Source organism: Rhodopseudomonas infernalis (genome assembly GCF_022271405.1).
Taxonomy (GTDB): domain Bacteria; phylum Pseudomonadota; class Alphaproteobacteria; order Rhizobiales; family Xanthobacteraceae; genus Rhodopseudomonas; species Rhodopseudomonas infernalis.
Genome location: NZ_JAJNAL010000002.1, coordinates 56,006 through 286,691, shown reverse-complemented (window position 1 = coordinate 286,691; position 230,686 = coordinate 56,006). Strand labels below are relative to the sequence as shown.

Annotated in this window: 204 protein-coding genes and 2 tRNA genes (2 of these 206 cut by a window edge); 96 read left to right on the top strand and 110 right to left on the bottom strand. The window is 65.0% G+C overall.

Features of this window, described 5'->3' with window-relative positions; translation table 11 throughout:
• Both LPW26_RS03005 and LPW26_RS03000 read right to left on the bottom strand, forming a co-directional pair.
• A protein-coding gene (locus LPW26_RS03005; RefSeq protein ID WP_238732792.1) for a sensor histidine kinase crosses the window boundary here: on the bottom strand, positions 1–949 show its 5' portion. The gene continues 104 nt to the left of window position 1, outside the view; 949 of the gene's 1,053 nt are visible here — the first part of the coding sequence; its start codon is at positions 947–949; the stop codon falls past the left edge of the window.
• Between the two features lie 319 nt (positions 950–1,268).
• Entirely contained in the window at positions 1,269–1,472 is a 204-nt protein-coding gene (locus tag LPW26_RS03000) for a hypothetical protein (RefSeq protein ID WP_238732791.1), read from the bottom strand.
• A 268-nt stretch (positions 1,473–1,740) separates the two neighbouring features.
• Here LPW26_RS03000 and LPW26_RS02995 point away from each other — a divergent pair, with 268 nt between their 5' ends.
• Entirely contained in the window at positions 1,741–2,316 is a 576-nt protein-coding gene (locus LPW26_RS02995; RefSeq protein WP_238732790.1) for an HdeD family acid-resistance protein, read from the top strand.
• Positions 2,317–2,342: 26 nt separating this feature from the next.
• Here the strand turns inward: LPW26_RS02995 and LPW26_RS02990 are convergent, their stop codons facing one another.
• The 3 genes from LPW26_RS02990 to epmA form a co-directional block, all read right to left on the bottom strand.
• A complete protein-coding gene (locus tag LPW26_RS02990; RefSeq protein WP_238732789.1) occupies positions 2,343–2,660 on the bottom strand; it encodes a hypothetical protein in 318 nt (105 codons plus the stop codon).
• 194 nt (positions 2,661–2,854) lie between these two features.
• Positions 2,855–3,946 carry a lysine-2,3-aminomutase-like protein gene (locus tag LPW26_RS02985; RefSeq protein WP_238732788.1) on the bottom strand — a complete coding sequence of 364 codons (1,092 nt, stop codon included), beginning with the start codon at positions 3,944–3,946 and terminating at the stop codon, positions 2,855–2,857.
• Positions 3,943–4,998 carry an EF-P lysine aminoacylase EpmA gene (gene epmA, locus LPW26_RS02980; RefSeq protein WP_238732787.1) on the bottom strand — a complete coding sequence of 352 codons (1,056 nt, stop codon included), beginning with the start codon at positions 4,996–4,998 and terminating at the stop codon, positions 3,943–3,945. The genes LPW26_RS02985 and epmA overlap by 4 nt, the downstream gene beginning before the upstream one ends.
• Before the next feature lie 140 nt (positions 4,999–5,138).
• Between epmA and efp the strand changes: the two genes are divergently transcribed.
• On the top strand, positions 5,139–5,705 hold the full coding sequence (gene efp, locus LPW26_RS02975; protein WP_238732786.1) for an elongation factor P: 567 nt from the start codon (positions 5,139–5,141) through the stop codon (positions 5,703–5,705).
• A gap of 190 nt (positions 5,706–5,895) precedes the next feature.
• Complete coding sequence (locus LPW26_RS02970; RefSeq protein WP_238732785.1) at positions 5,896–7,440, top strand: M23 family metallopeptidase; 1,545 nt, start codon at positions 5,896–5,898, stop codon at positions 7,438–7,440.
• 7 nt (positions 7,441–7,447) lie between these two features.
• Here the strand turns inward: LPW26_RS02970 and LPW26_RS02965 are convergent, their stop codons facing one another.
• On the bottom strand, positions 7,448–8,335 hold the full coding sequence (locus LPW26_RS02965) for a lipid kinase (protein WP_406676885.1): 888 nt from the start codon (positions 8,333–8,335) through the stop codon (positions 7,448–7,450).
• Between the two features lie 312 nt (positions 8,336–8,647).
• On the opposite strand from LPW26_RS02965, the gene LPW26_RS02960 reads away from it, so the two are divergent.
• The 3 genes from LPW26_RS02960 to LPW26_RS02950 all read left to right on the top strand — a co-directional run bounded on the left by LPW26_RS02960 (position 8,648) and on the right by LPW26_RS02950 (position 11,391).
• Positions 8,648–9,880: a lytic murein transglycosylase gene (locus LPW26_RS02960; RefSeq protein WP_238732784.1), complete on the top strand. Its 1,233-nt coding sequence runs from the start codon at positions 8,648–8,650 to the stop codon at positions 9,878–9,880.
• 10 nt (positions 9,881–9,890) lie between these two features.
• Complete coding sequence (locus LPW26_RS02955) at positions 9,891–11,006, top strand: FUSC family protein (protein WP_238732783.1); 1,116 nt, start codon at positions 9,891–9,893, stop codon at positions 11,004–11,006.
• A 94-nt stretch (positions 11,007–11,100) separates the two neighbouring features.
• Positions 11,101–11,391, top strand: coding sequence for a hypothetical protein (locus LPW26_RS02950; RefSeq protein ID WP_238732782.1), 291 nt, complete (start codon positions 11,101–11,103; stop codon positions 11,389–11,391).
• 24 nt (positions 11,392–11,415) lie between these two features.
• Here LPW26_RS02950 and LPW26_RS02945 read toward each other — a convergent pair whose 3' ends face one another.
• Positions 11,416–12,921, bottom strand: coding sequence for an ABC transporter substrate-binding protein (locus tag LPW26_RS02945; RefSeq protein ID WP_238732781.1), 1,506 nt, complete (start codon positions 12,919–12,921; stop codon positions 11,416–11,418).
• Between LPW26_RS02945 and LPW26_RS02940 the strand changes: the two genes are divergently transcribed.
• A complete protein-coding gene (locus LPW26_RS02940; protein WP_238732780.1) occupies positions 12,814–13,653 on the top strand; it encodes an AraC family transcriptional regulator in 840 nt (279 codons plus the stop codon). The two genes, LPW26_RS02945 and LPW26_RS02940, sit on opposite strands and share 108 nt — an antisense overlap.
• Before the next feature lie 32 nt (positions 13,654–13,685).
• Here LPW26_RS02940 and LPW26_RS02935 read toward each other — a convergent pair whose 3' ends face one another.
• From LPW26_RS02935 to LPW26_RS02900, 8 genes are all read right to left on the bottom strand, one after another.
• On the bottom strand, positions 13,686–15,389 hold the full coding sequence (locus LPW26_RS02935) for a UGSC family (seleno)protein (protein ID WP_238732779.1): 1,704 nt from the start codon (positions 15,387–15,389) through the stop codon (positions 13,686–13,688).
• A 104-nt stretch (positions 15,390–15,493) separates the two neighbouring features.
• Complete coding sequence (gene recJ / locus LPW26_RS02930) at positions 15,494–17,335, bottom strand: single-stranded-DNA-specific exonuclease RecJ (RefSeq protein WP_238732778.1); 1,842 nt, start codon at positions 17,333–17,335, stop codon at positions 15,494–15,496.
• A 205-nt stretch (positions 17,336–17,540) separates the two neighbouring features.
• Positions 17,541–18,269 (bottom strand): haloacid dehalogenase type II, encoded by a 729-nt coding sequence (locus LPW26_RS02925; RefSeq protein ID WP_238732777.1) that lies wholly within the window; start codon positions 18,267–18,269, stop codon positions 17,541–17,543.
• A gap of 208 nt (positions 18,270–18,477) precedes the next feature.
• Positions 18,478–18,921, bottom strand: coding sequence for a GNAT family N-acetyltransferase (locus tag LPW26_RS02920; protein ID WP_238732776.1), 444 nt, complete (start codon positions 18,919–18,921; stop codon positions 18,478–18,480).
• 11 nt (positions 18,922–18,932) lie between these two features.
• Positions 18,933–19,937 carry a class II fructose-bisphosphatase gene (gene glpX, locus LPW26_RS02915; protein WP_238732775.1) on the bottom strand — a complete coding sequence of 335 codons (1,005 nt, stop codon included), beginning with the start codon at positions 19,935–19,937 and terminating at the stop codon, positions 18,933–18,935.
• A 61-nt stretch (positions 19,938–19,998) separates the two neighbouring features.
• Positions 19,999–21,318 carry a homoserine dehydrogenase gene (locus LPW26_RS02910; RefSeq protein WP_238732774.1) on the bottom strand — a complete coding sequence of 440 codons (1,320 nt, stop codon included), beginning with the start codon at positions 21,316–21,318 and terminating at the stop codon, positions 19,999–20,001.
• Between the two features lie 71 nt (positions 21,319–21,389).
• A complete protein-coding gene (locus tag LPW26_RS02905; protein WP_238732773.1) occupies positions 21,390–22,610 on the bottom strand; it encodes an LL-diaminopimelate aminotransferase in 1,221 nt (406 codons plus the stop codon).
• 190 nt (positions 22,611–22,800) lie between these two features.
• Complete coding sequence (locus LPW26_RS02900; RefSeq protein WP_238732772.1) at positions 22,801–23,133, bottom strand: hypothetical protein; 333 nt, start codon at positions 23,131–23,133, stop codon at positions 22,801–22,803.
• Between the two features lie 292 nt (positions 23,134–23,425).
• On the opposite strand from LPW26_RS02900, the gene phaC reads away from it, so the two are divergent.
• A complete protein-coding gene (gene phaC / locus LPW26_RS02895; protein ID WP_238732771.1) occupies positions 23,426–25,228 on the top strand; it encodes a class I poly(R)-hydroxyalkanoic acid synthase in 1,803 nt (600 codons plus the stop codon).
• Between the two features lie 85 nt (positions 25,229–25,313).
• Here phaC and LPW26_RS02890 read toward each other — a convergent pair whose 3' ends face one another.
• The 4 genes from LPW26_RS02890 to LPW26_RS02875 all read right to left on the bottom strand — a co-directional run bounded on the left by LPW26_RS02890 (position 25,314) and on the right by LPW26_RS02875 (position 28,207).
• On the bottom strand, positions 25,314–25,676 hold the full coding sequence (locus LPW26_RS02890) for a hypothetical protein (protein ID WP_238732770.1): 363 nt from the start codon (positions 25,674–25,676) through the stop codon (positions 25,314–25,316).
• 241 nt (positions 25,677–25,917) lie between these two features.
• Positions 25,918–26,529 carry a class I SAM-dependent methyltransferase gene (locus LPW26_RS02885; RefSeq protein ID WP_238732769.1) on the bottom strand — a complete coding sequence of 204 codons (612 nt, stop codon included), beginning with the start codon at positions 26,527–26,529 and terminating at the stop codon, positions 25,918–25,920.
• Between the two features lie 8 nt (positions 26,530–26,537).
• A complete protein-coding gene (gene argC, locus LPW26_RS02880; protein WP_238732768.1) occupies positions 26,538–27,527 on the bottom strand; it encodes an N-acetyl-gamma-glutamyl-phosphate reductase in 990 nt (329 codons plus the stop codon).
• An 11-nt stretch (positions 27,528–27,538) separates the two neighbouring features.
• The gene (locus LPW26_RS02875; protein WP_238732767.1) at positions 27,539–28,207 is read right to left on the bottom strand and encodes an FMN-binding negative transcriptional regulator; all 669 of its coding nucleotides are present in this window, start codon (positions 28,205–28,207) and stop codon (positions 27,539–27,541) included.
• Positions 28,208–28,644: 437 nt separating this feature from the next.
• Between LPW26_RS02875 and LPW26_RS02870 the strand changes: the two genes are divergently transcribed.
• Positions 28,645–29,190, top strand: coding sequence for a DUF2087 domain-containing protein (locus LPW26_RS02870; RefSeq protein ID WP_238732766.1), 546 nt, complete (start codon positions 28,645–28,647; stop codon positions 29,188–29,190).
• A gap of 30 nt (positions 29,191–29,220) precedes the next feature.
• Positions 29,221–30,117 carry an alpha/beta fold hydrolase gene (locus tag LPW26_RS02865; protein ID WP_238732765.1) on the top strand — a complete coding sequence of 299 codons (897 nt, stop codon included), beginning with the start codon at positions 29,221–29,223 and terminating at the stop codon, positions 30,115–30,117.
• 189 nt (positions 30,118–30,306) lie between these two features.
• Here LPW26_RS02865 and LPW26_RS02860 read toward each other — a convergent pair whose 3' ends face one another.
• Both LPW26_RS02860 and LPW26_RS02855 read right to left on the bottom strand, forming a co-directional pair.
• A complete protein-coding gene (locus tag LPW26_RS02860) occupies positions 30,307–31,296 on the bottom strand; it encodes an MBL fold metallo-hydrolase (protein WP_238732764.1) in 990 nt (329 codons plus the stop codon).
• A gap of 148 nt (positions 31,297–31,444) precedes the next feature.
• The gene (locus LPW26_RS02855) at positions 31,445–31,975 is read right to left on the bottom strand and encodes a DedA family protein (RefSeq protein ID WP_238732763.1); all 531 of its coding nucleotides are present in this window, start codon (positions 31,973–31,975) and stop codon (positions 31,445–31,447) included.
• 463 nt (positions 31,976–32,438) lie between these two features.
• On the opposite strand from LPW26_RS02855, the gene parE reads away from it, so the two are divergent.
• The 3 genes from parE (at position 32,439) to LPW26_RS02840 (ending at position 35,448) form a co-directional block, all read left to right on the top strand.
• Entirely contained in the window at positions 32,439–34,487 is a 2,049-nt protein-coding gene (gene parE / locus LPW26_RS02850) for a DNA topoisomerase IV subunit B (protein WP_238732762.1), read from the top strand.
• A 97-nt stretch (positions 34,488–34,584) separates the two neighbouring features.
• The gene (locus tag LPW26_RS02845; RefSeq protein WP_238732761.1) at positions 34,585–35,052 is read left to right on the top strand and encodes a hypothetical protein; all 468 of its coding nucleotides are present in this window, start codon (positions 34,585–34,587) and stop codon (positions 35,050–35,052) included.
• Between the two features lie 207 nt (positions 35,053–35,259).
• Entirely contained in the window at positions 35,260–35,448 is a 189-nt protein-coding gene (locus LPW26_RS02840; protein WP_238732760.1) for a hypothetical protein, read from the top strand.
• A gap of 35 nt (positions 35,449–35,483) precedes the next feature.
• Here LPW26_RS02840 and LPW26_RS02835 read toward each other — a convergent pair whose 3' ends face one another.
• Complete coding sequence (locus LPW26_RS02835; RefSeq protein ID WP_238732759.1) at positions 35,484–36,389, bottom strand: SDR family oxidoreductase; 906 nt, start codon at positions 36,387–36,389, stop codon at positions 35,484–35,486.
• A gap of 99 nt (positions 36,390–36,488) precedes the next feature.
• On the opposite strand from LPW26_RS02835, the gene LPW26_RS02830 reads away from it, so the two are divergent.
• Positions 36,489–37,322: a helix-turn-helix transcriptional regulator gene (locus LPW26_RS02830; protein ID WP_238732758.1), complete on the top strand. Its 834-nt coding sequence runs from the start codon at positions 36,489–36,491 to the stop codon at positions 37,320–37,322.
• A gap of 84 nt (positions 37,323–37,406) precedes the next feature.
• Here LPW26_RS02830 and LPW26_RS02825 read toward each other — a convergent pair whose 3' ends face one another.
• The 4 genes from LPW26_RS02825 to LPW26_RS02810 are packed head-to-tail and all read right to left on the bottom strand — an operon-like array spanning position 37,407 to position 41,395.
• A complete protein-coding gene (locus LPW26_RS02825; protein ID WP_238732757.1) occupies positions 37,407–38,399 on the bottom strand; it encodes a PLP-dependent cysteine synthase family protein in 993 nt (330 codons plus the stop codon).
• Positions 38,400–38,432: 33 nt separating this feature from the next.
• Positions 38,433–39,425: a DMT family transporter gene (locus LPW26_RS02820; RefSeq protein ID WP_238732756.1), complete on the bottom strand. Its 993-nt coding sequence runs from the start codon at positions 39,423–39,425 to the stop codon at positions 38,433–38,435.
• Positions 39,422–40,417 carry a 1-aminocyclopropane-1-carboxylate deaminase/D-cysteine desulfhydrase gene (locus tag LPW26_RS02815; protein ID WP_238732755.1) on the bottom strand — a complete coding sequence of 332 codons (996 nt, stop codon included), beginning with the start codon at positions 40,415–40,417 and terminating at the stop codon, positions 39,422–39,424. The genes LPW26_RS02820 and LPW26_RS02815 overlap by 4 nt, the downstream gene beginning before the upstream one ends.
• A 9-nt stretch (positions 40,418–40,426) precedes the next feature.
• A complete protein-coding gene (locus tag LPW26_RS02810; protein WP_238732754.1) occupies positions 40,427–41,395 on the bottom strand; it encodes a hypothetical protein in 969 nt (322 codons plus the stop codon).
• A gap of 182 nt (positions 41,396–41,577) precedes the next feature.
• Between LPW26_RS02810 and LPW26_RS02805 the strand changes: the two genes are divergently transcribed.
• Positions 41,578–42,498, top strand: coding sequence for a LysR substrate-binding domain-containing protein (locus tag LPW26_RS02805; protein ID WP_238732753.1), 921 nt, complete (start codon positions 41,578–41,580; stop codon positions 42,496–42,498).
• 53 nt (positions 42,499–42,551) lie between these two features.
• On the opposite strand, the gene LPW26_RS02800 is transcribed toward LPW26_RS02805, so the two are convergent.
• The gene (locus LPW26_RS02800) at positions 42,552–44,054 is read right to left on the bottom strand and encodes a caspase family protein (protein ID WP_238732752.1); all 1,503 of its coding nucleotides are present in this window, start codon (positions 44,052–44,054) and stop codon (positions 42,552–42,554) included.
• Positions 44,055–44,451: 397 nt separating this feature from the next.
• Here LPW26_RS02800 and LPW26_RS02795 point away from each other — a divergent pair, with 397 nt between their 5' ends.
• Entirely contained in the window at positions 44,452–45,936 is a 1,485-nt protein-coding gene (locus tag LPW26_RS02795) for a DEAD/DEAH box helicase (protein WP_238732751.1), read from the top strand.
• Positions 45,937–46,033: 97 nt separating this feature from the next.
• Positions 46,034–47,101, top strand: coding sequence for a GGDEF domain-containing protein (locus tag LPW26_RS02790; protein ID WP_238732750.1), 1,068 nt, complete (start codon positions 46,034–46,036; stop codon positions 47,099–47,101).
• Between the two features lie 35 nt (positions 47,102–47,136).
• Here LPW26_RS02790 and LPW26_RS02785 read toward each other — a convergent pair whose 3' ends face one another.
• The 12 genes from LPW26_RS02785 to LPW26_RS02730 all read right to left on the bottom strand — a co-directional run bounded on the left by LPW26_RS02785 (position 47,137) and on the right by LPW26_RS02730 (position 59,135).
• Positions 47,137–47,589 (bottom strand): TfoX/Sxy family protein, encoded by a 453-nt coding sequence (locus LPW26_RS02785; RefSeq protein ID WP_238732749.1) that lies wholly within the window; start codon positions 47,587–47,589, stop codon positions 47,137–47,139.
• 274 nt (positions 47,590–47,863) lie between these two features.
• The gene (locus LPW26_RS02780; protein WP_238732748.1) at positions 47,864–48,337 is read right to left on the bottom strand and encodes a RidA family protein; all 474 of its coding nucleotides are present in this window, start codon (positions 48,335–48,337) and stop codon (positions 47,864–47,866) included.
• Positions 48,334–49,437, bottom strand: a complete 1,104-nt coding sequence (locus tag LPW26_RS02775) for an NAD(P)/FAD-dependent oxidoreductase (protein WP_238732747.1) — start codon at positions 49,435–49,437, stop codon at positions 48,334–48,336. Before LPW26_RS02775 ends, LPW26_RS02780 begins: the two co-directional genes overlap by 4 nt.
• Before the next feature lie 6 nt (positions 49,438–49,443).
• Complete coding sequence (gene goxA / locus LPW26_RS02770; protein WP_238732745.1) at positions 49,444–51,405, bottom strand: CTQ-dependent glycine oxidase GoxA; 1,962 nt, start codon at positions 51,403–51,405, stop codon at positions 49,444–49,446.
• Positions 51,406–51,663: 258 nt separating this feature from the next.
• A complete protein-coding gene (sufA, locus tag LPW26_RS02765; RefSeq protein WP_238732743.1) occupies positions 51,664–52,062 on the bottom strand; it encodes a Fe-S cluster assembly scaffold SufA in 399 nt (132 codons plus the stop codon).
• 165 nt (positions 52,063–52,227) lie between these two features.
• Complete coding sequence (locus LPW26_RS02760; protein ID WP_238732741.1) at positions 52,228–52,596, bottom strand: SUF system Fe-S cluster assembly protein; 369 nt, start codon at positions 52,594–52,596, stop codon at positions 52,228–52,230.
• On the bottom strand, positions 52,593–53,837 hold the full coding sequence (locus LPW26_RS02755; protein WP_238732739.1) for a cysteine desulfurase: 1,245 nt from the start codon (positions 53,835–53,837) through the stop codon (positions 52,593–52,595). Before LPW26_RS02755 ends, LPW26_RS02760 begins: the two co-directional genes overlap by 4 nt.
• Positions 53,838–54,015: 178 nt before the next feature.
• Positions 54,016–55,329 carry a Fe-S cluster assembly protein SufD gene (sufD, locus tag LPW26_RS02750; RefSeq protein WP_238732737.1) on the bottom strand — a complete coding sequence of 438 codons (1,314 nt, stop codon included), beginning with the start codon at positions 55,327–55,329 and terminating at the stop codon, positions 54,016–54,018.
• A 16-nt stretch (positions 55,330–55,345) separates the two neighbouring features.
• A complete protein-coding gene (gene sufC, locus LPW26_RS02745) occupies positions 55,346–56,104 on the bottom strand; it encodes a Fe-S cluster assembly ATPase SufC (RefSeq protein ID WP_238732735.1) in 759 nt (252 codons plus the stop codon).
• Positions 56,105–56,138: 34 nt separating this feature from the next.
• The gene (locus LPW26_RS02740; RefSeq protein ID WP_238732734.1) at positions 56,139–56,375 is read right to left on the bottom strand and encodes a hypothetical protein; all 237 of its coding nucleotides are present in this window, start codon (positions 56,373–56,375) and stop codon (positions 56,139–56,141) included.
• Between the two features lie 5 nt (positions 56,376–56,380).
• Entirely contained in the window at positions 56,381–57,877 is a 1,497-nt protein-coding gene (sufB, locus tag LPW26_RS02735; protein ID WP_238732732.1) for a Fe-S cluster assembly protein SufB, read from the bottom strand.
• 82 nt (positions 57,878–57,959) lie between these two features.
• Positions 57,960–59,135: a cysteine desulfurase family protein gene (locus LPW26_RS02730; protein WP_238732730.1), complete on the bottom strand. Its 1,176-nt coding sequence runs from the start codon at positions 59,133–59,135 to the stop codon at positions 57,960–57,962.
• Between the two features lie 234 nt (positions 59,136–59,369).
• On the opposite strand from LPW26_RS02730, the gene LPW26_RS02725 reads away from it, so the two are divergent.
• Positions 59,370–60,017 carry an alpha/beta hydrolase gene (locus LPW26_RS02725; RefSeq protein WP_238732728.1) on the top strand — a complete coding sequence of 216 codons (648 nt, stop codon included), beginning with the start codon at positions 59,370–59,372 and terminating at the stop codon, positions 60,015–60,017.
• A 15-nt stretch (positions 60,018–60,032) separates the two neighbouring features.
• Here the strand turns inward: LPW26_RS02725 and LPW26_RS02720 are convergent, their stop codons facing one another.
• Entirely contained in the window at positions 60,033–61,136 is a 1,104-nt protein-coding gene (locus LPW26_RS02720) for an anhydro-N-acetylmuramic acid kinase (RefSeq protein ID WP_238732726.1), read from the bottom strand.
• Positions 61,137–61,293: 157 nt separating this feature from the next.
• Between LPW26_RS02720 and tyrS the strand changes: the two genes are divergently transcribed.
• From tyrS to LPW26_RS02705, 3 genes are all read left to right on the top strand, one after another.
• Entirely contained in the window at positions 61,294–62,550 is a 1,257-nt protein-coding gene (gene tyrS / locus LPW26_RS02715) for a tyrosine--tRNA ligase (RefSeq protein WP_238732725.1), read from the top strand.
• Between the two features lie 78 nt (positions 62,551–62,628).
• Complete coding sequence (locus LPW26_RS02710; RefSeq protein WP_238732723.1) at positions 62,629–63,858, top strand: MFS transporter; 1,230 nt, start codon at positions 62,629–62,631, stop codon at positions 63,856–63,858.
• 198 nt (positions 63,859–64,056) lie between these two features.
• Positions 64,057–64,620, top strand: a complete 564-nt coding sequence (locus tag LPW26_RS02705; protein ID WP_238732721.1) for a cytochrome b — start codon at positions 64,057–64,059, stop codon at positions 64,618–64,620.
• 123 nt (positions 64,621–64,743) lie between these two features.
• On the opposite strand, the gene LPW26_RS02700 is transcribed toward LPW26_RS02705, so the two are convergent.
• The 3 genes from LPW26_RS02700 to LPW26_RS02690 all read right to left on the bottom strand — a co-directional run bounded on the left by LPW26_RS02700 (position 64,744) and on the right by LPW26_RS02690 (position 70,894).
• Complete coding sequence (locus LPW26_RS02700) at positions 64,744–66,264, bottom strand: amidase (protein ID WP_238732719.1); 1,521 nt, start codon at positions 66,262–66,264, stop codon at positions 64,744–64,746.
• Positions 66,251–66,601, bottom strand: coding sequence for a hypothetical protein (locus LPW26_RS02695; RefSeq protein ID WP_238732717.1), 351 nt, complete (start codon positions 66,599–66,601; stop codon positions 66,251–66,253). Before LPW26_RS02695 ends, LPW26_RS02700 begins: the two co-directional genes overlap by 14 nt.
• Positions 66,602–67,186: 585 nt before the next feature.
• The gene (locus tag LPW26_RS02690) at positions 67,187–70,894 is read right to left on the bottom strand and encodes a DUF3971 domain-containing protein (RefSeq protein WP_238732715.1); all 3,708 of its coding nucleotides are present in this window, start codon (positions 70,892–70,894) and stop codon (positions 67,187–67,189) included.
• 186 nt (positions 70,895–71,080) lie between these two features.
• Between LPW26_RS02690 and LPW26_RS02685 the strand changes: the two genes are divergently transcribed.
• On the top strand, positions 71,081–71,740 hold the full coding sequence (locus LPW26_RS02685) for a peroxiredoxin (RefSeq protein ID WP_238732713.1): 660 nt from the start codon (positions 71,081–71,083) through the stop codon (positions 71,738–71,740).
• An 86-nt stretch (positions 71,741–71,826) separates the two neighbouring features.
• Positions 71,827–73,212: a M23 family metallopeptidase gene (locus tag LPW26_RS02680; RefSeq protein ID WP_238732711.1), complete on the top strand. Its 1,386-nt coding sequence runs from the start codon at positions 71,827–71,829 to the stop codon at positions 73,210–73,212.
• 16 nt (positions 73,213–73,228) lie between these two features.
• Here the strand turns inward: LPW26_RS02680 and LPW26_RS02675 are convergent, their stop codons facing one another.
• From LPW26_RS02675 to LPW26_RS02655, 5 genes are all read right to left on the bottom strand, one after another.
• The gene (locus tag LPW26_RS02675; protein WP_238732710.1) at positions 73,229–74,080 is read right to left on the bottom strand and encodes an NAD(P)-dependent oxidoreductase; all 852 of its coding nucleotides are present in this window, start codon (positions 74,078–74,080) and stop codon (positions 73,229–73,231) included.
• 111 nt (positions 74,081–74,191) lie between these two features.
• Complete coding sequence (locus LPW26_RS02670) at positions 74,192–75,094, bottom strand: NAD(P)-dependent oxidoreductase (protein WP_238732708.1); 903 nt, start codon at positions 75,092–75,094, stop codon at positions 74,192–74,194.
• Between the two features lie 2 nt (positions 75,095–75,096).
• Positions 75,097–76,228, bottom strand: a protein-coding gene (gene prfB, locus LPW26_RS02665) for a peptide chain release factor 2 (RefSeq protein WP_238732706.1) whose coding sequence is annotated in 2 segments (ribosomal slippage) — positions 75,097–76,158 and positions 76,160–76,228 — 1,131 coding nt in all. Because the reading frame shifts where the segments join, the coding sequence is not laid out codon by codon here.
• A gap of 98 nt (positions 76,229–76,326) precedes the next feature.
• Positions 76,327–78,816 (bottom strand): penicillin-binding protein 1A, encoded by a 2,490-nt coding sequence (locus tag LPW26_RS02660; protein WP_238732704.1) that lies wholly within the window; start codon positions 78,814–78,816, stop codon positions 76,327–76,329.
• 194 nt (positions 78,817–79,010) lie between these two features.
• Positions 79,011–80,312, bottom strand: a complete 1,302-nt coding sequence (locus tag LPW26_RS02655; RefSeq protein ID WP_238732702.1) for an N-acetylmuramoyl-L-alanine amidase — start codon at positions 80,310–80,312, stop codon at positions 79,011–79,013.
• Between the two features lie 693 nt (positions 80,313–81,005).
• On the opposite strand from LPW26_RS02655, the gene LPW26_RS02650 reads away from it, so the two are divergent.
• Positions 81,006–84,278 carry an Rne/Rng family ribonuclease gene (locus tag LPW26_RS02650; protein WP_238732701.1) on the top strand — a complete coding sequence of 1,091 codons (3,273 nt, stop codon included), beginning with the start codon at positions 81,006–81,008 and terminating at the stop codon, positions 84,276–84,278.
• Positions 84,279–84,575: 297 nt separating this feature from the next.
• Here the strand turns inward: LPW26_RS02650 and LPW26_RS02645 are convergent, their stop codons facing one another.
• Positions 84,576–85,922 carry a dicarboxylate/amino acid:cation symporter gene (locus LPW26_RS02645; RefSeq protein WP_238732699.1) on the bottom strand — a complete coding sequence of 449 codons (1,347 nt, stop codon included), beginning with the start codon at positions 85,920–85,922 and terminating at the stop codon, positions 84,576–84,578.
• A 342-nt stretch (positions 85,923–86,264) separates the two neighbouring features.
• Positions 86,265–87,464: a pyridoxal phosphate-dependent aminotransferase gene (locus LPW26_RS02640; protein WP_238732698.1), complete on the bottom strand. Its 1,200-nt coding sequence runs from the start codon at positions 87,462–87,464 to the stop codon at positions 86,265–86,267.
• A gap of 106 nt (positions 87,465–87,570) precedes the next feature.
• On the opposite strand from LPW26_RS02640, the gene LPW26_RS02635 reads away from it, so the two are divergent.
• The 4 genes from LPW26_RS02635 to LPW26_RS02620 all read left to right on the top strand — a co-directional run bounded on the left by LPW26_RS02635 (position 87,571) and on the right by LPW26_RS02620 (position 91,312).
• On the top strand, positions 87,571–88,998 hold the full coding sequence (locus LPW26_RS02635; RefSeq protein WP_238732696.1) for a M48 family metalloprotease: 1,428 nt from the start codon (positions 87,571–87,573) through the stop codon (positions 88,996–88,998).
• Between the two features lie 127 nt (positions 88,999–89,125).
• Positions 89,126–89,494 (top strand): BA14K family protein, encoded by a 369-nt coding sequence (locus LPW26_RS02630; protein ID WP_238732695.1) that lies wholly within the window; start codon positions 89,126–89,128, stop codon positions 89,492–89,494.
• A 208-nt stretch (positions 89,495–89,702) separates the two neighbouring features.
• Positions 89,703–90,332: a peroxiredoxin gene (locus LPW26_RS02625; protein WP_238732693.1), complete on the top strand. Its 630-nt coding sequence runs from the start codon at positions 89,703–89,705 to the stop codon at positions 90,330–90,332.
• A gap of 212 nt (positions 90,333–90,544) precedes the next feature.
• A complete protein-coding gene (locus tag LPW26_RS02620) occupies positions 90,545–91,312 on the top strand; it encodes a DsbA family protein (protein WP_238732692.1) in 768 nt (255 codons plus the stop codon).
• Between the two features lie 92 nt (positions 91,313–91,404).
• On the opposite strand, the gene LPW26_RS02615 is transcribed toward LPW26_RS02620, so the two are convergent.
• On the bottom strand, positions 91,405–91,617 hold the full coding sequence (locus tag LPW26_RS02615; protein ID WP_238732691.1) for a hypothetical protein: 213 nt from the start codon (positions 91,615–91,617) through the stop codon (positions 91,405–91,407).
• Positions 91,618–91,880: 263 nt separating this feature from the next.
• Between LPW26_RS02615 and LPW26_RS02610 the strand changes: the two genes are divergently transcribed.
• The 12 genes from LPW26_RS02610 (at position 91,881) to LPW26_RS02555 (ending at position 103,106) form a co-directional block, all read left to right on the top strand.
• Positions 91,881–92,606 carry a DUF1236 domain-containing protein gene (locus LPW26_RS02610; RefSeq protein WP_238732690.1) on the top strand — a complete coding sequence of 242 codons (726 nt, stop codon included), beginning with the start codon at positions 91,881–91,883 and terminating at the stop codon, positions 92,604–92,606.
• A gap of 325 nt (positions 92,607–92,931) precedes the next feature.
• Positions 92,932–93,387 carry a type II 3-dehydroquinate dehydratase gene (gene aroQ, locus LPW26_RS02605; RefSeq protein WP_238732688.1) on the top strand — a complete coding sequence of 152 codons (456 nt, stop codon included), beginning with the start codon at positions 92,932–92,934 and terminating at the stop codon, positions 93,385–93,387.
• A gap of 38 nt (positions 93,388–93,425) precedes the next feature.
• A complete protein-coding gene (gene accB, locus LPW26_RS02600; protein WP_238732686.1) occupies positions 93,426–93,917 on the top strand; it encodes an acetyl-CoA carboxylase biotin carboxyl carrier protein in 492 nt (163 codons plus the stop codon).
• A 96-nt stretch (positions 93,918–94,013) separates the two neighbouring features.
• Entirely contained in the window at positions 94,014–95,360 is a 1,347-nt protein-coding gene (gene accC / locus LPW26_RS02595; protein ID WP_238732684.1) for an acetyl-CoA carboxylase biotin carboxylase subunit, read from the top strand.
• A gap of 122 nt (positions 95,361–95,482) precedes the next feature.
• Positions 95,483–97,015, top strand: a complete 1,533-nt coding sequence (locus LPW26_RS02590; RefSeq protein WP_238732683.1) for a sensor histidine kinase — start codon at positions 95,483–95,485, stop codon at positions 97,013–97,015.
• Positions 97,012–97,455, top strand: coding sequence for a response regulator (locus LPW26_RS02585; RefSeq protein ID WP_238732682.1), 444 nt, complete (start codon positions 97,012–97,014; stop codon positions 97,453–97,455). Before LPW26_RS02590 ends, LPW26_RS02585 begins: the two co-directional genes overlap by 4 nt.
• Positions 97,452–98,534, top strand: coding sequence for a sensor histidine kinase (locus LPW26_RS02580; protein WP_238732681.1), 1,083 nt, complete (start codon positions 97,452–97,454; stop codon positions 98,532–98,534). The genes LPW26_RS02585 and LPW26_RS02580 overlap by 4 nt, the downstream gene beginning before the upstream one ends.
• Positions 98,535–98,546: 12 nt before the next feature.
• On the top strand, positions 98,547–99,218 hold the full coding sequence (locus LPW26_RS02575; RefSeq protein WP_238732680.1) for a spermidine synthase: 672 nt from the start codon (positions 98,547–98,549) through the stop codon (positions 99,216–99,218).
• A 202-nt stretch (positions 99,219–99,420) separates the two neighbouring features.
• Complete coding sequence (locus LPW26_RS02570) at positions 99,421–100,638, top strand: citrate transporter (protein ID WP_238732679.1); 1,218 nt, start codon at positions 99,421–99,423, stop codon at positions 100,636–100,638.
• 46 nt (positions 100,639–100,684) lie between these two features.
• Positions 100,685–101,359 (top strand): leucyl/phenylalanyl-tRNA--protein transferase, encoded by a 675-nt coding sequence (gene aat, locus LPW26_RS02565; RefSeq protein ID WP_238732677.1) that lies wholly within the window; start codon positions 100,685–100,687, stop codon positions 101,357–101,359.
• 121 nt (positions 101,360–101,480) lie between these two features.
• Entirely contained in the window at positions 101,481–101,801 is a 321-nt protein-coding gene (locus LPW26_RS02560; RefSeq protein ID WP_238732676.1) for a hypothetical protein, read from the top strand.
• A 141-nt stretch (positions 101,802–101,942) separates the two neighbouring features.
• Complete coding sequence (locus tag LPW26_RS02555) at positions 101,943–103,106, top strand: S1C family serine protease (RefSeq protein WP_238732674.1); 1,164 nt, start codon at positions 101,943–101,945, stop codon at positions 103,104–103,106.
• Between the two features lie 80 nt (positions 103,107–103,186).
• On the opposite strand, the gene LPW26_RS02550 is transcribed toward LPW26_RS02555, so the two are convergent.
• From LPW26_RS02550 to LPW26_RS02520, 7 genes are all read right to left on the bottom strand, one after another.
• Positions 103,187–103,969 carry an ABC transporter permease gene (locus LPW26_RS02550; RefSeq protein ID WP_238732673.1) on the bottom strand — a complete coding sequence of 261 codons (783 nt, stop codon included), beginning with the start codon at positions 103,967–103,969 and terminating at the stop codon, positions 103,187–103,189.
• Complete coding sequence (locus tag LPW26_RS02545; protein ID WP_406676858.1) at positions 103,966–104,736, bottom strand: ABC transporter permease; 771 nt, start codon at positions 104,734–104,736, stop codon at positions 103,966–103,968. The genes LPW26_RS02550 and LPW26_RS02545 overlap by 4 nt, the downstream gene beginning before the upstream one ends.
• 3 nt (positions 104,737–104,739) lie before the next feature.
• Entirely contained in the window at positions 104,740–105,492 is a 753-nt protein-coding gene (locus tag LPW26_RS02540) for an ABC transporter ATP-binding protein (protein ID WP_406676856.1), read from the bottom strand.
• 75 nt (positions 105,493–105,567) lie between these two features.
• Positions 105,568–106,497 carry an ABC transporter substrate-binding protein gene (locus LPW26_RS02535; protein WP_238732670.1) on the bottom strand — a complete coding sequence of 310 codons (930 nt, stop codon included), beginning with the start codon at positions 106,495–106,497 and terminating at the stop codon, positions 105,568–105,570.
• A gap of 177 nt (positions 106,498–106,674) precedes the next feature.
• Positions 106,675–107,832: a serine hydrolase domain-containing protein gene (locus LPW26_RS02530; protein WP_238732669.1), complete on the bottom strand. Its 1,158-nt coding sequence runs from the start codon at positions 107,830–107,832 to the stop codon at positions 106,675–106,677.
• 43 nt (positions 107,833–107,875) lie between these two features.
• The gene (locus tag LPW26_RS02525) at positions 107,876–109,396 is read right to left on the bottom strand and encodes an aldehyde dehydrogenase (RefSeq protein WP_238732668.1); all 1,521 of its coding nucleotides are present in this window, start codon (positions 109,394–109,396) and stop codon (positions 107,876–107,878) included.
• A 20-nt stretch (positions 109,397–109,416) separates the two neighbouring features.
• Positions 109,417–110,097, bottom strand: coding sequence for a GntR family transcriptional regulator (locus tag LPW26_RS02520; protein WP_238732667.1), 681 nt, complete (start codon positions 110,095–110,097; stop codon positions 109,417–109,419).
• 259 nt (positions 110,098–110,356) lie between these two features.
• On the opposite strand from LPW26_RS02520, the gene LPW26_RS02515 reads away from it, so the two are divergent.
• A complete protein-coding gene (locus tag LPW26_RS02515; RefSeq protein ID WP_238732666.1) occupies positions 110,357–111,166 on the top strand; it encodes an alpha/beta fold hydrolase in 810 nt (269 codons plus the stop codon).
• Positions 111,167–111,193: 27 nt separating this feature from the next.
• Here LPW26_RS02515 and LPW26_RS02510 read toward each other — a convergent pair whose 3' ends face one another.
• Positions 111,194–112,120: a DUF2155 domain-containing protein gene (locus LPW26_RS02510; protein WP_238732665.1), complete on the bottom strand. Its 927-nt coding sequence runs from the start codon at positions 112,118–112,120 to the stop codon at positions 111,194–111,196.
• 235 nt (positions 112,121–112,355) lie between these two features.
• On the opposite strand from LPW26_RS02510, the gene LPW26_RS02505 reads away from it, so the two are divergent.
• The 3 genes from LPW26_RS02505 (at position 112,356) to LPW26_RS02495 (ending at position 115,755) form a co-directional block, all read left to right on the top strand.
• Positions 112,356–113,135 (top strand): SDR family NAD(P)-dependent oxidoreductase, encoded by a 780-nt coding sequence (locus LPW26_RS02505; RefSeq protein ID WP_238732663.1) that lies wholly within the window; start codon positions 112,356–112,358, stop codon positions 113,133–113,135.
• Between the two features lie 30 nt (positions 113,136–113,165).
• Positions 113,166–114,110 carry an alpha/beta hydrolase gene (locus LPW26_RS02500; RefSeq protein ID WP_238732662.1) on the top strand — a complete coding sequence of 315 codons (945 nt, stop codon included), beginning with the start codon at positions 113,166–113,168 and terminating at the stop codon, positions 114,108–114,110.
• Positions 114,111–114,399: 289 nt separating this feature from the next.
• Complete coding sequence (locus tag LPW26_RS02495) at positions 114,400–115,755, top strand: agarase (RefSeq protein WP_238732660.1); 1,356 nt, start codon at positions 114,400–114,402, stop codon at positions 115,753–115,755.
• On the opposite strand, the gene LPW26_RS02490 is transcribed toward LPW26_RS02495, so the two are convergent.
• A complete protein-coding gene (locus LPW26_RS02490) occupies positions 115,756–116,694 on the bottom strand; it encodes a GlxA family transcriptional regulator (protein ID WP_238732658.1) in 939 nt (312 codons plus the stop codon).
• 109 nt (positions 116,695–116,803) lie between these two features.
• Here LPW26_RS02490 and LPW26_RS02485 point away from each other — a divergent pair, with 109 nt between their 5' ends.
• Positions 116,804–117,508 carry a DJ-1/PfpI family protein gene (locus tag LPW26_RS02485; protein WP_238732657.1) on the top strand — a complete coding sequence of 235 codons (705 nt, stop codon included), beginning with the start codon at positions 116,804–116,806 and terminating at the stop codon, positions 117,506–117,508.
• 42 nt (positions 117,509–117,550) lie between these two features.
• Here the strand turns inward: LPW26_RS02485 and LPW26_RS02480 are convergent, their stop codons facing one another.
• Positions 117,551–117,961 carry an NADH:ubiquinone oxidoreductase subunit NDUFA12 gene (locus LPW26_RS02480; protein ID WP_238732656.1) on the bottom strand — a complete coding sequence of 137 codons (411 nt, stop codon included), beginning with the start codon at positions 117,959–117,961 and terminating at the stop codon, positions 117,551–117,553.
• A 224-nt stretch (positions 117,962–118,185) separates the two neighbouring features.
• Here LPW26_RS02480 and LPW26_RS02475 point away from each other — a divergent pair, with 224 nt between their 5' ends.
• Positions 118,186–118,848 carry a BA14K family protein gene (locus LPW26_RS02475; RefSeq protein ID WP_238732655.1) on the top strand — a complete coding sequence of 221 codons (663 nt, stop codon included), beginning with the start codon at positions 118,186–118,188 and terminating at the stop codon, positions 118,846–118,848.
• A 55-nt stretch (positions 118,849–118,903) separates the two neighbouring features.
• On the opposite strand, the gene LPW26_RS02470 is transcribed toward LPW26_RS02475, so the two are convergent.
• Positions 118,904–119,803, bottom strand: coding sequence for a DMT family transporter (locus LPW26_RS02470; protein WP_238732654.1), 900 nt, complete (start codon positions 119,801–119,803; stop codon positions 118,904–118,906).
• 262 nt (positions 119,804–120,065) lie between these two features.
• Here LPW26_RS02470 and LPW26_RS02465 point away from each other — a divergent pair, with 262 nt between their 5' ends.
• Complete coding sequence (locus LPW26_RS02465; protein ID WP_238732653.1) at positions 120,066–122,312, top strand: lytic transglycosylase domain-containing protein; 2,247 nt, start codon at positions 120,066–120,068, stop codon at positions 122,310–122,312.
• Between the two features lie 324 nt (positions 122,313–122,636).
• On the opposite strand, the gene LPW26_RS02460 is transcribed toward LPW26_RS02465, so the two are convergent.
• Positions 122,637–124,085 carry a porin gene (locus LPW26_RS02460; protein WP_238732652.1) on the bottom strand — a complete coding sequence of 483 codons (1,449 nt, stop codon included), beginning with the start codon at positions 124,083–124,085 and terminating at the stop codon, positions 122,637–122,639.
• 690 nt (positions 124,086–124,775) lie between these two features.
• Here LPW26_RS02460 and LPW26_RS02455 point away from each other — a divergent pair.
• Positions 124,776–124,869: transfer RNA gene (locus LPW26_RS02455), tRNA-Ser, on the top strand.
• A gap of 437 nt (positions 124,870–125,306) precedes the next feature.
• Here LPW26_RS02455 and LPW26_RS02450 read toward each other — a convergent pair.
• The gene (locus LPW26_RS02450; protein ID WP_238732651.1) at positions 125,307–126,539 is read right to left on the bottom strand and encodes a benzoate/H(+) symporter BenE family transporter; all 1,233 of its coding nucleotides are present in this window, start codon (positions 126,537–126,539) and stop codon (positions 125,307–125,309) included.
• 107 nt (positions 126,540–126,646) lie between these two features.
• On the opposite strand from LPW26_RS02450, the gene pdxR reads away from it, so the two are divergent.
• The gene (pdxR, locus tag LPW26_RS02445; RefSeq protein WP_238732650.1) at positions 126,647–128,137 is read left to right on the top strand and encodes a MocR-like pyridoxine biosynthesis transcription factor PdxR; all 1,491 of its coding nucleotides are present in this window, start codon (positions 126,647–126,649) and stop codon (positions 128,135–128,137) included.
• Positions 128,138–128,221: 84 nt separating this feature from the next.
• Here the strand turns inward: pdxR and LPW26_RS02440 are convergent, their stop codons facing one another.
• The gene (locus LPW26_RS02440; protein WP_238732649.1) at positions 128,222–128,977 is read right to left on the bottom strand and encodes an AraC family transcriptional regulator; all 756 of its coding nucleotides are present in this window, start codon (positions 128,975–128,977) and stop codon (positions 128,222–128,224) included.
• 308 nt (positions 128,978–129,285) lie between these two features.
• Between LPW26_RS02440 and leuA the strand changes: the two genes are divergently transcribed.
• On the top strand, positions 129,286–130,959 hold the full coding sequence (gene leuA / locus LPW26_RS02435; RefSeq protein WP_238732648.1) for a 2-isopropylmalate synthase: 1,674 nt from the start codon (positions 129,286–129,288) through the stop codon (positions 130,957–130,959).
• A 38-nt stretch (positions 130,960–130,997) separates the two neighbouring features.
• Here leuA and LPW26_RS02430 read toward each other — a convergent pair whose 3' ends face one another.
• Entirely contained in the window at positions 130,998–131,924 is a 927-nt protein-coding gene (locus tag LPW26_RS02430; RefSeq protein WP_238732647.1) for an alpha/beta hydrolase family protein, read from the bottom strand.
• Positions 131,925–131,986: 62 nt separating this feature from the next.
• Here LPW26_RS02430 and LPW26_RS02425 point away from each other — a divergent pair, with 62 nt between their 5' ends.
• The 4 genes from LPW26_RS02425 (at position 131,987) to LPW26_RS02410 (ending at position 136,753) form a co-directional block, all read left to right on the top strand.
• Positions 131,987–132,559 (top strand): TetR/AcrR family transcriptional regulator, encoded by a 573-nt coding sequence (locus LPW26_RS02425; RefSeq protein ID WP_238732646.1) that lies wholly within the window; start codon positions 131,987–131,989, stop codon positions 132,557–132,559.
• 148 nt (positions 132,560–132,707) lie between these two features.
• On the top strand, positions 132,708–134,336 hold the full coding sequence (locus LPW26_RS02420; RefSeq protein WP_238732645.1) for an inorganic phosphate transporter: 1,629 nt from the start codon (positions 132,708–132,710) through the stop codon (positions 134,334–134,336).
• 20 nt (positions 134,337–134,356) lie between these two features.
• On the top strand, positions 134,357–135,379 hold the full coding sequence (locus tag LPW26_RS02415; protein WP_238732644.1) for a transporter: 1,023 nt from the start codon (positions 134,357–134,359) through the stop codon (positions 135,377–135,379).
• Positions 135,380–135,391: 12 nt separating this feature from the next.
• Positions 135,392–136,753 (top strand): carbohydrate porin, encoded by a 1,362-nt coding sequence (locus LPW26_RS02410; protein ID WP_238732643.1) that lies wholly within the window; start codon positions 135,392–135,394, stop codon positions 136,751–136,753.
• Between the two features lie 13 nt (positions 136,754–136,766).
• Here the strand turns inward: LPW26_RS02410 and LPW26_RS02405 are convergent, their stop codons facing one another.
• Positions 136,767–138,974, bottom strand: coding sequence for a TonB-dependent receptor (locus LPW26_RS02405; RefSeq protein WP_406676847.1), 2,208 nt, complete (start codon positions 138,972–138,974; stop codon positions 136,767–136,769).
• A 147-nt stretch (positions 138,975–139,121) separates the two neighbouring features.
• On the opposite strand from LPW26_RS02405, the gene nikR reads away from it, so the two are divergent.
• The 3 genes from nikR to LPW26_RS02390 all read left to right on the top strand — a co-directional run bounded on the left by nikR (position 139,122) and on the right by LPW26_RS02390 (position 140,382).
• Positions 139,122–139,553, top strand: a complete 432-nt coding sequence (gene nikR / locus LPW26_RS02400) for a nickel-responsive transcriptional regulator NikR (RefSeq protein ID WP_238732641.1) — start codon at positions 139,122–139,124, stop codon at positions 139,551–139,553.
• A gap of 165 nt (positions 139,554–139,718) precedes the next feature.
• Positions 139,719–140,129 (top strand): GrlR family regulatory protein, encoded by a 411-nt coding sequence (locus tag LPW26_RS02395; RefSeq protein ID WP_238732640.1) that lies wholly within the window; start codon positions 139,719–139,721, stop codon positions 140,127–140,129.
• Positions 140,107–140,382 (top strand): PilZ domain-containing protein, encoded by a 276-nt coding sequence (locus LPW26_RS02390; protein WP_238732639.1) that lies wholly within the window; start codon positions 140,107–140,109, stop codon positions 140,380–140,382. The genes LPW26_RS02395 and LPW26_RS02390 overlap by 23 nt, the downstream gene beginning before the upstream one ends.
• Positions 140,383–140,443: 61 nt before the next feature.
• Here the strand turns inward: LPW26_RS02390 and LPW26_RS02385 are convergent, their stop codons facing one another.
• The 4 genes from LPW26_RS02385 to LPW26_RS02370 form a co-directional block, all read right to left on the bottom strand.
• Positions 140,444–140,638 carry a hypothetical protein gene (locus LPW26_RS02385; RefSeq protein ID WP_238732638.1) on the bottom strand — a complete coding sequence of 65 codons (195 nt, stop codon included), beginning with the start codon at positions 140,636–140,638 and terminating at the stop codon, positions 140,444–140,446.
• A gap of 360 nt (positions 140,639–140,998) precedes the next feature.
• The gene (gene draG, locus LPW26_RS02380) at positions 140,999–141,889 is read right to left on the bottom strand and encodes an ADP-ribosyl-[dinitrogen reductase] hydrolase (RefSeq protein WP_238732637.1); all 891 of its coding nucleotides are present in this window, start codon (positions 141,887–141,889) and stop codon (positions 140,999–141,001) included.
• Between the two features lie 8 nt (positions 141,890–141,897).
• Positions 141,898–142,782, bottom strand: a complete 885-nt coding sequence (locus LPW26_RS02375; protein ID WP_263858954.1) for an NAD(+)--dinitrogen-reductase ADP-D-ribosyltransferase — start codon at positions 142,780–142,782, stop codon at positions 141,898–141,900.
• Between the two features lie 69 nt (positions 142,783–142,851).
• Complete coding sequence (locus tag LPW26_RS02370; protein ID WP_238732636.1) at positions 142,852–143,844, bottom strand: AraC family transcriptional regulator; 993 nt, start codon at positions 143,842–143,844, stop codon at positions 142,852–142,854.
• 568 nt (positions 143,845–144,412) lie between these two features.
• Here LPW26_RS02370 and LPW26_RS02365 point away from each other — a divergent pair.
• Positions 144,413–144,502: transfer RNA gene (locus LPW26_RS02365), tRNA-Ser, on the top strand.
• 33 nt (positions 144,503–144,535) lie between these two features.
• Here LPW26_RS02365 and LPW26_RS02360 read toward each other — a convergent pair.
• Genes LPW26_RS02360 through LPW26_RS02345 form a run of 4 tightly spaced genes read right to left on the bottom strand, consistent with a single transcriptional unit; the run spans position 144,536 to position 149,297 of the window.
• Entirely contained in the window at positions 144,536–145,807 is a 1,272-nt protein-coding gene (locus LPW26_RS02360; RefSeq protein WP_238732635.1) for a nitrogenase component 1, read from the bottom strand.
• Positions 145,804–147,165: a nitrogenase component 1 gene (locus LPW26_RS02355; RefSeq protein WP_238732634.1), complete on the bottom strand. Its 1,362-nt coding sequence runs from the start codon at positions 147,163–147,165 to the stop codon at positions 145,804–145,806. The genes LPW26_RS02360 and LPW26_RS02355 overlap by 4 nt, the downstream gene beginning before the upstream one ends.
• A 1-nt stretch (position 147,166) precedes the next feature.
• Complete coding sequence (locus tag LPW26_RS02350; protein WP_238732633.1) at positions 147,167–148,039, bottom strand: nucleotide-binding protein; 873 nt, start codon at positions 148,037–148,039, stop codon at positions 147,167–147,169.
• A gap of 40 nt (positions 148,040–148,079) precedes the next feature.
• Positions 148,080–149,297, bottom strand: coding sequence for a radical SAM protein (locus LPW26_RS02345; protein WP_238732632.1), 1,218 nt, complete (start codon positions 149,295–149,297; stop codon positions 148,080–148,082).
• A gap of 474 nt (positions 149,298–149,771) precedes the next feature.
• Here LPW26_RS02345 and LPW26_RS02340 point away from each other — a divergent pair, with 474 nt between their 5' ends.
• The 6 genes from LPW26_RS02340 to LPW26_RS02315 all read left to right on the top strand — a co-directional run bounded on the left by LPW26_RS02340 (position 149,772) and on the right by LPW26_RS02315 (position 155,321).
• Positions 149,772–150,722, top strand: a complete 951-nt coding sequence (locus LPW26_RS02340; protein ID WP_238732631.1) for a sulfonate ABC transporter substrate-binding protein — start codon at positions 149,772–149,774, stop codon at positions 150,720–150,722.
• Between the two features lie 34 nt (positions 150,723–150,756).
• Positions 150,757–151,932 carry an FMNH2-dependent alkanesulfonate monooxygenase gene (gene ssuD, locus LPW26_RS02335; protein WP_238732630.1) on the top strand — a complete coding sequence of 392 codons (1,176 nt, stop codon included), beginning with the start codon at positions 150,757–150,759 and terminating at the stop codon, positions 151,930–151,932.
• Complete coding sequence (locus LPW26_RS02330) at positions 151,929–152,735, top strand: ABC transporter permease subunit (protein ID WP_238732629.1); 807 nt, start codon at positions 151,929–151,931, stop codon at positions 152,733–152,735. The genes ssuD and LPW26_RS02330 overlap by 4 nt, the downstream gene beginning before the upstream one ends.
• 8 nt (positions 152,736–152,743) lie before the next feature.
• Positions 152,744–153,592 (top strand): ATP-binding cassette domain-containing protein, encoded by an 849-nt coding sequence (locus tag LPW26_RS02325; protein ID WP_238732628.1) that lies wholly within the window; start codon positions 152,744–152,746, stop codon positions 153,590–153,592.
• A gap of 7 nt (positions 153,593–153,599) precedes the next feature.
• Complete coding sequence (locus tag LPW26_RS02320) at positions 153,600–154,166, top strand: flavin reductase family protein (RefSeq protein WP_238732627.1); 567 nt, start codon at positions 153,600–153,602, stop codon at positions 154,164–154,166.
• 201 nt (positions 154,167–154,367) lie between these two features.
• Positions 154,368–155,321: an aliphatic sulfonate ABC transporter substrate-binding protein gene (locus tag LPW26_RS02315; RefSeq protein ID WP_238732626.1), complete on the top strand. Its 954-nt coding sequence runs from the start codon at positions 154,368–154,370 to the stop codon at positions 155,319–155,321.
• A gap of 181 nt (positions 155,322–155,502) precedes the next feature.
• Here the strand turns inward: LPW26_RS02315 and LPW26_RS02310 are convergent, their stop codons facing one another.
• The 8 genes from LPW26_RS02310 to LPW26_RS02275 all read right to left on the bottom strand — a co-directional run bounded on the left by LPW26_RS02310 (position 155,503) and on the right by LPW26_RS02275 (position 163,726).
• A complete protein-coding gene (locus LPW26_RS02310; RefSeq protein ID WP_238732625.1) occupies positions 155,503–156,885 on the bottom strand; it encodes a nitrogenase component 1 in 1,383 nt (460 codons plus the stop codon).
• 10 nt (positions 156,886–156,895) lie between these two features.
• Positions 156,896–158,407: a nitrogenase component 1 gene (locus LPW26_RS02305; protein ID WP_238732624.1), complete on the bottom strand. Its 1,512-nt coding sequence runs from the start codon at positions 158,405–158,407 to the stop codon at positions 156,896–156,898.
• A gap of 66 nt (positions 158,408–158,473) precedes the next feature.
• Positions 158,474–159,349: a nitrogenase iron protein gene (nifH, locus tag LPW26_RS02300; protein WP_238732623.1), complete on the bottom strand. Its 876-nt coding sequence runs from the start codon at positions 159,347–159,349 to the stop codon at positions 158,474–158,476.
• A gap of 35 nt (positions 159,350–159,384) precedes the next feature.
• Positions 159,385–160,275 carry a radical SAM protein gene (locus LPW26_RS02295; RefSeq protein ID WP_238732622.1) on the bottom strand — a complete coding sequence of 297 codons (891 nt, stop codon included), beginning with the start codon at positions 160,273–160,275 and terminating at the stop codon, positions 159,385–159,387.
• A 303-nt stretch (positions 160,276–160,578) separates the two neighbouring features.
• Complete coding sequence (locus LPW26_RS02290) at positions 160,579–160,857, bottom strand: hypothetical protein (RefSeq protein WP_238732621.1); 279 nt, start codon at positions 160,855–160,857, stop codon at positions 160,579–160,581.
• A 16-nt stretch (positions 160,858–160,873) separates the two neighbouring features.
• The gene (locus tag LPW26_RS02285) at positions 160,874–161,617 is read right to left on the bottom strand and encodes an ABC transporter ATP-binding protein (RefSeq protein ID WP_238732874.1); all 744 of its coding nucleotides are present in this window, start codon (positions 161,615–161,617) and stop codon (positions 160,874–160,876) included.
• Between the two features lie 68 nt (positions 161,618–161,685).
• Complete coding sequence (locus tag LPW26_RS02280; protein WP_238732620.1) at positions 161,686–162,684, bottom strand: ABC transporter permease; 999 nt, start codon at positions 162,682–162,684, stop codon at positions 161,686–161,688.
• 10 nt (positions 162,685–162,694) lie between these two features.
• Positions 162,695–163,726 (bottom strand): ABC transporter substrate-binding protein, encoded by a 1,032-nt coding sequence (locus tag LPW26_RS02275; protein WP_238732619.1) that lies wholly within the window; start codon positions 163,724–163,726, stop codon positions 162,695–162,697.
• A gap of 685 nt (positions 163,727–164,411) precedes the next feature.
• Here LPW26_RS02275 and LPW26_RS02270 point away from each other — a divergent pair.
• Entirely contained in the window at positions 164,412–165,437 is a 1,026-nt protein-coding gene (locus LPW26_RS02270; RefSeq protein ID WP_238732618.1) for a pyridoxal phosphate-dependent aminotransferase, read from the top strand.
• Positions 165,438–165,545: 108 nt separating this feature from the next.
• On the opposite strand, the gene LPW26_RS02265 is transcribed toward LPW26_RS02270, so the two are convergent.
• Positions 165,546–165,728, bottom strand: coding sequence for a light-harvesting protein (locus LPW26_RS02265; RefSeq protein WP_238732617.1), 183 nt, complete (start codon positions 165,726–165,728; stop codon positions 165,546–165,548).
• Between the two features lie 12 nt (positions 165,729–165,740).
• Positions 165,741–165,896: a light-harvesting antenna LH1, beta subunit gene (gene pufB / locus LPW26_RS02260; RefSeq protein ID WP_238732616.1), complete on the bottom strand. Its 156-nt coding sequence runs from the start codon at positions 165,894–165,896 to the stop codon at positions 165,741–165,743.
• A 739-nt stretch (positions 165,897–166,635) separates the two neighbouring features.
• Here pufB and LPW26_RS02255 point away from each other — a divergent pair.
• Genes LPW26_RS02255 through LPW26_RS02245 form a run of 3 tightly spaced genes read left to right on the top strand, consistent with a single transcriptional unit; the run spans position 166,636 to position 168,553 of the window.
• A complete protein-coding gene (locus LPW26_RS02255) occupies positions 166,636–167,109 on the top strand; it encodes a thiosulfate oxidation carrier protein SoxY (RefSeq protein ID WP_238732615.1) in 474 nt (157 codons plus the stop codon).
• Entirely contained in the window at positions 167,106–167,441 is a 336-nt protein-coding gene (locus tag LPW26_RS02250) for a thiosulfate oxidation carrier complex protein SoxZ (RefSeq protein ID WP_238732614.1), read from the top strand. The genes LPW26_RS02255 and LPW26_RS02250 overlap by 4 nt, the downstream gene beginning before the upstream one ends.
• 2 nt (positions 167,442–167,443) lie before the next feature.
• Positions 167,444–168,553, top strand: a complete 1,110-nt coding sequence (locus tag LPW26_RS02245) for a threonine aldolase family protein (protein ID WP_238732613.1) — start codon at positions 167,444–167,446, stop codon at positions 168,551–168,553.
• Positions 168,554–168,584: 31 nt separating this feature from the next.
• Here the strand turns inward: LPW26_RS02245 and LPW26_RS02240 are convergent, their stop codons facing one another.
• Genes LPW26_RS02240 through LPW26_RS02230 form a run of 3 tightly spaced genes read right to left on the bottom strand, consistent with a single transcriptional unit; the run spans position 168,585 to position 172,823 of the window.
• A complete protein-coding gene (locus LPW26_RS02240) occupies positions 168,585–169,964 on the bottom strand; it encodes a nitrogenase component 1 (protein ID WP_238732612.1) in 1,380 nt (459 codons plus the stop codon).
• 12 nt (positions 169,965–169,976) lie between these two features.
• Positions 169,977–171,482 carry a nitrogenase component 1 gene (locus tag LPW26_RS02235; protein ID WP_238732611.1) on the bottom strand — a complete coding sequence of 502 codons (1,506 nt, stop codon included), beginning with the start codon at positions 171,480–171,482 and terminating at the stop codon, positions 169,977–169,979.
• Between the two features lie 27 nt (positions 171,483–171,509).
• Positions 171,510–172,823, bottom strand: a complete 1,314-nt coding sequence (locus tag LPW26_RS02230; protein WP_238732610.1) for an O-acetylhomoserine aminocarboxypropyltransferase/cysteine synthase family protein — start codon at positions 172,821–172,823, stop codon at positions 171,510–171,512.
• A gap of 582 nt (positions 172,824–173,405) precedes the next feature.
• On the opposite strand from LPW26_RS02230, the gene LPW26_RS02225 reads away from it, so the two are divergent.
• Complete coding sequence (locus LPW26_RS02225; RefSeq protein WP_238732609.1) at positions 173,406–174,452, top strand: isopenicillin N synthase family dioxygenase; 1,047 nt, start codon at positions 173,406–173,408, stop codon at positions 174,450–174,452.
• 19 nt (positions 174,453–174,471) lie between these two features.
• Here LPW26_RS02225 and LPW26_RS02220 read toward each other — a convergent pair whose 3' ends face one another.
• Positions 174,472–175,644, bottom strand: coding sequence for a trans-sulfuration enzyme family protein (locus LPW26_RS02220; RefSeq protein WP_238732608.1), 1,173 nt, complete (start codon positions 175,642–175,644; stop codon positions 174,472–174,474).
• A gap of 14 nt (positions 175,645–175,658) precedes the next feature.
• Positions 175,659–177,056, bottom strand: coding sequence for a pyridoxal-phosphate dependent enzyme (locus tag LPW26_RS02215; protein WP_238732607.1), 1,398 nt, complete (start codon positions 177,054–177,056; stop codon positions 175,659–175,661).
• Positions 177,057–177,505: 449 nt separating this feature from the next.
• Between LPW26_RS02215 and LPW26_RS02210 the strand changes: the two genes are divergently transcribed.
• From LPW26_RS02210 to LPW26_RS02195, 4 genes are all read left to right on the top strand, one after another.
• Positions 177,506–177,886 carry a NifB/NifX family molybdenum-iron cluster-binding protein gene (locus LPW26_RS02210; RefSeq protein ID WP_238732606.1) on the top strand — a complete coding sequence of 127 codons (381 nt, stop codon included), beginning with the start codon at positions 177,506–177,508 and terminating at the stop codon, positions 177,884–177,886.
• Positions 177,883–178,809, top strand: a complete 927-nt coding sequence (locus tag LPW26_RS02205; RefSeq protein ID WP_238732605.1) for a radical SAM protein — start codon at positions 177,883–177,885, stop codon at positions 178,807–178,809. Before LPW26_RS02210 ends, LPW26_RS02205 begins: the two co-directional genes overlap by 4 nt.
• A gap of 54 nt (positions 178,810–178,863) precedes the next feature.
• On the top strand, positions 178,864–179,361 hold the full coding sequence (locus tag LPW26_RS02200; protein WP_238732873.1) for a cupin domain-containing protein: 498 nt from the start codon (positions 178,864–178,866) through the stop codon (positions 179,359–179,361).
• 301 nt (positions 179,362–179,662) lie between these two features.
• Complete coding sequence (locus LPW26_RS02195; RefSeq protein ID WP_406676836.1) at positions 179,663–180,136, top strand: Lrp/AsnC family transcriptional regulator; 474 nt, start codon at positions 179,663–179,665, stop codon at positions 180,134–180,136.
• Between the two features lie 53 nt (positions 180,137–180,189).
• On the opposite strand, the gene xsc is transcribed toward LPW26_RS02195, so the two are convergent.
• The 4 genes from xsc to sauS all read right to left on the bottom strand — a co-directional run bounded on the left by xsc (position 180,190) and on the right by sauS (position 185,519).
• Positions 180,190–181,959 (bottom strand): sulfoacetaldehyde acetyltransferase, encoded by a 1,770-nt coding sequence (gene xsc, locus LPW26_RS02190; RefSeq protein WP_238732604.1) that lies wholly within the window; start codon positions 181,957–181,959, stop codon positions 180,190–180,192.
• Positions 181,960–182,039: 80 nt separating this feature from the next.
• Complete coding sequence (locus tag LPW26_RS02185) at positions 182,040–182,939, bottom strand: succinate--CoA ligase subunit alpha (RefSeq protein WP_238732603.1); 900 nt, start codon at positions 182,937–182,939, stop codon at positions 182,040–182,042.
• The gene (locus LPW26_RS02180; RefSeq protein ID WP_238732871.1) at positions 182,936–184,063 is read right to left on the bottom strand and encodes an ATP-grasp domain-containing protein; all 1,128 of its coding nucleotides are present in this window, start codon (positions 184,061–184,063) and stop codon (positions 182,936–182,938) included. Before LPW26_RS02180 ends, LPW26_RS02185 begins: the two co-directional genes overlap by 4 nt.
• Before the next feature lie 16 nt (positions 184,064–184,079).
• The gene (gene sauS, locus LPW26_RS02175; RefSeq protein WP_238732602.1) at positions 184,080–185,519 is read right to left on the bottom strand and encodes an acylating sulfoacetaldehyde dehydrogenase; all 1,440 of its coding nucleotides are present in this window, start codon (positions 185,517–185,519) and stop codon (positions 184,080–184,082) included.
• Positions 185,520–185,945: 426 nt separating this feature from the next.
• Here sauS and LPW26_RS02170 point away from each other — a divergent pair, with 426 nt between their 5' ends.
• The 4 genes from LPW26_RS02170 to LPW26_RS02155 all read left to right on the top strand — a co-directional run bounded on the left by LPW26_RS02170 (position 185,946) and on the right by LPW26_RS02155 (position 188,292).
• Positions 185,946–186,923 carry an aliphatic sulfonate ABC transporter substrate-binding protein gene (locus LPW26_RS02170; RefSeq protein WP_238732601.1) on the top strand — a complete coding sequence of 326 codons (978 nt, stop codon included), beginning with the start codon at positions 185,946–185,948 and terminating at the stop codon, positions 186,921–186,923.
• Positions 186,924–186,988: 65 nt separating this feature from the next.
• Complete coding sequence (locus LPW26_RS02165) at positions 186,989–187,204, top strand: hypothetical protein (protein ID WP_238732600.1); 216 nt, start codon at positions 186,989–186,991, stop codon at positions 187,202–187,204.
• The gene (locus LPW26_RS02160; protein WP_238732599.1) at positions 187,197–187,823 is read left to right on the top strand and encodes a helix-turn-helix domain-containing protein; all 627 of its coding nucleotides are present in this window, start codon (positions 187,197–187,199) and stop codon (positions 187,821–187,823) included. Before LPW26_RS02165 ends, LPW26_RS02160 begins: the two co-directional genes overlap by 8 nt.
• A 103-nt stretch (positions 187,824–187,926) precedes the next feature.
• The gene (locus LPW26_RS02155) at positions 187,927–188,292 is read left to right on the top strand and encodes a hypothetical protein (RefSeq protein WP_238732598.1); all 366 of its coding nucleotides are present in this window, start codon (positions 187,927–187,929) and stop codon (positions 188,290–188,292) included.
• A gap of 280 nt (positions 188,293–188,572) precedes the next feature.
• Here the strand turns inward: LPW26_RS02155 and LPW26_RS02150 are convergent, their stop codons facing one another.
• From LPW26_RS02150 to LPW26_RS02130, 5 genes are all read right to left on the bottom strand, one after another.
• Positions 188,573–190,171, bottom strand: a complete 1,599-nt coding sequence (locus tag LPW26_RS02150) for a rhodanese-like domain-containing protein (protein WP_319942154.1) — start codon at positions 190,169–190,171, stop codon at positions 188,573–188,575.
• A 97-nt stretch (positions 190,172–190,268) separates the two neighbouring features.
• Positions 190,269–190,937, bottom strand: a complete 669-nt coding sequence (locus LPW26_RS02145) for a DUF1847 domain-containing protein (protein WP_238732597.1) — start codon at positions 190,935–190,937, stop codon at positions 190,269–190,271.
• Entirely contained in the window at positions 190,931–191,725 is a 795-nt protein-coding gene (locus tag LPW26_RS02140) for an ABC transporter ATP-binding protein (protein WP_238732596.1), read from the bottom strand. Before LPW26_RS02140 ends, LPW26_RS02145 begins: the two co-directional genes overlap by 7 nt.
• Positions 191,719–192,747 carry an ABC transporter permease gene (locus LPW26_RS02135; RefSeq protein WP_238732595.1) on the bottom strand — a complete coding sequence of 343 codons (1,029 nt, stop codon included), beginning with the start codon at positions 192,745–192,747 and terminating at the stop codon, positions 191,719–191,721. Before LPW26_RS02135 ends, LPW26_RS02140 begins: the two co-directional genes overlap by 7 nt.
• Complete coding sequence (locus LPW26_RS02130) at positions 192,725–193,816, bottom strand: ABC transporter substrate-binding protein (protein ID WP_238732594.1); 1,092 nt, start codon at positions 193,814–193,816, stop codon at positions 192,725–192,727. The genes LPW26_RS02135 and LPW26_RS02130 overlap by 23 nt, the downstream gene beginning before the upstream one ends.
• A 600-nt stretch (positions 193,817–194,416) precedes the next feature.
• On the opposite strand from LPW26_RS02130, the gene LPW26_RS02125 reads away from it, so the two are divergent.
• Both LPW26_RS02125 and LPW26_RS02120 read left to right on the top strand, forming a co-directional pair.
• A complete protein-coding gene (locus tag LPW26_RS02125; RefSeq protein ID WP_238732593.1) occupies positions 194,417–194,893 on the top strand; it encodes a tripartite tricarboxylate transporter TctB family protein in 477 nt (158 codons plus the stop codon).
• A gap of 179 nt (positions 194,894–195,072) precedes the next feature.
• Positions 195,073–195,237: a hypothetical protein gene (locus tag LPW26_RS02120; RefSeq protein ID WP_238732592.1), complete on the top strand. Its 165-nt coding sequence runs from the start codon at positions 195,073–195,075 to the stop codon at positions 195,235–195,237.
• Positions 195,238–195,490: 253 nt separating this feature from the next.
• On the opposite strand, the gene LPW26_RS02115 is transcribed toward LPW26_RS02120, so the two are convergent.
• The 6 genes from LPW26_RS02115 to LPW26_RS02090 all read right to left on the bottom strand — a co-directional run bounded on the left by LPW26_RS02115 (position 195,491) and on the right by LPW26_RS02090 (position 203,659).
• On the bottom strand, positions 195,491–196,702 hold the full coding sequence (locus LPW26_RS02115; protein WP_238732591.1) for an acyl-CoA dehydrogenase family protein: 1,212 nt from the start codon (positions 196,700–196,702) through the stop codon (positions 195,491–195,493).
• 47 nt (positions 196,703–196,749) lie between these two features.
• On the bottom strand, positions 196,750–198,291 hold the full coding sequence (locus LPW26_RS02110) for a sugar ABC transporter ATP-binding protein (RefSeq protein ID WP_238732590.1): 1,542 nt from the start codon (positions 198,289–198,291) through the stop codon (positions 196,750–196,752).
• Positions 198,292–198,300: 9 nt separating this feature from the next.
• On the bottom strand, positions 198,301–199,416 hold the full coding sequence (locus LPW26_RS02105; RefSeq protein ID WP_238732589.1) for an SMP-30/gluconolactonase/LRE family protein: 1,116 nt from the start codon (positions 199,414–199,416) through the stop codon (positions 198,301–198,303).
• Positions 199,400–201,589: an ABC transporter permease gene (locus LPW26_RS02100; protein ID WP_238732588.1), complete on the bottom strand. Its 2,190-nt coding sequence runs from the start codon at positions 201,587–201,589 to the stop codon at positions 199,400–199,402. Before LPW26_RS02100 ends, LPW26_RS02105 begins: the two co-directional genes overlap by 17 nt.
• An 81-nt stretch (positions 201,590–201,670) precedes the next feature.
• On the bottom strand, positions 201,671–202,690 hold the full coding sequence (locus tag LPW26_RS02095; RefSeq protein WP_238732587.1) for a sugar ABC transporter substrate-binding protein: 1,020 nt from the start codon (positions 202,688–202,690) through the stop codon (positions 201,671–201,673).
• A gap of 42 nt (positions 202,691–202,732) precedes the next feature.
• Positions 202,733–203,659 (bottom strand): ABC transporter permease, encoded by a 927-nt coding sequence (locus LPW26_RS02090; protein WP_238732586.1) that lies wholly within the window; start codon positions 203,657–203,659, stop codon positions 202,733–202,735.
• Positions 203,660–203,893: 234 nt separating this feature from the next.
• Between LPW26_RS02090 and LPW26_RS02085 the strand changes: the two genes are divergently transcribed.
• A complete protein-coding gene (locus tag LPW26_RS02085) occupies positions 203,894–204,601 on the top strand; it encodes a GntR family transcriptional regulator (protein WP_238732585.1) in 708 nt (235 codons plus the stop codon).
• A gap of 208 nt (positions 204,602–204,809) precedes the next feature.
• Here LPW26_RS02085 and LPW26_RS02080 read toward each other — a convergent pair whose 3' ends face one another.
• Positions 204,810–205,184: a VOC family protein gene (locus LPW26_RS02080; protein WP_238732584.1), complete on the bottom strand. Its 375-nt coding sequence runs from the start codon at positions 205,182–205,184 to the stop codon at positions 204,810–204,812.
• Positions 205,185–205,249: 65 nt separating this feature from the next.
• On the opposite strand from LPW26_RS02080, the gene LPW26_RS02075 reads away from it, so the two are divergent.
• Both LPW26_RS02075 and LPW26_RS02070 read left to right on the top strand, forming a co-directional pair.
• Positions 205,250–205,699 carry a MarR family winged helix-turn-helix transcriptional regulator gene (locus LPW26_RS02075; protein ID WP_238732583.1) on the top strand — a complete coding sequence of 150 codons (450 nt, stop codon included), beginning with the start codon at positions 205,250–205,252 and terminating at the stop codon, positions 205,697–205,699.
• A 229-nt stretch (positions 205,700–205,928) separates the two neighbouring features.
• The gene (locus LPW26_RS02070) at positions 205,929–207,071 is read left to right on the top strand and encodes a Fic family protein (RefSeq protein WP_238732582.1); all 1,143 of its coding nucleotides are present in this window, start codon (positions 205,929–205,931) and stop codon (positions 207,069–207,071) included.
• Between the two features lie 6 nt (positions 207,072–207,077).
• Here the strand turns inward: LPW26_RS02070 and LPW26_RS02065 are convergent, their stop codons facing one another.
• Positions 207,078–207,599, bottom strand: coding sequence for an RNA polymerase sigma factor (locus LPW26_RS02065; protein ID WP_238732581.1), 522 nt, complete (start codon positions 207,597–207,599; stop codon positions 207,078–207,080).
• Positions 207,600–207,944: 345 nt separating this feature from the next.
• Between LPW26_RS02065 and LPW26_RS02060 the strand changes: the two genes are divergently transcribed.
• The 13 genes from LPW26_RS02060 to LPW26_RS02000 all read left to right on the top strand — a co-directional run bounded on the left by LPW26_RS02060 (position 207,945) and on the right by LPW26_RS02000 (position 224,715).
• Positions 207,945–209,717: an IucA/IucC family protein gene (locus tag LPW26_RS02060; RefSeq protein ID WP_238732869.1), complete on the top strand. Its 1,773-nt coding sequence runs from the start codon at positions 207,945–207,947 to the stop codon at positions 209,715–209,717.
• Complete coding sequence (locus LPW26_RS02055) at positions 209,701–211,434, top strand: IucA/IucC family protein (protein ID WP_238732580.1); 1,734 nt, start codon at positions 209,701–209,703, stop codon at positions 211,432–211,434. Before LPW26_RS02060 ends, LPW26_RS02055 begins: the two co-directional genes overlap by 17 nt.
• Entirely contained in the window at positions 211,431–212,702 is a 1,272-nt protein-coding gene (locus LPW26_RS02050) for an AMP-binding protein (protein ID WP_238732579.1), read from the top strand. The genes LPW26_RS02055 and LPW26_RS02050 overlap by 4 nt, the downstream gene beginning before the upstream one ends.
• Positions 212,699–214,009: a DUF6005 family protein gene (locus LPW26_RS02045; protein WP_238732578.1), complete on the top strand. Its 1,311-nt coding sequence runs from the start codon at positions 212,699–212,701 to the stop codon at positions 214,007–214,009. Before LPW26_RS02050 ends, LPW26_RS02045 begins: the two co-directional genes overlap by 4 nt.
• 80 nt (positions 214,010–214,089) lie before the next feature.
• Positions 214,090–214,995, top strand: a complete 906-nt coding sequence (locus LPW26_RS02040) for a siderophore ABC transporter substrate-binding protein (protein WP_238732577.1) — start codon at positions 214,090–214,092, stop codon at positions 214,993–214,995.
• Complete coding sequence (locus LPW26_RS02035) at positions 214,992–215,969, top strand: ABC transporter permease (RefSeq protein WP_238732576.1); 978 nt, start codon at positions 214,992–214,994, stop codon at positions 215,967–215,969. The genes LPW26_RS02040 and LPW26_RS02035 overlap by 4 nt, the downstream gene beginning before the upstream one ends.
• Entirely contained in the window at positions 215,962–216,912 is a 951-nt protein-coding gene (locus tag LPW26_RS02030) for an iron chelate uptake ABC transporter family permease subunit (RefSeq protein ID WP_238732575.1), read from the top strand. The genes LPW26_RS02035 and LPW26_RS02030 overlap by 8 nt, the downstream gene beginning before the upstream one ends.
• A complete protein-coding gene (locus LPW26_RS02025; protein ID WP_238732574.1) occupies positions 216,909–217,667 on the top strand; it encodes an iron ABC transporter ATP-binding protein in 759 nt (252 codons plus the stop codon). The genes LPW26_RS02030 and LPW26_RS02025 overlap by 4 nt, the downstream gene beginning before the upstream one ends.
• Before the next feature lie 190 nt (positions 217,668–217,857).
• Positions 217,858–218,847 carry a FecR family protein gene (locus LPW26_RS02020; RefSeq protein ID WP_238732573.1) on the top strand — a complete coding sequence of 330 codons (990 nt, stop codon included), beginning with the start codon at positions 217,858–217,860 and terminating at the stop codon, positions 218,845–218,847.
• A gap of 98 nt (positions 218,848–218,945) precedes the next feature.
• On the top strand, positions 218,946–221,204 hold the full coding sequence (locus LPW26_RS02015; RefSeq protein WP_406676826.1) for a TonB-dependent receptor: 2,259 nt from the start codon (positions 218,946–218,948) through the stop codon (positions 221,202–221,204).
• Between the two features lie 137 nt (positions 221,205–221,341).
• The gene (locus tag LPW26_RS02010; protein ID WP_238732571.1) at positions 221,342–221,827 is read left to right on the top strand and encodes a GNAT family N-acetyltransferase; all 486 of its coding nucleotides are present in this window, start codon (positions 221,342–221,344) and stop codon (positions 221,825–221,827) included.
• A 152-nt stretch (positions 221,828–221,979) separates the two neighbouring features.
• Entirely contained in the window at positions 221,980–224,298 is a 2,319-nt protein-coding gene (locus LPW26_RS02005; RefSeq protein WP_238732570.1) for a TonB-dependent receptor, read from the top strand.
• 114 nt (positions 224,299–224,412) lie between these two features.
• A complete protein-coding gene (locus LPW26_RS02000) occupies positions 224,413–224,715 on the top strand; it encodes a DUF2218 domain-containing protein (RefSeq protein WP_238732569.1) in 303 nt (100 codons plus the stop codon).
• Between the two features lie 35 nt (positions 224,716–224,750).
• Here the strand turns inward: LPW26_RS02000 and LPW26_RS01995 are convergent, their stop codons facing one another.
• Positions 224,751–226,457, bottom strand: coding sequence for an ABC transporter ATP-binding protein (locus tag LPW26_RS01995; protein ID WP_238732868.1), 1,707 nt, complete (start codon positions 226,455–226,457; stop codon positions 224,751–224,753).
• A gap of 594 nt (positions 226,458–227,051) precedes the next feature.
• On the opposite strand from LPW26_RS01995, the gene LPW26_RS01990 reads away from it, so the two are divergent.
• Positions 227,052–228,239, top strand: a complete 1,188-nt coding sequence (locus LPW26_RS01990) for an acyl-CoA dehydrogenase family protein (protein ID WP_238732568.1) — start codon at positions 227,052–227,054, stop codon at positions 228,237–228,239.
• A gap of 267 nt (positions 228,240–228,506) precedes the next feature.
• Here the strand turns inward: LPW26_RS01990 and LPW26_RS01985 are convergent, their stop codons facing one another.
• Together LPW26_RS01985 and LPW26_RS01980 are read right to left on the bottom strand one after the other, a co-directional pair.
• Positions 228,507–229,712, bottom strand: coding sequence for an ABC transporter substrate-binding protein (locus LPW26_RS01985; protein ID WP_238732567.1), 1,206 nt, complete (start codon positions 229,710–229,712; stop codon positions 228,507–228,509).
• A gap of 33 nt (positions 229,713–229,745) precedes the next feature.
• A protein-coding gene (locus tag LPW26_RS01980; protein WP_238732566.1) for an acyl-CoA synthetase crosses the window boundary here: on the bottom strand, positions 229,746–230,686 show its 3' portion. Its footprint extends 583 nt past the window's final position; only the last 941 of its 1,524 coding nucleotides appear in the window; its start codon lies beyond the right edge, outside the window; its stop codon occupies positions 229,746–229,748.

Here is a 230,686-nt window from a genome sequence, read left to right as displayed (position 1 = left end):
GGTTCTTGGCAAGCGCCTCGACGATCCCGGTGCCTAGGCCCGCCACCGGCGCATCGCTGCCCGCCGACATTCCAACACCGTCGTCGGCAACCGAAAGAGTCCAGTCGTCACCCGACGATTGATAGTCGATCACGATTTTCCCCGTTGGCTGATCCGGAAACGCGTGCTTGAGCGCATTGATCACAAGTTCGGTAACGATGAGGCCCAGACTTACGGATACTCCCGCGCTCACCGTGCTGTCGTCGGCTCTCACCAGAATTGACAACCGCTCCGGGTCATCGATCATCGATGCGCCAAGGCTCTGCGACAGTTGGGTAAAATAGGTCCGGAGTTCTACGGTTTCCCCGGTGGATGTCGAGAGCTGACGTTGGAGAGCGGCGATTGACATGACCCGGTTATGAGCATTGCGCAGCTGACCGCGCGCTTCTTCCGACAGAACGCGACGTGCGCTCTGCATCAGTACGCTCGCGATGATCTGGAGGCTGTTCGCGACGCGATGCTGCACTTCTTGCAGAAGGATCGCCTTTTCGCGGATGAGATCATCTTTAAGTCGGGCCGCGGCGCGCTCGTCGGTAACATCGGTGACCGCCAGAAGCAGTCGGACACGATCGGTGGCTCCGTCGTCGAGCGTCCGGGCGTTGACGACGAGGTTCCGGATTTTCTGGTTCGGCCTCTTGAGGTCGACCTCATAGGCTTCAATCTGTGCGCTTCCCGACGCTGTCGCCTTCAGCAGCGAAGCGAGCTTGGGCAACGCCCACTCACCGTGTCCAATTTCGCTGAGGCATTTGCCGGTAACCGTCGCAGGATCGATCTCGAATGCCCGGCAGAACGACGCACTTGCTGCGATGACCCTCTGCTCCTCTGAGAGAAAAAGCAGCGGCTCGTGAGACGACACCACAACGGCAAGCGTGCTCGCTGCCTCGAAATGTTCGGTCGGGGTCTGAAGCATGGTTGGCCCTCAGGGGCCGGAGACCCGCGATGCGGGTCATAGCTCGGCGAGAGCGCCGTTCTTTCAAACTGAAACTTTGGCGCCCCTGTGCACCCTATCATGTGGGATGCAGAACAGCATCACGCCATGGGGCGATCCCGGGATCTTGGACATTTAGCACCCGGACCAGGGAATTAGGATCCGTCCCTATGCTCACAGGCGCGCAAGTCCGCCTCGGTCGGCTGCAGAGGCCGTGGTTTTGCCATCACATCCTTTGCGGCCCGTTCGTCGGTCCGGTTTTGTTGCCAGAGCCGCGCAACTGACCGACTTGAGCACCCCATCAGCGTTCGGCGGCTGGCAACAACGTTTCCCGCATCAGGAGCCAGTAGGCGTCTGAGCCGCTCTTGACGGCGTAGCGATCGACCTGGCCGCACTTGGCGCATTCGAACGTGCGCAGCTCGTGGATGCGCTCGATCGGAGCGATCCGCGCCAATGCCATCCGGTCGCCGCACACGGTACAGGACGGACGTCGCGCTCGGTCCATCGCCATCCTCCCCTCATTTGCGAATCAGCGTGATTGAGCCTCGCACGCTCAATCATGACGCATTCGTAACTTAGAAGGTTGAGGAAAATCAGCGCGCGGCCAGTCGAGGCCACACTTAGCGGTGAATTGCAGGCTAACGGCGAACCTGCATCCATCTGCAGTTCGCCAAACGGCTTTAAACTGCGGCACATGATACCTGCGAACATTTCGCACAGCGTCACACTTGAGAGGTTATGCTGCGGCAGGGTTCACGATGCAGGAGAGTCGAATGACCTTCTCGAACGATACCGAGCGGCTGCAGGCAGCCGTCGAAGACAACATCCAAAAGCACTGGAAGGCCTATCTGATCGAGGGCATTCTGCTGCTGATCCTCGGCTTTGGCGCGATCCTTTTGCCGCTGCTGGCCAGTCTCACGATTGCGATTCTGCTCGGCTGGATGTTCCTGATCAGCGGCGTGGCCGGGCTGGTGTTCAGTTTCTGGGCGCGCAAGGCGCCCGGCTTCTGGTGGTCGCTGATTTCGGCGATCCTCGCCGTGGTCGCGGGCGTGGTGCTGATCACACAGCCCGTGCAGGGTATTCTCACGCTGACGATCGTGATCGGCGTCTATTTCCTCGCCGAAGGCGTCGCGACCATCATGTACGCGCTCCAGCATCGTGGCCGACTCTCGGAGCGCTGGGGCTGGATGCTCGCCGCTGGCGTGCTCGATATCCTGGTGGCGTTCATCATCATCTCAGGATGGCCCGGCACGGCCGCCTGGGCGATCGGCCTGCTCGTCGGCATCAATCTGGTGTTCGGCGGCACCTCGCTGATCGCGATGGCGCTCGCCGCCCGCAACAAGGCCTGATCGATGGCCGCAATCATCTGCCGCGGTCAGCAGCCGCGGCAGATGCTCTTGATCTTCCGATCCAGCGCCGCGTCGGCCGGATCGACCTTGTCGATCGAGTTCGCCGGCTCGCTGACCTCGTCGCGTCGCGGCTGACGATGACCGACCGGAGCCTGCCCGGTCACGCGCTGATCCGACGACAGCGCCGGCGGGACGCTGGGATTGGCCGGGCCGCCGACGCGGCCCGCGCCGCCGCTCATGCCGCCTGAACCTGCACCTCCTGCGCCGCCCGAGCCGGACTGTGCGAAGGCGGCAGCGCCGCCAGCGAGGGTCAGGATGGTGGTGGCGATGATCAGTGTCTTCATGGCAGTTTTTCCTTTGCAACAAGGGCGCCATGCAGCGGCATGGTGTCTGTTCTGATCGCCCGCTCTTCAACGGGGGAACTGGTCCCCTCGCCGTCGAGAACTATTCCGCGCCCCGCAACCTGCGCCGCCCCGGCGCGAGCACAACGCACACGGATCGCGGCGGTTGCCAGCTTGGGCTTGCGGCCCACCGTCGCTCAGCTCGTCTCGGGCGGATAGAGATGCAGGTCACCGCAATAGTCCGCGACATGATAGCGCGAATTCGCCTCGGTTCCATCACCGACGTCCAAATAGTTGGGGCCGACGGGTGCTTTGCCGTAGCCCCCCGGAATATCGAGCACGTATTCCGGTTGGCATAGCCCGGACACGCGGCCGCGCAGCGCGCGGAGCAGCGCCTGGCCTTCGGCCAAAGTCGTACGCAAGTGGGCGGTGCCGGGCGCGAGATCGGCATGATGCAGGTAGTATGGCTTGATCCGGCATTCGACGAAGGCGCGCATCAGCGCCTCCAGCGTCGCCGCATTGTCATTCACCCCGCGCAGCAGCACCGACTGGCTGACCATCGGAATCCCCGCATCGATCAAACGTGCGCACGCGGCGCGTGCGGCCGGCGTGAGTTCGCGCGGATGATTGGCGTGCAGCGCCATCCACACTGTCTTGCCCGGCACGCGCAGCGCCTGCAGCAGCGCCGTATCAATCCGCGCCGGATCGACCACCGGCAGACGGGTGTGGAACCGGATGATCTTGAGATGCGGGATGGTGGCGAGTTCGGCCATGATCTCGGACAGCCGGCGCGGCGACAGCACCAGCGGGTCGCCGCCGGTGAAGATCACCTCCCAGATTTCCGGATGCGCGCGGATATAGTCCAGCGCCGCCGTGGTCGCCTCACGCGACAGCGCGTTGTCCTTGCCCGGTCCCACCGTCTCGCGGCGGAAGCAGAATCGGCAATACACCGCGCAGACATGCACCAGCTTGAGCAGCACGCGGTCGCGGTGCCGGTGCACGATGCCTTCGACCGGCGAATGCGCATCATCGCCGATCGGATCGGCGCGCTCGATCGGCAGCGATGTCAGTTCATCAACCCGCGGGATGTATTGCCGCGCGATCGGGTCGTCGGGATCGTTGGGGTCGATCAGCGCCGCGACATCGGGCGTCAGCGCGATGGCGTAGCGTTGCGCGACGCGGTCGAGGTCATCGCGCGCCTTCGCGGGCACAAGCCCCTGCGCGATCAGATCGCCAGCATGGCGCAGCGTCGCGGCGGTCGACGGCTGCAGGCGCGTCACCTTGCTCATGATGCCTCGCCCGCCGGCGGCGTCCACACCACCTGATCGACGCTGCTCGCGCCGGTCGCCAACATCACCAGCCGGTCGAAGCCAAGCGCGACGCCGCTCGCCTCCGGCATCTGCGCCACCGCGGCGAGGAAGTCGTCGTCGAGCGGATAGCGCTCGCCATAGCGCCGCTGCTTCTCGTCCATTTCGGCCGTGAAGCGCAGCCGCTGCTCGGCGGCGTCGGTGAGTTCGCCGAAGCCGTTGGCGAGCTCGACCCCGCAGGCGTAGACCTCGAAGCGCTCGGCGACGCGCGGGTCGCCGGCCTTGGTCCGCGCCAGCGCCGCCTCGGGCGCCGGATATTCGTGCAGCACGGTGAGCCGCCCTTCCCCGAGCCGCGGCTCGACATGTTCGACCAGCACCTTGCTGAAGATGTCCGACCAGGTGTCGTCAGCCGTCACGCGCACCTTGCCGTCCGCCGCCCGTGCCAGCGCATCGCGATCACCTTTGCCGCCCGCGATGGTGCCGAGCAGATCGATCCCGGCGAAACGTTCGAACGCCGCGGCGACGCTCAGCAGCTCTGGAGCCGCCAGCGGATCGGCACTGCGGCCGCGATGCGTGAACGTGCCGATGCCGGTGATGCGCGCCGCCAACCCGATCAGCGCGACGCAGTCGGCGATCACCGCCTCATAGGGCTCGCCGGCGCGATACCATTCCAGCATGGTGAACTCGGGCAGATGCAGCCGGCCGCGCTCGCGATCCCGAAACACCCGGGCGAACTCGAAGATCCGCACTTCGCCGGCGGCCAGCAGCTTCTTGCAGGCGAATTCGGGCGACGTCCGCAGGTATAGCGTCCGGCGCTCGTCATCGGCATCGAGCAGTTCGGTTTTCGGCGCATGCAGATGCGTTTCGTTGCCGGGCGAGCGCTGCAGGATCGCGGTCTCGACCTCGGCAAACTCCGCAGCCGCGAACCAGTCGCGCACCGCCGCAGTGATCCGGCCCCGCGCACGCAAAAACGGCTTGCGATCCAGATACCTGGCAGGGTCCCACCAGGGCGAGGCGACGGCTAGGTCGTGCATCTCAAGTCGATCCGGCGAAACAACGCAAAACGCTGGCATAAGCGGGCCAAATGGGTATGTTGCGGCCCGAAACCGCTTCGCAGGCCTCGGGATACCAACGCCCGGATCGGGCCCGGACCTGAACCACAGGAAACATTCCTTTGAGAGTCATCGCCAGTTCTATTCGCAAGGGCAACGTCCTCGAGCAAGATGGGAAGCTTTACGTCGTCCTGTCCGCCGAAAACATCCATCCCGGCAAGGGAACTCCGGTCAGCCAGATCGAAATGCGCCGAATCAGCGACGGCGTGAAGATCTCGGAGCGCTATAAGACCACCGACCAGGTCGAGAAGGTCACGATCGAAGAGCGCAACTACACCTTCCTGTATGAAGACGGCGAAGGTTTCCACTTCATGGAGCCGGAATCCTTCGATCAGGTTCAGGTCACCAAGGACGTCGTCGGCAACTCCGCGCCGTATCTGCAGGAGAACATGGTGGTGAAGCTGTCGATGCACGACACCACCGCCGTCGCCATCACGCTGCCGCAGCGCGCCACGCTCGAAGTGGTCGACACCGAGCCGGTCACCAAGGGCCAGACCGCGTCTTCGTCCTACAAGCCGGCCGTGCTGTCCAACGGCGTCCGCACCGCGGTCCCGCCGCACATCGGCACCGGCACCCGCATCGTGGTGCTCACCGAGGACGGCTCCTACGTCGAGCGCGCCAAGGACTGAGGCTCTTTTTCCTCATCGTTCGAACCAGATCGAAGCCCGCCGTTAACCGGCGGGCTTTTGTTTTTGACAAGGTCCATTCACCCTGTGTGGGCCCCGCACTTGGCCAATCGCCTAAAATATCGCTAGATTTACCTCCTGCACGAACAGGAGGCAGATCGCATTGGGCGTTGGGGCAATCGGTCGGAGAGGTTTGCGCACGCGGCTCGGTTTGCCGCTGCTGCTGATCGCAGCCGTCGTTTCCCTGCCAGCGCAATGCGAAGAGTTCAGCACCCCGACGCTCACCGCACTCCGGATCGATTGGGCCGAAGCGCTGGATCAGCTTCGTGCCGAGGTTGCACCGTCGCCGACCGCCGCGGTTGAGTTCGGCTTGGGCAGCGGACCGGATCTGCCGGCCGCCGGCCTGCGGCGCGTGCCCGCCTGGGTGCGGCTCAATGCCATCACCGGCCGCTTCTTCCCGGCGATCGGACAAAGCGCTGTGCCGGTGCTGCTCCCGCTCGATGCCGCGACGCTGCTCGCAAGCGATCCGGACCCGCGGCCGGAGAGCCCGGCATTGCGGAGCGCTCAAGCCGGCTTCGAGATCGGCATGTTCGATGCAGGACCAGCGGGTTACGACGCCGTGTTCACCCTGGATGGGAACCTTGGCGATAGCCTGCCGCCGCGGGTTTTCTCGCGGCCGGTCGAGGTTCAGATTACCGGGTCGAGCCTGATCTACGACATCGCCGACCCGCTCGGCGCCAAGGGTGAGCCGGTCAAAGACCTCACTGCGCAATATCCCGATCTGCGCCGCTTCATTCGCGAAGGCCATGTCCGCTACGCCTTCAGCCGCTTCGGCGCCGCCTATGTGGTGTCGGTTCAGTGCCTCGACTCCGTCCCGAAGGCACGGCGCCTCGCCTGCCGGGAAGCTTACCCGGTGGCGGAGCATCTCTTGAAGGCGCTACGCCTCGCCGGCGGCACGCCGCAACGCGCGCTGCGCGACATCCCGGCCATGCCGGCGGAGCGCCCGGCCGCCCAGTCGGCCGACTTCACGTATTGGCCGAGCGGCGAAATCCTGCCCGGCTCCGGCTTCCGCAAGCAGGACGGCCGGCCCGACTCGACCGTCTACGCCCAGATTCGCTTTCCGATCGAGCACACGCCCGCTTACGCCCACTCGCAATCCTACAAGCCAAGGATAAAAGACGGCGGCGGCGCCGGCTTGTTCGCCTATCCGTGGCGCGACAATTTCTGCGAGAGCCGCAGCTTCGGCGTCGGCCAGTGCGCCATGGGGTTCGGACATCAGGGCCAGGACATTCGCCCCGGCGCCTGCCTGCCCGACCAGCCGGGCTGCGATGTGAAACAGCAAGGCGTGGTCGCGGTGCGCGACGGTGTGCTGATCCGCTCGCCCAGGCAGCAGGCGGTGACGCTGCTGGTCAACACCACCCGCGAGCACATTCGCTTCCGCTACATGCACATGCATCCGGCCGAGCTTGATCGCGACGGCGTGCTGGACGGCCGCCGCGTCGCCGAAGGCGAGCGCTTCGGAGTGGTCGGCAACTATCTCGACTTCCCCAACGGGACCACGCGCCATCTGCATTTCGACGTGCAGGTGTTCACGCCGGATGGCTGGCTGTGGGTCAACCCCTACACCACCTTGGTGGCGTCCTATGAAAAGCTGATCGGCGGCCGCGGCCGCGATCTCACGCCGACCCCGACGACTCCGGCAGTGGCCCGCGCCGGGCCGGACAACGGCCTACCCTGAGCGCCCGTCAGTCCGCAGCGGTCTGCGGCACGAACACTGTCACCGCTTTGCGGAGCTGGGAGAATTGCGCCGGCGTGAAGGTCACCAGCTCGCCGTCGGCGTTGACCGGGCGCGGCTTGCGGGTCCGCACCTCGAACGCCGTGCCTCGGGCCGACCGAACCTCGCGCCACAGGCCATGCCGACCGCGGCGGAAGTCATAGGCCAGCGCCAGCAATTTCCAGACGCGGCCGACCTCCAGCGAGTACAGATCGAGCTGACCGTCGTCGATCTCGGCGGTTTGTTCGACCGCCATGCCGCCGCCGTAGTAACGGCCATTTCCGACCGCGACTTGCATCGTGCGCACCCGCACTGTGCCGTCGTCCGACACGATCGAGGCGCGAAACGGCCGCGCTTTGCCGAGCACTTTGGCGGCAGTGAGCGCGTAGCCGATGCGACCGAACTTGCGCTTGATCTCGCCGCTGAGCTCGCGCGCCAGATCGGCGCTGAGCCCGACACTGGCGACGTTGAAGAACTTGTGGCCATTGACGTCGCCGACATCGATCAACTTGCGGTGGCCGGCGGCGATCACATCCGCCGCCGCCTCCATGTCGAGCGGCAGGCCGAGCGACCGCGCGAGATCGTTGGCGGTGCCCGCCGGGATGATCCCGAGCGGCAACTTCGTCTTCACCACGGCCTCGGCCACGGCGTTGAGCGAACCATCGCCGCCGGCGACGACGATCGCCTGCGCTCCATCGGCATGCGCCTCGATCCAGGGTCCGACCTCGTGCCGGCTGCAAGGCGCCGAAAGCACCAGGTCAAATCCCGCCGAACTGAGCCGCGCCCCGGCAACCCCGATCGCCTGTGCGCCGGACCGGCTTCCGGGATTGACCACGACCAGCAGGCGGCGTGGCGACACCGGCCTCACAGCGCGGCTCCCCACAGCCAGTGGGTCTGCGACGCGGCCAGTCGGACGCGCTCCGGCGATGCGACAGCGTTGATCCGCCTACGAGCTGGGCCTTGAGCGATGGGCATGTGTTTGGTCCGCTGGGAAACAAAGGAAGGGTCGCACACCAATTGGGTTTGCGGTCAACCGGCGCAAGATGGTCCCCCGCGGGCATTGTGCCGCGCTGCCGCACCGGAACTTTCGGTCGATGGTGTGATGCACGGCGCGCGCTCAGACCCGCGATCCGTTTTGGCGGGGTGGCGCGAAGCAGCTAGACTGGCCGGCATGACCTTGCTCGATTCCCGGTTCCCAACTCGCCGCAGCCTGCTGCAATCCGCGCTCGGCGCTGCCGCGCTGTTGCCGTTCGCGGCCCGTGCCGCCCATGCCGCCCCGGCAGGCTTCGACGACTGGCGCGAGCGATTTCGCGCCCGTGCGCTCGCCAAGGGCATTACACCACAGACCTGGGATCGCGTGATGAGCCGGCTCGAGCCGGATATGAGCGTGTTCAAGAACTTCCGGAAGCAGCCCGAATTCAACGAGCAGCTCTGGCAGTATATCAACCGCCGCGTCTCTGACTGGCGCATGACCAGCGGCCGCGAGGCGCTGAAGAAGAACGAAGCGCTGTTCGGACGGATCGAACGCGATTTCGGCGTCGAGCGCGGGACGCTGCTGGCGCTGTGGGGCGTCGAAAGCGCCTATGGCGATCCCCTGGTGCAGCAGAACCACATGCGCCCGGTGTTTCCCTCGCTCGCAGCGCTCGCCTGGAACGAGCCGCGCCGCAAGGCCTATTGGGAAACCGAACTGATCAACGCGCTGAAGATCGTCGACAAGGGCTGGTCGACGCCGGAAGAGATGCGCGGCTCGTGGGCCGGCGCCATGGGGCACACCCAATGGATGCCGGAAGTCTGGCTCAATGTCGGCATCGACTACGACCGCGACGGCCGCGTGTCGCCGTTCGGCAGGCCCGACGACGCCCTTGGCTCGACCGCGAAGTATCTGATCAACCGCGGCAAGTATCACCGCGGCGAGCATTGGGGCTACGAGGTGCGCGGCCCCGGCGGCGCGGTCAGCGGCAGCCGCTCCTATCTGGCGTGGTCGCGCTCCGGCGTCAGCCGGGTCGACGGTGAGCCGTTCCCGGATCCGCAGGCCAGCGCCACGATGTGGGTGCCGGTCCAGGGCGGCCCGCAATTCCTGCTCGGGCCGAATTTCTACGCGGTGCGCAGCTACAACCCGTCGATGAACTACGCGCTGGCGATCTGCCATCTCGGCGACCGCATCCTCGGCGGCGGTCCGTTCGCGCAGCCCTTCCCCGGTTCCGAACGCGCGATGACGCTCGCCGAGGTGCAGGAGATGCAGACCCGCCTGACCCGCGCCGGCTTCGACACCGGCGGCACCGACGGCCGCGTCGGCAACGACACCATGAAGGCGGTGCGCGACTTCCAGGCCAAGGCCGGCCTGTCGCCCGCCGACGGCTATGGTGGCCTCAAGGTGCTGGCGCGGCTGCGGCAAGGCAACTGACCAAGCAAAGATGCGACATCACTGGACATGGCACCGGCTGAAGTCACTGGCGCACGAAGAGTGGCGCGCGCTGGTTACCATCAATCCCAGCGACCGCCCTTGGCAGATGCCCGCCTCGGTCGCCCTCGCGGCCGGCGTGCCGATGCTGATCGGCGCCTATTTCGATCATCTCGACTACGGCCTGATCTCGTCGCTCGGCGGCATGGCGTTTCTATATCTGCCACGCACCCCGTTGCACCATCGCATGGTGACGATGATGGCCTGCGCGTTCGGCTTTCTCGGCTGCTACGTCGTCGGGCTGATCGTGCATCTGCTGCCGTTCCTGCTGGTGCCGGCGATCACGCTGATTGCTATCCTGGTGACGATGGTCTGCCGCTATTATCGGGTCGGCCCACCGGGCAGCCTGTTCTTCGTGATGGCCGCGTCGATCGCCGCCTACACGCCGAGCGACCTGATGCAGTTGCCGCTCAAGGCCGGGCTGTTCGCACTCGGCAGCCTGCTCGCGACCCAGATCGCATTCGTGTATTCGCTGATCGCACTGCGCATCCGGACTCCCACGCCAGTGGAGCCGCTGCAGCCGTTCGACTTCGATGTCGTCGTGCTCGACTCGGTGATCATCGGAGCCGTCGTCGGTGTCGCGCTCGCGTTGGCGCAGGCGCTGCAGCTCGACCGGCCGTATTGGGTGCCGGTGAGTTGCCTGGCTGTGATCCAGGGCCTGTCGATCCGCGCGATCTGGAATCGCCAGCTCCATCGCATCCTCGGCACGGCGATCGGCCTTGGTGTCGCGGCCGTGCTGCTGTCGCTGCCGCTGGAGAAATGGAGCATCGCGCTCTCGATCATGACGCTCAGCTTCGTGATCGAGACCGCCGTGATCCGGCATTACGGCTTCGCGGTGATCTTCATCACGCCGCTCACCATCTTCCTCGCCGACGCCGCATCGCTCGGCCACGCAGTCCCCGGCGCGATCATCGAGGCGCGCTTCATCGACACCGTTCTCGGATGCTTCATCGGTTTGGTCGGCGGCATCCTGCTGCACAATCCCGGCTTTCGCCGCGCGGTCCGCCCAGCGATCCGCCGGCTGACGCCGCTGGCGCTGCTGCCCGGCCGCACGCCGCCGCAGCCATGAGCCACTCGGCCAAAAGTCCGAATGCGGATCGGCCGGAGGCATGGGATACTCCCCGCCTCCGCCCCCATTGCCGGATTTGCCGCTGGATCGTGCCGTGACCGACGTACGCCCCCAGGCCGAAACCTTTCAGGCTCCGCTCGAGGAGATCGTCTGGAACACGGCGTTCCGCCGCGGCTTCGCCGAGGCGCGCTCGGGCCGCCTGCCGCGCTACGACGACGAGGTGATGTTTCAGGACGGGCTGGCCTGGGTCTACGAATGGGGCCGCCAGTTCGCCTTCCTGGCCCCAACGGACCTCGCTTTGGTGCTGCCCGATGAAGGAGCGCTCAACCCGAAGGCGGTGGAGCTGTTCCGCGAAAAGGTGATGCAGGGCGAGATCTGTACTTAGAGCGGCAAGTCTGCCGCGCCGTGCTCATTTGAGCAACGCGCACTCGCTTTCCGCCACCGGCCTGAAGGCGTCCTCGCCGCGCACGGTCGACAGATACTTGTAGTAGTCCCACGGCGCCTTCGACTCTGCGGGAGTCTTCACCTGAAACAGGTGCATGTCGCGCATGACGCGCCCATCGCCGCGGATCGTGACGTTCTTGCTCATGAAATCGTCGACCGGCAGCGACCGCATCACATCCGACACGGTGGGACCATCGATCGAGCCTGCTTTCTGAACCGACTTCAGATAGTGCAGCACCGCACTGTAGACGCCCGCCTGAATCATGTTCGGCTTCTTCTTGGCGAGAGCTTCGAACCGTGCTGAGAAGCGGCGCGTTGCATCGTCCATATCCCAGTAGAACGCCTCCGCGATAATGATGCCTTGCGCGGCTTTGAGACCGAGCCCGTGGACGGTGTTGATGAGCAGCAACAGCCCGGCAATCCTTTGACCGCCCTCGACGATGCCGAACTCGCCAGCTTGTTTGATCGTGTTGAGCGAGTCGTCGCCGGAATTTGCAAGGCCGATGATCTGCGCCTTCGAAGCTTGCGCCTGCAGAAGGAACGACGAGAAATCGGCCGTCCCCAGCGGATGCCGGACGCCACCCAGCACCTTTCCGCCGGCTCGCTTGATGGCGGCCGTCGCATCGCGTTCGAGGGCGTGGCCGAATGCGTAGTTGCTGGTGATGAAGAACCAGGTGTCGGCGCCGGACTTGGCCATCGCCCGGGGAACTGTGCTGGCGAGCGCGTAGGTGTCGTACGTCCAGTGAAAGCCGAACGGCGAACAGGCTTTGCCGGTGAGATCGGACGTCGCCGGCCCGGAGAACATCGCGACCTTCTGCTTTTCCCTAACGATGTCCTGAATCGCCAGAGCCGCAGCCGAGGTGCCGCCGTCGACGATGGCACTGACCTGATCGACATCGATCCAACGCCGCGCGATCCCCGCCGCAATGTCGCTGCGGTTCTGATGATCTGCCCACATCAGTTCGATGCGGCGGCCGGCAACCCGGTCACCAAAGTCTTCGATAGCCAGGCGCGCAGCGACCACCGAGCCGGAGCCGGTGACATCGGCCGTGCTGCTCGACTGATCGTTGAGCACGCCGATGCGGAGCGGCGCCTCCTCCGCCGGGCATGTGGTCGTCAGCGCCAGGGACGCCGTCAGAAGCACGGCCCGCAACAGCGAGAAAGACAGGGACATCGTCAGCTCCGTCCGGTTATTGATCACATCGCCCACATAAGTAGCAACCGGCGGCGCAACGGCGCATCGAGCGGCCGGCAACTGACGGACATATGCACGGCAGCGGCCCGGACGCTTGAACGTTCTTGGATTATCACCGACGTGACGCGAGGCCCTTGTTTGCTGGTCCAGCCCGGCTAAGCTGAGGCCATGGCCATACACGACGCTGTTCCGCGCGGGCTCAAGCTTCACCAGTTGGGTGATGTCGAACTCGTGGCCGGCAGATTTCGCAATCACGTGCTGCCACGCCACAGCCACGACGGCTTGATGCTATCGCTGTTCAGCGATGGCGCGCAGGCCCTGCGCTATCGCGGCGTGGATCATTGCGCGGACGCCGGCAAAATCGTCGCCGTACCTCCCGACGAAGCACACTCGGCCGAGCCCGCGGCGGAAGGCGGCTGGTGCTACGCGACCATCACTATTCCATCGAAAGTGCTCGAACAGCATCGTCCCGACGGCGCCCGCTTTCTCTGCGACACGGTGATCTCCGACGAGACAACCGGGCACCTGTTTCGCTGCCTGCTCGGTAGCATGAACACGGGCTCGAACCTTCAGCAGGAGCAAGCCCTGTTCGATCTGCTCGACAATTTCTTCGCGAGGCATACCCGACTTCCGCCGGCGGCCTCGCACAGCACGGCGGAACTACGCGCCGTCGAAACGTGCAAGGCCTATCTCGCCGCGCACCTTGATCGCAATGTGACGCTGGCCGATCTGGCCGCGGTCGCTCGGGTCGATCGCTTTCTTCTGGTCCGCTGCTTCACGCGGATCGTCGGCATCTCTCCCCACGCCTGGCATCTGCAGCGGCGACTGCAGCACAGCCTCGCCTTGCTGTCGAAGGGAGAAGCCGTCGCCGATGCAGCCCTCGCGACCGGGTTTGCCGATCAGGCTCACATGACGCGCGCATTCAAGCGGCTGACGGGCATGACGCCGGGACGCTTCAGGAAGGACCACCTGATGCATCCGTCGTCGGTGCTGAGGACGTTGGTGTAACCCTCGCAATGCCGCTCGACCGGCGCGGCCGATCAGACGGTTGTTATTTCCCGACTGGTCGGGAAGCCGTGCAGCCCGTTACTACCAAATGCCATCGCATTGGACCGATACGGATCGCCGGCGACGACGATCAGGATGTCCTCGGCCCGTTCGACGATCGGAACGAGGCGGCCGGGGTCGTCGCTTTCCGCAAATTGCACGGAGGCGAGCCCGTCCCGATGTAGTTGCCGCAAGGTACGACGACCCGGCACCGTGTTCGACCAGCTTCCGATGTAGGTCTCGAATTTCGACGCCGGAAGCCGCGCGTGGCGAAACAGCCTTTGCTGCAGATCCGCGAGATCGCATCCGGCCTTGGCCAGAGTTTTTGCGACCATCGGACTAATCGCCAACAGCGGCCGCTGTGTGCCCGGCGCGAGGCCGGCGGTGAAGCACAGCTCCCAGGAATTCTGGCGAACGAGGCCGTCGGCCAGATACATCACGATCGCATCAGGATCGCGGCCATAGATGGAGCCCACCACGGTGTCGCCGGTGAAGCGCCCGATGGTGACGACATTGGTGTCCTTGGCGAACCCGCGCCGTTCCGCAAACGTCGTCCAGCCGAGTTTGTCGACCTCTTGTCCGGACTCGGCGAGCACCGCCCGCGCGGAGTGACCGAACGTGCATTTGTCGCCGCCGCCGGGGCGCAGCCCGACGACATTGCGAAGAAACAGCCGCAGAAAACGCCCTACCGTCGAGTTGGCTCTCGTTCCCTCACGCAGCACGCCTGCGCCGCAATTGAACCCGAGCGAGCGGACGATCGGACCGCTCAGGATGATCAATGGATCGCCTCCCGTGGTGTCGCCGCTGTGCTCGACACCGTAGTTGGGATCGACGATGATTTCGGCGATCGCCATCAGGATCGGCATGTAGGCCGGTGCACAGCCAGCCATGGCTCCGTTCACGGCCACATTCCACGGCGTCACCCCCGCGCCGGATGGCTGCACACAGCCGATCAGCTTCTCCGGTGGCTCGGGCGTGAACCGCATGAATTCTTCGACCAGCTGTCTGGTCGGTGGCACGATCGGCAGGCCGTCGGACCAGCCTTCGTTGCTGAATTTCTCGTTGATCGCCGCGAAATCGCCGGTGGCGACGACCGTCGCCGGCCCGCACATGCCGACAACGGCCTCCAGTTTCGACGGGGTCTCGGTCAGGCTGCGGACCACGGCGTCCGTGGTATGAGACACCACCATGTGGTCGAGTTCGTCATCGGTCAGGTTGTCGACGTAAGCGGGCATTTCCACGATGGGAAGCCACGAACAGCCGAGGCCGGGAGAGACTGCGCGCGCCTGCCCGGCAAAACCCTCGCACACCAGCGATGCGGTCGGGATGCCGGCCTTCTCGATGACAGCGCTCGCTCTCACGACGGCGGGCGTGCACGCGCCGCAGCAGCCGATGCCGGAAATGACGACGTCGATCCGATGTTGGGCCAGCTTGGCTGGTAGTTCGGCAAGGACCTTGTGATCGTCGGCGCCGAGCGTGTTGCCGAACAGGTCGTGTCCGAAGAACACGGCGTCGGGATACTTTGCGCGCAGCGTCCGTTCCAGGATCGCAAAGATCTCGTCGCCGCGGAACAGGTAGTCCCACACGAACGCGAAGCGCAGGCCGTTCAGATCGGTGGGCCGCCTCGCAGGAGAGAACAGCTCGACTGCCGGTGTCCCGCCAGGCCACAGCGCTTGATATGAACCGGACGAGGACATCGAAACTCCCACCGTGATGTTGTTGCGACGAACATCACCGATGGGGGCACGGTTTTATTGAACGATCTTGGAGTATCTCGCCGATCACGATTCAGGCCGACAACTCACCTGATCATCGTCGGACCGGGATCGGGCACCGCGACGTCGAGGACGCGAAACTGCACGCGCTCGGCGCCCTGCCAGCGATCGACCGAGAGACAGCCCGCGACGTGCAGAGTCTGGCCGCGGTTCTCGGTCAGCGCCTGGCCGAGCTTCTGGCCGACGCTGCGGAACGCAATGCCGTTGACGATCGCGCCGTCGCCGGACTTGAAGCGCAGCCGGAGATGCGCCTGCCCGACCTCGTCGGCATAGACCAGCTGATGCGCCGGCAGCGCGATGACCGGCTCGGGATTGCCCGCGCCGAACGGCCCGGCGCGGTTGAGCGTGGCGGCGAATTCCGGCGTCACGCCGCGCGCCGACACGGCGCCGTCGATCGACAGTTCGTTGACGTGGCGCGATTTGGCGACATCGGCGGCGAGCGCGTTTTCCAGCCAGCCGCGGAATTCGGCGAGCCTTTCCTTGCGCAGCGTGACGCCGGCCGCCATCGCGTGGCCGCCGCCCTTCATCAGGATGCCCTCGTTCACCGCCTGCCGCACCGCGCGGCCAAGATCGACGCCGCCGATCGAGCGGCCGGAGCCGGTGCCGATGCCGCCTGGCTCCAGCGCGATGGCGAACGCCGGCCGACCGAACTTCTCTTTCAGCCGCGACGCGACCAGCCCGACCACGCCGGGATGCCAGCCTTCCGACGCGGTGACGATCACGGCGCCTTTATCCTCGAGGCCGAGCGACGCGATCGCCTCGGCCTCCGCCTGCGCTTCGGCCTGTTGTTCGATGACCCGGCGCTCGGTGTTGAGGCGGTCGAGTTCGGCGGCGATCCGCGCCGCTTCCGACACGTCTCCCTCGAGCAGCAGCCGCACGCCGAGATCGGCGCGGCCGATCCGGCCGCCGGCGTTGATCCGCGGACCGAGCATGAAACCCAGATGGAAAACGTCCGGCGGGCCGTTGAGCCGTGCCACGTCCATCAGCGCTGTGTGACCGACATGGTCGCGCCGGCGCAGCGCGATCAGTCCCTTGGCGACGAACGCGCGGTTTAGCCCGATCAGCGGCGCGACGTCGGCGACGGTGCCGAGCGCGACGTGATGCAGCATGTCGAGGAGGTTCGGCTCCGGCCTCTCGACGCTCCAGAAACCGCGATGCCGCAACTCGCGATTGACCGCGACCAGCGTCATCATCACCAGGCCCACGGCGGCGAGATGGCCGAGACCGGACAGGTCGTCGGGCCGGTTCGGGTTGATCAGCGCCTCGACCTCGGGCAGTTCGTCGGCAGTCTGGTGATGATCGATCACCACCACGCTCATGCCGAGCCGCCGCGCTTCGGCCAGCGGCTCGAGGCTGGTGGTGCCGCAATCGACCGTGACCAGCAGCGTCGCGCCCTTGTCCGCGAGCCCGCGAATGGCGTCGACGTTCGGCCCGTAGCCTTCAAAAATGCGGTCGGGAATGTGGATCAGCGGGTCGAGCCCGCAATGCCGCAGATGCCAGGCGAGCAACGCCGACGAGGTCGCGCCATCGACGTCGTAGTCGCCGAAGATCGCCACCTTCTCGCCGCGCGACGCGGCGTCGGCGATTCGTTTCGCGCCAGCCTCCATCTGCGTCACCGTCGCCGGGTCCGGCATCAGCTTGCGGATGGTGGGATCGAGGAAATCGGACACCGCGTCGATCTCGACGCCGCGTCCGGCCAGCACCCGCGCCAGCATCTCGGGCAACTGATAGCGCTGCGCGATCGCCTGCGCCCGCGCCGTGCCGCGCGCATCCAGCCGGTCACGCCACAGCTTGCCGGTCGCGGACCGGGTCACGCCGAGAAACGCCGACACCGGTTCAGGCGGCAATGCGGATGCAGGAAGCGTCATGGTCAGCGCAGATAAGCACGAGTTGAGCAACAGGCAAACTGTGCCGGAATGCAGCTGCACTGAGCCGTCATCCTGAGGCGCTCGCCCGCAGGGCGAGCCTCGAAGGATGCGGCGGCGGGCACCGCTTCAGCGACCCATCCTTCGAGGCCGCGCTGCGCGGCGGCGCCTCAGGATGACGCCGTCCTCGTGGACGTCGCCGAAGAGTTCAGCAGCCCAGCGCGTCGGCCACTCCGTTGAGATCGTTCGCCACCACGGTCCAGTCGCCGGTCGCCTCGAAGTCGAGCTTCTGCAGCGGCCCGTACTCGGTCGGACGCGGAATGAACGCAGTCTTGAGCCCGAGCTTTTGCGCGGCGGCGAGATCATTGTTGTGGGCGGCGACCATCATCACCTGCTCGGGCGGCAGGTTGAGCAGCTTTGCGGCGCCCAGATAGGTTTCGGGATCGGGCTTGTAGTGCCCGAACACGTCGCCGCCAAGGATCAGATCCCACGGCAGCCCGCCGTTCTTCGCCATCCGCGTCAGCAGGCCGACATTGCCGTTCGACAACGGGCTGATAATGAACTTCGACTTCAGCCGCGTCAGTCCGGAGATCACGTCCGGCCACGGCTTCAGGCGATGCCAGCCTGTGGTGATGTAATTCAACTCTTCGTCGCTGAGGCCCGTCAAACCAAACTGCGGCGCGAGTTGCTCCAGCGAGCGGCGGTGCAGATCATCGAGCTTGATAAAGCCGCGCGACGGGTTCTTGCGCACTTCGTCCATCGACGGCACGTAAGCCTGCCGCCAGGCGTCGACCAGCCCGGTCCAATCGCCGCTGATACCGCGCGTCTTCGACCAGGTGGTGAAGTCCTCGATCAGGCTGCTGCGCCAGTCGACCACGGTGCCGAACACGTCGAAGATCAGGGCTTGAACATCAGTCGTTTCGGCTCTTGCGGCCATTGTTTCTCTCCCTTGCTACGCATTCAGCCATCATGCCTGCTTGTTCTTGTTCGCCCTATCGTTGTCATTCCGGGGCGCGCCATCGGGTCCGGCCTTTGGCCGGCCCGACGACAGGCTCCGCGCGAACCCGGAATCTCGATCGGCAAGAACCAGGCTTGAGATTCCGGGTTCGCCCGCAGCTGCGCTGCGGTCGCCCCGGAATGACGACCTAAAACAACTTCCGATACTGCATGAAGCCGGAATCGTCGGCGATGCGGTCGTACAACAGGCGCGCGGTGGTGTTGCCGGGCTGCGTCAGCCAGTGCACGCGGCTGCAGCCGTCGGCCTTGGCGCGGGCGTACACCGCCTCGATCAGCTTGCGGCCGAGGCCGAGTCCGCGGGCACTGTTGTCGACGAACAGATCCTGCAGATAGCAGTAGTCGCCCGCCGTCCAGCACGAGCGGTGATAGATGAACTGAACGATGCCGGTGAGCTTGCCGTCCACATAGGCGCCGAGCAGATACATCGGCTCGGCGTCATCGTGGAATCGGGCCCAGGTGACGTCATTGGTCCCGGGCGCGAGCGTTGCTTGATAAAAGTCGAGGTAGCCGGCCCAGAGCGGTTCCCAGGCGGCACGTTCGTCAGGGCCGACAGGACGGATCAGGACGGCCATGACGACGCTCCTCAATCGAGGTGGAACTTCTCGAACTGGCGGTGATCGGCCTTGATGTAGCGCACGGTGCCGGTCACCGAGCGCATCACCACGGTCTCGGTCTGGATCACGTCCTTGCGGAACTTGACGCCCGACAGCAGCGATCCGTCGGTGACGCCGGTGGCGGCGAACAGACAGTCGCCCTTCACCATGTCCTCGATCTGATACACGAAGTTCGGATCCTCGATGCCCATCGACTCGGCGCGGTTGCGCTTGGAGTGGGTGTCGAGCAGCAGACGGCACTGCATCTGGCCGCCGATGCAGCGCAGCGCCGCAGCAGCCAGCACGCCTTCCGGCGCGCCGCCGGTGCCCATGTAGATGTCGACGCCGGTGTTCTCCGGATCGGCGCAATGGATCACGCCGGCGACGTCGCCGTCGGTGATCAGCTGCACGCCGGCGCCGGTGGCGCGGATCTTGGCGATCAGCTCGGCATGGCGCGGACGGTCCAGCACCAGCACGGTGACGCCGTGAGTCGGCACACCCTTGGCCTTCGCCAGGCGCTGGATGTTGTCTTCCGGCGACGCGTCGATGTCGATCAGGTTCTTGTCGTAGCCCGGGCCGATCGCGATCTTCTGCATGTAGACGTCGGGCGCGTGCAGCAGCGTGCCGCCTTCCGCCATCGCCATGGTGGCGATCGAGCCCGGCATGTTCTTGGCGCACAGCGTGGTGCCTTCGAGCGGGTCGACCGCGATGTCGACCTTGGGGCCGCCGTCGATGCCGGCGCCGACCTTCTCGCCGATGAACAGCATCGGCGCTTCGTCGCGCTCGCCCTCGCCGATCACGACGGTGCCTTCGATCGGCATCTTGTTGAGCTCGCGACGCATCGCGTCGACCGCCGCCTGGTCGGCGCCCTTTTCGTTGCCGTGGCCGCGCAGGCGGGCCGCCGACACCGCCGCACGCTCCGTCACGCGCACGATCTCGAGCGTCAGAATGCGCTCCAGCAACAATTGCGGCGGAACGGAAATGGTGGTCGACATCGGCCTCTCCTCAAAACTCCGCCCACGCCCCAGCGGCGCAGGCACACTGTCCCTGACGTAACTAATTCTTCTCGATGCGGATGACCTGCGGCCGGCCGCTGATCACCTTGTCGCGCTGCACAGCCTGGATTGCGCGGCGCACCGCATCCTCGCTGGTCGCGTAAGTGATCAGGATCACCGGCACCGGCGACGACTTGGCCGGCGTGCCGGCTCCGTCGGTCGTGGACGCCGCGTGCCGCTGCACGATCGATTCAATCGAAATTTCCTGTTCGGCGAGCCGGGTGGCGATGGTTGCCGCGGTGCCGGCGTGGTCGCGCGCCAGCAGGCGCAGATAATAGCCGCCCTCGTGGCGCTGCATCGGCGCCTTGCTGATGGCGGCGAGCTTGGCCACAGGCCGGCCGAACGGTTCGGCGCGGATGCCGCGGGCAACATCGGCAATGTCGGCGACCACCGCCGAGGCGGTCGCGGCCGAGCCGGCTCCGGCGCCGACCAGCGTGATCGGCGCAATGCCGTCGCCATCGATCGACACCGCATTGGTGACGCCCATCACCTGCGCGATCGACGACGCCTTCGGCACCATGGTCGGGTGGACGCGCTGCTCGATGCCCTTGGCGGTGCGCACAGCGACGCCGAGCAGCTTGACGCGATAGCCGAGATCGTCGGCGGCGCGCAGATCCTCCGGGGTGATCGAGCGGATGCCTTCGACATAGACCGAGCTCTCCGACACCTTGGTGCCGAACGCCAGGCTGGCGAGGATCGACAGCTTCTGTGCGGTGTCGTGACCGTCGATGTCGAAAGTCGGGTCGGCCTCGGCATAGCCGAGCCGCTGCGCATCGGCGAGGCAGGCGTCGAACGACAGCCCCTCCTGCTCCATGCGGGTCAGGATGTAGTTGCAGGTGCCGTTGAGGATGCCATAGACGCGCTCGATATCGGTGCCGGCCAGGCCTTCGCGCAGCGTCTTGATCACCGGGATCGCGGCGCCGACGGCGGCCTCGTAGTTGAGAGCCACCGCGTGCTTTTCAGCGAGCGCGGCCAGCTTCAAGCCGTGCTTGGCGACCAGCGCCTTGTTGGCGGTGACCACCGACTTGCCGGCAGCCAGGGCCGCCTCGATCGCCGGTCCGGCCGGATCACCGGCGCCGCCGATCAGTTCCACGAAACAGTCGATGTTGGGATCGGTGGCGAGCGCCAGCGGGCTCTTGGCCCAGGCGATACCGCGCAGGTCGAGCCCGCGCTTCTTGGTCTTCGACCGGGCGGTCACGGCGACCACGCGGATCGGCCGACCGCAGCGAGCCGCGAGCGTCCGCTGCTGCCGTTCGATGACACGGACCACTTCGGCGCCTACGGTGCCGAGACCCGCAATACCTACTCTGAGCGCGTCCATCGGCGCCGAACCTGTCGTCTGAAGTCTGCTGAAAACGGAGGCCGGCGAACGCGGCCTCCGGGAACCGGGTCCTACCGCCTGGTGGCGAGAGGAACCACGTTGTGCAACGTTTCGACGCCGCTTTCAAGGAAGCGCCGGACGCCGCGCGCAGCCTGGCGGATACGCTGCTCGTTTTCCACCATCGCGATGCGGACGTAGCCCTCGCCGTGCTCGCCGAAGGCGACACCGGGCGACACCACGACGCCGGACTTCTCCACCATCAGGGTGGCGAACTGCATGCTGCCGATCTCGCGGAACGCCGGCGGCAACGGCGCCCAGGCGAACATCGAGGCCTGCGGCGGCGGGATCTCCCAGCCGGCGCGGCCGAAGCTCTCGACCAGCGCGTCGCGGCGCTTCTTGTACGTCTCGCGCATCTCCTTGATGCAGTCGTCGGGGCCGTTCAGCGCCGCGGTGGCGGCGACCTGCACCGGCGTGAAGGCGCCGTAGTCGAGATACGACTTCACCCGCGCCAGCGCCGCGATGATGCGCTCGTTGCCGACCGCGAAGCCCATTCGCCAGCCGGCCATCGAGAACGTCTTCGACATCGAGGTGAACTCGACGGTGACGTCCATCGCGCCCGGCACCTGCAGCACCGAGGGCGGCGGGTTGGCGTCGTCGAAATACACCTCGGCGTAAGCGAGATCGGACAGGATGTAGATCTCGTGCTTCTTCGCGAACGCGACCAGGTCCTTGTAGAAGTCGAGCGACGCCACATAGGCGGTCGGGTTCGACGGGTAGCAGACGATCATCGCGATCGGCTTGGGGATCGAATGAATGATCGCCCGCTCGGCGGCAGCGAAGAACTCTGGGGTCGGCTCGGACGGCACCGAGCGGATCACGCCGCCCGCCATCAGGAAGCCGAAGGCGTGGATCGGGTAGCTCGGGTTCGGGCACAGCACGACATCACCGGGCGCGGTGATCGCCTGGGCGACGTTGGCGAAGCCTTCCTTCGAGCCGAGGGTGGCCACCACCTGAGTGTCGGGGTTCAGCTTGACCCCGAACCGGCGCTCATAATAGGCGGCCTGGGCCTTGCGCAGCCCGGTGATGCCGCGGGACGCCGAATAGCGGTCGGTGCGCGGCTTGCCGAGAACTTCCTTGAGCTTTTCCAGCACATGCGGCGGCGCCGGCAGGTCCGGATTGCCCATCCCCATGTCGATGATGTCGGCCCCGGCGTTCCGCGCGGCCGCCTTGGCCCGGTTGACCTGTTCGAACACGTAAGGCGGCAAACGGCGGATGCGGTAGAATTCTTCCATGGTCCTCGACTCCGGGGTGCGGCTGGATCGTTACCGCGTTCTTGATCGGAGGGGAATCCGATTCAGGCGCAGAAACGCTCTTAATCGCACGATTTTGCGGCGGATCAGGTCGAGGACGGTGTTTGTGCTGCGCCGGCCTGCGAACGGTGATCTGCCACCGCCGCCGTTCGTGCACCGGCGACGTTGACGACTATTTGGCGGCGGCCGGCTTGGCCGGCGCGGCGCTGGCATTGGCGTTCGAGGCCGCCTGGCGCTCGCGGGCGGCGATCAATTCCTGCTCGATCTTGTTGCGTTCGGCGGGAGCCAGCACGGCTTCGTCGCGGTTCGCGGGCAGATCATTGACGGCGGGGAAGCCCTGCTGGTCTTTCGGCTGCTCTGCCCGTTCACTGCCACCCAGTATCGGCATATCCGACACCGAAATCGAGCATCCGCCGAGGCCGAGCGTGCCGAACCCGAGCGCGACCAACAGCACAGCCGCGCGGCCACGCCCTGCGCCAAGGTGGCGCAGCGTCCGGATCGGCATCGTTCCCGTCTGTCGCTTGACCTGCAAAACCCATCCTCGACCTTGCGGCGGCGACTGGTCGCACGCCGAAGCATTAATCGTCAAATATCCGAACCCGAAGCGCCGTAAAACCTTATTCCCGCAACAAGCCCACCTGCACCATGCTACGTCAGTGAGATGCCAATGTGGCTAAATCAAGCGCAATGACGCACTGCAGCACATCGAATTCAGCGAGATTTACCGAACTATGTCATCATCGATGGCATAACGTGAAAAGCGTATCAAAAATTCGAACAGAGTGAAGCGTCCGCCGATGACCGACATGCTACCAGAAACAGCGACTGCGAAGAAGTTCGATCCAGAGGCTTTCGCGCGCAATCTGGCGCAGGCGATGGAGTCCGGCGGCCAGGCCTTGGCGACGATGCTGAAGCCGCGCGAACCGATGTCCAACGGACAACCGCCGGCCGAACTCTCCGAAATGGTCAAAACCCTCACCCGCGTCGCCGAGTATTGGACGTCAGACCAGGCGCGAGCCGCCGAACTGCAGGCCAAGCTCGGCAAGTCTTATCTCGACCTTTGGGGCAACGCCTCGCGCAAACTGACCGGCGAGAAAGTCGAGCCGACGATCGAGCCGCCGCCGCGCGACAAGCGGTTCGCCGATCCGTCCTGGCGCACGAACCAGTTCTACGATTTCCTGATGCAGGCCTATCTGCTCACCTCGCAATGGGCGAACGAGCTGGTCGAGAAAGCCGACGGCCTCGATCCGCACACCAAGAGGAAGGCGGCGTTCTACATCCAGCAGATCACCAACGCGCTGGCGCCCTCCAACTTCGTGCCGACCAGCCCGGAGCTGACGCGCCACACGCTGGAGAACAACGGCGACAATCTGGTGCGCGGCATGAAGATGCTGGCCGAGGACATCGTCGCCGGCAAAGGCCATCTGAAGATCCGGCAGTCCGACCCGGCCAATCTCGAGGTCGGCGTCAACATCGCCACCACGCCCGGCAAGGTGATCTTCCAGAACGAGATCATGCAGCTGATCCAGTACACGCCGTCGACCGAGACGGTGCTGCGCACGCCGCTGCTGATCGTGCCGCCGTGGATCAACAAATTCTACATCCTCGACCTCAAGCCGGAGAAGTCCTTCATCAAGTTCTGCGTCGACCAGGGACTCACGGTGTTCGTGATCTCCTGGGTCAACCCGGACAAGACGCTGGGCGACAAGAGCTTCGCCGACTACATGAAGCTCGGCCCGCTCGCCGCGATGGACGTGATCGAGAAGATCACCGGCGAATTGAAGGTGCACACCATCGGCTATTGCGTCGGCGGCACCCTGCTGGCCGCCACCCTCGCCTGGCTCGCCGAGCGGCGGCGGCAGCGCGTCACCTCGGCGACGTTCCTCACCACGCAGGTCGACTTCACCCATGCGGGCGACCTCACCGTGTTCGTCGACGAGGAGCAAATCTCGGCGCTGGAGCGCGACATGCGCGATACCGGCGTGCTCGAAGGCGCCAAGATGGCGATGGCCTTCAACATGCTACGGTCGAACGACCTGATCTGGTCCTACGTCGTGAACAACTACCTGAAGGGACAACCGCCTTCGGCGTTCGACCTGCTGCACTGGAATTCCGACGCGACGCGGATGCCGGCGGCGAACCACTCCTACTATCTGCGCAACTGCTACCTAGAGAACAAGCTGTCGGCCGGCACCATGGTGCTCGACGACACCCAGCTTGATCTCGCCAAGGTCAAGGTGCCGATCTACAACCTCGCCACCCGCGAGGACCACATCGCGCCGGCCGAGTCGGTGCTGTACGGCTCGCAGTTTTTCGGCGGTCCCGTGAAGTATGTGCTGTCCGGCTCCGGCCACATCGCCGGCGTGATCAATCCGCCGGCGGCGAACAAGTACCAGTTCTGGACCAACGACAACATTCACGCCGGCTCGGTCGCCGAATGGTTGAAGGGCGCGGAGGAACACAAGGGCTCGTGGTGGCCGGATTGGCGAGCATGGATCGAGCAATTCGACTCCGATCGCGTCCCAGCCCGAGCCATCGGCAACGACGCCTTCCCGCCGATCGAGGATGCGCCCGGCAGCTACGTCCGGGTACGGTCGTAAAACGGGCCCTCCACGTCAATTGCGAGGAGCACTCGGACGGCGCGAAGCACCGATCCGGGTGAACGCCATGACGGCCTCCCTGTCGCTACGTCGCCGTCACCCAAGCGAGCACCAGCGCAAATCCGGCGAGCCCCACGGTGACGTGGGTGCCGAGCAGCACGTTGGCGGCGACTGGCGAGCGACGTGCCAGCGCGGCGATGAAGCCGGAGAACGCCGAGACGGCGAACAGCCCAGCCGCGACCTTGCCGAACGAGAGGCTCCCGGCGGCCGTGGCGCCGTCCGGCGTGCCGTGCAGCAGCATCACCAAGGTCTCGAGGCCGCCGAAGCCGAGCAACAGATGCAGCGCCACCAGCCCCTGCTTGCGCTCGCCGCGCAGAACCAACAGCAAGAGATACAGCCCGAGCGCCGTCGCCGCGCTCAGGATCACCAGAACAGGCGCTGCCGTCATGCCGCCTCCGATACAGTCGTGATGCGAGGCAACGATATAAGCACGCCGGTCCTCGGTTGAGAACGCCCCCTCCACGAGTCATTCCGGGGCGCGAGCGCAGCTCGCGAACCCGGAATCCCGAGATGGTCTGCGATACGGAAGCCAAGCCGTGCCGGCGTCAGATTCCGGGTTCGCGCGGAGCCTGTCATCGGGCCGGCCAAAGGCCGGACCCGGTGGCGCGCCCCGGAATGACGGTGGGGGTTCAGCGCGGCGCAGTCACCGGCTTGCGCGCCGAGAGGTGAAGGAAGCTGGCGAGCTCCTGATCGAACCCCTTGCCTTCGCTGCGCTCGACGGTCAGCGCATCCCACGGGCCGGCCTCGGCATAGCGCGCGCGCAGCCAATCTTCGGAAGGATAGTTGTAGTAGCGAGCGAGCCTGTCGCGACCTTCTGCCTCGCCGGCCTTGAAGCTGGCATAGAACAGCCCGCCCGGCTTCAGCGCGCGATGAATCCGACGGAGCACGCTGCCCAGTTCGTCGCGCGGCACATGCAGCAGACAGGCATAGGCCCAGATGCCATCGTAAGCGCCGATGACGTCGAGCTGATGAAACAGCATCGGCCGCGCCGGGCGGCCGAGTCGCCGCGACGCCTCTGCGGCCATCTCGGGCGAGCCATCGGTGGCATCGACGTCGAAGCCGGCGGCGAGCATCGCCTCGGCGTGATGGCCGGCGCCGCAGCCGAGTTCGAGGATCTTGGCCCCTGCCGGCAGCTCGCCGAGAAAGCGCGCCAGAGTGGCGCCTGCCGGCTTGCGCTCAGCATAGGCAGCAGCGTTGCTGCGGTAGAACCGCAGCGTCTCATCGTCGAAAGCCTGAGTCATGGCCCGGCTTAGTCGACTCCATCGCTGTCCGGCAAGTCCAACATCAGGCGCATATTCTGCACGGCGGCGCCCGAAGCGCCCTTGCCGAGATTGTCGAGCCGCGCCACCAGCACGGCCTGATGCTGCGCCTCGCTGCCGAACACGTAGAGTTCGAGCTTGTTGGTCTCGTTCAGCGCCTCCGGCTCGATCCGGCCGCCCGTATTCGCCGCGCTGTCGAGCGCAGCGACCGACACATAACGACTGCCGGCGTAACGCTTCGTCAGCGCAGCGTGCAGATCGGCAACCGACGGCTTGCCCGGCAGCGTATCCAGATGCAGCGGCACCGACACCAGCATGCCCTGGCGAAAGTTGCCGACCGAGGGAATGAAGATCGGCCGCCGCGTCAGCTTCGAATACAGCTGCGTCTCGGCGAGATGCTTGTGCGCGAGGCCGAGCCCATAGAGTTCGAACGCCGGTGCCGTGCCGGCCTCATAGTCGGCGATCATTGATTTGCCGCCGCCCGAATAGCCGCTGACGGCATTGATCGACACCGGGTAGTCCAACGGGATCAGGCCGGCGTCGACCAGCGGCCGCAGCAGCGCGACCCCGCCGGTCGGATAGCAGCCCGGATTCGAGACCTTTTTCGCAGCGCGAATTCTGTCGGCCTGATCGGGCGCGAGTTCGGCGAAGCCGTAGACCCAGTCGGGCGCGACGCGGAACGCAGTCGAGGCGTCGAGCACCTTCGGCGCCTCGGTGCCCATGCCGTCGATCACCGCGACGGTTTCCTTCGCGGCATCGTCGGGCAGGCACAGAATGACAAGATCGACCTCGGCCATCAGCGCCCGCTTGGCGGCGGGATCCTTGCGCTTGTCCTCGGCGATGTCCTTCACGACGACCTGGCCGTGACGCGCGAGCCGCTCGCGGATGCCGAGACCAGTCGTGCCGGCGGCGCCATCGATGAAGACGCTAGGCTTGGCGCTGCTGCTGCCAGCCTTTGTCGTGGTGTCCGTCAGGGTCATCTCGGGTTCCTTCACACTGCGGGTTCGGCGACGGGCGCCACGGCGTTGTAGTCGAGTTGCGGCCGCAGCGCGATCATCTGCGCGGCGATCTCCTGTGACGCAGGATCGGGCTGCACCGCCAGCGCGTTTGCGACGGCCATGTGATCGGCGTCGGACTTGTGCTGGTTGAGCTTGAAGCTGCCCTCGACCACATCCACCCGCATCATCACGCCCACGATCGCCTTCTTCATCGCGCTCAATCGTCCGGCCGTCATCTTCGACGACCGCCACGGCCGCTTCGGCGCCAGCGAGGTTTCGAAGACGGCGGTGACCTCGTCAAGATGGGCATCGCGTTCGGCCTCGGACATCACCGCCGCCGGGCCGGTCAGATGCACGCTCTGATACAGCCAGGTCGGCACCTGATCCGGCGAGGCGTACCAGTCCGCCGACACATAGGCACCCGGCCCGCTCACCGCCATCAGCCACGGCGTGCGGCTATCGGCCAGCGCGGCGAGCGGATTGCCGCGCGCGACATGGAACGACAGCAGCGGCGTGCCGTCGCTGGAATAATCGATCGCGAACGGCAGCGGCGACGCCACCGGCTTGCGGCCGTCATGGGCGCACACAAGACCGAAGCCGCGCGCTGCCGCGAACGCAAGGCAGGCGGATCGATCGGGCTTGAAGGCGGGTGGCACGTACATGGCTGGCTCCTGGTTGAAGACGGAGCCGCCGGGTCAGTTCGCGCTTGGATGGGGGAGATCAACCTGCCGCGGACCGAAACCGGCGGCAGGGGCAACGCTGTCAGACGCGCGCGTCAGCCCAAGCCGCGAAGATGCGGCGACGGCGGGCTCGGGCGATGGTCGTGGCGTTGATCATGGCGGAGTTGATAGTTGCGGTGTCTGGTGCCGTCAAGCATCGTCTGACGCAATGCAGCCCGGCACGCTCCTACACGCGATGCTTGCAAAGCCGGCGCGAGCGCTGTATTTCCCCGCGCACTGGTCGGCAGTTCACCAAGGCGTCGCTGCCCCGCGAGGGGAGCTAAACCTGCCACGATCCTGATCGGCAGACACTTGTCCCGTGCCGCGTCGAAAGTCAGCGACCATCGACCTATTCGTCCGGCACGATCGAGGATGAGGTCATGACCCGTACTGTTTTCCCCTACTCCGCTCAGGATGTGTCCGCGCTCGCGCGTGCGCTCAACCGCGAACTCGGCGCGCTGGACCGCAAGCTCGGCCACGTCGAGATGCTGAACCTGCTGGCCCGTTCGGCCGGCTTTCGCAATTTCCAGCACTTCCGCGCCCAGCACGAAGCCGGCGACAGCCTCGCGCGCGCGCCGGAGCCGCCGCCCGCGATCGACCATCAGCGGATCGAGCGCGTCGCACGGCACTTCGACGCCGGTGGCATCCTGGTGCGCTGGCCGGCGAAGGCGAGCCACGCCGAACTCGGGCTGTGGGTGCTGTGGTCGCGGATTCCGCGCGGCCGCGAGCTGAGCGAGAAGCAGGTCAACGCGCTGCTCGCCGGCCATCACGGCTTCGGCGATCACGCGCTGCTGCGCCGCGCGCTGTGCGACCACGGCCTGATGGCGCGCACGCCGGACGGCCGCGTTTATCGCCGCATCGAGCAGCGACCGCCGACCGAGGCCCTGGCGCTGATCCGCCACCTCGCCCCGCGCCTCGCCGCCTGACGCCGCTCGCAGTTTCCTGACGAGGCAGTCATGTCTGTTCCCCTGTTCCGGGGCCGCGCCGCTTTGCGCGCGTCTCCGTCCGCTCCCATCATTGTTTCCACTGCTCGCGGCTTGGTCGAACTGATCGACCGCGGCGACGGCCCCGCCGTGCTGGCGCTGCACGGCGGCATGGGCGGCTGCGACCAGAGTTCGCTACTAGCGCGGGCCGCGCTCGGCGACGATCCGCCCAATCGCGTGCTGGCGCTATCGCGGCCGGGCTATCTCGGCACGCCGCAGGCGAGCGGCACGACGCCCGCCACGCAGGCCGATCTCTACGCGGCGCTGCTCGATGCGCTGCGGCTCGACACAGCGATCGTGATCGCCGTCTCGGCCGGCGGCCCCTCGGCGCTGCAATTCGCGCTCCGCCACCCAGCGCGCTGCGCCGGTGTGGTGCTGGTCTCGTGCTGCACTGGTACGCTCGACGTGCCGGAGCAGGTCCGCACGCGCCTGCCGACGATGCGATGGATCGCCCGGCTGCCGGGCCTCGTCGCACTGATGCGCTGGAGCGCCGCGCGCGATCCGGACAAGGCGGCAAGCCGCTCGATCCGCGATCCGGCACTGCGCGCCCGGACGCTGGCCGATCCGGTAGCCGGCCCCATGCTGTGTGAACTACAGGCGAGCGTGTTCACCCGAATGGCCGAGCGCCTGCCCGGCACGCTGACCGACACCGCGTACTTGAGCGCGATGGACGCAATCGACGTCTCGGCTGTGTCAACGCCGCTGCTGGCGATTCACGGCACCGCCGATACGATCGTGCCATTCGCGCACGCCACGCGCGTCGCCAACGAAGCGCCGCACAGCAAGCTGATGACGATCGAAGCCGGCGAACACGTCAGCCTGTTCACGCATCTGGCTGAGGTGCGAAGGCGGGTCAGCGATTTCCTGTAGAAGGACCGATCCGCAGCCTGATCGATCGCCATTTTTAATCACCGCCTTCGCCGCACCGGCAGCGAACTCCCTCGCCCCGCGCGCGGGGAGAGGTGATCTGCCGTCATTGCGAGCGAAGCGAAGCAATCCATGCGCAGTACACGGCGCTGGATTGCTTCGTCGCTTCGCTCCTCGCAATGACGAAGACGCTTAAATCACCGGATTCCACGGCGCCGGCACCAGCCGATAGCCGTTGCCGTCCTTCTGCACGTAGCCGTTGGCGGGGAACGGGTAGTGGAAGCCCTGCACCCGCATCTTATCGGCAACCAGCATGTCGTAGACCTTGCGGCGGGTGGTTTCGGCCATCGCCGGGTCCTGGTCGAACATCAGGTGCCAGCCCGGGTTGGCGACGAACAGCGCCGGATGGTTGGTGACGTCGGACTGGATGAACACCTTATCGGCGCCGGACGACAGCACGAACGAGGTGTGGCCCGGTGTGTGGCCAACGGCCTCTACCGCGAGCAGGCCCGGCGCGACGTCCTTGCCCCATTCATAGGGCGTGACCTTCTTATTCAGCCCGGCCTCGAACACCCGGCGCGCGTTCTTGAAGACGCCCTGCATCCGCTCGCCGGAGGCGCGGCTCATCTCGCCGTCGTCCATGAAGTACTTCCACTCCGCGGCCGGCACCAGCACTTCGGCGTTTGGAAACGCCGGCTGGTTGTCGGCAGTGAGCAGGCCGTTGATGTGGTCGCCGTGGAAATGGGAAATCACCACGATGTCGACCGCCTTGGGGTCGAGCCCCGCAGCCATCAGGTTGGTGGCGAACTGCCCGACATTGCCCTTGCTCGAGGCGAACGCGCCGGCGCCGTTGCCGGTGTCGACCACGACGAGCTTGCCGCCGGTGTTGATCGCCAGCGGGGCGAAGTTGATGGTCATCTTGTCCTTCGGCATGAAGGCCTGCTCGAGCGCGGCGTTGATCTCGTCCTTCTTGGCGTTGACCACGAAGCCGTCCGGCAGCGGGAAGGTGTTGGCGCCGTCGGAAATCACGTTCACCTGGGCGTCGCCGACCTTGTAGCGATAGAAGCTCGGCGCCTGCTTGTCGGCGAGCGGCGCGGCGGCCTGCGCGGGCGTGCCACGCAGCAGCGGCGTGGCAGCCAGAGCGGCGGCGGCAGTGAGGGCGTGACGTCGGGTCAGATCCATGGCGGGTCCTCGGCGGGTGGAATTGTTGCGGGCAGAAGTCTAGCCCGGGATCGGTGACGGGAGCGCATCATAACGACCGTTTGATCGGGCCGGTGATCGAGCCGGCCTCGCCGACACCAACCCCGAGGGCAGCCCCCTTATTCCGCGCTTAGATCGACCGGACCAGCCACGTCGCGCCGACCGACAGCGCGTCGCCGAACAGCAGCAGCACAGCCGACCACACGAAGGCCGACAGCACGTTGGCGATTTGGAACTGCCAGTACGGCATCTCGAAGATCCCGGCCGCGAGCGGAACCGACGCGCGCAGCGGCCCGAAGAAGCGGCCGATAAAGATGCTCGGGACGCCCCATTTCTGCACGAAATCCTCGCCGCGCTTCAGAAGGCCGGGAAACTTCGACATCGGCCAGATCTGGGCGACGCTGTCCTTGTAGCGATAGCCGAACCAGTACGACAGCCAGTCACCCAGCGCCGCGCCGACCGCAGCTGCGATCCACACCGGCCAGAAACTGACGCCCGCGGCGCCCACCAGCGCCCCGATCGCCACCAGTGCGCCCCATGCCGGCACCACCAGCGAGATGAAGGCGAGCGATTCCCCGAACGCAAGCGCCAGCACAACCGGCGCGGCCCAGGCCTGGTGCTCGCGCACGAAATCGGTGAGGCCGCGAAAAGCTTCTTCCATCGTCCCTTTGACCTGCGGGCGTCCCCTGCCGGCGGGTTCACATCAGTGTCGCATCGCACGGCCTGCGCCCGAAGGGCAAGCGCCGCACCCCGTGACGGATTGCCCCGAGGCAGCCGGCAGATCAGACCCGGATGGCCTGAATACGGCGGCCGAGGCGGAACGGTATGACCGTGCGCCCATGACCTCCACTTTGCACGTCACACCCGCGCGACCCGTTGGCGGGCGGTATCATGCGGCAGGCGCGCACCCGCCGGGGCCTTCCCATCGCCCCGGCTCCGGCCTATATGCGCCATCCAGCGGACGTGCTGCAGCGCATCAAGCGCGCGGCCGACGTCCGTCGGGCCATCAGACGCGCCTGCCATCGCCCACCTGCTGGGCAACCGTGGCATAGTCGTAGCCAGCGATTCGAGCGGCGCGCGCGCCGGCAAAGCCCAGATCTCTCTCAGGACCGACTCCAGGACTCATGGCCAAGGCATTGAAGGCAAGCAGCAAATCGAAGCCCGACAACGACATGTTCGGGGCCGTGCCCAAGTCCGGCGCGCCGCGCGCGGCGAAGCCGGCGGGCGCCGAGGACGGCTACACGGCTGCCGACATCGAGGTGCTGGAAGGTCTCGAACCGGTCCGCCGCCGCCCCGGCATGTATATCGGCGGCACCGACGAGAAGGCGCTACACCATCTGTTCGCCGAGGTGATCGACAACTCGATGGACGAGGCGCTGGCCGGCCATGCCAGCTTCATCGAGGTCGAACTGAGCGCCGACGGCTTCCTCACCGTGTCCGACAACGGCCGCGGCATTCCCGTTGATCCGCATCCGAAATTTCCGAAGAAGTCGGCGCTCGAAGTGATCATGTGCACGCTGCACGCCGGCGGCAAATTCGACAGCAAGGTGTACGAGACCTCCGGCGGTCTGCACGGCGTCGGCGTCAGCGTCGTCAATGCGTTGTCGTCACGTCTTGAGGTCGAGGTTGCGCGCAACCAGCAGCTCTTCCGCATGGTGTTTGCGCGTGGCATCCCGCAGGGCAAGCTCGAGAGCCTCGGCAAGGTCAACAACCGCCGCGGCACCCGCGTCCGCTTCAAGCCCGACACCGACATCTTCGGCGCCAAGGCGGCATTCAAGCCACAGCGCCTGTTCAAGATGGCGCGGTCGAAAGCCTATCTGTTCGGCGGCGTGAAGATCCGCTGGAAGTGCGATCCCGAACTGCTCAAGGGCATCGAGGATGTCCCGGCCGAGGATGAATTCCACTTCCCCGGCGGCCTCAAGGACTTCCTCGGCGCCGCGATCCACAACGATACGCTGGTGCATCCCGACATCTTCGCCGGCAAGAGCGGTCGCAACGGCGCTCACGGCGCCTGCGAATGGGCGGTGGCCTGGACGGCGGACGCCGACGGCTTCATGTCGTCCTACACCAACACGGTGCCGACCCCTGACGGCGGCACCCACGAGTCCGGCATGCGCAGCGCCCTGCTCCGCGGCCTCAAGGACCACGCCGAGCGCGTCGGCCAGGGCAAGCGCGGGTCGTCGATCACCTCGGAAGACGTCATGGTCGGCGCCGCCGTGATGCTCAGCGTGTTCGTCCGCGAGCCCGAATTCCAGGGCCAGACCAAGGACCGCCTCGCCACCGCCGAAGCCCAGAAGATCGTTGAACAGGCCATCAAGGATCCGTTCGACCACTGGCTGTCCGGCAATCCGGTGCAGGCCAACAAGCTGCTCGATTTTGTCATCGAGCGCGCCGAGGAGCGGCTGCGTCGCCGCCAGGAAAAGGAAATCTCACGCAAGACCGCAGTGAAGAAGCTGCGGCTACCCGGCAAGCTCGCCGACTGCACCTCGACCGCAGCGGACGGCTCCGAACTGTTCATCGTCGAGGGCGACTCGGCCGGCGGCAGCGCCAAGCAGGCGCGCGACCGCTCGACCCAGGCCGTGCTGCCCTTGCGCGGCAAGATCCTCAACGTCGCCTCGGCCACCAAGGACAAGGTGGTGGCGAACGCCCAGCTGTCCGACCTGATGCAGGCGATCGGCTGCGGCACCGGGCTGAACTACCGTGAGGAAGATCTGCGCTACGCGCGCATCATCATCATGACCGACGCCGACGTCGACGGCGCGCACATCGCCTCGCTGCTGATCACCTTCTTCTATCGGCAGATGCCGAAGCTGATCGACGAGGGCCACCTCTATCTCGCGGTGCCCCCGCTGTATCGGCTGACCCACGACGCCAAGACCGTCTACGCCCGCGACGACGCCCACAAGGAAGAGTTGCTGAAGAAGGAATTCAACGCCAACGCCAAGGTCGATGTCGGCCGCTTCAAAGGCCTCGGCGAAATGATGCCCGCGCAGCTCAAGGAAACCACCATGGACCCGGCCAGGCGTACCTTGCTGCGCGTGGTGCTGCTCGCCGACGACCGCGAGGGCACCGCCGACTCGGTCGAGCGCCTGATGGGCACCAAAGCCGAAGCCCGGTTCGCCTTCATCAGCGACAAAGCGGAGTTCGCGAGCGAAGAGATGCTGGACGTGTGACGGCGCCCGCCGTCGGTCCCGCGCTGTCGCTCCCTCCTCGCTGCAACCTTGCCGACCGAGCCGCGTTTGGGTCGGTCGATGACGTGGGAGGGTGGCGATGAAACTGGCGACGTTGCTGTTTGCCGCGACATTTCTGTCCGTCCCCACACTCGTCCACGCCCAGTCGCAACTCGACTGGCAGCGCTACAATGTGACCGCCAACTCGGCTGCGGCGGATGTTCCGCGCGCCATCTTCAGCGAGGATGCCGGTCCGGCCCAGGACGGCACCGGTCGCCGCTTCGCCAGCGCTGATCGCGGCGCAGACCTTACGGTTCAGACGATCCCTAACGAGCGCGGCCTGTCCCCCGCCGCCTTCCTGGCGGCGCGCAATCCGCCGTCCGGCATCATCTATCGCCGTGTCACGTCGCGCTTCTTCGTCGTCTCCAGCATTCGTGACGGCCGCATCTGGTACAACCGCTGCAACCGCGTGGCCGGCGCGATGAATTGCGTGCTGATGAACTACCCGGCTGGCGAAAAGCGTAAATGGGACGCGATCGTCACGCGGATCAGCCGGTCGCTCCGCTGAGGATCGCGGCCGCAGACACGCACCGAGCCCACCGTCATTGCGAGCGAAGCGAAGCAATCCATACGTCGCGCTCGGCGCTGGATTGCTTCGCTACGCTCGCAATGACGGCCCCGTTGCTGCTGCAGCAATCAACTCGCACTCGCCTGCCGACATCAGACAGCGCGATCCGCGCTTGAACATGCCAGCGGAAAGGTGCCTAATCGCATCATGCGAACCCTGTTCCTCGTTATCGGATTGCTTGCTCTCGTCATGGGCCTGATCTGGACCGGCCAGGGTGCTGGCCTGATCACTTGGCCGGCGCAGAGCTTCATGATCAACCAGTCGCAATGGATGTGGTACGGCGCCTCGACGGCGTTCGGCGGACTGATGCTGATCCTGATCTCGCGCAAGGTCTGAGGCCGGGCGCGGCAAGCGCCCCGGCCTCGAAGCGCTCAGCTCGCAACGTCGAGCTTTCGATAGTCCATCGCCTGCAAGTCGGCAATCAGATCCGGTCCGACCGGCGACCAGTTCAGCCGGCTTCGCGTCCATGCGCTCGAGGCCTGCATATCGAGGGCCATGAACGGCGCCATCCAGCCGAAGTGATCGGCGGCCTGATCCGGCGTCAGCGCGACGACCGGCACACCGAGCCCGGCCCCGATGGTCTCGGCGATCCGCCGCATACTGACGCCTTCCTCGGCGACCGCGTGATAGCGGGCGCCCGCCTCGTGATGGTCGAGAGCCAGCCGGTACAGCCGCGCCGCATCGTCGATATGGACTGCCGACCAGCGGTTGCTGCCGTCGCCCACATAGGCCGACACGCCCTTGGCCCGGCTCAGTTCGATCAGCGGCGAGATCAGCCCCTGCTTTTCGGTGTCGTGGACTTGCGGGAGCCGCATCACGGCGACCGAGACGCCCTTCTGCGCGGCCTCAAAGCCGGCGCGCTCGCTGGCGATGCGCGGCAGCGCGTGCTCCCAATCCACCACGTCCTCAACCGCCAGTTCGCCCGCCCCTCTGGACCCCATACCGGTCGCCGAGGTGATGATGAACGGCCTGTTCGAACCCGCCAGTTCTTCCGCCATCGCGCCGATGACGCGGGCATCTTTTGCGCAGTTCTCGGCATAGCGTGAGAAGTCATGATCGAAGGCCGTGTGAATGACGGCGTCGGCCTTCGCTGCACCGCGAGCCAGGCTGGCGGCGTCTTCCAGCGAGCCGCGATAGGCTTGCGCTCCGGTTTGCGCCAGCCACCGTTCGCCGGCGTCGGACCGGGTCAACCCGAGCACCTGATGGCCCGCGGCAAGCAGCTCCTTGAGAACGCGCGAACCGATGAAGCCGGTCGCGCCGGTTAGAAACACACGCATGAGAAACCTCCGAGTTTTGGTCGAAGGCGACCTTGGCGGTCTTTCTCGTCGTGTTAAAGTTGTGAGGTTATCCTGGTATAACTCTCAACAGGTTCGCTCATGACTAGTGATCAGAACGCCCTCGGCTCCTATCTGCGCAGTCGCCGGACCCGGCTCGATCCCGCGGCCTTCGGGTTTGCCGCCGGCAGGCGTCGCACGCCGGGACTGCGGCGGGAGGAAGTCGCGCAGCGCTCTAATATCAGCGCCACCTGGTACACCTGGCTCGAACAGGGCCGCGGCGGCGCGCCGTCAGCCGCGGTGCTCGATCGGATCGCCAAGGGGTTGATGCTGACCGAGCCGGAGCGCGAGCATCTGTTCATGCTCGGCCTCGGCCGCCCGCCCGAGGTGCGCTATACGCCGACCGAAGGCATCACGCCGCGGCTGCAGCGCGTGCTCGACGCGATGCCGCTTAGTCCGGCCATCATCAAGACCGCGACATGGGACGTGGTCGGATGGAACAAGGCCGCCGCTGCGCTGCTGACGGACTACAGCAAGCTGCCGCGCGAGCAACGCAACATCCTGCGCCTGCTGTTCGGCAATGCGCGCAAACGGGCCCGACAGGAGGATTGGAGCAGCGTCGCGCGTTTCGTGGTCGGCGCATTCCGGGCCGACGTTGCCCGCGCCGGTGCCGGGGCGACCAAAGAAGTCTCCCGGCTGGTGGATGAGTTGTGCCGGCTCAGCTCCGAATTCGCAGCGCTGTGGCAGGACAACGAGGTCGTCGCGCACGGCGAAGGCGTCAAGTGCATCAAACATCCCGAAGCGGGTCGTCTCGACCTGGAGTTTTCATCCTTCGCGGTGGAAGGCCGCCCCGACCTCGGCATGATCGTCTACAATCCCGCCTCGCCTCAGGTTGCCGAGCGCATGCGTGAACTGATCGAAGCGAAGGCCGACTAGATCCGGACTTCATCGACTGCTCGAGGCGACGCAATTCTCAAGTGAGCGCCGTCCGAAGCCTAGCCGCCCTCCTGTGTAGCCGTGTCAGGCAGCCCAGCGCCCGCGCTCTGCGAGCCCGTGGGCGCTCAGCCAGGCGTCGTTGTAGATTTTCGACACGTATTTCACGCCGCTGTCGGGCAGCACCGTCACGATAGTCGCGGGCGGCGCCAGCCGCCGCGCCACCTGCAACGCGCCCCAGACATTGGCGCCGGAACTACCTCCGCACAACAGCCCCTCTTTGGCGGCCAGTTCATGACACATCGCGAAAGCGGCGCGGTCATCGAAGCGGATCACATCGGTGACCACCGAAAAGTCCATGCACTTCGCGAGGTGGTCTTCGCCCACTCCCTCGACATGGTAGGTCGCGATCTCGTCGTGATCGACGACGCCGTGGTGGAAATACTTGAAGTAGATCGAGCCCACCGGATCAAGGAGGACGATCTCGGTGTCGGGCTTGCGCGATCGCAGAAAACGGCCGACTCCCGAGATGGTGCCACCGGTGCTGCCGGCCGCGACGAACGCCGTGATGCTGTCGCCGAGCGCCGACCAGATCTCCGGCCCGGTGGTCCTGAAATGCGCCTCCGCATTCATCGGATTATCGTACTGATTGAGCATGAAAGCGTTAGGCAGGCCGGCGCGCAGCCGGCGCGCACGCTCGACATAGTGCTCCGGCGAGCCCGCCGCCGCGGCGGTTGGACACACCACGATCTCCGCGCCAAGCGCGACCAGGAAATCCTGCTTTTCCTTGCTCACCTTGTCGGGCATCGTCAGGATCGCCCGATAGCCGCGCGCCGCCGCCAGCATCGCGATCGCGGCGCCGGTGTTGCCCGACGTATTCTCGACGATGGTGGCGCCGGGCCGCAATTGCCCGGTGCGCTCGGCATCCTCGATGATGAAACGAACCATCCGGTCCTTGATGCTGCCCCCGGGGTTGAGAAACTCCAGCTTGGCGAAGATCCGGATGCCATCCGGGACATCGAGCTTGGTGAGTTCGACGAGCGGCGTCCCGCCGATCGCATCTTCCAATCTCTTGGGCATCGTCGCGATCCTTTCGTGTTGAAATTGTTTCGGTCAGACCGGGTCGATGCCTGCTGCGTCGCGGGTCGGCCTGCCTTCGCGGCGTCCGGGTACGGCACGAGTGGCGATCATGAGGCAGAGCAGCGCGGTCCCGACCAGTTGTACGAACGTCAACCGTTCCGACAGGATCAGAAATCCCAGCGCGACGCCGAACACCGGCGTCAGCAGGAAGAAGCCGCTCGCGCCGATCGCCGAGAACTGGCGCAGGATGAGGACCCATAGCCAAGTCCCAGCGATCGAGCCGATCACCACCAGATATAGAAAAGCGAGCAGCATCGCGCCGCTCCAGCTAAATTGCGGCCAGCCTTCGAGCAACGCCGCGGCGATCACGGACACGATGCTGCCGACGATCAGCTGGAAGGCCAGCAACGGGAGAGGACCGTCCGCTCCGATCAACGGCTTGAGCAACGTATTGCCCACGGCCAGCGCCACGACGCCCGAGAGCATCAGCGCGATCGGCGGAGAAATGACGACGGAATCGATTTGCACGCCGTTGTCGCGCCCGAGGATGACGATGCCAAGACTGATCACCGCGCCCGCGGTGGCCAGCGCTTCGCGCATCGAGGCACGCTCCCCGAGCAACACGACGGCGATCGGGATCGAGATCAACGGAAGACTGGAGCCGACCACCGAGACCAGAGCCGCTGGCAGCGCGTGAAGCGCGTAGAACACGGCGCCGAGGTAATAGCTCTGGCTCAGCCCGGCGGCCGCGAGCAGCCGGACGCGCTGCGCGGCCGAGGCGGCGCGATACTGCGCGAACGCCCGCCGGCCGACGAACGGCAGCAGCAGCAGCGCCGCCGCGGTCAGGCGACCGGCCGAAAGCCAAAGCGGCGGCGCCAGCGGCAACGCGATCTTGGTCGCAATGAACGATCCGCTCCAGATCAGCGCGAAGCCCACCCCGGCGAGCAGCCCCAGCACAGGAACCGGCAACGCTTTCAGATCCTGCGGCTGCCAAGGTTTGAGGTCCGATCGAGGGGCGTCGGTCATCGGATCGACCTGCGATGCAGGCTGCGTTCGTTGGCGCCGCCGGTGTGCACCAGCAGCACGCGGCTCGACGAAGCGATCCTGCCGGCCGCAACCATGTCGGTGAGGCCGCGCAGCGCCTTCAGCATGTAGGTCGGGCCGAAATACAGGCCGGTGGTGCCGAACAGACGTTCGCTGTGTTCGAAGTCCGCCGCGATGGTCACCCCGTAACCGCCGCCGAGCGCACCGTCATACAGAGCAAACGCTTCGTCCGGATCTCCGCTAAGAGGTGTTTCTGCCTTGCTTGGCGCGAAGCCGAGCGACGTCGCGGCGCGGCGGAAGTTGTCACGATAGGTGTCGGCCGAATAATCGTCGATCCGAATGCCGACCAGACGCCATCGCGAGCGATGAAATCGACGGCTCAGCGCAAGACCGATGATGGTCCCGCCGGTGCCGACGGGCAGCACGACGACGTCGAACCGGGTCGCGAGTTCGGCCTCCTGCGCGGCCAATTCGACGCCGAGTCCCATCGGCCCCGCGGTTGCCGACACGGCGCCGGCCGGCACGACCAGCGGCCGCCGGCCGGAGCGGATCAGATCGGCGACCAGCGCGTCGCGGATCGCTTCGAAATGCCTGGCGTCCGGCAATTCGATGACGTGCGCGCCCGACGCCAGCAACCGCGCGTAGTTGCCCACGGGTTGGCGCGGACCGCGGCCGCGCAGGATCACGTAGAGCGGTGCGCCGGCGATCCGGCAGTAGTGCGCCATCGACATCAGACAATTGGACTGCGGCACGCCGTCGATGACGATCGGATCGCGATCAGGCGCCGCGTGGCCGTCGAGGATCGCAGCAATGGCGCGGCGCTTGACACCGGAGCCGACACCGTCCTGCAGATCCTCGCGCTTGACCCACACTTCGGCGCCGACGATCCGCGACACCGCCGCGTTGTACTCCAGCGGCGACCGCTCGACCGGCAAGGGCCGCACGGCGGCGCCGGCAGCGCTGCTCTGCATCATCGCTGGCTCCTACCGGACGACGGCCTGAAATCCGTAGGCGAGATGCGCGACGTGATGTCCCTGCTGAACATGCTCCCAGGCCTCGCCGGCCGATAGCAAAGCCGGTTCGAGCAGTGTTCGCGCCACTTCCGGCGAGAAGGTCAAGATCGAAGGATAGTCGTGCCCCGCGGCGCCCAGGATGCGGGCGGCCTCGGCCTCGTCGTAGAACGCGAAGGTATCGCCGTTCAGGCGCTGCTCGTGGTCGGCGTATTGCGCCAGATACTGTTCGTCGCTCTGACGCATGATCGCGACCGTGCCGCGCTCATGGTGCATTCCCGCCCGCTCGAAACAGTGCTCGATCGCCGCATCGCTGATCCGGCCTCCGATCAAGGTGATGATCGCGCCGCCGGGGGCGAGCCGGGCCTTTGCCGACAGCAGTAAGCCGAGTTGAGGCAGCAGCGACCAGCGCGCCAGCAGGTCGTCGGGGCCCGTCTGAAGATGCGCATAAGCGCGGGCGTCGGTCAGCGTCGTGGTCGCGAGTTCGCTGCCGAGCTGATCGGTGTCGACCATCACCAGCGGCAGGTTGGCGTAGATCAGGTCGCACGGCTCCTCGAGCGGCTCGCAGTCGCGCCCTGCGGCGAACCGGATCACATCGGGCATTCGGCTGCCCGCGGTATTTGCGCGGATGTTTCGCTCGATGTCCGGCAGCAACGCCGGGACGATATCGGTCACGGTCAGCCGCTCGATCGAGAACAGCCGCAGCGCCGCGATCACGTCGATGCCATTGGCGCTGCCGATGAAGCCGGCAGAGCGGATATGTTCGCCCCGCTCCGCCCGGAAGTGACGAAACTCCGACAATGCGACATGCAGCCAGTCGTTGCGCGGATCGTCTTCGAGGCCCGACATGTCCTGGACGATGGTAACAGCGTCCGGCAAGACACCGGACGTGATGCCGTGAATGTCGTACAGCGATTTGAGAGATCGTACCGCGGCAATCATTTTGACTCTCCAATGAACACGACTGGCCACGCGCCGGCGGCATGCAATGCCGAAAGACCCGGTCGCAACTGCAAACTTGAGCGATGAATTGAAAGCGTGCAGCGACGCTAACTAAGCGTGCTGATGTTGACAAATGATATTAACCGATCGAAATTCATCGAGAATGTCGATGGGTCACCGCCATGCTCGATCTCGTCTTGCTGAAGAGCTTCCTGGCCGTGCTCGACCACGGCGGATTTACCTGCGCGTCGCGCGCATTGCACAAAACTCAATCCACCATCAGCCTGCACATCCAGCGTCTCGAACAGGCCGTCGGTCATCCGCTGTTCGAGCGTGCCGGACGCAAGGCGACGCTGACCGAACGCGGCGAAGTGCTGCGCGTCTATGCCGAGGCGATGATCGAGCTGAATAACGAGGCGATGCTCAAGCTGCACCGCCCGACGGCGGTGGGCACGGTGCGGCTCGGTATCCTCGAAGACTTCGCCACCGAAATGCTGCCCACTGCGCTGCGCCGTTTCAAGGACGCCTATCCGGGAGCGCGGCTGATGGTGCGGAGCGCTTTGACGGCCGATCTGCAGCGCGAACTGGACAACGGCGAACTCGACATCGTGGTGGTGCGGCGTCAGGACAGCTCCAGCGCCGGTGAGACGCTGTGGCGTGAACCGCTGCGCTGGGTCGCCGCACCGCATGGCGCGTTTGCCGAAGGGCCGGTGCCGTTGGTGATGTTCCCGGCGGGCTGCGTGTATCGCAACGAAGTGTTGCGGCGCATGCGCGCCGGCCCGCGCGAATGGGAGATCGTGTACACCAGTACCAGCCTGGGTGGCGTCCAGGCTGCGGTCGCGGCCGGCGTCGGTGTCAGTGTGCTGGGACAGAGCGCGGTGCTGTCGGACTTCGCCGTGCTCGGCGCGGCCGAGCAGCTACCCGAACTACCGGACACCGAGATCGTGATGTGCCGCGGCGCCGCGCGTGGCGACGCCATCTCCGCGCTCGGCGATTACCTCGCGGCAGCGCTGCCGGCTGTGGGAGTCAACGCTTCGCGGCTGATCTGGACCGACCGAAACCGCGGCATGGTCGGCCCGACGATGCCCCGCCCGTCGCTGTAGGCCGTTGCAGATTTGCAGCGACGGCGCTTCGCGCCTCCACGCCTGCCGTCCCCTCACCGCCGGAACGTCTTGATCTCCGACACGCTGCCGTCGCGGTAAGTCAGCTCGACCGAGACCGACTTCACGTTCGACGGCAGCTTGAAATACGGTGTGGCGCTGCTCGGGATCGCGACCGGATCGCGCATGTCGCAGGCCGGCATCTTCAGCACCTTGTCGGGCACCGCGCTGTCGACGCCGATCCGCGCTTCGCGGATGGCGCAGCGATATGACATCAGATGCGTGTAGTAGACCAAAAGGCCGTTGTAGTCGCGGAACGACAGCCAACTCGTCGCGGTCATATCCAGGATCTTGCGCTGATCGCGAAGCAGCGCTGCCTCGGGCTCGAACCGGATTGGAAACGGCCCCTGCAGTTCTCCCTGCGCATCGACGTAGCGGACTTCGATGGTCGAGGCAGGCGCATCGGCCGGCAGCTGGATCGACGGGTTCGGCAGCCGCTTGCGGGTGCGCGGATCGAGCGAATCCATGAAGCCGGTCTCGCGGAAGTCGCCCTCGCCGGCCATCCGCCACGAAATCCCGAGCGTCGGATCCGCAATCGAGAACACCACGGTCCAGCCGCCATTGTGGCGCGAGAAGCTGGCGATCGGCGCGTTCAGGCTTTCCGAGCTCGGCGGCTTCAGCGGCGCCACCGGTGGCAGCGCCGCGACCTTGTCGGGCGCCTGGCTCGGCGCTGGCGCGGCGCTGCCAGCCGGCTTCGGCGGCCCATTGAGAAACACGTCGTCGACCATCTGGTCGAAATACACCGGCACCTGCTTGTGGCCGACGGTCTCGGCCATCTCGCTGACCTGCCGCCGGGTGCGCTGCGCGACCTGGACGAGATTGTCACCCGGGTCGCGGATCTGCTTGGCGAACACGCGGGTGAACACCGAATTCGGATTGCTGTCGCTGTCCGACAGCCGGTCAAGCGCGGTCTGCCGCGGCCCAGCCGAGAAGATCGAGAACACGCCTTCCGGCAGCGTCGTCATCGGCGCCAGGCCGCCGCGCCCGGACAGCGCGCGGACGCCGCGGCGCTCGAACGGATTGTTGCGGCAGGCGTCGAGTACCAGGATGGCGGTGCGCGCGCCGCGATTCTGCAGCCGGTCGACGATGCGGTCCGCCATGATCGAGGCGTCGCGGACCAGTTCTTCCTGCCCTTCGGTCGCGGCCGGCACATCGGTCGGCAGCAGAAAATTCTGGCCGGCGATCTCGAAGCCGTGGCCGGCATAGAAGAAGAACGCGGTGTCGCCGGGCTCGATGATGCTGTCGAACGCCAGCAGGCTCTGGCTGAAAGCGGCGCGGCTCTGGTTCTCGGCGATCATCACCTGGAAGCCGAGCGCACGCAGCGTGTCGCCCATGGTGCGGGCGTCGTTCACCGCCTTCTGCAGCTTCGGGACGTTGCGGTAGTCGTCGTTGCCGATCACCAGCGCGACGCGCTTTGCCGCCTGCGCAGGTGCGCAACAGATCAGCACCGTCGCGACGAAAGCGATCGCCGATATCCCCCGCAGCGTCAGCGATCGCATTCCCAGATCCCCACTCAACCCGGCGCCCCTCGCCGCCTGCGCCATAGTCGGTTAAAAACCGATGTCGGTTCAACCCGTTCGATCCGGCCTTGCAGACCGCTTGAAGCCACTAAAACTGCAAGAATATTAAGCTTTTCAGTCGTTTCATGGTCCGGCGCATTGACTTTGGCCGATTCCGGCCTATGTTCCGGCCGTGATGCGGCCCGGTATCGACTAGCGATATCCCGATTGAGCCGCCTGTCCGCGACCGACATCCCCGTGCAACATTGCTTGCCGCTCCGGGGTTGAGCGCGACAGTGATTTACGAGAAATCCCGGCGGCGGTTTCATCAAGTGGCGTGATCTTCGAACCGGTTCAATACTCGTTCGGATCCGATCACGCCGACAACAGAGGCTCAATGTCCTTTTCCAATCTCGGCCTTTCAGACAAGGTCCTCGCTGCCGTCGCGGCTAGCGGTTACACGACCCCCACCCCCATTCAAGAACAGGCGATCCCCCACGTCCTCGCCCGCAAGGACGTCCTCGGCATCGCTCAGACCGGCACCGGCAAGACCGCCGCCTTCGTGCTGCCGATGCTGACGATGCTCGAAAAGGGCCGCGCCCGGGCCCGAATGCCCCGCACCCTGATCCTCGAGCCGACCCGCGAACTCGCCGCCCAGGTCAAAGAGCAGTTCGACAAATACGGCGCCGGCCAGAAGCTCAACGTCGCTTTGCTGATCGGCGGCGTCTCGTTCGGCGATCAGGATCTCAAACTCGGCCGCGGCGTCGACGTGTTGATCGCTACCCCGGGCCGCCTGCTCGACCACACCGAACGCGGCGGCCTGCTGCTCACCGGCGTCGAGATGCTGATCATCGACGAAGCCGACCGTATGCTGGACATGGGCTTCATCCCGGACATCGAGCGGGTCTGCAAGCTGGTCCCCTTCACCCGGCAGACGCTGTTCTTCACCGCGACGATGCCGCCGGAAATCCGCCGCGTCACCGAGACCTTCCTGCACAATCCCGAGAAGATCGAAGTCTCCAAGCCGGCGTCCACCGCCGTCACGGTGACGCAGTCGCAGGTCCCCTGCGGGCGCGAGCCGCACGAGAAGCGCGAGACGCTGCGCCGCCTGATCCGCGAGGCCACTGACCTCCAGAACGCGATCATCTTCTGCAACCGCAAGCGCGAAGTCGCGCTGCTGGCGAAGTCGCTGCAGAAGCACGGCTTCAGCGTCGGCGCGCTGCATGGCGATATGGATCAGAGCGCCCGCACCGCGGCGCTGGATCAGTTCCGCAAGGGTGAATTGCCGATCCTGGTCGCCTCCGACGTCGCGGCCCGTGGCCTCGACATTCCGGAAGTCAGCCACGTCTTCAATTTCGACGTCCCGCATCATCCGGACGACTACGTCCATCGCGTCGGCCGCACCGGCCGCGCCGGCCGTCTCGGCACCGCGATCTCGATCGTCGCCCCCTCCGACCAGAAATCGATCGCCGCGATCGAGAAGCTGATCGGTAAAGAAATTCCGCGTGCGGAGGCCGGCCCGGCCGGCGACGTCGAGGAAGAACAAGAGCGCCCCGCGCGTTCGTCCCGCCGCTCGTCCGGATCGCGCCATCGCGAGCCCCGCGAAGCCCGGGGCGAGGATCGCGCACCGCGAGAGGCGCGCGAGCCCCGTGAACAGCGCGAGCCCGTCGAGCTGCGTGAACAGCGCGAGCCGCGCGCCGAAGCCCGCCGTGAGCCGCGCGAAGCCCGTAAGCCGCGCCGTGAGCCGCGCAGCGCGCCCGCTGCTGCTGCAGCGCATGCGTCGTTCGGCTCGGCGCCGCCGCCGCGCGACACCTCGTCCGAGCCGGGGGACCACTCCCATCTCCCGGCGTTTCTGCTTCGCCCGGTCCGCGCCCGCGGCTGAGCCGCGGGACATCGCCTCGGATATTTACGCGTCATTCACCGTCACGCCTTAGCCTTCCACCCATTGGGAAGGGCGGATTCGGCCCGTTGGGGACGCGGTGGCTGCGATGCAGGACGAACATGAGCGCAGCATGGCGTTTGCCGAGCTCGCGCTGAACCAGATCAAAGCGCTGCGGCAGCCCGCATTGCCGCGCAATTACGAGATCTGGTACGTCTACGCCACCGGCTACAATGTCGAGCTGAACAAGGCGATCAACGAAGCCCTCAGCAGCCGCGGCCGTCTCACCGACGCCGATCTCGAACAACTCCACGACTGCTATCTCTCGCACAGCCGCGCCAACGACCGGATCGACCGCATCGGCGCGCGCGTGCTGAGCGAGATCGACGACATGATGTCGCTGCTCGCCGACACGCTCGGCACCACCGCCACCTTCGGTGACAACCTGAAAGGCGCCAGCCAGAAGCTGTCGCTGGCCACCGATCACGAGCAGATCAAGACGATCGTCGAGCGCCTGGTCTCGGCGACCCGCGAGATGCAGCAGGCCAACGACGCGCTCGAAGACCGGCTCTCGAGTTCACGCAACGAAATCAGCAATCTGCAAGCCAGCCTGGAAGCGATCCGCGCCGAAAGCGTCACGGACCCGCTGACCGGCCTCGGCAATCGCAAGCATTTCGACCGCGTCGTCAACGATGCCGTCCGCAACGCGTCGGGCAGCCGCCGTCCGCTGTCGCTGGTGATGATCGACATCGATCACTTCAAATCGTTCAACGACAACTACGGCCATCTCACCGGCGATCAGGTGCTGCGGCTGGTCGGCATGACGCTGAAGCAGACCATCAAGCACCAGGACATTCCGGCCCGCTATGGCGGCGAAGAATTCGCCGTGGTATTGCCGGACACGCCGCTGCGCCAGGCGCTGATGGTCGCCGACGACATCCGCCGCGTAGTGATGTCGAAAGAGCTGAAGAAGAAGTCGACCGGAGAGATCCTCGGCCGCGTGACGCTGTCGGCGGGCGTCTCGACGCTGAAGCCCGACGACGACGCCGACTCCCTGATCGAGCGCGCCGACGCCTGCCTGTACTCAGCCAAGCGCAACGGCCGCAACCGCGTCATCTGCGAAACCGACCCCGAATTCCGCAAAGTCGAACCCGCCAAGGTGGCGTAGTCGCGCAAGCGCCTCGCCGGCTGACCGCGTGGTACTCATCCTTTGCGCGGCAACCGAGCCGGCTTTTTCGCCGGCGCTAGTTTAACGGCTTTCTTCGCACCTTTTGCCTTCGTCGTGCCGGCCTTCGTCTTGGCGACGGCTGCGGGCTTGCGTGGCTTGCGCGCTTTCTTCAGCGCCGCGCGCTCGGCCGCGGCGAGCGACGCCCGCGACCATTCCGCCAACTCGTCTGCATCGTCAAGCAGCCGGTCCGGCAGCCGCCAATACGACGCGACCGTGACCGTCCGCAGGCGGGTCGTGTAGGAGAACGGCTGCGAGCCTTCGGCCTCGAACCTGGGTATCGTCGCCGCATCGGCACGCAGATACAGCGCGCCCTGGATCACCAGCGCGAAGGTGATGCCGTCGGCCGATATCCCGAACCCGGAAAACATCCGCCGGATCGTCACCGGCCCGAACGGCTCGAACAAATCGGTGAGGTAATCACGATCCATCGGCGCCAGGCCCTGCCCTGCTCGCGAGACGGTCAGCATAGCAAGCCGGAAGCCGGACGCAACGTCCCGCTACTTGCGTCGGTGCGCACTCGGGAGCCCGTCGTTGCCCCCACTCAACATCGTCATCTGCCGCGAAGGCGGGCGCCCCCGTTTAACAGAGCGCACGCGTGTAGGCAGAGCGTCATCGCGACAAGCGGACCTCTGCCTACTGGATCACCCGCCTGCGCGGGTGACGACGCCGTTGGGATCCCGGTTACGACGCCAATTGTCCGAACTACTTCTTCACCGGCGCGTAGAAGGTGCCGTCGATCTCGGCGATGTCGCCCTGGTCGAGCGCCGGGACCTGCAGCACGGTGCGCGGCGGGTATGGGCCATCGCCCCAGATATCCTTCTGCACCTTGTTGACCAGCGGGCGATATTTAGCGACGTCGGTGACGAACACGGTGAGCCGCACCGCGTCGGCCTTGGTGGCGCCGGCGGCTTCGGCGGCGGCCAGCATGTTGTCGAACATCCGGCGCACGCGCGCTTCGTCGCCGTCGACCATCTTGCCGGTGACGCGATCGGTGCCGCGCATGCCGCCGATGAACACGAAGTCACCGGCGCGCGCGCCGATGCTCCAGGTGCCGCTCGGCGTGATGGTCTTGTCGGTCGGCGCGATGATCTTCACGGCGCTTTCAGCCGAGGCGGCGACCGGCATTGCTGTGGCGAAGACGGCGGCGAGTAGCAGCGCGTGGAGCGGACGGTTCATGCGGTTTTCTCCTGTTGGTCGGATGCAGATGGCTCGATCTGGCGCCGGCGCCAGAACGGCGCCTTGGCGAAGCGGGGTTCGGACGCATACATCGCCTGCTGGGTCGCAAGCTGATGGGTGACGCCCTGCAAGTAATCGCGCTCGTAGGCCATGCCGGCATCCGCCTCCCCTTTGGCCAGGGCCAGCGCCGCAGCGGCGGCGTGCAGGCCGCTCCACAGCGCTGTGGCGAGGCCGTTTGCGCCGACCGGATCGAGCGCAGCGGCGGCGTCGCCAGCGCGCACGATGCGGCCTTCGATCAGGCGCCTGACGGCAACCGACGCCGCCGGCGCGATCGCCGGCGCCGCATCCGCCGCAACGGAATCGAGACCGAGGCTCTGCAGCCGCGGCGCGATCGCGTGGGTCCCGGATGCGAGACCGACCCAGCGCGGGCCGTCCTGCGCAACGCCGGTGGGTAGCAGATCGGTGTCGGTGAACAGTCCGAGCATCATGCGACGGCCGGGCAGCGGGGACATGTACCACCAGCCGAGCTCGACCGCTTCGACCAGGGTCGCCGCCGCGGTGTCGGCGTCGTCCGGCAGGTCGAGAACGCGCCACGCTGCGATCAGTCGATCGAGCCGCCGCCGCTCGGCCGCGGCTCCGGACGACAGCGCCGCCCGCCCGGTGCAATCGATGACGGCCGCGGCCGTGATCACGGCTCGGTCGGCAAGCGTCAGGCCGACGCCGTCAGGCAGATGCTCCATCGCGGTGACCGTGCTGCTGATCCGCTCGATGTTGTCAGCGAGCAGCGCGGTTCGCATCAGCCGCTCGAATTGAACGCGGTCGAGATGATAGCCGAGGCCCTCCTGATCGGGCGCCTTGCGCAGCGTCGCGTCACCCCAGACCGAGAACCGCCCCTCGCCCGGCAGCGCGCTGTCGGCGTCGAGCAGATGTCCCCATTGCAGCGCTTCCAGCAGCGTCAGCGCCTTCGGCGACAGCGTCTCTCCGCGGTTAGGCACGGCGGGATCGGGACTGATCAGGATCGGCTGGTGTCCGGCCAGCATCAACCGGCGGGCGGCGGATAGTCCCGCCACCCCGCCACCGATCACGGCGATACGATCCATCAGCGGTTAGCGCGACGGGATCGGCTCGACGATATCCATCGAGCCACGCTGCACCTCGACGAACACCTGGTCCGGCACCCCCGCCAGTCCCTTCGGGCCGGGACGCTTCACCACCACGCCCATGCGGGTCCACAACTCGATCATGCGGCGCAGGCCGTCGGTGTAGCCGGCTTCGACATGCAGGCCGATGCCGGCCGCGCCCCGCGCCCACGGCACGCGCGTGTGGTAGAACCGCAGGCGCTCTTCCTCGCTGAGGTCTGTGCGCATCATCTGCTTGTAGAACGCCTCGGGCAGCACATCGACCGGCAGCAGCGCCGGCCACCACACCGGCGTCGGGAAACCGCTCGCGGTGAGCACGGCCTGGCAGCTGAACGCATCACCCTGCCACGGCACGCCCATCCAGCGCGTCAGATCGCCGGGCGCCTGCGGACCGATCGGCGCGCCCTGGTCCGGCTTCGCCGGGTTGCCGGCGAACACGTTGTCCGCGTTGAGCTGCAGGCCCAGATCCTGGTTGAGCGTCTTGCGGTTGGACAGCGCGATACGGAACGGCAGCTTGGTTTCGTTCGGGCCGCGATACAGCGCCTTGTGACGGATCGGCCAAGTGATCTCGACGCCGGGATGGAAAGCGCCGCCCGAGCAGGCATCGAGCGCAGCGCGCGTCATCGCCTCAGGCCGCAGCTCGATCGGCAGATCGTCGAGCGTCTTCACCGCATCGGCCGCCGCGTTGGTGTAGTCCGCCTCTAACTTGCCGTCGGCCCACAGCTCCAGCACGCGATATTGCGAGTGCGTCAACGCCAGCCAAGAGTGCGCGCTGTCCGGGTAGTTGACCCCATCGCCGAGCATGATCGGCACCGCGTAAGCCCGGGTGTCTTCGCCGCCCGGCCGGCGGAAGATGTCGAACACCTTCTTTCGCGCGGCCTTGGTTTCCGCGGTGGGTTTCGACAGCGTTTCGATGATCGCCGGATCGGACAGATCGCCGACGTCGTGCCAGGCTGCGCCGAGGAACGACGCGGCCGCGACCCACTGCATGGTGCCGGCGCGGCGCAGGATCGGCAACACGTCGCGGCGGAACGAGACCTTGTCGGCCGGCGCCTTCAGCTGGCCGAGGTCGATCATCGCCTCGCGCGCCGCATCGTACAGCGTGACGATCGGCTCGAGCTGCGGCGCGAATTTCGGCCCGCAGCACACCACCCACGCCGGCTCGGCGTCGACGGTCTGGCCGTCGATCGTGACGCTGGCCTTGACCCAGCCGTCGGCCCAATCGTCGTGCCAGCCGTCATTGTTCGTAAAGTCGCGCACCGGATTTTGCGGCAGCGACGAGCGCGACACGCCGTCGGCGGCGAACACCAGCAGCCGCCCCTTGTCGTCGGTGCGCAGATGGCCGAGCGAGACGTCGAGCGTCTGCCAGAACCGGCCCTTGAGTTTATAGGCGTCGTCGCCGCCCGCGCCGTTGACGGAGGCGCCCGAAATCGCGACCACGCCGGGATTGATGCACAGCATCTGTTCGCGCTTGTCGAGCGGGATGAAGGCGTTGCGCTGCGGGTTCGGCACGCCGGGCGCGCTGGCGCCGCGATCGAGTGCGTTGACGAAGCCATACCAGGTCGCCTTGGTGTTGGCGGCGTGCACGGTCCACTTGGCCTGCGCGGCATCGATCTCGCGCACGACGCGGCCCTGGTCGTCGTAGCCGAACAGACGGAAGCGCTGGACCTGCTTCTTGATGCGGCCCCGCGAATCCTTAAAGCCGCCGTCCGGCTCGTCGAGCAGGCCAGGCACTTCGGGAGCGAGAAACCAGTCATCGGCATTGCCGACGCGGGAGAAGCCGATGGCCGGAAAGATCGCCACCTTGGCGATCTTGGCGCCCTGCGGCGCGGCCTGCTGGGCATGCAGCGAGGACACCGCCGCCTTGGCGAGGATCGGCCCCCCAAGGCCCAGCGCTGCAGCTCCGAGCAGAAAGTCACGTCGTTTCATGCGATCTCCCCTGCGAATGTTTCGCAGGAGTTATTCGCGACCGGCTCTTAATTCCAAATTAATGGCATATGCGGCGATTGAGCTTCAGGTTCACAAAATGAGGACTGACTTGTTCAAGTGAGGCGTCCGTCACGCCCGGCCCTGTGCCGGGCATCCACGTCTTGCTGAGGGAAACCCGTCAAAGGCGTGGATGGCCGGGACAACAAGCCCGGCCATGACGCAATCTGCGAGCAGACTCGGCGATCTGGAAAGTCGACTTTAGCCGTCGATTTCGGCCGGCTTCAGCTCGACCGACTCGCCGCAGCCGCAGGCCGAGATCTGGTTCGGGTTGTTGAACACGAACTGCGCCTGCATGCGGTCGGCCTTGTAGTCCATCTCGGTGCCGAGCAGGAACAGTACGGCCTTCGGGTCGATCAGGATCTTCACGCCCTTGTCTTCGATCACTTCGTCGGTGGACTTGATATCGTGCGCGTAGTCCACCGTGTAGGACTGCCCGGCGCAGCCGCCGTTCTTGATGCCGACGCGCAAGCCGAGGATCTCGCTGTCGGCGCGGCCCATCAGCTCCTTGACGCGCGTCGCCGCCGCGTCGGTCAGCCGCATCACCTGCGGGCGCGGCCGACGGGCGGGCTTGGTCGTCACCGGTGTCGTTTCCGTCATCGTTTCCATCCTCGAGGCGGTTCAAGGCCGCCCGGTTGGTTTCAGATAGTGACCTATCCCCGTCATTGCGAGGAGCGAAGCGACGAAGCAATCCAGCTCAGTGCACGACGCTTCTGGATCGCTTCGCTTCGCTCGCAATGACGAACGCGCGGTTTGTTTTCGCCCTCACCACATGTTCAGCACGAGACGCGCTTCGTCGCTCATGCGCTCGGGCGTCCACGGCGGCTCCCAAACGATGGTGACGTTGACCACGCCGACGCCGGGCACCGACGCCACGGCGTTCTCCACCATCGTCGGCAGCTCAGCCGCGGCCGGACAGTTCGGCGTCGTCAGCGTCATGTCGAGATCGACGGTGCGGTCGTCCTTGATCTCGACCTTGTAGATCAGGCCAAGCTCGTAGATGTCCGCCGGGATCTCCGGGTCGAACACCGTTTTGAGTGCCGCCACGATTTCGGTGCCGAGCCGCTCGGTCTCCTCGGGCGGCAGCGCCGAGACGGTCTGCATATTGGCTTTGGCCTCGATCGTATCGGTCATGCGAACAGATCCCGCGCCTTGATCAGCGCCTGTGCGAGTTGGTCGACTTCGTCGCGCGTATTATACATGCCGAACGACGCTCGGCACGTCGCCGTGACCTGGAACCGCTCCAGCAACGGCATGACGCAGTGAGTTCCCGCCCGCACCGCAATGCCCTGTCGGTCGATCACGGTAGCGATGTCGTGCGGGTGCGCACCCTTCATTTCGAAGGAAATCACCGGCCCCTTGCCCTTGGCGGTGCCGATGATGCGCAGTGAATTGATTTCGCGCAGGCGCTGTTCCGCATACGTCAAAAGATCGTGTTCGTGCGCGGCGATGCGCTCCTTGCCGATCGAATTGACGTAGTCGATCGCCGCCCCGAGCCCTACCGCCTCGACGATCGCCGGCGTGCCGGCCTCGAAACGGTGCGGCGGGTCGCCATAGGTCACCCAGTCCTGCGCCACTTCGCGGATCATCTCCCCGCCGCCGTTGAAGGGGCGCATCTTCGACAGCACGTCGTACTTGCCGTACAGCACGCCGATGCCGGTCGGGCCGTAAAGCTTGTGGCCGGTCATGATGTAGAAATCGCAATCGATGTCCTGGACGTCGATGGTCAGATGCACCGCGCCCTGGCTGCCGTCGACCAGCACCGGAATGCCGCGGTCGTGCGCGATCTTCACGACCTCCTTCACTGGCACGATGGTGCCGAGCGCGTTGGACATCTGCGTGATTGCGACCAGCTTGGTCTTCGGCGACAGCAGCTTCTCGAACTCGTCGATCAGGAAGTTGCCTTCGTCATCGACCGGAGCCCATTTCAGCACGGCGCCCTGGCGCTCGCGCAGGAAGTGCCACGGCACGATGTTGGAATGATGCTCCATGATCGAGAGCACGATCTCGTCGCCCTCGCCGATATTCGGCGCGCCGTAGGACGAGGCGACAAGGTTGATCGCCTCGGTAGCGTTGCGGGTGAAGATGATTTCCTCGGGCTTGCGCGCATTGAGGAAGCCCTGCACCCGGCTGCGGCCGCCCTCGTAAGCCTCGGTCGCCGCATTGGCGAGATAGTGCAGGCCGCGATGCACGTTGGCGTATTCGCTCTCATACGCCTTGGTCATCCGCTCCAGCACAACGCGCGGCTTCTGCGCCGAAGCAGCGTTGTCCAGATACACCAGATCCTTGCCATAGACCTTCAGCGCCAGCGCCGGAAAGTCCTCGCGAACCTTGGCGACGTCGTAAGAACCGTTGCTAACTGCGGGATGCGCCATGACCGTACTAACTTTCAACTGTCTTTAAGTGAGTTAGGCACTGCGTCATTGCGAGGAGCTCTTGCGACGAAGCAATCCAGCTCGGTGTACTGTGCTTCCGGATTGCTTCGCGGAGCCTGTGCCCGGACGGCGCGAAGCGCCGATCCGGGTGCTCGCAATGACGAACTCATGCGCATCGTTACCCCCGCGCCGCCAGCCAGCGTTCCGCCGCGGCGATCGCCAGCGCGCGCAGATTGTCGTCGGCGATCGCTTCGATAGCCTCGCCGACGAAGGCCTGGATCAGCAGCGCCTCGGCTTCCTTTTCCGGCAAGCCGCGGGCGCGCAGATAGAACAGCAGTTGATCGTCGAGCGCGCCGATCGCGGCGCCGTGGCCACAGGTGACGTCGTCGGCGAAGATCTCGAGTTCCGGCTTGTTGTCGGCCTCGGCTTCGTCGGACAGCAGCAGCGCGCGCGTCATCATCTTGGCGTCGGTCTGCTGCGCCGGCTGGCGCACGTTGATACGGCCCTGGAACACCGAGTGACCGCGGTCATCCGCCACCGCGCGAAATCCTTCGCGGCTGACGCAATGCGGCACGTCGTGGTTCATCACCAGCGTGGTGTCGGCATGCTGCGTGCCGTTGAGAAGGTTGACGCCGTTGGTCTCCACATGGGCGTGCTCACCGGCGATCGTCACGGTCGACGAGTAGCGGCTGACCAGCGAGCCGGTGTTGATACCGACCACGCCGTAATGCGCCCGCGTGCCGACCCGCACTTCGGCGGCGGCGATGTTGAACGCATCGCGCGCGTCCTCGACCAGACGAACATGATCGAGCCGCGCCCCGTCACCGATGCTGATCACGGCGGCGTCGTGGACCTGATAGGTGCCGGCGCCCTCGCCCGCGACGTAACTCTCGACCACCGTCGCGGCCGCATCGTTGCCGATCTGAATCAGCGAACGGGTGAAGCTTGCCGACGTCGCGCCGCTCGCCGCGACGTGCACGATGTGCAGCGGCTGTGCCAGCTTGGCGCCGTCCGCGACTTCGATCACCACGCCGTCCGTCATCAATGCGGTGTTCAGCGCGACCATCGGATCGGCGGTGCCGAGCGACAGCAGCCGTTCGTCGCCGGCCGCGAGCGCGTCGCGCAGACTGCGGATCGACAGACCCTGCTCCAATCCCGACAGGTCCGACAGTTCGGCCGACAATGTGCCGTCGACCAGCACCAGCCGGCGAACGCCGTCGATTGCGTGCAGATTCACCGCCGCCTCGGCGCGGGCGAGCGTGCCGGCGTCCGGCGCCGGCGCGATCGGCAGCACCTCGCGCATCAGCGCGCGCAGGTCGGTGTACTTCCAGTCCTCGATCCGTCGATGCGGCAGGCCGATGAGCTGGAACTGATCGAAGGCGCGTCGCCGGGCATCGCCGACCTTGCCGGAATCCGGCTGGGCCGCCAACACGCTCGCGAAGTTCGCCCCCGCGACGTCTGCCTTCTCGGTCTTCGCTAATGCGATATTCATGATGCGATCCTCGGCGTCAGGCCGCCGCTTCCTGATACTGCGCGTAGCCGTTGGCCTCGAGTTCGAGCGCCAGCTCCTTGCCGCCGCTCTTCACCACCTTGCCGCGCGACATCACGTGGACGTGGTCGGGCACGATGTAGTCGAGCAAGCGCTGATAGTGGGTGATCACCACCATGGCGCGATCCGGCGTGCGCAGCGCGTTGACGCCTTCGGAGGCGACCCGCAGCGCGTCGATGTCGAGGCCGGAGTCCATTTCGTCGAGGATGCACAGGCTCGGCTGGAACAGCGCCATCTGCAGCACTTCGTTGCGCTTCTTCTCGCCGCCCGAGAACCCGACATTGACGCCGCGCTTCAGCATCTCCTGCGGAATGCCGAGCGAGGACGCGACCTCGCGCACGCGCTTGAGAAAATCGGGCGTCGAGAATTCTTCCTCGCCGCGCGCCTTGCGCTGGGCGTTCAGCGCGGTGCGCAGGAACGTCATGGTGGCGACGCCGGGGATCTCGACCGGATACTGGAAAGCCAGGAAGACGCCCTTGGCGGCGCGCTCGTCCGGCGCCATCGCGAGCAGATCCTCGCCCTTGAACAGGATCTCGCCGCCGGTGACTTCGTAGCCCGGCTTGCCGGCAATCACATGCGACAGCGTCGACTTGCCCGAGCCGTTCGGCCCCATGATCGCATGCACTTCGCCGGCATTCACCGAGAGCGTCAGCCCATGCAGGATCTCGCGATCCGCGACGCTGACCTGGAGATTCTTGACTTCGAGCAGTGCGGACATTTGTCAGTTCCTAATCTTCGAAAGCGTTGGCTTTTCAGCCCCACGACCCATTCGTTTTCCATGCGCAGACGACCACGAATACGATCGTCGATACGGCCACGACCCTCATCGGAGGCGAGAAGATCGAGGTGTAGGTGTGCTGCCGCCGGATGGCGATGAACGAGCAGACCATCACTACGGCGAGAAACACAGCGACCAGGGTGTATCCCTCCCAGGTCGATGGAGTCGCGCCGTAGCCGGTCAGTTTTGGGGTGAACCAAAACTCGTTCATTCCAATTATCCGACGCTGCCTTCCAGCGAGATCGAAATCAGCTTCTGCGCTTCCACCGCGAACTCCATCGGCAGTTGCTGGAGTACGTCCTTGACGAAGCCGTTGACGACGAGGCCGACCGCCTCCTCCTGGCTGAGGCCGCGCTGGATGCAATAGAACAGCACGTCCTCGGAGATCTTCGACGTCGTCGCTTCGTGCTCGAACAGTGCCGAGGAATTCTTGGCCTCGATGTAGGGCACGGTGTGTGCGCCGCACTGGTCGCCGATCAGCAGCGAATCGCAGGCGGTGAAGTTGCGGGCGCCCTTGGCCTTGCGGTGCGCGGTGACGAGCCCCCGATAGGTGTTCTGCGATCGGCCGGCAGCGATGCCCTTGGAGATGATCCGGCTCGTCGTGTTGTTGCCGAGATGGATCATCTTGGTGCCGCTATCGACCTGCTGATAGCCGTTCGAAATCGCGATCGAATAGAACTCACCACGCGAATTATCACCGCGCAAAATGCAGCTCGGATACTTCCAGGTGATCGCCGAACCGGTCTCGACCTGGGTCCAGGAGATCTTGGAATTGGCGCCGCGGCAGTCGCCACGCTTGGTGACGAAGTTGTAGATGCCGCCCTTGCCTTCCGAGTTGCCCGGGTACCAGTTCTGCACCGTCGAGTACTTGATCTCGGCGTCGTCGTGCGTGACCAGCTCGACGACCGCGGCGTGCAGCTGGTTCTCGTCGCGCTGCGGCGCCGTGCAGCCTTCGAGATAGCTGACGTAGGAGCCCTTGTCGGCGATGATCAGCGTGCGCTCGAACTGGCCGGTGTTGCGCTCGTTGATGCGGAAATAGGTCGACAACTCCATCGGGCAGCGTACGCCCGGCGGCACGTAAACGAACGAGCCGTCGGAGAACACCGCGGAATTCAGCGTGGCGTAGTAGTTGTCGGAGGTCGGCACCACGGTGCCGAGATATTTCTTCACCAGGTCGGGATGTTCGCGGATCGCTTCCGAGATCGGCATGAAGATCACGCCGGCCTTCTTCAGCTCAGCCTGGAACGTCGTCGCCACCGACACCGAATCGAACACCGCATCGACCGCGATCTTGCGGCTCGGCGTATCCGGTCCGCCCGGCGCGGGCTCGACGCCTTCCAGCATCGCGACCTCGCGCAGCGGAATGCCGAGCTTCTTGTAGGTCTCGAGGATCTGCGGATCGATCTCGTCGAGCGATCCGATCGTCTTCTTCGGCTTCGGCGCCGAATAGTAGTACAGATCCTGGAAGTCGATCTTCGGATAGTCCACCCGCGCCCAGGTCGGCTCGGTCATGGTCAGCCAGCGGCGATAGGCTTCGAGCCTCCACTGCAGCATCCAATCCGGTTCATTCTTCTTCGATGAGATGAATCGGACGATGTCTTCCGACAGCCCCTTGGGAGCCTTGTCGGATTCGATCAGCGTCTCGAACCCATAACGATATTGATCAACGTCGATCTGGCGAACCCGATCGACGGTCTCTTGGACGGCAGCCATTTAAACCTCCGCTCGCGGTTTCAAGGACCGCGGTGGATCTGCTGGAACATGCTTACACGATCCGACGCGGGATGAAACCCTCTTAGAACCGTTCTGGCACTGTTTCATGATCCCTCCTAAGTAGGTCGCCGGCGAGCTTTTTCCAAGCTCTTAGGCACCTGTCGATGTCGGATTCGCTACTCGACCAGCCAAGGCTGATCCGTATTGCCGATTGTGCAAGTTCCGGACCGAACCCCATCGCCTGCAGCACATGCGACGGTTGGACCTTGCCAGACGAGCACGCGGAGCCGGACGACACTGCCACGCCGGCGAGGTCGAAGCCGATCACAGCGGTTTCGGCGCGCAGTCCCGGCACCGCGAACAGCGTCGTGTTCGGCAGCCGCGCCACGGATTCAGCCACCACCACGCCGCCAGCGCTGCCGTCGGTTTGCCTCAAGCCTTTTTCCAGACGATCCCGGAGTTTTTCGATCCGCGCCATGTCCTCGGCCATCGCCGGCATCGCGGCCGAAACGGCCGCACCGAAGCCGGCGATTCCAGCGACATTCTCGGTTCCGCCCCGCCGCCCCAGCTCTTGTCCACCGCCACGCAACATCGGCTCCAGCCCCGCCACATCCGCCCCGAACACCAGCGCGCCAACGCCTTTTGGGCCCCCGATCTTGTGCGCAGACAGCGACAGAAGGTCCGCGCCCAAATCCTTGATCCGAAACGGAATCTTGCCGAGCGCCTGGATCGCATCCACGTGCAGGACGCCGCCTGCCGCATGGATCATTTCGGCTGCGTCCTGAACGGGTTGCAGCGCTCCAGTCTCGTTGTTGGCGAGCATCAACGAGACCAGCGCCGGCGGCCGGCCGGCGAGTAGCCGGCTCAGGTGGCTCAAATCGACGACGCCTTCAGGCGTCACCTCAACAACCTCAATCTGCGACGGAGGGAACCGTCCGCCGTTCAGCACCGCGGCGTGCTCGATCGCGGAAACCAGAAGCCGCTCAACGGTTTGAGAACCGACCCGGAGTCCGGGCGTGAGCGCCAATGCGTCCGCCTCGGTCCCGCTGGAGGTAAACACGACATCCCGGGCTGCCGCCCCGACGGCGCTCCCGACGGCCGCACGCGCCTGCTCCACCAGCGCCCGGGCCGCACGCCCCTCGGCATGGATCGACGACGGGTTGCCGGCGACCTCGAGCGCAGCCACCATCGCGGCTTTGGCCTCGGCCCGCAGCGGTGTCGTTGCATTCCAGTCGAGATAGACCCGGTCGCTCGCCACGCAGTCAGCTTCCTTTGTTCCGTTTACCACACCGGATGTCACAACAGCCGCACCCGAAATCCTGTACGTGTTCAATATGCTTGCATTTGGCCCTGCGCCCTATGCTAGAACGCGGCTTCCCGTTCATCCGGCCATTTGCCTGCCCCGCCCGACGGGATCCGGCGGCCGATGCTGTGCAAGACCGGTGCGCTCTGGACGCGCCAGTCCGAACGCCATGTCTACCAAGGATCGCTGATGCCTGAAGTCATTTTCACCGGTCCGGCGGGCCGCCTAGAAGGCCGCTATCACCCCGCCAAGCAGAAGAACGCCCCGATCGCGATGGTGCTACACCCGCACCCGCAGTTCCGCGGCAACATGAACCACCCGATCGTCTATCAGGTCTATTACGCCTTCGTGGCACGCGGATTCTCGGTGCTGCGCTTCAACTTCCGCGGCGTCGGCCGCAGCCAGGGCTCGTTCGACCACGGCACCGGCGAATTGTCGGATGCGGCGTCGGCGCTCGACTGGGCCCAGACCATCAACCCCGAAGCACGCGCCTGCTGGGTCGCCGGCTTCTCGTTCGGCGCCTGGATCGGCATGCAGCTCCTGATGCGCCGGCCCGAGGTCGAAGGCTTCATCTCGATCGCCCCGGAGCCGAATCGCTACGACTTCTCGTTCCTGGCGCCCTGCCCGTCATCGGGCCTGATCGTCCATGGTGAAAAAGACATCGTGGCGCCCGCCAAGGACGTCAACACCCTGGTCGAAAAGCTGAAAACCCAGAAGGGCATCGTCATCGACCAGCAGACCATCCCCGGCGCCAACCACTTCTTCGAGGAGAAGATGGAGCCGTTGATGGAAACGGTGACGTCCTATCTCGACATGCGGCTCGCCAACGTCCGCTAGTGGCGATCGGCGCGGCTAAGGCCGCGCCAACAGCCCGCCGGTCATCGGAAATGCAACGCCGGTCGTCGCCGGATAGCTCAGCGGAAGGCCCTTCAGGCCGCGCGCGGCGAGAAAGCCGAACGCCTGCGCCTCCATCGCATCCGCCGACCAGCCGAGCGCATCGGCGCTCTCCACCCGGGCTGGCGCCAGCCGCTCACGTAGCATCCGCATCATTGTCAGGTTGCGCGCGCCGCCGCCGGTGATGACGACGCTGTGCGGCGGCTTCGGCAGCAGCGGCACAATGGCTGCGATTGCTCCCGCCGTGAACGCCGTCAGCGTCGCCGCCCCATCGGCGGCCGACCATTGGCCCCACGCCATCGCAGCGAAATCGTTGCGGTCCAGCGACTTGGGAGCCGGCTTGGCGAAGAACGGATGCTGCAGCGCCTGCGCCAACCACGTTTCATCGGCCCGGCCCTGCGCCGCCAACTTGCCCTCGCCGTCGAACGCCTTGCCGATTGTCCGGAACACGAAATCATCCAGCAGCGCATTACCAGGCCCGGTGTCGCAGGCAATCAGCGTGTCGTTGCCGTCAATGTAAGTGATGTTGGACACCCCGCCGATATTGACCACCAGCACCGGCCCCTCGCGCCCGAGCGACTGCGCCAGCGCGCGGTGATACACCGGCACGAATGGCGCGCCCTGCCCGCCGGCCGCGACGTCGGCCGCGCGAAAATCGTACACCACCGGGATGTGAATCGCCTTCGCCAGCGCCTGTGCGTCGCCGATCTGCACGGTCAGCTTCGCCGCCGGACGATGCAGTACGGTCTGGCCGTGAAAGCCGACGATATCGACCTTTTCGGTGGCGATGCGGTTCTGCGCAGTGAACGCCGCCACAGCCTCGGCATGGGCGATCGTCACCGCGCGCTCGGCTTCTGCGATACAGCCGGGCCTTGCATCGCGGCGATCGAGCTGCGTCGCCTCTCCCAGCGCCTGACGCAGCAATGCGCGTTCGGCGTCGGTGTAGCGGCGATAGCCAGCGGGCCCGAGTTCGGCGACCCGCCGGCCGTCGGTCTTGATCAGCGCGACGTCGACGCCGTCGAGCGAGGTCCCACTCATCAGTCCGATCGCCGTCAGCATCATGGCCTTGCGCCTTTCCGAGCGCTGCGGAACGTCCAACTTGTGTCAAACACCCAGTTCTTATAATGCCACACGTGTAACCCGCCTGAAAAACCTTCCTGCGCCACGTTTGTCGCGATCTGCGCCAACGTGAAGGATCAGTGATCAGAGATCGATACAGATGGCCGCCTTTAAGTCAGATTTTATGAATGTGCTCCAGCAGCGGGGCTTCATTCATCAGATTTCGGACCCGGAGTCGCTGGACGCGCTCGCCGCGAAGCGCGAAGTGGTGGCCTATGTGGGTTACGACTGCACCGCAGCGTCGTTGCATGTCGGTCATCTGCTGTCGATCATGATGCTGCACTGGCTGCAGGCGACCGGAAACAAGCCGATCGCGCTGATGGGCGGCGGCACCACGCGGGTCGGCGATCCGTCCGGCCGCGACGAGACCCGCAAGATCCTCACCTACGAGCAGATCGACGCCAACAAAGACTCGATCAAGGGCACGTTCTCCAAGTTCATCAAGTTCGGCGATGGCGCCAGCGACGCGCTGATGGCCGACAACGCCGAATGGCTGACCAAGCTGAACTACATCGAGATGCTGCGCGACATCGGCCGCCACTTCTCGATCAACCGCATGCTGACGATGGATTCGGTGCGGATGCGGCTCGAGCGCGAGCAGGAGCTGTCCTTCATCGAATTCAACTACATGATCCTGCAGTCCTACGACTTCGTCGAGCTGGCGCGGCGCTATAAGTGCAATCTGCAGATGGGCGGCTCCGATCAGTGGGGCAACATCGTCACCGGCGTCGATCTCGGCCGCCGCATGGGCACGCATCAGCTCCACGCCCTGACCTGCCCGCTGCTGACGACCGCGTCCGGCGCCAAGATGGGCAAGACCGCCGCCGGCGCCGTCTGGCTCAACGGCGACATGCTGTCGCCCTATGATTACTGGCAGTACTGGCGCAACACCGAGGACGCCGATGTCGGCCGCTTCCTCAAGCTGTTCACGCTGCTGCCGATGGACGAAATCGAGCGGCTGTCGAAGCTGCAGGGCGCCGAGATCAACGACGCCAAGAAGGTGCTGGCCACGGAGGCGACCGCGCTGATGCACGGCCGCGAGACCGCAGAGAAAGCGGAAGCGACCGCCCGCACCACCTTCGAGCAAGGCGGCACCGCGCAAGACTTGCCGAGCGTCGAGATCTCCCGCGCCGAACTCGACGCCGGCCTGGGCGTGCTGGCAGCGTTCGCCGAGAAGGCCGGGCTCGTCGCGTCCAACGGCGAAGCGCGTCGCCAGATCAAGGCCGGCGGCCTCAGGGTAAACGACGTCGCGGTCACCGACGAGAAGATGGCGCTGACGGCGGCCGATCTCACCGGCGACGGTGTAATCAAGCTGTCGATGGGCAAGAAAAAGCACGTGCTGCTGAAGCCTGCATAGCCCCATTCGCCGCAGGCGCTGTTCTTTTCCCGCGGAAGCGCGCTCCATGGAGCAAACGTTTTCCGGGATGAATCGCCCTTGGACCACACATCGAATCCGCGCGCGCCGCAGCGCACCGGCCTCGCCGTGCTCGGCGTCTGCTTCGTGCTGTCGCTGCTCGGCCGCGGCCTCGGTGAAAGCTTCACCGTGTTCCTGCTGCCGATCTCGCAATCCTTCGGCTGGGACCGCGCCGAGGTGGTGTCGATCTATTCGCTGACGGCGCTTTGCACCGGCCTCGCCTCGCCGTTCGTCGGCCGGCTGTTCGACCGCTCCGGTCCGCGCATCGTCTACATGCTCGGCGCGCTGCTGCTCGGCGGCGCATTTCTCGGCGCTGCGATCGCGCAGCAGCTGTGGCAGTTGCAGATCGCGGTCGGTCTGTGCGTCGGGCTCGGGATTGCGCTCACCGGCAACGTGCCGAACTCGATCCTGCTCGGCCGCTGGTTCGGGCCTCGGCTGCCGACCGCGATGGCGGTGGTGTATTCGGCGACCGGCGCCGGCGTGCTGTTGATGCTGCCGATCGCCCAGCTGCTGATCGATCGCTCCGGTTGGCGCGGCGCCTACGAGATGCTCGGCGCCGCGATGCTGCTGCTGATCGTTCCGCTGCTGATGCTGCCGTGGCGCCGTTACGCCGCAGGCACCGCCGGCATGTCGCCCGCGCCGACACTCGAGGCACCGGACGACGGCTGGACGTTGCGCTTGGCCGTTCGCCATCACGCGTTCTGGGCGCTGTTCGCGACCTTCTTCTTCACCGCCATCGGCATGTACGCGATCTCCGCGCAGGTGGTCGCCTATCTGGTCGACGCCGGCTTCCCACCGTTGCAGGCCGCGACGGCCTGGGGTTTCTCCGGCGTGGTTCTGGTGATCGGCATGCTGAGCGTGAGCTGGCTCGATGGCGTGATCGGGCGCCGGCCGTCCATCCTGGTCAGCTATGCGATCTCGATCACCGGCATCGTGCTGCTGTGGCTGCTGCAATGGTACCCGAACTACATCGTCCTCTCGGGCTTCGTGCTGTGTTTCGGCAGCATGATCGGCTCGCGCGGGCCGCTGATCACCGCGACCGCCATGAAGGTGTTTCACGGCAAGCAGGTCGGGCTGATCTACGGCACGATAACGATCGGCAGCGGCCTCGGCTCGGCGTTCGGCTCCTGGTGCGGCGGCCTGATCCACGACCTCAGCGGCAGCTACAATCCGCTGATCGCCTTCGCGCTGGTCGCCGTACTGCTCGGCATGATTCCGTTCCTAGTGGTGCCGGCGCTGCGCGAGCGATAGTGCGCAGCTAACTGCGATTCAATCGCAGCTACTTCAAGCATGGGCTGCGGCATCGCGTCGCCGCCGCGCTCGATCAGGAAAATGTGTTCCCGAGATTTGCGCTCGATCACATCACGCCAGCGGCCATGCCGCACATGATGCCGCCGCGGGTAGCAAGCGCCGCAGGTTTTTGCGCGCCAGATCAATTCGGGAGACATCATGACCACGACCACCCTCGATTCCGCTGACAAACGCCCCAGTGAGTACGGCGCTCTCGCCGTCCTGCTGCATTGGGCGATCTTCTTCGCCGTGATCGCGCTGTTCGTTCTCGTGAAATATGCCGGCAGCCTGGATAAGGCTGACCCGTTGCGCATCACGCTGATGGACTGGCACAAGGCGCTTGGCGTCGTGGTGCTGGGCGTTGCGGCCGTGCGGATCCTGTGGATCCGGTTTCACGGTGCGCCCGACCTGGTACCGTCGCCGCGGCTCACCGAAGTGGTCGCGCGCATCAGCCACGGCCTGCTGTATCTGCTGCTGCTCGCCGTGCCCGCCTCGGGCCTCGCCATGGTGCTCGCCGCCGGCCGCGGCGTCACCCTGCTCGGCATCCCGCCGCTGTTCGCCGCCAACAAGCAGCTCGCCGGCATCCTGCACGAAGCGCACGAGACGATCTTCGTGGTGACGCTGGCTGTGGTCGGCATCCACATCGCCGGCGCGCTATGGCATCAGTACTTCCGCCACGACGCCACGCTCGGCCGCATGGTGCCCTGGCTGCGCGGCAAGTAAGCGTTCCGCGCACGCATTTTTGCAGGGCGGCGAAGCAATCCAGAGGCTCAGTCCTCAGAAGAATGGGTTGCTTCGCCTTGCAGGATCAGCAAGCGCGAAACTTCTGTATCAGTGGTCCGCTCGTCAGGCGAAGGTCGGGAAACGCCCATCGGTGAACAACGGCTGCGCCAGACGAGACCAGTTGAACGCGAACTGGAAAGTGTCGAGATCGCTGAAGGTCTGTCCGATCACCTGCATGCCCGCGGGCATTCGGTCCTCGACGATGCCGAGCGGGACATCCACAATCGGATAGCGGTTGAGCAGGTTCCACGGCCACGTGAGCGCATAGGCCAGCCCGCTGCCTTCCAACAGCGGCACATTAGTGTCCTTGCTCTTGAACATGTCGGCGCTGACGAGAGACGTCGCCATGGTCGGCATCAGCAGAATGCGATAGCCCTTGCCATAGACGCGCTGCTGAACCTGCCGGTGCCAGCGCGCCAGCAACGCCTCGGCTGCGTCGGCCTCTCGTGGTCCGGCGGTTGCGCCGGCGACCTGGTCGAGAATGTCGGTCATATAGGGCGAGAGCTGATCACGACCGCCGTTCGCGATCGCGACGAGCACGCCGATGGAGGTCGCCATCAGGCCATGAGCGTAGGTGTTGAAGTCCTTCTTCGAGAAGCCGCAGTCGACGTCTTCGACGACGCAGCCGGCGGCGCGGAGCACCTCGATGCCTTTCAGCATCGCGTCTTTCATCGCCGGCGTGAGCTTGGCGATGTCGGCACCCCAGTCCACGGCGATCCGCCACCCCGACAGGTCCGGGTACTGGGCTGGATAGTCGAGGCGCGGCCTAATGGCGGCCATGCATTTCTCGGAGGGACCGACGATGACGTTCTGGAGATGGACCAGGTCGTCGAAGCGTCGGGCCATCGGACCGTTGGTCGCCATCGGGACTTCGCCGCTCGCAACCCGCCCGAACGTCGGCCTGAAGCCATAGATGCCGTTTTGCGAGGCGGGAAGGCGGATCGAGCCACCCATGTCCGACCCCGTGGCGAGTGTCGCGAAGCCTGCGGCCAGCGCCGCACCCGATCCCGCCGACGACCCGCCGGGCGAGTACGCCAGATTCCACGGCGTGCGGGTCGTGCCATAGGCGCGGGTGGACGCGCCGACGAATAAATAGAACTCCGGCACGGTAGTCTGGAACGGCATGACGGCGCCGGCCGCTTCGAGCATGTCGACGATGGCGACGTTTTCCGTGGCCGGCGGCGCATCCTTGAAGAGCAGCGAGCCCTGCGTCGTCTTCCAGCCGGCCCGGCTCGCATCGTCCTTGAGGGCGACCGTGATCCCTTCCAGCGCCCTCGCCTCGCCGCGCCGGTAGCGCGCTTCGGACTCCTGAGCTTCCGTCATCGCCTGGTCGAAATGCGTGTAGGTGATACAATTGACCTTCGGATTGAGCGCTTCGATGCGCCTGATCTGCGCCTTCAGCAGATCGACCGGCGAGGCCTTGCCGGCCTGAAACATCGCCTTGAGTTCATCGACCGATGCATAGCAGAGCGGGTCGGCGGCTCCCACGGCTGAACTATCTGATGCCGCCGTTGCGAGACCCGACTTCAGCACGGACGGCGCAGCCATCAGCCCGGCGATGAAACTCCGCTTATTCATCTGCATGCTTGTGTTCGCTGTCTGCGACTGTTTCGTGCTGTCGTTCATGTTGAACTCTTTGTTGTTGCGCGCGGCCCCAGGCCTGACAAGGAAACAGCTCTTCCGGTGTTCGTTCGCGCCAGGACGGAATCGCGCTGAAGATCGCCTGCCGCGCCAGGACGGAGCCGAACTCGGCCGCGATCGCCGCGGGAGAGGCAAGCGGCTCCTCGCCGACCGAGCAGGCGAACAACACGTCGCCGTCGAGCGAGGTGTGAAACGGGCGGATGACTTGCGCCATCGACACATGGACCTGCCGTCCGAATTGGCGAAGATCGGCGGCCGGAATCTGATTGTCGCCGATCACGGCGGTGATCGGCGTATGCGATCCCGCGCCGGTGAGGACCTCGTAGCTCATCGTGAGCGAAGATCTGAAGCCGGCATCGTAGGTGGATAGTTCCAGCCCAAGGTCCCAACGAATGATGAAGTCGGCTCACGCGCCGAATGTCGTGAGGAAGCGAAACGTTCTCGGCAGATAGGTCTAGGCTGACCAACCCATTGGGAAACAGCCAACGGGTTTTGGACGGGATACCTGGCACGTCGGACGCAGTAGGCTCTGCATGGTGCACGGGACGACTCTCGAATGTGCTGACGACGCAGATTTCTGACGGTCAACTCGACATCATCCGTGAGGGAGTCGACCACCGATCATCCAATCACTTGCACGCGCTACTTGCGAAAATACAACTCTTCGTCGATTCGTAGAGGCGGCCCAATCCTGGGGATATTACGGATGAAGTGGGGGTGGAGATACAAGTCGGGCCGGCCACCTTCGAAAGGTCGCGTGTTGCTTCTTCGGAAAGTGTGTCCGCCTCCGCCCGCTCCCTGCCCTTGCTCAAGGGCGGTCATGGTCGGAGCAAAGTGGACGCCGCCGACGGCTTAAGCCCCCCGCCTAGTTCGGCGGCGTCGGGAAATCGACGCCGTTGTTTTGCCGGCCGGTGTTGAACTCAAAGATTTTGCGCAGCACGCCGGGCGCCATGGCCGAGATCGGGTTGACTCGGAGCACCGGCTGACCAGGTGTGCCGACCACTTCGTAGGTAACGCCGATCAGGCCCTCGTTGCTGCCGCCACCGAGGAATAGCCCGACGATCGGGATCTGGCCGAACATATTGTTCAGCCCGTACATCGGCACGAAGGTGCCGCTCATCCGCACCTGGTTGGCCGGATAGTCGATCGAGCCCTCGATCGTCGCGCCGATCGTCGGTCCTTTCACAACGCCGTCGCGCACGGTGAGTTGGCCGTTTTGGCGCGTGAACTCGGCACGCAGCCGCGAGAACGCTATGCCTGCGGCGGCGCCTCCCGGCGCGCCGGCGGCGGCCCGCTCCAGCGCCGCCTCGCCCTTCACGGTGAAGTCGCGAACGTTGATCAGACCTTCCTTCTCGCGCGGTTCGGCGGTCGGAGGCTCGAGCGCCAGCGCGAGCTGGCCGCCATACATCTTGGAGTATGTGTCCGAGAAGCGGAAGAATGCGCCGGCGTCGTTGGTCTCGAGGTAGACCACCTCGCGACCCTTGTTCTTGCCGCGCAGATCGGCGCTGATCGGGGTGTCGCGGCCGATCTTGCCGTTGAAGCTGAAGGATCGGAACGCGCCGTTGCGGCGGACCATCTTGACGTCGACGCCGCGCAGCGCCTCGCCGAAATAACCGGCCACGGCGCCGAGCTTGAGGTCGAGATCGAAATCCAGGCTCTTGGACTTGCTCTTCGGCTCGGCCTGAGTGCCCGACAGCGCCGACTTGATGAAGCCGCGGCCGTCGAACACGTCGCCGCGCATCACCACCTTGACGACGCCGTCCGACCCGCGCTCCGCCCTGAGCGTGGTCTTGTCGCCTTCCGATGGCGAATACACCGGGAAATTGGCGTTGATGATATCGCCGTCCTCGTCGAGCTCGAGCGAGCCCTTGATCAGCGTGCCGCTGCCTTCGATCTGAATGTCCTCGAGCCGGGTCGACTGCGGCTTCTTGATGACATTGAAGGTGGCGCGGCCGGCTTTTCCGGTCTGCTTGGTCCAGCCCGGCAGCACGTTGTCGAACTTCAGCGCCGTGAGATCGATGTCCAGGCCAAGCTTGGTCTCCTGATCGTTGTCGCCCATCTTGCCGGACAGCTTCACCGGCATGGCGCCGCTCACGGCCGGACCGAGATCGAAGCCGAGCTTGGCGCGGCTGGCATCGTCGAGCGTCGCCTGCAGCTTGACGTCGGCATCGCCATCGGCCGGTTTGCGATAATCGAGTGTCGCCGCCTGGCCGTTGATCTTGACGTCGCCTTTGACCTGATAGCCCTGATTGTTGGCGATCAGCTTCAGCGTGTTCGCCTCGAGCTTCTGACCCATCACCAGCTTGTCGCCTGAGAAGCCCGTGAGATCGGCGTTGATGGCGTAGGTCGTATCGGTCTTGGTCAGTTCGCGCTGGATCGGCATGCCGAGCATGATCTGCGCGGTGACATTGCCCTTGGTAGCCGCTGGATCGATCGGCACGTTGCTGACGTCGCTGAGCCGCCCGGACGACAGCACTTCGGCAACGGCCGGCACCGGCGCTTCGAGCTTGAACTTGATCCGCGACGGCGACGGCTTCGGCGCCATATCCGGCACCTCGAACAGGATGTCGGAGAGCGCGATGCGGCGGCCGCTTGCGGTCTCCGCATTGGCCTGCGCGATCGCAACGGTCGCAGTGCGGCCGGTTACGCGCACGCGCATATCGGCATCGCGGACCGACGGCATCCCGTCGACCGGGTGGATCGTCGCGCCGCTGCCGTTGATGTTGACCAGAAGTCCATCGTCGGGGATCGGGGGACCGCGGCGGGACAGGTTCTTCACCGGCGAATTCACGGCGATGTCAATGCTCTGAACCGCGCCCTTCTCGATCCGCTCGTTCACCCATTCGCGAACTTCGGGCACGACCAGGATCGGCCACATCCGCTTCAGCGCCGACACCGACATCGGTGTGCCGGCGAAGCCAAGCTTCAGCCGCGGCTCGCCCGAATAGTCGATGCTGCCCGACCCGGCGACACCGATTTCGCCGTTGTTGAAATCCGCCTGTGTCAGCAGCACACGACTATTTTCAGTGTCGAAACGAATACGCACCGCGATGCGGTTGAAGATCAGCGGCTGCTCGCCTTCGGCGCCGGGCAGCACGATGGTCCCGCCGGAAAGGCCGAGCCGCCAGTCGTTGGCGGTGCCGTTCGGCGGCTCGAGCGACGCCAGCAGCGTGACTCGATTAGCTCCGGCAATCACCTTGAGCGGAACCATCAACACGCGCCGATTGGCATCCCATTCGAAGTTGAACTCCGCCTGGTCGATCGCCATCGGATAGTCCGGCGTGTCGTAGTCGATCAGCGTGCCGGCCCCGGCGACCAACTTGCCGCGCAGATAGGTCGGCACTCCGTCGCGGCCGAGCTCGCCGCGCAGATCGCCCGTCAACGGGAAGTCGGCACCATAGGTCAGGTTCTTAAGCCGCAGTGCCAGCAGGATGTTGCGGGTCGGCAATTGGTTGGCGTGCACCTCCACCGCCCGGACGCCGTCGTGCGGCGGCCCGACCTGCACCCGGAGTGACCACGCCTTGCGACCTTCCTCACCGAGGCTCAGCGCGACCCCACCGCGACTCGGCCGGCGCAGGCTGAAGCTGATGTTCTCGAAATTCCAGCGATTGCCGCGTTGCTGATCGTCGACGACGAGGTTGCCGTTCTTCAGGCCGATCTCGTCGAGGTTCTGACCATCCAGGCCTGTCAGACTCAGACTGTCGAGCCAATCGAGCCCAGCCAACAAGTTCTTCATTGCCTCGCCATCGTCGGCACCGGGCGTGCCGGCAGGCGACGCTGCGTCGCCCGGTGTCAGAGCGGGCGGTTGAACCGGAAGCGTGAATTCCGGCGGCTTGCGGCTCGAGGCGACGCCGGTGGCCAGGGGGCGGGCGGTGTCTCCGGTAGAGACGGTCACCTGCCCATCGGGAGTAATTCGAATGGCGAGTTCGGCATCGACCAGGCGCAGGCTCTCGGCCCGCAGCTTGCCCAGCAGCAATGCCCAGCCCGACAGCCGGACCTCGGCCTTGGGCGCGGTTGCCACGATCACGTGGTCGCGGTCGCGCACGACAATGTCGCGAATCCGGACTGCGATGCGGATCCGTCCGGCGCGCTCGATCTGGGTGCCGCCGACCTCGACGGTGTTGCCATGGCCGATGTTCTGCTCGATCGCCTCGGCAAGCCAAGGCGTGGCCATATCCAGATTGATCGGCCCGGCTCCAAGCCGCAGCCAGACGCCACCAAACCCGGCTGCCAGCACGAAGCCGACCACGACGAGCGTGATCAGGGTTCGCCTGAGCCACGGCGATCCGGCGAACCGGCGCCGCCACCTGCGCATCGAATCGTCGACATGGTGAAAGCCAAGATTGCGCTGCCCAAGCAGCTTACGGGCACGATGGCGACTAGCCTCTTCGTGCTCGGGATCCCAATCCCCATCGTCCCAACGATGGGCATCGTCGTCACGCTGGGAATGCGGACCGGAAGCATTGGGCGATGGGTAGTTGGCCATTGCCTCTCGTTGTGCGCTCTCGGTCGCAGCCTGATCGCCGAGGGAGGTTTGCGCGCCGACGCGCAGGAGACGCTCCTGTGGCGGCATTTCTGCCCGTCCTCGGTTGAACTGTTGACTCGTCACCGAGCCGGAAGGCTTACGTAGCTATCTGGTCGGGATCACGAATCCCTGCAACCATATCCTGAGGCGAACGGATTTGCCCAGCGACGGCAGTGCCGCAGCAACATTCGCGAACCTCCGTTTGACCCGCCGAAAGCGACGAAAGGAAGGCGTATGTCCAAGCAAACGCGCGAGAATCCCTTGAAGTCGGGAACTGCGAAGGGGCCCGCGACGAAATCCGCAGCCGCCAAACGGCCTGCCTCGTCCGCGAAAGCCGCAACCAAGCCGAAAGCAGCCGCCCCTGCCAAGCCGCCCGGTCCGGCCGAAGCGCCGACCAAAGTGAAGGCAGCTGGGCAAGCGCCAGCCCCCGGAGCGCTGGCAGAAGGCGCCAAGGCGCCAGCTTTCACACTTCCCCGCGACGGCGGCGAAACCGTCACGCTGGCGAGCTTTGCCGGCCAGAAGCTGGTGATCTTCTTTTATCCGCGCGCCAATACGCCAGGCTGCACCAAGGAGGCGATCGACTTCACCCGGCTGAAGCCGGCATTTGAGAAATGCGACACCGCAGTGATCGGTGTCTCGGCCGACTCGGTGAAGGCGCAGGACTCGTTTCGCGACAAGCACAGCCTGGCGACCCCGCTGCTGTCGGACCCGACCCACGAGATGCTCGAAGCCTACGGCGCCTGGGGCGAAAAATCGTTATACGGCCGCAAGTTCGAAGGCGTTATCCGGACCACGGTTGTGATCGGACGGGACGGCAAGGTCGCCCGGGTCTGGCGTAACGTGAAGGTCGACGGCCACGCCGATCAGGTCCTCGCAGCTGCGCAATTGTTGTGAATACCTTTTCCGAAAATTAACCATGAGGGGGTCAAATCTGCCCGCGCGTTAAGCCGACGACCCGTTCCGTCGGCGCGGGAGTATCGATGTCCTACCGTTCCGGTCCCGACCACCAGCCCCACGCCCCTCATCACGGCCGCTCGCAGCAGCCGCAACGCGCGCCACGGCCGCAGTATCCGGCCCCGAAGATGGCCCAGGCTGCGGTCGCGGAAGGCAGCAGCTACACCATCGCCCATGCGGGCAAACAGGTCCGGATCGGGCCCGTGGTGTTCTGGATCGTGGTCGGCACCGTCGTCGCGCTCGGCGTCTGGTCGGCCGCCACCGCGACCTACTTCGCATTCCGCGACGACGTACTGACCCGCCTGATCGCCCGCCAGGCGGAGATGCAATACGCATATGAGGACCGCATCGCCGAGCTGCGCGCCAAGGTCGATCGCACCACCAGCCGGCAGTTGCTCGATCAGGAGCAGTTCGACCAGAAGCTCGACCAGATCATGCGCCGCCAGAGCATGCTGGAGTCGCGCGCTAATTCCTTGAGCAGCCTGCCCGACGTCGCCGTCACCGGCAGCATCAAGAGCGGCCGGACCTCGGCGGCCGACACCGCCCCCGCCGGGCCGCTGAAGCCATCACCGATCAACAACACCGTGATCTTCGTGGCGCCGCCTGATCGCGATGCGCGGCTGGAGTCGCGCACCCCCTCTGTGGCTCCGGCGCTGCCGACGACGCAATACGCAAAGGCGCAGGGTGTCGGCACCGCGCTGTCGAAGCTCGACCAGTCGCTCGATCAGGTCGAGCGCCGGCAGATCGCCCTGCTCGGCTCGGTGGAAGAATCGTTCGAATCCCGAGCCCGCAGGATGCGCGGCGTGCTGACCGATCTCGGCCTCGACGCACGCGGCATCGAAGCCGCTGCGCCGCGCGGCGGCAGCGGCGGCATCGGCGGCCCGTTCGTACCCCTGAAGGCCCCCGGTAGCAGCGCCAGCTCGTTCGACCGCCAGCTCTATCGCATCAATATCAGCCGAGCCCAGCTCGACCGCCTCAACCGCGCGCTGACGCTGGTGCCGTATCGCAAGCCGGTGCTCGGCGAAGTCGAATTTTCGTCCGGCTTCGGCGTCCGCTCCGATCCGTTTCTCGGCCGCCCCGCGATGCACTCCGGCCTCGACTTCCGCGCGTCCACGGGCGACCCCGTCCGCGCCACCGCAATCGGCAAGGTGGTGAACGCCGGCTGGCAAGGCGGCTACGGCCAGATGGTCGAGATCGACCACGGCAACGGCCTGTCGACGCGCTACGGCCACTTGTCGAAGATCATCGCCAAGGTCGGACAGAGCGTCCAGATCGGCCAGGTCATCGGCGAAGTCGGCTCCACCGGCCGCTCCACCGGCCCGCATTTGCACTACGAAACCCGCATCGACGGCGAAGCAGTGGATCCGCAGAAGTTTCTGCGCGCGGGGGTGCGGCTGGCGGGGGCGAACTAACGCCGCCGCCAACGGCTTACTTGCCGCCGCGGATGGTGTAATCGGCCATCGCCGCCCAATCGCGGTCGCCCATGCCGGCCCGGACCGTCTCCGACATCTGGTGGTGCACGGCGTCCAGCATCGGCAGCTGACGCCCGGCCTGCCCGGCAGCCTCGGTGGCCAGACGAAGGTCCTTCAATCCCAGCGTGGCCTTGAACCCCGGCTGATACTTTCCTTCCGCGATGATCGCCGAATACACCTGATAGGATCGCGCGCCGAACAGCGTGCCGAGAATCAGCTCGAAGAAGGTCCCGCGCGGCAGGCCGTTCGCCTCGGTGATCACCACGCCCTCGGCCATCGCCTCGATCGCCATGGTGATCATCATGTTGCAGGCGACTTTGGCGGCATTTGCGGTCGGCGCCTCGGGGCCCATGTCCCAGAACTTGCCGCCGATGACATCGAGCACCGGACGCACCGCCGCCACGGCCTCCGGAGGCCCACCAGCCAGAATGTGCAGTTGGCCGGCCGCCGCGACATCGGGCCGCCCGAGCACGGGCGCCGACACATAGCGAACGCCCAGGTCGTGGTGCGCAGTCACGAGTTCGCGCGCGAAGGCCACCGAGATCGTCGACGTGACGACGTGGAGCAGATTCTTGTTTGCCGCGGCGAGCGCGCCGCTGTCGAGCAGCACCGAGCGGATCGCGGCGTCGTCGGACAGCATCGTCAGCGCCACCTCGCCTTGCAGCGCATCGGCAGGAGTTGCGACCATCGTGATGCCGTCCAGCGTACCGCCAGAGCGATTCCACGCCTTCACGCGGTGGCCCGCGGCGGCCAGGTTCAGCGCCATCGCGCGCCCCATGGCGCCAAGCCCGATCATACCGACGTCCATGCGATCATCTCCTGATGTGAGGGTCACTGCAGTCCGGCAGAGCCGTATCGATGAGATGCGAGGCTCCACCAAAACCACAGAGCAACCGCCGCTAGGACGAGCCAGAAACGCTCAGTCGGCCGCGACGTTCGGCGCACCGGCCGACAACAGTTCGATCAGCTTGCCTTCATCCTCATGCGGCGCAGCGGTCTTCGCGGCGGCATAGGCTGCGACGGCCGCACGGCTCAGCGGCAGCTGGGGCAGCAATTGTTCGGCGAGCCTCACCGCGTAGTCCGCATCCTTGTGGCGGAGCGCGGCGGTGAAGGTGGCGTTGCTGAAGTCGCGGGCAATCATGCGGGGTGTATGCCGGACGACCTGCGGACTTGCCACGACGCCGCCGAGGATCGCCTCACGCACCAGATCCATATCGAGACCAGCCCGCTCGGCGATCGCGATGCCCTCGGCGAGCCCTGCGATCTGGATCGCGCCCATCAGATTGTTGATCAGCTTGTAGACGGTGCCGGCGCCGACCGGCCCGAAATGGCGGATGGTCTGACCGAGCGCAGCGAGAAATGGTCGCGCGGTGTCGAGATCGCCGGCTTCGGCGCCAATCAGCAGCGTGAGTTCGCCGCGCGCCGCGGCATCGGGCAACCCGGTCACCGGGCAGTCGATATAGATCAGCCCGCTCGCGCGAATCGCTGCGGCAAGATCGAGCGCGTGCTGGTACGAAACCGTCGAACACTCGATTGCGAGCGCACCCGCTTTCGAGGCCGTGGCCGCGCCCTCGGCGCCTAACCAGACCGCCTGGGAAGCGTCGTCATCGGACACCATGGTGATGATCGCATCCGCGCCGCGTGCGGCCTCCGCCGGCGTCGCCGCGCGGCGTGCGCCGCGCGCGATCAGATCATCGGCCTTGACCGCATTGCGATTCCACACTGCGACGTCGAAACCGGCATCGAGCATCCGGCCGGCCATGCCGTGGCCCATCTTGCCGAGGCCGATGAAACCAACCCGAATGCGGCTGCTGTCGTCCACGCTCAGTCCACGTCCTCGACGCTGCCCGGCCCGGTGCCGAACGCGCGCTGCGCCAGGGTCGCGGCCATGAACTCGTCGAGATCGCCGTCGAGCACGCCCGCGGTGTCGGAGGTCTGCACGCCGGTGCGCAGGTCTTTGACCATCTGATACGGTTGCAGGACGTAGGAGCGGATCTGGTGGCCCCAGCCGATCTCGGTCTTGGCGGCCTGATCGGCGGCGGCCTGTTCCTCGCGCTTCTTCAACTCGATCTCGTAGAGCCGCGCGCGCAGCATGTCCCACGCCTGGGCGCGGTTCTTGTGCTGCGAACGGCCGGCCTGACAGACCACCGCGACGCCGGTCGGGATGTGGGTCAGGCGCACCGCGGATTCGGTCTTGTTGACGTGCTGACCGCCGGCGCCGCCCGACCGCATCGTATCGACGCGGACGTCGGACTCGGCGATATCGATCTTGATCGAATTGTCGATCACCGGGAAGATCTGCACCGACGAGAACGAAGTGTGCCGCCGCGCATTGGAGTCGAACGGCGAGATCCGAACGAGGCGATGCACGCCCGCCTCGGTCTTCAACCAGCCATAGGCGTTGTGGCCGGAGATCTGGATCGTCGCCGACTTGATCCCCGCTTCTTCGCCTTCGGACTCTTCGAGATACTCGATCTTGAAGCCGTGCTTTTCGGCCCAGCGCGTGTACATGCGCAGCAGCATCGAGGCCCAGTCCTGGCTCTCGGTGCCGCCGGCGCCGGCATGAACTTCGAGATAGGTGTCGAAGCGATCGGCCTCGCCGGACAGAAGGGCTTCGAGCTCGCGCCGCGCCACTTCCTTCTTCAGCGCCTTGAGCGCGTTCTCGGCTTCCTTGACGATGCCTTCGTCGCCCTCGGCTTCGCCGAGTTCGATCATCTCGACATTGTCGGTCAGCTCACGCTCGACCTTGCCGATGCCGGTCAGCGAATCCTCCAGCGAGGTTCGCTCCTGCATCAGCTTCTGGGCCTTCTGCGGATCGTTCCAGAGGTCGGGGTCCTCGGCGAGCTTGTTCAGCTCCGCGAGGCGGACAGTCGACTGGTCGACGTCAAAGATGCCTCCTCAGCAGCCCGACTGACTGCTTGATCTCTTCGACAAGGCGTTCGATTTCTGCGCGCATGGGATCTCTTGGGTGCGGACACGGGTCGCCGCGAATGGATGACGCGATTTAACGGGCGACGCGGCAAAGCGCAATCGCCCGTTGGACCCTATCGGTCGTCAGTAGAGGCCGCCGGTGCCGGGGCGGAAGAAGCCGCGGTCGTCGGGCGGCGCCATCTGCTGCTGGCGGCCGTCGGCATCGGCGACGCCGATCACCGAGTAGTTGTCCGGCGGCGCAGTGCCGGGCTTGAACGCCTCGAGAATGGTGCGGCCATCGCCCGGGCCGGCCCGCATGCCGCTCTTGGCGTCGACGCGGATCAGCTTGATGCCGGCCGGAACGCGGAACGGCACGGCCGGCTTGTCGGCCAACGCCAGCTTGAAGAAGTCCTTGGCGACAGGCGCCGCGAGATGTCCGCCTGTGGCGCCGCGGCCGAGGTTGCGCGGCTTGTCGTAACCGAAATAGATGCCGACCACGAGGTCCGGCGAGAAGCCGATGAACCAGGCATCCTTCTCGTCATTGGTGGTACCGGTCTTGCCGGCGATCGGCTTGCCGACTTCGCGCACCACGGTGGCGGTGCCGGCCTGAACCACACCTTCCATCATGGACGTGATCTGATAGGCGGTCATCGGATCGAGCACCTGCTCGCGGCGGTCGACCAGCTGCGGCTCGGGCTGATTCTTCCAGCCTTCCGGCGCTTCGCAGCCGCGGCATTCGCGGGCATCGTGCTTGAAGATGGTGCGGCCGTAACGATCCTGAATGCGGTCGATCAGCGTCGCCTTCACCCGGCGTCCGCCATTGGCGAACATCGAATAGGCGGTGACCATCCGCATGACGGTGGTTTCGCCAGCGCCCAGCGCATAGGAGAGATAGTTCGGCAATTCGTCATAGACACCGAACCGCTTGGCGTATTCGCCGATCAGCGGCATGCCGATGTCCTGCGCGAGCCGCACCGTCACGGTGTTGAGCGAGCGCTGCAGCGCGTTGCGCAGCGTGGTCGGGCCGTAATACTTGCCGGTCGAGTAGTTCTCCGGCCGCCAGACGCCGACGCCCTGCCCCTGATCGATTTCGATCGGCGCGTCGATCACGACGGTCGACGGCGTGTAGCCGTTGTCCATCGCGGCCGAATAGACCAGCGGCTTGAACGAAGAACCGGGCTGCCGATAGGCCTGGGTGGCGCGGTTGAACTGACTCTGATCGAACGAGAAGCCGCCGACCATCGCCAGCACACGGCCGGTCCACGGGTCCATCGCAACCATCGCGCCGGACACTTCGGGGATCTGTCGCAGCCGGTACTGGCCGTCGACGACCTTGCCTTCCTTGTCGAGCAGCGGGTCGGCGTAGATCACGTCGCCCGCGGACAGCACCTGCGACACGTTGCTCGGTGTCCGCCCGCGTTGCGGGCCGGTGGCGGCCTTGGCCCAGCGCACGCCGTCGAGCGAGATCAGCCCGGTCTCGCGCTGCTTCGACACGGCGCCGCCGAGTTCGCGACCCGGCTGGAAGCCGATCCGCGCCGACTGGTCGGAGGTGTCGAGCACAACGGCCATGCGCCACGGCGAGATATCCGAGAGCGATTTGACCTCGGCCAGCTTAACGCCCCAGTCGCCGCTGATGTCGAGTTTGGTGTGCGACCCGCGCCAGCCCTGCGCTTCGTCGAACTTGACGAGACCGGCCGTCATGGTCCGGCGCGCCTCGACCTGCAGCTTGGGATCGAGGGTGGCGCGCACCGACAGGCCGCCTTCATACAGCTTCTTCTCGCCATAGCGCTCGAGGATGTCGCGGCGAACCTCCTCGGCGAAATACTCGCCGGCGAAGGTGTGCGCGCCAGTGCCGCGGGTGGCAACCGCCAGCGGCTCCTTGCGAGCCTTGTCCGCGTCGGCCTGTTTGATCCAGCCGTTCTCCAGCAGGCGATCGATCACGTAGTTGCGGCGCTCGACCGCGCGGTCGTGGTTGCGGATCGGATGCAGTGCGGCGGGCGCCTTCGGCAGCGCCGCCAGATACGACGCTTCGGCGACCGTCAGCTCGTTGACCGACTTGTCGAAATACACCAGCGACGCGGCAGCGATGCCATAGGCGCCGAGGCCCAGATAAATCTCGTTCAGATACAGCTCGAGAATGCGGTCCTTCGAATAGGCCCGCTCGATGCGCATCGCCAGCAGCGCTTCCTTGATCTTGCGGGTGAACGACACCTCGTTGGTCAAAAGGAAGTTCTTGGCGACCTGCTGCGTGATGGTCGAGGCGCCCTGCGGGCGGCGATTCGAGCCGATGTTCTGGGCGTACAGCAGCGCGGCGCGGGCCATGCCCGAATAGTCGATGCCGCCGTGCTCGTAGAAGTTCTTGTCTTCGGCGGCCAGGAATGCGTTGATCACCAGCTTCGGCACCGCCTGAATCGGCAGATACAGCCGGCGCTCCTTGGAATACTCGCCGACCAGCGAGCCGTCCGCCGCGTGGACGCGGGTCATCACCGGCGGCTCGTAATCCTGAAGCTGAGAGTAGTCCGGCAAGTCCTTGGAATAGTGCCAGATCAGCCCGGCTGCGGCAGCGACGCCGACGAGAAACACGATCGTCCCGGCCGCAAACAGAAAGCCGAAAAACCGCAGCAGCAAGCGCATCGATTGAGTTCCGTATCACGAGGACCGCGCGACGCGGCGAAATGTCCCTTGAACGAGATTGGCTCGGTCCGCAACCCTGCGATCACGCTCGCCGGGACCGGCCTTGATCCAAACCGAAATCACGAACTGCACTGGGCGTCTTATAAAGCTTGCGCTGTGGCCAAACTAGGGCCCGGCCTCGCCCGCCGCCAGTTTCAGTCCGGCCTGCCGGCCGAGACGACCCGCTTGGCGAAGAACGAATCGATCGCCTGGGCGACCGCCGCGACCGTCTTGGTCCGCCACTGCTCCGACACCAGCTGCTGCAGGTCGCCCTTGTTGGAGACGTAGCCGAGTTCGAGCAGCACCGACGGCACATCCGGCGCCTTGAGGACACGGAAGCCGGCGGATTTCAGCGGGTTCTTGTGCAGCCGGGTGGTGCCCTTCATTTCCCGCATCAGCGTTCGGGCGAAGCGGTTGGAGAAGGTCTTGGTCTCGCGCTGCGCGAGGTCGATCAAGATGTCGGCGACATCGGTCGGCTCTTCCGTCAAATTGACGCCGCCGATCGCGTCGGCCTTGTTTTCGGCGTCGGCCAGGCGCTGCGCTTCGGCGTCGGAGGCCTTGTCGGACAGCGTGTAGATCGTCGCCCCCTGGGCATCACCCTCGCCGCGCGGCAGCGCGTCTGCATGAATCGACACGAACAGCGCCGCCGACTGCGCTCGCGCGATCTTCACCCGGTCGTTGAGTGGGATGAACGTGTCGTCACTGCGCGTGAGAACGACCCGGTACTTGCCGCCCTTCTCCATCTGGTCGCGGAGCGCCAGGGCGAAATCGAGCACAAGTTGCTTCTCGGCGATGCCGCTGGCCGACTGGGTGCCATTGTCAATTCCGCCGTGCCCCGGGTCGAGGACGACGACGGGCCGCAGATCGTCCTTGGCGGCGTCGGCTTTGGCCGTTTCCGCACTTCGCGGGACCGACGCAGTGGTCTCGGACGCGCCGAGCGTCGGGCGCAGGTCGGGACCCTTTTCGGCGCCGAGTTGCTCGGTGAAGGCGGTGCGGTCGACCGAATCAAGCTCGATCACCATGCGGGCCGGCTGACCATTGGCCGCATCGAGCATCTCGGCTTTGGAGATCTTGGCGGGCCCGGTCAATTCCAGAACGATCCGCGAACCACCCGGCATCACCAGGCCGTAGCGAAACGCCTTGATCAGACCGCGACCGCTGCCGCCCACGGCGGCCGGCAGGCGAAAATTGATCTGCGGCAGATCAATCACGACTCGATAAGGGTCGGCCAGCGTGAAGGCCCGCATCGGCACTTTGGCGTCGAGGTCGACGATGAAGCGAGTTTGTGTCTCGTCGCCAGCAAGGCGGGCCTCGGAGGCAACCGGGAAACCACCAGGCGCCGGCACCGCGCTCTGCTCAGCTCCAGTTGCAAAGCTGACGGTCGGCGCGCACAGAAATGCTGCGGCGCACACCACGAGGGCGCGGAACAAAACAAAATGATTTGCGCGCCCCTGCAAGGATTCGGGCCCCTCTCCAATTGCCTTCTACCGCAATAGAACTGCGTGGTTAATCGCCTCTTAAGCGACCTGGCTCGAATAAGCCGCAGTGTGACCGGACGGCGACGCTCTCCTTGCAAGCGAGAGCCAATCCACGTATGTATCTGGTGCTGACGGTCTAATCTTCCGGTTGTGTCGCGTTCAGCCATTCGGTGCAGCGCCCGATCCCTCCGATCCAACAAGTGGGATCTTGCGTTTTTCCGTCCCCTCCTCGCCAGCGCAGCGCGCGGCCAGGCAGGAGCGTCGGTGAGGCCCGAGCGGCGTCCGGTCCCCGGGCTTCTTCGTACCAGGGACGGTTCAGACTCTTCATGACCGATCCGTCCGGCCAAGGCCGGATGATCCATGCCGGTGAGCGCTTCGGCGCCAGGCCGGTCCTTCAGCAGGAAGACAAGGCGGATAATTTGCCGCCAATCGTTCAGACGGGCCGACGCTTAATGCGCCACAATGCGATGCCGAACCGGACCCACGTAAAGGCCGCGCCGCCGCGAAGCACCCGCTTCGCCACGCGCAACGCCTCAGGTCCCACGCCGGCACGGCGCGGTGAGTTGCGTTTCGGCCTTCCCCTCACCCCCGAATCAGGTGGACCGTTGCGTTGTCCGGCCGCGCTCTCTGCGCTGGCCGTCTCGCGCGCGTTCCGCCGCCATGAGTTGAACAATGCCCAACAAGATGCTGATCGACGCCACCCACCCGGAAGAGACCCGGGTGGTCGTGGTCCGCGGCAACCGCGTCGAAGAATTTGATTTCGAGACCGCCCAGCGCAAACAACTGCGCGGCAACATCTACCTCGCCAAAGTCACCCGGGTCGAGCCGTCGCTGCAGGCGGCGTTCATCGAATACGGCGGCAACCGTCACGGCTTCCTCGCCTTCAGCGAAATCCACCCTGATTATTATCAGATCCCGGTCGCCGATCGGCAGGCTCTGATCGAAGCCGACGAGCGCGCCCATCGCGAGGCCGAAGAGGAAAGCGAGCAGCGCTCCACCCGCCGCCGCTCGCGGCATCGCAGCCACCGCCGCCGCGGCAGTGGCGAGCGCGTTCAGAGCGAGGTGGTCGACGCCGACCCCTCTGCGGAACAGCCGCACGACCACGAGCACAACGGCTCCGATCAGGTTCATGCGGACCACGATCACGGCCAGCATCATGATCACGACCAATCGGATCACGCTCACACCGAGCACAACCACACCGATCACAATGACGCCGATCATCAGCGCGCCGCCGACGCGCCGCTGATGCACGAGTCGCCGGCGCAGGAGGCCGGCGCGACGCCCGAAACATCGTCGACCGAATTCGGAAACGCCGATGGTCAGGCTGGCGAACAGTCGTCCATCGAGCATCACAACCAGGCCGAGGCCGTTTCGGCGATCGTCGCCGAAGCTCCGGCGAACGCTGAACCAGTCGAAGTTGCCGCCCCTGCCGCCGCCGATCACGTGCCTCACGACCAGCGCGCGGACGAGCTGGGCTCGGATGAGCACGTTGCGGACGACAACAGCGGCTACGCTGAGGACGCTCCGTTCCCGCTCGCGGAGAGCGCGGAGCATGACCAGGATGAAGACGATCACGCCCACGCCGAGCATGCCGAGGCCGAAGCTGAAGACGACGTCGAAGCGGACGGGGACGACGACGAGGACGATGACGACGAGGCCGAGGAAGACATCGTCGAATCGGTCGGCGGCGACGACGTGCTTGAGGAAGTGCCGGAACGCGCTTTCCGCCCGCGCCGTCAGTACAAGATCCAGGAAGTCATCAAGCGTCGCCAGGTGATGCTGGTGCAGGTCGTCAAGGAAGAGCGCGGCAACAAGGGCGCGGCGTTGACGACCTATCTGTCGCTGGCCGGCCGCTACGCCGTGCTGATGCCGAACACTGCGCGCGGCGGCGGCATCAGCCGCAAGATCACCTCGGCGCAGGATCGTTCGCGCCTCAAGGAAGTGGTGCAGGATCTCGACGTGCCGGAAGGCATGGGCATCATCCTGCGCACCGCTGGCGCGACCCGGACCAAGCCGGAGATCAAGCGCGACTTCGAGTATCTGATCCGGATGTGGGAGACGGTCCGCGACGTCACCTTGAATTCCCAGGCCCCGACGCTGGTCTACGAGGAAGGCTCGCTGATCAAGCGCTCGCTGCGCGATCTCTACAACAAGGAGATCGACGAGATTCAGGTCGCCGGCGAAGCCGGCTATCAGGAAGCGCGCGATTTCATGCACATGCTGATGCCGTCGCAAGTGCGCGCGGTGAAGCTGTATCGCGACGGCCAGCCGTTGTTCTCGCGGATGGGCGTGGAGAGCCAGCTCGATGCGATGTTCTCGCCGACCGTGCAGCTGCGCTCCGGTGGCTACATCGTCATCAATCAGACCGAAGCGCTGGTCTCGATCGACGTCAACTCCGGGCGCTCGACCCGCGAACATCACATCGAGGACACCGCGCTCAAGACCAACCTCGAAGCCTCGGAGGAAGTCGCGCGGCAGCTGCGTCTGCGCGACCTCGCCGGCCTGATCGTCATCGACTTCATCGATATGGACGAGAAGCGCAACAACCGCGCGGTCGAGCGCAAGCTCAGCGACTGCCTGCGGCAGGATCGCGCCCGCATCCAGGTCGGCCGCATCTCGCATTTCGGCCTGCTCGAAATGTCGCGCCAGCGTATCCGCGCCAGCGTGCTGGAGAGCTCTACCGAGCCCTGCCCGCATTGCGGCGGTTCGGGTCACGTCCGCTCGGTCTCCTCGGTTGCGCTGCAGTTGCTGCGCGGCCTTGAAGAGATCCTGATGAAGGGCGCGACCCACAATCTGATCGTGCGCACCCGCGCCGACGTCGCGCTCTATGTGCTGAACCAGAAGCGCGGCCATCTGCGTGATCTGGAAACCGGCTTCAAGGTGTCGCTGTCGGTGGTGTCCGATCCGACCGTGTCCGGTCAGCAGTCGTTCGTGATCGATCGCGGCGAACAGGTGCATACGCTGGAAGCCGCCAAGGCGCTGCTCGCTGCGCAGGTCGCCGCGTCGCCCCCGCAGCCCGATGAGCCATACGCCGACGATGAGGGCTACGAGTTCGAGGCCGAGATCGAGACCGACGAAACCGTTGGTCTCGCCGACGAGCAGTCCGGCGAGAGTAGCGAAGGTGAAGGCGGCGAGCGCAAGCGCAAGCGCCGTCGGCGTCGCCGCTCCCGCAACGGCGAAGGCCGCGACGCCAGCGCCCCGACCGAGGACGGCGAACCGAGCTCCGCGCCCGAGGCCGGCGAAGCGGAAAGCGCTGCCGACGAAGAAGGTGACGACACCGAAGACGGCGCCGAGGGCGAAGGCGAAGCACGCGCCGATCAGGCGAACGGCGAGCGCCGTCCGCGCCGCCGCGGCCGTCGTGGTGGCCGGCGCCGGCGTGGTGGCCCGGAGGGTGAGGAATCTGCCGCCGGTGGCTCCGACGAGTTCGGCGCGACCGACCAGGCCGACGAAAATCATGCTGAACCCGACGGCGAATCCCATGGCGAAGCCGCACCGCTTTCGCCCGCCTCGGAATCGTCCGCCGAGCCCTGGCTCGGCAAGCGGCACGAGCAGGACAGCGAGGCCGAGGATGCTTCCGCTCCGAGTGCGTCTGCAGCGGAGACTGCGGAACTTCACGTTGAAAAGCCCGCTCTCACTGCGATTGCTAGCCTCACGGCTACCGCCGAGTCCGTCCCGGCCCCCGCCGAGGCTGCTCCCGCCGAAGAGACTGCAGCAGAGCGTTCGGCCCGTCGTCGCTCGACAGTGCGCGAGAAGGTGAATTTCGGTGCAACTGCGCCGAAGCCGGACGTCGCGGCCTCCCCGGCGACAGAAGAGACTCCGGCCCCGGCGGAGCCGGCGGCTCTTGCGTCGGAATCCGCACCGCAGACCGCCGCTGAGCCTGCGTCCGAGGCGCCGCGCCGCGCCGGCTGGTGGTCCCGCCGCTTCGGTGGCGGCGGCAACTAACTCCGCACGCCATAGCCTCGCTTGCAAATGCCCGCGCCAGTCGCGGGCATTTTCACATGAGAGGCTTCCGGCCACGCAACGCCGCCTTCACTCGCGGTACCGTCCAAACGGCCTGCAACAGCCGCGGCCTGTCCTTCAGGACCCGCCGCCCCCGCCCTTCAGGACGATGGCTGCGGAAACTGCCGCGCCAGCGGACAATTGCTCATAGTTCAACCGCTCGGGCCGGCACCACTGCCCCGACAAAAAAACGCCCGGCTTCATCAGCCGGGCGGTTCTACATCGGGACACAGGCGATCATCACCCCGTGGTGACGGCCGTCTCAACGTCCGATGGGTCGATGGTGCGGTTGAGGTTGGCGTGCAGGCGGTCGTGGTCGAGTTCGCCTTCCCACCACGACACGAACACCGCGGCGACGCCGTTGCCCGTGATGTTGGTCAGCGCGCGAACCTCGCTCATGAATTTGTCGATCGAGAACACGATCGCCATGCCGGGCACCAACGCCGGATTCACGGCGGCCAGCGTGCCGGCCAGCGTGACGAAACCTGCGCCGGTGACTCCGCTGGCGCCTTTCGAGGTCAGCATCGCCACCAGCAGGATCGCAACCTGGTTGCTGAACGACAATTCGACGCCGAGCGCCTGCGCGATGAACAGCGTCGCCAGCGTCATGTAGATGTTGGTGCCATCGAGGTTGAACGAGTAGCCGGTCGGCACCACCAGGCCGACGACCGACTTCGAACAACCGAGGCGCTCGAGCTTCTCCATCAGTTGCGGCAGCGCGCTTTCCGATGACGAGGTGCCGAGCACGATCAACAGCTCGTCTTTGATGTAAGCGATGAACTTGAAGATGTTGAAGCCGACGAACCGCGCGATCAGCCCGAGCACCAGGATCACGAACAGCGCAGCGGTCGCGTAGAACAGCAGCACCAAGCCGATCAAATTGCTCAGCGCGGCCGGACCGTATTTGCCGATGGTGAACGCCATCGCACCGAATGCTCCGATCGGTGCGGCCTTCATCACGATCGCGATGACGCCGAACACCGCATGGGCGGCGTCGTCGATCACGTCGCGCAGCCGATGACCACGCTCGCCGAGCGCCATCAGGGCGAAGCCGAACAACACCGCGAACAGCAGCACCTGCAGGATGTCGCCTTGCGCGAAGGCACCGACCACGCTGTCGGGGATGACGTGCAGCACGAAATCGACGGCCTTCAGATGGCTGGCCTGATCGACGTATTTCGCCACCGCGGCGGCATCCGGCTTGGCCGCGAGACCGTGTCCGACCTGGAAAATATTGCCAACGATCAGGCCGAGGATCAGTGCGAAGGACGACACCACCTCGAAATACACCAGTGCCTTGACGCCGACGCGGCCGACCTTGCGGGCGTCCTGAATGTGGGCAATGCCCGACACCACGGTGCAGAAGATGATCGGCGCGATCACCATCTTGATCAACTTGACGAAGCCGTCGCCGAGCGCCTTGATCCATTCGTTGGTGGCGAGATGCGGCCACAACCAACCCAGCAGCACGCCGAGCACGATCGCGATCAGGACCTGAACATAGAGAACTGTGTACCAGGGCTTGCGGTGCGGCCGGCCTTTGGCATGCGATGCTCCATGAGCATCCAAATCGGTCATCGTCGACATAGCCGTCACTCCACTGACCATGATGTGCCTGTCGTTGGGTATGACGTCAGGAACGACCACAGGCAGACCGGTCGACCAAGTCAGTGCAGAATGGAGGTCAGGGTCGAGGCGACCACCCTCGCCCGCGGCCGCGGGGGATCGGCGCCACGATGCGTCCAGCCTCGGCGCCGTCGTCCGCGGGATCCGATCCCGGCATCGCGCCGAGCACCAAGTGTCCGTTGCAGTAGGGGAACGCGGACGAACCGATCGGCAACCCAATTCTCCCGGAAGGAATTATTCGCGGCTGCCTATAGCGACGAATTGCCGCTGAGATCAAGCGGCGTTTCGCGCAGGGCCGTCATCTCACCGAGATTTTCCCGAAAGCCAGGCTGTGATCCGCTGCACTGCCTCGCGCATGTCGTCGGCCGATCGGGCGTAAGAAAAACGCACGTAATCCTTGCCGCGCAGCGGGTCGAAGTCGGTTCCCGGGGTGGCGGCGACATGTGCTTCGGCCAGCATGCGCTTGGTGAAATCGAAGCTGTCGGCGGTAAATTTGGAGACGTCGGCATAGAGGTAGAAGGCGCCGTCGGCCGGCAGGAACTCGGTCAGGCCGGCTTGTGGCAAACCTGCGATCAGGATCTGGCGGTTGATTTCGTAGCCGTGCTTGACGGCTTCCATCTCGTCGCGACCGTCGAACGCCGCCTCGGCGGCGATCTGCGACAGCGTCGGCACCGAGATTGCGAGGTTCTGCTGCAGCCGCTCCACCGGCCGGACCAGCGCCTCCGGCAGCACCATCCAGCCGACGCGCCACCCGGTCATGCAGAAGTATTTCGAGAACGAGTTGATCACCACCGCGTTTGGCGACAGCTCGGCTGCCGTCACCGCGGGGAATGCGTAGTCGAGGCCGTGATAGATCTCGTCGGAGATGAAGCGGATGCCTGCACTTTCCGCCACCGCGATCAGTTCGCTGAGTGCCGCGCGGGTCATCATCGTGCCGGTCGGATTGGCCGGGCTGCCGACCAGCACGCCCTTGAGCGGCGCCTTGCGATGCGCGGCGAGCACCGCCTCGCCGGTCAGCGCGTGTCGGGTTTCGGCGTGAGTCTCGATCGGCACCGGGACGCAGCCGAGCGCGGTGAGGATGTGCCGGTACGGCGGATAGCCCGGCACGGTGACGGCGACGCGGTCGCCTGGCTCGAACTGCGCCAGAAACGACAGGATGAAGGCGCCGGACGAGCCGGTGGTGACGACGATGCGCTCGGGCGCGACGTCGCAGCCATAGGCCTCTCGATAATACCGCGCGATTCGCGCGCGCAGCGACGGCAGGCCGAGCGCCGAGGTGTAGTCGATCCGGCCCTGCTCCAGCGCCGCATGCGCCGCAGCGATCGCGGTGCGGGGCGCCGGCGCCCAGGGCTGGCCGACTTCCATGTGGATGACGTGGCCACCCGCAGCCTCGATCTTGTCGGCGGCGGCCATCACGTCCATCACCATGAACGGCGGAACGTCGCTGCGAGCCGAGGGTGTCAGCAATCGTCGCACCGCGTCTGTCTTGGTCGCATCGTGCATGGAAATCTGCTATCTCCCGCGCGGTTCGGCGAACCCGGCGGGCGTCGCGCTGCTGCCGTAATGCTGGGCTGATGCATGGCAATAACCGGTATTCGAACCTCGGCCAATGATCAAAGTGGCGGTTGAACGTCCCCTGAGCTGCGCGCGCCGTGCGCTGCGCAGGCGAGCCTCGCGTCTCATCGCGACGGTCTGCGCCGTCGCGCTGGCGCTCGCCCCGTTCCCGAGCTTCGCCCAGGCGCCGCAGCCCAAAGGCCCGCCGCTGCTGCGCGACACCGAGATCGAGAACCTGCTGCGCGACTATACGCGGCCGATCCTGCGCGTCGCCGGGCTGGAGAAGCAGAACATCCAGATCGCGATCATCAACGATTCGACATTCAACGCCTTCGTCGCAGATGGCCGCCGCATCTTCGTCAACTACGGCGCATTGATGCAGTCGCAGACGCCGAACCAGTTGATCGGCGTGCTGGCGCATGAGACCGGCCACCTCGCCGGCGGCCACCTGTCGAAGCTGCGGACCCAGCTGGCGCAGGCGCAGACCCAGATGATCGTCGCCATGCTGCTCGGCGTCGGCGCCATGGTGGCGGGCTCTCGCAGCGGCCCCAACAGCGGCGCCAGCAATATCGGCGCCGCGGCGGTGTCTGCGCCGCAGGAGCTGATCCGCCGCAATCTGTTGTCGTATCAGCGCCAGCAGGAAGAGAACGCCGACAAGGCCGCGGTGAAATTCCTCGACGCCACCGGGCAGTCGGCGAAAGGCATGTACGAGACCTTCCGCCGCTTCACCGACGAAAGCCTGTTCGCCGCGCGCGGCGCCGATCCTTACGCGCAATCGCATCCGATGCCGGCCGAGCGTGTTCGCGCACTGGAGGAGCTGGCGCGCTCCAGCCCGAACTGGGACAAGAAGGACGACGCCGCGCTGCTGCTCCGCCACGAGATGATGCGCGCCAAGACTTCCGGCTTCATGGAGCGTCCGGACACGGTGAACCGGCGCTACCCACTGTCCAACACCAGCCTGCCGGCCCGCTACGCCCGCGCGATCTCGACCTATCTGCACGGCGACCCACGCTCGGCGCTGGCGCAGATCGACAGCCTGATCAAGGCCGAGCCGAACAATCCATATTTCTACGAGCTGCGCGGCCAGGCGCTGCTCGAAGGCGGCCGGCCGCAGGACGCAATCGCCCCGCTCCGCAAGGCGGTGTCGATGACCCGCGGCGCGCCGCTGATCGAAATGCTGCTCGGCCAGGCACTGGTCGCATCGAACAGTCCAGGCACCACCGAGGAAGCGATCCGCATCCTCAGGGCCGCACTGGCGCGCGAGAGCGAAGCACCGATCGGCTACAGCCAGCTCGCGATGGCCTATGGTCGCAAGGGCGACTACGCCGAAGCGGACCTTGCTTCGGCGCAAGCCGCGTATCTGCGCGGCGACAACAAAACTGCCCGCGAACTGGCGTCGCGCGCCAAGACGCGCTTCCCGGTCGGCTCACCCGGCTGGGTCAGGGCCGACGATATCGTTGCAGCGAAGGGCCCGTCCAAATAGTGCACGCCAGCACAGCTTTCGAACCTCGGAATTGATGCAGCTCAAATTGGCGGCTACACCACATGTCTCGATAACGATCCGCCGCGCCTCGCCGTGCGAGTCGTGGCCTTGCGAGGGAGAGACATCAATGAGCACCACCGGACTGCAGCGCGGCAAAGCGCGAAAGCTGATCTCGCGGACGTTGGCCAGCAGCATCCTGCTGGGGATGTACGCACTCGGAATTATCACCACCACGGGTGTCGCAATCACCGCCTCGACGACACCTGCTCAGGCGTGGCGCGGACGGGGTCGCGGACGCGGCTGGGGCGGCGATGCCGGCGCCGCCGTCGGAATCGGCATCGGGGCCGCCATCCTCGGCGGCGCGATTGCCGCGAGCGCAGCCGAACAGTCCCGCCGTCAGGACGCGATCAACTACTGCGCATCGCGCTTCCGGTCGTTCAATCCGGAGACCATGACCTATATCGGCAAGGACGGCCGGGCCCGTCCCTGCCCGTGACCCCGGCATAGCAACATCGATTTCATCGAATTAAGTACTTCAGACAATTGCGCCGTGCGGTGACGCGTATCGATCGCCGCACGGCCTCTTTGCTCGCGCTTTGATGCGGCGCAAGCAGCCCTCACCGATCTCCAGCTAAACAGCCTGCCCCCGCCCGGTGGAAGCGCCGCGGCGCGCTAATGACGTTCGTCAAACACCAGGAGTTCAAATGTCTTTGCACATTGGCGACATCGCCCCCGATTTCACCGCCGACACGACGACGGGCCCGATCTCGCTGCATGACTGGGCCGCCGACTCGTGGGTGTTCTTCTTCAGCCATCCGGCCGACTTCACGCCGGTATGCACCACCGAGATGGGCAAGACCGCAAAGCTGTCGCAGCAGTTCGCCGCGCGCAACGTCAAGCCGCTCGGGCTTTCGACCGACACCGTGTCCGAACATCTGAAGTGGATTGCGGACGTCAACGACACGCAGCAAACTGACCTGCTGTTTCCGATCGTCGCCGATCCCGATCTGAAGGTGGCGAAGCTCTACGACATGATCCATCCCAACCAGAGCGACACAGCGGCGGTGCGTTCGGTGTTCATCATCGATCCGAACAAGAAGATCCGGCTGACGATGACCTACCCGATGAATGTCGGCCGAAACTTCGATGAGATCCTGCGGGTGATCGACGCACTGCAACTCGCCGACAAGTATCGTGTCGCCACCCCGGCCGATTGGCGCGCCGGCGACAAGGTGATCATCCCGCTGTCGCTGCAGGGCGACGATGCGGCCAAGGCGTTCCCCCAGGGTTGGGACGCACCCCGCCCCTATCTGCGCCTCACCACCGTCAAGTAACGCGCCCCCGGCATCACGCCGCCGCTGCTGCAGGCGTTCGCCACGGCGAACGCTGGCGGACCTTACGGCGTCGCCGCGCCCGCTTGGCGGCCGGCGCCCGAAGGACGGCTGACCGAAACGTGTTCACAAATTGCGCGTATTTGGGCGGGAAAAGCGCTATGAAGCTTCGATTCCGCTGCCAATCAGCCGTTCTCGCCGTGAAGGGATTGCCCATGCCGTCGTTCCGCCCGCTCGTCGCCGCTCTGCTCGCGCTAGCCCTGCTCGGCGCGCCAGGAGTCGCTTCGGCGCAGAAATTCTCCGACGAGCAGCGCAGCCAGATCGAGAGCATCATCAAGGAATATCTGGTGTCGCATCCCGAGGTACTCGAGGAAGCCTCCGAGGAACTGAGCAAGCGACAGGCGCAAGCCAGCGCCGAAAAGCATCAGGCTGCGGTCCAGGCCAATGCGGATGCGATCTTCAATTCTCCGCGCAGCGTCGTGCTCGGCAACAAGAACGGCGACGTCACCTTCGTTGAGTTCTTCGACTACAATTGCGGTTACTGCAAACGCGCGATGACCGACATGCTCGAGCTGATGAAGGACGATCCGAAGCTCAAGATCGTGCTGAAGGAATTCCCGGTGCTCGGGCCGGGCTCGGTCGAGGCCGCTCAGGTCGCGATCGCGGTCCGGATGCAGGATCCGAGCGGCAAGAAGTATCTCGATTTCCACCAGAAGCTGATGGGCGGCCGCGGTCAGGCCGACAAGGCGCGTGCCGTTGCCGCAGCCAAGGATGCCGGCATCGACATGGCGCGGCTCGACAAGGATATGCAGAGCCCGGAAGTGCGCGCCACCATCGAAGAGAGCTTCAAGCTCGCCGAATCCATGGGCATGAACGGCACCCCCAGCTATGTCATCGGCAAGCAGGTCGTGGTCGGAGCCGTTGGTCTCGAAACGCTTCGGCAGAAGGTGGCGCAGGCCCGCTGCGGCAAGGAACAGTGCTGAGCGACGCCCCGAAATTCCTCGTGCTCTGAGAATCTCGGAGCTGCCATCTCGCAAGAATCCCGAGCGGCTCACTCCCGCTCGGGACGCCGCCATCAGGACGGGAAATCACTTTCGGCGACGTGGACACGGTCGGCATGCAGCGACCATTCACGCAGGCGCTCCATCTCGCAGAACTTCTGCTTGGCGAGTTCCGTTGCCTCGTGCCGGTTGGACGCCTCGATTTCCAACATCCGCTGACAGACCTCAGCGTGCCGGCCGTTCTCGCCGAGAATATCCTTCATAAAACGTACAACATAGTGCGCCATACTTCCTCCCGATCGAGCCATCGGCGTTGCAATTGCCATGCCTGATAACAGGCTGGTGGACCGCAGGATCCGGCCGGGCGCCAGACGTCGCAGATCCCGAATGGATTGCGCCTCGTCGTGCTCCAGAAACTAATCCGCCTCCCCCCGTGCAGCAAAACAAAACTGCGAAACCGTCTTATGCAGAACAGAAACACGGTTCTGCGGAACGGAAACACATGCGTCGGGTTGTCGCGCGCGGGCAGGCTCATTAGGAGGAGATGGAAATGATCAATCGCCTTTTGATCTCGGTCGCGACCGCCGCGTTGATCGCTGGCGGCGCAGCCCACGCGCAAGGCACCGGTGCCGGCGGATCGATGGGGGCTTCGCCGTCGGCGGGCTCGTCCGCACCGGCCGAGCGCGGTTCTTCGGCGCCGCAAATGAACAGGTCCGGCGGCGGTGCCGGCTCGGGGATGACCTCGGGTCAGGACGATCGCGCGGCTCCCGGTGGGGCGACCGGTCAGCGTGCCCAGGACAGCGCGCCGAAGGGCTCGATGAGCTCCGACAACGGCCGCGCCGGCGGCAAGGACATGAAAGCCGAGGATCGCAAGGGCGGCGAGATGGATCGCAAGGCCGGCAACGATCGCGAGCAGATGAACAAGAACGCCGCCGACAAAGACAAGGACCGCGGCGGCCGGATGAACCGTAACGCCGACAGCCAGCGTGATCGAACCACCACCGGCCAGGCTGGCGCCGGCGCCAAGCTCTCCACCGAGCAGCGCACCAAGATCACAACCGTCATCAAGAACCAGAACATTCAGCCGCAGACCAACGTCAACTTCTCGATCTCGGTTGGCACCCGGGTGCCGCGCGATGTGCGCTTCCACCCGCTGCCGGCCGAAATCATCACGGTCTATCCGGATTGGCGCGGCTACGAGTTCTTCCTGGTCCGGGACGAGATCATCGTGGTCAATCCGCGCACGTTGGAGATCGTCGCCGTGCTCGACGCCTGACCGCGGCAACGTTCGTCAATGGAGCGAGGGCGGCCTTCGGGTCGCCCTTTCGTTTGCGCAACCCTTGTGCACAACCTCCATAAAGCCAGATGCCAGCACTCATTGCGAAAGGTTCGCGAGCAATTATACCGCCTTGCCGGCCTGTCCTCGTCCAAAGCATCAGGCGATTCATGCGGCATGGAAACGCGTTGAGGCTTCCCCTGAGCGTTGAGGTTACCTATAACGCGCGCAATCAAGTGAATTGCGCCCGGGAAACCGGCTTCTGCAGAGCCGGATTTTGACCGGCCGCCAGACCGGAACCTCGCTGACATTGCCGGATTTTCGGATGCCTCAACCGATTTACGTGCTCAATGGTCCGAACCTGAATTTGCTCGGGACCCGCGAGCCGGAGATCTATGGCCACGCCACCTTGGCCGACGTCGAAAAGCTGTGCACTGAAACCGCTGCCAGCCTCGGCTTCACGGCCGTCTGCCGGCAATCCAATCACGAAGGCGAATTGATCGACTGGATCCATCAGGCGCGTGCCGACCAGGCGGTCGGCATCGTGCTCAACGCCGGCGGCTACACCCACACCTCGGTGGCGCTGCACGATGCGCTGGTCGGTGTGCAAATTCCGACGGTGGAAGTCCATGTTTCCAACGTTTTTGCGCGCGAAAGCTTTCGTCACCACTCCTTCATCGCGAAGGCCGCCTTTGCCAGCCTGTGTGGCTTCGGCATCGACGGCTATCGGCTGGCCATCACCGGGCTTGCCGCAAAAATCGGCGCCGTCGCCAAGGCCTGACCCCGCGCCCCGTTCACTCAAGCCATCTGGATCCAAACATGGCCCGCCAGCCTGACACCAAGACCGCCGCCAAGCCGAAAGAAGCCGCGGCAACCGAAGACAGCACGCTGATCCGCGAACTCGCGCTGCTGCTCGACGAAACCAATCTGACGGAAATCGAGATCGAGCGAGCCGGTCTGCGGGTGCGCGTCGCCCGCAATGTCAGCATCGCCGCGGCTGTCCCGGCGAGCTACGCCCCAGGCGCCGTCGCCGCGATCGCTCCGCTCGAGGCCTCTGCGGTCGACTTCGCCAAACATCCGGGCGTCGTGCCCTCGCCGATGGTCGGCACCGTGTATTGGGCGCCCGAGCCCGGCGCCAAGCCGTTCATCGAAGTCGGCTCGCGCGTGTCCGCCGGCGAGACGCTGTTCATCGTCGAAGCCATGAAGACGATGAATCAGATCCCGTCGCCGCGGGCCGGCACGGTCACGCAGATCCTGGTCGAAGACGGCCAGCCCGTCGAATTCGGCGAACCGCTCGTCGTGATCGAGTAGCGAGTAGGGAATGGCGAGTGGCGAATAGAACTGCATCGCAACGCCATCCGCACCCCATTCGCCACTCGTCATTCGCCTCTCAATCCGGTGGCCCCGATGTTCGATAAAATTCTCATAGCCAATCGCGGCGAGATCGCCCTGCGGGTGCTGCGCGCGTGCAAGGAGCTCGGAATCTCCACGGTCGCGGTCCACTCGACCGCCGATGCCGATGCGATGCATGTCCGCCTCGCCGACGAAAGCGTGTGCATCGGTCCGCCGCCGTCCAAGGACAGCTATCTCAACATTCCGGCGCTGCTCGCCGCTTGCGAGATCACCGGCGCGGATGCGGTTCACCCCGGCTACGGCTTCCTGTCCGAAAACGCGCGCTTCGCCGAGATCCTGGCGGATCACAATCTGCACTTCATCGGCCCCAAGGCCGAGCACATCCGCCTGATGGGCGACAAGATCGAGGCCAAGAAGACGGCCAAGAAGCTCGGCATTCCGGTGGTGCCGGGCTCCGACGGCGGGGTCGGCCCCGACGACGACGCGATGGCGATCGCGCAGGAAATCGGATTTCCGGTCCTGGTCAAGGCAGCGGCGGGCGGCGGCGGGCGCGGCATGAAGGTCGCTCGTACCGCCGACGATCTGGCGATGGCGATCTCCACCGCCGGCAACGAGGCCAAGGCTGCGTTCGGCGACGCCTCCGTGTATCTTGAGAAATATCTGCAAAAGCCCCGTCATATCGAAATCCAGGTGCTGGGCGACGGCCGCGGCGGCGCGATCCATCTCGGCGAGCGCGATTGTTCGTTGCAGCGCCGGCATCAGAAGGTCTGGGAGGAAAGCCCCTCGCCCGTGATCACCCCTGAGGCCCGCGCCCGGATCGGCGGCATCTGCGCCCGGGCGATGCAGGACATGAAGTATCTCGGCGTCGGCACGATCGAATTCCTCTACGAGGATGGCGAGTTCTATTTCATCGAAATGAACACCCGCATCCAGGTCGAGCATCCGGTCACCGAAATGATCACCGGCATTGATCTGGTGCTCGAGCAGATCCGGATCGCCGCCGGTGGAGACCTGCCGGTGACCCAGGACGACATCGTGCTCAATGGCCACGCCATCGAGTGCCGCATCAACGCCGAGAATCCGGTAACCTTCCGGCCGTCCCCCGGCAAGATTTCTCGGTATCATCCTCCCGGTGGTTTGGGCGTCCGGATCGATTCCGCGGTGTTTCAGGGCTACACGATCCCGCCCTATTACGACTCGCTCGTCGGCAAGCTGATCGTCCAGGGCAAAACCCGTGGCGAATGCCTGATGCGGCTGCGGCGGGCGCTGGACGAGATGGTGGTCGACGGTATCGAGACCACGCTGCCGCTGTTCCGGGCGCTGGTCCGGGAGCCCGCCATCATCGACGGCGACTACCACATCCATTGGCTGGAGCAGTATCTGGCCGGAACCTCGGCTTAGCGCCGCTAAATAATCTTGCGGCGTGTGGAACCAGCTTCCCCATCACGCGTTTGGATGGTTCCACATTCGAACGTCTTGCGGGGGATGTTCTTGCTTCGTTTTGATCTGTCCGAGGGCGCGCGGTGACGCCGGAAGCCACGCGCCATCGCGCTTTCATCCAGATTACCCTGCTTTCATTGTCGTTCGCCGTGCTGGTCTTGATCAGCGTGGCGTCCATTTTCCTGTTGGCCAAAGCCCGCGAGGACACCGCCTGGGTCGCCCATACGCTTGAAGTCGAGAACCAGCTCTCGCTCGCCCAACTCGAGATGCGTCGCGCCGAAAGCGCCGAGCGCGGCTTCCTGCTGACAGGTCAGGCCGAGTTCATTGACGAATTCGAGCGGTCGGCCGCGCAGGTCCCGACCATGCTGCAGAGGCTGCGGCAGCTTGTCGCCGACAACCCGGTGCAACTCCCGCTGATCGAGCGGACCATCGCCCTCGCCGAGGTTCGGATCGCCAAATTCCGGGAGCTGATCGCGCTGGCGCAGAGTGATCGCGCCACGGAGGCGCGGATCGCCGTGCGCGATGCTGGCGGCCGCGAAGCCATGAACCAGTTCGCCAGCTACATGGCGGCGATGCGCGCCGAGGAAAACAAGCTGTTCGTCATGCGAACCGCCGCCGCCGATCGCAGCCAGTCGCTGACGTCGATCGTCACCGCCACGGGCTCGGGCCTGGTGCTGATGCTCGCCGGCCTGTCGATCTTCCTGGTCCGGCGATCGTCGCGCGCCCGCGACGAGGCCGAATCGCAGCTGCGCGACAACAACCTCAATCTCGAAGCCACCGTCTCCGAGCGTACCGCCGATCTGCGCGAGGCGAACGAAGAGATTCAGCGCTTCGCCTACATCGTCAGCCACGATCTGCGCTCGCCGCTGGTCAACATCATGGGCTTTACCAGCGAGCTCGAAGAGCTGCGCACCGACATCTTCCGGCGCATCGCGACCCTGAGTCGCGAAGTCGCCAACAAGCAGATGCCGGAAAAAGCCGACGCCGATGGCGAGCCCGAGCTGGCACAGCCCGATCAACAATTGTCGGAGGATTTCACCGAGGCGCTCGGCTTCATCAAATCCTCGATCGGCAAGATGGACCGGCTGATCAGCGCGATCCTCAACCTCACCCGCGAGGGCCGCCGGCAATTCCAGCCGGTGGCGATCGACACTCGCGAACTGATCGAGAACATCGCCTCGACGATGGCGCATCAGGCGGCCGAAGCGAATGCGGAGATCCGCATCGAGCCGCTGCCCGACATCGTCAGCGACCGCCTGGCGCTCGAGCAGATCTTCTCCAATCTGATCGACAATGCCCTGAAATATCTCAAGAGCGGCGTCCCCGGCGACATCCGGATCCGCGGCCGGCAGAAGCTCGGCTTCGCGATCTTCGAGGTTTCGGACAACGGCCGGGGGATCGATCCGAAGGACCACCAGAGAATCTTTGATCTTTTCCGCCGGGCCGGTACACAGGACAGGCCCGGTCAGGGGATCGGGCTCGCTCACGTCCGTGCACTCGTCAGGCGGCTGGGAGGAACCATGTCGGTGTCCTCCGCGCTCGGCGAAGGTTCGACATTCACCATCACGTTGCCGATGAAATGGACCGCGGCGACAAATCGGGAATCCCGCTCATGAGCAATCCGGTCACTATCATCATGATCGAGGACGACGAGGGCCACGCCCGCCTGATCGAGCGGAACATCCGGCGGTCGGGCGTCAACAACGAGATCATCCCGTTCACCTCGGGTACAGCTGCGCTCAACTATCTGTTCGGGGCCGATGGCTCCGGCGTGGAGCATCGCGACCGTGCCTTGCTGGTGCTGCTCGACCTTAATCTGCCCGACGCCAGCGGCATCGATATTCTCCGCCGCATCAAGGAGAATGATCACCTGAAGTGCACGCCGGTCGTGGTGTTGACCACCACCGACGACGCTCAGGAGATCAAGCGTTGCTACGAACTGGGCTGCAACGTCTACATCACCAAGCCGGTGAACTACGAAAGCTTCGCCAACGCGATCCGTCAGCTCGGCCTGTTCTTCTCGGTCATCCAGGTCCCCCAACCCGAAGCAACATGACGCCTGCCACGCCGACTCTGCTGTATATCGATGACGATGAGGCGCTGGGCCGGCTGGTCACTCGCGGCCTCAAGCGGCAGGGCTTTGCGGTCGAACACGTGCTGAGCGGCGAGGCCGGCCTCACGCGTCTGCGCCAGGGCGGCGTCGACGTGGTCGCGCTCGATCAGTACATGCCGGGCCTCGACGGGTTGGAGACGCTCGAGCAAATCCAGAGCATTCCCGACGCGCCGCCCGTGGTGTTTGTCACCGCCTCGCAGGATTCCAGCATCGCCGTCACCGCGCTGAAGGCTGGAGCGGCGGACTATCTGGTGAAGGACACGCAGGGCGATTTCATCCCCCTGCTCCAGGTCGCCGCCGATCAGGCGCTGCGCCAGGCGGTCATTCGCAAGGCCCGAGACGACGCCGAAGCCGAAGTGCGCGCGTCGCGCGATCGCTACGCAGCGCTCGCCGCCGAACGCGAGATGCTGCTGCGCGAGGTCAATCACCGCGTCGGCAACTCGCTGCAGATCATCGCCTCGCTGCTGCATCTGCAGGCCTCCTCCAGCAAGGAGGGCGAGGTGAAGGCCGCACTGACCAATGCGATGGGCCGCGTCGCGGCGGTCGCGCAAGTGCACCGCCGGCTCTACACCTCGCACGACCTCAAGAGCGTGATGCTGAACCAGTATCTGGAAGCACTGCTCGAGGATTTGCGCCGCTCCGCCGAAGGCAACCGGATGTCGCGGCTGACGCTCGCCGCCGAAGCGGTCGAGATCGACCCCGACCGCGCCGTGGCGATCGGCATCGTGGTCAACGAGTTGGTGATGAACGCGGTGAAATACGCCTATCCGGAAGGCAAAGGCCCGATCCATGTCGAGCTCAAGGCCGATGGCGACGAGCTCGAACTGGCGATCCGCGACGAGGGCGTCGGCTTCTCGGCCAAGGCCCATCCGCAATCGACCGGCATGGGACAGCGGATCGTGCAGGCGATGGCCACCAAGCTCGAAGCCACCGTCACCCGCGATCCCTCGCATTCCGGCACCCGCATGGTGCTGCGTTTCCTGCGTACCAAGAGCCCGGCGCCAACGCCCGCGGCCGCCTGACGAGCGCACCTGATGCTGCCCTGGATCAAGCTTGCCACCGCGCAGATTCCCGGCGGCGACGAATTGCGTCTGATGCAGCGGGGCGAAGAATTCTCGATCAAGCTCGGCGCCAACGAACTGATGAACAGCCGGCTCGGCGGCTCGGAAGAAGCGCTTGCGACCCTCGCCTGCAGGAAGCTCGCGGGGCGGACTCGGCCGCACGTCCTGATCGGCGGCCTCGGCATGGGCTTCACGCTGCGCGCTGCGCTGGCGGTATTCGGCAAGGATGCGACGATCGACGTCGCTGAATTGGTGCCAGAGGTGATCGACTGGGGTCGCGGGCCGATGGCCGCGCTCTACGGCAACAGCCTTGACGATCCCCGCGTCAACCTGATCGCCCGCGATGTCGGCGAACTGATCCAGGCCGGGGCCGGACGTTTCGACGCCATCCTGCTCGACGTCGACAACGGGCCCGAGGGGCTGTCCCGCAAAGCCAACGATCGGCTTTACGACCATGGCGGCCTGGCCACCACCCGTGCGGCGCTGCGCGACGGCGGCGTCCTGGCGCTGTGGTCCTCCGGGCCAGACGAGGGCTTCACCCGACGGCTGCGGCAGAGCGGCTTTACCGTCAACGAGGTCCCGATCCGCGCCGTCGGCAAGCGCAGCGGGTCGCGGCATTGGATCTGGCTCGCCGTGCGGAGCTGACGCCGAAAGGCTTACGTCGCCCCTTCCCGGGTAACCTTGCCATTTTGTCGCAGGTCGGGCAGCTTCCGCCGCGCCGGACCGGCGCCTCTGAGGAGCGCGTCGGCCACTTCCTCGCCGAGACCGAGACCGCTACCTTGAACATCCGACATCATGCCGCCGTTGCAACGGGCGCTGCACAGCTTTCTGCCCCGCCGAGGTCCGCGTGACGCCGGTCCTGATCTTCGGCATTCCGCTCGACTTCATCCTGTTCGCGCTGACTCTGCTCGGTGTCGCGATCTTTCATCGCCACACCTTGGCGATCGCGCTGGCGGGGCTCGCGACGATCACCACCACCAAGCTGGTGTTCAGCGGCTTCAAGACCGGCACCGGCCTGCTCGGGCTGACGCTGCATCTGCAGCACGAATGGGTAACGCTGGCGAACCTGTTCCTGCTGCTGATGGGCTTCGCGCTGCTGTCGGCACATTTCGAGAAGAGCGGTATTCCGGACGAGATGCCGGCGCTGCTGCCGGACGACTGGAAGGGCCCGGTCGTCCTGCTGGTCATGGTGTTCGTGCTGTCGAGCTTCCTCGACAACATCGCCGCCGCGCTGATCGGCGGCATGGTGGCGCGGCACGTGTTTCGCGGCAGAGTGCATATCGGCTATCTGGCGGCGATCGTCGCGGCGTCGAACGCCGGCGGCTCCGGCAGCGTCGTCGGTGATACCACCACGACGATGATGTGGATCGCCGGCGTCAGCCCGCTGAGCGTCGTGGAAGCCTATGTGGCGGCCGGCGTCGCGCTGCTGCTGTTCGCCGTACCTGCCTCGATCCAGCAGCAGAACTTCTCGCCGATCGCCAAGGATCCGCCGCGCGGGCTCAGGATCGAATGGGTCCGCGTCGGCATCGTCGCGGCGATCCTGATCGCGGCGCTGGCCGCCAACATCATCGCCAACGTCAACTACCCGGCGCTGCTCGATCAGTTGCCTCTGCTCGGCCTCACCGTGTGGGCCGTGCTGCTGATCACCGCGCCGATCCGCCGGCCGGACTGGGAGCTGATGCCGTCGACGCTCAAAGGCACCATCTTCCTGCTGGCGCTGGTGACCGCCGCCTCGATGATGCCGGTGGAAGAACTGCCTGCGGCGAGCTGGCAGACCGCCCTCGGCCTCGGCTTCGTCTCCGCCGGCTTCGACAACATTCCGCTCACCGCGCTGGCGCTGAAACAAGGCGGCTACGACTGGGGCTTCCTCGCCTACGCGGTCGGCTTCGGCGGCTCGATGATGTGGTTCGGCTCCTCGGCCGGCGTCGCCCTCACCAACATGTTCCCCGAGGGCAAGTCGGTTTACCTGTGGCTACGCTTCGGCTGGCACGTCGGCATCGCGTACTTCGTCGGCTTCTTCGTCATGCTGGCGCTGCTCGGCTGGATGCCGGATCCAATCCGGTGACGCCAGGCGGGTCGCCTCACCGGTCCCGCCCTGCTATGCTCCGTAAATGGCCTCCCGCGACTCCGCCAACGCCGAGATCACGCCCGAAATGCTGCTGCGCGCTTACGCCTGCGGCATCTTTCCGATGGCCGAGAGCATCGACGATCCGACGCTGTTCTGGGTCGAACCGGAGATGCGCGGCATCATCCCGCTCGGCGGTCTTCGTGTGCCCTCCCGCCTCGCCCGCACGGTGCGCTCCGACGCCTTCACCGTCACGGTCGACCGCGCCTTCAAGGCGGTAATCGACGGCTGCGCCGAGCCGCAGCCCGGCCGCGAAGACACATGGATCAACCGCCGCATCCGCGAGCTGTACATCGGCCTGCACGATATAGGCCATTGCCACAGCGTCGAAGTCTGGCAGAACGACGACCTCGTCGGCGGCCTCTACGGCGTCAGCCTCGGCCGCGCGTTCTTCGGCGAGAGCATGTTCCACCGCGCCCGCGACGCCTCGAAAGTGGCGCTGGTGCATCTCGTCGCCCGCCTGCTCGCCGGCGGCTACGAGCTGCTCGACACGCAGTTCGTCACAGAGCATCTGCGCAGCTTCGGCGCCATCGAAGTCCCCCGCCAGCGCTACCGCTCACTGCTCGATGACGCGCTCGGCAGCATCGCCGCATTCGACGCGCTTGCTATCGATCGCCCGGTCACGGGCGCCGAGGCGCTGGCTGTAATCGCGAAGCATTAGCTCCCTAACCCGCGATCCGCAGACTCTCACGGCGGCAGCGCGCCCCGCTCGCAGCGCGGTCATTCCTTGACCGACGCAACTCTGTTTTCTACTAATCGTGGCAGGGCATCTGGGGGCAGTCATGCTGACTATCAAATTCGATCGTAAGTCATTGCGCTTTTCGCCGGCTTTGTTGGCCGCGGCGTTCGCGATCGCGCTGGTTTCTTTCCCGACTCGTTCAGTCGCGCGGGATGGTGCTGCAGTGTTCGGCGCGATCGCCGGCGTTGCTGCCGCCGCGATCATTGCGAACGGAATCGCACAACAACAACGGCCGCGTACCTATCGCAACGTGCGTGCTCGGCGGCAAGTTGCGCATCGCTCGCGACCGGCTGTCTCGCAGGCTTCGATGGCGGACCCCTTCGCAGGCGTCACCGCTTCAAAAATCCGCCCAGCGAGGGACTGAGCGTTCGATCAAGTGGGCCCGACCGCCGGATGCACGCGATTTGTCGATGTGAGGTCGATGATGCCAAAGCCGTTTGCGGCCCTATCAACCTACCGATCGTCTCCAACACCCCCGCACAGCGAAGGGTGGCCGGGACTGATAGTGGCGACGATAGCCATCGTCTCGCTGGTACTCACATCTTCTGCTCGTTCCGAAGACACGCTCAACATCGACAAATCATTCGGAGCGGTCTCGGGTTGGGACGTTGGATTTAGCAAGAGTGTCGGCGGTTGTCTGGCGGCAGCGACCTATCGTGACCGGACCACGGTGTGGTTCGGTTTCGCCGGAGACAAGCCGAGCGCGTACATCGCCTTCACCAATCCGCGCTGGGCCTCGGTCGAAGTCGACGGCCAGTACGACATGCAGCTCGTCATGGGCCGCACGCGGTGGAACGGTCAGTTCGTCGGCTTCGCGCGCGACACCGAGAAGGGCGTTTTCTCTGGCAATCTCAAGACTGAGTTCATGGTCGAGCTGGCTGAGTCCGGCGGTGTCGGAGTTTTCTTAAATCGAAACCGCATCGCGGCACTTTCGCTCGATGGCTCGCGCCGGGCCCTCGAAGCCGTGCTGGCTTGTCAGAAGGCCTTCATGACGGCCCAGAGCGACACCCGCGACGAAGGCTCGACGGAGACCAAACCCAAACGCAGCGCCACGAGTTCCGGCACGGGCTTCTACGTCTCGGGGAACGGGCACATCGTGACAAACAATCACGTCATTGCCGAATGCTCGACGATCAACGTGATGCCTCCCGGCGGAACTCCGGTACGAGCGACGCTCGTCGCGAAGGACAAGACCAACGATCTCGCCATTCTGAAGACCCCTTCATCGCCACCGGCCGTTCCCGGACTGAGAACCCAGATGCGGTTGGGCGAAGCCGTGTACGTGTTCGGCTTTCCCCTGACCGGCATCCTTTCCACATCGGGAAATTTCACCGCCGGCGCGATCACCGCGACCACGGGCATGGAAGACGACACCCGCCTCGCCCAGATCTCGGCTCCAGTTCAGCCGGGCAACAGTGGCGGGCCGTTGCTCGACAAGTACGGCAACGTCGTCGGCGTGATCGTATCGAAGCTCAATGCCTTGAATGTCGCCGCCGCCACCAAGGACATTCCGCAGAACGTCAACTTCGCGATCAAATCCATCATGGCGAAGAACTTCCTGGACACCAGCGGCGTGGTAACTAGCGGAACAGTGAGCTCGCGCGAGCTCCAGCCGGAGGCAATCGCCGATCTGGCGAAATCCTTCACCGTGCAGGTTGTCTGCAATTAATCAGCTCGCGGACTCGTCGCGGAAGCGAACGCACGCTTGCGCGCCGAGCCCGGGACTCCGCCGTACTTGCCGTACGGCTGCTAGTGGCCGGACCTGCGCCACACCAGCAACCTGCGCTCGACCTGCTCGACGGCCAGCGCCGTCACATAGCCGATCAGGCCGAGCAGGATCACGCCGGCGAACAGATCGGCTGAGCGAAACAGCCGCGCCGAGACCAGGATCCAATGGCCGAGCCCGTCCAGCCCGGCCAGCATCTCGCAGACCACCGAGAGGATCAGCGCAACGGTGACGCTGATGCGCATGCCGGCGAGAATATCGGGACTGGCGGACGGCAGACCGATCTTGAAGATCACCTCCATGCGCGACAGGTGCAGCGCGCGAGCCACTTCGTACAAGCGCGGCTCGACGGCGGCGAAGCCGTGCACGGTGGACAGCAGCATCGGCCAGACCGCGCCGAAGGCGATGACGAACAGTGCCATGCTCTGCGACAGACCGAACAGCGCGATCGCGACCGGAATGATCGCCGACGCCGGCAGCGGGCGCAGGAATTCCAGCGTCGGCGTGACGTAGGTGCGCACGCGCGGCGACGATCCGATCCATGCGCCGAGCGCGATGCCGGCCAGTGACGCGACCAGCCAGCCGATCACCATATGCTGCAGCGTGCCGGTGACCTTGCTCAGCAGATCACCCTCAGTGAGACCGCGCACCAGGGCCGCCCAGGCGCGATCGGGTCCCGGCAGGAACGCCGGCGCAATCAGCCGGGCATTGGCAATCAGTTGCCATACGCCGACCAGCCCCGCCGCGACCGCAAAACTTGCGACGCGCCAACCGAGCGCCGAACGGGCGGACAATACGGCTCTCATCGCGGCTCCTCCATCATCGCGGCGCGACCGAACAGCCGCTGCTGGGCGAACAGCATCAGGCTGTTGAGGCCGTAGCCGACGATGCCGAGCCAGACTAGATAGGCCAACATCAGGTCGGGCCGCAGCGCCTGCTGTGCCATCATGATGCCCTGGCCCAGGCCAAGCGGGTTGATGGCGATCTCGACCGTCACGGCCACGATCAGCGCAATGCCGACCGCGAGCCGGAACGCCACGAAGATGCGCGGCAAGGCCGCGGGAATGACGATCTTGCTGATGCGCGCACCCGGGGTCAGCCGCAACACCCGCGAGACTTCGAGCAGGCGCGGTTCGACGTCGCGCACTGCCGAACGCGTCAGGATCAGCGGCGACCACAGGCTCGCGAAAGCGACGATCGCGATCTCCAGGCGATAGCCGAAGCCGAGCGCGATCAGCGCGATCGGCAACACCGCGATCGGCGGGATCGGACGGATCGATTCCACCGTTACCTCCATCAGCCGATCCGCGATCGGCAGCATGCCGAGAACGACGCCGAGGACGAGGCCGATCGAGGCGCCGATAGCGAGGCCGGCGAACACGCTCGCCAGCGTGTCGCGCGTCGCGACCAGCAGCGAGCCGTCCGCGATTGCCTCGACGAAAGCGAGCGCAATGGCACTCGGAAGCGCCAGCGAATCGCTATGCGAGATATCGACCATGCGGCCGGCGATTTCGGCGGCGGCGATCAACACCACCGGCAGCACCAGCCCCTTCAGGCGCGAGGTCGACATCATGCATCAAGACTCCGATGCTTGGATGAAGTCGAACAGCTCACGGCGCAGCCGCAAGAATTCCGGGTGCTCGCGGGTGGCGAGCTGGTCGCGCGGCTTCGGCAGATTGACCTCGACCTCGATGCCGATGCGGCCGGGATGCGGCAGCAGGCCGATCACCCGGTCGCCGAGATAGATCGCCTCCTCCAAATCGTGCGTCACGAACAGCACGGTGGTGCCCGAGGCGGCGACCAGCGACAGCACCTCGTCCTGCAGGCTCTGCCGCGTCATCGCGTCGAGAGCGCCGAACGGCTCGTCCATCAGCAGAACCACCGGATCCTGCGCCAGGCAACGCGCGATCTGCAATCGCTGCTGCATACCGCCGGACATCTCCGCCGGATACTTGCCGGCGTGTCCCGGCAGGCCGACCTTGGCCAACAATTCGGCGATGCGCGGGCCGCGCTTCGCTGCCGGCACGTTCGCGGCCTCCAGCGCCAGCGACACGTTGCCGGCGGCCGTTCGCCAAGGCAACAGCGCCTTGCCGTAGTCCTGAAACATGATCGCGACGTCCCTGCGCGGCGACGTTATCGGCTTGCCCTCGAAGCTGACACTGCCGCTGGACGGCTGGTACAACCCAGCCGCCAGCCGCAGCGCCGTCGTCTTGCCGCATCCCGACGCACCGATCACGCAGACGAACTCGCCCTGCCGCAGCGTGAAGTCGAGATTCTCGATGATGCTCTTCCCGCCCAATCGCAGCGTCGCCTGCGAAAACGTGATCATCGCAGGAGACGCCGCGCTGGTCGCGGCTTGGACGGGTTGATGCATGTTCACGACCTGCGGCCTTTCGATTACGAACTACTTCAGGACCAATTTGGTGAGATCGACGTTGCCCTGCAGCAACTTCATCTTGGTCATGAAGTCGACGTACCAGGCAAAATCGTTCCCCTTGATCTCGGGCTGCTGATACGAAACCTTATTGGCGCGAACGATATCCAGCGGCTGTTTGGTGAACTTCGAAATCGCCTGCGCGGCCTTCTCGTGGTCAGAGTTGACGATCTTGGCGCCCTCGGCAATGGCTTCGCGGAATTTCTTGACCAATTCCGGGTTCTTCTCTGCCCAGGCGCGCGAAGCCGCATAGAAGATCACCGGCTCGGTCCGCTTCAGTTCGGTCACGTAGTAGGACGCAACCTTGCCGACGCCGGCATTGTTCATGCGGGTGACCCAGGGTTCGCCGGTCAGCCCGACATCGATCGAGCCGGATTTGAGGGCATCGCCCTGCGTCGGGATCGAGACTTCGACGAAGTTGACGCTCTTCGGATCGACGCCGTTGTCCGACAGCCATTTCACGAACATCACGTGCAGAAACGCGCCGAACCCGGGGGCCCCGACTTTCTTGCCGACGAAATCCTTCGGCTGCTTGATGTCGACGCCGTTACGCGCATAGGCCGCGGCGGTGTGGTTGCCGGTGGACTCATGCATCACCGAGGCGCCAGCCACGGCGACGAGATCGAGCCCGCCATCGACAGCCTGCAGGAAGGTCGGCGACGTCGGACCGCCGATCTGGATCGAATCCGACAGCAGCGCCGCCGGGATGTTGGAATTGATGCCGATCACCACCATCTCGGCATCGACGCCGAGACGCTTGAAGATGCCTTCGTCGACGGCGACCATCGCGGAGGAGCAATCCGTCGTCGTCGTGCATCCGATCTTGAGCTTTGGATCGGCCTGCGCCGCGGTGGCGGTGGTCAGTGCGACCAGCGCCGCCAGAATCATCTTGAAGTTCATTCAATCCTCCCTTGCCGATTTTGATTGATCTGCAGGATCGAGTCCTGCGGTTGGTCTATCTTCTCCGATCGCTCGCACACCGTGCTGTCGATCGTCGTCGTTCGTCCCGCTGCGGCGGCATGACTATCGAAATTTCCGTCGCAGCGCCGGGCTTAGTCCGGTGCCCTCTCCCCGCCGCTAATCGAACCAACTCGGGATCGATCCCCCGCCCGCCGCAATCGAGACGGCGGCGCCGCGCGAGCCAATGCCGGGCCCTTCACGCTGAAGGTTGGGGCAGTAGGCGAAGGTCATGTTGCGCTTGCGATCGCACCAGGCGATCGCGCCGCCGGCGCCGGTATGGCCGAACGTCGTCATGTGCAACCCCATCGGTCCGGTCTCCGGGTCGTTGTGCATGAAGCCGTACCCCATCCGCAAACGGCGGGTCGTCATGATGCAGTCGTGGTCCCAGGCCAGCGCCGACGCGCGCTCGACCGCGGCGGGTGACAGCAGCCGGACGCCGTCCAGTTCGCCGTTGCCGGCGAGCGCCGCATAGATCCGCGCGACCGCACGCGCGTTGCCGTGACCGCCGAACGACGGCATTTCGACTTCGCGGATCTGGGGCAGATTCTGGAAGTAACCCTTCGGCCCCGACTGGAAAGCTCGGCCCAGCGGCGTCGCCTGGTCGAACGCGATCGCGAAGAAGGCGTTCTTCGGATTCTGGTGCATGTCGGTGACGCGGGCGAGCTCGTCGGGCCGAAGGCCGATGTGATAGTCGGCGCCAAGCCGCTCCGAAATCTCCTCACGCAGGAACGTGCCGACTGTCTTGCCGGTGACACGGCGAATGATCTCGCCGAGCAGATAGCCGATGTTGACCGAGTTGTAAGCGCCATTGGTGCCCGGCTCCCAGGCCGGCTCCTGCACTTCGAGCGCCTTGATGTGGGCGTCCCAGTCGAACCACGAGCCCGCAGGCGCGGCATCGCAGAAGATTACGCCGTCGCTGTGCGACAGCACGTGGCGAACCAGCACCTTGTGTTTGCCGGCCTGCGCGAATTCCGGCCAATACGTCGCGACCGGCGCGTCGAAATCGACCAGCCCGCGGTCGATCAGGATATGCGTGCACAACGCCGACATGCTCTTCGCGAGCGAATTCATGATGACGATGGTGTCGGCGTCCCATTCCTTGGTACGCGCGAGATCCTGATGGCCGCCCCAGAGGTCGACCACCTTCTTGCCGTCCTTGTAGACGCACACAGCGGCGCCGACTTCGCCGCGCCGACGAAAGTTCTCCTCGAATGCCGCCTGCACCCCGGCGAACTCCGGGTCACACGTGCCTGCAATGCGAATATTGTCGTCCATCACCCACCCCAGACTTATAGAATTGTCGTCGCCGCCGCATCGCTCAGTTGAGCCGCTTCTGCTCCGACGTGGCGCTGTACCAATCGAACGGCTTGTCGTCGGTCGACACCATCACCGACTTGACGTCGAAATGATCGTTGAAGCTTTCGATGCCGAATTCACGACCGATACCGCTGTCGTCCACGCCTCCCCACGGCGCGGCCGGATCGAGGCGATGATGATCGTTGATCCAGACGATGCCGGCTTTCACCTTCGCCGCGACCCGGTGGGCCCGGTGAACGTCGCGGGTGCGGATCGCGGCCGCCAGCCCGAACGGGCTGTCGTTGGCGATCGCGAGCGCCTCGTCTTCGGTGTCGAACGGAATCACCACCGTGAACGGACCGAACACTTCTTCCCGCGCAATCCGCATCTGCGGCGTCACGTCGGCAAACACGGTGGGCTCGACGAAGTAACCGCCCTCGTGGCCGGGAACGCTGCGCTGCTGGCCACCGGCCACGAGGCGCGCTTTCTCGTCGAGGCCGAGCTTGACGAACGACAGCACCCGATCAAGCTGACGTTGTGAAATCACCGGGCCGAGCTGGGTGTTGGTATCACGCGGATCGCCAATCCGGATCGCCTTGGCCTTGGCCGCCAGACGCTCGACGAACTCGTCGTAGATGCTGCGCTGGACGATATGGCGGGCGGCGCAGACGCAGGTCTGGCCGGCGCCGATGAAGGCGCCGAACGCTGCGTAGTTCACCGCCTGCTCGACATTGTAGTCATCGAACACCATGACGGGCGTCTTGCCGCCGAGTTCGAGGGTCTGATGCGCGAACACCCGGGAGGCCGCCGCGCCGGCGATGCGGCCCGCCTCGGTTCCGCCGGTCAGCACCAGCTTGTTGATGTCCGAATGCTCGGCGAGGAAGCGACCGGAGTTCGGTCCGAGCCCGTTCACCACGTTGAACACACCTGGCGGCAAGCCGGCATCGGTCATCAATTGCGCCAGCCGCAGTGTGGTGAGCGGCGTGTATTCCGACGGCTTGACGACCGTGGTGCAGCCGGTGGCGAGCACCGCCGCCAGCGACTTGCACAGGATCATCAGCGGATGATTGAACGGCGTGCAATTGGCGACGACGCCGATCGGGGTGCGCCGGGTGTAGGCCAAGTAATTGCCTTCGACCGGGATCACGTCGTCGCGCCGGGCCATCGCGAGGCCCGCGAAATAGCGCAGGAAGTCCGGCAGCCGCGCCATCTGGGCGCGCGTCTCGTTGACCGGGCGACCGTTGTTCTGCGTTTCCAGCAGATACAGCTCCGGAAGCGCAGCCTCGAACGCGTCGGCGATGCGGTTGACCAGCTTGACCCGCTCGCGCACCGACAGCCCGCCCCACGCGCTCCCGCGAAACGCCGCGCGGGCACTGCGGACTGCGGCATCGACGTCGTCGCGCGTGCTGTCGGGAATGGTGGCGATCACCACGCCTGTGGCCGGATTTCTGACCTCCACCGTCGCGCCGCCGGCGCTCTCGACCTCCCGCCCGTCGATGAAGTTGCCCCTGGCGGCAACGGCGATGTTTTGCGGAGCGTTCATGCTGTGCTCTTCCCTACGTCTCAAAGGATGACGGCGTGGCGCGAAAGATTAGCGACCACGCGCTTCTGTGCGTCGATGATATGCGTGCGCAGCAGGCGCGCAGCCTGCCGTCCATCGCGCGCCTGCAACGCATCGATGATCGCGACGTGCTCTGCGAGCAGCCGATTGGTGTCGCGCCCCTGAGCGAAGCCGATGCTCACCAGCACCAGACGGTCCGCCTGAGAGACCAGATTGGCAACCTCTTCGCGCATCCGGCGGTGGGGCGAACACATCGCCACGGCGATGTGGAAAGCTCGGTTGTATTTGATGAACTCCGCGGCCGGCGCGTCGAAGCTGCGAAACTCGTCGAGACTACGAAGCTGAGCATCGCTGGCGAATTGCGCCGCATCCGCCGCGCAGGCCGGCTCGATGATTTCCCGGAAGCGGAAGATGTCGCGGGCATCGGCGATCGACACCGGCTTCACGCGATATCCCTGCCGCGGCAGCACGGTGATCAGCCGCTCCTGTTCGAGCCGCAGCAGCGCCTCCCGCACCGGCTGCTTGCTGACTTCGAACCGGACCGCGAGCTCCTGCTCGCGCAATTCCTCGCCGGGCGCCATGCGGCAGCCGAGAATCTCTTCCCGTAGCCGGGCGTAGATCGAGTCCCGCAGAAGACTGGACGTCTTCAGCGTATCAGAAATCTCTTGAGGCTCGATATTCATATATCAGATCTTCTTGCCTGGTCCGATTGAGAGGCCATTTCATCGCTGGTATTCGGCGATATTTTTAGCTCTTCCAATCCGGAAACCGTTATGCTGAAATATCACACCGACGATATTCGCTGTCAAGGGAGATGACTTTTGAGAGATTTCCGCCTTCAAAGCAGCCCAGCCAGGCGCGCCCCTGCGCCCCGGACAGATCGATCCGCAGCTTCCGAACCGAGCCTTCGATCCGCTGGCTTCACCGCTCTGGAGCGCAACAATGCTGGCCGCTAACAGCCGCGCGGCGAATGTGTCCGCCCACATCACGGGCGCAGGCCCCACCCTCGTGCTGCTACACTCGCTGCTGTCCGACCGGGGCAGCCTGGAGCCGGTGGTCCCTCTGCTCGCCAACGACTTCCGTCTGGTCCTGATCGACCTTCCCGGCTTCGGCGACTCACCTGCGAGCGCCGGAGACCTCGACGCGCTGGCCGATCGTGTGGCGGAAGCGCTCCACGGATTCTGTGATGGCGAGACGCCGATCCTGTTCGGTAACGGCTATGGGTCTTTTGCGGCGCTGTCGCTGGCGCTGCGCCACCCCGCCGCGACGCGGGGGCTGCTGCTCGCCGGGTGCGGCGCCGCGTTCAGCGAGGAAGGACGGAACGCCTTCCGCTTCATGGCGGCGAAAGCAGGTCAGGACGGACTTTCAGAAATCGCCGACGTCGCGATGCGACGGCTGTTTCCGCCGGAGATGGCGGCGAAGGTGCCGGACGTTGTGGCGGAGCGGCGCGCGAGCTTTCTGCGGACCAACCCCGACGTCTTCCGGGCGGCCTGTCAACAACTCGCGACCCTCGATCTTCGCGAAGCGGCCAAAGGACTCGCCGTCCCGGTCCTCGCCTGCGCAGGAGATCTCGACGAGGCAACGCCGGCGGTGATGGCGGAAGAACTCGCCGCGCTGGCGCCGCGCGGCACGTTCCACCTGATCGCCAACTGCGCCCACGTCCCGACGCTGCAGGCTCCGGGCGACGTCGCGGCTCTGATCAGGAGCTTCGCCGTCGGACTGAGCCCGGCGCTGGCGCAGAGTACGATCTGAGCGATCGGCCGAGCTACTCAGCGCCGACTATCGAAACGTCGGAAGCGGCGGCGGCGGAGCCTGCTGGGTCTGACGCGGCGGCTGGCGGCGCCGCTGCGGCTGCTGCGCGGCAGGCTTCGGCGCATCGGGCTGGGCCGTCGCGACGGGACTCTCAGGGTTCTTACAGTCGGTCAGCCAGATGTCGTAGATCGGATGCTCGACGGCATGCAGGCCCGGGCTGGCGGCGAACATCCAGCCTGAGAAAATCCGCTTCACCTCACCCTGCAAGGTGATCTCGTCGACCTCCACGAAGGCGTCGGTGTTGGCGGCCTCGGTCGAGGGCCGCGTGTAGCAGGCGTCGGTCTTCACCCGGAGCGCGCCGAACTGCACGGTCTCGCCGATATCGGCGTCGAAATTGATGGTGCGGCCGGTGATCTTGTCGAGGCCGGTAAAGCTGGCCTTCTTGTTGACGATCTTCTGCGCCGGCGGCTCGGTGACGATCTCGTCGCCGGGCTGCAGGGTCGCGGGCGCCGGCGGGGCGCCGCGCTGCGGACGCTGACCGGGCGCGCCAGGGGCCGGATTGGCGCCCGGCGGCGCGGTGGCGACGCCGTTATTCGGTTGCGCCGGGGCGCCCGGCTGCGGCGCGGCGGGCGGCACATTGGCGGTCGCCGGCGGGCTCTGCGGCAGGATGGTGGTCCCGGGCGGCGGCGGCAACGGCTGCGATTGCACCGGACCGGGCAAGGCCGAGCCTTGGGGCGGCCGCGTCGGCGCCGGCAGCACGCGTCCCTGCGGCGGCAGGTCGGGGACCTCTTCCTCGTCGTCCATCTGCGGCCCGCCACGCGGGATCGCGCCCGGCGGCCGCGGTGCGGGGTCCGAGAAAATATTTCCGATCTGCGCGCGCGCGGGTAGCGCGGACGCGATCAACGGTGCGGCGATCAGCGCCGCCAGGCCGACAAGACAAAGGCTTCGGGACATTCCGCGCGGCTTCAAAATGACGAATCAGGCTCGCGACATTCTACAGCTTCGGCCGCTTGCATCGGTCCCGGTTAACACGCCGAATACGGCGGGGGAAGGGCGACCGCCTCTCCGACTGGCCATCCTCCGCCGCAGCTGAAATACTCGGCGACAAGACAGCGCGGCCCTCCCAACCGGGCGGGCCGACGCTGCCGACCATTCCGGAGCGAACCGGAAGGAACCGGGGAGATACAGGATGACTGACAGAATACGGCTGGACGGCAAGGTGGCGCTCGTCACCGGCGCCGCGGGCGTGATCGGCCGCGCCACCATTACGCTACTCGCCGCACGCGGCGCCCGCATCGTCGCGGTGGACCGCGATGCCGACGCACTGCGAGAGGCGATCGCCGCCCTGCCCGCCTCGGCTCAGGCGCTGGCCCTGACCTCCGACGTCACGCAGGAAGATCAGGTCGCCGGCTACGTCCGCGACACGCTCGCGCACTGCGGACGGATCGACGTGTTCTACAACAACGCCGGCATCGAAGGTGACATCAAGCCGATCGTGCAGACCTCGCTCGACGCGTTCCGCCGCGTGCTCGACGTCAACGTCGTCGGCGTGTTCCTAGGCCTGAAGCACGTGCTGCCGGTGATGCTGCAGCAGCGCGCCGGCAGTATCATCAACACCGCGTCGGTCGCCGGCTTGATCGGCTCGAGCGACATCATCGCCTACACGGCCAGCAAGCACGCCGTGATCGGCATGACCAAGACCGCGGCGCTGGAATGCGGCGACAGCGGCGTGCGCGTGAACTGCGTCTGCCCCGGCATGATCGACAGCCGGATGCTGAGCGCGATCGTCGAAGGCCGCAATCCCGGCCCCACGCCGGTGCCGAAAGAGCGCGTCGTCGACCGCATCCCGATGCGCCGGCTCGGCGGGGCCGACGAAGTCGCTCCGATCGTCGCGTTCCTGGCGTCGGACGATTCGAGCTACGTGTCGGGCTCGGCCTACACGGTCGACGGCGGCCGCGTCGCGAGCTGATTGTTTTCCATCTCACGGGTAACTCACACCATGCCAGCCAAACTCGATCCAGACGCTGCAGCCGTCTACAAAGCATTCCAGGACGCCGGACGCCCGGCCTATGAAGACCTCAGTGCCGACGAAGCCCGCGCCTACTATCTGGCGGCCCGCGTCGTCAGCAATCCCGAGCCGCGCGAACTCGCCTCGGTGCAGTCGGTCGCGATCCCCGGTCCGGCGGGCGACATCCCCGCTCGGATCTACACGCCGAAAACACTCCGCCAGGACAACGGGCTCGCACCCGCGCTGGTGTTCTTCCACGGCGGCGGCTGGGTGATCGGCAATCTCGACACCCACGACGTGGTGTGCCGCGCGATCGCCGACGAGGGCCAGCTGATCGTCATCTCGGTCGACTACCGGCTCGCGCCCGAGCACAAATTCCCCGCCGCGGTCGACGACGCGATCGCCGCGACGCGTTGGATCGCCGACAACGCACGCAAGCTCGGCATCGACGCCGAAGAGATCAGCGTCGGCGGCGACAGCGCCGGCGGCAATCTCGCCGCCGTGGTGGCGATCGACGCGCGTGACCATGGTGGGCCGATGCTGGCAGGTCAGGTTCTGATCTATCCGGCGACCGACTTCGCGATGAGCCATCCGTCGCACAGCGAGCCGGAAACCAGCGTGCTGCTGACGCATTCCGTCATCAGGTGGTTTCGCGATCACTATCTCGGCGGCAGCCATGACGCCGAGGACTGGCGCGCCTCGCCGGCCCGCGTCGAAACCCTCGCCGGCCTGCCGCCGGCTTTCGTCATCACCGCCGGCGCCGATCCGCTGCGCGACGAAGGCGACGAATATGCCCGCCGCCTCGAAGACGCCGGCGTGCCCGTCAAGCACCGCACCTATCCGGGGCAATTCCACGGCTTCTTCACCATGGGCAAGCTGCTGCAACAGGCCAATGTTGCAGTCAGCGAGATCGGTGATTGGCTGAAAGCTCTGTAGGCCAGCGCGCGATACGGACACGGCCGTCATCCTGAGCGGCTCGCGCTAATACAAGGCGCGAGCGGAGCGAGCCTCGAAGGATGGGCCGCACGCACGGCAGCCGTGTCCGTATCCTTCGAGTCTCGCCCTGCGGGCGAGCGCCTCACGATGACGGCGCGGCACGAGAACGAAGAGGCTCGGCGAGTTGCCTGCTATCGGCAATTGACCGGCGTCAACGCCGACGCGTCGGAAAGGCGCAAGGAGCACTCTCTCTGCCATGAGGGAAGCTCGCATTGCGCGGGCTGATGCAATGACCTGCATATCTCGCACCCGCTGGGGCGGCCTCGCCACCTGCACGGCCAAAGCGACCGGCTTCTTCCGCGTGGCCCGGATCGACGGCGTGTGGTGGTTCATCGATCCGGACGGCGGCCGCTTTCTGTCCAAGGGCGTGGTCTCGGTGCAGCTCGACCACGACAACATCAAGGACAGCGAACGACGGCCATATCGCGAAGCCTGCCTTCGCAGATACGGCAGTCGTGATGCCTGGCGGCAGTCGGCCGCGGATCGACTGCACGGCTGGGGCTTCAACACGGTCGGGGCGTGGTCCGAGCCGGAGGTCGCCCGCGCCGGCGCTGCGCCCCTCGCCTCCGCGGCCGGCGTGCTCTATCTCGCTGCAGCCTATGGCGAAGGCCGCGGCTGGCCGCAATCCGATCTGTTCGATCCGGCGTTCGAGCGCTTCGCACAGCAGCGCACGCAACAGATCTGCGGGCCGGTGCGCGACGACGCCAGCGTGCTCGGCTGGTTCATCGACAACGAGTTGCCATGGGGGCCGGACTGGCGCGGCGAGAACGAGCTGCTGCCCGGCATTCTGCGCGACACCGCTGCACCCTACACGCGCCGCGCCGCGGTGGCGCTGCTGCGCGAGCGCTACAAGGATATCACGGCGTTCAACGAGGCGTGGCTGAGCGCCATGACCTCGTGGGAGCAACTGGCCAGCCAGCCGGTGTCTCCGCCGCCGTTCAATCGCAACTTCTTCACGCACGATCACATCCAGGAGCGCGATGTCCTGCGGGCGCGGTACTTCGCCGATTGCGACGCCTTTGCCGGGCTGCTGGCCGAGCGTTACTTCGCGGTGAGCGCCGCGGCGATCCGCGCGGCGGCTCCGCATCATCTGGTGCTCGGCAGCCGCTTCGCCTATGTGCCGCCGCCGCAAGTGATCGCCGCCGCCGGCCGGCATTGCGACGTCATCAGCATCAATTGCTACGATGCACTGCCCGGCGCCACGATCGAGGCCTATGCGGCGACCGGACGGCCGTGCCTGATCGGCGAGTTCTCGTTCCGCGGCGACGATGCCGGTCTGCCGAATACGCACGGCGCAGGCCCGCGTGTCGAAACCCAGGCCGACCGCGCCGCCGGCTTCGCGCGCTATGTCGGCGCCGGGCTGCGGCATCCAAATCTGGTCGGTTATCACTGGTTTCTGCACGCCGATCAGCCCGCGGAGGGCCGCTGGGACGGCGAAGACTCCAACTACGGCGTCGTCACCATCAACGACGACGTCTATCCGGAGCTGACCGAGGCGATGCGCGTCGTCAACGACGACGCCGAATGGCTGCATGAAGCCGCCGGCTCCACCGCCCGACGCATCGCCACGGCGCCGGCAGCCTGATCACGCCGCCCGCGCGGCTCGCCGCACCGCCTGCGGCGGCTGGCCGAATGCGCGGAGAAAGGCGCGACGCATCCGCTCCGTGTCGCCGAAACCGGTTGCCTCGGCGACGCGCTCGATCGCTTCCCCGGTGGTTTGGACCCGCGTCCGCGCAGCCTCGAGCCGCAGCCGCTCGACCGCCTTCGCCGGCGTCGCACCGGTCTCGGCGATGAAGGCGCGGCTGAAATGCCTCGCGCTCATGCCCGCCTGGTCGGCCAGCCGTTCGACGGTGAGATGTTCGTCCAGATGCTCGCGTACCCAGCTCAGTAACGTCGCGAACCGCCCCGACGGCGTCTGCAGCTCCAGCAGCGACGAGAACTGCGACTGCCCGCCCGAACGGCGCTGCGCTAGTACGAGTTGCCGAGCGGTGTCGCGCGCGACCGCGTCGGACGTCTCATCGGCGATGATGGCCAACGCCAGGTCGATGCCGGCGGTGATGCCCGCCGAGGTCCAGACGTCGCCGTCGCGGACGAAGATGCGATCGGGCTCGAGCCGCACCTGCGGATAGCGCTTCAGAAAATCGCGCGTGCGGCCCCAATGCGTCGTTGCGCGCCGGCCATCGAGCAGCCCGGCTTCGGCGAGCAGATAGGCGCCCGAACAGACGCTGGCGATGCGGCAGCCGCGCGCCGCCGCGGCGCGCAGGAAGGCGAGCGTCCGCGGACAGCGCGCCGCATCGCGCACGCCATCGCCGCCCGCGATCATCAGCGTGCGCATGCCGCGATCGTGGCGGAGACCGCGTGCCATCATCTCCACGCCCGACGAACTCCGCACCGGCCCCGGCACCGCGCTGAGGATCCTGACCGGCTCGGGCGCAGCGACGTAGCGCCCCGCGATCTCGAAGGCCGCGATCGGCCCCGCCGCGTCGAGCAGTTGAAAGCCGGGATAGATCAAGACGCCGATCATGCCGCCTCGGCCGATGTCTTAAATCGAGGGTTATTGGTCATTTCGGACAATAGCCGAGCATGCCAGGATCGTCGCGTCAAGAACGTCGCGTCAGCCCGAGGAGGTTTCGATGAGCGCCATTCAGATCGGTTTGCTGCTGTTTCCCAAACTCACCCAGCTCGACCTCACAGGCCCGCTGCAAGTGTTCTCGCGCGTGCCCGGAGCGAGCGTGCATCTTGTCGCCAAGACGCTCCATCCGGTCACCAGCGACACGGTGCTGTCGCTGCCACCGACGGTGGACTTCGCGGCGTGTCCACAGCTCGACGTCATCTGCGTCCCCGGCGGCGTCGGCGCCGACGACCTGATCAATGACCAGGACACGCTCGCTTTCCTGCGCCGACAGGCACCGGCCGCGCGCTACATCACTTCGGTGTGCACAGGAGCGTTGGTGCTGGGCGCCGCCGGACTGCTGCAGGGCTATCGCGCAACGACGCACTGGTCGGCGATCGACGATCTCGCCTCGTTCGATGCGATCCCCGATCGCAGCCGCGTCTGCATCGATCGCAACCGGATCACCGGCGGCGGCGTCACGGCGGGGATCGATTTCGCGCTGACCCTGGCGGAACTGCTGGCTGACCGCCCCACCGCGCAGGCCATTCAACTGATGCTGGAGTACAACCCGGCGCCGCCGTTCAATGCCGGCTCGCCCGACACTGCGCCCGAAGACGTGGTCGCCATGCTCCGCTCGCGGATGCAGGGCGCACGGCAAAGCCGCAGCGAAGCGATCGCCCGCGCAGCTGCGCGGCTCGAGGCGGAAACAGAAACGGCGGCCTGAGCCGCCGTCAACGCCGATCAGATAAGTTGTGAGTCCGGAGCCTCAGCTCCCGGGCGTCCAGGGTTGATAGTCGCCGGTCGCCTTCGGCCGGCGGCCTCCCGCCAGCGTAGAGCCCGACGGGCGATACGCATAGGGCGTGCCGGTCAGATTGGGATGATGCGGCTTCTCCCACTCCCGGGCCTGATACGTCTCTTCGGTCGGCGGCACATCGACGATGTGATGCATCCAGGCGTGCCATTCCGGCGGAATGCGGGTCGCCTCGGCATAGCCATTGTACAGCACCCAGCGCCGCTCGAAACCGAGCGTCGGGTCGATCTTGCCACCCTTGGTGCGGAAATAACGATTGCCGGTCCCGTCGGTGCCGACCAGTTCGCCGAACCGCCAGGTCCAGAGTTGGGTGCCGAACGTAAAGCCCGACCACCAGGTAAAAATCCGCAGCAGAAACAGTTTCATGAGCGCATCCATGGGCGGCGACAAGGTCCCTGATTGCCACCCGCGGAGGTGATTGTCCAGCCACTGCGAACGGTTTCGAACGCCATCGGCTGGTTCCACCCTGCTTCGTCCCTATATCCTGGCGACAATCCGCCACCGGAACGCTCCGGGAACGACCGCGCATGACGCGTGTTGTGGCTGCGACAGTGTTTCGACCACCAATTCCCCCATCGATGGAGCCGAGAATGATCAATCTCAAAACTTTGACCGCTGTGGCCGCGTTGGCCATCGCGATGCCGCTGGCGTCCGCCGGCATGGTCCACGCCCAGGGCAGCATGGGTGGCGGCGGCGGCGGAGGGGGCGGTGGTGGCGGTGGAGGTGGCGGCGGTATGGCCGGCGGCTCGATCGGTGGCGGCGGCGGCGCCAGCATGGGCGGCGGCGGCATGCGTGGCGGCGGTGGTCCGGCAATGGGCGGCGGCGGTCCGCGGATGGGTGGCGGCGCCGGCATGGGCGCTGGGCCGCGTGGTCCGAGCATGGCGGGCGGCGGAATGCGCAATCCGGGCTTCTCCGGCGTTCCGAACCCGGGCTTCCGTGGCGGCAACGTCTCCGGCTATCGCGGCGGCTACGCGGGCGGCTATCGTGGCGGCTGGCATGGCCATCGCCATTGGCGCGGTGGCGGCTATTGGCCGGGTGCCTACGCCGGAGCGTTCATCGGCGGCATTGGGTCTTCTTACTACTACAATGACCCGTATGCGTACGATTACGGCTATTACGACGAGCCGACGGTTGCGGTCGTGCCCGGCGGCGGGGATCGCGACGACGCGTACTGCTCGCAGCGCTTCAAGTCGTACAACCCCGCTACGGGCACTTACCTCGGTTACGACGGCAAGCGGCACCCCTGCCCGTAAGACCGACGACGCAACGATCAACGGCGCCCTCGCGGGCGCCGTTTTTGTTTTGGGACTACGACCGCAAGGCTACCGCGACGCTGCCGAGCGTCACTGCCAGCGCGACGATTTCGCGCAGTCCCAGCGGCTCGTGCAACATCGCCGCGGCCGCCAATACGCCCACCACCGGCACCAGCAGCGTGCCAATCGACGCCGTCGCCGCCGGCAATCGCTCGAGCGCAGCGAACCAACACACGTAGCAGACGCAGAACTGCACCAGAGTCATGTAGATCATCGACGCCCAGCCGGTCGTCGACAGCGCGGCAACGTCCGCACTCTCGAAGATCACCCCCGCGAGCGCGACCGGCACACAGCCGAGCGCGATCTGCCACGCCGCCAGCGACAGCGGCGGCAGCGCCAGCGGAAAATGCTTGGTCAGCACCGTCCCCAGCGCCACGCAGATGGCGCCCGCGAGCGCACACAGAATGCCGGGCAGCTTGTCGACACTGGCGGAAAAGCCGCCGCCGCCGATCAGCACGGCGATGCCGCCGAGCGCCACCAGCAATGCGACAGCGCGCGTCACCGACAACCGTTCTCCCAGCACCGGCCACGCCACCAGCGCGACCCAGAGCGGGATCGAGATGCCGAGCACCGCCGCATCGCTGGCGCGCAGCCAGAGCAGCGCCAGTCCCATAAATCCGACCCAGCCGCCGATGGTGAGCATCGAAACCAGGATCAGGCGCGACCACATGCCGGGCGACACCCGCAGCGTTTGCCCCCTCCCCCACGCGACGAGCCCAAGCGCGATCGCACCGACGATGCCCGACAGCCCACGCGAGGTCAGCGGCGGCCACTCCGTTAGCAGGTGCTTCATGATCGGGAAGTTCAGACCCCAGCCGACCGAGGTGATCACCAGGAACAGCAGTCCGAGCGGCGAGATCCGGCCCCGCGCGGCCGCATCGTGAGCAGTGGTCATCTTGGCGTCGCCCCCGGCTTTTTCGACACGATGGCCGAAAAACCACCCCTGAGCCACCCGAAACGACCGCGGCCTGAAAGCGAGCCATATCGTCGCGCGGCGCGGCTGCGTCACACAGCAGTGAGCCAAACGGCCGTGTTTCCGCCCTGCTGATCGGATGTAACGCGATCGTTCGTACGTTTCGGGACAGCCCAATTTGTTCACTTGTGCCGAAGATACTGACAGACTCAGGCGAATCGCCCGCTAACCGGGAACATCTCGATTGCGTGATCAACGACACATCAAAAGCTGGACGGCGCTCGCCCTGCGCGCCTCGACTGCGACGCTGGCGCTGAGCCTCGGACTCGGCGGATTCACCGCCGAGTTGCTGGCGGCGCCGAAGTCCGTGCCGCTGCCGAAGCCGCGGCCGATCTCGCGCAGTGTTGTGCCGAAGACCGCCCCCGCCAACCCGGCGACGGTCGGGTCGATCCCGAAGCCGGCGGCGCGGCTCGCCAATGCTGCGCCCACCGCGCCGGCGATCGAGCCTTCCCGGCAGCCGGGGACCCCGCCGATCGTCACGCGCAAGCCGGCGACGCGCTCCGCCGTCGCGGCGACCGCGCAGACTTCACAGGCCGATGCCCAGGCGCTCAAAACCGTGCTCGAGCAGGTGCGCAAGCGCAAGGCGTCGGACGCCACGCAGGTCGCGGACACCATCTCGGATCCGGTGGCGCGCAAGCTCGCCGAGTGGATCATCCTTCGGGCGGAGTACAACGGCGTCAGCGTCGAGCGCTATCGCGAATTCACCCGCGCCAATCCAAGCTGGCCGTCGCAGACCTTCTTCCGCCGCCGCGCAGAAGCGGCGCTGTGGGACGACAAGCGCGACGACAGCGCCGTGCTTGCTTACTTCGAGGGTGAGACGCCGCTCTCGGCAAAGGGCAAGCTGGCGCTGGCGCGTGCGATGCTGGCGCGCGGCGATCGTCGCACCGCCGAGCAGATCATCCGCGACGCCTGGCGTAACGACACGATGTCCGCCGCCAACGAGACGACCGCGATCGAAATGTTCGGCGCGCTGCTGACGCCCGGCGATCACAAGGCGCGGATGGACGCGTTCCTATACGGTAACGACAACGATCCCGGGCTGCGCGCCGCGAAGCGACTGGGCGCGGCGCAATACGCGCTTGGCCGGGCGCGGCTCGCCGTCGACAACAAGTCGCCGCAAGGCAAGGCGCTACTCGATGCCGTGCCGTCCGAACTCCACAGCGATCCCGGCTACATGTTCGCGCGGATCCAGACGCTGCGCCGCGACGAGAAGATCGCCGAAGCCGGCCGGCTGATGCTCACCGTGCCGCGCGATCCGAACCGGCTGTATAATCTCGACGAATGGTGGATCGAGCGCCGGCTGCTGGCGCGCAAGCTGATCGATATCGGTGACTACCGGCTCGCTTACCTGGTCGCGCGTAACGCCGCGACACCGAGCAGAGAAGTCTACAAGACCGAGCAAGAATTCACCGCCGGCTGGATCGCGCTGCGGTTTCTCAACGATCCCGCCACCGCCGCGCAGCACTTCGCGCGCATCGGCACCGACACGACCAACCCGACCGCATTGGCGCGCGCCGGTTACTGGCAAGGCCGAGCCGCCGAGGCCCTCGGCCGCACGCAGGACGCCCGTGCCGCCTATTCGGCGGCCGCCGCGCAATCCACCAGCTATTACGGTCAGCTCGCGCGCGCCAAGCTCGGCCTGCCGCATCTCGATCTCAACGGCCAGCCGTCGAGCCAGGGCCGCGGCGTCGAGCGCCTTGAGGTCGTGCGCGCGGTGCAGCTGCTGTACGCGATCGGCGAAGGCGACGTCGCGATCCCGATCTATGCCGATGTCGGCGACAATGGCGATGTCGATGCCCTGCTCGGCCTGTCCGAACTCGCCGCGCGCAACAATGACGGACGCGCGTTGCTCCTGGTCGGCAAGGCGGCGCTGAACCGTGGCCTGCCCTTCGATCACTACGCCTATCCGATGACAGGAATTCCGCAGTTCCGGTCGGTCGGCCCGGAGATCGAACGCGCCATCGTTTATGCGATCGCCCGGCAGGAAAGCGGCTTCAATCCCGCCGTCGTCTCGCCGGCGCAGGCCTATGGCCTGATGCAGGTGACGTCGCCTGCGGCCCAATATGTCTGTCGCCGCCACGGCTGCAGCTACGATCTGAAGCGCCTGAAGACCGATTCTGTCTACAACGTCGCGCTCGGCGCCGCCGAACTGGGCGGGCTGCTCGACGATTATCGCGGCTCCTACATCATGACGTTCGCCGCGTACAATGCCGGCCGCGGCAGCGTGCGGAAATGGGTCGAGCGCTACGGCGATCCGCGCGATCCCAAGGTCGACGCGGTGGACTGGGTCGAACTGATTCCGTTTTCCGAAACCCGCAACTACGTGCAGCGGATCATGGAGAACCTGCAGGTCTATCGCTCGCGATTCGGCGGCGGCAGTCGCCTGCAGATCGACGCAGACCTCCGGCGCGGCGCCGAGAGAGTCGAGTAACGCCGCGATCCCGAGGCTAGGCGCTTCATCGATTGATTGAAACGACGCCGCCACCTTTGGTGCGGACTCGTCATGCTGAGGTGCGCGCGTAGCGCGCCTCGAAACATGCGGTCCGCGGTGTTTGCGGCTCATCCTTCGAGGCGCGCGTAGCCACGCGCAGCTGGGCCCAGCGGGCACCTCGAGACGACGGCGGCAATTCGATCAAAAGCAGAACTGCTCGAGCAGGATCCGTTCCCTGTCTCGCCGTTGCAACGGCCCATAACGAAAAACCCCGGCGGTTGCCCGCCGGGGTTTCGCAGAACGTTCCTTGCGGAACGATCAGGCTTAGAACACGCGCTGAACGCGGAGGTTGCCGCTCCAAACGCCCTGGTCCTTGAGCTCGTAGGCAGCAGCCGGCTTCGCAATCGCGGCGTTCGCCGGGATGGCGAGAGCGCCCGCGTTGCTCTGGTCGAGGTAGGTGTACATCACTTCGCCCGAGAAGGTCAGGTTCTTGACCGGGGTCCAGCGGGTGACGGTACCAACCTGCGCAATGCGGAAGTCGGGGTTGCAGGTGAAGCCCACAGCGGTGCCGCAGATCAGAGCAGTCGCGGTGCCGTTGTAGTCGATCGAGGTGTAGGCGCCGAACAGCGAGGTCGACCAGTAGGGGTTCCAGTTGTGGTTGAACGCACCACGGACGCCCCAGGCAGTGGTCTTCTCGATGCCAGTGCCGTTCAGGTTGTTGGTGCCGTTGAACACGCCGTCAGCCGAGGCACCGAACGCGATGCTCTGGTAAGCACCACCGCTGTTGCCGAAGATGGCGAACGAGTTGCCGGTCACGCCGCCCAGCACGTAACGGGTCGCGCCGTTCGAGTAGCTGGCCGTGAAGTTGATGCTGTCGCCGGGGCCGGTCGGCAGGTTCTTGAGCGAGATGGCGCCCTGCACCGCGTAGCCCCAGGTGTCGCTCGGGTGGCCCGAGGTCTCGAGAGTGGGGGTGTAGTAGCTGGCGCGAACCTGGTGAGCGGCGGCCGACACCTGGAAGAGGCCCCAAGCCTGGTCGACGCGGATCTGACCGACGATGTCGGGGATCTGCGTGCCGGCGTAGGAGTTGGTGCCGAGCAGGCCCTGCGAGTAGCCGAGGGTCGAGATCGTCGCAGTGTTGTACAGCGCCGACTGCAGGTAGGACGACTGATCTTCGAGCGAGATCGCGGCCGACACGCCGTTGCCGAACTGCGCGGTGTACGACACCTGGTTGATGCCGGTCACGTCGTCGTAACCGCCGAGCAGGAACGAGGTGTTGTTGCCCGGGTAACCGGTCCAGGGCGTATCGAACTGCGACACGGCCTTACCGAAGGTGAAGCCCGCGAACTGGATGAACGCGTAGTAGACGCCGAGCGAGCCGCTGGCGATCGCGTCACCAGTGGTCCAGTTGAAGGTCGCATCGAAGTAGGTGCGGACCACGCCGTATTCGGTCGCGGTGCGGGTGTCGATGTTGATGTCCTGACGCGAACGGAAGATGGTGTTGTTCGCGAGGCGGTTCTTGGCACCAGCGTTACCGTTCCAGGCCGGCGAGTTATAGGCGCCCGAACCGAAGAAGGTCGCGTCGGCGCGCAGATAGCCACCGAGCTTGATGCAGGTGTCGGTGCCCGGGATGTAGTAGAAGCCGGCGCCGTAGATCGAGCAAACCTTCACGTATTCGACCGCTTTGGCCTTCAACGGAAGATCGGCCGCCTGTGCACCGCTCATCGCGACCAGAGCCGCCGCGGAGCCGAGGAAAAGGCCCTTAACCATGTTCATGTAAACCTCCAAGTTTGCTCTCTAGGGAAGGTTCCTTCCGCAGGATGCACATGGCACCCGCAGGGTGGTTCCTTTGTCCCAATCAAACCCGCCTAGCCGCTTCGCGCCTTCGGACACACCCGCTGAACGCGAGGGACTTAAGCGAACCACCTATACGGGACGACCTCGGGATGCCCCCCTCCGTCGCGGTCAGGAGAATTACCTAAGCGTGATGCACACGCAACAAAGGAACGCCTCGGAAGCGCTGCAGTACCGCCGTTTTCAGGGGGGTGTTGCACAAATAACACTACGCGATCGATTTGGAACCTGCGCAAGCCTCTGAATATATGAGAGAAAATCACGCGGTCGCGCAGCGCGATGCCGCGATCCACAAAGATGCCACGGCTTCACCGACCGCTCGAAGCGGGCCGATTTTGGAGCGAATCTCAACCGGAGCGCGGCGAATCCTCTGAGAATCGAGTCCTCGAGAACCGGATGGAACCGGGCTCCGACGGGAATATGGCGCCATTGTGCACCAACGCATGCCGGTCGAGGTTCCATCGCCGGTGGCGTGGCTCCGACTGCATACTGCGTCGAGAACGGAGAAAACTGGACGAGTTGGGTAAAACTGGCGCTCGATCCGGAAGTCTCGGTTATCGGGCGCGAATCCCGCTTGCGGCTCGCGAGCGCGTCGGGCATATCGGGCCAGCTGGAGACGTGGCCGAGTGGCTGAAGGCGGCGGTTTGCTAAACCGTTATAGGGTTGTAAAGCCCTATCGAGGGTTCGAATCCCTCCGTCTCCGCCAGCCTCGCCGATCGCACGCTATCGCGCGATGATCTCCGAGATGACGAATCGGTCACCGCCAAAAGCTGTATGGGCGTCCACGTCCAACGCGGACGTCGCAAACGACGCGCCCACCAGTCCCGGCCTCCCGGATCAGTAAGGCCAGCGACATTCGCCCCCCTCTCCGCCGAAGCTGAGCCGAGCGCGATGCGCGAGCGCCAGCTCGTGCACTTCAGCGATTGATGGAAGCAGTCCGGCCTTTCCAGACGCACTGACTCCTCATCCTAAGGAGCCCGGCGAAGCCGGGCGTCTCGAAGGATGGGGCCACACAGTGCCGGTGGCGCATGGTTCGAGACGGCGCTGCGCGCCTCCTCGCCGTGAGGTTTTACGCCTTGCTGCGCATCGAAGCCCGATTCCACCTCAAGCAGAACGGCTCTGACCTCCGTCGCTTTCGGTCGGTCACTCGGCCGCGCCCCCGCTGATCGCGGATTCGATCCGCCGTTTGCGCGGCAACCGCCCGTTCAACACCATGTAGGCGACAAGGCCGATCACCAGCCCCCAGAATGCCCCGCCGACACCAAGCATCTTGATGTTCGCGGCCGAGGCGAGGAACGTGATGAGCGCCGCTTCACGCGATGCCGGGTCGGCCATGGCGCCGGCGAGGCTTCCGCCGATGGTGCCGAGCAGCGCCAGGCCCGCCAGCGTGGTGATGAACGTCGCCGGGAGCGCCATGAACACCGCTGCGAGAGTCACACCGAACACACCGACCAGCACATAGAAGCAGCCCGCCGCGATGCCCGCGATCCAGCGCTTGGACGGGTCCTCATGGGCTTCCCGGCCTGTGGCAATGGCGGCTGTGATGGCGGCGATGTTGAACGCATGCGAGCCGAAAGGCGCCATGACGAGTGAGCCAAGGCCGGTGACGGTCACAATCGGGTTGGCGCTCGTCCTGAAGCCGTCATTCCGAAGCACCAGCATGCCCGGCATATACTGGCCGGTCAGCGTGATCAGGAACAAAGGCAGCGCGACGCTCAAGGTGGCGTTCAGCGTGAACTCCGGCATCGTGAAGGCCGGCATGGCGAGCTTCAATTGCAGGCCGGACAGATCGACGCGATCCTGCACGAGCAGAAACAGCAGACCGAGTACCAATATGCCGACCACCGCATATCGCGCCGAAATACGCTTGAGCAGCACATAGGCAACGATCAGCAGGCCGACAAGAACAGGGTCGACGCTGGCGCCGCCAAACGCTCCGATCCCGAATTGCAGCAATATGCCTGCGAGCAGACCCGAGGCGATACCAGGCGGGATCAGCCGGATGACTTTCTCGAAATATCCCGAAAGCCCGAGCAGAACGAAAGCGACGGCAGAGATGATGTAGGCCCCCACCGCTTCCGCATAAGGCGTGGTGGCAAGTGCCGTGACAAGGAAAGCCGCCGCTGGGGTCGACCAGGCCGTGATGATCGGCTCGCGATAACGCCAGCTCAAGAACAGACCGGTCAGACCGACACCGATCGAGACCGACCAAACCCAGGACGCCGTCAATTCCGGGCTGAGGCCCGCGACCCGAGCGGCCTGAAACACAAGAATGAACGTCCCGCCATAGTTGACGATGACGGAGATCAGGCCCGCGACGATGGGGTGAGTGAGATCATTCAATCGAATGGATGATGACGATGGGCTGGACGACATGGTTCGAGAGGTCTCCCGAGACAGGCACGATGCTGCAACACGGCTTGACAGCTAGCCGATCAATGGCCTGATATTCCCTGCCAATTGTCTCCAGCTGTGCAGACCATTTGTTCAAGCACTCCCAACTCGAATCCGTGAAGGCTTGGCTCGCCCACCCCGCGCATGCGGCGATGCCGCTGCATGCGCGGATCCAGCGGGCGATCCGGCAACTGATCCTCGACGGCGCACTCGGCCCAGGAAAGCCACTCCCCGCCTCGCGCGCGCTTGCGTCCTCGCTGGGTGTTTCGCGTGACACGATCGAGTCCGCCTACGCGCAGCTTCACGCTGAAGGTTTCATCGAGCGGCGTGTCGGCAGCGGCAGCTTCGTGGCGGAGATGACCGAGTTCGCACCCGGCCTTCGGCGCTCGAAGCGCGGTGCACTCCTGCGCAACCCGGCACCGAATCTTGGCAAGCGTGGCGACGCGATATTCCGGAGCGGCGGCGTGCGTGAAATGCTGATGCCGCGCCCGTTCGCGCCTGGCGTGCCGGAGACGCGCAGCTTTCCACTCCCGCTATGGGAGCGCCTGCAACGGCAGGTGCTCAAGGAAGTCGGCACGCAGGCGCTCCTTCATGGCGATCCTCAAGGTGCAGAGCCGCTACGCCGGGCAATAGCGGATTATGTAAATCTCGAACGCGGCGCGCGGGCCACCGCCGACCGCGTCGTGGTGCTCACCAGCTCGCAACAGGCGATGACGCTCTGCGCGACTATGCTGCTCGATCCCGGCGAGAGGATATTCATCGAAGACCCCGCTTACTACGGCGCGCGCAAGGCGTTCGACGCAGCGGGACTGGAATGCGTGCCGGTTCGTGTCGATCGGCAGGGCATTGTCGTCGAGTCGATCATCAATGATCCTCGTCGCGCGAAAGCTGCCTGTCTTACGCCATCCCACCAGTTTCCGACCGGCGTGACGCTGACGCTGGATCGTCGTTTGGCGCTGATCGAATGGGCAGCCCGGAATCAGGCGTGGATCATCGAGGATGATTACGACAGCGAATTCCATTATGCCGGAAAGCCCACCGCCTGCGTGCAGGGTCTCGATCCTCATGATCGGACCATTTACATCGGCACCTTCACCAAATCCCTGTTTCCGGGCTTGCGGCTCGGTTATGTCGTGCTGCCGCCGCAACTGGTGAAACCGATGACGGTCGCGCGCACGCTGCTCGACGGCCACACCGCATCCATCGCGCAATTGACGCTGGCGCGGTTCATGGAGGGCGGGCATTTCGGGGCGCATGTCCGCACCATGCGCGGGATCTATGCCGAAAGACTTGATGTGCTGGCGGGCCTCGTTCGCAAGCACCTTTGCGAATTCGTCGAGCCGCGCGTTCCTATCGGCGGTCTGCAAATGCCCTGCGTGCTGACTTGCGATATCCCCGAGCGCGCTGCCATCGACTGCGCACGCCGCGTCGGCGTTGAACTGCTGGGACTATCTGAGCTTCATGCCGCTGGTGACGGCAAGGCCGGCTTCCTGATGGGCTTTGCCGCCTATACGCCAGCGGAGCTTGCGAGTGCTGTCAAAAAGCTGGCGAACGCGCTGCAGACGGCGAGAGGTGAGTGACCGGGTCGATTGAACTTATCACCTGGATGCTTAAGCATCGCAGGGCGCTGCTTACTCAATGCCGGAGCCAATTCAGCTTGCCGGTTAAGGTTCAGGGAGAAAATAGGTGCTCGGGCTACGACCGAGGGTGCGGCGGAAGGCGGCTGAAAAAGCGCTGGGACTGTCGTAGCCACAGCCGAACGCCACATCGACGATGCTCTCGCCTTCGGCCAGCAATACCAGCGCATGCTGCATCCGAGCCTGCTGTCGCCACCGGCCGAAGCTCATGCCGGTCTCACGCTGAAACAGCCGCATGAAGCTGGCGCGGCTCATGTGAAGCAGGCTGGCAGCCTCTTCGACAGCCATATCCCGCGCCAAGTCCTTGCGGATGGTCTCGCACAGCGCAGCCAATCCCGCGTGCCTGGGGAGCGGCAGTCCGAGCGCCTGCGTCGGCAGAAACGACAACTCCATCATCAGCACGCGGCTGACCGCTTCCGCCATGTCCTTCCGATCGCCCCGATCGGCGAGCGCGGCGAGCTTGAGGATCAGTTCCCGTAGCAGCGGCGTGACTTCGACGACGCGGCACGTGTCAGGAAGCCCCGGCGTGCCGGCCGCCTCGATCAGCAGAGAACGAAACCTCACGCCTGCATGGCTGGCCGTGGCGTGTTCCAGATGGGCCGGCAGCCAAACCGCACGGCTTGGCGGAACGACCCAGGTCCCATCCGCGGTCGTCACCGACAGCACGCCGCTCTTGGCATAGAGCAACTGAGCCCTGTCGTGCCGGTGCCATGGGCTCGCGTAGCGCGGGCCGTCCTGCACGATCACCGCAATCGTGTCGGTGACGGCCAAGCCCTGCTTCATCAATTGATCCTTTCGCGACGATATTTGAGCCTGCCGCGAGAGAATATCATATCCGATGGCGATAGCGTCGGTTCATTCCACAGCAGCAGGTCCGCCCGTGTTCGCTCCCCTTCACCCCGTCTTTCAGTCTGGTCCGACGCCGCTGGCGGCTCGGATTGCTGCGTTCGGGGCCGGAGCCAGCGTCCCTGCCCTTACGCAAGCGCTGTCCGTTGCACACCGACTTATCGGCGGCCGTCGGGGCTGAGGGCGTCCGGCGGCCGTGCACGCAGCCCGCCGACGACTCCTTCTCCATGCAACGGAACTCCGCCATGCTGACCGATCCCGCGATCAAGTATCGCCCCTTTATCTCTCCCATCGACCTGCCCGACCGCATCTGGCCCTCGCGGCAGCTCGCGAAAGCGCCGCGCTGGCTGTCGACAGATTTGCGCGACGGCAATCAGTCGCTCGCTCATCCGATGGATGTCGAGCGTAAGTTGCGCTTCTACGACATGCTGGTCGGCTGCGGCTTCAAGGAGATCGAGGTCGCGTTTCCTTCCGCCTCGCAGACCGACTTCGATTTCGTGCGGGCGCTGATCGAGGCTGGGCGCATCCCTGACGATGTGACGATCCAGGTGCTGACCCAATCGCGCGCCGATCTGATCACCAGGACCTTCGAGTCGCTGTCCGGCGCGAAGCAGGCCATCGTCCACCTCTACAACGCGACCGCGCCGTTGTTCCGGCGCGTCGTGTTCGGGATGGAGCGACGCGAGATCGTCAGTCTGGCGGTCAGCGGCGTGACGGCCATGCTCGAGGAAAGCCTGAAGCGACCAGAGACCGCGTGGACGTTCGAGTACTCGCCCGAGACGTTCTCCTTCACCGAACCGGACTTCGCCTTGGAGATCTGCGAGCGCGTGCTGGATGTCTGGCAGCCGACGCCCGAGCGACCGGTGATCCTGAACCTGCCGGCGACCGTGGAAGTGGCGATGCCGAACGTCTATGCCGACCAGATCGAATGGTTCTGCCGCTCGATCTCCCGGCGCGACGCTGTGGTGATCAGCGTGCATCCGCACAACGACCGGGGCACCGCCGTCGCCGCGATCGAGCAGGCCCTGCTGGCCGGCGCCGATCGCGTCGAGGGCTGCCTGTTCGGCAATGGCGAGCGCACCGGCAATGTCGATCTCGTCACCCTGGCGCTGAACCTCTACACTCAGGGGATCGATCCGAAGCTCACCTTCCCGAAGATGCGCGAGGTGGTGAAGACGGTCGAATATTGCAACGGCCTGGCCGTGCATCCGCGCCACCCGTATGCGGGCGAACTCGTTCACACCGCCTTTTCGGGGTCGCATCAGGACGCGATCAAGAAGGGGTTTGCCGCCCATGCCCGCCGCAACGACGGCATCTGGGAAATGCCCTACCTGCCGATCGATCCGGCCGACATCGGCGAGAGCTACGAGGCGGTGATCCGCGTCAACAGCCAGTCCGGCAAGGGCGGCGTCGCCTGGGTGATCGAGCAGGACAAAGGGTTGAAGCTGCCACGGGCCATGCAGGTCGATCTGAGCCGGCGCATCCAGCGGCTCGCGGACGACAGCAGCCGCGAGCTGACGGCCGAAGATATCTGGACCGAGTTCGTCAGCGCCTATCATCTCGACCAGACCGACCGCTTCGAACTGGTCGACTATGAAGGCGGCTTGCGCCGGCACGCCGGCGCGGAGCGGATCTTCGCGGGTCGCCTGCGCCATCGCGGACAGGAAGTATCCATCACCGGGCGCGGCAACGGCCTGGTCTCGGCGATCCTCGCCGCGCTGGACGAGAGCTTCGGCATCTCGCTCAGCGTCGTGGACTATCAGGAACATGCGCTGCGGCGCGGGACTGACGCACAGGCTGCCGCCTATCTGCAGTGCGTCCGGCCCGACGGCGGGGAAGTGTTCGGCGTCGGCATCGACGGCGACGTCGCGACCGCCACGGTGAAAGCTGTCCTGAGCGCGGCCAGCGCGGTGGCCTGAGCAATGCCGGTCGCGCTGCTCGCGTTCGCTGCGCTTATTTAGACCAAGCGAGCGATGACGCGGTCCGGCCACGGATTGGCGCCATCGCGCAGCCAGCGCAGCGAGTCGCCCCAGAAGTCGGCGGCGTGGCTGTCGTGGAACAGGCTGAAATGGCCGATGCTCTCGCGGCCATAGTCGGCGGGCCGCAGCATCACTGCGGTTCGCTCGGCACCTTTATAATAATGCAGCGCGCGGCGGATCGCCGGCGCGGTGCCGAACTCGTCATCGGCCACCGCGACCGCGAGGATCGGAGACCTCACAGCCGCCATCCGCGCGAGCACGGCACGCCGCTCGCCGCGCGGATGGCTGCGCTCGAAGCGCGGACCGCGAAAGCTCCATTCATGAGCCACGCCGGCCGGCAGATCCTCCAGCCAGCCGAGCCGCCGGCCGGGGAAATAGCCGAACGCGGCCGTCAGCGCCGGCATCGCGACATGCCATTTCAGGAACAGGCCCGCCCTGCGATGCGCCACATAGTCCGGCCACCACGCATATTGGGCACCGACGGTGAGCAGCCGGTCGATGCCGGCCGCATTCTCGGCGAGCCCCGGCAGAAACCCACCGATGCTGTGGCCGACGACAACGACGGGACCGCCGCGCGCTTCGCCGCGTGCGAACCGCAGCGCCGCCGCGAAATCGAATTCGCCCCAATGCCGCCAGCGATAGCCGCAACCCCGCATGCGCGCCGGCCGTGACGCGCCGATGCCGCGATAGTCGTAGGTGAGCACGTCGAAGCCCTGCGCGGCAAGGAAGCCGGCGTAGCGATGATAGTAGCGTGCTAGGACGCCGGTGGCGGCATTGACGATCGCTATGCCGATCGGATCGTGCCTCCCCGTCCGAAACAGATGGCCGCCAAGGACGACGCCGTCGCTGCACAGGATCTCGACTGGGCGGATGTCGGCGGAGAGGTCGAGCGCGGACGGGTTCATGCCGCCGACGATAGAGCGCGCGCCGCGTTGTGTATATTCACTGGTCGGTATACCTAGGAGACATGAGCAAGGCCCCCGCCTCTCCCACCCGCGACCGCATCGTCGAGGCCGCCGGAAAGCTGTTTCATCGCGACGGCATTCGCGCCGTCAGCGTCGACGCGGTGGCGGCAAAGGCCGGCCTGACCAAGCGCACGATCTATTATCACTTCCGCAGCAAGGACGACCTGATCGCCGCGTATCTGCAGACCCGCGATCAGCCCAACGTGGCGATCTTCCAGCGCTGGTTCGCCGAGGCCACAGGCGACACCGCCGACAAGGTGCAGGCGATCTTCCGCCACCTCGCTGAGAACGCCCGCCATCCGCGATGGAAAGGCTGCGGCTTCCTGCGGACCTCGGTCGAGCTGATGAATCTCCCCGGCCATCCGGCGATCCAGGCCGGCCGCGCGCATAAGAAGCGCACCGAGGACTGGCTTTGCACGATCTTCGCGGAAGACCGCGCCGAGCAAGACGCCCGCGCGCTGGCGCGGCAGACCGTGCTGCTGATCGACGGCGCCTTCTCGGTCGTACTGCTCAACCGCGACCCGAGCTATATGGACAGCGCCGGCGAAGCCGCCGCCCACCTGATCCGCGCCTAGCGAATACACCACGATCGGAACGAGGCCCGCCCGACACCGGTTGGGCGCGCGCCGTTCAAAGCGCGAAATCGTCCATTTTGTCGCAGGCGTCATCGCGCCGTTATGTCGACTGATCAAGATTGGTCCCACGAGTAGTCGAGGGGCTTCAATGACCGACTTCACCATCAATCAATCCATCGATACGGCCGGCCCGATCCAGCCGGCCGGCCGGCCCAATCTGGACAAAGGGTTCAACCCGTTGACGATGATCCTGTTTGTCGGGGTCCTCGCTGCCGGCCTGCTGTACGTCGCCTATAGTATTTATGTCGATGTGCAGGCCACCGGCCTCCGTGTCACCAGCTATGTGCCCTACCTGTTGCTGCTGGTCGCGTTGCTGATCGCGCTCGGGTTCGAATTCGTCAACGGCTTCCACGACACCGCCAATGCGGTCGCGACGGTGATCTACACCCATTCCCTGCCGGCCGAAGTCGCCGTGGTCTGGTCGGGCTTCTTCAATTTCTTCGGCGTGCTGATGTCGACCGGCGCGGTGGCGTTCGGAATCGTCTCGCTGCTGCCGGTCGAACTGATCCTCCAGGTCGGCTCCAGCGCCGGCTTCGCGATGGTGTTCGCCCTGCTGATCGCGGCGATCCTGTGGAATCTCGGCACCTGGTATTTCGGACTGCCTGCGTCGAGCTCGCACACGCTGATCGGCTCGATCATCGGCGTCGGCGTCGCCAACGCGCTGCTGCGCGGCCGCGACGGCACGTCTGGCGTCGATTGGGGCAAGGCCACCGAGATCGGCTACGCGCTGCTGCTGTCGCCGCTGGTCGGCTTCGTCTGCGCCGCAGCACTGCTGCTGCTGCTCAAGCTGGTGGTGCGCAACAAGGCGCTCTACACCGCGCCGGAAGGCAACAAGCCGCCGCCGCTGTGGATCCGCGGCCTGCTGATCCTGACCTGCACCGGCGTCAGCTTCGCCCACGGCTCCAATGACGGCCAGAAGGGCATGGGCCTGATCATGCTGATCCTGATCGGCACCGTGCCGACCGCCTATGCGCTGAACCGCGCGCTGCCGGATTCGCAGGTCGCGCAGTTCGAGCGGACCTCGTCCGCAGCGTCGGCTGTGATCGCCGCCAAGGGCGCCGGTCACAGCATCATCGGCGATCCGCGGCCCGCGGTGACGCAATACGTCTCGCAGCACCACATTAGCGAAGGCACCTACCCGTCGCTGGCGGTGCTGGTGAAGGACATCGGCGATCAGGTGCAACGCTACGGCTCGCTCAGCAAGGTGCCGGCCGAAGCCGTCGGCAACACCCGCAACGACATGTATCTCGCCTCGGAGGCGATCCGCTTCCTGATGAAGGACAAGGAGAACGACCTGAGCAAGGACGAGGTCGCCACGCTCAACGCCTACAAGGGCTCGCTCGACAGCGCGACCAAGTTCATCCCGACCTGGGTGAAGATCGCGGTGGCGATCGCGCTCGGCCTCGGCACCATGATCGGCTGGAAGCGCATCGTCATCACCGTCGGCGAGAAGATCGGCAAGTCGCATTTGACCTACGCTCAGGGCGCCTCTGCCGAGCTCGTCGCGGCGACGACGATCGGCGCCGCCGACATGTTCGGGTTGCCGGTGTCGACCACCCACGTGCTGTCATCGGGCGTCGCCGGCACGATGGCGGCGAACGGCTCCGGGCTGCAGATGGCGACGATCCGCAATCTGCTGATGGCCTGGGTGCTGACACTGCCGGCCGCAATCCTGCTGTCGGGAACGCTGTACGTGCTGTTCTCTCGGGTGCTCTGAGCCGAGCCCGGTCGACAGTCATGCAGCAACTAAGACCGGCGGCCGGCGCTCCATCGCTGCCGCCCGTTCCCGCCGACGCGCTCCTGCCGGGATTGGTCTGGGCGTTCCGGTTCGCCCCGGACGGCACGCCGCAGCCGATGTCCGACGCCGCGCTGGTCTCCGAGCCCGGCGGCTGGTGCTGGCTGCACTTCAACCTCGCCGACGCGCGCGCCTTGCAATGGCTCGCGTCGGCGGATCTGCCGCCGCGGGCGCGGCAATTGTTGCTGTCCAAGGACAGCTATCAGCAGATGCACGGCTCGGAGGACTGCGTTTACGGCGTGGTCGCCGATCTGAAGCGTGACATCGCCGACATCACGGACGACACCGGCTTTCTGCGCTTCGTGATGACGGAGAATCTGTTGATCAGCGGCCGGCATCAGGCGCTGTGCGCCGTCGACGCCACGCGGCGCGCGCTCGAGCGGGGCCGGCGCATCGAAAGCGCCGCAGCGTTGTTCGAGACCATCATCGACGAGGTCGCCGATGCCATGGAGCGGGTCGTCGACGGCGTCGAACACGAGCTCGACCATATCGAAGAGAAAGTGCTGTCCGACGACACCGCCGATGTGCGTCAGGGCCTCGGCCAGACCCGGCGAAGCTGCGTGCGGCTGCACCGGCATCTGTCGGGTCTGCGGATCGTGCTGCATCGGTTCGAACGCGACAGCAGCGCCGACCTCAAACCGAGCCTGCAGCTACGCGCCGGAAAGTTGGCGCAGCGCCTCGACAGCCTGGATCACTCCGTCGTCGAGATGCGCGAGCGCAGCCGGCTGCTGCAGGAAGAACTGCATCTTCAGATCGAGGAGCAGACCAATAACAGCTTGCGGGTTCTCTCGGTGCTGACCGCACTGCTGCTGCCGCCCACCCTGGTCACCGGCCTGTTCGGCATGAACGTCAAAGGCCTGCCGTTCACCGATACGGACAGCGGATTCTCTTGGGCCCTGCTGCTGATACTGGCGTCTTCAGCAGCCGCCTTCGTGGTGATGAAGCGGATCGGCCTGATCAGATAGTCCGGGTGGTGCGTGCCGAAAGTCCTGCCGATCGCCCTTCGCGCAGCCGTCCTGCTCGCCGCCATGCTGCTCTCCGCGATCAGCGGAGCGGCGCGCGGCGACGAGCGCAGGCCGGTTACTGAAAGCTCGGCCAATGAGCTGCGGCAGCGCCTGGCCGATTGGGGCGTCCAGTTCAACATCACCTATATCGGCGAAGTGCTGGGGAATATCTCGGGAGGCGTCCGCACCGGCGCCGTCTACACCGGCCGGGCCGATATCGGCACCACCATCGACCTCGAACGCTTAGTCGGCTGGACCGGGGCAACCTTCCACGCCAACATGTACCAGATCCACGGCGACGGGCTGTCGCGGAGCTATGTCGGCAATTTGATGCTGGTCAGCGGCGTCGAAGCTCTGTCCGCGACGCGGCTGTACGAGATGTGGATCGAGCAGGCACTGTTCGGCAGACGGCTGCTGATCCGTGTCGGACAACAGCCGTCCGACGCCGAATTCATCGACAGTAAGTACGACGATATCTTCGTTAATTCGGCGCTCGGCTGGCCCGGCATCACCGGCATCATCCTGCCGAGCGGCGGCCCCTCGCCGCCGCTGGCCGCCCCCGGCATCCGCCTGAAAGCGCAACTCAGCGACAGCCTCACCGCCTACCTGGCCGTGTTCGACGGCGACGCGGCGCCGCCGGGGCCGGACGATCCGCAGATCAAGAACGCTAACGGCCTGGCATTCCGCATCAACGATCCGCCGTGGATGATCGGTCAAATCCGATACGGCTTCGAACTCGGGAATGCGGCGCTGCCCGGCACGATCGCGGCGGGGGCTTGGTACCATTTCGGCAAGTTCGATCACTTCCACCTTGGCGCCGACGGCCGGTCGCTCGCCGACCCGTCAGGCACGGGCGAGCCGATCTCGCTGCGACGCAATCAGGGGATCTTCGGCGTCCTCGAGCAGAAGCTGTGGCACAGCCCGATCGATCCGGCCAAAGGCCTCGGCATGTTCGTGCGGACTTCGGTCAGTCCGGGTGACCGCAACCTGATCAGCTTCTATATCGATGGCGGGCTGCAGCTCACCGGCTTCAGCGCCAGCCGTCCCGACGACAAAATCGGCCTTGCCGCAACCTTCGCGCGGATCTCCGAGGGCGCACGGCAATTCGACCGCGATCGCCAGATCTTCACCAGCGTTGCCACGCCAATCCGGGATTTTGAAGCCGTGATCGAGGCGACCTATTGGGCGCAGCTCACGCCGAACTTCGCGGTTCAGCCTGTGTTCGAATACGTGATGCATCCCGGCGGCGGTCTGGTCGATCCGCGCGACCCCAGCGGGACCCGGCGAATCCGCGATGCGATCGTGTTCGGAATTCGCACGACGACGACGTTCTGACCACCGATGCGGGTCAGAACGCCCCCGCCAGAGTCAGTCGCACAGCCAACGGCTCGGCCGGATGGACGTGGCGATCGCCGACGCCGCCGAGCGGCTCGCCGGGGAGGCGCGACAGATAGTAGTATTCGATCTGGTTGGTCCTGGCGTTGAACAGGTTCAGCGCGTCGAGCTGCACGCGGATGCCGTTGTCGAAGCGATAGCCGAGCCGCGCGTTGAAGATCAGCGACGCCAGCGAGGTCTCGCTGCCATCCTCGATCAGCGGTCGCGGCCCAAAATAGCGCCCCTTCACCGCGCCGAACCAGCCGGTCTCACGCCCGAGCGTCAGCCCCGCGCTCGCCACCCAGGCCGGCGCGCCGGGGATCAGATCGCCGGCGGGATCGATGTCGGTGAAGCGCGCGCGCGTATAGGCGACGTCGAGATCGAAACCGAGCCACGGCAGCGGCCTATACTGGCTGATCCACTCGACGCCGACGCGCCTGCTCGGCCGGCTGGGCTCGGTCGTACCAGCGTCGCCGACGAACAGCAGCTCGGAGTCGAAATCGAGCACGAACACCGCGAGTGACGTCGTCAGCCCTGGGATCGAGCGGTTGCGAATACCAAGCTCGCCGCCCTTCGAGCGCACCAGCAACGGCACGCGGTCGAGCGGCGTCGTCTTATCAGTGGGATCGACCGTGATGGTGGCGCCGCGAATGTCGTTGCTGTGCAGGCTGGTGCCGGCATTGCCGTAGAACTCGGTCGACACCCACGGCCCGAGCACAATGCCAAGCTTCGGGCTGGTCATCGTCGCGGAAACATTGCCCGAGTTTGCCGGTGTATCGCTGATCACGCGGCCGCCGATGTAATCCTCGCGCACGCCTGCGGTGGTCCGCAGCCAGTCCGTCCAACGCACCGTGGTGTCGGTCCACACCCCGAGCGACTGCTCGGAGACCTCGTCGGCACGCACCGTGGACAACCAGTCGCGCTGCAGCGTCTTGTTGAGCCCAAGGCTGATGCTGTCGGCGCGGCTCTGCAGCCCGACGCGGGTTTCCACCGGCAATCCGGCGAACCGATAGTCGAAGCGCTGGGTGCCGTTCAGCCCGACCACCGTGCGGCGGTCGTATTGGTTGAACTGATCGCCGTTGATGGGATCGTCGAGGACGTAGGTGAAGTTGTTGTAGAGCTGCAGCGATGAGCGGATCACATAGGCATTGAGGTCGGTCTGCCCGATGTCGCTCGACTGCGCGAACCGGCCGGACAGGCTGAAGCGGCTGGCTGTGCCGCCGTCGGTCGGATCGAGCGAGCCGTAGCGGCCGATCAGGCCCTGATCGATCGCACGCTGCGCGACCTGATCGGTCGAGGTCCAGCGGTTGGCGTAGGCCATGCCTGTCAGCGAGAAGCCGTCGGTCAGCGTGCCCTGGCTGTAGCGCAGCACGCCGTTGAGCTTGCGGACGTTGTCGGGCACGTTCCAGGGGCCGTTATAAGTGTTGCCCTCGAACGCCGCCAGCAAGGTACCATCGCCGACCGCCGTCGAGCCGGCACCGAGCAGTCGGCGATAGCCGAAGCTGCCGAGGCTGACCTCGGCGAGGTTCTTCGGCATCGTGCGCAGATAGTCGATGCCGACCGCACCGGCCGAGCCGAAGTCGCCGACATCGGCGAAGTACGGCCCCTTGCGCACCGTCATCGTGCTGATCAGCTCGGGGATCATGAAGTTGATGTCGGCGTAGCCCTGGCCATGGCCGTGGGTCGGCATGTTGACCGGCATGCCGTCGACGGTGATCGCCAGATCTGTGCCGTGGTCGAGGTTGAAGCCGCGCAAGAAGTACTGGTTGGCCTTGCCCTCGCCGGAGTGCTGAGTGACCACCAGCCCAGGCACAACCTCGAGCGCTTCGCCGACCCGCGCCACCGGCAGCGCGTTGACCTCGGTGCCACTGATCACCAGCGCGCTCGCCGCCTGGTTCTGCGGCGCGCTCAGCGGGACCGGCGTTGAGGAGCGATCGCTTGGCGGGGTGCCCACGGCACTGTGTGGAGGCGCTGGAGCATCAGACGCCGTGCGCGCCTGATCCGAGTTGGAGTGCCGCGTCGAACGCCGCGGCCCCGGCCTCACCTGTTCGGATGGCGCATCCACCGCGATCTGGGGGAGCGTCCGAACCTGCTGGGCCAACGCCTCATTTGTCCATGGAAAGCCGATGATCGCGCAGACCGCCCCGCCCCGCGCCCAATGCCGGAAATCACACCGCCGCATGCCACCACCCTCACGCCCTGCTCCATTGCAAGACGCGCTCGCCCCAATCTGCTATCGCGGGCCATCCCGGCAGATCTCCCGTGTTCCCAGCGTGGCACGGCCGGTATGACGAAGTCAACGAAACTGCATACAACAAGAGGGCCTGCGATGCATCGCGTGACCATCACTTTGGATGATGACCTGATGGAAAAGCTCGACGCCATCATCGCGGCGCGCGGCTACCAGAACCGTTCCGAGGCGATCCGCGATCTGGCGCGGATCGGCATCCAGCAGACCGCTGCGCATGCGAACAATGAGCACTGCGTGGGCGCGATGATCTACACCTATGATCACTCCAAGCGCGATCTGCCCCGCAAGCTGACGCAGAACTTCCACACCCATCACGACTTGTCGCGCGCCACGATGCACGTGCATCTCGATCAGGACCAATGTCTCGAAGTGACGATCCTGGACGGCAAGGCGAACGAACTGCAGCACTTCGCCGACCACATCTTTTCCGAACGGGGGGTGCGCTACGGCCGGCTGGTGACGATCCCGGCCAGCCCGGACGCAACCGGCGACGGTCACCACCACGACTGATCGCTGCGCGTCGCTGTAGTGCGCCCAAGCGCCGGCCGTTCGTGACCGCCCGCTCTTCAAGTCTTTCATCTAGGTAAATGTACCGTTGCCTGGCGGGCATCACGTCTTAGCAAAGATGTAAACGAAAGGTGTTAGACCCCCCGCATTGCACGGCGGGGGATAGTCATGATCGATACTTTGAACGGCTTTTACGCAGCGGAATTCGAGACGGCTCGTAAGAAGGCGCATGGCGTCGTCGTGCTGGGGGACGGACAGATCCGCGGCGGAGATTCCAGCTTCGCCTATATCGGCTCCTACACCCAGGTCGGCCATGTGGTTTTCGGCAGCTTGCGCGGCATTCGCCACGCCCACCCCAGAGACCCGGCGCACGTCTCGGTTTTCGGCATCGATCCGGTCGAAGTCTCCTTCGACGGCGTCGCCAAGGACGGCTACGTCTCGATCGAAGGCGCCGCCCGCGAAACTCCCAGCCTGTCGCTGCGCGCAGTTTTGACGCGGATCGACGAACAGCATCCCGCCGCCGGCGGCCACCGCCCTCACCATAGCGGACGACCTGATGAGCATTCCGGAAAAACGTAAGTCTCCTCGCATCGCCTTCGATCGCGGCTTCGACGCCTGGATCATGTCGATCGACGGCACATGGCGGCTGAGCTGCAAGATGCGGGATGCATCAGCGGAGGGCGCGCGGCTGGTGCCGTCGTCGATCGAAAAGCTCAAGGAGAAGGAGTTCTTCTTGTTGCTGTCCTCGACCGGGCTCGCCTATCGCCGTTGCGAACTCGCCTGGATCAACGGCGAAGAGATCGGCGTCAAGTTTTTGCAGGTGAAACGCTGAACGTGAAAAGCCGAGACGAAGCCTCAGGGCCGCTGCGCGGCAGCGAGCGCCCTCTGCGTGATCAGGTCGGCGGCTTCAACTCAGCCGACGACAGCCAGCCTTCCATATTCGCCGCACTCTCGAGCTGCTGCGCCCGCGAAAGTAAGCGATCGCGTGCATCGCTCGGCGCATTCTCCGCCTGATCACGAAGGCTGAGAGCCTCTTCGATCAGGCGTTGATACAAAGATTTGGGATGCCGTGGGGGACGGGGCTGCATTTACTCCTCCCATATCGCTCGAATGGCGGGAGCGCGATGTCGCGTTCTCATCACCCACCACTGCCCTCGATGTTCGGTGACGCTTGGATTATGGGGTCGCCCTATCCCAATTACCAGTGCAATAGCGATCTGACGCAGCGGCAATCTGCATGATTGGCTATTCGCATGATTGGCTATTCGACGGCGTACTGATTGCTCAGCACAGGATCGGGATGAGCTGCAGCAATAGAGACACCAACGCGGCCCACATGCGAGGCTCGCGCGATGTCACCACTCATTAAAATCGTTCTGTTCCGACATTATATCAGAATATCGAGACCGATCGTATCAAATGATGCGATAAGCGACTTGTATGGTGTCTTACAAAGATGCACGCGACGACAATGCTAACAGACGCGGCACTTGATCGCGTGCAGCGGACACGACAGTCCGATCCAGCCGATCGAGCCAACGCTTCGGCAGCGCTGCAAGTCCGTAGGTCGCGCCAGCGAGCATCGCTGCCAGCGCTCCGGTGGTGTCGGCGTCACCACCCTGATTGACCGTCGCGATCACGCAATCGGCAAAACTGTCCGTGCTGAAATAGAAGTGCAGCACGGTCTGCATCGTATCCACCACATAGGCGGACGACTGGCCGCGATACGGCTGGAACCCGAAGCTGCGATGGCGCTGCACCAGTTCGTCCGCTATCGCATGCGCCTGCGCGGGCCCCTCGCCGCGGAGCAACGCGTGCAGCATTCGCACCAGCGCCACGGCGGCGCCATCGGACAGCGGATGGTGGTGGGTGATGTGCCCCTGCGCGATGGTCCACGCTTCCGCCTCGGCCGGGCGTCCGTAAGTCGCCAGCGCCAGCGGCAGAATGCGCATCGCTGCACCGTTGCCCGCGTCACCCTCGAAATACGGACCTTCCACGCTACCGGTCGTGATGTAGCGACGGATGCCACGACGGCAGGTGCTGCCGACATCGACCGGTCCGGTCTTCAGCCACGCAGCGAATTCCTCGCAGACGTCGTGCACATTCAAGCCGCCGCAGCGGATCAGCGACCGGCCGAGCGCCAACGCCATGTCGGTGTCGTCGGTCACCTGCCCCGGCTTCAACCGGAGCCAGCCGCCGCCGACGATCTCGTTGTGCACGCCGTAGCGTTCCGCGATTTCCGATCGCGTCATGAACTCGACGGTTGCGCCCAGAGCGTCGCCGATCGCAAAGCCGAGATAGGCGGCTAGCGCTCGTTCGTCGATGCTCGGTTCGGCCATGGCGCCTCTCAGAAGTAGCTCGCGGTGACCCGATAGGCGCCGCCGATCACCAGATACTCGCCCTCACCCTTCAGCGGATGCGCGGCGAGCAGCCGGTTGAAGAACAGAATCTTCGGCACCGGCACACGGACCGTCAGGATGGTGTCGCCAAAGCAATCCGCAACGCTGCGATCCGACGAGAACGAGGTCAGATTGTTCAGCCGCATCACGACATGGCGCTTGTCGAGGCGATGCACGATCTGGTGTTCGTCGAAATCATTGACACCGCGATACAGCGTTAAATGCGTACTTCCCGCCGCGGTGAAATGCGCGAGCGCCCATTGGCAGAACTCGTACAACAGGTCGAGCTGCACGGTGATGGCGTTGTTATGGAAGCGACTCGACATCTTCTGCTCGACGTAGCTCGTCCAAGCAGGGCTGACGATCTGCGTGAGCGGCTGCTTGTGGAACGTCGGGAAGATGCCGAACCGGCTTTCAACCCACCCCTTCAGCACCGCGCCCTCCGGTCCGTTGCTGTCGAAGCCCCAGCCCTTGATCAGGTCGAGGAAAGACGAGCGGAAGCGCCGGCGCCCACCACTGGCGCCGCTGCGGATGCGCTGCTCCGGATCGATACCGAACAGCGCATTCATGTAACAGGCGAATGCATCGCCGGCTTCGGCGAGATCGGCCGCCTGGCCGAGCATTTCGAACAGGCTCGGGTTCATCTCGCGCACGCCGGCGACGTGCAGCGGCAACGGCTGATCGTTGAAGGCAACATCGGTGAGATATCCCATCGGCACGCCGACGAGATTGGTTGAATGACCGATGCCCGCTGCTGCGTTCAAAATGCCGGCCTTGCCGCTCGCGCCCCTTGGGGCACCGATGATGCGCGCCACCGCGGTGACGACCACCATCGTTAACGGACCCGGCTCCTCCTGCCTATGCGCATCTCGGCTAGCCCTGCGACATCCCGGAATGGCGGCTCAGCGGGCCCGCGACAGCGTTTCGGACGGCAATTCGCCGTGCTTTTGGCGATAGTCGTGGGCGAAGTGCCCGAGATTGCTGAAGCCACAGGCGAACGCCACCGACGTGACCGAGCGCGACGGCTCGCCCTGCAGCAGCATCTCACGCGCCCGGTTCAGCCGGACCGATTTGGCGAACGCCATCGGGGAATAGCCGCGATGCTTCTGGAAGGCCTTGAACAGGCTCCGGACGCCGACATTGGTCGCCGCCGCCAGATCGTTGATGGTGATCGCCCTGCTCCAGGACGCTGCGATGTACTCTTCGGCCAGACGGACATATTCCGGCGCCGTATCCGGAGCGTCGCGATCGAGTTGATCGCTGAAATTATGACGAACCACGCTGAGGAACGACACCATCAACGCGTTCTCGAATTCCCGCAGCATCGACGGCGGCAGACGCGGCCGCGATGGATCGACATGCTGGGCGAGGAACAGCCCGAAGTCGCGTAGCGCCTGCGCGCCGCGCTGATCGATCCGGGCACTCGGCGCAAACGTCAGCTTGCCGCGCGGCTTGACGCCCAGCATCGCCTCGAGCGTGGTCATCAGCGCGTCATTCGGGAAACGGATGATCATCTGCTCGTAGTCGCCGCCGAACTCGAGCCGCGACGGTTCTCCGGATGACGATACGCACCAGTTGTCATGATCGACATCGATGGTCGCCCGACCGGTCGTGGTCCGACTGCTACCGCGCAACGCGATCTGAAGCCGAGCGAAATCCGCTTCGGCAAACTCCGCCTGGGCGGGGGTTCGATAGCGGCAGAATCCGAACCCCGCGGAACCCAGCTTCACGTAGCTGCCAAACCCCTCGAACCCCTCCGCCGCCGCTGAAAACGTCTGCGCGCCATAGAAATGGATCAGCGCGTGCCGCATCTCCTCAGGATCTGTGGTGTGAACGATCGGGGCCCGGTTGATCGGGTATTCAGCCTCTCTCCCGTGCTCGGACGCGTCGACCATACCTTGAGAACTCCACGGTTCGTCTGGATTGGGCCCAGTTTTGCTGAGCCAAACCTAGTTGTGTCGCGGAGTTCCGACCGACCAATTTGGGACACACTGGGCCGAGTTGGCACTCAGCGAAGCCAAATCGGGATGAGATCGCGGCAAAACTGTCACAGTTTATGAACGGTCTCGCCGTTCTCCAGCGTTGACTGACACGCATTTTGACAGCCCCGCCGCCTTCCCAGCTTCAAGCTGCATCTCTCCAGCCTCGACTTCCGCCCAAAATGGCGGCCTGCGGCGTGCTGCCATCACCGCCGCGCGATTCGAATGGAAGCCTGGCTCAAGCTCGCGGTGGCGCTACTGCAACGACTGGAGGTGTTTTCGCCACCTCTCGCGGCGACATACGAAGCAGGCGGAGATCACACGAGCAGCGTGGTTTCGCCGTTCAGCACTCCGATCACGTGGTGCGCTCGCCTCGCGCCCGTCGCATGCATCAGTGCGGGGCCTAGCGCCCGCCCACCCGCACCGCCTCGCAAGCCCCTTTCGCAGCGGTCCCCGGTTTGCTAAGGGCCTGATCTGCCAAATCGGAAGGGTGGCCGAGTGGTTTAAGGCACCGGTCTTGAAAACCGGCGTGCCCGCAAGGGTACCGTGGGTTCGAATCCCACCCCTTCCGCCATAAACCGTTGATTGTATTTTGCAAAATCTATTGCTATCTGGCCGGCTTCTGAACGTCAGAGATCGACGTCACGATGGTTTCGAGAAGCGCGAGCCCGCCGCGACAACCACCGAAGCCGGTCGTCAGGCCAAGCCTGCGCGTCGGCGCTGCACATTCGATCAGCGGCACGCCCAGTTTCGCGGCCGTCGAGCGCTCCAGCGCGCTCCCGAACACGAACTCCGCGCCGCTGCCGGCGATGAGTTGAGCAATCTCGTCGTCGTCCTCGCTGTAGTGCACGGCTCCCAGGCCGGCCTGTAGCGATTCGCGAGCACCCGGCGGCGGATTGTCGGTGACGACGATGCACACCGGTGACCAGCCGAGCGTCTCGATCAGAAAGCGCGCAATGCCCGTGGCGTGCAGGCTTGGCACCGCAATGGCGAAGCTGCGCGGGCCGCCCTGGCGGTAGAGCGTTTCCAGCAGATGATCGAGACAATAGGCTTCGCGCCGTCGTTCCGCATCGATGAAAGCCTGCGCCGTGCTGTCGTCAATGTCGCTGACGGCGGCGACGACCTGCTCGAGCAGCTTCGTCGTTGCGATCGCGCCGATCGGCAGGCTGCCACTCTCGACCCACGGCACGCCGAAGCCATCGTCGAGCGCGCGAGCGGCGGCGGTGCCCCACGGCGACACCGACAGGCTGAGTTCGGCCTGCGCAACAGCGCGGAGGCCCGCGACGTCGCCTTGCGGCCCGAACACCGGATTGGGTGTGAGACCGACGCCCGCAATCAACCGCGACAGCTCTTCGATCTCGGCGAGCCAGAACGCATCCTGATGCGGCACCGGACCGAAAATGTTGATCAGCCCGGCGCGTCGCGGAGCAATGCCCTGCGAAGTCCCGATCGCACCTTTGAGAAAGGCTTCGTAACCGTGATAGGCCGAGCCACGAAATCCCGCCGTCGCCAGATCGAGCACGTTGTGACCGAGGTCGCGGGCCTCCCGCGCCATCGCCTCGACGTCGTCGCCGATCATTTCGGCCGGACAGCCGGTCATCACCACCGTCAGCTCGCCGGGGATAATCCCGCCGGTGTTCTTGATCTGCTCGCGCAGCCGCGACGCGCCGCCGAACACGATGTGCTTCTCCGACAGATTGGACGTAGCCCAACCGCCCGCGGCACCGCAGCCGACGTGGCCTTGCCAGAGGCCGGCCTGCAGGCCGCAGCCCGGCGTCGCATGCACCAGCGGCGTGACGCCATCGATGGCCGATGCCGCATACAGCGCGCCGTGCAGCGCGCAGCCGGCGCGCGGTCGCGCCAGAGACGCCGCCATCATCTCACCTCGCGTTTGATGTGCCAGTCGGGACTGCGCTTCATCCACCCCGCGAGATAGCTCGCAGCCGGCGCGGCGAGCCGTTGCTTCAGGGCCTGACCATCCAGCAGTCGCTGGATCCGCGACCCGAGACGGGTTTCGCCGGAGGCGCCGAGCAGATCGTCGGCGCCGACCGCGACTGCCGCAATGCCGGCGCGCGCCGCCGTCGCCGCAGTCGCGGGTGTGCCGATGACTAGATCCGGAGCGATGCGGCCGAGCCAGTTGACCAGCTCGAACGGCTGCCCTGCCGCGACATGCAGCGGCAGCTCGGGATGTGCGGTCCCGATGGTTCGCAATCCGTCGAGATGCAGACTGTCGACCCAGTCGACGCTGAGACCCACGAGTTCGCCGCCGAACCGATCGACGAGTTCAGCGACGGCCAACGCGCTGGACGGCGGCAGAGCCACGACGACGCTGCGGCCGTTGAGGATCCGGACATCGTGCGTGTCGGCAACGGGCGCCGGCGCGGTCCGCTCGGTCGCGGCCGCGATCGCAGCAACGAAGCGTTGTGTCGCCGCAGCGCCGATCGGCGGCGGCAGCCGCAGGAACGGCACGCCGTGCAGCCGGTCGAGCTCGCGCCGCAATGCATCGGTCTCGTCCTCGAACACAGCCACGCTCAACACGGCCTGCGCCGCTCTGGCAAATGTGGCAGGGCCTGCGCCAACCGGAAACAGATTGACCGCGAGGCCGAGGCTCTCGATCGCTTGCACGACGCCGGCCAACCCCGGCCCGCGTTCGAGCGCCAGCAGGTTGATCACGTCCCTCTGTCGCGCTCCGCCGGGCGGCACCAGTGTCGCGATCGCCTGCGCGGCGATGTCGAGTCCTGTCGCGGCGACCCTCGAGCGAAAGCCGTCGGTGCGCAGCTCGATGATCGGAATGCCGAGTTCGTCGCTCAGTTCTTCGGCGACGGATTGAATGTCGTCGTTGTTGATCGCCACCACCGGCGTCGCCACCACGACGATTGCCCACGGCCGGTGCCGAAGATGAAGCTGCCGCAGCGTCCGCGCGAGCGTACCGTCGGCGCCGAGGATGGTGTCACGCTGATCGAGATTGGTGACCGCCCACGGCCGGTCGGCCTCCGCCGCGGCCAACGCGCCAGCGCATCCGCGCGCACCATGAACGATGATCCCCAGCCCGTCGGTTTCAGTAAGAACCTGCAGGGCGGCCGACACGTCGTCCACGGCAACCTGGGAGAACGTGCGGATCCGGGTAACTGGCGGCCCAGCCTCGAACTCCGCGATCAGCGAGCCGACATCGCCCAGATAGGCGCTGAGCGCGCCGAGCCGCCGCTCGCGCGTCGGCGGTTGCAACTGCCTGGTCACGTCACACCGCCTCGGCCAATGATCGCTCCGCAGGTGCGCCGAACACACGGTCGCCCCATTGCTTGGCCCAGTCTTTCAGAGCGGGCCCATTCAGCGGCTTCGGGATCGCGACCGGGTGATCGCTGGCGATATGGCGCGCGAGCTGGCGATAGACATCGGCCTGCTCGGATGTCGGCGCGGCTTCGATCACGGTCTGGCCGTAAAGTTCGCTCTGCGCCACTGTCAGAGACCGCGGCACGTAGCCGACCACGCTGGTGCCGGTCCGCGCCGCGAAATCGTCGATCAGCGACGACGCGTACGACGTCTGGATGCTGTTGGCGATCACGCCGCCGAGCCGGGCGCCGCCGGACGGCGCATACTTGCTGATCGCCTTGAACAGATTATTGGCCGCGAAGATCGCCATGAAGTCCGACGACGTCACCACGAAGGCAGATTCGGCAATACCGTTGCGGATCGGCACCGCGAAGCCGCCGCACACCACGTCGCCGAGCACGTCGTACAGCACGTAGTCCGGCTTGAACTCTTCGAACAGCTTCAGCTCGTGCAGCAGGTCCACCGCCGCGTTGATGCCGCGGCCGGCGCAGCCGACGCCCGGCACCGGCCCGCCGGCCTCGATGCACAGCACGCCGCCGAAGCCGGTCGCCGAGACGTCAGCGATGGTCGGTCGGCCGCTGTCGCGCAGGCTGTCGAGCACGGTCGGCAGATCCTCGCCGCCGCGCAGGATGGTGGTCGAGTCGCTCTTCGGATCGCAGCCGATCTGAATGACGCGATGCCCCGCCTCGGCCAGCGCCGCGCTGATGTTCGACGTCGTCGTCGATTTGCCGATGCCGCCCTTGCCGTAGATGGCGATGTGCTTGGCTTTTCCGCTGCTCACGATTCCCCCGATTGCTCTGCCTGATCGATTGCGCGACGGCCTATTCGGCCGGCTCGAGCTGCTTGGCGGTGGCGAACACCGGCAGCAATTCGTCCTCGATCCGGTAGATGTCGTGCTGCAACGTGTCCGACGAGGCGTGGCTGTCGAACACGTGCTCGTAGCTGATGCCGTTCTTCTTCCAGATCGCGACCAGCTTGTGCGCGAGGTCGAGATACCAGCCGGGCTCGGGCGAACGGTGGCCCTCCAACTCGGAGCCGGGATTCGGGCACCACACCGTGAAGGTGCCGACCACACCTTTCGACGCCAAATACTCCAGGCCGGCGAGCGTGCTGCGTTTCGGCTCAATGCCGGCGACGATATTCGAGCGAACCCGGCCATGGCCGAACACTTTGGCGGCGTGTTCGAGCGCCTTGACCCAATGCTCCCAGCCGCCACCACCGCGCGCCTTGCCGGGGCAGATCGCATCGTAGATGCCCTTGTCCCAGATCTCGATATTCATCGCGGTTGTCCGGTAGCCCGCTTCCTTGAAGCGATCGATGTTGCGCAGATCGAGCGGCGCCGCGACCGTCGCGGTGCCGTTGAAGTCATCACGTCCCGTATGCCGCTGGATCGCCTCGGCGACGTCGAGATAGTATTCCAGCTCACGCCGCTCCGGGATGACGCCGCCGCTGACCGTTAGATGGTCGATCGCACCGTCCTTGTAGGCCCGCGCCGCGGTCTCGCCGATCTGCTTGGCGTTTTTCCAGAAGACGTTCTGCCGGCCGCCATAGACGTCCTTGGTGTGATTGATGTTGCAGAACAGGCAATCCTCGCCCTTCTCCTTGTAAGAACATTCGTTGCTGTAGACGACGAACAGATGCCGCTCGGCATAGTGGGCGCCGATGTTGGATATTTCGATGCCGTCGGAGGTTCTAGCGCTGTAGAATGCCGGACGCTGATAGAAGGCGATCTCGGACAGAACGCGGTCGCCGTCACGCAGCACCGTCCGCCCGTCGAGCGCGTCGATCCGATAGGACGAACGCGGATTCCAGCGGAACGGCGTGGTCAGTCCCAGCGGCAGATAGAAGTGCGACGGCAGCTCGACGGTGTGAGTCTCGAAATCCATTTCGAACAGACAGTGCACCTGTTCCTGCGCCTTGATCCCCGGCTGGATCAGTTCGAGCGCTTCCCCGCTGATGGCGACGCCGTTGATTCCAAGCTCAGCCTTCAGGGCGAGCTCGCGCCAGAGCCCTTCCTTCAATTCGCTCACCGTCGGCATAGGTTCTTTGTCCGTCGCTGCTAAGCGCGCACCATCGCGCGGTCGAGTGATCATCGACGAACGGGTTCCCAGCGACAATTCTGAAGATCACCGATGTTGGAGAGGTTTTCGAACGGCACCGGTGGAACCGGAAGCATAGCCCTATCGCTATGGTAACTGATTGTGTGGTGCTATTCGTCCTTCGGGTGGGAGATGCAGCCTCGCATCGCGCTACTACGCGTGTTGGGCGAAATCGCTGGCGCAATTCTCGCCAGATCGCTGTTCACGGATGCGTGACGGACCGCATAGCCCGTGCGGCCCATTTCAGTGGGAGAACAGCCATCCCGCCATCCGCCTGATCGGAGCAATTTACCACTCCCCATTTCGGGGAGCGCAGGCCTGTCGTTGCTATTTTTCCGGACGTCTCGACACACTTCGCAGCGCTGCCCATCATCCGCGAACGATGAATGTCACGATGATCGGCGAGCGCACCGCATGAAGCGACGGGACTTCCTCACTTTGTCAGCCGGCTTAGCGCTGCTACCCGGCTTCGGGGCCAGCGCTTCTGCCGACGCTTCGCCGACAGAGATCCGCATCGGCTATCAGAAGAACGGCGTGCTGGTGATCGCGCGCCAGCGTCGCGCCCTGGAAGAGCATTTCGCGCCACAGAAGATCGGGGTGAAGTGGGTCGAGTTTTCCTCCGGCCCGCCGATGCTGGAGGCGATGAACGTCGGCAGCATTCACTACGGCGCGGTCGGCGACTCGCCGCCGATCTTCGCACAGGCCGCAGGCGCGGCGATCGTCTATGCCGCAGGCCAGCCGATCACCAACGGCCAGGGCATTCTGGTCCCGCAAGATTCACCAATCCGGACGCTGGCCGATCTCAAGGGCAAACGAATCGGCTTCACCAAGGGCTCGAGCGCCCACAACGTCGTGCTGCTGGTGCTGGCCAAGGCCGGCCTGAGCTACGCCGACATCACCCCGGTCTATCTGACGCCGCCCGATGCCGGCCCCGCCTTCGCGCAGGGCAGCATCGACGCGTGGTCGATCTGGGATCCGTATTTCGCGATCGGCGAGTTGAAACAGAACGGACGGGTTCTGGTCAACGCGTCCGAGGTCGGCCGCACCAACTCGTTCTACATCGCAAATCGTGACTTCGCGCAGCGCAACAAGCAGATCCTGAAGCAGGTCATCGACGTCACCAGCGCCACCGCGCAATGGGCGGAGCAGCATCGCGGCGACGTCGCACAATCGCTCAGCGCCGTCACCGGCATTCCGCTGGATATTCAAACCATCGCCGCGGACCGATCGTCGTTCGCCGTCGGGCTGATCACCGACGACATCATCGCGACACAGCAGGGCGTCGCCGATCGTTTCCATCAGCTCGGACTGATTCCACGGCCGATTGTGGTGCGTGACGCGGTCTGGACCCCGACGCAGGCCTGAACGCCCATAACAAACAGAACAAGGGAGAATGCGGATGAGTTCACTCCACGCGCCGGGCGCCCATTTCCTATGGTTCCTGCCCACCCACGGCGACGGGCATTATCTCGGCACGAGCGCCGGCGGCCGCGACGTGAATTTCAACTATCTGCGCCAGATCGCGCAGGCCGCCGATCAGCTCGGCTATTTCGGCGTACTGCTGCCCACGGGCCGGAGCTGCGAGGATTCCTGGGTCGTCGCCTCCGCGGTGGCACCGTGGACCGAGAGGCTGCGCTATCTGGTCGCCGTCCGCCCCGGCCTGCAATCGCCGACCGTTGCAGCGCGGATGACGGCGACACTCGACCGCGTCACCGGCGGACGCCTGCTGATCAACGTTGTCACCGGCGGCGATCCGGTCGAGAACAAGGGTGACGGCATATTCCTGTCGCACGACGAGCGCTACGAGGTCACCCGCGAATTCCTCAACGTCTATTCCGATTTGTTGTCGGGCAAGACCGTCAACGTCGCCGGCAAGCACATCACGATTGAAGACGGCCGGCTGCTATTTCCGCCGGTGCAGACGCCGAGGCCGCCGCTGTATTTCGGCGGCTCGTCGGATGCCGGCATCGACGTCGCCGCCGACACCGTCGACAAGTATCTCACGTGGGGTGAGCCGCCGGAGCTGGTCGCCGACAAGGTCGCCCGCGTCCGCGCCGTGGCGGAACCGCGCGGTCGCAAATTGTCGTTCGGCATCCGGCTGCATGTGATCGTGCGCGAAACCAACGAGGCCGCCTGGGCCGCGGCGGACGATCTGATCCGCTACGTCACCGACGACACCATCGCCGCCGCGCAAAAGGTGTTCTCGCGGATGGATTCGGTCGGGCAGCAGCGGATGGCGCAATTGCACGGCGGCCGGCGAGACAAGCTCGAGATCAGCCCCAATCTGTGGGCCGGCGTCGGCCTCGTCCGCGGCGGCGCGGGCACCGCGCTGGTCGGCGACCCGCAGACTGTGGCCGCGCGGATCAAGGAATATCAGGACGTCGGCATCGATACGTTCATCCTGTCCGGCTACCCGCATCTGGAGGAAGCCTATCGCTTCGCCGAGCTGGTGTTCCCGCTGGTCAAGCCGCAGCACGAGGGCAACGTCACCAAGCTCCGCGCCAACACCGGCCCGTTCGGCGAAACGATCGCCAACGAACTGGTCCCCCAAACCAAACAGGCCGCCAAACCATGAGCCTCGTCGAAACGCTCGCCCGCCCGCGCGCCTGGCGTCTGCCCCGTGCCGACGGCCTGATCCAGTGGATCGTGCCGCTGCTGATCATCCTTGTCTGGCAGGCCGCCTGCATGTTCGGTCTGGTTTCATCACGGGTCCTGCCCGCGCCGACCGACGTCGTCGTCGCCGGCTGGAAGCTGCTGCAATCCGGCGATCTGGCGAAGAACATCTGGGTCAGCTTCTGGCGGGCTTCGGTCGGCTTCGCGATCGGCGGCCTGATCGGCTTTGCCTTCGGCCTCGCCAACGGCCTGTCCAGCCTCAGTTCGAAACTGTCGGACACCACGCTGCAGATGGTCCGCAACGTGCCGCATCTGGCGCTGATTCCACTGGTGATCCTGTGGTTCGGCATCGACGAGCAGGCCAAGCTGTTCCTGGTCGCGCTCGGCGTGTTCTTCCCGATCTACCTGAACACGCTACACGGCATCCGCACCGTCGATCCGCAACTGATCGAGATGGGCCGCATCTACGGCATGACCAATGTCGAGCTGTTCCGCCGGGTGATCTTCCCGGGCGCCCTGCCCTCGGTGTTCGTCGGTGTCCGCTTCGCGCTCGGCATCATGTGGCTGACGCTGATCGTCGCCGAGACGATCGCGGCCTCGTCGGGGCTCGGCTACATGGCGATGCAGGCGCGCGAATTCATGCTGATCGACGTCGTGGTGCTCAGCATCCTGATCTACGCCCTGCTGGGCAAGGCAGCCGACAGCGCTTCGCGGCTGCTCGAACGCCTGACCCTGTCCTGGCATCCGGCCTTCCAGAAGAACTGAGATCGATGATGATGGAAGCGCTTCAGTTCATTCTCGCCGACAGCCGGACCGCCGCGGCTGAGCCCGCCGATCACGTCACCGCCAAGGACGGACGGCAGCACGGCGACGCCGACACCCGCGGCCTGCCGCTGACGATCCGTGCCTTGCGCAAATCGTTCGGCGACAACGACGTGCTGCGCGGCATCGATCTGCACATCCCCGCCGGCCAGTTCGTCACCATCGTCGGGCGCAGCGGCTGCGGCAAGAGCACGCTGCTGCGGCTGATCGCGGGACTCGACGCGCCGACCAGCGGCAACATCTCGTTCGGCGAGGAGCGCCAGCCCGGAGACGTCCGCGTGATGTTTCAGGAGCCACGGCTGCTGCCGTGGGCGCGCGTGCTGTCCAATGTCGAGGTCGGGCTCGGCGCCGACCGCAACTCGCCCGACGCGCGCGGGCGCGCCGATGCCGCACTGATCGAGGTCGGCCTCGACGACAAGCGCGACCAGTGGCCGGCGGTGTTGTCCGGCGGGCAGAAGCAGCGCGTGGCGCTGGCGCGTGCACTGGTCAGCCAGCCGCGCGTGCTGGCATTTGACGAGCCGCTGGGTGCACTCGATGCGCTAACGCGCATCGCCATGCAGCGGCTGCTGGAACAGGTCTGGCAGGATCAGGGCTTCACCGCGATCCTGGTGACGCATGATGTCGCCGAAGCGGTCGCGCTCGCCGACCGCGTGCTGGTGATCGAGGACGGCCGGATCTCCAACGACATCGTTGTCGACCTTCCCCGCCCGCGCCAGCGCGGCTCGGCCGAACTCGCGGCGCTCGAGGGCGAGATTCTGCGCGACCTGTTGAAAGGCTCCGAGGGAGCCTTCGAACTTTGAGGCGGCGATGAACCTGGCACGCCACGACGACAGCCTCCGATCCGCGACGCCGGCCGACTTCGCCCATGCGATGCGCCAGCTCGCCAGCGGCGTCTCCATCATCACCGCGGGCGCCGGCGCCGAACGCGTCGGCATGACCGCGACCGCGGTCACCTCGCTGTCGATGACGCCGCCGACGCTCATCGTCTGCCTCAATCAGCAATCCTCGGCGGGGCCTTTGTTGGCGCGGAGCCGAACCTTCGCCGTCAATGTCCTCGCTGCCGATCAAATCGAGATCGGCGAGCGATTTGCCGGAAAAGGCGGCCTCAAGGGCGACGCGCGGTTCGCCGGCGACGCATGGAGCACCGGGCTGTCCGGCGCACCGGTGCTCAGCGGTTCGCTGGCGACGATCGAGTGCGAACTCGACGAGAGCATCAAGCGCCACACCCACGCAATCCTGATCGGGCGCGTGATCCGTACCGCGACGCTGCCGCGCAAATCATCGCTGACCTATTGGCAGGGCAGCTACGTCGCGATCGACCGGGACGAGGATCTGATACGGCTCGCCGAAGTGAGCGTGCCGGGTCACAGGTAGGGCAGCGAAAGGCGGTAGTAGCCCGCCCCCGCGCCCGTCTGACGCCGAATCTCATCGCGCGCCGACTGGCTGAGAACATTCCGACCTGATCGCCGAAAGTCGGAAGAATAGTTTGTACTTATTACATTGATCTTTGGAATTCACCCGGACGGCGTTGGTGCCTCTAATGATCGCCCATCAACGTTACGTCGGAGCCATCACATGATCACATCGCGCAGATCGCTACTCGCCCTTGCCTTTGCTGCTTTTGCTGCGACCTCCGTCGCACCATCGTTTGCCGCTGAGTTGAAGGAAGTCCGCATCGGCTTCCAGAAGGCCGGCATTCAACCCGCGGTGAAAGAGCGCGGAGTTCTCGAAGCGGCGCTGAAGGAGAAGGGTCTGTCCGTGAAGTGGGTCGAGTTCGCGTTCGGGCCGCCGCTGCTCGAGGCGCTCAACACCGGCAATATCGATTTCGGCTACACCGGCGACACGCCGCCGATCTTCGCGCAGGCCGCCACCGCCAATCTGCTCTACGTCGCGGCGCTGCCCGGCTCCGGCAAGAACGAAGGCATCGTCGTTCCGGCGAACTCGCCGATCAAGACCGCCGCCGATCTCAAGGGCAAGCGGATCGCGATCCCGAAGGGATCGAGCGCGCACAACACGGCCGTGGCGATCCTCGAGAAGGCGGGCCTGCAGTTCTCCGACGTCACGCCAGTGTATCTCGCGCCGGCCGACGGCACCGCGGCCTTCGCCGGTGGCACCGTCGACGCCTGGGCGATATGGGATCCCTATCTGGCGCTCGCCGAGAAGAGCGGTGCGCGAGTCGTGAATTTCGCCGGCGACGCTCACGAAACGATCGGCTTCTTTCTCGCCAATCGCGAGTTCACAAACGCCCACGGCGATGTGGTCGCGCTGCTGAACCAGAGCTTCGCCGAGGAAGCGCAATGGGCCAACAGCCATCACGACGAGATCACCAAATCGCTCGCCGCCTCGACGGGCGTCGATCCGGGCGTGATCAAGATCCTGGTCGATCGCTCGGTCTTCGAGGTGACTCCCGTGACCGACAAATATCTCGCCGCCCAGCAGAAGACCGCCGACCGGTTTCACAAGCTCGGCCTGATTCCGAAGCCGATCAACGTGCGCGACATCGTCTGGAAGTGGTCGCCGGCGTCCTGACCCACACGAACAGCGCACCCACGCCTCTCACGCGACAATACATCCGGCCGGACCGATCGAGGTCCGGCCGTCTGCTTTGGCGCCATTGACGGGCCGCCGCCGCTGAGGGCAAAGCGCCGTCAAACGCAATCGGCGGCGCCGTGGCGCCGCCGATCCCTCTTCAGCCCGATCCGGACCGACGTCACGCGCTGTGGCTGACGACCGTGCTGTAGATCCGCTCGAGCAGCGACAGCGCGCCGCGATAGCCGACATAGCTGCGCGACAGCACCACCTCGTAGGAGGCCGGGAAGCCGACCTCGATCAGCGAGCCCTTCATCTCCTTGACCAGATCGCGTTCCCAGGTGGTGCCGAAGATGATCGGCGGCTTGTGGCCGAAATCCGCTTTCCGGATCGCATCGTGGATTAGGTAGCTGTCCTCGGCGAATTCGATCTCGACCGAGACGTCGTGGTCGATGGCACGGAACTGCTCGCGGATCGCCTCGCGATGTTCGACCGGCGGATCCTCGGTGACGATCTGCTTGGCCGGGATCAGACCGAGCTGGGTGACGAGAAACTTCGTCAGAGCCAGATTGTAGGCGCTGTCGCCGATCACCGCAAACCGCGCCGGCAGCCCCCACCAATATTCCGAGTAGAAATCGGTGAAGCCGTCGATGTAGTTGTAATAGCGTGTCTCCTCGCGGGCGATCACCTGCTCCACCGGCCCGGCCGCCAGACCCGCGAATTCGGCGACCTTGCGCAGGAACTCGCCGCTCTGCCGCGCGCCGATTGGCAGCACCGGGATGTGCAGATACGGCTGGTCGTAGCGCTCTTCGAGCAGCTTCGCGGTCGCGAGACCCAGCCATGGCGACAGCACCACGTTGAACTGGGCGCGCGGAATGCTGCGCCACTCGCTGAGCCCCGCCGAGTCCGGGCCGAACAACACGTTGACCTTCAGGCCGATACTCTCAAGCAGCCGCTTGATCTCTTCGAGATCGCCGCGCCAGAACGTGTTCTGATACGGCAGCAGCGACCAGAGATTGACCAGGCCCTGCTCCCGCACGCCGTCCCACGGGCCGAGATATTGCTCGATAATCGCTTGCGTCACCGCCTCATGGCCGGTGAAATTGTTGCCGCGGAAGCCGCCGGTTTCGGCATAGACGATCGGCACGCCCTTCTTCTGGAAATCGCGCACGACCGAGCCGACATCGTCGCCGACCAGATCGGGGATACAGCCGGTCAGCACCACGAACAGATCGGCATCGAGGACGAGCTGCGTCGATTCGATCAGTTCGCGGAGCCGGTCGGCGCCGCCGAAGATTACTTCGCGCTGCGACGCGTTGGTGCTGGGCACGACCGGGCCACCGCCGTAACCCGAGCCCTGGAAGCCGTTGTAGAACGCGAGGTTCATGTACTGCTTGTCGGCGCAGCCGGGGCCGCAATGGGTGATCGGCACCACGCGCGGGATCGCGGCGGCGCTCTGCATCGCGCCGATCGCGCAGACGTAACGCACCAGTTCGATCGGGCCGGATTTGTCGGCGTCCGGCGTGATCTCGTTCGGGCGCGATTTGAGGGCAAGGATGGCCATGGGGATTCCTCTAGGCGACGGCGGCGCGGGAGAGCGCGAACGGATCCGGCTGGGCCAGCCAGGATTGCTTGTAGGGAAGGCTCACGCGCTTCGCGATGTCCTGATGGAATTTGCGGTGCTGCAACGCCGCCAGGATCGACTCGCCCAAATTGACCATGCCCTGATAGCCGAGCGCATGATGCTCGTCGCCGAGCGGGATCGCCGGAATGCCGAGACGCGCCGCGAGCGGCGCGAGGCCGTTGTGGCGGATGATGATGAAGTCCGGCTTCACCCGCTGCAGGAGATTGTAGAACTGGTACTGCTGCCTATTACCAACGGTGAAATGTCTGACGTCGCCGTAGTTCTCGACCAGGTGGCCGAGCGAATCCTGGCGCGGATCCTCGGAATCGTAGACTGGGTCATGATGAAACACGAGCGAGCCGTCGACCTCGACGCCGATCTCGCGCAGCACGCCGATCAACCCGTGCGAATAGGCCGAGCCGGTCGCGACATAGCCCTTGAGGCCCTTCAGCTTCGGACGGAGCTCGTCGAGCAGCGGCTTCACCCGCGCGTGCTCGCGGGCGATGTAGTCCTCGGCCTGCGCCTCGCGGCCGGTGACGCGGGCCAATTCGCGCAGCCAGGAATCGGTGCCGGGGAAGCCGTAGGGCTGCGGCGCCTTGATCTGCTCGACGCCGAATTCCTGCTCGAGCGCGGTCGCGAGATAGGTGCCGAGCGTGTAGCAGAAGCTCACGGTCGCCCTCGCCTCCGACATCTGCGCGAGCTGCTCGACGGTCGCCATGTCGACGACGTAGTTCACCCGCAGCCCGAGCTCGGCCAGCATCGGGGTGAACACGTCGGTGCCCCACAGATTGATGACGTTGATCAGGTCGTCCTGCCTGGTCTCCGGATTCTTGCGCACGATCTGGCGCAGGATGCCATGCTGGGTGGCGTCGAAGCCGGTCGACCAGTGCTTGGACTTGAAGCCCTCGCAGTGCAGCGGGATGATCGGGATGCCGAACTCCGCCTCGGCGGCGCGCGCGACGCTCTCGACGTCGTCGCCGATGATGCCGCTGGCGCAAGAGGTGGCGATGAACACCGCCTTCGGCGCGTGGCGTTCGACCGCCGCACGAATGGCGACCGCGAGCTTGTCGGCACCGCCATAGACCATGTCGCGCTCGCGTAGATTGGTCGAGATGAAGCGGATGTTCTGCACCGGCAGGCCGCGCATCGCGAGCCCGTTTCGATAGATCGAATTATAGATCACCTGCCCCGCGCCACAGCCGATCGGCGAATGCTGGACCAGCACGGCGTCGCGGATGTTGCCGGCCTGGCATTCGACCATCTGCTCGCTGCACACCGAGCCCTGCGTGAACGGCCCTTCGAGCTCGCAGACCCGCCGCGCCTTGGAGCCGCAGCCGCCGCAATCGCCGCGCGAGAACGCCGATTCATCGGCGAGCTTCGAGGCCGTACCGTCCCAGCCGATGATGGTGCCGAGCCGCTGCTCGCGGGTCTCGACGGTCGAGGTCTTGAGATTCAGAGTCATCGAAGATGCTCCACTCGAAATGAGGGGCTAACGCTAACGTCCGGTCGAGAGAACGAGACGCTGCAGCTACGCGATCTCGCGGTTGCGCTCGGCTTCCGCACGCTCCGCCGCGACCAGATGGTCGGCCCAGCGCGCCGACCATTCGCGCAATTGCTGCGGATTGAGGGGGGTCGGCACCTTGGAGTCGGTGTGCTCGGCGATGCGCTTGGCGAGCTGGCGATAGACGTCGGCTTGGGCCGATTGCGGCGCCGCCTCGATCGTGGTGCGGCCGCTCAGCTCGGCCTGAGTCACGGTGAGCGAGCGCGGCACATATTGGACGATAGGGGTGTCGGTGCGGGCGGCGAAATCGTCGATGATCTCGCGCTGGAAATCGGTGTTGATCGAATTGGCGATGATGCCGCCGAGCAGCGCCCCGCCCGAATTGGAGAACCGCTCGATGCCGCGGAACAGATTGTTGGCGGCGTAGATTGCCATGAAATCCGACGACGAGACGGTGAAGACATGCTCGGCGATGCCCTCGCGCACCGGCACCGCGAAGCCGCCGCACACCACGTCGCCGAGCACGTCGTAGATCACGATGTCGATGTTCAGTTCCTCGAAGACGCGTTGCTGCTTGAGCAGCTCCACCGCCGTGATGATGCCGCGGCCGGCGCAGCCGACGCCGGGCTGAGGGCCGCCGGCCTCGACGCAATAGATGCCGCCGAAGCCTTCGAAGATCGCCTCGTAGGCATCGACCCGCCGCCGCTCCGCGAGCAGGTCGAGCACCGAGGGGATGTATTCGCCGCCGCGCAACGTATTGGTGGAGTCGGCCTTGGGATCCGCGCCGAACTGCATCACCTTGTAGCCGGCCTCCGCCAGCGCCGCGCTGATGTTCGACGTGGTCGTCGACTTGCCGATTCCACCCTTGCCGTAGATCGCAATCTGCTTGAGTTGTCTGGCCATGTGGGCTTCTCCAGTTGGATGTCGAGTGATCGGCCTCAGCCGTGTGAAAAGGTCGGCTCGGCGCTGAGGCCATCGCCATAGAGCTGCGCGGCGTAGTCGCTGACGCCGGGAATGCCGCAGGCGTCGGCGCGGCAGCGCTGGCAATGGGTGAACACGCGCAGATGCTGCTCGGCCGCAGCGCGGGCCGCATAGCGCGCCATCATTCCGGGTGCCGGCAGGTGCGCAAAGCCGTGTTGCGGGATCAGCGGGATGATGTTGATCAGATGCGCGCCGGCCGCGGCCACGCGCTGGGCGACCGCACCGACGTGGTGATCGTTGACGGTCGGAATCAGCACGGTGTTGATCTTGATGGTCAGGCCGAGCGCCGCGGCTCGGGCAATGCCCTCGAGCTGGTTGGCGATCAGCCGTTCGGCGGCGGCGACGCCGTCCATGCGCCTGCGCTGCCAGGCGATCTTCGGCGTGATCTGCGCCTGGATCAGCGGATCGATCGAATTCACCGTCACCGTCAGCGTCGAGACGCCGACCGCGGCAATCTCGTCGATCCGCTCCGGCAGCATCAGGCCGTTGGTCGACAGGCACAGCACCAGCTCCGGCCAGCGCTCATGCACCAGCTTGAACGTATTCAAGGCATGCGGCGTCGCCAGCGGATCGCCCGGCCCCGCAATGCCGACCACATTGATCGTCGGGCACAGTTCGAGCGCACGCTCGACGATGTCGACCGCCTGCTCAGGCGTCAGCAGCCGCGTCGCGACGCCGGGCCGCTGGTCGCGTCGATTGAAATCGCGAATGCAGAAGGCGCAATCGATGTTGCAGCCGGGGCTCACCGGCAGATGCAGCCGCGCGCTACGCGAATGCCCCTCGGCCGTTGTGCTGAAACAGGGATGGCGGCCTTCCAATGCGGGAAACGCCGGCGTGGACGCCGCCATGCGCATCGCCTGTGCCGGACAGGCACTCGCTGCCGCGGTCGTGCCTGTAATCGAGTTCGACGCACTATCCATATGCTGTTTCGCGATTCCTTGACGATCATTTGCAATGAGCGATCAGATCGTCCGATACATAACTAATCACTCAATACCGACACTCGTATCTCATTCGTCCGAGGATTGGCTTTCATAGTCTGCGCCGATGCATGACGCGTTTTCTCCTGCAACCGCGTGCGCAACTCATCGATGCTATGTTTTGATCTTGCGGTATGTACTTGCCGGCGCGCAGCAATGCCGGTCGGACGATCACGGCGCGCGCTTCACGCCGGCGAGACTGAGGCCCGCCGATGCAACACCGACTCCGATCCAGAACGTCCCCCACCAATAGGCGACGATCGCGGCCGGATGCGACCCGCGGCACAGCGCGCGCGCGAGATCGCAGATGCCCGAGCGACCGACCAGACAGGCGGCCGCTTCCGGTGCACTGAGATAGGTGTATTGCACCACGTCCGCATAGGTCAGCCACCACCAGGCGACCGCGGCCAACAGAACCAGAGCTCCGGTGGCGAGGAGAACTTTGCCCACGCGCGTCACGTCGGCCTCACGTGGCGAGGCCGAGCGTGGCCAGAATGCGCCGCCGCAGATCGATCAATTCCGGATCGTCGCGCCGCCGCGGATATGGCTCGTCAAAGGCAAACTCCGCCTTGATCCGCGCCGGCCGCTCGCTGAACACGATGATGCGCGACGCCAGCAGCAGCGCCTCCTCGACGTCGTGGGTGACCAGCAGTGCGGTGAAGCCGTTGCGCTGCCACAGCCGAACCAGTTCGGCCTGCAACGTCAGACGTGTCAGCGAATCCAGTTTCCCGAGTGGCTCGTCGAGCAACAGCAGCGACGGATCATTGACCAGTGCGCGGGCCAGCGAGGCGCGTTGCGCCATGCCGCCGGAGAGTTGATGCGGATAGGCGCAGGCGAAGCCGCCCAGTTCGACCAACGCCAGCGCCTCGTCGACCCGCCCACGCTGCTGCTTCAGCACCCCGCGCGCCTCGAGCCCGGTGGCGACGTTGCTCCAGACGGTGGCCCAGGGAAACAACGTCGGATCCTGAAACACCAGATTGCGCGACGGATCAGGCCGGACCACCGCGTCGCCGTCCGCGAGGATCGCGCCGCTCGACGGCGGCTCCAGCCCTGCGATCAGCCGCAGCAAGGTCGACTTGCCGCACCCGGACGGGCCGAGCAGCGCAACGAATTCGCCGGGCGCCACGCTGAAATCGACCGCTTCGAGAACAGGCAGCGCCGATCCGGACAGGTTGAATTGATGGCTGACCCCGCGGATGTCGACGGCCATGCCAGATGGCGCCCCATCCCGGATCGAGGACGCCGCAATCTCGGCTTCCACGAAAGCTGTGCCCGTCATCAGATGAACCCTTGCTGCCAGCCGAGCAGACGATCGCGAACGACGAACAGCAGCCGGATGATGCCCGCACACAGCAACGCCATGATCAACAGCGCCGCGTAGACGTTGGCGTAGCCCGAATACGCCGTCTGAAACTGGATGTACCAGCCGAGCCCGTATTTGGCGCCGAGCATCTCGGCGACCACCAGCACGGCGAAGGAATAGTACAGCGCCATGAACAGGCCGACGAACACATGCGGCATCGCGGCCGGAATCGCGACGCGGCGGATCAAGTAGCGATTGTCGGCGCCGAGAATCCGGCCGACGTCGTAGAACGCCCGATTGACCGAACCGACGCCGGAGGCCGTCAGAATCGCCACCGGAATGCCGGAAGCGAGCGCGACGATGAAGATGCTGGCGCCGAAGGTTGTCGGAAAGAAATAGAAAGTGCAGGGAATCCACGCCGTCGCCGGCACCGGTCCGATCAGCTTCAACAGCGGCATGCCCCAATAGCTGAACCGCTTCGACCAGCCGAGCGCGACGCCGACAACGTAGCCGACCACGATTCCGGACAGGAAGCCGAGCGCCCACAGCCGCAGCGTATAGCCGATGCAGATCAGCAGCCGCTGGCCGTCGGTGACGTAGACATTCAGAAGCCCGTGCGGCGGCGAGAAGAACGGCTTCGGCAGCCAGCCGAATTTCGCCGTCGTCAATTCCCACAGCGCCAGCCAGATCCCGATCGCGATCAGCCACGGCCCATAGTGGATCAGCACCTCGCCCACCCGGCCGAGCCGATGCACGACCAGCGCCAGCACGATCAAAGCCGCCGCGATGCCGCCGGTGATCAATGCGAAAAACTGTCCGCTGCCCCACGGTACGACATCCGGAAGGCTCACTGTCACGACGCTGGCAGCGCACCAGGACAAGCCGGCCAACAGACCGTCGCGCCACAGCCTTGGAAAGATCGGGACGCGGGCGGTGATCGCGCCCTCGCCGTTCGTCTGCACCGCATCGGTCATCGCAGCGACCTCAGGCCAGCAGATTGACGGTGACGCGCTCGGCGAAGGCCGTCGGATCCGTGGACGAATCCAGCACCTTCACCAGCTTGAGATCTTCCGCCGATCTGCGAATCTGATCGACCAGCGGCTGTCCGATCGGATGGTTGTGCAGCACGAAGGAGCCGAGGATCTCGGTCAGTTCGGCGAGGGTCAGGCCGGCGGGCTTCAACTCGTCGAGATACCACTTCGCCGCTTCTTCGACATGACCGGCGACGTAATCGTGAACCTCGATATTGGCCTCGGCGAGCCGGCGCACCGCATCCTTGTTGGCCTTCAGGAACGGGCCATTGGCGCCGAGCACGCAGCAGGTGTGGCCCTCATACACGCCGGTCTGAGTGTCGGCGATCTTCACCAGATTGAACTTCTTCTCGATCGAGAACGCCCACGGATCGAGATGCGCCGCGATGTCGGCGTCGCCGCGATTGACCGCCTCGCCGACCAGGTCGAACGGCACCACCTTCCAGGTGACGTCGTTTTCCGGATCGATGCCGGCCTTCGCCAACGTGACCTGGAACGCTACCTTGGGCGGCGACACCACATCGTAGCTGGCAATGGTCTTGCCCTTGACGCTGGCGATGTCCTTGATGCCCGAAGCCTGCGAAGCCAGCAACCGTTGACAGCCGCCGTGCGAGCCGACGAACAGCTTGACGTCGAACCCCTGCTCCAGCGGCTTCAGCCAGTCGCCGATCAGCCCCGCGCCGACGTCGGCCTTGCCGGTGGCGAGCGCCTGGATCAGCGTCTGGCCGCTGGCGCCCTGAAAGAACAGTTCGACGTCGAGATTGTGCTTGGCGTAGAGCCCCTTGGCGACGCCGAACCCGAGCGGCGAGTGGCACGCCGCGACCTCGGTCCAGGCCAGCCGCACTTTCGGCGCCGGGCCTGCGATCGCCGGCGAAAAGATGTTGCTGGTCACGGCACCGGCCGACGCCACGAGGCCAGCCGCGCCGGTCGCCTTCAACAACGTGCGACGCGACACACCATCACTCTTGGATTTCGATCGTGACATCAGGTTCTCCAGGATCGGAAATTGCGAGGCTCGCGGGCGTGGAGCCGGATCGTGCTTATGGCGCTTCGGTCACGACGGGCGTGAACGAAGCAGATGGCGGCGAATTGCAGGATCGGCCGCAACATGCCAGCCGGATAAAAAGCCCCCGGGCTCCGCGCCGCCGTTCGCACCTGTCGCAGAAGCGCCGGACGTACATCCGATCCGAGCCTGCGATAGGCGCACGCGACGACAACACAAGCATCGACGGCAATCGCCATGGATCGACATCTCCGCCCGTACGATCGCGAGAGCCCGGGGTAGTGACAACCGCAGCGAATGATGCCGCCGCAGCTACACGGAGTCGAGACACGCGCAAAAATAGCGATGAACACACCGTCTCAATGCAAGCCACGCCGCCGCTATTTTCACGGCACGCACGCGTGTAGTTCATTCCTGCTCCGGCACACACATGAAAAATCAACACCGCCATCGACGCAACGGGACTGCGTCGCCTCAATCAATTACTCAATTACCAACAACATTCGCGATCCAAACCTTACTAATCAGCTCAATTCGTCCGATCAGAACCGCGCCAAAACACAGCTGTTCCGTGCGGGAACCGCGAGGACTGGCACGCGACGGTCTTTGCTTGCTAAATTTTCTGGGCGATGATGGCATGCAAGAGTAACGCCGGGCCGGGACGATGATGACCATTGCTTCGACGACCAAACCGCTTCGCCTGTCACTGAACGAGAACCCAATCGGCCCGTCGCCACGGGCGCTGCAAGCGATCAATGACGCCCTCCCCGGCGTCAGCCGCTATGCCGGCGACGCTATCGCCGCCCTGAAAGCGACCATCGCCGCCGAGGACAATGTCGCTCCGGAGCAAATCGTCCTTGGCGAAGTGCTCAATGTTTTCGGCCTGTATCTGGCTGCGCACGGAGGGCCGGGTAGCGATTTTCTCTATTCCGAGCCGGGCTACACCGCGCTAGTCGACGCAGTTGCGCCGGCCGGCGGCAACGTGGTCGGCGTTCCGCTCGATGATCGTTTGGGAAACGACCTTCCCGCTTTCCTGCAACGACTGAACGCGCAGACCAGAGCGGTCTATCTCGTCAATCCACACAATCCGACCGGCCTCGTCGAAGACAGGCAACGCTTTCTCGATGTCGTGTCCGAGCTTTCACAGCGCACGCTGGTGCTGGTCGACGAAGCCTATCTCGACTTCCTGCCGGATTTCCGCGAGCGAACCGCCGCGCGGCTGCTCAGCCGCGGGGCCCGCGTGGTCGTCTTTCGCACCTTCGCCAAGCTTCACGGCCTTGCCGGGCTCGGCTTCGGCTACGCCCTCGCCCCGCCCGACCTCGCTGCGGCGATGGCGCAGATCGGCATCGGCGCATACTTCAACCTGAACCGGCTCGGCCTCGTCGCCGCAAGCGCCAGCCTCCAGGACCACAGCTTCATCGAGGCCACGCGCACCAGGATCGCGGTCGAGCGCGAGGCGTGGCACGCGCTGTTCCGACAGCACAATCGACGCTTTACCGAGTCCCGCGCCAATTTCGTGTTCTTCGACGCGGGGCGTCCGCAGCGGATGATCGCATCAGAACTGGCGGCCAAGGGGATCGACATCGGCCGCGGTCACCCGCCGCTGGAGAATTGGGTCCGGATCTCGATCGGTACGGCCGCGGAAAACGAAATCGCCCGGCAGGCCGTTGCCGAGTTGCTGCATCGACCGTGAGCGGAAGCGGTGTCGAGCTGATTGTACTTTGACGATGCACGCGACGGAATAATCGAAAGGCCGGGATCCGTAGATCCCGGCCCCGCTTCAAGGTCGCTGAAGCTTCGCTCACCCCGTGCTGACGGAGGTCTCGATCGCGGCCGCCTTGCCGTTCCAGTATTTCGGGAACCAGGTGGTGTGGGTCAGCACCGCGAAGTGAACGAGAATGGCGATCACGGCGACGCTGCCGAGAAACAGCGGCAATCCCACGGTCGGCTTGACGACGGTCCAGATTCTTGCCTGATTTGACATCTGCTGATCTCCTTACTTCAGCCAGGGCGAATAGACGAAAGCGAGAAAGTGAGCGACGATCGCGATCGCGCCGAAGATGCGCGTGCCGTCGATCACATGCTTGTGGATTTCTTCCGATTCCGCGATGGTCAGACCGGTCGGCCAGCCCCTGTTCGGATCGTCTGCCATATTATCACGCTCCTCAATTCCTTAGATCAATGTCGTGCTGAACCTGCACGCAGGTACTGCCGCCAGATCGAACCACGCCAACATTCCGAACAAGCAACGATTGCGACGAATCTTGTCCAGGCAGCGCCTGCTTCCTTGTTAGCAGTCTTCCAAGTATCGATAGACGACGTGTCATCGGTCAATTTCATATTCATCACCCGATCGACAACAATCGGCCATCCACCGTCGCCGCCCCGCATCGTTCATGCTGTTCGATTTGGAAATTGAACTAATCATTCCTAGTTGCAGTCGATTGATCTTTCGATCGCCACTGATCTCGGCCGACGTAGCAGGTCGATCACCATGACGAATCGCGAAGGAAGATGTGCCGGCACGGTTGATCGTCACCGCTTTCCAGCGCTCTCAACACTGCTCCGACAATCGGCTTTGCATGATAGCGGCGCCTGACGCTGCGGTACGAAGCGAGCCTACGGACAACATGCGAGAGGGCGAGCATGGTGGACGGGCGAAGCGGTCGAGCGTACCCCAAGAGGTAGCGACGCAATCGATTCGAAGATCTGTCGCAGGGCGCGAGAATAAGTCGATCGACTTCATCGCGCCGACAGAACGTTCGCCTCCATCGAGCGACATATAAGAGGCCTTACTACTTATTTTTGGCGACCGCTTGCCGAGACCGTTTCGTTCGGGCGATTTTACGCCTCATGCAGCAGATTGATCTCGTGACGTCGGATTCCCCGTGATGAACGAGCATCGGGACAGCACACCGCTTTCGGTCGACCGGCGTGAGATGCTGGTCGCGGCTGCGGTCGGATTGGTCGCATCGATCATTCCGATTGTGAAGGCCCCGACGTCCGATCGAATCGAGGCGGCGATCGGTGAGTTGATAGGAAGCGCGACGCCTCGGGACGGCGGGATTGTGCTGCAAGTTCCGGAGACCGCCGAAAACGGCGCGGCGGTGCCGGTCACCGTCCTGGTCGACAGCCCTATGACTGCGGAGCGCCATGTCCGCGCCATTCACCTCATCGCGACCAGGAACCCCACGCCGGGGATCGCCAGCTTCAGGCTGACGCCAGCCTCCGGCAAGGCCCAGGTTTCGATGCGGATCCGGCTCGCCGAAAGGCAAACGCTTCTGGTGTTTGCCGAACACAGCGACGGCACGGTCGATCGCGCCGCGGCGGAGATCAAGGTGAGTGTCGGAGGGTTCCTGACGTGACCGCTCCGCTCAGCAGCCGCCCGCGCGTCAGGATTCCTCCCGCTGCGAAAGCAGGAGAGATCATCGAGATCCGCACGCTGCTCGAACATCCGATGGAAACCGGTCTGCGCCGGACGCCAGATGGGCAGCCGATCCCTCGCGACATCCTGGCCCGCTTCGAGGCCCAGGCCAATGGCGAGACGTTTCTGCACATCGACTTTCGCAACGCGACCTCAGCCAATCCGGACCTTGTCTTTCACGCGCGCGTTGCCGCTGCGACCGACTTCAAGTTCGTCTGGACCCACGAAGACGGTCGCAGCATCAGCACGTCCGTGCACGTTGCCGTGACCTAGCCATGGTGTACGCGCCCGTCCCCGACGACCCGAGCCTTCCACCGATCCGGATCAATCTGCTCTCGGATACGCAGACAAGGCCGAGCGCGGGCATGCGGGCCGCGATGGCGGCGGCGGACGTTGGCGACGAACAGATCGGCGCCGATCCCACGGTGAACAGCCTGTGCGAGCGCGTCGCCGCGCTGCTCGGCAAGCAGGCCGCCGTGTTCATGCCCTCGGGCACCATCTGCAATATCGCAGCGACGCTCGCGCATTGCCGCCCGGGCGACGAGATCCTGGCGCATGAGGTTGCGCACATCGTTTCGCTCGAGGGCTGCACCCACGCCGCGCTCGGTGGCGTTCAGATCAAAGCATTGCGGGGCGCCAATGGACAATTCTCGCCCGATACGCTCCGCGCAGCGCTTCGTCCGCCGGACCGGCATCAGGCGAAGCAGACGCTGGTGAGCGTCGAGCAGACGACCAATCTCGGCGGCGGCACGGTCTGGGACATCTCCACACTCGCTTCGGTCGCGGCTCTCGCCAAGGCCGCCGGCCTCGCGACGCATATGGACGGCGCACGGCTGCTGAATGCCAGCGTCGCCGCTGGCGTCGCGCCGCTCGAGATGGTGGCGGGCTGGGACTCCGTCTGGATCGATTTCAGCAAAGGCCTCGGCGCGCCGCTCGGCGCGGTGCTCGCCGGGTCACGCGACTTCATCGACGAGGTCTGGCGCTGGAAACAGCGGCTCGGCGGCTCGCTGCGGCAGGCCGGCATCTGTGCCGCCGCCTGCCACTACGCGCTCGATCACAACATCGACCGCCTCGCCGACGATCACGCCAACGCCCGGCTGCTCGCCGACGGGCTATCGCAGTTTGACGGCGTCGACGTGCAGTCCCCCGAGACCAATCTGGTGTTCTTCGACGTCGGCAACGCCGGCATCTCCAATGAAGACCTCACAGCCGCGCTGCGTCAGAACGGTGTTCTGGTTTCGATTATGGGCGGCCGGATGCGCGCCTGCACTCATCTCGACGTCGGCACCGATCTGATCGAAGCGACGCTCGATATCACCCGTGATATTCTTCAGCGCTCCGCCAGCGAAATTAATAAGCCGCGCCAACTCTCAATTGTCAGGTAACGCGACCGCCGGACGACGCCTCGGTTGCGCACTACCCCATCGTGCTGGCGCGAACCACCGTCGTATAGGTGCGCTCGATCAGCGCCAGCGCGCCGCGATAGCCGACATAGGCGCGCGACAGCACGACCTCGTCGGTGCACGGATAGCCGATCTCGACCAGCGGCGCACCGATCTTGTCCGCCAGCGCCGCCTCCCAGGTCGAGCCGAACACGATCGGCAATTCGCCCGTGAAATCGGCCTGCCGGATCAATTCGTGAATCCGGTGACCGTCCTGCTCGAACAGAGCCTCGGCACCCGTGTTATCGGCCAGCGCGCGATATTGCTTCTGGATCGTCTCGCGAAAATCCGCCGGCGGATTCTCGCTGATCACCATCGGACCCGGATTGAGACCGAGCTGCTCAACCAGGAAACTCGCCACCGCGAGATTGTAGGCGCTTTCGCTGACCACGATCGCTGTCGACGGCAGCCGATACTGGCTGGTGCAGCCGGCGTAGAACGAGGCGAAGTCGCGGAGATAGACGTAGTGCTCCTTCTCCTCCTGCGCGATGAAGACCTCCGCACGGGCGCGATCGAGACCTGCGAAATCGACCACCTGGCGCAGGAAGGCGCTGGTGGCCTTGGCGCCGATCGGGATCGTCGGCACGTGCAGGAACGGCTGGCCGTAAAGGTCTTCGAGATGCGCGGCGGTGGCGAGGCCGAGCCACGGCGACAGGACCAGATTGAATTGCGCACGCTGAATCGCGCGCCACTCCTCGACGCCGGCCGACGACGGGCCGAACAGGATGTTGACCTGAAGCCCGATGCCTTCGAGGATCCGCCTGATCTCGGTGAGATCGCCGCGCCAGAACGGATTCTGATAGGGCAGCAACGACCAGACATTGACCAGGCCGTGCTGCAGCGGCGCATCGTTGGTGTCAACGAACTGGTCGATGATAGCGCGAATGACGGTTTCGTGGCCCGTGAAATTATTGCCGCGATAGCCGCTGGTCTCGGCGAAAACGATCGGCACGCCCTGTTTCTGATAGCTCCGCACGACGCTGCCGACGTCGTCGCCGACCAGCCCCGGGATGCAGCCGGACTGCACCACGAACAGATCGGCCTGCATCACCTTCAGCGTCGACCGGATCAGTTCGTCGAGGCGATCGGCGCCGCCGAAGATCACTTCCTGGTTGCCGAGATTGCTGCTCGGCACGTGGAATTCGCCGCCCTGATAGGCGTTGATTCCGGACAGCGCGTGGAATTGCTTGGTGGCGCAGCCCGGTCCGCAATGCGTGATGGGCACCGCACCAGGAATTGCGATCACGCTCGCGAGCGCGCCCAGACTACAGCCGTAGCGAACCTGCTCGATCGCGCCCAGCGAGCTGCAGAACGCGCCGGAAGCGTCGAGATTGTCGGTGACGGGAGACAGCATGCTTGGTCTTTCTCAGGCCGGTTCGGCAATGGCGGCGTAGGGGTCGGTTTCCGCCAGCCACCACGGTTGATACGGGAAGGAGCTGTGCGCGGCGACGTCGTCATAGAACCTCTTGCGCGGCAACACTCGGAGGATAGCGCGGCCGATCGTCAGCAGGCCTTCGTAGCCGAGACCGTCGTTGGAATAGAAGATCGGCAGCACCGGGATTCCCATCCGCCCGGCCAGCACCGCCATCGTGCCGGAGTGACGGCAGATCACGAAGTCCGGCCGCGCCCGCTGCAACGCCGCGTGAGCCTGGAAATGCTGGTCAGGGCTGACCGTGTAGTTCGGCACGTCACCCCAGACGTCGACCAGGTGGCCGAGCGAATCCTGCTGCGGGTCGCCGCTGTCGGTGGCCGGATCGTGGTGGAACGAGAACGCACTATCGACGTCGACGCCCAGTTCGCGCAGATCCGCCAGCAGGCCGTGCGCGAACGCGGCTCCCGCGGCAACGAAGCCGCGCTTGCCTTTGAGCGCGTTGCGCAGCCGCGCCAGCTCCGGCGCGATCCGTGCGCGCTCGCCGGCGATCACGGCCTCGACCTTGTCTTCTGCGCTAGTCAATCGCGCGATGTCGCGCAGCCAATTGTCGGTGGCGTCGAGCCCGTAGGGCAGCGGCGCCTTGACCTCCGGCACGCCGAATTCCTGTTCGAGCCCGGTGGCGAGATAGGACAGCACGAAGCACATCGTGACGGTCGCGGCGGCTTCCGACATCTGCGCCAGCCGCTCCAGCGTGTTGCCGCCCATCACCAGATTGACGCGAAGCCCGAGCGGACCCAGCAATGGCGAGAACACGTCGGGTCCGCCGAGATGAATGACGTTGATCAGATCCGGCTGCCGCTGCGGCGCGTGCGGCACCAGCCGCCGCAGGATGCCGTGCTCGATCACGTCCCAGCCGCTCGACCAGTGCTTCGACTTGAACCCCTCGCAATGCAGGGTCACGACCGGAATGCCGATCTCCTCCTCGACCCGCTTGGCCGCGCCGTCGACATCGTCGCCGATGATCCCGGTCGCGCAGGAGGTGGCGACGAAGATCACGCGCGGATTGTGCCGTTCGAACGCATCGCGGATGGTCTGTTCGAGGCGCTCCACGCCGCCGAACACCATGTCCTGCTCGCCGAGATTGGTGCAGATCGATTTCGGATCTTCGAGCTTCCAGCCGCGCCGCGCCGCGAGATCGCGATAGTAGCGGGCGGTGAACGACTGGCTGGCCGCGCAGCCGATCGGCGAATGCTGCACCACCACCGATTCCTGAATGATCGTGGCGTTGGTGACGGCGATATGCTCGGCGCACATCGAGGCCTGCTGGAATGGGCTCGACTGCTCGCACAGTCGCCGCCCTCCGTTGTCGCAACCTTTGGAGCAGCCATAGGTGAAGGCCGAGTCCCGTACCAGCTGATCGGCGCGACCGTCCCATTGGGTGATGGTGCCGAGCCGCTGGTCGCGGGTTTCGACTTGCGGATTCTTCAGATTGAGCGCCATGGCGCGCCTCGCCTCCTGCAGGATGGATCAGGCCTGGTCGAGCGCCTGCGCGATATCGGCGATGATGTCGTCGACGCTCTCGATGCCGACCGACAGCCGCACGTAGCCGGGCGTGACGCCGGCCGCGAGCTGCTTCTCCGGCGCCAGTTGCGCATGCGTGGTCGACGACGGATGGATCGCCAGGCTGTGCGCGTCACCGATATTGGCGACGTGGAACAGCAGCTTCAGCGAGTTGATGAAGCGGCGGCCGGCCGCGAAGCCGCCGGGGAGTTCGAAGCCGACCAGCGCGCCATAGCCGCCTTGCAGATAGGTGTCGGCGCGTCGGCGCGCATCGCCGCTCTGCAAGCCCGGATAGATCACCGTCTCGACTTTGGGATGCTTCGACAGATAGTCCGCCACCTTGGCCGCGTTGGCGGTCTGCTGCCGGATGCGTAGCGGAAGCGTCTCCAGCCCCTGAATCAGCTGAAACGCATTCTGCGGCGACAGCGCCGGGCCGAGGTCGCGCAGCAGACCGGCGCGCGCCGCGAAGGCGTAAGCCACCGGCCCAAATGGGCGCGCGATGTCCGGCCAGTTGCGGCCGTTGTAGGACGGGTCCGGGCCGGTGATCAGCCGGTGCCGGTCGGCAAACTCCTCCCACGGGAACAAGCCGCTGTCGATGATGACACCGCCGATGGTGGTGCCGTGGCCGCCGATATATTTGGTCGCCGAATGCACCACGATCGATGCGCCGTGGTCGATCGGCCGCGCCAGCAGTGGCGCCGCGGTGTTGTCGATGATCAGCGGGATGCCGAAGCTGCGGCCGATGTCGGCGACTTCGCGGATCGGGAACACGTTGAGCTTCGGGTTCGGCAGCGTCTCGCCGAAGTACAATCTGGTGCGGTCGTCCGTCGCCGCGCGGAACGCCTCAGGATCCGCCGGATCGACGAAGCGCGCCTCGATGCCGAACCGCTCCAGCCGGTTGGCGAAGAAATTCCAGGTACCGCCATAGAGATCGGTGCCGGTGACGATGTTGTCGCCGGCCTGCACCAGCGTCAGCACCGACAGCGCGACGGCCGCCTGCCCCGACGCCAGCGCCAGCGCCGCCGCACCGCCCTCGATCGCCGCGAGACGCTCCTCCAGCACATGCGAGGTCGGATTGCCGATCCGCGAATAGACGAACCCGAACTCCTCGAAGTTCACCAGACGGTCGGCGCGTTCGGTGCTCTGCAGATCGAACGACGTACTCTGATAGATCGGCACCTGCGTCGCGCCGGTCGCCGGATCGGCGCGAAACGAACCGCCGTGCAGCGCGAGCGTATCAATGTTGCCAGGATGAAGCGGTTGGACGGTTTGCAGCGACATGGTCGATGTCCTTCGGTTGGCGGCGATGCGTTACGGTCAGGAGGTCGATCGCTTGCCGCGTGCGATCCGATGGTTGACGGCGCGTGCCGCGGCGTCGCCGAGCAATCGGACGCTCTGCACGATGGCGACGAGAACGACCACCATCACGCTGCCTTCATGCTGCTGATCACGCAGTTACGTCGTCCGTTAAGTACCACCTTCAATGCTAGAGACCGTTTCCGACGTTTTCAATCAGCAGCGCGAGAAGGACCGTCCAAATTCGGCACGCGACGGAAAATGAGATTCGCATTTCCGCCCGCAGGCATCACTCATTGCGTTCTCTGGTACGTTCGTAGTCACCGTCTTGCTCGATGGACCTGCCAGCGCCCCGCTGCAGGCGATCAGGGCGATGGCGGCGACCTCGCCGCATCCGCCGTATCGGCCGAGCGGGAATGACTCTCCATCTTCACCCAGATGGGCGACACAAACTAAGCACGGGCCGACGCATGAAAAGCATGGACGATGCTATTTTCAGCGGCGGCTCGACAGTCGTGTAGGACGCCATCATCATTTGCGCCAATGATCCCAACCGGAGGCCCGCCGATGCCCAGCTCATACCGAACGCTCCCTGTCCTCGACCTCACCCGGTTCGACGCAGGCGACGCCCGGCGCGAAGCATTCCTGCGAGATGTCCGCGATGCGGCTTTCGGCCCCGGCTTTTTCTATCTGGTCGGTCACGGAATCTCCGACCGGCTGATCCGCGACGTGGTGACCGCATCACGCAACTTCTTCTCGCTTCCCGATGCCAACAAGCTCGCGATCGAAATGGTCAACTCCCCACATTTCCGCGGCTACACCCGCGCCGGGCGCGAGTTCACGCGTGGCGCGGCAGATTGGCGCGAACAGCTCGACATCGGCGCCGAGCGTGAGGCCTTCCCGTTCAGCCGGTCGGCGCCGGCGTGGACACGTCTGCAGGGTCCCAACCAATGGCCGGACGCCTTGCCGGAATTGAAGCCGCTGCTGCTGCGCTATCAGCTGGAGGTGACCGCGCTCGCGATCAAGGTGCTGCGGGTGTTCGCTGCCGCGCTCGACCAGCCCGAGGACGTATTCGAACCGATCCACGCGCCATCACCGCACCAGCTTATCAAGATCATCCGCTATCCCGGCCGCGATGCGACCGAGAGCGATCAGGGCGTCGGCGCGCACAAGGATTCCGGCTTTGTCACCATCCTTCTGCAAGACACGGTCGCCGGCCTGCAGGTCGAGACCGACGACGGCTGGATCGATGCGCCGCCGCTGCCCGGTTCGTTCGTCGTGAACATCGGCGAGATTCTCGAACTCGCCTCGAACGGCACGCTGCGCGCCAACGTGCATCGCGTGGTGACGCCGCCGGCCGGCAGCGATCGGCTGTCGGTCGCGTTTTTCCTCGGCGCCCGGCTCGACGCTTCCGTGCCTGTGTTGTCGCTGCCGCCTTCGCTCGCGCCGCACGCGCGGGGCATCACGCAGGATCCCAACAATCCACTGTTCCGCGAAGTCGGCCGCAACTACCTCAAGGGCCGGCTGCGCTCGCATCCCGACGTGGCGCGCCGGCACCACGCCGATCTGCTCGAGGATTTCGCGATCGAGCCGAGCCTCGCCTCCGCCTATTAGCGGAAGCGAGGACCGGCATTCAGAGCACCGCGAGCGCCTGTTCGAGATCGTCGATCAGGTCGTCGGCGTCTTCGATGCCGATCGACAGCCTGATCAGATTTGGGTGGATGTCGCGAGCCAGGCGATCGGGCTCCGGCAGCGACGCATGGCTCATGCTCCACGGCTGCCCAACCAGACTCTCGACCGCGCCCAGACTCTCCGCCAGCGCGAACAGCTTGAACCGGCTGAGCACCGCCACGGTCTGCTGATCGTCCGCCTTGAGATACGCCGCGACCATGCCACCGCCGCCATCCATTTGGCGCGTCGCCAATGCATGCTGGGGATGGCTGGCGAGGCCGGGATAAACCACGCGCTCGACCTTCGGATGCGCTTCGAGCCAGTGCGCCACCGCCAGCGCGTTGGCGTTGTGACGCTGCAGCCGCAACGGCAACGTCTTGATCCCGCGCAGCGCCAGGAAGCTCGAAAACGGATCGAGGATGCCGCCGGTGGCGTTCTGCAGGAATTGCAGCTTCTGGATCAGTTCTGGATCGCGCACCACGATGGCGCCGCCGACGATGTCGGAATGGCCGCCGATATATTTGGTGACCGAGTGAACCACGATGTCGATGCCGTGCTCGAGCGGACGTTGCACCGCCGGCGAGGCGAACGTGTTGTCGACCACGGTGAGCACCTTGTGCTCGCGCCCGATCGCGGCGATCGCTTCGAGGTCCGCCAGCCGCAATGTCGGATTGCTCGGCGTCTCGATCCAGATGAAAGCCGTGTTCGGGCGGAGCGCGGCGCGGAGCGCGTCGAGATTCGCGGGGTCGACGTGAGTGATCGTGAGACCGGCCGAATAGCTGCGGACGCGATGGAACAGCCGCCAGCTTCCGCCATACAGATCATCGGAGGCGACGACGTGGCTGCCCTGTTCGGCCAGTTCGAGCAGCGCTGCTTCCGCCGCGAGACCAGAGGCGAACGCGAAACCGGCGATGCCGCGCTCGGCGTCGGCGATCGCCGCTTCGAATGCCGCCCGTGTCGGGTTCTGTGATCGCGCGTATTCGTACCCTTTGTGCACGCCCGGCGCCGACTGCGCGAATGTCGAGGTGGCGTAGATCGGCGTCGTCACCGCGCCGGTCGCCGGATCGAATTGCTGGCCGCCGTGCACGGCGCGGGTGTTGACGCCTCGTGTCCGGACGTTGGTCGACTTATCCATTGCGTTGAACCTTGTCAGTGAACCTTGCTGCGGAGGTGGTTGATCAGGTCGATCCGGGTGATCAGGCCGAGAAAGCGAACACCGTCGACCACGACCACGACATGGCCGCGATCGAACACCGGCATCAGGCTTTCGAACGGTGCTGACGACTGCACCGTTTCGACGCGTTTGCTCATCGCCAGATGCACCGGCTCGGCGAATTTGGCCGGATTGCCGATCGTCGCCATCAGCAGATCCGATTCATCGATGATCCCGACGACCTGATCGTCGACCAGGACCGGCAGCTGCGACACCTCGTAAAGCTTCATCCGCGAATACGCGAAATTGAGGGTGTCGTCGGGACCGACCGTGATCGATGCGCCTTCGTCGTGGCGACGCACGATCAGATCGCGCAGATCGCCGTCGTGACGGCGCGCGAGGAAGCCCTGATCGGCCATCCAGGTGTCGTTGAACATCTTGGACAGATACTTGTTGCCGCCGTCCGGCAGCAGTGTAACGACCCGCTTCGGGCGGTCCTGCTCCCGGCAATAGCGTAACGCCGCCGCGAGCAGCGTTCCCGACGACGAACCGGCCAGAATTCCTTCGCGGCCCAGCAGCTCTCGCGCGGCATGAAACGATTCCGCGTCGGTGACGGTGTAGCCGCGCGTGACCAACCGCAGATCGGCATTGTCCGGGACGAAGTCTTCGCCGATGCCTTCGACCAGCCAGCTTCCGACCTCGCCGGGCTTGCGCCCTTCGACCACATCGACCAGCACCGATCCCTTCGGATCGGCCAGGATGATCTCGGTCGACGGCGAAGCCCGCGCGAAAAACCGGCCGATGCCGGTCAACGTCCCGCCGGACCCGATGCCGCACACCACGGCATCGACCCGGCGGCCCATCTGCTCCCAGATCTCCGGCCCGGTGCCAGACTCATGCGCCAGCGGATTGGCAGGGTTGGCGAACTGATTGACGAAGACGGCGCCGGGTGTTTCCGCTGCAATCTTGCGAGCGAGGTCCTGATAGTACGCCGGATGCCCTTTGCCGACATCGGACCGGGTCATCACCACATCGGCGCCCATCGCCTTGAGGTGGAGCACCTTCTCCCGGCTCATCTTGTCCGGGATCACCAGAATGAGCCGATAGCCCTTGAGGGACGCGATCAACGCCAGACCGAGGCCGGTGTTGCCGGCGGTCGCCTCGACCAAGGTGCCGCCGGGACGCAATTCTCCGCTGCGCTCGAATGCCTCGATCATCGCCAGCGCCGGACGATCCTTGATCGATCCGCCGGGATTCTGGCCTTCGAGCTTGGCGAACAAGCGGCATGGGCCCGTATCGAGCCGCGCCAGATAAACCAGAGGCGTGTTGCCGATCAAGTCGATGACGCCCGTCGGCGCACGGCCCTTCGGCTGGGCGAATTCTGCCAGGCTCACGATCTGTCCCTCGATTTTCCGCCGCTGCGGATCGCCACGCCGAGACGGGCCCTGCGCAAGGTGATGCTCCCTGCTGATCGTCGTCAATATGCTCGGATTAGTTCAGCAAGAAGCCTGCTCACCGGGCACGATCGCAGCAGAGTTGTTTCAACTACCGATGATCGCGTGGAAGTCGTTTCTCGATCGATGCGAGTCCGGCGCGTGACGACAACGCGAGGCGGTCGCCGTATCGACCATGGTGATCGGGATGGCAGCGACCCACTCGCTACATCCCGGGGATGAGTTCACGTCGTGCGTAGCAGCGGACACCAGCGGCCGACGAAATTTCGAAATGCTCATCACTCTTGCCGCGGGACTACGAAAATTCTTCCTCCGCCGGTTGCGCTAAACAAGGGCGTTCGCACAACGAGACGATTTTACGGATCCGGTTCACAAACCACGTGGTGCCCATGGATTCGCCGACACCGACCGCACGGCAGATCAAAGTCGCGATCGCCACCGGCGACGGCGTCACCGTGACCGAACATTTCGGCTACGCGACGCGATTCCAGATCTGGAATTTCGCCGACGGCACGCCGCACCTGCTGGAAACCAGAACCAACCGGCCCGCCTGCGGAGCGGATCGTCGCGAGGCGCGACGCGAGCCGATGGACGAGTCGGTGGAGCTGGTCGCCGACTGCAGCGCCGTGATCGTCGCACGGATCGGCGAATGCGGCGTCAATCGGCTGACCGCGCTCGGCATTCTCGCCTTCGAGACCGAGGACGCCGTCGACACCGCCGTGCGCGAACTGGCAGAGAGCGGCTTGCTGCGCCGGAGCGTCACGTCATGACCGAAGGCGGCGCCGGTCTATCGCAGACGATGACGACGCCAATGCCGGCGTTTCCAGCGCCGGACGGGAATCGTCACAATGTTCTCCCGTCTGTACAGACCAGCGTCCGGATCACGCGGCTGAATCTTCCGGTCAGTCCCACCTGCAACGTCGACTGTGCCTTCTGCGCCCAGGCGTTCGATCAGCAGGATCATCACTCAGATCAAGCATCCAGGCTGCTGACACCGACGCAGGCGATCGAACTCGTCACAAGAACACGAGCCCTCTCTCCTACGTTGTCGGTAGTAGGCATCTCCGGTCCCGGCGAGCCGCTGGCAACGCACCACGCACTCGACGCGCTCGCGAAAGTGCACGAGCGCTGGCCCGATCTCGCGCTTTGCCTCTCGACCAACGGGTTGCTGCTGCCAGACCAGATCGACCACATCGCCGCGTTCGGCATCACGACCCTGACGGTCACCGTAAACGCCGTCGATCCGGTTATTCAGGCTCGGATCACGCCGTCGATCGCCTGGCGCCACCGCCGGCTCGACGGCATCGAGGCCGCCGAGCGACTGATCGGCAACCAGATCGACGGCATCGCGCAGGCATCGGCCCGAGGCCTTGCCGTCAAGGTCAACACCGTGCTGATCCCCACCGTCAACGAAGACCACATCAGCGACATTGCCGAACGGGTCGCCCATGCCGGCGCGCATCTCATCAACATCATTCCTTTGGTCCCGCAGCACCGCTTCGCGCATCTGCCAGCGCCCGGATTGATGAAGCGCTATGTCGCGCGCGCCGATGCCGAACGCTATCTGCGCGTCTCGCACCATTGCCAGCAATGCGCCGCGGACGCCTGCGGGACAGCGCCAAACGACGAACTCGCTACCGCGCTCTGCAGCGTCGCCGACATCCGGACTGAACCGACTTTTTCACATGGATGAGCCCCCAATCCCCTCACGCATTCGAACACTGCGTGACAAATGAAGGACCACTCAATGGCAACCCTATTGTTCGACGACGGACGCAAAGCGACTGCTGACGACATTGCGCTCCTGGCAAGAACCCATCGCATCGTCGTCGAGCACCAGCCAATTCCGGCAGGGCTGGAGTCGTTGTTGCACCAACCTCTGCTGGATCGCCATGCCGAAGAGCAGTTGCTGTCCGCGGTGCCGCCGCGCCCAGAGTTTCCCGCGCGCGATTTGATCGTGCTGCATCCCGACCGGCCGGACAACGAAGAGTTGGCTACCAAATTCGAGAGCTGGCACCGGCATGGCGGCGACGAAATCCGTCATATCCTCGACGGCGCGGGCGTCTTCGGCGTCATCGTCGACGGCCAGCGGGCCGCGCTTCACGTCGGGCCGGGTGATTTCATCGTGGTGCCGGCAGGTCTCGAGCACAATTTCCGGCTGACCTCGACGCGGCGGATCAAGGCGCTGCGTTATCTCAGCGATGCCGCCGGCTGGGCTGCGGAGTTCACCGGCCGCGCAGCATAGCGGACTCACCCACTCGCGGTCATCGGACTTCCTCCGCGGAGGCCTAAATCGACAGCCGACGATGCCAACGTCATTTGGGCCGCCGCAATGATTAACTCACAGTCGAGGCACGAAGAGTGAGCTGTTCTCCGAAACAAGCGCCTGGGAAAACGCCGTTTCAAATTACGTGAGAGCCGTTGTATTTGCTCGCGCCCCGCCGTTAGATCGGACGTAATCGGTGCCGATCTATCGACGCACGCTCCAATGGCGTCGGCGGTCGGTGATGGCGATGTACTCGAATGCTCTTTGGTTATCGCCCGACATGTCCCGTCCGCTCGATGCACTCGACCGCAAGATCCTGCAGGTGATGCAGGAGAATGCGTCTCTTTCGGTCGCGGCAATCGCCAGTCGGATCGGCCTGTCATCCACACCCTGCTGGAAGCGCATGCAGCGGCTGGAAATGGAGGGCGTCATCACCGGACGGGTGGCGCTGGTCGATCAGGCGAAAATCGGGCTCGGCCTGTCCGTCTTCGTGTTCGTCGAGAGCGGAGATCATTCCAAGGGCTGGCAGGTCCAATTCTCGCAGACCCTCAGCGCCATGCCGGAAGTGATGGAAATCTACCGGATGGCCGGCGACGTCGACTACGTGCTTCGCGTGGTCACGGCCGACATGAAGAGCTTCGACACGTTCTATCGCAAGCTGATCAGCACCGCCTTGCTCAAGAACGTCACATCGCGGTTCGCGATGGAGAAGATCAAGTCGGTCACCGCCCTCCCGGTGCCCATGCCGGACTAGCGTCGAACGACATCGGCGCCCGGGTCGGAGCGGGTCGGACGCCTCCCTCCGCATCATCGCTGCGGACGCATGTCCGCTGGATCGATGCCCGCCACGACCACCGGCTTCTTCATCGCGTCGCGACGGAACGGCTCGCCGAGTTCCTGATTCAGGATCACTTCGATGAAGGTGGTGACGCCGTCGTCCTGCGCCGCGCAGGCCGTGCTGATCGCCGCGGTCAGGTCGCCGGCGGTTCGCGCAACCACGCCCTTCAGCCCGCAAGCTTCCGCCACGCGAGCGTAGCTGAGATTGGGATTGAGTTCGGTGCCGACGAAATTGTCGTCGTACCACAGCGTGGTATTGCGCTTCTCGGCGCCCCATTGATAGTTGCGGAAGATCACCATGGTGATCGCCGGCCACGGCTTGCGACCGATCGAGCCCATCTCGCTCATCGAGATGCCGAAGGCACCGTCGCCGGCGAAGCCGACCACGGGCACGTCGGGCTGGCCGATCTTGGCGCCAACGATCGCCGGAAAGCCATAGCCGCAGGGGCCGAACAGGCCCGGCGCGAGATATTTGCGGCCCTCGTCGAACGTCGGATAGGCGTTGCCGATCGCGCAATTGTTGCCGATGTCGGACGAGATGATCGCCTGCTTCGGCAAACCGTCCTGGATCGCGCGCCAGGCTTGGCGCGGCGACATCCGCTCCGGATCGCGCGTCCGTGCGCGTTCGTTCCAATTGGTACCGTCGTCGTCGTCCTCGTGATCGATCCCCGACAACGCCTGCAGCCACGCCGACTTCGCCTGATGAACGATCGCCTTGCGCGCGTCGCGGCCGGAATCGTCGGCGTGCGGTGCGAGCTCCGCCAATATCTGCCGCGCCACCTGGGCGGCATCGCCAGCGATCGCGACACTCACCGGCTTGGTGAGGCCGATCCGATCCGGGTTGATGTCCACTTGAATCAGCTTGGCGTTGTTCGGCCAGTAGTCGATGCCATAGCCCGGCAGGGTCGAAAACGGATTGAGCCGTGTGCCGAGCGCCAGCACGACGTCGGCCCTGGCGATCACCTCCATCGCGGCCTTGGAGCCGTTGTAGCCGAGCGGGCCGAGCGCCAGCGGGTGGCTGCCGGGGAAGCTGTCATTGTGCTGATAGCCGGAGCACACCGGCGCGTCGAGCCGCTCGGCGAGCGTCACCGTGTCAGCAATCGCATCGCCGATCACCACGCCTGCGCCGGCCAGGATCACCGGAAATTGCGCACCCGACAGCAGCCGCGCCGCCTCGGCGATCGCCGCGGGGCCACCGCTCGGGCGCTCGAAGCTAACGATCTGCGGCAGTTCGATGTCGATCACATGGGTCCAGAAATCGCGCGGCACGTTAATCTGCGCCGGCGCCGAGCCACGGATCGCCTTGCCGATCACGCGGTTCAGCACCTCGGCGATCCGCGACGGATCGCGCACCTCTTCCTGATAGCAGACCATGTCGCGAAACAGCGCCATCTGTTCGACTTCCTGAAAGCCACCCTGCCCGATCGTCTTGTTGGCGGCCTGCGGCGTTACCAGCAGCATCGGCGTGTGATTCCAGTAGGCCGTCTTCACCGAGGTGACGAAATTGGTGATACCCGGCCCGTTCTGCGCAACCAGCATCGCGATCTTCCCGGTCGACCTGGTGAAGCCGTCGCAGATCAGCGCCGCGTTGCCCTCGTGCGCACAATCCCAGAAGATGATGCCGGCCCTCGGAAACAGATCCGAGATCGGCATGAAGGCCGAACCGATGATCCCGAAAGCGTGCTGGATGCCGTGGCGCTGCAGCACTTTGACGAAGGCTTCTTCGGTGGTCATCTTCATGGTCGGTTCCTGTTGGTCGGCTGGATTCGAGAAGATTGGCGATGGCAGCTCACGCAGCAGCTTGCGTTGCGCCCCGGATGTCAGTGACTTGCGACTTGCGGTGGCCGCTCGGCCAATCGACGCCGAACAGCGTCCGGGATCTCCGCCGGGGTGTCGACGACGGTCACTCCCGCACGCTCGAGCGCATTGCGCTTGCCCGCGTAGCTGCCGCCGGACGCGCCGACGATGGCGCCGGCGTGGCCCATCTTCTTGCCGGGCGGCGCCGCGCGGCCGGCGATGAAGGCAACTACCGGCTTCGACATTCCCGCCGCGTGAATCGCCGCGTCTTCCTCCATCGCGCCGCCGATCTCGCCGACCAGGACGACCGCCTGCGTCCGCGGATCGCGATCGAGTGCTTCGAGAGCGTCACGCGTCGTGGTGCCGATCATCGGATCGCCGCCGATGCCGATGAAGGCGGACTGCCCGAGCCCGGCGCGGGTGAGATTCAGCGACACCAGCGTGCCGAGGCTGCCGCTGCGCGACACCACGCCGATCGCACCGGGGCGGAAGATGGTGTCGTTGTGTCCGGGCATGATGCCGACGAAGCCTTCGCCCGGCGTCACCAGTCCGGCCGTGTTCGGCCCAAGAATGCGAGTCCCGTTGATCCGCGCCACCGCATGGATCGCCATCACGTCGTGAATCGGGATGTGCTCGGTCAGCACCACCAGCAGCTTCGCGCCGGCCTCGATCGCGTCGAGCGCCGCATGCTTCGCCAGCGCCGGCGGGATGAACATCACCGCGACGTCGAACGGCGTCTCGGCCATCGCGCGTTGCGCCGACGCATAGATCGGCGCATCGAGATAGATGTCGCCGGCCCGCTTCGGATTGACGCCGGCGACGATGCGGGTGCCGGCGCCAATCATCTTCTCGGTCCAGAACGAGCCCTGCTTGCCGGTGATCCCCTGCACCAGAACGCGGTGCTGCTTGCGGAAGATGATCATGACGCGGCCTCGACGGCAGCCTTGACCGCGTCTTCCATCAGGTCGAACGGCTCGATCCCGAGTTGCTCGCGCACCAGCCGGATCGCCTCGTCTTCGCCGGTGCCGTGAATCGAGAAGAACACCGGGACCGACGGATTCAATTTGTGCCAGGCCTGCACGACGCCTGCGGCCATCACATCGGTCCGCGCGAACGCGCCGCAAAAATTCACGACGAGACTCTTCACTCCGGGATTGTCCAGCACCAGCCCGAGTGCAATCTCCGACTTGGTGTACGCCTCGCCGCCGATCTCGAGGAAATTGGCCGGCCGGCCGCCGTAATGCCGGATGACGTCCATCGTCGTCATGGTCAGCCCGGCGCCGTTGGCGAGTACGCCGACATTGCCGTCGAACTGCAGGAATTTCAGACCGGCGGCCGCGCCACGCCGCTCCAGCTCGGTCGCTGGTTCGGCCGCCGCGGCGGCGGCGAGCACCGGCTGACGAAATGCGGCCGCGTCATCGAGCGTGACCTTGGCATCGAGGGCAACGACACGCCCGTCCACCAGCACCGCCAGCGGATTGATCTCGACCAGTTCGGCGTCGCTGCCAACGAAGGCGTCGTAGAGCCGGACCAGCACATCGACGACTGCGCCGCGCGCGTCGTGCAGATCGAGCCCGGCCGTGAACTGCTCCGCCTCGTCCCGCGTAAAGCCGTGCAGCAGATCGACCTCGTGGCGGCGCAACCTCGCCGGCGCGCGCGCCGCCGTGGCTTCGATTTCGACTCCGCCGTCCGGAGAAAACAGCACGAGCGGGGTGCGGCGCACCGGGTCGCACAGCACAGCGACATAGTACTCCCGCGCGATAGTTGCACGCTGCTCGACCAGCACGCTGAACACCCGATGGCCATCGATGGTCATCGCCAGGATGTCGCGCGCGACCGCTTCGGCCTGCTCGGCGCTATCTGCCGGCCGGATGCCGCCAGCCTTGCCGCGCTTGCCGGTCGGCACCTGCGCCTTGACCATCGCCGGTCCCAGCGCGGCGACGGCAGCGGCGGCTTCCTCGGGCGTCGCGCAAAGGCGCGCCGGCAGCGTCGCGATGCCGGCAGGCGTCAGCACCAGAGTCTTGGCGGCGTATTCGAGCAGATTCATCATCACTGCCCCGGGATCACGACGCGTCGCCGCGCGGCGTGTAGCCGATCTTCGCCCAATGCGGCCCGAACAGCTCCTGCTCGCTCGGACGATCCTCCGGGATCACCCGCACCAGATGAGTGATGTTGAGGAAGTGGCGATAGTTGAGATTTTCGGAGATCGAGTTCTTCTGCCAGGAGCCGCAGCCCATCGACAGCGTGAAGTTGAGACCCGAGTCGAACCCGCCGCCATTGCCGAAGGTGTGGGCAAAATTCACCAGGACGCGCGCGACGTCGAGATCGGCCGCGAGTTCATCGCCGCGCGCGGCGTTGCGCGAATGCAGCCCGACCGAATGGCCGCGCCCCTGGTAAGCGAGAATGTCGTGCACGATCGCCTTGGCGGCGGCGAAGTCGCGAGCGCGATACACCGTGAGCACCAGCGCGAGCTTCTCGCCCGACAGCGGATGCGCTTTTCCGACTCCGACCTCCTCGGCAAGGAAGAACCGCGCCGATGCGGCTTCCGCCGGCAACGCGAACGCGGACGCCAGCACAGAAGCATCCCGCGCGATCAGATTGCGGTCGAGCTTGCCGCCCTGCCACAACGTACTCTCGATCCGCTGCTTCTCCTCCGCGCTGCAGAGATAGGCGCCCGCCTGGCGCAAGGCATCGATCGCCTGATCGTAGACCGCATCGACGATCACCAGCGCGTTCTCCGACGAACAGGAGGTGGCGTTGTCGAAGGTCTTCGACGCCGCGATCTTCGCCGCCGCCTCTGTGAGATCGGCCGTTTCGTCGATGATCACCGGGACGTTGCCGACGCCGACGCCGATGGCCGGCGTGCCGCTGGCGGCCGCACGGCGGACGTTGTCCTGGGATCCAGTAACCACGACGAGATCGACCACTTTCATCAAGGCGTCGGTCGCCTCCTTGGTCACCGGCGCCGGCAGCACCTGCACCAGATCCGGATCCAGCGCGATTGATGCAAGCTCCGCCCGCATCAGCTCGACCGCGCGCGCGGTCGTGGCGTAGCCGAGCGGCGATGGCGCGATGATAATGGCGTTGCGGCCCTTCAGCGCCATCATTGCCTTGTTGACCGGCGTTGCGCCCGGATTGGTCGACGGCGTCAGCGCCGCGACGACACCGATCGGCTTGGCGTATTTGACGAGGCCACGCGCAACGTCCTCCTCGATCACCCCGACGGATTTCACCCGCAGCAGGTCGCGCAGCGTCCCGAACGTCTTGCGCTGCTTCTTCACGATCTTGTCCGGCACATTGCCGAGCGCCGTATCGGCCACCGCGAGCGCCGCCAATTCGCGGGCGCGATCCGGCCGATAGATCGCCCAGGCGAGTGCGCGCACCGCCGAGTCGGCGCTCTCCTGGCTGACGCCGGCGAACGCAGCCTGAGCCTTCCGCGCTCGGCGGACGACGGTTGCGATGACATCGGGGTCCTGCGGGACGAACGTTTCGTTGTCCGCCATCGCACTCGTCATCTGTCCTACCTCGGCAAGCCATTTGCTTCAGCAGGTACTTTTGGTTCGGCTCATCACGCCAGACTTTGCCTCAGATCAAATCACCGCTTGTCTTCCTTGGATTCGAAAGAGCGTTCCAGCGAATGCCAACTAAGCAGTCAGCCTGTTCTGTTCGCTGGGGACACATCGGAATATCTGTTTCTCGCCAGCGCGATCGATTTGGCCCCTCCCAGCCGCCCTAACCGCACCTACGCGGGCACGAAATGATTTTCTCAATCAACAACGTCGCGAAGTACAAACGATCCGCCTTCACGAAAACTGCAGAATTGCCGACGGAAAGCGCCGCCGGCAAGATGAGGTTCAAGACAAAGCTCAATCGGCGGTGCGATCGCCTATCCGCGCCGACTTCACTCTTCTCGTCAGGAAGGCTCCGTAATGATCTCGCGACGTTCCATCCTGCTGTCGGCCTTCGCGTCGACCTTGGCTGCCACATCGATCGGCTTCTCCGGCCAACCTGGCTTCGCGCAGGCGTCGGACACGGTCAGGATCGGCTACCAGCGCTCCTCGACGCTGATCGCGATTCTGAAGTCGAACGGCGAACTGGAAAAGGCGCTGGCGCCGCTCGGCGTGAAGGTGACCTGGAACGAATTCACCAGCGGCCTGCCGCTGCTCGAGTCGATCAATGTCGGCAGTGTCGATTTCGGCGCGGATGTTGCCGACACCGTACCGATCTTCGCGCAGGCGGCCGGTGCGCAACTCGCCTATGTGGCCGAAGAGAAGGCATCGCCGTCGGCACAGGCAATTCTCGTCGCCGAGAAATCGCCGATTCACGCACTCGCCGACCTCAAAGGCAAGAAAGTCGCGGTGACCAAGGGCGCCGGCAGTCACTATCTGCTGCTCGCGGCGCTCGCCAAGGCCGGGCTGACCTTCAAGGACATCACCCCGGCTTATCTCGCGCCGGCCGATGGCCGCGCCGCCTTCGTCAGCAACAATGTCGATGCCTGGGTGGCATGGGACCCGTTCTATACCAGCGCGCGTCACCAGACCAACGCGCGCGTTCTGTCGGACGGCTCCGACGGGCTCGCCAGCTACAAGCGCTATTATCTCGCCTCCGCGGCGTTCGCCGACAAGCGCAGCGACGTGCTGAACGTGATCTATGCAAAGCTCGCGGAGACCGGGCGCTGGGTCAAGCAACATCCCAAGGACGCGGCGGCTCTGCTCGCGGGACTGTGGAGCATCGAACCCGCGATCGTCGAAGAGGCCAACAGCCACCGCTCCTACGCGGTCGATCGGGTCACGCCCGACGGCCTGTCCGAGCAACAGAAGATCGCGGACGTGTTTTTCGCCGAAGGCCTGATCCCCACCAAGGTGAAGACCGACGCGGTGAAGATCTGGACGCCCCGCGGCTCTTGAACCGGCCGCGCCACACATTCGATCAGCGAAACCGAACGACCATCGACCGGCAGCGGTGAGATAGCATGTCTTCGCAAGCGGCAAATATCATCGATCTGAGATCCTATCGCGAACGCCGCAAGGCTCTTCAATTGAAGGAATCTCCGATCGCCGTCCAGCACGCGGTTCAGCCGTTTCCGTTCTATGCGCCGACCTTCTTCTTCGGCTTCTGGCCGTGCTGGGTGATGGCTCCGATGCCGATGATGATGTCGGGATGGTCCGGAGAATCGACATATGACTGATGCGGGACTTCCGCTGGGGGCGAATGGCGGAGCGGAGCTCGGGCACCTGTCCGTCGATCTGCCCACCATCGTCGGCCGGAATCTCCGTCGCTTGCGGATCCGGCAGGGCCATTCGCTCGAACGCCTCGCCAAGCAGTCAGGCGTCAGCCGCGCCATGCTCGGCCAGATCGAAACCGGCAAGAGCACGCCGACGATCGGCCTGCTGTGGAAAGTCGCAACCGCACTCGGCGTGCCGTTCGCAAACCTGATCGCCACCGAAGACGCGCATCATCCGCAGGTGTTCCGGCGCAAGAGCGCCAAGCTGTTATCGTCGAACCAGGGCCAGTTCACCTCGCGCGCGCTGTTTCCCTACGACGGCGAGCGGCAGGTGGAATTCTACGAACTGAGGCTCGCGCCGTTGCATCGCGAGGAAGCCGAGGCGCACGCGCCGGGCACACGGGAAAATCTGGTGGTCTCCAAGGGCGCGGTCGAGATCACCGCCGGCACGGAGCGCCCGGTGATCCTGACCGAAGGCGACGCCATCCTGTTCGAAGCCGACGTCGCGCACAGCTATCGTAATCTCGGCACCGACGAAGCCGTGCTATTCCTGGTGATGACTTACGTCGAGGCGATCGGCTGACGCCAAGGCTCCGCGCAGCAAGGCGCCACGCAGCAAAAAGGCCGGCGAACGCCGGCCCTTCTGGCTGATCAAGAGACCGAGACGTCAGGCCTTGGCGGGCATCATGCCCATCATCGTCATGCCGCCGCAGTTCATCATCATCGGCATGCCATTGCCCATCATGGTCATCATGGTCTGGCAGCACTGCATGAACATGTCCTTCATCGCCGGATCCATCGGCGCCATTTCGCAGGTCATCATCCCGGCCGGCGACATCGTGCAGGTCATCTTGCACATCATCATCGGCATCGGCATTGGCATCGGCATGCCGGGCATCCCCATCATCGACATCCCGGCCATCATCGGGTTCATCATCACGGGGCTCATCATCGAATTCATCATCGGGTTCATGCCACCCATCATCGGCATCATGGGCATCATCTGCATCGCGGTGTTCATGGCTCGCTCCATCGATCTGAGACGAAATTGACTTCGTCTGTCCCGAGTAAAAGTACGAGCATGCTCCAAATCGCTCAACGACAACCAAAACCGTCTCGTCGCTTTCCTCCAACAAAGCATCCGAGCCGTCGCCCGAACGGACAGCTTTTCCGTTATCACGGACACGCCTCCGTTATCTTGACGGGTGTAGTCCGCGACGCAGGGCCATTGATGACCTGATCGCATGCTTAGGCTGGCGCAACTTGCAGATTTGTGAGTCGATCGCTCGAGTCCGCGTGGTCGAACGCGCGACCCGCGGCCGCCGGCGCGGCTCAGAGCACGCGAAAACCGTGGGTGCCGTCGCGGGCGAGTTGCTCGACCAGGCCGAACTCCCAGTCAAGATAGGCTTGCATCGCGGCCGCGGCATTGTCGGTGCCTTCGTAGGGACGCTTGTAAACGTCATCGACGTCGACCGCGGCCCGTGCGATGCCGGACTCGAGCGGCAGCCCGGCGGCTTCCCAGGCTTGCGTGCCGCCTGCCAATAGCACCGCCAGGCGATCGGTCAGCGCCAACAACTCCGCAGCGGCGTAGTGCGCCAGCGCGCCGTCCCACGACGTCAGCACCAGACGCCCCTCCGGCCGCAGCCGGTGCAACGCCTCGGCCAGTTGTGCGCGCACCGCGAACCAGGCGCCCGGAATGTGGCCGGCCGCATGACGCGGGCTCGGCGCCAGATCGATCACGATCGCAGAGTCCAGCTCAGCCGCAAGTTCTGCGGGCGTTATCGCCGTGATCGCTGCGTCTGGTAACGGCGGCCGGCGTGGCGGCCGGGGTCCTGTCTCGAGGTCGCCCGCGATCGGCCCCTGCAAGACATGGACGTCGCGCCAACCCATCTGGATCAACCACGAGGCGGCGAGCGTCGCCCGCACGCCGTCATCGTCGGCCAGTACCAGACGGGCATGGCGCACGCCGACCCATTCGTCGGTCGCCTGCACCAACTGCCCGCCGGGTGCAGAGCGAAAGCCGGCCAGATGCCCGGCTTCGAATTCCTCCGGCGTGCGGACGTCGAGCAGGTACAACGTCACGTCGCGCTGGCTGCGCGAGCGAGCCAGTGTATCTCGATCGATGGTTCGTACGCCGACGCGATCCGCCAGCGCTTGCGCGCGCTCGCGCGCGACCTCCCTCGCCGTCTCGGACAGTTTCGGAAACCGCTTGTCCGCCCCGCGCTCCACCTGCAATCCCGCCAGCGTCCAGCCGATCGTGCCGTTGCGCAGCGCATAGACCTTGTTGGGAACACCAGCATTGATCAGCGATTGCGTGCCGATGATCGACCTCGTCCGTCCGGCGCAATTGACGATCACTGTCGTCTCCGGCCGCGGCGCGACATCCTGCAGTCGCAGCACCAGTTCGCCGCCCGGCACGCTGGTGCCGGTCGGGATCGACATCGTGCGATATTCCTCGAAGCGGCGCGAATCCAGCACGACGATGTCGGCCTGATCCTTGATCAGTCGCTCGACCTCCGCGGCCGGCAGCGACGGCGTATGCCGCTGCGACTCCACCAACTCGCCGAACGCCTTGCTCGGCACGTTGACGTCGATGAACACTTCGCCGCCTGCGCGACGCCAGCCATCGAGCCCACCGTCGAGCCGCGCGACGTTGCTGTAGCCGAGCGAAGCCAGCTTATGCGCGGCACGCGCGACCAAGCCTTCGCCGTCGTCGTAGAGCACGATCGGCGCGTCAAGGCGTGGCACCAGATCGAGCACATCCAGTTCGATCCGGCTGAGCGGCAGCGGCACCGCGAACAGCGGATGGCCGCGCGAAAACGGCCCCTCCTCCCGCACATCGAGCAAGGCGATTTCGCGCCCCTCGATCAAAGCTGCATGAATGTCCGCGACGCTGACGACACGGGTGGTCGGATGTTGTGATGACGTCACGCGTCAATCCTGAGCGGTGAATGCGACGGTGCTACGGATATCGCCAATGCCGACCAAGGGAAAGAGATCGGGCGGCGCCGCTTCGGCAGCAGGCGCTTCAGAGCGCCTGCAACCGCTCGGCATCCTGCAGCCGGGAGCAATAGGTCTCGGCGGTGTACAGCGCCGCAACCGGATTGTGCCCGAGCACCCGGTCCTTGACCACCAGCGTCGTCACCGGCGCCTTCGAATAGCGATAGAACAGTGAGTCGTGGCCGACGCACAGGCCGATCATCACGTTGAGATCGGTGTTCACCGCGTTCAGCGCCTTGGCCTGCAAGGCAGGATTGCACATTCCCTCGAAGCTGCCGCTCTTGATCTTCAGCTCCTCGGGAATGCCGATCGCGGTCTTGTCAACCGAGCCGAGCTTGCAAGCGACGGTGTAGGGCCTGAAGCCGGCGCGTTCGAGCACTTTGACGAAGATCTTGGCCTCCGACATCAACCCGACGCAGCTCGCCACGCCGATCTTCTGCGCACCGATCCGACGCGCGAACGCGACGGTCTCCTCGACCCGCGACAGCTTGCCGTAATACAGCCCTTCGACCTCAGCCGCGGCATGCGCGATCCGCCCGTCAAGGCCGGCGCCGGTGTAAAGTTCGAGGGTTTCGTTCAACAGATCGGTATCGACCGCTTCGGTGAGACAGAATTTTGGAAACTTCTGGTCTCGTCGATCGCAGTTCAGCGGGCCGCAATCCGCGCAGGACAGCTCCGCGACGCTCTTCTTCACCATGTTGCGTCCAGTCCGAGCAGTCCGAGAATGTCGTGGCGCAGATCGGCCAGACGCTGATCGCCGCGCCGCCGCGGATACGGCAGATCGACCGCGATGTCGGCCTTGATGCGGGCCGGCCGATCACTGAACACGATGACGCGTTGCGCCAGAAACAGCGCCTCCTCGACGTCGTGTGTCACCAGCAGCGTGGTGAAGCCATTGCGCTGCCACAGCGACACGATCTCGGTCTGCATGCTGAGCCGCGTCAGCGAGTCGAGCTTGCCGAGCGGCTCGTCGAGAATCAGGATCTGCGGATCGTTGACCAGCGCCCGCGCCAGCGACACCCGCTGCGCCATGCCGCCCGAGAGTTGATGCGGATAGGCGTTGGCGAAGCTGCTGAGGCCCACCAGTTCGAGCGCCGCGTCGACGCGGTGACGCTCGCTCTTGATGATGCCCTGCGCTTCGAGCCCGAGCGCGACGTTCTTCCACACCGTGCGCCACGGAAACAGCGTCGGGTCCTGGAACACCACCACCCGCGACGGATGCGGGCCGGTGATGACGCGGCCGTCCTCCAGCAGGCGGCCGGAGCGCGGCGGCTCGAGCCCCGCGACCAGCCGCAGCAGCGTGGACTTGCCGCAGCCGGATGGGCCGAGCAGCGCGACGAACTCGCCGGGCTTGGCGTTCAGCGTGACATGGTCGAGCACCGGCAGCACCTTGCCGTCGATGTCGAAGTGATGGCTGACGTCATCGACGTCGAGCGCAGCGCCGGCGAGCGTCGCCTCCTGTTTCAACGCCAGTGCGCTCACCATTTGACGACACCCTTCTGCCAGATCAGCAAGCGATCCCGCACCTTGAACAACAGCGTAATCGCACCCGAGCACAGTAGAGACATCACCAGCAGCGCTGCGTACATGTTGGAATAGGACGCCCAGCCCTGGGCCCATTGCAGATACCAGCCCAGCCCGGATTTGACGCCCATCATCTCCGCGACCACCAGCACAGCGAAGGAGGCGCCGAGCCCCATGAACAGGCCGACGAAGACGTGCGGCAGCGCCGCCGGAATCGCGACCTTGAACACCAGGAACGACGGCTTGGCGCCGAGCGTGCGCGCGACGTCGTAGTAAGCGTTGCTAACGCTGGCGACCCCCGACCAGGTCAGCACCGTCACCGGAAAGCCGGTGGCGAGCGCGATCAGGAAAGTGGAGGCGCTCCAGCTCGACGGAAACGCGAAGAACGCGATCGGCAACCACGCGGTCGCCGGCAGCGGCCCGATGAACCGCAGCAGCGGGTGCACCCAGTACCCGACCGCACGCGACCAGCCGATCGAGACGCCGGTGATGAATCCCAGCCCTGCGCCGATCGCGTAGCCACCGAGTTGCAGCTTGATCGAGGAGATCACGCTATCGAGCAGCTTCGGCAGATCGTCGGTGAAGACCTCGACGATCGCCTGCGGCGGCGGAAAGAACGGCAGCGGCAGCCAGCCGAGCTTGGCGGTGGCGACTTCCCACACCGAAAACACCGCACCGAGCACCACCAGCCAGGGTGCACGGTGCCGGACCAATGCGGCCGCTCGCTCCGACCACAACCCGGCAATCGATGCGACCAGCAGCACGCCGGCGATCACCAATGCGCCAATCGCCACCTCGTTGGTGCGCGTCCAGTCCCCGAGATCCTCCCGCCACCAGCACGACAGACCGAACACCATCCAGACCGCGCTCGCCGCAAAGCCGACGACACGTCCGCGCAGGCCGCGGAGAACCGTGGGGAATCCCGCCGTCTCCGACGAGGCGACCGGCAGATCGAGCGTCTCAGACGCGGAATACGTCGGCATAGATTTTGTCCGCGAACTTGGTGGTGTCGGTCGACTGCTTGATCACCGACACGATCTTCAGATCGTCGGCATAGAGCTTCAGCTCGCTCTTCAGCCGATCGCCGGTCGGATGATGATCGTGGGTGTGGTAGCGGATCAGTTCCACCAGATCCTCTTCGGTGACCGTCTTCGGCGCGAAGGGCAGGAACGACTTTGCCGCCTTCTCGGGATTCTTCGAGCAGAACTGCGCGGCATCTAGCAGCCCCTGCGTCAACGCCCTCGCCACCAGCGGCTCGTCGCGGATCAGACTGGCGCGCGCGCCGACCACACAGCAACTGACGTTGGCATAGATGCCGTTGAGATTGGACGCGACCTCGGTGAATTCACCGTCCTTGAGCCACGCGTAGGTCAGTGGATCGGATCCGGTCAGCGCATGCACCTCCCCCTTCTCGACGGCGAGCCGCACCAGATTGCCCGGATACTGTCGCCATTCGACATCCTTGACCGGATCGATGCCGGCCTTGGCGAGCTGGATCGAGAAGAAGTTCTTGTCGGGACTGGTGAGGTCTGCGGTCGCGACGATCTTGCCCTTGAGGTCAGCCAGAGTCTTGATGCCGGATTTTGCCGGCGCCAGCGCGCGCAGACATCCGCCGTGCGTGCCGGCGACGATCTTGACGTCGAAGCCCTGCTCCAGCGGCTTCAGCCAGCGCAGCGCCATGCCGACGCCGCCGTCGCTCTTGCCGGTCGCGATCGCCTCGAGCAACTGATCGGTCGATCCCGAAAAGTTCACCAGCTCGACGTCGAGATTCTGCTTCTGGAAGAAGCCGTAGTCGATCGCCACCGGCACCTGCACCGAACACACGGCGTTGGCGTTCCAGGAAAACTTCAGCTTGCGAGGTGCGCCGGTCAGCACCGGCGCGGCTCCCTCTGCGGACGCGCGGCAGATCGGAGCATCGGCGAAATCATAAGGAGCGGGACGTCCCGGCAGCGCCTGCGCGCCGAACAAGCCGGACGGCAACGCCACCGACGTCGCCGCCGCACCGAGCAGCAATTTGCGGCGGCTCAGGCCGTGGTCGTTCTGATCTCTCATGATGCCTCCAGTTCGATCGACCTGCCGGCGACGATCGACGATCGTTGCAGTCGTTATTTGATCAGCGCAGCAACGCCGCGCCTCATGCCCACACCATATTGCGGAGACGCCGCTACATGGTCAATGAAACCGCGTTTCAAATGTGGCGCGGGATTGAGAACACGACCATCGCGCATAACTAACAACATGGCCGAACGCTATCGTGGGCCAGTCTTGTAGTCACACAGGATACGAACAACGCACCGATCGGCTTGCGCCAAAACGAGTCGACCTTCCTTTGCTCCACCCGCGGAATCATTGGTCACGCACGCGCCATCGACAGGATCGCGAGCGCTGTTGCGCAGCGCTCTGTTGAACGCCTATATCCCGACGCTAGCTCTCACCGCATCGCAGGCCGTCCGCGCGAAGTTCTTCTAGGCCAACGTCGCGTAGCAATCGTATTCCTCTCTATCGGCGTCCGCATTTGTAACAGTATTTCATTGCCGGGCCGGCCATTTGGAGAGAAATTGCGAGGCCTTTCCGCACTGGGTCGCCTTCGCGATCTTCGATGTCGTCGACGATTTACGGATGATCGCGTCGCCGCACGTCTCAGGAGTAACAATGTCTTTTCGGCGCAGACTCGATCAGCGCGAATTCATGGCTGGCGCGGCGTTCGTTCTGTTCGGGATCTCGTTTTCACTCGTCGCCGTCAATTACCCGTTGGGAACGGCGATGCGAATGGGACCGGGCTATTTCCCGGCCCTGCTCGGTCTGCTGCTGTCCTGCATCGGCGTGCTGATCGGAATCAGTGCACTACGCCGCCGGCCGATCACCGACCGATCGGCCAGCAACGCGCCGTTCAACTGGTCTTGCCTTCGTCCGGCGCTGCTGATCTCCGCCAGCGTTCTGCTGTTTGCCGCAGCAATCGAATCGGCCGGACTGGCGCTCGCCACGTTCGGAGTCGTCGCCGTGAGCGGCCTCGCGAACCGCGAGGCACGTTGGCCCGCCGTGTCGGCTTCCGGAATTGCCCTGTCGGTGATGTCGGTCGGCATCTTCGCCTACGGGCTGAGGTTGCCGTTTAGGGTCGCGCCGTTCTGATGGAGCTGTTCAGTCACTCGGCCACGGCTCCGAAGCCGCGCTGTCACTCACCAATCTCGGTTACTTGTCGCGAAGGCATCGCCGCGTTCCTGACGAAACGCGCGCCGGTCTTCTCCGGCCGTTGAGGATTTCCAGAATGTGGAAATGTCGACGGGCTGTTCGCCGAGTGCGCCGAGGTGATGCAAGCTATCGTCCATCTCCCGCAGCCGGTAATCGCCCGCGTTCACGGCGTCGCCTATGACTATACCCGTGCAGTGATGGCGAAGAACCTTCAGGCCCAGCATGCCCAGGAAGGACTCGACGCCTTTCTCAGCAAGCGCCAGCCGGTGTGGCGCGGGCAGTAGGCGTAAGCTGACTGAGACGTTTAACGACGACGTGCGGCGGTCGTTCTATCATCTGTCGGAGCAGCGCGTTGCGATCGTGTTCGGCCCCTGGCCGGCAGCCGACAGCCGGCGCCCGCTTCCTGTATTTCCAGGGACCGGACGGCATGGTGTTCGATTGTCCGGTCGGCATCGACGGGATCACAGACGGTCGCGGTCTCACTGTTCGATGCGGTGCTGATAACCGGCTACGCCAGCATCATGGGGCCGGCGGATACTATTTGTTCGAATACTTCCTCAATTCCAGCCGGGCGATCTGGTTGCGGTGCACTTCGTCCGGACCATCGGCCAGGCGTAGCAGCCGCGCCGTCGCATATGCGGCCGTCAGGCCGAAATCATTGCTCGTGCCGCCACCGCCATGCGCCTGGATCGCCCAGTCGATCACCTGGCAGGCCATGTTGGGCACCGCGACCTTGATCATTGCGATCTCGGTCTTGGCGACCTTGTTGCCGACCGTATCCATCGCATGGGCCGCATTGAGCGTGAGCAAACGGGCCTGCTCGATCATGATGCGGGATTCCGCGATCCGCTCCTGCGTCACGGTCTGTTCCGAGACCGGCTTGCCGAATGCCACCCGGCTGGCGGCGCGTCGGCACATCTTTTCCAGCGTTCGCTCGGCGAGCCCGATCAGTCGCATACAGTGGTGAATACGTCCGGGCCCAAGGCGCCCCTGAGCGATCTCGAATCCCCGCCCCTCGCCGAGCAGAATATTCGACACCGGGACACGAACGTCACGAAACACCACTTCGGATGCACGATCCGGAACGCCGTAGAAGCCGAACACCGGAATCGGGCGAAGCACCTCGACGCCCGGCGTATCCATCGGCACCAGGATCATCGATTGCTGCTGATGCCGGTTCGGATTGTCCGGATCGGTCTTGCCCATGAAGATGCAGATCTTGCAGCGCGGGTCGGTGGCATTGGTGGTGTACCATTTGCGTCCGTTGATGACGTAGCTGTCGCCATCGCGCACGATACGGCTCTCGATATTGGTTGCATCGCTGGACGCCACCGCGGGCTCGGTCATGGCGAAGCAAGACCGGATCTCACCGGCCAGCAGTGGCTTTAGCCAACGCTCCTGATGCTCGGCGGTCCCGTAGCGCGCCAGCACTTCCATATTTCCGGTGTCGGGAGCCGAGCAATTGAAGACTTCGGGCGCGAGATGTGAGCGGCCCATTACTTCGCAAAGACTGGCATATTCGAGATTGGTAAGGCCCGCGCCATGTTCGCTGTCGGGCAGAAATAGATTCCAGAGACCCTGCTCGCGCGCGAGCGGCTTGAGCTCCTCGACTGTCGGATAGACCTTCCAGGGGCCGAGTTCTTCAGCTTCTTTGTAGAAGCGTTCCTCGTTCGGATAGATGTATCGGTCCATGAAGGACAACAGGCGGTGCTTGACGACGGCAACGCGCTCAGATTCGGGATAAAGCATGGAGTCTCGCAAGTGGGATTGTTGGAATAGTAACCGCGCTGTCCTGTTTAATGGATCGCGGCGTACATGATCTTTTCTTCCGTCGCTTCGGACGCGGGCATTTCCTCGACGATGCGTCCGCCGCGGGCCACGAGTATCCGATCGGACAGAGCCAGCACTTCCGGCAGATACGAGGAGATCACCACGACAGCTTTGCCGCTCTTGGCAAGTTCCCGAATAGAGGCGTGAATCTGCGGGATCGCGCCGACGTCGACACCGCGCGTCGGTTCGTCGAAGATCACCAGTGACGGCTCCTGCGCCAGCGACTTCGCCACCACCACCTTCTGCTGGTTTCCGCCGGAATATTCGATGATCTTCAAACTGCGCTTGAGCGCCGAGATCGACAGCGCCTTGACCCACCGATCGGCGACCTGCTTACGCTTCCTGAGCGAATAGAACAGGCTTCGTCCTTTGGGCGAGGCGAGATAGCCGAGATAGATGTTATCATCGGCCGTCATGGTCTCGAAAAAGCCATCGAGCTTGCGGTCCTCGGTGATGTAGACGATGCCGTCGCGGATCGCCTGACGCGGCACGCGATAGCGGATCGGCTTGTCGTTCAGATACACCAGTCCGCCGCGGAGGAAGTTGCGCTTGCGGGCCCCGCAGATGATGTGCGCAATCTCGGTTCGGCCCGATCCGACCAGGCCCGCGATGCCGACGACCTCCCCCTCATAGACCGAGAACGACATGTTCTTGACGACGTTCCCCATGGTGACGTTCTCGACCGCCAACACGCGCTTGCGCTTGGCAGGCTCGGCATCGTGCACCGGTGGAAGCGCCGCATCTCCGGCGATTTCGGCGGCCGCGTAGTGGCTCGTCGCGACGTCGCGTCCGACCATCATGCGCACGATCTTCGGCCGGTCGAGTTCGTTCGCCGGACCGGTATGTACCAGCTTGCCGTCGCGCAGGATCGTGATCCGGTCGGCAATCTTCAGCGCTTCTTCCAAAGCGTGCGAAATGAAAATGACGCCGACGCCCTTCGCGCGCAGGCTGTTGAGCAGGTGGAACAGATGCTGGATCTCTTCCGGAGTGAGGCTGGCGGTCGGTTCGTCGAAGATGATGACGCGCGCATTGTGGCGGACCGCACGGGCGATCTCCACCATCTGACGCTTCGCGGTGCCGAGCGTTTCCACCAGCGCCAATGGATCGACGTTGAAATTCAGGGCCTGTTGTGACTGCTGCGCGGCGATGTTGATCTTGCGGTAGATCGTGAACCAGCTCTCCATGCCGAGCTCGAGGTTCTGCGCGACCGTCATCGACGGCACCAGGCTGGTTTCCTGGTAAACCATGGCAACCCCTTGCGCCAACGCTTCGCCGGGCGAGGAGAAAGACACCTTCTCTCCGCCGAGAAGATAGTCGCCGGATGTCAGCTTGATGGCGCCCGCTATGGCTTTGCACAAGGTCGATTTGCCCGCGCCGTTCTCGCCCAGCAACGCATGGATCTCGCCGGGGCGCAGCGTAAAGTCGACCTGGTCGATCGCGTGGACACCGCTGTAGACCTTGCTTCCCGCTGTGATCTGCAGCACCGGAGCGATTTCGATCGTGGTCATGGCGTCCTCCTACTCGGACACGGGGCCGGTGGGCAGTTTGATCAGCTTGCCGTTCCCCTTCGACACGGCGAAGACACGCCCCGCAGGATCCGGCAACACAGCCGTGATCCCGTGAACCTCTCCCGACGTCCGACTGTGAAAGCTCTCGCGCGCAGCACCGTCTGCTCCGATGCGCGCGACGAGACCGTAGGACCGCGGAGGCGCCCAGGGCTTCTGGATGCCGAGTTTCTTGATACGGCCGATCTGCATCGCCTCGCGATAGTCGGCAGCGCCTCCGAGCCGCGGGCCGATCCACAGATGCGGCTCGACGGCTTCCAGCATCCGCATGCGAAACGCGTCCTCGCGCAACACGAACTCGGTCAATTGGGTGCGCAAACCGAAGAACGCGAGCCAATAGTCGCCGCGAGAGCCACGCGATATGCGGGACGGATACCCGGCAAAATTCTTCACCAGAATGCGCGGCGCGCCGCCATCAAGGGACAGCGCGCTCAGCCGATGCGCCCAGGATTCGGTGACCAGCAGACCGCGACCGTCGTGAGACACGACGAGACCTGCGGGCCAGTCGAGACCGTTGGCAATGACACGCGCTTCCGACAGATTTGCGTCGCAGGAGATGATCCGGCCGGACGGCGGTCGTTTCTCGAGAAGGTCGCGATGCCATTCGGAGGCGGGATTGTGACGCGACCCGTCGGCGATGTAGATCCGACCGTCGTCTCCGATCGCCAGCGCCGTCGGGCATCGCAGCGGCTCACCCGCCACACCCGTCAGCCGCGCGACGATTGCTCCATCAGCATCGAGAGACACAACTCCCTGCCCCGACAGAGCAGCGACCAGCCCGGATGTCGCGGACCATGCCAGCGCGCCGACCTCGGCGTCGAACACCGCGAAAGTCCGGCGTTCGACAAAATCAGGACCGCCGCACGCCAGAATTGTCCGACCGCTCGACACATACAACGTGCCGTGCGCATCGAGCGCGAGCGCGTCCGGTGCCTCGATCGCTTCACCGAGAACAGACGCGCGATCGAGGCGCTCGTTCGGCGAGAGGTTTCCGTCCAACACCGGGATCGCGTGCACGTCGCGATTCGGGAAGAAGATCCGGTCGATGATGTCACGCGCCAGAGACATGCTTCGCCTTCGCTGTAGTGATCGAACGCACGTTGCTTGCTGCAAAGCCGGAATTGCTTTGGCTATTCGACGACCAGTAGGACTTCCACCCGGTCCAGTTCACGTCGCCGTTCGGCAGCTTGACGCGACCAATCCGGTTGTTCTCGAGCCCGCCGATATAGAGATAGCCCTTGTGTTCGCGCATCGAAGTAATCGTCGGATGAGAACGTCCACCCGGATCCCACAAGGATTCGAGAACGCGACCGGTGTCGTCGAACTTGATGACGCAACCGTTGTTGATGCCGGGACACATCCACTCGTCCGGCGGGATCTGCTTCACCATCCGCGTGCGGAATGCGGGGTCCGCCATCGCAAGGTCGTAGACCGGTGATCGAAGCCCCACGAGCGCGAGCCAATAGGTCCCGTCGGAGGCGCGGTTCACGTTGTCCGGATAGCCCGGTAGATTGTCGACCAGCAGCTCGAGCTGGCCGGCCTTCTCGCCGGCAATCCAGTATCTGTAGATCCGGCAAAGCCACGTCGAGACCCAGAGCACCGATTGCCCGTCGTGAGACACGCATACGCCGTTCGGGAACGCCAGGCCGGACAGCACCGTGCTGGTCTTTCCCGTCGCCGGATCGTGGCAAACGATGCGGCCATTGCCCCGCCCCTCGAAGCCGTCCAGTGCCCAATCCGAAAGATCGTAGCGTGTCGTCGCATCGCTGAAATAGATCTTGCCGTCCGGCGCGACGTCGAGATCGTCGGCAAGCCACAGCCGCGAGTCGTCCTTGAAGCGATACCAGGTTCGGTTGGTCTCGTCGGTGACCTTGAAGACGGTGCGGTCGGGCTTCACGCCGTAGACGCCCATGCCGGCCACGCAGACGAGAATGTTCTTGTCGCGGTCGAGCGCCATGCCGAGCGGACGTCCGCCGATGCGGGCGAACTCCTCGCGCACTTCGTAGTCCGGGGCGAGAAACCGAATGATCGAGCCGTTGCGATTCACCGTGTAGAGATGATCGTGCTCGTCGAGGATGATATCTTCAGGCCCCTCGATCTTGTCGAGCGCGATCGCCTCGGCATTTTTCAGCCGATCGTTCTCGGCGAAGACCGTGCCGCTGTCACGCGCGATCGAGGCCGGGGGTTCGAATTCGACCAGCGACGGCGTGACGTAGATCTTCTGCAGGAGCTTGCCTTTGTTCTTCACGAACTTGACGTTGAAGGCCACGGCGGCGAGCAGGATTGCGCCGATGATCGCGGTGGTCAGGCTGCCATGCGTGCCGAGTTGCACCAGGCCGTTGATGAGCAGGAAGATGATGGCGGCGCCCATCAGCGCTCGGCTGATGGTGCCGCGGCCGCCGGACAGGCTGATGCCGCCGAGCACCGCCGCGGCGAGCGCGTTCACCTCCCAGCCGACGCCGGTGTCGGTGCCGGCGCTGTTCTGGCGTGCGGCATAGAGAATCCCCGCGAGCGACGCCATCATGCCGGACAGCACATAGGCCATGAACAGCGACCACTTCACATCGATGCCCGCGTGGCGCGCCGCTTTGCGGCTGGAGCCCACCGCCATGATGTGAACGCCGGAACGAATTCGCGTCAGATAGAAGTGCGCGACGATGCCGACGACGAGCAGGCAAACCATATTGATCGGGATGCCGAACAGGAAGCCGCCGCCGAGGAAATCCCACGCTGCGCTATCCGAGGATGCGCCCGCGAGTTCGACCGCAAAATGCCCGGTGATCTTGTTGTAGGCGGCACGCAGGATGATAAGGACCACCATCGTGGTGAGGAACGGCCGCGTCTTCGCATAGGCGATCAGCCCGCCATTGATCGCGCCGATCAACGCCCCCCACGCCATGACGGCGACGATGGTGAGCGGCAGCGGCCACTCGAGGATCATCAGGAAATACAGCGTCAGGAAATCCGCCATCGCGAAGACGGCGCCGACGGAGAGATCGAGCCCGCCGGAGAGAATCGAGATGGCCATCGCCATCGCGACGAATCCCTGCTCGGGAAAGCTCCGCATCAATTGCTGGAGTTGCGGGATCGAGGTGTAGCCCGGGATCATCACGATGAACGCGACGAACACCACCAGCAGCAGCGTGAACGGAACGATCGGCTCCATCCAGCGCTTTTCGAGGAGTTCGCCGAGCAGAAGCTGGGGCGAAAGGCGGTACCATAGACGGCGCAGGGACTTCATGAGCAACAGACTTTCGGACAGCCGATGCCATCCCACAGCGGAATGGCATCCGTGATGTCGGGCAAACGCTGAGGTTGCCGGCTATTCCTTCGGGACGACGAAGCAATACTGACGATCGTCCTTGCTGGAGACCCAATAGTTCGTCGTGTAGTAGGCGAACTGGGTCGTTCCGGCGGGTCGGTTGTCCTGCAGCAGAGTCAGGACCGCGTTGGCGATCGCTTCGCCTTGCGTGTCGGCGCGATAGGACAGGTTCTTGGTGAACAGGCCCTGCTCGACCATGTCGCAATCCGCCGGCTGGCCATCGCTTGCGACGAAGATCTTCACTTCGCCCTTCTTGCCGGCGTTCTTCACGACCTGCGCCGCACCCACCGTCTGAGGCCCCCAGACGCTGAAGATCCCGCACAGGTCCGGGTTCTGCTGCAGCACATTGGTAGTGATGTCGGAAGCCTTGTTGGCGTCCCAATTGGTCGGCTGCGAGGACACGACCTTGATCGACGGGTCGGTCTTGAACACTTCCATCGCCGCCTTGACCATGTCGAGCGAATAGGCCGCGGTCGCTTCGCCTTGCAGGATCGATATCTTGCCCGATCCCTTCCCGCCGCCGCAGGCCTTGATCACTTCTCCGGCCAGCATGCGACCGAGCTTCGGCACGTCGGCGCCCACATAGGCGTCGGTGAGCTGGTTCGAGGCCATGTTGACCTGGATCACCTTGATCCCTGCGTCCATCGCCCGCTTCAATTCGCGCGCCAGCAATGTCGTCGTCGGATTCTGCACGATCAGCACGTCGGGCTTTTCGTTGATCAGCGACGACACCGCCTGCAACTGCACGTCCGACTTCATGTTCGGATCGCGCGTCACCATCTTGATCCCGTAATCGTCGAAGTGGGCTTTCATCACGCGAGTCCACTCGCCTTCAAGAACGCCCATCCAGACCGGCACCCAGGCGACGGTCTTGCCCTTTACGGCTTTCTCGAATTTCTGAAGCAGTTCGGCGCGCGGATCGGCGGCCATCGCCTGGCTTCCACCGACCATCAACGCGGTCGTAGCCAGCGCAAGAAGGATGCGGCGACGACGGCCGTGCTCTGTGCTTTTGTGGATCATGTCTTCCTCCCCGTTTGATTTCTTTTTGTTCGATCGGGCGTATCAGTCGCCCTGTTTGGCGGTTTCTTCGTCGCGCGGGTGAATGTAGCTGTCGAGAATGATCGCGAGCAGCAGCACCCCGCCCTTGATGATGTCCTGGGTCTGGATATCGAGATTCATGATCGTCATGGCGTTCAGCAGAACGCCGATCAGAAGCGTACCGGCGATCACGCTGAGGACGTTGCCGCGACCGCCGACGAGGCTGACGCCGCCCAGCACCACAACCAGAATGACGTCGAAGATCATCGTGGATTCGACGACCTGGAGATGCATCAGGGACGTCGATCCCACCATGATGATGCCGCCGATGTAGCCGATGGTCGCCGACAGCGCATATTCGATCATGGTGAGCGGACGCGTCGCGATGCCGGACATCCGCGCGGCCTGCGCATTGTCGCCATGGGCGTAGATGAACCGTCCGATCACCGTGCGCGACAGGAACAGGTGGAGCAACAGCGCGCAGATGGCGAAGGCGATCAGCGGGACCGGCACGCCGCCCAGCACCGTACCACCCAGCAGGAGCAGAAATTCGTGCCCCGGCTGCAGGAACACCTGATAGTGCGGGACCACGAGCGCGCGGGTGAGCCCAAGCACCAGCAGGCCGGACGCGAGCGTCGTGAACAGCGGCGGAATTTCGATGACGGAGACGAAGTAGCCGTTCACGACCCCGACCAGGATCGCCAGCACCAGACCGAACATGATAGCAGCGGCCGCCGGCCATCCGCTGTTGATCAGCGTCACCGCGATGGCGCTCGAACAGGCCAGCGTTGCGATCTGCGACAAGTCGATGCCGCGGCCGATCACCACCACCGCCATCCCGAGCGCGAGGATGCCGAGGATCGAGATGTTGCGGGCCAGGGTGAACAGGTTGCCCAACGTGACGAACCCGGGAAGCGCGGCGCTCAGCACAACGAAAAGCGCGAGAGTCACGCCGAGAACGAGCAACGACTGACTTGGCTTGAAAGGCGCACGACGACGTGCGCCGACCAACGCTTCGCTGGACACGTTCCCCTCCTGGTCCTTCGGCCGAGCGCTCGAACGATCAATCGCGCGACCAGCGTTTCCTCACGGGGCAGTTCGCCCTCTGTGCCTGCAACTTGCGTGCAGCCACTCTTGTTAGTTGCGTATTATTTGTTATAACAAAAACATCACAAGGTTCCGAGCATGTCAATAACCATTCGCACGCCGTCGGACGATGACCTTCTGTCCCATCCCTTCGGGCGACCGATTTCGAAGGAGAGCGTGAGCCAGCAGGCCTATGCGGCGATCCGCGACTCCTTGATGCGGAGTCGTCTGAAGCCGGGACAGAAGCTCGTTGCACGGCAAGTCGCGGATGAACTCGGCATCAGCGTGACGCCGGTACGCGAGTCGCTGCTACGTCTCGCATCCGAACACGTGCTGACGATCGACGAGCGCGGGACGGTGATCGTGCCGCGGCTGACGCGCGCGCGCTGCATTGAAATTCGCGACCTGCGCCGTCTGCTCGAAGGCGAAGGCGCCGCACGCGCCGCGCAGCACGCCACGGAATCCGATGTGGCCGGTCTCGAAGCAATCCACGCCCGCTACACAGAAACCGAATCCCAAAACGACTTTGCCAGGGCCCTCGTCGAGAACGAGAACTTCCACTTCGCGGTTTGCCGCTTGGCGCAAGCGCCTGCCCTGTTTCGGCTCGTCGAGAACCTCTGGATGCAATTCGGACCGATTTTATCGGCCTTGTACGATAGCGCGAGCAGACCGTTCCACGACAGCAAGCACGGCCATCTCGCCGTCATCGAAGCGCTCAGGAGCCGCGACGCGGAGGCCGCCCGCCATGCGATGAGTGAGGATATTCTGATCGGCGGCGCCGCCTTGCTGGAACGATTTTCGGACTGATCGCACGATCGGCTCGAGATTTGGCGGCGATGCCGATCAATTCAAGCGCCGCGACATTCGCCCGGAATGCCGGCACCGATCACTACCGAGCCGGGATCGCCTGCGTTCGGCGGGCCTCAGAACATCACATTGGCGAACACGCGGCTTCGTTGGAGCGGGAGCGCTGCTCCCATACATCCGATGCGATGCCCATCCGGAACACCACGGCTCAGGCCGTCTCTTGCACGGTATGGGCGGTGATCGTGTAGCCAAACGGATCCTGGAAGGCAAAATAACGCCCAAACGGCCCGTCCTTCGGCGGAAAGGCAATCGGCACGTCGCGTGAGGCGAGGTGGTCGTGCAAGGCGTCGGCATCGTCGCACCCGAACCAGATGGCGATACCATGGCCAAGTATGTCGACCGCATCGAGATCGACTACGGGCGCGCGCACGGCGAAGGGGATAGGCTTAGTGTCGAAAACCACGGCTCCGGGCGGTCCATTCGGGACCGCAGTCAATCCTACGACCTTGGTATAGAACGTGTGAGCCGCATCGAGGTCGGCGACCTGGATGCCTATGAAGTCGGGTCCGATGAGGCGCGGCACTCGAGTTGTCCTTTTCGTGGGAAGATGCCAATATCAGGCAACTGATATAATGTAAGCCCCCTGATATGACAAGTCTCAAGGCGACATCCATCCCCGTAGACCAACCCTTCTTGCCGCATGAAACGCTCGGCTATGCGCTGAAGCGCGCGCAGCAGGCGATGCGCCTGCATATGGACCGGCAGTTGAAGGAGATCGGACTGAACGCGCCGCAATACAACGTGTTGGTGAGCCTCGAGGCCGAACCAGGCGCCTCGAACGCAAGGCTGGCGCGTCGGGCGTTTGTGACCCCGCAGACCATGCAGGCCATGCTGGTGAAGCTCGAACAGTTAGGTCTGATCGAGCGCAGCCCGGATGCGGAGCATGGACGCATTCAACGAACCGAGCTGACGGAGGAAGGGCGGGCGTCTCTGGCGCAAGCTCACCTGGCCGCCCAGAATTCGGAACGGCTGGCACGTGAGGCTGCGACTCCAGATGCCATCGAGATGCTCACGAGGGTTGCGGAGGCGCTTGCATAGCCGCACCAACTTCCTCCACGGGAGGGGCTATAGCGTAAACGGACCGCTCATCTTTGTCTGGCGCGACCCGCCACAAACCATTGATTACATTTGGTAAAATCTGTTTTCGGGCGAACGGTTTCCACCATGCCGCTTGCTCTCGGAGGCATAGGCCGCCGCCCCTATCAAATAACAATACTGACGCTTATTATAGGATAGCGTAAAAGCCTATAATAAGCCGGTTGCCTTTATGGATTTGGGACTCTACGAACTGGATGAGCATGGCCGCCGGCTATTTCGACCGACCATGCCTCCCTTCCCGCCTCTGGAAGACGTCCACGACGTCCTGGAAGCAGCGAACGCCGCGGTCAGAGAGTTCGACCGGCGTCTCACGGAATGGGACCGGCACGGCGCTGTCGGTCGGTTGTTCGCGCGGCTCGATGCTGTCCATTCCTCAGGAGCGGAAGGATCGACCACCACCTTCACCGACCTTCTCGAGTACGAGAGCGCGTTGCGAACGGCGCCGGATGTCGACGACGCCACCATCGTTGCCGCCTGCGCCGATGGGTTGAATGAGGACCTCGTCTGGACAACGCCGGAAGACCTCGTGCTTCGCCTCCACCGGCGCCTGTTCGAAAACCACCGCAACAGGATGCTGGCCGCCGGTGCCGGACATTTCAAAGCGCTTCCGAATTACGCCGGTGATCCCGACGTTCCCGGCGGGATGTTCGGTTACACAAGCCCGACCTCCGTCGAGCCAGCGCTGCGTGAATGGCGGGCTTTCACGCTCGCAACCCGTCCGGCGATGCCCGAACTTCTTAGGCAGTTGCTGTCGCACTGGATGTTCGAGCACATCCACCCAATGGCCGACGGCAACGGCCGCATCGGGCGCCTCCTTGTCCCGATCCTGATGAAGCGGAAAGGACAGACGAGCACTGCCTGCACGTACTTTGGCGAGGCCGTTCACGAGAACAAGAGCCTCTACATTGGAATGCTCAAGGACGCTCGCATCACCGGCAAGACGACAAACTACTCACGGCAGATGCTTGCATTCATCCGCACGACGGCATCAGCCAACATCAACCGTCTCGATGGGCTGCAATCGATCGAGAAAGATTGGAGAGCGCGCTTCGGAAGAGTTCGCTCCGACAGCGTCGTGCACCGCATGATCGCCTACGCGATGGTCAAACCTGTTTTCACCATCAATGATGCCCAGCAGGATCTCGAGGTTAGTTTTGCGGCGGCCAACGGCGCGGCGAGAACATTGGCCGATGAAGGCCTTCTGACGGTGCCGCAAGACGTCAAGCGCAACCGTCTCTTCTATGCAGACGAGGTGTTGCGGCTGTTTGATCGCTTCCGTCCAACGTCCCCTTCGAATTCTGCGCTTCAGTGACGGACCTCAGAGTGTCTCTCGTCGGCGCCGCCAGTTCCGACAGAATTCCAGGGCCGAGATCATCTCCTTCTCGACGGTCGAGACCGAAACACCCAGTTCGCGGGCGATCTGCGGATAGGTCATGCCGTCGACCCTGCTCAAAAGAAAGATGCGCTGGGTGCGTCGCGGCAGCGTCTGCAGCGAGCGCAACAGCGCGTCGAGATCCATCCGGCTCGCAACCGCATCCTCGGGGCCTACCACGCCGGGCTGAAGCTGCTCGCGCGACACGCCTTCGGCATAGGAGGTGCGCACGCGTTCGGCGCGCATGACGTCACGCGCAAGATTGCGCGCCGTCGTCACGACAAGACCGACGTCGCGCTTGCCGACATCTCGGTTCATCAGTTTGATGAAGGTTTCGTGGACGACGTCCTCGGCGGTATGCACGTCGCCTGTGATGCGGCGGACCAGCCGCTGAAGGTGGCCCTGCTCTGTCCCGAAGATATTGAGCAGTTCTGTCCCAGACGACATGGTATCCTCATCGTCGCGCATCAGCCCAATCCGAACAGCGAGCGTCCGGAGACAATATTGAGGCTGCCGCAGCACTATTTAACGATACAAAAGCGATGTCTTCAGAGGTTACTACTGGCGATATTCTAAGCGTATTAGTCTCAGCAGTGTCAACGGCAACGACCCCACTGCGATTGCTGACTGGTTGAATTCTAAACTGTGCACCGAACACACATTTACGGCTTTTGCCGCTGTGGACCGTTTACCCCATGAGGCTCCACACGCCCGGGGCGTTTCGCGGAAAAGTCCATGCCGATGCACTTATCCAAGCGCCAGATCTCCAGGCGCCAGATCTCGACGCGCCAAGTCTCCGTGCGCGAAGTCTCCATGCGAGAAGTCGCTGAACGCGCGACATTCCAGAGCTTTGCCAATTGCTATTTGCGCGAGGTCGACCCGGGCGTGCCGTCTGCGCATCAGCCGGAATGCGGCGGTGCGCTTGTCGACTACATCGAATGGTCCTGCGCCGCCGCCGCCGCATCGCTTCGTGCCGAAGTCGAACGGCATTCGCTGTGTGGGCCGCTTCGCTTCGGGCGGGTCTTCGTCCGCCGGGCGCAGGAGAATGACTGGCGCGAGATCGCCCCGCTGCGCGCGCTCTATCTCATGGTGCAGGAATGCTACGCCGGCATGGGCGCGGAACGGGCAGATGCGTTGCGCCACGAGGAGGCAGGACTGCTGGGGCGCGTGCTGACGAGCTACCATGGTATGGCCGACGGCCTGGAAGCGGCGGCGGGATGCGGTGGGCTGAACTTCATCGACTGCGAGCAGAGCCTGATATTCGGGCATTGGTTGCATCCGACCCCCAAGAGCCTTCAAGGCATCACGGACTGGCAGCGGCCAACCTATGCGCCCGAGCACCGCGGGCGCTTCCCGCTTGTTTTTTTCGCCGCCGACGCGGCGCTGATACGGCAGGATGCCGCGCCGGGCTGTTCGCTACCCGAGATTCTGGAAGCCCTGATTGCGCCGGACCAACGTCCCCGGTTACGTCCTGGCGAAGTGTTGATTCCGATGCATCCGCTGCAAGCCGAGGCGCTGATGCTGGATCCCGCGATTGCGGAGCTGACCGCCACGGGACGGTTACGCTGCCTCGGTCCGATCGGCACCTGTTTCTCCCCCACCTCCTCGGTCCGGACGCTCTACAGCGCGGATGTGCCGTGGATGCTGAAATTCTCGCTGCCGGTGCGGATCACCAATTCGTTGCGCGTGAACCGCATGTCCGAGTTGGAAGCAGGCGTCGCCGTATCGCGCCTGTTCGCGCGAACGGACATTCTCGCGCGCCATCCGCGCTTTCGCCTGATCCGCGATCCCGCCTATGTCACGCTCGCACTGCCGGATCGCACGGAGAGCGGCTTCGAGGTCATCTTCCGTGAAAACCCGTTCACGCGAGGATTCGAAAACAACGGCGTCACGATCGCAGCCTTGACGGCCGATCCGCCGCCGGGCACGCACTCCAGGCTCGAGCGGATCATCCGCGGACTCGCCGCGCGCAGCGGCGATTCGATCGTGGAAGCCGGCAGGCGTTGGTTCGCGGCCTATCTCGATTGCGCACTCGATCCGCTGGTCCGGATCTACGACGAACTCGGCGTGGCGTTCGAGGCGCATCAGCAGAACGGACTGCTCGATGTCTCGGCCGGCCTTCCGAGCGCGTTCTACTATCGCGACAATCAGGGTTTCTATTTGTCGAACGCGCATCGCGACCGCCTCACGGCGCTGGCGCCGGAGACCGCCCGCATTGGCGGGCTGTATTTCGACGACTGCTTGATCCAGGAACGCTTCGGCTACTACTTGATCGTCAATCAGGTCTGCTCGGTCATCGCGCGCATGGGCCAGGACGAATTAGTCGCCGAAGAGGCACTGCTCGCCGTGCTCCGCGAGCGACTGGAGCGCCTCGCGACCGAACTCAACGGCGTCGGCGGCGAATTCGCGGCGAGTTTTCTCAGCCGGCCGACCGTGGCCGCCAAGGCCAATCTGCTCACGCGAATGCTCGACATCGACGAGCTGGAGGGCGAGGACGGCCGGGCGATCTATGTGCAATTGCCCAATCCATTGTTCACGGGGCGCCGCGCCGCGCGGCGGGGAGGCATCCGTGCCGCTGCCGTTTGATATCGTCGACCGACCGGACGAACGCGTGGTCCGTCAGCTCGCTGCGGCGGCGCTCTACGAGAACCTTTTCGGACGGTTCGACCTGACCCATCGCGACACGCGTAGCTTCGAATGGTATATCGATGGTCGTGCCTGGCGGGCACGGGGCCGTCTCGGAGCCTTTGGACGCCCGCGGCTCGAACCCGGAACGGTCGCCTGGCGCGGGGACCGCGACTGGCGGCAGGCGTCGATCGACGATGTGGTCGCGGCCCTGCCGGGCGCAGAGCATGACCGAATCCGGCTCGGCCGCGAGCTCGCGCAGACCGAAGCCCTGATGCGCTGGAACAAGCAACATTTGCCGCACCGCGACCGACGCCAGCTGGCCTTCTCTGAACTCGACGCAGCGATTGACGAGGGACATCCCTACCACCCCTGCTTCAAGTCGCGGACCGGCTTCAGCGAAGCCGACCACCGCGCCTACGGACCGGAAGCCGGCAACACATTCCAGCTCGTCTGGCTCGCAGTCGCGCGCGATCTGCTGCATCTGTCGCTGCCGGAGCGTGAAGATCTGTTCTGGGAGCGACAGATCGGCGCCCAGTGGCGGCAGCTCCTTCGCGCGCGCGCCGCTGCGCTCGGCCTCGACGAGCGCAATTTCGGCCTGATGCCGATCCATCCGTGGCAATGGCGCAACCTGGTCGAAGATCGATTGAAGCCCCTGATTCAGTCCGGGCGCGTGTACGAGCTGGGGCCGGCGGGAGATCCCTATCGCGCCAGCCAGTCGGTGCGCTCACTGAGCAATGCGCGCGACCCACGCGCGAGCGGCATCAAACTCGCGATGAACATCGTCAACACCTCGACGCGCCGCACGATCGAACCGCATTCGGTCGGCACCGCCCCGGTTCTGTCGCATTGGCTCGGCGAAGCCGTGAGCCGCGATCCCCTGTTCGGGGATCGTTACCGGCTCGACATCCTGCGCGAACATGCCGGCGCGATCGTGGACCGCGACGGACCGCTCGGCGGGCAGATCGCGGCGATCTGGCGCGAGAGCGTCGAGAGCAAGCTCGCCGAGGGCGAGGCCGCGGCGCCGTTCAACGCGCTGATGGCGGTGGAGACGGATGGACGGCCATTCATCGAGCCGTGGCTGCTCCGCTACGGCATCAAGCAATGGATCGAGCGCTTCATCGCCGTCGCCGTGCTTCCGGTCTGGCGGCTCCTCGTCGTCCACGGCATCGCGACCGAAGCGCACGGGCAGAACATGGTGCTGGTTCATCGCGACGGTTGGCCCGAGCGGCTGATCCTGCGCGATTTTCACGACAGCCTGGAGTACGTACCGGGATTCCTGGCCAATCCGTCGCTGGCACCGGATTTCGAGACGCTGAACCCCGAGTATCGCAGCGCGCAGCCCAATCAATACTACTGGATGCAACGCCCCGAGGATTTGCGCGACCTGTTCGTCGACTGTCTGTTCGTGTTCAACCTCTCGGAAATCTCGCATCTGCTGCAGAGTTTCTACGGCCTGAACGAGGGCGCATTCTGGTATCGCGTGACCCAGCGCCTCCTTGCCGATGCTGCCGAGCACAGGCTCGAAGCCCGGGTCGCCCGGCTCGGCTTCGGCACGCGCGAAATCTCCACCGAGAGCCTGCTCGCTCGCAAGCTCGGCCTGAACGGCCCCGATTTTCAGCACAAGGTCCCGAATGCGCTCGCGGGCCTTTCGCGAATGGCACGGGAGCACGCATGATCCGTATCGACGACCGACATTACGATGGCGCGCTGCTGGAGGCCATGCGCGAACGCGCGGCCCTCGCCCTGGGAGTCGCGGAGCGCGCTGGCCTCAGCTACGCATTGTGCCTGTCCGACCCCGCTGAATTCCTGGCGAGCTTCTTCGCCATCCGCGATGCCGGGGCCAGCGTATTGCCGATCCACCCTTCGACGCCGCGCGCCGCGGCGCGCCGGCTGGCGAACAGCATCGGCTGTCACCGGCTCGTCTGCGACGATTTCACGATCGAAGATCTCGCTGGCGGCGACACCGCTCCCGGGCGTTTGCTGCAGACGACTTCCGGCACCACCGGCGAACCGAAGCGGATTGCCAGGAGCTGGGCCGAGATCGGGCGCGAGATCGAAAGCTACGTCTCGTCGTTCTGCGAACCGGAGGACATGACGCCCGTGATCGCCTGCCCGGTCACGCATTCCTACGGACTGATCTGCGGCCTGCTGGTCGCGCTCAGGCGCGGGCAGGTGCCGCATCTTCTCGGCACGGGCAATCCGAAATTTCTCATCGCCCGCCTGCGCGAGACACACCGGCCGCTGCTGTACTCATCGCCCGCGATGCTCCATACGATCGCCCGCCTGCTGCCGGCGGGCGAAACGATCTTCGCCGCGATGACCTCGGGCACGCTCCTGCCGGAGAACTGGTTCGCGACGATCCGCGCCCGCACCACGCATTTCTTTCAACAATATGGCTGCTCGGAAGCGGGATGTATCGCGATCAATCCCGACCTCGTCGTCGCCGATGACATGGGACGCCCGTTGCCACATCTGTCGATCGAGACCGGCACGGCAGATGCACCGCGCGAGATCGTGCTACGCGCGGGCGAGCGCGAGATTCACACCGCCGATCTCGGCTACCTGAAGGCCGATGGCACCCTCGTCTTCGTCGCAAGGCTCGACGATACGATCAACATCTCCGGTCTCAACGTCTATCCGCGAGAGGTCGAGGATGTGGTGATGGCGATGCCGGGCGTGACGGATGCGGTGGCTTTCCGCAAGCTCGACCCGTTCGCGGGCGAACGGGTCGCCCTCGCCTTCAGCGCCGAGCACGCCGTCGCGCCCGCGAGCCTGCGCGCATGGTGCACGCAGAACCTCGCCGCACACCAGGTGCCGATGGAGGTGGTCCGCGTCGCCTCCGTGCCGCGGCAGGCGAACGGCAAGATCAACCGGCGCGAGATCGCGCGCCTGTATGCCGAGGGTCGGCTCGACCAGCAGACCGTCGCAGGGGCCACAGCATGACCCGCGACGATGTCGTTGCCGCAATCCGCGCCGTGCTCGCCGAGCAGATGGACAACAAACATCTCGACGGCTTCGGCCCGCAATCGCGGCTGAACGCCGATCTGTATCTGGACTCCGTGCTGATGCTGAACCTGTTTCTGCATCTGGAGCTGGACCATGGCCTTCCGGCACCCGACGAGATCGTCGCGGGTTCTGATATCGAGACGGTCGGCGACCTCGCCGCCCTGCTGGCCGACCAAGCACCGGATCGTCCAGACGCGACGGCCGCGGGAGAGACGACCGAGCCCGACGTGCACGGCGAGGTCTATCACGACATCAAGGTCCACTGCTTCGTCTCGTGCCTGTGCGATGCAGTGAAAGCGGCCGGGCTCGATCATCGGCCGATGTACTTCAGCATCTGGGACGCGGACTTCGCCGTCTCCGAGCGATACCAGTTGCTGTATCACACGCCGCAGATCAGCCACGACGTCTTCCGCCGCTGGTTTCAGCGGCTCTACGGCGTGGAGATCATCGAATGGTACGACCATTCGAAGCCGAAGCAGGCCAATCTGGACAAGCTTCTCGACCTGATGGCCGCGCACCGGACCACTGACAGCGTGATGGTGATGCTGGACATGTTTCACCTGCCCGAGCGGGAGAACAAGTTCAACCAGAACCCCTTCCCGCACTATCTCATCGTCGAGCCGACCGAAGATCCAGAGGTCTGGCAGGTGCGCGATCCGGACTTTCGCTGGGAGGGTCCGATCGCGCGCGATCGCCTACTCCACGCGGTCGCGCAGCCGAGCGTCGCGGGCGGCTATGTGTTCGATCGCCGCGCGGTGAAACGGCCCGCGGACGCGGACATCCGCGACTTCTTCCGCGCCTGCTTCATTGCCGACGACAACCCGTTGCTCCGCCGCGTGCGTGAGATCGTGACGGCCCATGTCGAAGGCCGCGACGGCCTCGGCGTGCACGGCCTCGACACTGCGTTGCGCGAATTGCCGGTGATCTCGATCCGTAAATGGGCCTATGAGCACGGCTTCGCTTTCTTCTGGCGTGCGCTCCGCCTGCCGAACGGCGAGTTCTTGCAGTGGTGCGACCGGATCGAGGAACTGGCGCTCGGCCTCAAAGGCCTGCACTTCCTGATTCTGCGACTGGCACAGACCGACGATCATTCCGACGCTGCGAAGGTGTTCGCGACGCTGGACAGGCTCGACGCGCTCGAGACCGCGATCAAACTGCGGCTGCACGCGGTGTTTCTCGACTGGTGTGACGACCAGGGCCGGCCTGCCGCATCGTCGCTCGACAATCGATTGGCGGCAGAATGAAGCTCTTGATCCGCACAGTCGGCTGCTCGGATCATCGGCCCGCGCCGGGCTTCCAGCCGTGCTCCCTGCAAAGGTCCTCGATGTTCATGATCCGACTAATCGCCATTCTGGCCGCCCTCGCCCTTCCGGCGGCCGCCTTCGCTCAGGCCGTCGAAATCCAGACGGCGCAGGGCATCGTCGCACTCCCGGTCAAACCCGAACGCGTCGCCGTGTTCGATATGGCGGCGCTCGACACGCTGGATCTGCTCGGCGTCAGGCCCGCGGGTGTGCCGGATCGAGTGTATCTGCCCGAATTGAAGAAAGCCGCCGCCGGCGCGGAAGTCGTCGGCACCTTGTTCGAACCGGACCTCGAAGCGCTGAGTGCCCTCGGCCCGGATCTCATCATTCTGGGCGGACGCTCCTCGCCGAAATTGAAGCAGACCTCGCGCATCGCACCGACCATCGACATGTCGATCGACGGACAGGATCTGATCAGGGACGCCGAAGCGCGCCTCGACGCCTATGGCCGCCTGTTCGGCCGCGAGGAGACGGCACGCAAGGCGCTGCAGACATTCGAGGCCGCCATCGCCGCGGCGCGCGATGCGGCAAAGGACAAGGGACGCGCGCTGATCCTGATGACGAACGGACCCAAGATCTCGGCCTTCGGCGTCGGGTCGCGGTTCGGCTGGCTTCACAGCACGCTCGGCATCGAACCGGCCGTGACTGCGATGAGCCCCGGAATACACGGCGAGGCGGTCTCCTTCGAATTCGTCCGCAAGGCCGATCCCGACTGGCTGATCGTGGTCGATCGCGCGGTCGCGATCGGCGCCGGCGACAGTCAGGCCCGCGCGACGCTCGACAATGAACTGGTCCGCAGCACCAAAGCCTGGACGCGCGGTCGGGTGATCTATCTCCCCGCTGCCGATCTCTACATTGCGGGAGGCGGCATCCAGGCCATGACCCGCGTTCTCGCGGCCGTCACCCGCGGTTTCTCGGCCACGCAATGATGCCCGTCGAACAGGTGGTCGCTCGCCCGGTCAGCGCAGCCGCACTTCTGATCCTGGCGGGGCTGTTCATCACCAGCCTGTTCGTGGGGGTCGGAGAGGTCTCGGTTCTCGACGCGTTCTCCAACTCCGATGCGCTATATCTCATCGCGGCGAGTCGCCTGCCGCGAACGCTCGCCGCCGTGCTGACGGGGGCCGGCCTGGCGATCGCGGGCCTCGTCATGCAGACGCTGGCGCGCAACCGTTTCGTCGAGCCTACGACGGCGGGGACAGGCCAGAGCGCCGCGCTCGGCATTCTGCTGGTCACGCTGTTCATGCCGTCGAGTTCGATCGCGATCAAAACCATCGTCGCCAGCCTGACCGCGCTTGCCGGCACTTCGCTGTTCCTGTCGATCGCGCATCGATTGCCGCCGACGCAGCCCTTCCTCGTACCGCTGTTCGGGCTGGTCTATGGCGGAGTCGTCGGCGCCGCGGTCACCTTCGTGGCCTGGCATGCCGACCTGCTGCAATTCGTCGAGATCTGGACCAACGGCGAATTTTCCGGCGTTCTGCGCGGGCGCTACGAACTGCTCTGGGTCTCTGCTGCCATGCTGGCGGTGACGTGGATCTTCGCCGACCGCTTCACGCTGATGTCGCTCGGGCGCGACGTCAGCATCGGCCTCGGCCTCGACTACGCCCACATGATGCAGATCGGCCTCGTCATCATATCCGTCGTCACCGCGCTCACCGTCGTGGTGGTCGGGCTCGTGCCGTTCGTCGGGCTGGTGGTGCCCAACATGGTTTCGCGCTTGATGGGCGACAACATGCGGTCGGCGATACCCTGGGTGGCGGGCAGCGGCGCCGCTCTCGTTCTGGCCTGCGACATCATCGGCCGGCTGCTGCGCTTTCCCTACGAGATTCCCGTCGGCACCGTGCTCGGCGTGGTCGGCGCCGCGGCTTTCCTCTGGCTTCTGTTTCGCAGGCCGGCCCATGCGTGATCGCGCAATGATCGTGCTGGCGGCACTCGGCCTGATCGCACTCGCATGCAGCGGCGCTTTCATGACGATCGGACTACGCGGCAATCTGGCGTTCGCGCTCGAACTACGCGGCATCCGCCTGGCCGCCCTCGTTCTCGTGGCGGTGTCTATCGCGGTCTCGACCGTGGTGTTCCAGACCGTGACGGCGAACCGGATCCTGACGCCGTCGATCATGGGGCTAGATGCGCTCTACATCTTCAGCCAGTCGCTGCTGGTGTTCGCGGTCGGCGGGCTCGGCTTCGCGTCACTCGATCCGCGTCTCAAATTCGCCGGCGAGGCCATCGTGATGGTGGCGCTCGCGGGACTCCTATTCCTGCCCCTGCTCAGGTCGCGGATGGACCTGATCCTGATGCTGCTGGCGGGCGTCACGATCGGCGTTCTGTTCCGAAGCCTGTCGTCGCTGCTCGCCCGCCTGATCGACCCCAACGACTTCGCCCTGCTGCAGAGCGCGTCCTATGCCGGCTTCGGCAAGATCCACGGCGAGCTCCTGGTCGCAGCCGGGGTGTTGTCCGCGATCGGAATCGCGATCGCCTGGCGGATGCGCCACGTGCTCGATGTTCTCGCACTCGGGCGCGACACCGCGACGGGCCTCGGCCTCGAATGGACGCGCGTCGTCGCCGGCATGATCATGCTCGTCGCCATGCTGGTCGCCGTCTCCACCGCGCTGGTCGGACCGGTCGCCTTCTTCGGCCTGCTCGTGGTGGCTCTCGGCGAACGGCTGATCGATACCCGTCGACACGCGGTTCTGCTGCCGGTCGCGGCGCTGGTGGCGATCATCGTGCTTGTCGGCGGCCAGACCATCCTTCAGCATGGATTAGGCGGCGTATCCACGCTGGGCGTCGTCATCGAATTCGTGGGCGGCCTGGTCTTCCTCGCAATGCTTCTCCACGGAGTCCGGCGATGATCGTCGTGAAAAATGTCTCGCTCGCCTATCAGGGCGCGAAGATCCTGCGGGATATCAATCTGGAAATTCCCGAAACCGGCGTCACCGCACTGATCGGCCCGAACGGCGCCGGCAAGTCGAGTTTGCTGTCGCTGATCGCGCGGCTCCAGCCGATCCAGACCGGCTCGATCAGTGTCGACGGGCTGCCGATCGGCCACACGCCGAGCCGGGTGCTCGCGCGCATGCTGGCGATCTTGCGGCAGGACCCCGCGATCGCCAGCCGGCTCAAAGTGCGCGAGCTGGTGGCGTTCGGCCGTTTCCCGCACAACAATGGCCGCGCGACGGACGAGGATCGGGCGCTGACACAGGCCGCGCTCGAACGCTTCGACCTGACCGCCTTCGCCGACCGTTTCATCGACACGCTGTCGGGCGGACAACGGCAACTCGTGCTGGTGGCGATGACGTTCTGTCAGGGCACCCGATGGCTGCTGCTCGACGAGCCGCTCAACAACCTCGACATGTTTTATGCCCGTGAGCTGATGCGCTCCCTCCGGGAAGTGGCAGACAGCGAACGGCGCGCGATCGTGATCGTGCTCCACGACATCAATCAGGCCGTCACCTACGCGGACTACATCGTGGCGTTGAAGAACGGCGCCCTCATTGCCAGCGGCACGCCCGACCTGATCGCGAATACCGCGAGCTTGCGGCAGATCTTCGGCTATGACATGCCGGTCGAGACGTATCACGGGAAGCCGATTGTGCTGAATCACCTGTAATGAAAGGATGCCGCGGGAAAATTCCACATTGCAGCAGATCCCATCGTCGGCCCGGATCAGTCATGACGTCGCGGAGCCGGACCGACTGTTTGCAGCCATCCCCGCCTGCGCCCGGGGTCGCCGGGCGTGCGGCATAGAACAGCGGCACTTGCCTTGAGGGGCAGACGCCTGTGCGAGAGAACCTGTGGCGATGGAGTTCGCATCCGACGATAGCGAGAACCGGGAGCGGATATCGCGGGAAGCGATCGAATGGTTCGTCCGCCTGCAGAATCCTCTTGCCTCCGACGATACGCGGCGGGCTTACCGGGATTGGCTGATGGCCGACCCCGCCCATCGCGATGCATTCCGCGACGTGTCGGATTTGTGGAGCGAACTCGATCAGCCCGCCGCTCATCTGGCGGCCTCCGGCTGGCATCGCACTGCCGAAATTCCAGCGTCACCGCAGCGCGGATGGCCGAGCTGGGGGGGCAGGCTTGCCGCTGCTGCCGTCGTCGTCGTTGCACTGGCCGGCGGAATTTCCGTGTGGCGAGATCCCGGCTTGATCGACCGCGCGCTCGCCGATGTCGCGACCTATCCCGGCGAGCGGCGCGAGGTGCGCCTTGCCGATGGAACGCTGGCCTTTCTCGATGGCGACACCGCTCTCAAGACCCGGATGAACGGCGATCGCCGCGAGATCACCATGCTGCGCGGCCGGGTCTGGTTCGATGTGACCAGTGACCCTGCGCGGCCCTTCACCGTCCATGCCGGGCGTGTCGATGCTCGGGTGCTCGGCACGGCGTTCGAGGTCAATCGCGAGGCAGCCGCCGTCACCGTCGAGCGCGGCGAGGTCGCGGTATCCGATCTCGAAAGCCGGCGCGATCCGGTCAAGCTGACGGCCTGGCAACGCGTTGCACTTCGGGACGACGCGACCGGCACCCCGGTCGCCGTCGATCCGGAGCAGATGTTCGCGTGGCGCAGGGGGCTGATCATCCTCGATCGTGCTCCGCTTTCGCAGGTCGTGGAAGAGCTCGACAAGATGGCGCCTGGCCGCGTGGTCATCACCGATCCGGAGCTGAAGCGCCTGACGCTTTCGGGCACCTTTCGGACCAATGAACCGGGTGCGGTGCTGGAAGCCCTGCGAAGTGCGCTGGGATTGAGGACCCTGTCCATCCCGGGCGTCGCGACACTGATCTATCGGTAAACCTCTCCAGTATTTTTGCGGGGTTGGCCCTCCCCGCCCGTTGAACAAACGGGGGTAGCCGATCGCGTGTCCCCTGGTTCGCGGGGGACATCCGGACGATGCGGAATTTCGCAGGCGCTGCCATGCTGAGGTGCGGCGCATCGATGTATGCGATGGCGCTGGCCGTTGCCTGTGTGCCCGAAGCGTGGGCTCAGGCGGATGTCGCTTACAATTTCAATATTCCGGCCAAATCGCGTCTGTCCGCCCTCGCGGATTTCACCGCCACGACCGGAATCCAGGTCGTGCATCTGGGAGCGACCGCGATCGGCGGCAGGTCCCAGGTGGTGCACGGCCGATATCCAGCCGAGACCGCGCTCAGGACGATCCTCGCCGGCTCCGGCCTCGACTATCGCTTCACCGGACCGCGAACCGTCGCGATCGACGCCCCTGGCGGCGCCGGCGCGGTCGCCGGCGGCGGCATCGCGCTGGATACGATCAACGTGACCGGCGCAGGACAAGACATCGGCCGCGACGGCGTCAGCGAGATCAACATCACGAGCGTCGATATCGAACGCCGCAACGCGACCGACCTCAAGGGCGTGTTTCGCGGCGAGCCGAGCCTCATCGTCGGCTCCTCGCTGCCGATGTCCCAGAAGCTCTATGTGCAGGGCATCGAGGAAACCAATCTCGCGGTGTCGATCGACGGCTCGCGGCAGAACAACAAGGTCTTCCACCACAATGCGACGACGATGATCGATCCGAGCCTGCTCAAGGCCGTACGGGTCGATGCGGGCGTGGCGCCCGCCGATGCCGGCTCCGGAGCGCTCGGCGGCGCGATCGCTTATGTGACGAAAGATGCGCGCGACTTCCTGCCTGACGACGGCTTTGGCGGCTCGATCAAGTCCACGTTCAACTTCAATGGCAATACCTCGACGAACAATCTCACCTCGTACGCCCGCCAAGGCGGCTTCGAGGTCCTCGGCTCCTTCACCTACGCCAAGGGCAACGAGTTCAAGGCCGGAAACGGTGAGGAGATTCTCGGCACCGCTACGAACTTTCTGAGCGGCCTCGGCAAGATCGCCTATCAGAGCAGCGAGGGCCACCGCGTATCGCTCAGCCACGAGCAGATCCGTGACGATGCCCTACGCCCGTTTCGGGCGAACGCGGTGCAGATCTTCGGCGGGAAGCCCACGCCTTTGGTGCGCCCATACACCCTCGACCGGCAGAACACGGTCTTCACCTACACCAACGTATCCCCGGACGGTTGGTGGGATCCCAAATTCGTGTTGGGCTACAATCGCTCGAAGGTCACGGTGGACCAGTATTCGGGCGCCACGCTCGATACCTACAGCTACACAAGCGCAGGCATCAGCGACAGCCTCAACGGACGACTGGAGAACAAATTCGCCCTGTCCATCGGCGACATCGTGACCGGCATCGATTTCTATCGGGACCGGACCGAGTACATCGATCGAAGCTATCGGACGGCGGAAACGGCGGACAATATCGGCGCCTATGCCCAGGCTCGGCTGAAACCCTGGCAGCGCACCAAGCTGTCCTTCGGCATCCGCGGAGACCACCAGACCTTCAAGGGCGTCAACGGCTTCAGCTCCAGCGACCAGGGCCTCAGCGGCAACGTCGCCGGCGAATACGAGCTGACCAGCTTCCTCAGCGCCAAGGCCGGATATTCGCACGTCTGGGCCGGCGTGCCGCTTGCCGAAACTTACGTCCAGAACCCCGCCTGGATCTACGGCATCGGACCCAAGTCGACCACGTCCGATAACTACACCGCAGGTCTCGTCGCTTACTATGGCGACTTCCGCGCAGAAGCCGGCATATTCCGGACCCGAGTCAACGACGCACGCGTACCTTTGTGGGCCGCCACCCTGGCGCTGCGAGCCTTCGACGTGGAAACGCAGGGTTTCCACGTAGGCGGCACCTACAACTGGGGCAGCGGCTTCGCGCGGGTGCGGTTCGCGCGCACCGAGGCGGAAATCGATGGCCGGCCGGCCGACAGCTATCTCGGCCAGTACCTCACGGCACCGATCGGCGACGTCCTGACATTCCAATTCGCGCACACCATCGTGTCGTGGAATCTGACGTTCGGCGGCGACGTCGAAATCGTCCTCGACAATGACAAGCTCTTGGACCCCACGACAGGCATCGGCAAGCTCGACGGCTACGAAGTTCTCAATGTCTTTGTCGAGCACCGCCTACTCGCCCTGCCGTCGCTGACGCTACGTGGCGAAGTGCGGAACCTGTTCAACAGACACTACGCAGCGCGCGGCACTTACGGCCTGGAATACGGGACCGGCGTGGTGCGGCCTCTGTACGAACCCGGCCGATCCATCCTGGTCAGCGCCAAGCTCGATTTCTGACCGATGAGCGACGACGTGTACCGGGACGAGAATAGCAGGGAAGCCGCACTCGCGCTGGAGCCGCAAGCCCCGATGGATACGGCCGCGCCCCGGCGACACGCCCGTCGCGCAATCGTCCCACCAATCTGGAGATCAATATGAAGGTTACCATTCGCGCGATGCGCGGCGAGGACGCCGTCGACATCTTCGAGATCGTCAACCAGCACGCATTCCGCTTTTGGACGCTCGCCCTCCCCTATGAATCGTTCGACACCATCAAGAAATGGCTCGAGCCGCAGTCGCCGCGAGACTTGCACTTTTCCGCCGAACTGGATGGCCGCGTCGTCGGCGCGTCCGCATTACGCCCGTTCTATGGGCGCCGCGCGCATGCGGCCGAATTCTGGATCGGCGTGCATGAAGAATACGCCCGACGAGGCATCGGCTCGCGGCTGCTCTCCGCGATGATCGATACCGCCGACAACTGGCTGAATATCAAGCGGATCGAAATGACGGTGTTTACCGACAATGTCGCTGCGCTGGCTCTGTACGACAAGTTCGGTTTCGAGATCGAAGGCACTCACAAGGCCGCGACATTCCGAGAGGGCGCGTTCGTCGACGCCCATTGCATGGCGCGCCTGCGATGATCCCCATTCCGGAAAGAGGCTCGCGATGCTGGTCCAGGCGTAGGAGCCGAACACTCCCTGCAATGAACCACAACACGAACGGCCGCGGCCTCGCCGCCCGCTTCGCACTGTCTTCACACCCGCATTGAACCTGGATCGCATTGGAGCATCACATGAGAAAGCAAACTGGTCCCTTCGCTCTCTTGGTCTCGAGCCTCGGCGCCCTGACTTTTTCCGAAGCCGCGGTAGCGCAAGCGCCGTCTTCGCGCGACCCGACGACGCTCACACCGATCGAAGTCGTGCAACCGCAGGTCCGACAGCGCGCACCTGGTCGCACCGTTCGCGCATCGCCCAATCCGCGCCGGGTCGCTACGCGGCAGCGCCAGCGCGACCCGGCAAACGCCGCGCCGGTGTTTCCAGCGCCTCTCCCGCCTCAGACCGCAACCGTCGGGCAGCCTCCGGTGCCTTATGTCGGCGGCCAGGTCGCCACCGGCGCTCGGCTCGGCCTGTTGGGCAACACCTCCGTCTTCACGGCGCCGTTCAACATCACCAGCTACACGTCGAAGCTGATCGAGGATCAGCAGGCACGCAGCGTCGCAGACGTCGTCCTCAATGATCCGTCGGTCCGCAACGACGCGCCGCCTTTCAGCGAACGCGACTCGTTCTTCATCCGCGGCTTTTCGGTGACCAACCTCGACACCGCTTACGATGGCCTGTTCTACCTCGCCAACCCGCGCCGCGCCTTCCTCGAAGGCATCGAACGCGTCGAAATCCTGAAGGGCCCGAGCGCACTGCTGAGCGGCGGCACCGGACGCGTCGGCGGAACGATCAATCTGATTCCGAAGCGAGCCACCGACGAGCCGCTGACACGCCTGACCACGAGCTACATCAGCAATTCGCAGATCTGGAACCACCTCGATCTCGGCCGCCGCTTTGGCGACAACAAGGAGTGGGGCGTCCGCTTCAACGGCTCCTACCGCAAAGGCGACACACCGCTCGATCTCAACTCGGCCGAGGTCGGCGTCGCGGCTCTCGGTCTCGACTATCGCGGTGAACGCTTCCGCGCTTCGCTGGATCTGAACAGCTCGGTTCAGAACATCACGGCACCGACGTCGCTGTTCAATTCGGCAGTCTCGAACATCGTGATCCCGCCCGCGCAGAACGGCCGGATCAATACATCGAGCCGCGAGGAATTCATCGACAGCCGCTACAAGATGATCGCCGGCCGCGCCGAATACGATCTTCTGCCGGACACGACCATGTACCTCGCCGGCGGTGGCAGCCAATACAACGAAGACTTCCTTACGTCCTCGTACCGGATCACCAATGCGAACGGAACGGCCACCAACTCTCTCGCGGTTCAGCCCCAGAAACTCATGGGATACACCGGCGAGATCGGCGTACGTTCCAAGTTCCGGACCGGCGTCATCGGGCATCAACTGAACGTCTCGGCGGTCGAAGCGAACAACGAGCTCTACCGCGGCGGCGCTCTGGGCTTCACGCCCTTCAGTTACGTGACGAACATCTATAATCCCATCCGCTTGCCGCAGGGCAGCTTCCAGACCAGCGGCTTTGCCAAGTCCGACGACAGGCCGTTGCTATCGCGGCTCACCGCGCGCAGCGTCGCAGTATCCGATACGCTTTCGCTGTTCGACGACCGGCTGCTCGTGACATTGGGCGGTCGCTGGCAGGACATCCTGCTGCGAGGATTCGTGACTGCGTCGGGGCCCCTGCACGGTACGGAGTCGTCGCGCTATCAGGAGGCTCGTTTCAGTCCGGCCGTCGGCGCGGTGATCCGCGCGACCGACCAGCTGTCATTCTATGGAAACTACATCGAGTCGCTCGATTCTGGACCGACGGCGCCGGCACTTGCGAACAACCGCAATACGGTGTTTCCGCCGGTGGTCAGCAAACAGCACGAGATCGGCGCCAAGTACGATTTCGGAATCGTCGGCCTCACGGCTTCGCTGTTCCAGATCGAACAGCCGAACGCCTTCACCGATCCGAACACCAACATCTTCTCCGTCAGCGGTCTGCAGCGCAACCGCGGCATCGAGTTGAGCGCTTTCGGCGAACCGATCAAGGGTGTCCGCCTGGTCGGCGGCATCACCCTCATGGATGCCAAACTGGCTTCCACGATCGGCGGCCGTTATAACGGCAACGACGCTCCGGGCGTGCCGGTCACCGCGCTGAACCTGTACGGCGAGTACGACCTGCCCCACTGGATGGCGCCGGGCGTAACGCTGACCGGTCGCGTGATCCATACCGGCGACGTGTTCTACGATCAGGCGAACACGCAGACTGTGTCCGACTGGACCCGGTTCGACATCGGTGCGCGGTATGCGTTCACGGGCCCAACGGGCAAGCCGGCCGTGCTGCGGGCGGCGATCGAGAACGTGGCCGATACGGCCTACTATCTGTCCGCGGCTCGCGGCTATCTCGCGGTGGGCGCACCGCGGACCTACATGGTGTCAGCGACGTTCAATTTCTAGTCGCCGATCCTGAACGATGCCCCTTCGGTTCCGCCGAGGGGGCAGCCCGAATTCAGCCCGCGGATTGCGCTATGAATTCACGATGGATTCGCAGTTCGAACTCAGGAAGCATCGATGAATTTGCAGTCGGACAACGTCACGCAAAACAGCCGCGCGACCGTGAGCACGGCACATGCGAGCCGATACTTGCAGCAGCTCTGCAAGCATTGGTCGCATAAATTCGAAACCGAGTTCGATCCGGTCAAGGGCCGGATCGCACTTCCCCTGGGCGAGGCACGGCTGGAAGCCGAGCCCGCGTGCCTGGTGATCCATCTGACGGCCGCAGACGCGACCAGTCTGGCGACCCTCAAGACCGTCGTGGTCAGCCATATCGAGCGCTTCGCGTTTCGCGAGACACTTGAGTTCGACTGGGAGTAACCGAAGCTCCCGCAGCAGCGGTCGAACGCGTCGTTTTACTGCAGCACATGCAGGCTGCTGTACGCTCCGCCCCGTCGCATCAGCTCATCGTGCGTGCCCTGTTCGGCAATGCCGGTGTGATCGACCACCACGATGCGGTCGGCATTGCGGATCGTCGCCAGTCGATGCGCGATCACCAGGGTGGTGCGCCCCTTGGAGAGTTCTTCCAGCGAACGCTGGATTTCCCGCTCGGTGCGGGTGTCCAGCGCAGAGGTGGCTTCGTCGAGAATCAGAATCGGCGGATTTTTCAGGAACATGCGCGCGATCGCGAGCCGCTGCTTCTGGCCGCCCGATAGTTTGACGCCGCGCTCGCCGATCACGGTGTCGAGCCCGTCCGGCATCGCCGCGATCATGTCGTCGAGCCGGGCACGGCGCGCCGCGTCGATGATATCGGCTTCGGAAGCACCGAGGCGGCCATAGACGATATTGTCACGGATCGAGCCGCCGAACAGGAAAACGTCCTGCTGCACGATTCCGATCTGGCTGCGCAGCGACGCCAGCGTCATGTCGCGAATGTCGGTGCCGTCGATGGTGATCGAGCCCGCCTCGATCTCGTAGAACCGCGGCAACAACGAACACAGCGTCGTCTTGCCGGTGCCGGATGGTCCGACCACGGCGACGGTCTCGCCGGCGCGGATCTCGAGATCGACATTGCGAAAGACCGGGCGTTCCTTCGCGTAGCTGAAGCTGACGCCGCTGTAGCGCACCTCGCCGCGCAACGCGGTAACGCTGACGGCGCCCGGACGGTCGACGATCTCCGGCTCGGATTCCAGCAAGGCGAGATAGCGGCGGAAGCCGGCAATTCCCTTGGGATAGGTCTCGATCACCGACAGCATCTTGTCGATCGGCCGGAAGAACACGTTGACCAGCAGCAGAAAGCCGATGAAGCCGCCATTCGACAATTCGCCGCGCAAGACGAAATAGCTCCCGGCCACCATCACCACCAGCTGGATGAGACGGGTGCCCATGTAGCTCAACGAGCTGCTCGCGGCGATGATGCGATAGGCCTCGAGCTTGGTGCGGCGATAATTCGCGTTGTCGCGAGCAAACAGCCGGCGTTCGTGATCTTCGTTGGCGAACGCCTGCACGATGCGGATGCCGCCGACATTTTCCACGATGCGGACGTTGAAATCGCCGACCCGACGGTAGAGCTGCTGCCAATTGGCGGTCATCCGCGCGCCGTAGCGTGAGGTGATCCAGGCGGTCAACGGCACGACCACCGCTGTGATCAGCGCCAGCTTGGGATTGACCGCGAACATCAACGCGAACGCACCGACAAACGTCATCGCCGCGATGAACAGATCCTCCGGCCCGTGATGCGCCACTTCGCCGATCTCTTCGAGATCCTTGGTGACCCGCGCCACCAGATGGCCGCTGTTGTTGTTGTCGAAGAAGCGGAACGACTGTTTCTGCAGATGGTCGAAGGCCTTGCGCCTCATCTCGGTCTCGATGTTGATGCCGAGCTTGTGGCCCCAATACACCACCACCGCAATCAGCGCGGTGTTGGTGAGGTAAACCACCAGCAGGCCCGCAGAGGCGAGCAGGATCAGTCCCCATTGCTGGGTCGGCAACAGATCGTCGACGAACGCCCTGATCGCCATCGGAAAGCCGAGTTCGAGCAGAGCCGACACGACCGCGCAGGAGAAATCCAGAATGAACAGCGTCTTCCACGGCCGATAGTAGGCGAAGAACTTGGCGAGCATGTGCTGCGGCATGACGACTTCAGCTTCCATTGCTTCGAGACATGACAGCGTCACCGCGCGGACGCAAAGGCCGCGAGGTCGCTTTCGATCTCAACGGCCGAATCGGATCGGGACTGACGGAACTCTCTGCCCTTCCTTGCCGAGCAACGTTCGCCATCGTCCGTCGCGCTGCCGCCAACAGCGGGGCTCGTAGCCCGACGCGCATCGTCCAATCGCGAGCGCCAGAAACCTTCCGTCGGCACCATGCCCACAACAATCCGCACGCCTGCCGCCATCGGCATCCACGGTCTGAAATATGGAGGTGGGCCTGTCAGATATTGCTGAGGCCCGCGGCCAAATACGATTAGAGATCTTTGCCGCACCCCACAATCGCGCAGGCTTACAATCCATCTAAGCCCTGCGCGACACCGTCGCGATGCCCCAAGCTGTTGCTCATGCCGCCCCCGCGCCAAACCATCGCGCGACGCGCCAGCAAGCTGTGATGCGATCGTCCCGCTGGTCCAATAGGCCAATCAGATTGAGCCGCCGCGTCATGTCGCGTGCCGATCACGCTGGCTACGGTTTCAGGATCAGAGAACCCGCTGGAGATCGCACGTGGATTTTGAACTGTCGAAAGAACAACAGGAGATCAAGGCGCGCGCCGCGGCGTTCGTCGAGGAAGTCTGCCGACCGCTGGAGGACAGCTGGGGCATCGACGACTACGCCGTCGCGCACGACGTGCTGATGGGCGTGGTGGCCAAGTTCCGCGAATACGGATTTCGCGGCCTCGCCGTGCCCAAGGACGCCGGTGGGCAAGGCCTCGGGACGATCGCGAAGTGCCTCGTCTACGAGGAGATCGTCAAATCGCCCGTGATGCACGGCCTGCTGGCGACCTGGTCGGGATTTCTCGACCCGCATCCCGCACTTTACGTCGCGCCCGAATGGCAGAAGGAGGCCTATCTCTATCCGATCCTGAAGGAGGACAAGTTCTATCACATCAACATTTCCGAGCCAGGAGCCGGCTCGGATGCCGCCGGGATCGAGACCACGGCGGTGCGCGACGGCGACAACTACGTCATCAACGGCATCAAGCGCTGGGCGCCGCCGCCGAACCATCCCGGCATCATGCCGAAATATCTGCTGTGCTACGCGGTCACCGATCCCGGCAAGGGTTACGAGGGCATCAGCCTGTTCCTGGTCGACTACCCGAACCCCGGCGTGTCGGTGCTGAAGGAATACACCACGATGGCGCCGGGGACCTATCTCGGCCGCAGCTGCGACTATCAGTACAAGGATTGCGTCGTGCCGGCGAAGAATCTGCTCGGCGCCGAGGGGATGGGCTTCCGCTACATGATGGACCAGCTCAACCGCAACCGCACCGTGATCGGCGCGCGGCTCACCGGCACCGCACGCTGGGCGCAGACACAGGCGGCCAAGCGCGCCCGCGAACGCGAGACGTTCGGCAAGCCGCTGTCCGAGCGCCAGGCGATCCAGTGGATGCTCGCCGAGTCGGAGATGGATCTCGAGCAGTCGCGGCTGATGGTCTATAAGACCGCCTGGATGCTCGATCACGGCCTCGACGCCCGCAAGGAAGCCGCGATGGTGAAATGCTTCGCGCCCCTCGCCGCCTGCCGCGTCATCGATCGCGCCATTCAGATCCACGGCGGTCTCGGCGTCCTGCAGGAAAGCCGGTTCGGCCAGCTCTACTTCCAAAGCCGCATCGCCCAGGTCGCCGAGGGCACCACCGAAGTCATGAAAATGACCATCGCCCGCGAAGTCCTCCGCGACAGCATGACGGCGTGAGCTTCGCGTCTCATCGACCTGAGACGACGACTTTCTCGACTGCAAGCGTACGAGCGGCCTATCCCCGTCATGCCCGGGCTCGTCCCGGGCATCCACGTCTTGCAGTCTCGCAGCGTAGAGAGGCGTGGATGGCCGGGACGAGACCGGCCATGACGAAGGACAGGTGGTCGGACTGATCACAGAGCCTCGCCGGCCTGAGTATCATCGCCCCAAAACAAACGCCCGGCTTTCGCCGGGCGTTTTCAATTTCGCCGACCTGCGCCGGACCTACTTCTCCGCGTCGATCACAGTGCCGATCGGCTTCCATCTGGTGCCGTCGAACTGCATCAACTGCTCCTGGCTCATCGGCGTAAAGTGGGTCGCGCTGGTGTTGAGCTTGATGCCGGGCAGCAGGATTGGCAGTTCCAGATCCTTGATGCTGGCCGCCTGCTTCATCAAATTCTCGCGGGTCAGGTCGTCACCGCAGGCTTTCAGCACGTGTTCGAAGGTCTGGGCGGTGGCGTAGCCGAACACGTAGTAGGTCTCGGACGGATCGGCGTTCGGCATATACTGCTTCATGAACGCCAGATAGTCCTTCATGCCGGGATCCTCGGCCCAGGCCGGATCGTTCGGATCCTTGCGGAACGCGACGGTGATGACGCCCTTCGAATTTTCCAGCCCGGCCGGCACCAGCGTGCTGGAGATCGAGCCGGCCGCGTCGCTCAACAGGTGCAGCGCGTCCCACTTGGTTTCCGCCATCTTCTTGATCGCCTGCGCGGAGAACTTTGGCGTCGAGATGTTGAGGAACACGTCGGCGCCGGTCGACTTCAGCAGCAGGATCTGCGAGTCGGCGGTCGGCTCGGTGATTTCATAGCTGAGCTCCTTGACGATCATGCTGGAGGCCTTGTCGCCCAGCCCGTCGCGGAAGCCCTTGGCGTAGTCCCGGCCGAAATCGTCGTTCTGGTACATCACCGCGACCTTCGCGGTCGGCCGCTCCTTCAGCAGATATTTGGCGTAGATCACGCCCTTGGCGTGGTTGTTCGGCTGCCAGCCCATCGACCACGGATAGGTTTGCGGCTCGGAGACGCGATTGGCGCCGGTGCCGAGAAACAGGCCCGGGACCTTCTTGGTGTTGAGATATTTCTGGATCGCGAAATTGGTCGGAGATCCGAACGTGCCGACGATCGCCAGCACCTCGTCGCTCTCGACCAGCCGCCGCGTCTGCTCCACCGCCTTCGACGGGCTGTAGCCGTCGTCGAGCGAGATCAGGTTGATCTTGCGGCCGTTGATGCCGCCGGCGGCGTTGAGCTTCTCGAAATACGCCGTCATCGCCTTTCCGATCGCCGCGAAGCTCGACGCCGGGCCGCTATACGGCATGGTCTGACCGATCTTCACCTCGGTGTCGGTGACGCCGGGTCCGTAATTCTTGGCGGTGGCCGGCGCGGACGCGGCGACGCACGCGGCGGCACATGCCGCTGCTATCAGCTTCTTCATGTCGATGTCCTGTGTGGTGGATGATGCGGTGGATCAGGCCGGCTGGAGATAGCGCTGCTTGAGCACGTGCTTGAACAGCTTGCCGTTCTCCTGCCGCGGCAATTCCGCCTCGAAATCGATCGAACGCGGACATTTCACGTGAGAGAGCTGGTCGCGACAATACGCCATCAGCTGCTGTGCCAGTGCGGGCGTGGCGCGCGACGGATCCTTGAGCTGGATGACCGCCTTGACCTCCTCGCCATATTCGAGGTTCGGCACGCCGAACACCGCGACGTCCGCGACCAGCGGGTTGAGCGCCAGGCAATTCTCGATTTCAGCCGGATAGATATTGACGCCGCCCGAGATGATCATGTGCGAGCGCCGGTCGGTGAGATAAAGAAAGCCCTCCGCGTCGACGTAGCCGACGTCGCCGATCGTCGACCAGCCCTGCGCGTTGCGCGAGCGCGCGGTCTTGTCGGGGTCGTTGTGATAGACGAAGGTCGGTCCGTCGAAATACACGTCGCCGATCTCGCCGGGGGCGAGTTCTTTGTGGTCCTCGTCGAGGATGTGGATGGTGCCGACGCAGGCCCGCCCGACCGAGCCGCGGTGCGTCAGCCAGTCGGCGGTCGAAATGCAGGTCGCCCCGTTGCGCTCGGAGCCGGCGTAGTACTCCCAGACGATCGGGCCCCACCAGGCGATCATCTGTTCCTTGAGTTCCGGCGGGCACGGCGCTGCGGCGTGGATCGCACAAACGTGCGACGACAGATCGTAGCGGCCGCGGACGTCGTCCGGCAGCCCGAGCAGGCGAAAGAACATCGTCGGCACCCACTGGCTGTGAGTGATGCGATAGCGCTCGATCGCCGCCAGCGCCGGCTCCGCGGCGAATTTCGTCATCACCACCGCCGTGCCGCCGCTCTCCAGCGTCCGCATGGTGAAGCGCAGCGGCGCGCCGTGATACAGCGGCGCCGGCGACAGATAGACGGTGTGATCGTCGA

Coding starts and splice junctions, on each gene's coding strand:
- LPW26_RS02785 (WP_238732749.1), bottom strand. CDS start 47,589: ATGGATCGTGATTACCTCACCGATTTGTTCGAGCCGTTCGGGCCGGTG.
- LPW26_RS02775 (WP_238732747.1), bottom strand. CDS start 49,437: ATGGATCGTATCGCCGTGATCGGTGGCGGGGTGGCGGGACTATCCGCC.
- LPW26_RS02540 (WP_406676856.1), bottom strand. CDS start 105,492: ATGATCACGTTTTCGCAGGCGACGCTGCGATTGGGCGGGAAGAGCATC.
- goxA (WP_238732745.1), bottom strand. CDS start 51,405: ATGAAACGACGTGACTTTCTGCTCGGAGCTGCAGCGCTGGGCCTTGGG.
- LPW26_RS02450 (WP_238732651.1), bottom strand. CDS start 126,539: ATGTCGTCCAGCCCATCGTCATCATCCATTCGATTGAATGATCTCACT.
- LPW26_RS02205 (WP_238732605.1), top strand. CDS start 177,883: ATGACCGAAGGCGGCGCCGGTCTATCGCAGACGATGACGACGCCAATG.
- LPW26_RS02925 (WP_238732777.1), bottom strand. CDS start 18,269: ATGGCCGCAAGAGCCGAAACGACTGATGTTCAAGCCCTGATCTTCGAC.
- LPW26_RS02270 (WP_238732618.1), top strand. CDS start 164,412: ATGACCATTGCTTCGACGACCAAACCGCTTCGCCTGTCACTGAACGAG.
- epmA (WP_238732787.1), bottom strand. CDS start 4,998: ATGCACGACCTAGCCGTCGCCTCGCCCTGGTGGGACCCTGCCAGGTAT.
- LPW26_RS02530 (WP_238732669.1), bottom strand. CDS start 107,832: ATGGACGACAATATTCGCATTGCAGGCACGTGTGACCCGGAGTTCGCC.
- LPW26_RS02165 (WP_238732600.1), top strand. CDS start 186,989: ATGTCTTCGCAAGCGGCAAATATCATCGATCTGAGATCCTATCGCGAA.
- LPW26_RS02825 (WP_238732757.1), bottom strand. CDS start 38,399: ATGCCCAAGAGATTGGAAGATGCGATCGGCGGGACGCCGCTCGTCGAA.
- LPW26_RS02430 (WP_238732647.1), bottom strand. CDS start 131,924: ATGAACCCGTCCGCGCTCGACCTCTCCGCCGACATCCGCCCAGTCGAG.
- LPW26_RS02495 (WP_238732660.1), top strand. CDS start 114,400: ATGACCTGCATATCTCGCACCCGCTGGGGCGGCCTCGCCACCTGCACG.
- LPW26_RS02815 (WP_238732755.1), bottom strand. CDS start 40,417: ATGATGCAGAGCAGCGCTGCCGGCGCCGCCGTGCGGCCCTTGCCGGTC.
- LPW26_RS02855 (WP_238732763.1), bottom strand. CDS start 31,975: ATGGAAGAAGCTTTTCGCGGCCTCACCGATTTCGTGCGCGAGCACCAG.
- LPW26_RS02490 (WP_238732658.1), bottom strand. CDS start 116,694: ATGATCGGCGTCTTGATCTATCCCGGCTTTCAACTGCTCGACGCGGCG.
- sufA (WP_238732743.1), bottom strand. CDS start 52,062: ATGACGGAAACGACACCGGTGACGACCAAGCCCGCCCGTCGGCCGCGC.
- draG (WP_238732637.1), bottom strand. CDS start 141,889: ATGGCCGAACCGAGCATCGACGAACGAGCGCTAGCCGCCTATCTCGGC.
- sufB (WP_238732732.1), bottom strand. CDS start 57,877: ATGGCTGCCGTCCAAGAGACCGTCGATCGGGTTCGCCAGATCGACGTT.
- LPW26_RS02370 (WP_238732636.1), bottom strand. CDS start 143,844: ATGGTCGACGCGTCCGAGCACGGGAGAGAGGCTGAATACCCGATCAAC.
- LPW26_RS02740 (WP_238732734.1), bottom strand. CDS start 56,375: ATGAACGAGTTTTGGTTCACCCCAAAACTGACCGGCTACGGCGCGACT.
- LPW26_RS02025 (WP_238732574.1), top strand. CDS start 216,909: ATGATCGTCGTGAAAAATGTCTCGCTCGCCTATCAGGGCGCGAAGATC.
- LPW26_RS02460 (WP_238732652.1), bottom strand. CDS start 124,085: ATGAACATGGTTAAGGGCCTTTTCCTCGGCTCCGCGGCGGCTCTGGTC.
- LPW26_RS02860 (WP_238732764.1), bottom strand. CDS start 31,296: ATGGATCTGACCCGACGTCACGCCCTCACTGCCGCCGCCGCTCTGGCT.
- LPW26_RS01995 (WP_238732868.1), bottom strand. CDS start 226,457: ATGCTCGCCAAGTTCTTCGCCTACTATCGGCCGTGGAAGACGCTGTTC.
- LPW26_RS02390 (WP_238732639.1), top strand. CDS start 140,107: ATGAGCATTCCGGAAAAACGTAAGTCTCCTCGCATCGCCTTCGATCGC.
- xsc (WP_238732604.1), bottom strand. CDS start 181,959: ATGAAGATGACCACCGAAGAAGCCTTCGTCAAAGTGCTGCAGCGCCAC.
- LPW26_RS02145 (WP_238732597.1), bottom strand. CDS start 190,937: ATGGTGAAGAAGAGCGTCGCGGAGCTGTCCTGCGCGGATTGCGGCCCG.
- LPW26_RS02515 (WP_238732666.1), top strand. CDS start 110,357: ATGCTGGCCGCTAACAGCCGCGCGGCGAATGTGTCCGCCCACATCACG.
- LPW26_RS02330 (WP_238732629.1), top strand. CDS start 151,929: ATGAGCCTCGTCGAAACGCTCGCCCGCCCGCGCGCCTGGCGTCTGCCC.
- LPW26_RS02075 (WP_238732583.1), top strand. CDS start 205,250: ATGACAAGTCTCAAGGCGACATCCATCCCCGTAGACCAACCCTTCTTG.
- LPW26_RS02320 (WP_238732627.1), top strand. CDS start 153,600: ATGAACCTGGCACGCCACGACGACAGCCTCCGATCCGCGACGCCGGCC.
- LPW26_RS02040 (WP_238732577.1), top strand. CDS start 214,090: ATGTTCATGATCCGACTAATCGCCATTCTGGCCGCCCTCGCCCTTCCG.
- LPW26_RS02640 (WP_238732698.1), bottom strand. CDS start 87,464: ATGCACGATGCGACCAAGACAGACGCGGTGCGACGATTGCTGACACCC.
- LPW26_RS02440 (WP_238732649.1), bottom strand. CDS start 128,977: ATGAAGCAGGGCTTGGCCGTCACCGACACGATTGCGGTGATCGTGCAG.
- aat (WP_238732677.1), top strand. CDS start 100,685: ATGGCCTCCCGCGACTCCGCCAACGCCGAGATCACGCCCGAAATGCTG.
- LPW26_RS02645 (WP_238732699.1), bottom strand. CDS start 85,922: ATGTCGACGATGACCGATTTGGATGCTCATGGAGCATCGCATGCCAAA.
- LPW26_RS02420 (WP_238732645.1), top strand. CDS start 132,708: ATGACCGACTTCACCATCAATCAATCCATCGATACGGCCGGCCCGATC.
- LPW26_RS02035 (WP_238732576.1), top strand. CDS start 214,992: ATGATGCCCGTCGAACAGGTGGTCGCTCGCCCGGTCAGCGCAGCCGCA.
- LPW26_RS02155 (WP_238732598.1), top strand. CDS start 187,927: ATGCCCATCATCGTCATGCCGCCGCAGTTCATCATCATCGGCATGCCA.
- accB (WP_238732686.1), top strand. CDS start 93,426: ATGGCCCGCCAGCCTGACACCAAGACCGCCGCCAAGCCGAAAGAAGCC.
- LPW26_RS02115 (WP_238732591.1), bottom strand. CDS start 196,702: ATGCTTTATCCCGAATCTGAGCGCGTTGCCGTCGTCAAGCACCGCCTG.
- LPW26_RS02265 (WP_238732617.1), bottom strand. CDS start 165,728: ATGTCAAATCAGGCAAGAATCTGGACCGTCGTCAAGCCGACCGTGGGA.
- LPW26_RS02010 (WP_238732571.1), top strand. CDS start 221,342: ATGAAGGTTACCATTCGCGCGATGCGCGGCGAGGACGCCGTCGACATC.
- LPW26_RS02910 (WP_238732774.1), bottom strand. CDS start 21,318: ATGGACGCGCTCAGAGTAGGTATTGCGGGTCTCGGCACCGTAGGCGCC.
- LPW26_RS02385 (WP_238732638.1), bottom strand. CDS start 140,638: ATGCAGCCCCGTCCCCCACGGCATCCCAAATCTTTGTATCAACGCCTG.
- sufD (WP_238732737.1), bottom strand. CDS start 55,329: ATGAATATCGCATTAGCGAAGACCGAGAAGGCAGACGTCGCGGGGGCG.
- LPW26_RS02325 (WP_238732628.1), top strand. CDS start 152,744: ATGATGGAAGCGCTTCAGTTCATTCTCGCCGACAGCCGGACCGCCGCG.
- LPW26_RS02500 (WP_238732662.1), top strand. CDS start 113,166: ATGCCAGCCAAACTCGATCCAGACGCTGCAGCCGTCTACAAAGCATTC.
- LPW26_RS02875 (WP_238732767.1), bottom strand. CDS start 28,207: ATGTACGTGCCACCCGCCTTCAAGCCCGATCGATCCGCCTGCCTTGCG.
- recJ (WP_238732778.1), bottom strand. CDS start 17,335: ATGACGCTTCCTGCATCCGCATTGCCGCCTGAACCGGTGTCGGCGTTT.
- LPW26_RS02210 (WP_238732606.1), top strand. CDS start 177,506: ATGGATTCGCCGACACCGACCGCACGGCAGATCAAAGTCGCGATCGCC.
- LPW26_RS02610 (WP_238732690.1), top strand. CDS start 91,881: ATGATCAATCGCCTTTTGATCTCGGTCGCGACCGCCGCGTTGATCGCT.
- LPW26_RS02425 (WP_238732646.1), top strand. CDS start 131,987: ATGAGCAAGGCCCCCGCCTCTCCCACCCGCGACCGCATCGTCGAGGCC.
- LPW26_RS02820 (WP_238732756.1), bottom strand. CDS start 39,425: ATGACCGACGCCCCTCGATCGGACCTCAAACCTTGGCAGCCGCAGGAT.
- LPW26_RS02065 (WP_238732581.1), bottom strand. CDS start 207,599: ATGCGCGACGATGAGGATACCATGTCGTCTGGGACAGAACTGCTCAAT.
- LPW26_RS02960 (WP_238732784.1), top strand. CDS start 8,648: ATGACCTTGCTCGATTCCCGGTTCCCAACTCGCCGCAGCCTGCTGCAA.
- LPW26_RS02405 (WP_406676847.1), bottom strand. CDS start 138,974: ATGCGGCGGTGTGATTTCCGGCATTGGGCGCGGGGCGGGGCGGTCTGC.
- LPW26_RS02810 (WP_238732754.1), bottom strand. CDS start 41,395: ATGATTGCCGCGGTACGATCTCTCAAATCGCTGTACGACATTCACGGC.
- LPW26_RS02905 (WP_238732773.1), bottom strand. CDS start 22,610: ATGGAAGAATTCTACCGCATCCGCCGTTTGCCGCCTTACGTGTTCGAA.
- LPW26_RS02185 (WP_238732603.1), bottom strand. CDS start 182,939: ATGATCATCTTCCGCAAGCAGCACCGCGTTCTGGTGCAGGGGATCACC.
- LPW26_RS02870 (WP_238732766.1), top strand. CDS start 28,645: ATGACCCGTACTGTTTTCCCCTACTCCGCTCAGGATGTGTCCGCGCTC.
- LPW26_RS02275 (WP_238732619.1), bottom strand. CDS start 163,726: ATGTCACGATCGAAATCCAAGAGTGATGGTGTGTCGCGTCGCACGTTG.
- nikR (WP_238732641.1), top strand. CDS start 139,122: ATGCATCGCGTGACCATCACTTTGGATGATGACCTGATGGAAAAGCTC.
- LPW26_RS03000 (WP_238732791.1), bottom strand. CDS start 1,472: ATGGACCGAGCGCGACGTCCGTCCTGTACCGTGTGCGGCGACCGGATG.
- LPW26_RS02050 (WP_238732579.1), top strand. CDS start 211,431: ATGATCCGTATCGACGACCGACATTACGATGGCGCGCTGCTGGAGGCC.
- LPW26_RS02235 (WP_238732611.1), bottom strand. CDS start 171,482: ATGGCGCTCAATCTGAAGAATCCGCAAGTCGAAACCCGCGACCAGCGG.
- LPW26_RS02545 (WP_406676858.1), bottom strand. CDS start 104,736: ATGATGTCGACCTCGCGCCTGAAGGGGCTGGTGCTGCCGGTGGTGTTG.
- LPW26_RS02015 (WP_406676826.1), top strand. CDS start 218,946: ATGCGGAATTTCGCAGGCGCTGCCATGCTGAGGTGCGGCGCATCGATG.
- LPW26_RS02755 (WP_238732739.1), bottom strand. CDS start 53,837: ATGGCGCATCCCGCAGTTAGCAACGGTTCTTACGACGTCGCCAAGGTT.
- LPW26_RS02580 (WP_238732681.1), top strand. CDS start 97,452: ATGACGCCTGCCACGCCGACTCTGCTGTATATCGATGACGATGAGGCG.
- tyrS (WP_238732725.1), top strand. CDS start 61,294: ATGGCCGCCTTTAAGTCAGATTTTATGAATGTGCTCCAGCAGCGGGGC.
- parE (WP_238732762.1), top strand. CDS start 32,439: ATGGCCAAGGCATTGAAGGCAAGCAGCAAATCGAAGCCCGACAACGAC.
- LPW26_RS02000 (WP_238732569.1), top strand. CDS start 224,413: ATGAATTTGCAGTCGGACAACGTCACGCAAAACAGCCGCGCGACCGTG.
- LPW26_RS02130 (WP_238732594.1), bottom strand. CDS start 193,816: ATGAGAGATCAGAACGACCACGGCCTGAGCCGCCGCAAATTGCTGCTC.
- LPW26_RS02415 (WP_238732644.1), top strand. CDS start 134,357: ATGCAGCAACTAAGACCGGCGGCCGGCGCTCCATCGCTGCCGCCCGTT.
- ssuD (WP_238732630.1), top strand. CDS start 150,757: ATGAGTTCACTCCACGCGCCGGGCGCCCATTTCCTATGGTTCCTGCCC.
- LPW26_RS02005 (WP_238732570.1), top strand. CDS start 221,980: ATGAGAAAGCAAACTGGTCCCTTCGCTCTCTTGGTCTCGAGCCTCGGC.
- LPW26_RS02110 (WP_238732590.1), bottom strand. CDS start 198,291: ATGACCACGATCGAAATCGCTCCGGTGCTGCAGATCACAGCGGGAAGC.
- LPW26_RS02220 (WP_238732608.1), bottom strand. CDS start 175,644: ATGGATAAGTCGACCAACGTCCGGACACGAGGCGTCAACACCCGCGCC.
- LPW26_RS02535 (WP_238732670.1), bottom strand. CDS start 106,497: ATGAACTTCAAGATGATTCTGGCGGCGCTGGTCGCACTGACCACCGCC.
- LPW26_RS02295 (WP_238732622.1), bottom strand. CDS start 160,275: ATGGCGGCGTCCACGCCGGCGTTTCCCGCATTGGAAGGCCGCCATCCC.
- LPW26_RS02630 (WP_238732695.1), top strand. CDS start 89,126: ATGAGCACCACCGGACTGCAGCGCGGCAAAGCGCGAAAGCTGATCTCG.
- LPW26_RS02170 (WP_238732601.1), top strand. CDS start 185,946: ATGATCTCGCGACGTTCCATCCTGCTGTCGGCCTTCGCGTCGACCTTG.
- sauS (WP_238732602.1), bottom strand. CDS start 185,519: ATGGCGGACAACGAAACGTTCGTCCCGCAGGACCCCGATGTCATCGCA.
- argC (WP_238732768.1), bottom strand. CDS start 27,527: ATGACCCTGACGGACACCACGACAAAGGCTGGCAGCAGCAGCGCCAAG.
- LPW26_RS02225 (WP_238732609.1), top strand. CDS start 173,406: ATGCCCAGCTCATACCGAACGCTCCCTGTCCTCGACCTCACCCGGTTC.
- LPW26_RS02510 (WP_238732665.1), bottom strand. CDS start 112,120: ATGTCCCGAAGCCTTTGTCTTGTCGGCCTGGCGGCGCTGATCGCCGCA.
- LPW26_RS02720 (WP_238732726.1), bottom strand. CDS start 61,136: ATGATGCTGACGGCGATCGGACTGATGAGTGGGACCTCGCTCGACGGC.
- LPW26_RS02625 (WP_238732693.1), top strand. CDS start 89,703: ATGTCTTTGCACATTGGCGACATCGCCCCCGATTTCACCGCCGACACG.
- LPW26_RS02095 (WP_238732587.1), bottom strand. CDS start 202,690: ATGATCCACAAAAGCACAGAGCACGGCCGTCGTCGCCGCATCCTTCTT.
- LPW26_RS02125 (WP_238732593.1), top strand. CDS start 194,417: ATGTCTTTTCGGCGCAGACTCGATCAGCGCGAATTCATGGCTGGCGCG.
- LPW26_RS02230 (WP_238732610.1), bottom strand. CDS start 172,823: ATGTCGCTGCAAACCGTCCAACCGCTTCATCCTGGCAACATTGATACG.
- LPW26_RS02660 (WP_238732704.1), bottom strand. CDS start 78,816: ATGCGCTTGCTGCTGCGGTTTTTCGGCTTTCTGTTTGCGGCCGGGACG.
- LPW26_RS02255 (WP_238732615.1), top strand. CDS start 166,636: ATGAACGAGCATCGGGACAGCACACCGCTTTCGGTCGACCGGCGTGAG.
- LPW26_RS02995 (WP_238732790.1), top strand. CDS start 1,741: ATGACCTTCTCGAACGATACCGAGCGGCTGCAGGCAGCCGTCGAAGAC.
- LPW26_RS02395 (WP_238732640.1), top strand. CDS start 139,719: ATGATCGATACTTTGAACGGCTTTTACGCAGCGGAATTCGAGACGGCT.
- LPW26_RS02315 (WP_238732626.1), top strand. CDS start 154,368: ATGATCACATCGCGCAGATCGCTACTCGCCCTTGCCTTTGCTGCTTTT.
- accC (WP_238732684.1), top strand. CDS start 94,014: ATGTTCGATAAAATTCTCATAGCCAATCGCGGCGAGATCGCCCTGCGG.
- LPW26_RS02795 (WP_238732751.1), top strand. CDS start 44,452: ATGTCCTTTTCCAATCTCGGCCTTTCAGACAAGGTCCTCGCTGCCGTC.
- LPW26_RS02780 (WP_238732748.1), bottom strand. CDS start 48,337: ATGAACCGTCCGCTCCACGCGCTGCTACTCGCCGCCGTCTTCGCCACA.
- leuA (WP_238732648.1), top strand. CDS start 129,286: ATGCTGACCGATCCCGCGATCAAGTATCGCCCCTTTATCTCTCCCATC.
- LPW26_RS02240 (WP_238732612.1), bottom strand. CDS start 169,964: ATGCTGTCTCCCGTCACCGACAATCTCGACGCTTCCGGCGCGTTCTGC.
- aroQ (WP_238732688.1), top strand. CDS start 92,932: ATGCCTCAACCGATTTACGTGCTCAATGGTCCGAACCTGAATTTGCTC.
- LPW26_RS01985 (WP_238732567.1), bottom strand. CDS start 229,712: ATGAAGAAGCTGATAGCAGCGGCATGTGCCGCCGCGTGCGTCGCCGCG.
- LPW26_RS02310 (WP_238732625.1), bottom strand. CDS start 156,885: ATGGCCATCCTTGCCCTCAAATCGCGCCCGAACGAGATCACGCCGGAC.
- LPW26_RS02885 (WP_238732769.1), bottom strand. CDS start 26,529: ATGACTCAGGCTTTCGACGATGAGACGCTGCGGTTCTACCGCAGCAAC.
- LPW26_RS02760 (WP_238732741.1), bottom strand. CDS start 52,596: ATGACCGATACGATCGAGGCCAAAGCCAATATGCAGACCGTCTCGGCG.
- LPW26_RS02835 (WP_238732759.1), bottom strand. CDS start 36,389: ATGCGTGTGTTTCTAACCGGCGCGACCGGCTTCATCGGTTCGCGCGTT.
- nifH (WP_238732623.1), bottom strand. CDS start 159,349: ATGGCCAGACAACTCAAGCAGATTGCGATCTACGGCAAGGGTGGAATC.
- LPW26_RS02340 (WP_238732631.1), top strand. CDS start 149,772: ATGAAGCGACGGGACTTCCTCACTTTGTCAGCCGGCTTAGCGCTGCTA.
- LPW26_RS02900 (WP_238732772.1), bottom strand. CDS start 23,133: ATGCCGATCCGGACGCTGCGCCACCTTGGCGCAGGGCGTGGCCGCGCG.
- LPW26_RS02505 (WP_238732663.1), top strand. CDS start 112,356: ATGACTGACAGAATACGGCTGGACGGCAAGGTGGCGCTCGTCACCGGC.
- LPW26_RS02620 (WP_238732692.1), top strand. CDS start 90,545: ATGCCGTCGTTCCGCCCGCTCGTCGCCGCTCTGCTCGCGCTAGCCCTG.
- LPW26_RS02585 (WP_238732682.1), top strand. CDS start 97,012: ATGAGCAATCCGGTCACTATCATCATGATCGAGGACGACGAGGGCCAC.
- LPW26_RS02360 (WP_238732635.1), bottom strand. CDS start 145,807: ATGATGGCGGCGTCTCTGGCGCGACCGCGCGCCGGCTGCGCGCTGCAC.
- LPW26_RS02685 (WP_238732713.1), top strand. CDS start 71,081: ATGTCCAAGCAAACGCGCGAGAATCCCTTGAAGTCGGGAACTGCGAAG.
- LPW26_RS02475 (WP_238732655.1), top strand. CDS start 118,186: ATGATCAATCTCAAAACTTTGACCGCTGTGGCCGCGTTGGCCATCGCG.
- LPW26_RS02690 (WP_238732715.1), bottom strand. CDS start 70,894: ATGCCGCCACAGGAGCGTCTCCTGCGCGTCGGCGCGCAAACCTCCCTC.
- LPW26_RS02280 (WP_238732620.1), bottom strand. CDS start 162,684: ATGACCGATGCGGTGCAGACGAACGGCGAGGGCGCGATCACCGCCCGC.
- LPW26_RS02635 (WP_238732696.1), top strand. CDS start 87,571: ATGATCAAAGTGGCGGTTGAACGTCCCCTGAGCTGCGCGCGCCGTGCG.
- LPW26_RS02070 (WP_238732582.1), top strand. CDS start 205,929: ATGGATTTGGGACTCTACGAACTGGATGAGCATGGCCGCCGGCTATTT.
- LPW26_RS02020 (WP_238732573.1), top strand. CDS start 217,858: ATGGAGTTCGCATCCGACGATAGCGAGAACCGGGAGCGGATATCGCGG.
- LPW26_RS02890 (WP_238732770.1), bottom strand. CDS start 25,676: ATGACGGCAGCGCCTGTTCTGGTGATCCTGAGCGCGGCGACGGCGCTC.
- LPW26_RS02985 (WP_238732788.1), bottom strand. CDS start 3,946: ATGAGCAAGGTGACGCGCCTGCAGCCGTCGACCGCCGCGACGCTGCGC.
- LPW26_RS02800 (WP_238732752.1), bottom strand. CDS start 44,054: ATGCGATCGCTGACGCTGCGGGGGATATCGGCGATCGCTTTCGTCGCG.
- LPW26_RS02725 (WP_238732728.1), top strand. CDS start 59,370: ATGCCTGAAGTCATTTTCACCGGTCCGGCGGGCCGCCTAGAAGGCCGC.
- LPW26_RS02615 (WP_238732691.1), bottom strand. CDS start 91,617: ATGGCGCACTATGTTGTACGTTTTATGAAGGATATTCTCGGCGAGAAC.
- LPW26_RS02845 (WP_238732761.1), top strand. CDS start 34,585: ATGAAACTGGCGACGTTGCTGTTTGCCGCGACATTTCTGTCCGTCCCC.
- LPW26_RS02180 (WP_238732871.1), bottom strand. CDS start 184,063: ATGAATCTGCTCGAATACGCCGCCAAGACTCTGGTGCTGACGCCTGCC.
- LPW26_RS02160 (WP_238732599.1), top strand. CDS start 187,197: ATGACTGATGCGGGACTTCCGCTGGGGGCGAATGGCGGAGCGGAGCTC.
- LPW26_RS02030 (WP_238732575.1), top strand. CDS start 215,962: ATGCGTGATCGCGCAATGATCGTGCTGGCGGCACTCGGCCTGATCGCA.
- LPW26_RS02305 (WP_238732624.1), bottom strand. CDS start 158,407: ATGACTCTGAATCTCAAGACCTCGACCGTCGAGACCCGCGAGCAGCGG.
- LPW26_RS02830 (WP_238732758.1), top strand. CDS start 36,489: ATGACTAGTGATCAGAACGCCCTCGGCTCCTATCTGCGCAGTCGCCGG.
- LPW26_RS02480 (WP_238732656.1), bottom strand. CDS start 117,961: ATGAAACTGTTTCTGCTGCGGATTTTTACCTGGTGGTCGGGCTTTACG.
- LPW26_RS02865 (WP_238732765.1), top strand. CDS start 29,221: ATGTCTGTTCCCCTGTTCCGGGGCCGCGCCGCTTTGCGCGCGTCTCCG.
- LPW26_RS02575 (WP_238732680.1), top strand. CDS start 98,547: ATGCTGCCCTGGATCAAGCTTGCCACCGCGCAGATTCCCGGCGGCGAC.
- LPW26_RS02700 (WP_238732719.1), bottom strand. CDS start 66,264: ATGCAGATGAATAAGCGGAGTTTCATCGCCGGGCTGATGGCTGCGCCG.
- LPW26_RS02990 (WP_238732789.1), bottom strand. CDS start 2,660: ATGAAGACACTGATCATCGCCACCACCATCCTGACCCTCGCTGGCGGC.
- phaC (WP_238732771.1), top strand. CDS start 23,426: ATGACCGACATGCTACCAGAAACAGCGACTGCGAAGAAGTTCGATCCA.
- LPW26_RS02100 (WP_238732588.1), bottom strand. CDS start 201,589: ATGAAGTCCCTGCGCCGTCTATGGTACCGCCTTTCGCCCCAGCTTCTG.
- LPW26_RS02650 (WP_238732701.1), top strand. CDS start 81,006: ATGCCCAACAAGATGCTGATCGACGCCACCCACCCGGAAGAGACCCGG.
- LPW26_RS02085 (WP_238732585.1), top strand. CDS start 203,894: ATGTCAATAACCATTCGCACGCCGTCGGACGATGACCTTCTGTCCCAT.
- LPW26_RS02140 (WP_238732596.1), bottom strand. CDS start 191,725: ATGGTGAGCGCACTGGCGTTGAAACAGGAGGCGACGCTCGCCGGCGCT.
- LPW26_RS02805 (WP_238732753.1), top strand. CDS start 41,578: ATGCTCGATCTCGTCTTGCTGAAGAGCTTCCTGGCCGTGCTCGACCAC.
- LPW26_RS02135 (WP_238732595.1), bottom strand. CDS start 192,747: ATGCCGACGTATTCCGCGTCTGAGACGCTCGATCTGCCGGTCGCCTCG.
- LPW26_RS02550 (WP_238732673.1), bottom strand. CDS start 103,969: ATGAGAGCCGTATTGTCCGCCCGTTCGGCGCTCGGTTGGCGCGTCGCA.
- LPW26_RS02840 (WP_238732760.1), top strand. CDS start 35,260: ATGCGAACCCTGTTCCTCGTTATCGGATTGCTTGCTCTCGTCATGGGC.
- LPW26_RS02940 (WP_238732780.1), top strand. CDS start 12,814: ATGGCCATACACGACGCTGTTCCGCGCGGGCTCAAGCTTCACCAGTTG.
- LPW26_RS02955 (WP_238732783.1), top strand. CDS start 9,891: ATGCGACATCACTGGACATGGCACCGGCTGAAGTCACTGGCGCACGAA.
- LPW26_RS02345 (WP_238732632.1), bottom strand. CDS start 149,297: ATGCCGACGGTGAGCGAATTGAAGGAAGGGCTCTGGCGCGAGCTCGCC.
- LPW26_RS02520 (WP_238732667.1), bottom strand. CDS start 110,097: ATGAATATCGAGCCTCAAGAGATTTCTGATACGCTGAAGACGTCCAGT.
- LPW26_RS02195 (WP_406676836.1), top strand. CDS start 179,663: ATGTCCCGTCCGCTCGATGCACTCGACCGCAAGATCCTGCAGGTGATG.
- LPW26_RS02920 (WP_238732776.1), bottom strand. CDS start 18,921: ATGGCCGTCCTGATCCGTCCTGTCGGCCCTGACGAACGTGCCGCCTGG.
- glpX (WP_238732775.1), bottom strand. CDS start 19,937: ATGTCGACCACCATTTCCGTTCCGCCGCAATTGTTGCTGGAGCGCATT.
- LPW26_RS02560 (WP_238732676.1), top strand. CDS start 101,481: ATGCTGACTATCAAATTCGATCGTAAGTCATTGCGCTTTTCGCCGGCT.
- LPW26_RS02285 (WP_238732874.1), bottom strand. CDS start 161,617: ATGGCCGTCGACATCCGCGGGGTCAGCCATCAATTCAACCTGTCCGGA.
- LPW26_RS02120 (WP_238732592.1), top strand. CDS start 195,073: ATGCAAGCTATCGTCCATCTCCCGCAGCCGGTAATCGCCCGCGTTCAC.
- LPW26_RS02105 (WP_238732589.1), bottom strand. CDS start 199,416: ATGTCTCTGGCGCGTGACATCATCGACCGGATCTTCTTCCCGAATCGC.
- pufB (WP_238732616.1), bottom strand. CDS start 165,896: ATGGCAGACGATCCGAACAGGGGCTGGCCGACCGGTCTGACCATCGCG.
- LPW26_RS02680 (WP_238732711.1), top strand. CDS start 71,827: ATGTCCTACCGTTCCGGTCCCGACCACCAGCCCCACGCCCCTCATCAC.
- LPW26_RS02245 (WP_238732613.1), top strand. CDS start 167,444: ATGGTGTACGCGCCCGTCCCCGACGACCCGAGCCTTCCACCGATCCGG.
- LPW26_RS02525 (WP_238732668.1), bottom strand. CDS start 109,396: ATGAACGCTCCGCAAAACATCGCCGTTGCCGCCAGGGGCAACTTCATC.
- sufC (WP_238732735.1), bottom strand. CDS start 56,104: ATGTCCGCACTGCTCGAAGTCAAGAATCTCCAGGTCAGCGTCGCGGAT.
- LPW26_RS02045 (WP_238732578.1), top strand. CDS start 212,699: ATGACCCGCGACGATGTCGTTGCCGCAATCCGCGCCGTGCTCGCCGAG.
- LPW26_RS02470 (WP_238732654.1), bottom strand. CDS start 119,803: ATGACCACTGCTCACGATGCGGCCGCGCGGGGCCGGATCTCGCCGCTC.
- LPW26_RS02375 (WP_263858954.1), bottom strand. CDS start 142,782: ATGGTGGTCGTCACCGCGGTGGCGCGCATCATCGGTGCCCCAAGGGGC.
- LPW26_RS02485 (WP_238732657.1), top strand. CDS start 116,804: ATGAGCGCCATTCAGATCGGTTTGCTGCTGTTTCCCAAACTCACCCAG.
- LPW26_RS02060 (WP_238732869.1), top strand. CDS start 207,945: ATGCGAGAAGTCGCTGAACGCGCGACATTCCAGAGCTTTGCCAATTGC.
- LPW26_RS02705 (WP_238732721.1), top strand. CDS start 64,057: ATGACCACGACCACCCTCGATTCCGCTGACAAACGCCCCAGTGAGTAC.
- LPW26_RS02200 (WP_238732873.1), top strand. CDS start 178,864: ATGGCAACCCTATTGTTCGACGACGGACGCAAAGCGACTGCTGACGAC.
- LPW26_RS02935 (WP_238732779.1), bottom strand. CDS start 15,389: ATGTCCTCGTCCGGTTCATATCAAGCGCTGTGGCCTGGCGGGACACCG.
- LPW26_RS02675 (WP_238732710.1), bottom strand. CDS start 74,080: ATGGACGTCGGTATGATCGGGCTTGGCGCCATGGGGCGCGCGATGGCG.